At 73.2% G+C, this 225,832-nt stretch carries 196 protein-coding genes, 1 tRNA gene and 5 pseudogenes (1 of these 202 cut by a window edge); 83 read left to right on the top strand and 119 right to left on the bottom strand.

Annotated elements, in window-relative coordinates:
• Positions 1 to 20: 20 nt before the first annotated feature.
• Entirely contained in the window at positions 21 to 1,088 is a 1,068-nt protein-coding gene (locus ACIQFX_RS14790) for an alkene reductase (protein WP_402462623.1), read from the bottom strand.
• Between the two features lie 134 nt (positions 1,089 to 1,222).
• Between ACIQFX_RS14790 and ACIQFX_RS14785 the strand changes: the two genes are divergently transcribed.
• On the top strand, positions 1,223 to 1,747 hold the full coding sequence (locus ACIQFX_RS14785; protein ID WP_402462620.1) for a MarR family winged helix-turn-helix transcriptional regulator: 525 nt from the start codon (positions 1,223 to 1,225) through the stop codon (positions 1,745 to 1,747).
• Positions 1,748 to 1,860: 113 nt separating this feature from the next.
• Here the strand turns inward: ACIQFX_RS14785 and ACIQFX_RS14780 are convergent, their stop codons facing one another.
• The 4 genes from ACIQFX_RS14780 to ACIQFX_RS14765 all read right to left on the bottom strand — a co-directional run bounded on the left by ACIQFX_RS14780 (position 1,861) and on the right by ACIQFX_RS14765 (position 5,573).
• Positions 1,861 to 2,919 (bottom strand): aminotransferase class V-fold PLP-dependent enzyme, encoded by a 1,059-nt coding sequence (locus tag ACIQFX_RS14780; protein WP_402462617.1) that lies wholly within the window; start codon positions 2,917 to 2,919, stop codon positions 1,861 to 1,863.
• Positions 2,920 to 3,025: 106 nt separating this feature from the next.
• Positions 3,026 to 3,733 carry a DsbA family oxidoreductase gene (locus ACIQFX_RS14775; protein ID WP_402462614.1) on the bottom strand — a complete coding sequence of 236 codons (708 nt, stop codon included), beginning with the start codon at positions 3,731 to 3,733 and terminating at the stop codon, positions 3,026 to 3,028.
• Between the two features lie 64 nt (positions 3,734 to 3,797).
• Positions 3,798 to 4,274: a GNAT family N-acetyltransferase gene (locus tag ACIQFX_RS14770; protein ID WP_402462612.1), complete on the bottom strand. Its 477-nt coding sequence runs from the start codon at positions 4,272 to 4,274 to the stop codon at positions 3,798 to 3,800.
• A gap of 234 nt (positions 4,275 to 4,508) precedes the next feature.
• Positions 4,509 to 5,573, bottom strand: coding sequence for a GlxA family transcriptional regulator (locus tag ACIQFX_RS14765; RefSeq protein ID WP_402462609.1), 1,065 nt, complete (start codon positions 5,571 to 5,573; stop codon positions 4,509 to 4,511).
• A 70-nt stretch (positions 5,574 to 5,643) separates the two neighbouring features.
• Here ACIQFX_RS14765 and ACIQFX_RS14760 point away from each other — a divergent pair, with 70 nt between their 5' ends.
• On the top strand, positions 5,644 to 7,014 hold the full coding sequence (locus ACIQFX_RS14760) for an MFS transporter (protein ID WP_402462606.1): 1,371 nt from the start codon (positions 5,644 to 5,646) through the stop codon (positions 7,012 to 7,014).
• A 21-nt stretch (positions 7,015 to 7,035) separates the two neighbouring features.
• Here the strand turns inward: ACIQFX_RS14760 and ACIQFX_RS14755 are convergent.
• Positions 7,036 to 7,248: pseudogene (locus ACIQFX_RS14755) on the bottom strand (helix-turn-helix domain-containing protein); the annotation flags it as partial.
• On the opposite strand from ACIQFX_RS14755, the gene ACIQFX_RS14750 reads away from it, so the two are divergent.
• On the top strand, positions 7,201 to 7,380 hold the full coding sequence (locus ACIQFX_RS14750) for a zinc-binding dehydrogenase (RefSeq protein ID WP_402462604.1): 180 nt from the start codon (positions 7,201 to 7,203) through the stop codon (positions 7,378 to 7,380). The pseudogene ACIQFX_RS14755 and the gene ACIQFX_RS14750 sit on opposite strands and share 48 nt — an antisense overlap.
• A gap of 3 nt (positions 7,381 to 7,383) precedes the next feature.
• Here ACIQFX_RS14750 and ACIQFX_RS14745 read toward each other — a convergent pair whose 3' ends face one another.
• Positions 7,384 to 8,889, bottom strand: coding sequence for an aldehyde dehydrogenase (NADP(+)) (locus ACIQFX_RS14745; protein ID WP_402462601.1), 1,506 nt, complete (start codon positions 8,887 to 8,889; stop codon positions 7,384 to 7,386).
• Between the two features lie 162 nt (positions 8,890 to 9,051).
• On the opposite strand from ACIQFX_RS14745, the gene ACIQFX_RS14740 reads away from it, so the two are divergent.
• On the top strand, positions 9,052 to 9,822 hold the full coding sequence (locus tag ACIQFX_RS14740) for an IclR family transcriptional regulator (protein WP_402462598.1): 771 nt from the start codon (positions 9,052 to 9,054) through the stop codon (positions 9,820 to 9,822).
• A gap of 99 nt (positions 9,823 to 9,921) precedes the next feature.
• Here ACIQFX_RS14740 and ACIQFX_RS14735 read toward each other — a convergent pair whose 3' ends face one another.
• Entirely contained in the window at positions 9,922 to 10,419 is a 498-nt protein-coding gene (locus ACIQFX_RS14735; RefSeq protein ID WP_402462595.1) for a cupin domain-containing protein, read from the bottom strand.
• 175 nt (positions 10,420 to 10,594) lie between these two features.
• On the opposite strand from ACIQFX_RS14735, the gene ACIQFX_RS14730 reads away from it, so the two are divergent.
• From ACIQFX_RS14730 to ACIQFX_RS14720, 3 genes are read left to right on the top strand one after another with little or no spacing between them, the layout of a single operon-like run.
• Positions 10,595 to 11,590, top strand: a complete 996-nt coding sequence (locus tag ACIQFX_RS14730; protein WP_402462592.1) for a hypothetical protein — start codon at positions 10,595 to 10,597, stop codon at positions 11,588 to 11,590.
• Complete coding sequence (locus ACIQFX_RS14725; protein WP_402462589.1) at positions 11,587 to 12,831, top strand: sensor histidine kinase; 1,245 nt, start codon at positions 11,587 to 11,589, stop codon at positions 12,829 to 12,831. Before ACIQFX_RS14730 ends, ACIQFX_RS14725 begins: the two co-directional genes overlap by 4 nt.
• Before the next feature lie 8 nt (positions 12,832 to 12,839).
• Positions 12,840 to 13,487, top strand: a complete 648-nt coding sequence (locus tag ACIQFX_RS14720; protein WP_402462876.1) for a response regulator — start codon at positions 12,840 to 12,842, stop codon at positions 13,485 to 13,487.
• Positions 13,488 to 13,662: 175 nt separating this feature from the next.
• Here the strand turns inward: ACIQFX_RS14720 and ACIQFX_RS14715 are convergent, their stop codons facing one another.
• Positions 13,663 to 14,751, bottom strand: coding sequence for a hypothetical protein (locus ACIQFX_RS14715; protein ID WP_402462586.1), 1,089 nt, complete (start codon positions 14,749 to 14,751; stop codon positions 13,663 to 13,665).
• 174 nt (positions 14,752 to 14,925) lie between these two features.
• Between ACIQFX_RS14715 and ACIQFX_RS14710 the strand changes: the two genes are divergently transcribed.
• The 6 genes from ACIQFX_RS14710 (at position 14,926) to ACIQFX_RS14685 (ending at position 24,556) form a co-directional block, all read left to right on the top strand.
• The gene (locus ACIQFX_RS14710; RefSeq protein WP_402462583.1) at positions 14,926 to 16,374 is read left to right on the top strand and encodes a peptidoglycan D,D-transpeptidase FtsI family protein; all 1,449 of its coding nucleotides are present in this window, start codon (positions 14,926 to 14,928) and stop codon (positions 16,372 to 16,374) included.
• Between the two features lie 155 nt (positions 16,375 to 16,529).
• Entirely contained in the window at positions 16,530 to 16,940 is a 411-nt protein-coding gene (locus ACIQFX_RS14705) for a hypothetical protein (protein WP_402462873.1), read from the top strand.
• Between the two features lie 115 nt (positions 16,941 to 17,055).
• Positions 17,056 to 18,336 (top strand): MFS transporter, encoded by a 1,281-nt coding sequence (locus tag ACIQFX_RS14700; RefSeq protein ID WP_402462580.1) that lies wholly within the window; start codon positions 17,056 to 17,058, stop codon positions 18,334 to 18,336.
• The gene (locus ACIQFX_RS14695; RefSeq protein WP_402462576.1) at positions 18,266 to 20,332 is read left to right on the top strand and encodes a SpoIIE family protein phosphatase; all 2,067 of its coding nucleotides are present in this window, start codon (positions 18,266 to 18,268) and stop codon (positions 20,330 to 20,332) included. Before ACIQFX_RS14700 ends, ACIQFX_RS14695 begins: the two co-directional genes overlap by 71 nt.
• Positions 20,329 to 23,133: a SpoIIE family protein phosphatase gene (locus ACIQFX_RS14690; RefSeq protein WP_402462573.1), complete on the top strand. Its 2,805-nt coding sequence runs from the start codon at positions 20,329 to 20,331 to the stop codon at positions 23,131 to 23,133. Before ACIQFX_RS14695 ends, ACIQFX_RS14690 begins: the two co-directional genes overlap by 4 nt.
• 202 nt (positions 23,134 to 23,335) lie before the next feature.
• Positions 23,336 to 24,556, top strand: coding sequence for an amidohydrolase (locus tag ACIQFX_RS14685; RefSeq protein ID WP_402462871.1), 1,221 nt, complete (start codon positions 23,336 to 23,338; stop codon positions 24,554 to 24,556).
• A 38-nt stretch (positions 24,557 to 24,594) separates the two neighbouring features.
• On the opposite strand, the gene ACIQFX_RS14680 is transcribed toward ACIQFX_RS14685, so the two are convergent.
• Both ACIQFX_RS14680 and ACIQFX_RS14675 read right to left on the bottom strand, forming a co-directional pair.
• Positions 24,595 to 26,061, bottom strand: coding sequence for an APC family permease (locus ACIQFX_RS14680; protein WP_402462570.1), 1,467 nt, complete (start codon positions 26,059 to 26,061; stop codon positions 24,595 to 24,597).
• A complete protein-coding gene (locus ACIQFX_RS14675; RefSeq protein WP_402462567.1) occupies positions 26,058 to 27,299 on the bottom strand; it encodes an amidohydrolase in 1,242 nt (413 codons plus the stop codon). The genes ACIQFX_RS14680 and ACIQFX_RS14675 overlap by 4 nt, the downstream gene beginning before the upstream one ends.
• Before the next feature lie 213 nt (positions 27,300 to 27,512).
• On the opposite strand from ACIQFX_RS14675, the gene ACIQFX_RS14670 reads away from it, so the two are divergent.
• Both ACIQFX_RS14670 and ACIQFX_RS14665 read left to right on the top strand, forming a co-directional pair.
• Positions 27,513 to 28,214 carry a GntR family transcriptional regulator gene (locus ACIQFX_RS14670; RefSeq protein WP_402462564.1) on the top strand — a complete coding sequence of 234 codons (702 nt, stop codon included), beginning with the start codon at positions 27,513 to 27,515 and terminating at the stop codon, positions 28,212 to 28,214.
• A 479-nt stretch (positions 28,215 to 28,693) separates the two neighbouring features.
• Entirely contained in the window at positions 28,694 to 29,110 is a 417-nt protein-coding gene (locus ACIQFX_RS14665; protein ID WP_402462561.1) for a hypothetical protein, read from the top strand.
• Positions 29,111 to 29,120: 10 nt separating this feature from the next.
• Here ACIQFX_RS14665 and ACIQFX_RS14660 read toward each other — a convergent pair whose 3' ends face one another.
• Together ACIQFX_RS14660 and ACIQFX_RS14655 are read right to left on the bottom strand one after the other, a co-directional pair.
• A complete protein-coding gene (locus tag ACIQFX_RS14660; RefSeq protein ID WP_402462558.1) occupies positions 29,121 to 30,254 on the bottom strand; it encodes a hypothetical protein in 1,134 nt (377 codons plus the stop codon).
• On the bottom strand, positions 30,251 to 31,183 hold the full coding sequence (locus ACIQFX_RS14655; protein ID WP_402462555.1) for a 5-dehydro-4-deoxyglucarate dehydratase: 933 nt from the start codon (positions 31,181 to 31,183) through the stop codon (positions 30,251 to 30,253). Before ACIQFX_RS14655 ends, ACIQFX_RS14660 begins: the two co-directional genes overlap by 4 nt.
• A 229-nt stretch (positions 31,184 to 31,412) precedes the next feature.
• Between ACIQFX_RS14655 and ACIQFX_RS14650 the strand changes: the two genes are divergently transcribed.
• Positions 31,413 to 32,222: an NAD-dependent epimerase/dehydratase family protein gene (locus ACIQFX_RS14650; protein WP_402462552.1), complete on the top strand. Its 810-nt coding sequence runs from the start codon at positions 31,413 to 31,415 to the stop codon at positions 32,220 to 32,222.
• 499 nt (positions 32,223 to 32,721) lie between these two features.
• On the opposite strand, the gene ACIQFX_RS14645 is transcribed toward ACIQFX_RS14650, so the two are convergent.
• Positions 32,722 to 33,717 (bottom strand): AraC family transcriptional regulator, encoded by a 996-nt coding sequence (locus ACIQFX_RS14645; protein ID WP_402462549.1) that lies wholly within the window; start codon positions 33,715 to 33,717, stop codon positions 32,722 to 32,724.
• Positions 33,718 to 33,772: 55 nt separating this feature from the next.
• Between ACIQFX_RS14645 and ACIQFX_RS14640 the strand changes: the two genes are divergently transcribed.
• Together ACIQFX_RS14640 and ACIQFX_RS14635 are read left to right on the top strand one after the other, a co-directional pair.
• On the top strand, positions 33,773 to 34,012 hold the full coding sequence (locus tag ACIQFX_RS14640; protein ID WP_402462546.1) for a hypothetical protein: 240 nt from the start codon (positions 33,773 to 33,775) through the stop codon (positions 34,010 to 34,012).
• A 36-nt stretch (positions 34,013 to 34,048) separates the two neighbouring features.
• Positions 34,049 to 35,299: a TerD family protein gene (locus tag ACIQFX_RS14635; protein ID WP_402462543.1), complete on the top strand. Its 1,251-nt coding sequence runs from the start codon at positions 34,049 to 34,051 to the stop codon at positions 35,297 to 35,299.
• A gap of 21 nt (positions 35,300 to 35,320) precedes the next feature.
• Here ACIQFX_RS14635 and ACIQFX_RS14630 read toward each other — a convergent pair whose 3' ends face one another.
• The 4 genes from ACIQFX_RS14630 to ACIQFX_RS14615 form a co-directional block, all read right to left on the bottom strand.
• Positions 35,321 to 36,337 (bottom strand): 1-aminocyclopropane-1-carboxylate deaminase, encoded by a 1,017-nt coding sequence (locus ACIQFX_RS14630; protein ID WP_402462540.1) that lies wholly within the window; start codon positions 36,335 to 36,337, stop codon positions 35,321 to 35,323.
• 47 nt (positions 36,338 to 36,384) lie between these two features.
• Positions 36,385 to 37,245: a GntR family transcriptional regulator gene (locus ACIQFX_RS14625; protein WP_402462537.1), complete on the bottom strand. Its 861-nt coding sequence runs from the start codon at positions 37,243 to 37,245 to the stop codon at positions 36,385 to 36,387.
• 63 nt (positions 37,246 to 37,308) lie between these two features.
• Complete coding sequence (locus tag ACIQFX_RS14620; protein ID WP_402462534.1) at positions 37,309 to 38,757, bottom strand: alkaline phosphatase PhoX; 1,449 nt, start codon at positions 38,755 to 38,757, stop codon at positions 37,309 to 37,311.
• A gap of 281 nt (positions 38,758 to 39,038) precedes the next feature.
• The gene (locus ACIQFX_RS14615; protein ID WP_402462532.1) at positions 39,039 to 40,493 is read right to left on the bottom strand and encodes a hypothetical protein; all 1,455 of its coding nucleotides are present in this window, start codon (positions 40,491 to 40,493) and stop codon (positions 39,039 to 39,041) included.
• A gap of 210 nt (positions 40,494 to 40,703) precedes the next feature.
• Here ACIQFX_RS14615 and ACIQFX_RS14610 point away from each other — a divergent pair, with 210 nt between their 5' ends.
• Positions 40,704 to 42,539 carry an endonuclease/exonuclease/phosphatase family protein gene (locus ACIQFX_RS14610; RefSeq protein ID WP_402462529.1) on the top strand — a complete coding sequence of 612 codons (1,836 nt, stop codon included), beginning with the start codon at positions 40,704 to 40,706 and terminating at the stop codon, positions 42,537 to 42,539.
• A gap of 12 nt (positions 42,540 to 42,551) precedes the next feature.
• Here the strand turns inward: ACIQFX_RS14610 and ACIQFX_RS14605 are convergent, their stop codons facing one another.
• Entirely contained in the window at positions 42,552 to 43,259 is a 708-nt protein-coding gene (locus ACIQFX_RS14605) for an antibiotic biosynthesis monooxygenase (RefSeq protein ID WP_402462526.1), read from the bottom strand.
• A 136-nt stretch (positions 43,260 to 43,395) separates the two neighbouring features.
• Between ACIQFX_RS14605 and ACIQFX_RS14600 the strand changes: the two genes are divergently transcribed.
• Positions 43,396 to 43,839, top strand: coding sequence for a GNAT family N-acetyltransferase (locus ACIQFX_RS14600; RefSeq protein ID WP_402462523.1), 444 nt, complete (start codon positions 43,396 to 43,398; stop codon positions 43,837 to 43,839).
• Positions 43,840 to 44,049: 210 nt separating this feature from the next.
• On the top strand, positions 44,050 to 44,934 hold the full coding sequence (gene dapA, locus ACIQFX_RS14595) for a 4-hydroxy-tetrahydrodipicolinate synthase (protein WP_402462520.1): 885 nt from the start codon (positions 44,050 to 44,052) through the stop codon (positions 44,932 to 44,934).
• On the opposite strand, the gene ACIQFX_RS14590 is transcribed toward dapA, so the two are convergent.
• The 4 genes from ACIQFX_RS14590 to ACIQFX_RS14575 form a co-directional block, all read right to left on the bottom strand.
• Complete coding sequence (locus tag ACIQFX_RS14590; protein ID WP_402462517.1) at positions 44,913 to 45,131, bottom strand: hypothetical protein; 219 nt, start codon at positions 45,129 to 45,131, stop codon at positions 44,913 to 44,915. The two genes, dapA and ACIQFX_RS14590, sit on opposite strands and share 22 nt — an antisense overlap.
• 77 nt (positions 45,132 to 45,208) lie before the next feature.
• Complete coding sequence (gene dapD, locus ACIQFX_RS14585; RefSeq protein ID WP_402462514.1) at positions 45,209 to 46,192, bottom strand: 2,3,4,5-tetrahydropyridine-2,6-dicarboxylate N-succinyltransferase; 984 nt, start codon at positions 46,190 to 46,192, stop codon at positions 45,209 to 45,211.
• 109 nt (positions 46,193 to 46,301) lie between these two features.
• Positions 46,302 to 46,856: a TetR/AcrR family transcriptional regulator gene (locus ACIQFX_RS14580; protein ID WP_402462868.1), complete on the bottom strand. Its 555-nt coding sequence runs from the start codon at positions 46,854 to 46,856 to the stop codon at positions 46,302 to 46,304.
• Positions 46,853 to 47,173 carry a DMT family transporter gene (locus tag ACIQFX_RS14575; RefSeq protein ID WP_402462511.1) on the bottom strand — a complete coding sequence of 107 codons (321 nt, stop codon included), beginning with the start codon at positions 47,171 to 47,173 and terminating at the stop codon, positions 46,853 to 46,855. Before ACIQFX_RS14575 ends, ACIQFX_RS14580 begins: the two co-directional genes overlap by 4 nt.
• Positions 47,174 to 47,213: 40 nt before the next feature.
• On the opposite strand from ACIQFX_RS14575, the gene ACIQFX_RS14570 reads away from it, so the two are divergent.
• Positions 47,214 to 48,311, top strand: a complete 1,098-nt coding sequence (locus ACIQFX_RS14570; RefSeq protein WP_402462508.1) for an oxidoreductase — start codon at positions 47,214 to 47,216, stop codon at positions 48,309 to 48,311.
• A 76-nt stretch (positions 48,312 to 48,387) separates the two neighbouring features.
• On the opposite strand, the gene ACIQFX_RS14565 is transcribed toward ACIQFX_RS14570, so the two are convergent.
• The 8 genes from ACIQFX_RS14565 to ACIQFX_RS14530 all read right to left on the bottom strand — a co-directional run bounded on the left by ACIQFX_RS14565 (position 48,388) and on the right by ACIQFX_RS14530 (position 54,931).
• Positions 48,388 to 48,726 (bottom strand): metal-sulfur cluster assembly factor, encoded by a 339-nt coding sequence (locus ACIQFX_RS14565; RefSeq protein ID WP_017238620.1) that lies wholly within the window; start codon positions 48,724 to 48,726, stop codon positions 48,388 to 48,390.
• On the bottom strand, positions 48,723 to 49,184 hold the full coding sequence (gene sufU / locus ACIQFX_RS14560; protein ID WP_250768641.1) for a Fe-S cluster assembly sulfur transfer protein SufU: 462 nt from the start codon (positions 49,182 to 49,184) through the stop codon (positions 48,723 to 48,725). Before sufU ends, ACIQFX_RS14565 begins: the two co-directional genes overlap by 4 nt.
• A gap of 10 nt (positions 49,185 to 49,194) precedes the next feature.
• Positions 49,195 to 50,448: a cysteine desulfurase gene (locus ACIQFX_RS14555; protein WP_402462865.1), complete on the bottom strand. Its 1,254-nt coding sequence runs from the start codon at positions 50,446 to 50,448 to the stop codon at positions 49,195 to 49,197.
• Positions 50,449 to 50,459: 11 nt separating this feature from the next.
• The gene (sufC, locus tag ACIQFX_RS14550; protein ID WP_017238623.1) at positions 50,460 to 51,224 is read right to left on the bottom strand and encodes a Fe-S cluster assembly ATPase SufC; all 765 of its coding nucleotides are present in this window, start codon (positions 51,222 to 51,224) and stop codon (positions 50,460 to 50,462) included.
• Between the two features lie 7 nt (positions 51,225 to 51,231).
• A complete protein-coding gene (locus ACIQFX_RS14545; RefSeq protein ID WP_017238624.1) occupies positions 51,232 to 51,549 on the bottom strand; it encodes a bifunctional 3-phenylpropionate/cinnamic acid dioxygenase ferredoxin subunit in 318 nt (105 codons plus the stop codon).
• Complete coding sequence (gene sufD / locus ACIQFX_RS14540; protein WP_402462503.1) at positions 51,549 to 52,730, bottom strand: Fe-S cluster assembly protein SufD; 1,182 nt, start codon at positions 52,728 to 52,730, stop codon at positions 51,549 to 51,551. Before sufD ends, ACIQFX_RS14545 begins: the two co-directional genes overlap by 1 nt.
• A 63-nt stretch (positions 52,731 to 52,793) precedes the next feature.
• Complete coding sequence (gene sufB, locus ACIQFX_RS14535) at positions 52,794 to 54,209, bottom strand: Fe-S cluster assembly protein SufB (protein WP_017238626.1); 1,416 nt, start codon at positions 54,207 to 54,209, stop codon at positions 52,794 to 52,796.
• On the bottom strand, positions 54,206 to 54,931 hold the full coding sequence (locus ACIQFX_RS14530; RefSeq protein ID WP_402462500.1) for a helix-turn-helix transcriptional regulator: 726 nt from the start codon (positions 54,929 to 54,931) through the stop codon (positions 54,206 to 54,208). Before ACIQFX_RS14530 ends, sufB begins: the two co-directional genes overlap by 4 nt.
• Before the next feature lie 386 nt (positions 54,932 to 55,317).
• Here ACIQFX_RS14530 and ACIQFX_RS14525 point away from each other — a divergent pair, with 386 nt between their 5' ends.
• The 3 genes from ACIQFX_RS14525 to ACIQFX_RS14515 all read left to right on the top strand — a co-directional run bounded on the left by ACIQFX_RS14525 (position 55,318) and on the right by ACIQFX_RS14515 (position 58,062).
• Positions 55,318 to 56,268 carry an ABC transporter ATP-binding protein gene (locus ACIQFX_RS14525; protein ID WP_402462497.1) on the top strand — a complete coding sequence of 317 codons (951 nt, stop codon included), beginning with the start codon at positions 55,318 to 55,320 and terminating at the stop codon, positions 56,266 to 56,268.
• Positions 56,265 to 57,029 (top strand): ABC transporter permease, encoded by a 765-nt coding sequence (locus ACIQFX_RS14520; protein WP_402462494.1) that lies wholly within the window; start codon positions 56,265 to 56,267, stop codon positions 57,027 to 57,029. Before ACIQFX_RS14525 ends, ACIQFX_RS14520 begins: the two co-directional genes overlap by 4 nt.
• 64 nt (positions 57,030 to 57,093) lie before the next feature.
• The gene (locus ACIQFX_RS14515; RefSeq protein ID WP_402462862.1) at positions 57,094 to 58,062 is read left to right on the top strand and encodes a heme A synthase; all 969 of its coding nucleotides are present in this window, start codon (positions 57,094 to 57,096) and stop codon (positions 58,060 to 58,062) included.
• A gap of 55 nt (positions 58,063 to 58,117) precedes the next feature.
• On the opposite strand, the gene ACIQFX_RS14510 is transcribed toward ACIQFX_RS14515, so the two are convergent.
• From ACIQFX_RS14510 to ACIQFX_RS14495, 4 genes are all read right to left on the bottom strand, one after another.
• A complete protein-coding gene (locus ACIQFX_RS14510; protein ID WP_402462491.1) occupies positions 58,118 to 59,038 on the bottom strand; it encodes an immunity 49 family protein in 921 nt (306 codons plus the stop codon).
• A 42-nt stretch (positions 59,039 to 59,080) separates the two neighbouring features.
• Positions 59,081 to 60,193: an amidohydrolase gene (locus ACIQFX_RS14505; RefSeq protein ID WP_402462488.1), complete on the bottom strand. Its 1,113-nt coding sequence runs from the start codon at positions 60,191 to 60,193 to the stop codon at positions 59,081 to 59,083.
• Between the two features lie 70 nt (positions 60,194 to 60,263).
• On the bottom strand, positions 60,264 to 60,584 hold the full coding sequence (locus ACIQFX_RS14500) for a hypothetical protein (protein WP_376480553.1): 321 nt from the start codon (positions 60,582 to 60,584) through the stop codon (positions 60,264 to 60,266).
• A gap of 105 nt (positions 60,585 to 60,689) precedes the next feature.
• A complete protein-coding gene (locus ACIQFX_RS14495) occupies positions 60,690 to 61,637 on the bottom strand; it encodes a heme o synthase (RefSeq protein ID WP_402462484.1) in 948 nt (315 codons plus the stop codon).
• A 314-nt stretch (positions 61,638 to 61,951) separates the two neighbouring features.
• On the opposite strand from ACIQFX_RS14495, the gene tkt reads away from it, so the two are divergent.
• The 5 genes from tkt to pgl are packed head-to-tail and all read left to right on the top strand — an operon-like array spanning position 61,952 to position 68,539.
• A complete protein-coding gene (tkt, locus tag ACIQFX_RS14490) occupies positions 61,952 to 64,039 on the top strand; it encodes a transketolase (RefSeq protein ID WP_402462481.1) in 2,088 nt (695 codons plus the stop codon).
• Between the two features lie 36 nt (positions 64,040 to 64,075).
• Positions 64,076 to 65,194: a transaldolase gene (tal, locus tag ACIQFX_RS14485; RefSeq protein ID WP_402462478.1), complete on the top strand. Its 1,119-nt coding sequence runs from the start codon at positions 64,076 to 64,078 to the stop codon at positions 65,192 to 65,194.
• 5 nt (positions 65,195 to 65,199) lie between these two features.
• Positions 65,200 to 66,732 carry a glucose-6-phosphate dehydrogenase gene (gene zwf, locus ACIQFX_RS14480; RefSeq protein ID WP_402462475.1) on the top strand — a complete coding sequence of 511 codons (1,533 nt, stop codon included), beginning with the start codon at positions 65,200 to 65,202 and terminating at the stop codon, positions 66,730 to 66,732.
• Positions 66,729 to 67,772 carry a glucose-6-phosphate dehydrogenase assembly protein OpcA gene (opcA, locus tag ACIQFX_RS14475; protein ID WP_402462472.1) on the top strand — a complete coding sequence of 348 codons (1,044 nt, stop codon included), beginning with the start codon at positions 66,729 to 66,731 and terminating at the stop codon, positions 67,770 to 67,772. Before zwf ends, opcA begins: the two co-directional genes overlap by 4 nt.
• The gene (gene pgl, locus ACIQFX_RS14470; protein WP_402462469.1) at positions 67,769 to 68,539 is read left to right on the top strand and encodes a 6-phosphogluconolactonase; all 771 of its coding nucleotides are present in this window, start codon (positions 67,769 to 67,771) and stop codon (positions 68,537 to 68,539) included. The genes opcA and pgl overlap by 4 nt, the downstream gene beginning before the upstream one ends.
• A 72-nt stretch (positions 68,540 to 68,611) precedes the next feature.
• On the opposite strand, the gene ACIQFX_RS14465 is transcribed toward pgl, so the two are convergent.
• From ACIQFX_RS14465 to uvrC, 14 genes are all read right to left on the bottom strand, one after another.
• Positions 68,612 to 69,715 carry an acyltransferase family protein gene (locus ACIQFX_RS14465; RefSeq protein ID WP_402462466.1) on the bottom strand — a complete coding sequence of 368 codons (1,104 nt, stop codon included), beginning with the start codon at positions 69,713 to 69,715 and terminating at the stop codon, positions 68,612 to 68,614.
• Between the two features lie 74 nt (positions 69,716 to 69,789).
• On the bottom strand, positions 69,790 to 71,313 hold the full coding sequence (locus tag ACIQFX_RS14460; protein ID WP_402462859.1) for a PH domain-containing protein: 1,524 nt from the start codon (positions 71,311 to 71,313) through the stop codon (positions 69,790 to 69,792).
• A gap of 155 nt (positions 71,314 to 71,468) precedes the next feature.
• A complete protein-coding gene (locus ACIQFX_RS14455) occupies positions 71,469 to 71,969 on the bottom strand; it encodes a PH domain-containing protein (RefSeq protein ID WP_402462463.1) in 501 nt (166 codons plus the stop codon).
• A 4-nt stretch (positions 71,970 to 71,973) separates the two neighbouring features.
• On the bottom strand, positions 71,974 to 73,638 hold the full coding sequence (pgi, locus tag ACIQFX_RS14450) for a glucose-6-phosphate isomerase (protein ID WP_402462460.1): 1,665 nt from the start codon (positions 73,636 to 73,638) through the stop codon (positions 71,974 to 71,976).
• A 159-nt stretch (positions 73,639 to 73,797) separates the two neighbouring features.
• A complete protein-coding gene (locus tag ACIQFX_RS14445; RefSeq protein WP_329856510.1) occupies positions 73,798 to 74,133 on the bottom strand; it encodes an RNA polymerase-binding protein RbpA in 336 nt (111 codons plus the stop codon).
• A 77-nt stretch (positions 74,134 to 74,210) separates the two neighbouring features.
• Positions 74,211 to 74,441 (bottom strand): preprotein translocase subunit SecG, encoded by a 231-nt coding sequence (gene secG / locus ACIQFX_RS14440; RefSeq protein WP_030205174.1) that lies wholly within the window; start codon positions 74,439 to 74,441, stop codon positions 74,211 to 74,213.
• Positions 74,442 to 74,538: 97 nt separating this feature from the next.
• Positions 74,539 to 75,315: a triose-phosphate isomerase gene (gene tpiA, locus ACIQFX_RS14435; RefSeq protein WP_402462457.1), complete on the bottom strand. Its 777-nt coding sequence runs from the start codon at positions 75,313 to 75,315 to the stop codon at positions 74,539 to 74,541.
• A 6-nt stretch (positions 75,316 to 75,321) separates the two neighbouring features.
• Positions 75,322 to 76,533 carry a phosphoglycerate kinase gene (locus ACIQFX_RS14430; protein WP_402462454.1) on the bottom strand — a complete coding sequence of 404 codons (1,212 nt, stop codon included), beginning with the start codon at positions 76,531 to 76,533 and terminating at the stop codon, positions 75,322 to 75,324.
• 104 nt (positions 76,534 to 76,637) lie between these two features.
• A complete protein-coding gene (gene gap, locus ACIQFX_RS14425) occupies positions 76,638 to 77,648 on the bottom strand; it encodes a type I glyceraldehyde-3-phosphate dehydrogenase (RefSeq protein WP_402462451.1) in 1,011 nt (336 codons plus the stop codon).
• A 217-nt stretch (positions 77,649 to 77,865) separates the two neighbouring features.
• On the bottom strand, positions 77,866 to 80,817 hold the full coding sequence (locus ACIQFX_RS14420; RefSeq protein WP_402462448.1) for a M14 family zinc carboxypeptidase: 2,952 nt from the start codon (positions 80,815 to 80,817) through the stop codon (positions 77,866 to 77,868).
• Positions 80,818 to 80,981: 164 nt separating this feature from the next.
• A complete protein-coding gene (gene whiA / locus ACIQFX_RS14415; protein WP_017238652.1) occupies positions 80,982 to 81,971 on the bottom strand; it encodes a DNA-binding protein WhiA in 990 nt (329 codons plus the stop codon).
• Positions 81,962 to 82,990, bottom strand: coding sequence for a uridine diphosphate-N-acetylglucosamine-binding protein YvcK (yvcK, locus tag ACIQFX_RS14410; protein ID WP_402462444.1), 1,029 nt, complete (start codon positions 82,988 to 82,990; stop codon positions 81,962 to 81,964). The genes whiA and yvcK overlap by 10 nt, the downstream gene beginning before the upstream one ends.
• Positions 82,987 to 83,964: an RNase adapter RapZ gene (rapZ, locus tag ACIQFX_RS14405; protein WP_402462441.1), complete on the bottom strand. Its 978-nt coding sequence runs from the start codon at positions 83,962 to 83,964 to the stop codon at positions 82,987 to 82,989. Before rapZ ends, yvcK begins: the two co-directional genes overlap by 4 nt.
• Complete coding sequence (gene uvrC, locus ACIQFX_RS14400) at positions 83,961 to 85,964, bottom strand: excinuclease ABC subunit UvrC (protein ID WP_402462438.1); 2,004 nt, start codon at positions 85,962 to 85,964, stop codon at positions 83,961 to 83,963. Before uvrC ends, rapZ begins: the two co-directional genes overlap by 4 nt.
• Before the next feature lie 58 nt (positions 85,965 to 86,022).
• On the opposite strand from uvrC, the gene ACIQFX_RS14395 reads away from it, so the two are divergent.
• On the top strand, positions 86,023 to 86,787 hold the full coding sequence (locus tag ACIQFX_RS14395) for an SDR family NAD(P)-dependent oxidoreductase (RefSeq protein ID WP_402462435.1): 765 nt from the start codon (positions 86,023 to 86,025) through the stop codon (positions 86,785 to 86,787).
• 331 nt (positions 86,788 to 87,118) lie between these two features.
• On the opposite strand, the gene ACIQFX_RS14390 is transcribed toward ACIQFX_RS14395, so the two are convergent.
• Both ACIQFX_RS14390 and ACIQFX_RS14385 read right to left on the bottom strand, forming a co-directional pair.
• Complete coding sequence (locus ACIQFX_RS14390) at positions 87,119 to 87,991, bottom strand: hypothetical protein (protein WP_402462432.1); 873 nt, start codon at positions 87,989 to 87,991, stop codon at positions 87,119 to 87,121.
• The gene (locus ACIQFX_RS14385) at positions 87,988 to 88,575 is read right to left on the bottom strand and encodes a papain-like cysteine protease family protein (protein ID WP_402462430.1); all 588 of its coding nucleotides are present in this window, start codon (positions 88,573 to 88,575) and stop codon (positions 87,988 to 87,990) included. The genes ACIQFX_RS14390 and ACIQFX_RS14385 overlap by 4 nt, the downstream gene beginning before the upstream one ends.
• Before the next feature lie 235 nt (positions 88,576 to 88,810).
• Here ACIQFX_RS14385 and ACIQFX_RS14380 point away from each other — a divergent pair, with 235 nt between their 5' ends.
• Positions 88,811 to 89,740: a hypothetical protein gene (locus ACIQFX_RS14380; protein WP_402462427.1), complete on the top strand. Its 930-nt coding sequence runs from the start codon at positions 88,811 to 88,813 to the stop codon at positions 89,738 to 89,740.
• A 9-nt stretch (positions 89,741 to 89,749) separates the two neighbouring features.
• Here ACIQFX_RS14380 and ACIQFX_RS14375 read toward each other — a convergent pair whose 3' ends face one another.
• Together ACIQFX_RS14375 and uvrA are read right to left on the bottom strand one after the other, a co-directional pair.
• The gene (locus tag ACIQFX_RS14375; protein WP_402462424.1) at positions 89,750 to 90,184 is read right to left on the bottom strand and encodes a Rieske (2Fe-2S) protein; all 435 of its coding nucleotides are present in this window, start codon (positions 90,182 to 90,184) and stop codon (positions 89,750 to 89,752) included.
• Positions 90,185 to 90,410: 226 nt separating this feature from the next.
• Positions 90,411 to 93,425: an excinuclease ABC subunit UvrA gene (gene uvrA / locus ACIQFX_RS14370; RefSeq protein ID WP_402462421.1), complete on the bottom strand. Its 3,015-nt coding sequence runs from the start codon at positions 93,423 to 93,425 to the stop codon at positions 90,411 to 90,413.
• A 204-nt stretch (positions 93,426 to 93,629) separates the two neighbouring features.
• Here uvrA and ACIQFX_RS14365 point away from each other — a divergent pair, with 204 nt between their 5' ends.
• The 3 genes from ACIQFX_RS14365 to ACIQFX_RS14355 all read left to right on the top strand — a co-directional run bounded on the left by ACIQFX_RS14365 (position 93,630) and on the right by ACIQFX_RS14355 (position 96,487).
• The gene (locus ACIQFX_RS14365) at positions 93,630 to 94,355 is read left to right on the top strand and encodes a maleylpyruvate isomerase family mycothiol-dependent enzyme (protein ID WP_402462418.1); all 726 of its coding nucleotides are present in this window, start codon (positions 93,630 to 93,632) and stop codon (positions 94,353 to 94,355) included.
• Between the two features lie 35 nt (positions 94,356 to 94,390).
• Positions 94,391 to 95,047: an MBL fold metallo-hydrolase gene (locus tag ACIQFX_RS14360; protein ID WP_402462416.1), complete on the top strand. Its 657-nt coding sequence runs from the start codon at positions 94,391 to 94,393 to the stop codon at positions 95,045 to 95,047.
• A 153-nt stretch (positions 95,048 to 95,200) separates the two neighbouring features.
• The gene (locus ACIQFX_RS14355) at positions 95,201 to 96,487 is read left to right on the top strand and encodes an MFS transporter (RefSeq protein WP_402462856.1); all 1,287 of its coding nucleotides are present in this window, start codon (positions 95,201 to 95,203) and stop codon (positions 96,485 to 96,487) included.
• A 66-nt stretch (positions 96,488 to 96,553) separates the two neighbouring features.
• Here the strand turns inward: ACIQFX_RS14355 and ACIQFX_RS14350 are convergent, their stop codons facing one another.
• The 5 genes from ACIQFX_RS14350 to ACIQFX_RS14330 form a co-directional block, all read right to left on the bottom strand.
• On the bottom strand, positions 96,554 to 97,549 hold the full coding sequence (locus ACIQFX_RS14350) for a TerC family protein (RefSeq protein WP_402462413.1): 996 nt from the start codon (positions 97,547 to 97,549) through the stop codon (positions 96,554 to 96,556).
• Positions 97,550 to 97,795: 246 nt separating this feature from the next.
• Positions 97,796 to 99,859 carry a TerD family protein gene (locus ACIQFX_RS14345; RefSeq protein WP_402462410.1) on the bottom strand — a complete coding sequence of 688 codons (2,064 nt, stop codon included), beginning with the start codon at positions 99,857 to 99,859 and terminating at the stop codon, positions 97,796 to 97,798.
• A 104-nt stretch (positions 99,860 to 99,963) separates the two neighbouring features.
• The gene (locus ACIQFX_RS14340) at positions 99,964 to 100,542 is read right to left on the bottom strand and encodes a TerD family protein (RefSeq protein ID WP_073806640.1); all 579 of its coding nucleotides are present in this window, start codon (positions 100,540 to 100,542) and stop codon (positions 99,964 to 99,966) included.
• Positions 100,543 to 100,683: 141 nt separating this feature from the next.
• On the bottom strand, positions 100,684 to 102,822 hold the full coding sequence (gene uvrB, locus ACIQFX_RS14335) for an excinuclease ABC subunit UvrB (protein WP_402462407.1): 2,139 nt from the start codon (positions 102,820 to 102,822) through the stop codon (positions 100,684 to 100,686).
• A 71-nt stretch (positions 102,823 to 102,893) separates the two neighbouring features.
• Positions 102,894 to 103,793, bottom strand: a complete 900-nt coding sequence (locus ACIQFX_RS14330; RefSeq protein ID WP_402462404.1) for an MHYT domain-containing protein — start codon at positions 103,791 to 103,793, stop codon at positions 102,894 to 102,896.
• Between the two features lie 213 nt (positions 103,794 to 104,006).
• Here ACIQFX_RS14330 and ACIQFX_RS14325 point away from each other — a divergent pair, with 213 nt between their 5' ends.
• Positions 104,007 to 104,573, top strand: coding sequence for a methylated-DNA--[protein]-cysteine S-methyltransferase (locus ACIQFX_RS14325; RefSeq protein WP_402462401.1), 567 nt, complete (start codon positions 104,007 to 104,009; stop codon positions 104,571 to 104,573).
• Positions 104,574 to 104,799: 226 nt separating this feature from the next.
• Positions 104,800 to 106,086 (top strand): MFS transporter, encoded by a 1,287-nt coding sequence (locus ACIQFX_RS14320; RefSeq protein ID WP_402462398.1) that lies wholly within the window; start codon positions 104,800 to 104,802, stop codon positions 106,084 to 106,086.
• Between the two features lie 122 nt (positions 106,087 to 106,208).
• Here the strand turns inward: ACIQFX_RS14320 and ACIQFX_RS14315 are convergent, their stop codons facing one another.
• From ACIQFX_RS14315 to ACIQFX_RS14300, 4 genes are all read right to left on the bottom strand, one after another.
• Positions 106,209 to 107,201, bottom strand: coding sequence for a TolB family protein (locus ACIQFX_RS14315; protein ID WP_402462395.1), 993 nt, complete (start codon positions 107,199 to 107,201; stop codon positions 106,209 to 106,211).
• A gap of 3 nt (positions 107,202 to 107,204) precedes the next feature.
• Complete coding sequence (locus ACIQFX_RS14310) at positions 107,205 to 108,542, bottom strand: MFS transporter (protein ID WP_402462392.1); 1,338 nt, start codon at positions 108,540 to 108,542, stop codon at positions 107,205 to 107,207.
• Entirely contained in the window at positions 108,542 to 109,882 is a 1,341-nt protein-coding gene (locus tag ACIQFX_RS14305; protein WP_402462389.1) for a discoidin domain-containing protein, read from the bottom strand. Before ACIQFX_RS14305 ends, ACIQFX_RS14310 begins: the two co-directional genes overlap by 1 nt.
• Before the next feature lie 286 nt (positions 109,883 to 110,168).
• Positions 110,169 to 110,525: a cupin domain-containing protein gene (locus ACIQFX_RS14300; protein ID WP_402462386.1), complete on the bottom strand. Its 357-nt coding sequence runs from the start codon at positions 110,523 to 110,525 to the stop codon at positions 110,169 to 110,171.
• Between the two features lie 274 nt (positions 110,526 to 110,799).
• On the opposite strand from ACIQFX_RS14300, the gene ACIQFX_RS14295 reads away from it, so the two are divergent.
• A complete protein-coding gene (locus tag ACIQFX_RS14295) occupies positions 110,800 to 111,729 on the top strand; it encodes a pseudouridine-5'-phosphate glycosidase (RefSeq protein ID WP_402462383.1) in 930 nt (309 codons plus the stop codon).
• The gene (locus ACIQFX_RS14290; RefSeq protein ID WP_402462380.1) at positions 111,726 to 112,649 is read left to right on the top strand and encodes a carbohydrate kinase family protein; all 924 of its coding nucleotides are present in this window, start codon (positions 111,726 to 111,728) and stop codon (positions 112,647 to 112,649) included. Before ACIQFX_RS14295 ends, ACIQFX_RS14290 begins: the two co-directional genes overlap by 4 nt.
• Positions 112,650 to 112,679: 30 nt before the next feature.
• Here the strand turns inward: ACIQFX_RS14290 and ACIQFX_RS14285 are convergent, their stop codons facing one another.
• Complete coding sequence (locus ACIQFX_RS14285; protein WP_402462854.1) at positions 112,680 to 113,330, bottom strand: uridine kinase; 651 nt, start codon at positions 113,328 to 113,330, stop codon at positions 112,680 to 112,682.
• A 75-nt stretch (positions 113,331 to 113,405) separates the two neighbouring features.
• Between ACIQFX_RS14285 and ACIQFX_RS14280 the strand changes: the two genes are divergently transcribed.
• On the top strand, positions 113,406 to 114,158 hold the full coding sequence (locus tag ACIQFX_RS14280; protein WP_402462377.1) for an SDR family NAD(P)-dependent oxidoreductase: 753 nt from the start codon (positions 113,406 to 113,408) through the stop codon (positions 114,156 to 114,158).
• Positions 114,159 to 114,184: 26 nt separating this feature from the next.
• Positions 114,185 to 114,565 (top strand): MerR family transcriptional regulator, encoded by a 381-nt coding sequence (locus tag ACIQFX_RS14275; protein WP_402462851.1) that lies wholly within the window; start codon positions 114,185 to 114,187, stop codon positions 114,563 to 114,565.
• Positions 114,566 to 114,666: 101 nt separating this feature from the next.
• On the opposite strand, the gene ACIQFX_RS14270 is transcribed toward ACIQFX_RS14275, so the two are convergent.
• The gene (locus ACIQFX_RS14270; protein WP_402462375.1) at positions 114,667 to 115,317 is read right to left on the bottom strand and encodes a winged helix-turn-helix transcriptional regulator; all 651 of its coding nucleotides are present in this window, start codon (positions 115,315 to 115,317) and stop codon (positions 114,667 to 114,669) included.
• Between the two features lie 94 nt (positions 115,318 to 115,411).
• Here ACIQFX_RS14270 and ACIQFX_RS14265 point away from each other — a divergent pair, with 94 nt between their 5' ends.
• The 3 genes from ACIQFX_RS14265 (at position 115,412) to ACIQFX_RS14255 (ending at position 117,865) form a co-directional block, all read left to right on the top strand.
• The gene (locus ACIQFX_RS14265; protein ID WP_402462372.1) at positions 115,412 to 116,623 is read left to right on the top strand and encodes a pyridoxal phosphate-dependent aminotransferase; all 1,212 of its coding nucleotides are present in this window, start codon (positions 115,412 to 115,414) and stop codon (positions 116,621 to 116,623) included.
• A gap of 68 nt (positions 116,624 to 116,691) precedes the next feature.
• A complete protein-coding gene (locus tag ACIQFX_RS14260) occupies positions 116,692 to 117,150 on the top strand; it encodes a hypothetical protein (protein WP_402462369.1) in 459 nt (152 codons plus the stop codon).
• Between the two features lie 25 nt (positions 117,151 to 117,175).
• Positions 117,176 to 117,865 (top strand): DUF2293 domain-containing protein, encoded by a 690-nt coding sequence (locus tag ACIQFX_RS14255; protein ID WP_402462366.1) that lies wholly within the window; start codon positions 117,176 to 117,178, stop codon positions 117,863 to 117,865.
• 47 nt (positions 117,866 to 117,912) lie between these two features.
• Here ACIQFX_RS14255 and ACIQFX_RS14250 read toward each other — a convergent pair whose 3' ends face one another.
• The 3 genes from ACIQFX_RS14250 to ACIQFX_RS14240 all read right to left on the bottom strand — a co-directional run bounded on the left by ACIQFX_RS14250 (position 117,913) and on the right by ACIQFX_RS14240 (position 122,926).
• The gene (locus ACIQFX_RS14250) at positions 117,913 to 118,698 is read right to left on the bottom strand and encodes a chaplin (RefSeq protein WP_402462363.1); all 786 of its coding nucleotides are present in this window, start codon (positions 118,696 to 118,698) and stop codon (positions 117,913 to 117,915) included.
• Positions 118,699 to 118,826: 128 nt separating this feature from the next.
• Positions 118,827 to 120,092 carry an SWIM zinc finger family protein gene (locus tag ACIQFX_RS14245; RefSeq protein WP_402462360.1) on the bottom strand — a complete coding sequence of 422 codons (1,266 nt, stop codon included), beginning with the start codon at positions 120,090 to 120,092 and terminating at the stop codon, positions 118,827 to 118,829.
• Positions 120,089 to 122,926 carry a DEAD/DEAH box helicase gene (locus tag ACIQFX_RS14240; protein WP_402462357.1) on the bottom strand — a complete coding sequence of 946 codons (2,838 nt, stop codon included), beginning with the start codon at positions 122,924 to 122,926 and terminating at the stop codon, positions 120,089 to 120,091. The genes ACIQFX_RS14245 and ACIQFX_RS14240 overlap by 4 nt, the downstream gene beginning before the upstream one ends.
• Positions 122,927 to 123,098: 172 nt before the next feature.
• On the opposite strand from ACIQFX_RS14240, the gene ACIQFX_RS14235 reads away from it, so the two are divergent.
• Together ACIQFX_RS14235 and ACIQFX_RS14230 are read left to right on the top strand one after the other, a co-directional pair.
• Positions 123,099 to 123,431 carry a hypothetical protein gene (locus ACIQFX_RS14235; protein ID WP_402462355.1) on the top strand — a complete coding sequence of 111 codons (333 nt, stop codon included), beginning with the start codon at positions 123,099 to 123,101 and terminating at the stop codon, positions 123,429 to 123,431.
• 219 nt (positions 123,432 to 123,650) lie between these two features.
• Complete coding sequence (locus ACIQFX_RS14230; protein WP_402462352.1) at positions 123,651 to 123,920, top strand: DUF6343 family protein; 270 nt, start codon at positions 123,651 to 123,653, stop codon at positions 123,918 to 123,920.
• Positions 123,921 to 123,930: 10 nt separating this feature from the next.
• Here the strand turns inward: ACIQFX_RS14230 and ACIQFX_RS14225 are convergent, their stop codons facing one another.
• From ACIQFX_RS14225 to ACIQFX_RS14215, 3 genes are all read right to left on the bottom strand, one after another.
• Positions 123,931 to 124,299, bottom strand: coding sequence for a tetratricopeptide repeat protein (locus ACIQFX_RS14225; RefSeq protein WP_402462349.1), 369 nt, complete (start codon positions 124,297 to 124,299; stop codon positions 123,931 to 123,933).
• A 69-nt stretch (positions 124,300 to 124,368) separates the two neighbouring features.
• Entirely contained in the window at positions 124,369 to 124,983 is a 615-nt protein-coding gene (gene coaE, locus ACIQFX_RS14220; RefSeq protein ID WP_402462347.1) for a dephospho-CoA kinase, read from the bottom strand.
• Between the two features lie 108 nt (positions 124,984 to 125,091).
• Complete coding sequence (locus ACIQFX_RS14215; protein WP_402462343.1) at positions 125,092 to 126,030, bottom strand: PAC2 family protein; 939 nt, start codon at positions 126,028 to 126,030, stop codon at positions 125,092 to 125,094.
• A 235-nt stretch (positions 126,031 to 126,265) separates the two neighbouring features.
• Here ACIQFX_RS14215 and ACIQFX_RS14210 point away from each other — a divergent pair, with 235 nt between their 5' ends.
• On the top strand, positions 126,266 to 127,213 hold the full coding sequence (locus ACIQFX_RS14210; RefSeq protein WP_402462340.1) for a right-handed parallel beta-helix repeat-containing protein: 948 nt from the start codon (positions 126,266 to 126,268) through the stop codon (positions 127,211 to 127,213).
• Between the two features lie 92 nt (positions 127,214 to 127,305).
• Here the strand turns inward: ACIQFX_RS14210 and rpsA are convergent, their stop codons facing one another.
• Positions 127,306 to 128,817 (bottom strand): 30S ribosomal protein S1, encoded by a 1,512-nt coding sequence (rpsA, locus tag ACIQFX_RS14205; RefSeq protein ID WP_015032828.1) that lies wholly within the window; start codon positions 128,815 to 128,817, stop codon positions 127,306 to 127,308.
• Positions 128,818 to 129,162: 345 nt separating this feature from the next.
• Here rpsA and ACIQFX_RS14200 point away from each other — a divergent pair, with 345 nt between their 5' ends.
• Positions 129,163 to 129,993, top strand: a complete 831-nt coding sequence (locus tag ACIQFX_RS14200; protein WP_402462337.1) for a class I SAM-dependent methyltransferase — start codon at positions 129,163 to 129,165, stop codon at positions 129,991 to 129,993.
• A 164-nt stretch (positions 129,994 to 130,157) separates the two neighbouring features.
• Entirely contained in the window at positions 130,158 to 132,725 is a 2,568-nt protein-coding gene (gene hrpB / locus ACIQFX_RS14195; RefSeq protein WP_402462334.1) for an ATP-dependent helicase HrpB, read from the top strand.
• On the opposite strand, the gene ACIQFX_RS14190 is transcribed toward hrpB, so the two are convergent.
• From ACIQFX_RS14190 to ACIQFX_RS14180, 3 genes are all read right to left on the bottom strand, one after another.
• A complete protein-coding gene (locus tag ACIQFX_RS14190; RefSeq protein WP_402462331.1) occupies positions 132,709 to 133,695 on the bottom strand; it encodes a DUF3068 domain-containing protein in 987 nt (328 codons plus the stop codon). The two genes, hrpB and ACIQFX_RS14190, sit on opposite strands and share 17 nt — an antisense overlap.
• An 11-nt stretch (positions 133,696 to 133,706) precedes the next feature.
• On the bottom strand, positions 133,707 to 133,847 hold the full coding sequence (locus tag ACIQFX_RS14185; protein WP_402462328.1) for an SPW_0924 family protein: 141 nt from the start codon (positions 133,845 to 133,847) through the stop codon (positions 133,707 to 133,709).
• 157 nt (positions 133,848 to 134,004) lie between these two features.
• Positions 134,005 to 135,795 (bottom strand): lytic transglycosylase domain-containing protein, encoded by a 1,791-nt coding sequence (locus tag ACIQFX_RS14180; RefSeq protein ID WP_402462325.1) that lies wholly within the window; start codon positions 135,793 to 135,795, stop codon positions 134,005 to 134,007.
• A 259-nt stretch (positions 135,796 to 136,054) separates the two neighbouring features.
• Between ACIQFX_RS14180 and ACIQFX_RS14175 the strand changes: the two genes are divergently transcribed.
• The gene (locus ACIQFX_RS14175; protein ID WP_402462321.1) at positions 136,055 to 136,993 is read left to right on the top strand and encodes a DUF4184 family protein; all 939 of its coding nucleotides are present in this window, start codon (positions 136,055 to 136,057) and stop codon (positions 136,991 to 136,993) included.
• Positions 136,994 to 137,368: 375 nt separating this feature from the next.
• Here ACIQFX_RS14175 and polA read toward each other — a convergent pair whose 3' ends face one another.
• On the bottom strand, positions 137,369 to 140,089 hold the full coding sequence (gene polA, locus ACIQFX_RS14170; protein ID WP_402462318.1) for a DNA polymerase I: 2,721 nt from the start codon (positions 140,087 to 140,089) through the stop codon (positions 137,369 to 137,371).
• Between the two features lie 136 nt (positions 140,090 to 140,225).
• On the opposite strand from polA, the gene ACIQFX_RS14165 reads away from it, so the two are divergent.
• The 8 genes from ACIQFX_RS14165 (at position 140,226) to ACIQFX_RS14130 (ending at position 150,014) form a co-directional block, all read left to right on the top strand.
• The gene (locus tag ACIQFX_RS14165) at positions 140,226 to 142,508 is read left to right on the top strand and encodes an FdhF/YdeP family oxidoreductase (RefSeq protein WP_402462316.1); all 2,283 of its coding nucleotides are present in this window, start codon (positions 140,226 to 140,228) and stop codon (positions 142,506 to 142,508) included.
• Between the two features lie 82 nt (positions 142,509 to 142,590).
• Complete coding sequence (locus tag ACIQFX_RS14160) at positions 142,591 to 143,094, top strand: PaaI family thioesterase (protein ID WP_402462313.1); 504 nt, start codon at positions 142,591 to 142,593, stop codon at positions 143,092 to 143,094.
• A gap of 168 nt (positions 143,095 to 143,262) precedes the next feature.
• Positions 143,263 to 143,709: a hypothetical protein gene (locus tag ACIQFX_RS14155; RefSeq protein WP_402462310.1), complete on the top strand. Its 447-nt coding sequence runs from the start codon at positions 143,263 to 143,265 to the stop codon at positions 143,707 to 143,709.
• 468 nt (positions 143,710 to 144,177) lie between these two features.
• On the top strand, positions 144,178 to 145,416 hold the full coding sequence (locus tag ACIQFX_RS14150) for a branched-chain amino acid ABC transporter substrate-binding protein (protein ID WP_402462307.1): 1,239 nt from the start codon (positions 144,178 to 144,180) through the stop codon (positions 145,414 to 145,416).
• 113 nt (positions 145,417 to 145,529) lie between these two features.
• A complete protein-coding gene (locus tag ACIQFX_RS14145) occupies positions 145,530 to 146,462 on the top strand; it encodes a branched-chain amino acid ABC transporter permease (protein WP_402462305.1) in 933 nt (310 codons plus the stop codon).
• A gap of 5 nt (positions 146,463 to 146,467) precedes the next feature.
• Positions 146,468 to 148,201: a branched-chain amino acid ABC transporter permease gene (locus tag ACIQFX_RS14140; RefSeq protein ID WP_402462848.1), complete on the top strand. Its 1,734-nt coding sequence runs from the start codon at positions 146,468 to 146,470 to the stop codon at positions 148,199 to 148,201.
• A 5-nt stretch (positions 148,202 to 148,206) separates the two neighbouring features.
• Positions 148,207 to 149,301 (top strand): ABC transporter ATP-binding protein, encoded by a 1,095-nt coding sequence (locus tag ACIQFX_RS14135; RefSeq protein WP_402462302.1) that lies wholly within the window; start codon positions 148,207 to 148,209, stop codon positions 149,299 to 149,301.
• A complete protein-coding gene (locus tag ACIQFX_RS14130) occupies positions 149,298 to 150,014 on the top strand; it encodes an ABC transporter ATP-binding protein (protein WP_402462299.1) in 717 nt (238 codons plus the stop codon). The genes ACIQFX_RS14135 and ACIQFX_RS14130 overlap by 4 nt, the downstream gene beginning before the upstream one ends.
• Before the next feature lie 107 nt (positions 150,015 to 150,121).
• Here ACIQFX_RS14130 and ACIQFX_RS14125 read toward each other — a convergent pair whose 3' ends face one another.
• The gene (locus ACIQFX_RS14125; protein ID WP_402462296.1) at positions 150,122 to 150,781 is read right to left on the bottom strand and encodes an ANTAR domain-containing response regulator; all 660 of its coding nucleotides are present in this window, start codon (positions 150,779 to 150,781) and stop codon (positions 150,122 to 150,124) included.
• Positions 150,782 to 150,883: 102 nt separating this feature from the next.
• Here ACIQFX_RS14125 and ACIQFX_RS14120 point away from each other — a divergent pair.
• Together ACIQFX_RS14120 and ACIQFX_RS14115 are read left to right on the top strand one after the other, a co-directional pair.
• Positions 150,884 to 150,956 (top strand) — tRNA-Leu (locus ACIQFX_RS14120).
• 109 nt (positions 150,957 to 151,065) lie between these two features.
• Positions 151,066 to 151,842, top strand: coding sequence for a transcriptional regulator (locus tag ACIQFX_RS14115; RefSeq protein WP_402462293.1), 777 nt, complete (start codon positions 151,066 to 151,068; stop codon positions 151,840 to 151,842).
• Positions 151,843 to 151,845: 3 nt separating this feature from the next.
• On the opposite strand, the gene pyk is transcribed toward ACIQFX_RS14115, so the two are convergent.
• The gene (gene pyk, locus ACIQFX_RS14110; RefSeq protein ID WP_402462290.1) at positions 151,846 to 153,273 is read right to left on the bottom strand and encodes a pyruvate kinase; all 1,428 of its coding nucleotides are present in this window, start codon (positions 153,271 to 153,273) and stop codon (positions 151,846 to 151,848) included.
• Between the two features lie 145 nt (positions 153,274 to 153,418).
• Positions 153,419 to 154,102 carry an SIMPL domain-containing protein gene (locus ACIQFX_RS14105; RefSeq protein WP_402462287.1) on the bottom strand — a complete coding sequence of 228 codons (684 nt, stop codon included), beginning with the start codon at positions 154,100 to 154,102 and terminating at the stop codon, positions 153,419 to 153,421.
• A gap of 158 nt (positions 154,103 to 154,260) precedes the next feature.
• Between ACIQFX_RS14105 and ACIQFX_RS14100 the strand changes: the two genes are divergently transcribed.
• The 3 genes from ACIQFX_RS14100 (at position 154,261) to ACIQFX_RS14090 (ending at position 157,366) form a co-directional block, all read left to right on the top strand.
• Complete coding sequence (locus ACIQFX_RS14100; protein ID WP_402462284.1) at positions 154,261 to 156,069, top strand: bifunctional metallophosphatase/5'-nucleotidase; 1,809 nt, start codon at positions 154,261 to 154,263, stop codon at positions 156,067 to 156,069.
• A 271-nt stretch (positions 156,070 to 156,340) separates the two neighbouring features.
• A complete protein-coding gene (locus tag ACIQFX_RS14095; RefSeq protein WP_402462281.1) occupies positions 156,341 to 156,952 on the top strand; it encodes a hypothetical protein in 612 nt (203 codons plus the stop codon).
• Positions 156,953 to 156,958: 6 nt separating this feature from the next.
• Positions 156,959 to 157,366, top strand: a complete 408-nt coding sequence (locus ACIQFX_RS14090) for an SgcJ/EcaC family oxidoreductase (protein ID WP_402462278.1) — start codon at positions 156,959 to 156,961, stop codon at positions 157,364 to 157,366.
• Between the two features lie 104 nt (positions 157,367 to 157,470).
• On the opposite strand, the gene ACIQFX_RS14085 is transcribed toward ACIQFX_RS14090, so the two are convergent.
• From ACIQFX_RS14085 to ACIQFX_RS14060, 6 genes are all read right to left on the bottom strand, one after another.
• Entirely contained in the window at positions 157,471 to 158,886 is a 1,416-nt protein-coding gene (locus tag ACIQFX_RS14085) for a lysine N(6)-hydroxylase/L-ornithine N(5)-oxygenase family protein (RefSeq protein WP_402462274.1), read from the bottom strand.
• The gene (locus ACIQFX_RS14080) at positions 158,883 to 160,316 is read right to left on the bottom strand and encodes a pyridoxal phosphate-dependent decarboxylase family protein (RefSeq protein ID WP_402462271.1); all 1,434 of its coding nucleotides are present in this window, start codon (positions 160,314 to 160,316) and stop codon (positions 158,883 to 158,885) included. The genes ACIQFX_RS14085 and ACIQFX_RS14080 overlap by 4 nt, the downstream gene beginning before the upstream one ends.
• A 314-nt stretch (positions 160,317 to 160,630) precedes the next feature.
• Complete coding sequence (pepN, locus tag ACIQFX_RS14075; RefSeq protein ID WP_402462268.1) at positions 160,631 to 163,117, bottom strand: aminopeptidase N; 2,487 nt, start codon at positions 163,115 to 163,117, stop codon at positions 160,631 to 160,633.
• A gap of 91 nt (positions 163,118 to 163,208) precedes the next feature.
• Positions 163,209 to 164,195: an asparaginase gene (locus ACIQFX_RS14070; RefSeq protein WP_402462265.1), complete on the bottom strand. Its 987-nt coding sequence runs from the start codon at positions 164,193 to 164,195 to the stop codon at positions 163,209 to 163,211.
• On the bottom strand, positions 164,195 to 164,509 hold the full coding sequence (locus tag ACIQFX_RS14065; protein WP_402462263.1) for a chorismate mutase: 315 nt from the start codon (positions 164,507 to 164,509) through the stop codon (positions 164,195 to 164,197). The genes ACIQFX_RS14070 and ACIQFX_RS14065 overlap by 1 nt, the downstream gene beginning before the upstream one ends.
• Positions 164,510 to 164,520: 11 nt before the next feature.
• Positions 164,521 to 165,408: an AraC family transcriptional regulator gene (locus ACIQFX_RS14060; RefSeq protein WP_402462260.1), complete on the bottom strand. Its 888-nt coding sequence runs from the start codon at positions 165,406 to 165,408 to the stop codon at positions 164,521 to 164,523.
• Between the two features lie 82 nt (positions 165,409 to 165,490).
• On the opposite strand from ACIQFX_RS14060, the gene ACIQFX_RS14055 reads away from it, so the two are divergent.
• Positions 165,491 to 167,362: a beta-galactosidase family protein gene (locus tag ACIQFX_RS14055; RefSeq protein ID WP_402462257.1), complete on the top strand. Its 1,872-nt coding sequence runs from the start codon at positions 165,491 to 165,493 to the stop codon at positions 167,360 to 167,362.
• Positions 167,363 to 167,470: 108 nt separating this feature from the next.
• Here ACIQFX_RS14055 and ACIQFX_RS14050 read toward each other — a convergent pair whose 3' ends face one another.
• Positions 167,471 to 168,256 (bottom strand): S1 family peptidase, encoded by a 786-nt coding sequence (locus ACIQFX_RS14050; protein ID WP_402462254.1) that lies wholly within the window; start codon positions 168,254 to 168,256, stop codon positions 167,471 to 167,473.
• Between the two features lie 161 nt (positions 168,257 to 168,417).
• On the opposite strand from ACIQFX_RS14050, the gene ACIQFX_RS14045 reads away from it, so the two are divergent.
• The 3 genes from ACIQFX_RS14045 to ACIQFX_RS14035 all read left to right on the top strand — a co-directional run bounded on the left by ACIQFX_RS14045 (position 168,418) and on the right by ACIQFX_RS14035 (position 171,958).
• Entirely contained in the window at positions 168,418 to 169,302 is an 885-nt protein-coding gene (locus ACIQFX_RS14045) for a hypothetical protein (protein WP_402462251.1), read from the top strand.
• A gap of 257 nt (positions 169,303 to 169,559) precedes the next feature.
• Positions 169,560 to 171,029: an ankyrin repeat domain-containing protein gene (locus ACIQFX_RS14040; protein WP_402462248.1), complete on the top strand. Its 1,470-nt coding sequence runs from the start codon at positions 169,560 to 169,562 to the stop codon at positions 171,027 to 171,029.
• Positions 171,030 to 171,397: 368 nt separating this feature from the next.
• On the top strand, positions 171,398 to 171,958 hold the full coding sequence (locus tag ACIQFX_RS14035; RefSeq protein ID WP_402462245.1) for a nitroreductase family protein: 561 nt from the start codon (positions 171,398 to 171,400) through the stop codon (positions 171,956 to 171,958).
• A 228-nt stretch (positions 171,959 to 172,186) separates the two neighbouring features.
• Here ACIQFX_RS14035 and ACIQFX_RS14030 read toward each other — a convergent pair.
• A pseudogene (locus ACIQFX_RS14030) lies at positions 172,187 to 172,645 on the bottom strand (MFS transporter); the annotation flags it as partial.
• Here ACIQFX_RS14030 and ACIQFX_RS14025 point away from each other — a divergent pair.
• Positions 172,569 to 172,928, top strand: a pseudogene (locus ACIQFX_RS14025) (tyrosine-protein phosphatase); the annotation flags it as partial. The pseudogenes ACIQFX_RS14030 and ACIQFX_RS14025 overlap by 77 nt on opposite strands.
• Here the strand turns inward: ACIQFX_RS14025 and ACIQFX_RS14020 are convergent.
• The 6 genes and pseudogenes from ACIQFX_RS14020 to ACIQFX_RS13995 all read right to left on the bottom strand — a co-directional run bounded on the left by ACIQFX_RS14020 (position 172,925) and on the right by ACIQFX_RS13995 (position 178,612).
• Positions 172,925 to 174,646, bottom strand: a complete 1,722-nt coding sequence (locus ACIQFX_RS14020; RefSeq protein WP_402462242.1) for a DEAD/DEAH box helicase — start codon at positions 174,644 to 174,646, stop codon at positions 172,925 to 172,927. The pseudogene ACIQFX_RS14025 and the gene ACIQFX_RS14020 overlap by 4 nt on opposite strands.
• A 381-nt stretch (positions 174,647 to 175,027) precedes the next feature.
• Positions 175,028 to 175,648 (bottom strand): TetR/AcrR family transcriptional regulator, encoded by a 621-nt coding sequence (locus tag ACIQFX_RS14015; protein ID WP_376481722.1) that lies wholly within the window; start codon positions 175,646 to 175,648, stop codon positions 175,028 to 175,030.
• A 112-nt stretch (positions 175,649 to 175,760) separates the two neighbouring features.
• Positions 175,761 to 176,276 carry a pyridoxamine 5'-phosphate oxidase family protein gene (locus tag ACIQFX_RS14010; protein ID WP_402462238.1) on the bottom strand — a complete coding sequence of 172 codons (516 nt, stop codon included), beginning with the start codon at positions 176,274 to 176,276 and terminating at the stop codon, positions 175,761 to 175,763.
• A gap of 289 nt (positions 176,277 to 176,565) precedes the next feature.
• Positions 176,566 to 176,937 (bottom strand): annotated as a pseudogene (locus ACIQFX_RS14005) (VOC family protein); the annotation flags it as partial.
• Between the two features lie 380 nt (positions 176,938 to 177,317).
• Positions 177,318 to 178,037: a VWA domain-containing protein gene (locus ACIQFX_RS14000; RefSeq protein ID WP_402462235.1), complete on the bottom strand. Its 720-nt coding sequence runs from the start codon at positions 178,035 to 178,037 to the stop codon at positions 177,318 to 177,320.
• Positions 178,028 to 178,612: a PadR family transcriptional regulator gene (locus tag ACIQFX_RS13995; protein WP_402462232.1), complete on the bottom strand. Its 585-nt coding sequence runs from the start codon at positions 178,610 to 178,612 to the stop codon at positions 178,028 to 178,030. The genes ACIQFX_RS14000 and ACIQFX_RS13995 overlap by 10 nt, the downstream gene beginning before the upstream one ends.
• Before the next feature lie 96 nt (positions 178,613 to 178,708).
• Here ACIQFX_RS13995 and ACIQFX_RS13990 point away from each other — a divergent pair.
• The 3 genes and pseudogenes from ACIQFX_RS13990 to ACIQFX_RS13980 form a co-directional block, all read left to right on the top strand.
• Positions 178,709 to 178,945, top strand: a pseudogene (locus ACIQFX_RS13990) (LLM class flavin-dependent oxidoreductase); the annotation flags it as partial.
• A gap of 173 nt (positions 178,946 to 179,118) precedes the next feature.
• On the top strand, positions 179,119 to 184,302 hold the full coding sequence (locus tag ACIQFX_RS13985; RefSeq protein ID WP_402462229.1) for a caspase family protein: 5,184 nt from the start codon (positions 179,119 to 179,121) through the stop codon (positions 184,300 to 184,302).
• Between the two features lie 316 nt (positions 184,303 to 184,618).
• A complete protein-coding gene (locus ACIQFX_RS13980; protein WP_402462226.1) occupies positions 184,619 to 185,071 on the top strand; it encodes a hypothetical protein in 453 nt (150 codons plus the stop codon).
• Positions 185,072 to 185,199: 128 nt separating this feature from the next.
• Here ACIQFX_RS13980 and ACIQFX_RS13975 read toward each other — a convergent pair whose 3' ends face one another.
• The 3 genes from ACIQFX_RS13975 to ACIQFX_RS13965 form a co-directional block, all read right to left on the bottom strand.
• On the bottom strand, positions 185,200 to 186,660 hold the full coding sequence (locus tag ACIQFX_RS13975; protein WP_402462223.1) for a glutamate synthase subunit beta: 1,461 nt from the start codon (positions 186,658 to 186,660) through the stop codon (positions 185,200 to 185,202).
• Complete coding sequence (gene gltB, locus ACIQFX_RS13970) at positions 186,653 to 191,212, bottom strand: glutamate synthase large subunit (RefSeq protein ID WP_402462220.1); 4,560 nt, start codon at positions 191,210 to 191,212, stop codon at positions 186,653 to 186,655. Before gltB ends, ACIQFX_RS13975 begins: the two co-directional genes overlap by 8 nt.
• Positions 191,213 to 191,812: 600 nt before the next feature.
• Positions 191,813 to 192,541 carry a VIT1/CCC1 transporter family protein gene (locus tag ACIQFX_RS13965; RefSeq protein ID WP_402462217.1) on the bottom strand — a complete coding sequence of 243 codons (729 nt, stop codon included), beginning with the start codon at positions 192,539 to 192,541 and terminating at the stop codon, positions 191,813 to 191,815.
• Positions 192,542 to 192,814: 273 nt separating this feature from the next.
• On the opposite strand from ACIQFX_RS13965, the gene ACIQFX_RS13960 reads away from it, so the two are divergent.
• From ACIQFX_RS13960 to ACIQFX_RS13930, 7 genes are all read left to right on the top strand, one after another.
• The gene (locus tag ACIQFX_RS13960) at positions 192,815 to 193,813 is read left to right on the top strand and encodes an ADP-ribosylglycohydrolase family protein (protein ID WP_402462214.1); all 999 of its coding nucleotides are present in this window, start codon (positions 192,815 to 192,817) and stop codon (positions 193,811 to 193,813) included.
• A gap of 257 nt (positions 193,814 to 194,070) precedes the next feature.
• Positions 194,071 to 195,474 carry an ADP-ribosylglycohydrolase family protein gene (locus ACIQFX_RS13955; protein WP_402462845.1) on the top strand — a complete coding sequence of 468 codons (1,404 nt, stop codon included), beginning with the start codon at positions 194,071 to 194,073 and terminating at the stop codon, positions 195,472 to 195,474.
• The gene (locus tag ACIQFX_RS13950; RefSeq protein ID WP_402462211.1) at positions 195,395 to 196,606 is read left to right on the top strand and encodes an ADP-ribosylglycohydrolase family protein; all 1,212 of its coding nucleotides are present in this window, start codon (positions 195,395 to 195,397) and stop codon (positions 196,604 to 196,606) included. Before ACIQFX_RS13955 ends, ACIQFX_RS13950 begins: the two co-directional genes overlap by 80 nt.
• Positions 196,603 to 198,144, top strand: coding sequence for an ADP-ribosylglycohydrolase family protein (locus tag ACIQFX_RS13945; RefSeq protein WP_402462206.1), 1,542 nt, complete (start codon positions 196,603 to 196,605; stop codon positions 198,142 to 198,144). The genes ACIQFX_RS13950 and ACIQFX_RS13945 overlap by 4 nt, the downstream gene beginning before the upstream one ends.
• Positions 198,141 to 199,061, top strand: a complete 921-nt coding sequence (gene rbsK / locus ACIQFX_RS13940) for a ribokinase (protein ID WP_402462203.1) — start codon at positions 198,141 to 198,143, stop codon at positions 199,059 to 199,061. Before ACIQFX_RS13945 ends, rbsK begins: the two co-directional genes overlap by 4 nt.
• Positions 199,058 to 200,293, top strand: coding sequence for a CaiB/BaiF CoA transferase family protein (locus ACIQFX_RS13935; protein WP_402462200.1), 1,236 nt, complete (start codon positions 199,058 to 199,060; stop codon positions 200,291 to 200,293). Before rbsK ends, ACIQFX_RS13935 begins: the two co-directional genes overlap by 4 nt.
• Positions 200,290 to 201,126 carry an HpcH/HpaI aldolase/citrate lyase family protein gene (locus ACIQFX_RS13930; RefSeq protein ID WP_402462197.1) on the top strand — a complete coding sequence of 279 codons (837 nt, stop codon included), beginning with the start codon at positions 200,290 to 200,292 and terminating at the stop codon, positions 201,124 to 201,126. The genes ACIQFX_RS13935 and ACIQFX_RS13930 overlap by 4 nt, the downstream gene beginning before the upstream one ends.
• Positions 201,127 to 201,205: 79 nt before the next feature.
• Here ACIQFX_RS13930 and lgt read toward each other — a convergent pair whose 3' ends face one another.
• The 11 genes from lgt to hisI form a co-directional block, all read right to left on the bottom strand.
• Positions 201,206 to 202,207: a prolipoprotein diacylglyceryl transferase gene (lgt, locus tag ACIQFX_RS13925; RefSeq protein WP_402462194.1), complete on the bottom strand. Its 1,002-nt coding sequence runs from the start codon at positions 202,205 to 202,207 to the stop codon at positions 201,206 to 201,208.
• A gap of 84 nt (positions 202,208 to 202,291) precedes the next feature.
• Positions 202,292 to 203,113 (bottom strand): DsbA family protein, encoded by an 822-nt coding sequence (locus ACIQFX_RS13920; RefSeq protein WP_402462190.1) that lies wholly within the window; start codon positions 203,111 to 203,113, stop codon positions 202,292 to 202,294.
• Between the two features lie 63 nt (positions 203,114 to 203,176).
• Positions 203,177 to 203,998, bottom strand: a complete 822-nt coding sequence (trpA, locus tag ACIQFX_RS13915) for a tryptophan synthase subunit alpha (protein WP_402462187.1) — start codon at positions 203,996 to 203,998, stop codon at positions 203,177 to 203,179.
• Positions 203,995 to 205,233, bottom strand: a complete 1,239-nt coding sequence (trpB, locus tag ACIQFX_RS13910; protein ID WP_402462184.1) for a tryptophan synthase subunit beta — start codon at positions 205,231 to 205,233, stop codon at positions 203,995 to 203,997. Before trpB ends, trpA begins: the two co-directional genes overlap by 4 nt.
• A gap of 343 nt (positions 205,234 to 205,576) precedes the next feature.
• The gene (trpM, locus tag ACIQFX_RS13905) at positions 205,577 to 205,858 is read right to left on the bottom strand and encodes a tryptophan biosynthesis modulator TrpM (protein ID WP_402462180.1); all 282 of its coding nucleotides are present in this window, start codon (positions 205,856 to 205,858) and stop codon (positions 205,577 to 205,579) included.
• A 7-nt stretch (positions 205,859 to 205,865) separates the two neighbouring features.
• Positions 205,866 to 206,675 (bottom strand): indole-3-glycerol phosphate synthase TrpC, encoded by an 810-nt coding sequence (gene trpC, locus ACIQFX_RS13900; protein WP_376481680.1) that lies wholly within the window; start codon positions 206,673 to 206,675, stop codon positions 205,866 to 205,868.
• Between the two features lie 148 nt (positions 206,676 to 206,823).
• Positions 206,824 to 207,234, bottom strand: a complete 411-nt coding sequence (locus ACIQFX_RS13895) for a DUF2752 domain-containing protein (protein WP_402462175.1) — start codon at positions 207,232 to 207,234, stop codon at positions 206,824 to 206,826.
• A gap of 386 nt (positions 207,235 to 207,620) precedes the next feature.
• Entirely contained in the window at positions 207,621 to 207,875 is a 255-nt protein-coding gene (locus ACIQFX_RS13890; protein WP_402462172.1) for an HGxxPAAW family protein, read from the bottom strand.
• Positions 207,876 to 208,011: 136 nt separating this feature from the next.
• Complete coding sequence (locus ACIQFX_RS13885; protein ID WP_402462169.1) at positions 208,012 to 208,662, bottom strand: TIGR02234 family membrane protein; 651 nt, start codon at positions 208,660 to 208,662, stop codon at positions 208,012 to 208,014.
• A 14-nt stretch (positions 208,663 to 208,676) separates the two neighbouring features.
• Positions 208,677 to 210,167, bottom strand: a complete 1,491-nt coding sequence (locus ACIQFX_RS13880; protein ID WP_402462166.1) for an anthranilate synthase component I — start codon at positions 210,165 to 210,167, stop codon at positions 208,677 to 208,679.
• Positions 210,168 to 210,178: 11 nt separating this feature from the next.
• Positions 210,179 to 210,529 carry a phosphoribosyl-AMP cyclohydrolase gene (hisI, locus tag ACIQFX_RS13875; protein ID WP_033204624.1) on the bottom strand — a complete coding sequence of 117 codons (351 nt, stop codon included), beginning with the start codon at positions 210,527 to 210,529 and terminating at the stop codon, positions 210,179 to 210,181.
• An 84-nt stretch (positions 210,530 to 210,613) separates the two neighbouring features.
• On the opposite strand from hisI, the gene ACIQFX_RS13870 reads away from it, so the two are divergent.
• On the top strand, positions 210,614 to 211,249 hold the full coding sequence (locus tag ACIQFX_RS13870) for a TIGR03085 family metal-binding protein (protein WP_402462163.1): 636 nt from the start codon (positions 210,614 to 210,616) through the stop codon (positions 211,247 to 211,249).
• A 42-nt stretch (positions 211,250 to 211,291) separates the two neighbouring features.
• On the opposite strand, the gene ACIQFX_RS13865 is transcribed toward ACIQFX_RS13870, so the two are convergent.
• The 10 genes from ACIQFX_RS13865 to hisD form a co-directional block, all read right to left on the bottom strand.
• The gene (locus ACIQFX_RS13865; RefSeq protein WP_402462160.1) at positions 211,292 to 212,614 is read right to left on the bottom strand and encodes an MFS transporter; all 1,323 of its coding nucleotides are present in this window, start codon (positions 212,612 to 212,614) and stop codon (positions 211,292 to 211,294) included.
• A 6-nt stretch (positions 212,615 to 212,620) separates the two neighbouring features.
• A complete protein-coding gene (locus ACIQFX_RS13860; protein WP_402462157.1) occupies positions 212,621 to 213,208 on the bottom strand; it encodes an ArsR/SmtB family transcription factor in 588 nt (195 codons plus the stop codon).
• A 118-nt stretch (positions 213,209 to 213,326) separates the two neighbouring features.
• On the bottom strand, positions 213,327 to 214,082 hold the full coding sequence (gene hisF, locus ACIQFX_RS13855; protein WP_402462154.1) for an imidazole glycerol phosphate synthase subunit HisF: 756 nt from the start codon (positions 214,080 to 214,082) through the stop codon (positions 213,327 to 213,329).
• Positions 214,079 to 214,477: a RidA family protein gene (locus ACIQFX_RS13850; RefSeq protein ID WP_402462151.1), complete on the bottom strand. Its 399-nt coding sequence runs from the start codon at positions 214,475 to 214,477 to the stop codon at positions 214,079 to 214,081. The genes hisF and ACIQFX_RS13850 overlap by 4 nt, the downstream gene beginning before the upstream one ends.
• Positions 214,474 to 215,202 (bottom strand): bifunctional 1-(5-phosphoribosyl)-5-((5-phosphoribosylamino)methylideneamino)imidazole-4-carboxamide isomerase/phosphoribosylanthranilate isomerase PriA, encoded by a 729-nt coding sequence (gene priA, locus ACIQFX_RS13845; RefSeq protein ID WP_017238761.1) that lies wholly within the window; start codon positions 215,200 to 215,202, stop codon positions 214,474 to 214,476. Before priA ends, ACIQFX_RS13850 begins: the two co-directional genes overlap by 4 nt.
• Positions 215,199 to 215,846, bottom strand: a complete 648-nt coding sequence (gene hisH, locus ACIQFX_RS13840) for an imidazole glycerol phosphate synthase subunit HisH (RefSeq protein WP_402462147.1) — start codon at positions 215,844 to 215,846, stop codon at positions 215,199 to 215,201. Before hisH ends, priA begins: the two co-directional genes overlap by 4 nt.
• Positions 215,843 to 216,007: a hypothetical protein gene (locus ACIQFX_RS13835; protein ID WP_402462144.1), complete on the bottom strand. Its 165-nt coding sequence runs from the start codon at positions 216,005 to 216,007 to the stop codon at positions 215,843 to 215,845. The genes hisH and ACIQFX_RS13835 overlap by 4 nt, the downstream gene beginning before the upstream one ends.
• Before the next feature lie 2 nt (positions 216,008 to 216,009).
• A complete protein-coding gene (hisB, locus tag ACIQFX_RS13830) occupies positions 216,010 to 216,603 on the bottom strand; it encodes an imidazoleglycerol-phosphate dehydratase HisB (RefSeq protein ID WP_017238764.1) in 594 nt (197 codons plus the stop codon).
• Complete coding sequence (locus tag ACIQFX_RS13825; protein ID WP_402462141.1) at positions 216,600 to 217,721, bottom strand: histidinol-phosphate transaminase; 1,122 nt, start codon at positions 217,719 to 217,721, stop codon at positions 216,600 to 216,602. The genes hisB and ACIQFX_RS13825 overlap by 4 nt, the downstream gene beginning before the upstream one ends.
• Positions 217,718 to 219,061 (bottom strand): histidinol dehydrogenase, encoded by a 1,344-nt coding sequence (gene hisD / locus ACIQFX_RS13820; RefSeq protein ID WP_402462138.1) that lies wholly within the window; start codon positions 219,059 to 219,061, stop codon positions 217,718 to 217,720. The genes ACIQFX_RS13825 and hisD overlap by 4 nt, the downstream gene beginning before the upstream one ends.
• 225 nt (positions 219,062 to 219,286) lie before the next feature.
• Between hisD and ACIQFX_RS13815 the strand changes: the two genes are divergently transcribed.
• The 4 genes from ACIQFX_RS13815 to ybaK all read left to right on the top strand — a co-directional run bounded on the left by ACIQFX_RS13815 (position 219,287) and on the right by ybaK (position 223,584).
• Entirely contained in the window at positions 219,287 to 220,903 is a 1,617-nt protein-coding gene (locus ACIQFX_RS13815) for an oxidoreductase (RefSeq protein WP_402462134.1), read from the top strand.
• 314 nt (positions 220,904 to 221,217) lie between these two features.
• Positions 221,218 to 222,297 (top strand): hypothetical protein, encoded by a 1,080-nt coding sequence (locus tag ACIQFX_RS13810; RefSeq protein WP_402462131.1) that lies wholly within the window; start codon positions 221,218 to 221,220, stop codon positions 222,295 to 222,297.
• 11 nt (positions 222,298 to 222,308) lie between these two features.
• Entirely contained in the window at positions 222,309 to 223,046 is a 738-nt protein-coding gene (locus tag ACIQFX_RS13805) for an LON peptidase substrate-binding domain-containing protein (RefSeq protein WP_402462128.1), read from the top strand.
• 40 nt (positions 223,047 to 223,086) lie between these two features.
• Positions 223,087 to 223,584, top strand: a complete 498-nt coding sequence (gene ybaK, locus ACIQFX_RS13800) for a Cys-tRNA(Pro) deacylase (RefSeq protein ID WP_402462125.1) — start codon at positions 223,087 to 223,089, stop codon at positions 223,582 to 223,584.
• Positions 223,585 to 223,617: 33 nt separating this feature from the next.
• Here ybaK and ACIQFX_RS13795 read toward each other — a convergent pair whose 3' ends face one another.
• From ACIQFX_RS13795 to ACIQFX_RS13785, 3 genes are all read right to left on the bottom strand, one after another.
• Positions 223,618 to 224,256, bottom strand: coding sequence for a DUF2567 domain-containing protein (locus ACIQFX_RS13795; protein WP_402462122.1), 639 nt, complete (start codon positions 224,254 to 224,256; stop codon positions 223,618 to 223,620).
• A gap of 34 nt (positions 224,257 to 224,290) precedes the next feature.
• A complete protein-coding gene (locus ACIQFX_RS13790) occupies positions 224,291 to 225,118 on the bottom strand; it encodes an ABC transporter permease (RefSeq protein ID WP_402462119.1) in 828 nt (275 codons plus the stop codon).
• 67 nt (positions 225,119 to 225,185) lie between these two features.
• Positions 225,186 to 225,832: the 3' portion of an ABC transporter ATP-binding protein gene (locus tag ACIQFX_RS13785; RefSeq protein ID WP_402462842.1), read on the bottom strand. It continues 325 nt past the right edge of the window; only the last 647 of its 972 coding nucleotides appear in the window; the start codon falls outside the window, past its right edge — the gene reads right to left on this strand; it ends in the stop codon at positions 225,186 to 225,188.

The raw sequence follows: 225,832 nt of genomic DNA, 5'->3' as shown, positions 1-225,832 counted from the left end.
CCCCTTCCGCGTGTCCGGCGTCAGAGGGCGGGGTAGTCCGTGTAGCCCTGGGGGCCGCCGGCGTACATGGTGGCACTGTCCAGGGTGTTGTAGGGGCCGTCGTTGCGCAGGCGGGCGGGCAGGTCGGGGTTGGCGATGAAGAGCCGGCCGTACGCGACGAGGTCGGTGGTGCCGTCCTCGATCAGGGCGAGGGACGCGGCGTCGGTCTCGCCCTCGGTGGCCGGGTTGAGGATGAAGGTGCCGGCGAACCGCTTGCGCAGGTCGAGGACGAGCGGGCGGCGTTCGGGGGCGGTCTCCAGGACGTGGAGGTAGGCGATGCCGACGGGCTCGATGGCGGTGAGCAGGGCGGCGTAGAGCTCGTCGGTGTCGGTCTCGCTGATGTCGTTGAGCGTGTTGGCCGGGGAGATGCGCAGGCCGGTGCGCTCGGGGCCGATCTCGGCGGCGACGGCCTTGACGACCTCGACGGCGAAGCGGATGCGGTTCTCGACGGAGCCGCCCCACTCGTCGGTGCGGTGGTTGGAGCCGGAGGCGAGGAACTGCTGGATCAGGTAGCCGTTGGCGCCGTGGATCTCGACGCCGTCGAAGCCGGCCTCGACGGCGTTGCGGGCGGCGGAGGCGAAGCCGGCGACGGCCTCGCGCACCTGGTCGCCGGTGAGTTCGCGCGGGGTGACGAAGTCCTTGGGGCCCTCGTGGGTGTAGACCTGGCCGGCGGCGGCGACGGGCGAGGGGCCGACGGGGTGGAGGTCGCCGTCGAGCAGGTCGGGGTGGCCGATGCGGCCGGAGTGCATCAGCTGGGCGAAGATCCTTCCGCCGCGCTCGTGCACGGCGGTGGTGACCTCGCGCCAGGCGGCGATCTGCGCGCGGCTGTGCAGTCCGGGGGTGTCGGGGTAGCCCTGGCCCTCGGGGACGGGCTGGACGCCCTCGGTGATGATCAGTCCGGCGGAGGCGCGCTGGGCGTAGTACTCGGCGACGACCGCCGTGGGGGTGCCGTCCTGGCCGTTGGCGCGGCTGCGGGTCATGGGGGCCATCGCGATGCGGTTGGCGAGGCGGGTCCCGGCGAGGTCGATGGGGTCGAATGCAGTGGTCACGGCTGTCCCTCACATGAATATGTGGTCGGCCAACTAATCGGGCCGATGCCACTGTAACCCATTTACTTGGCCAGCCAAGATAATCCGTGGCCCAAGGTAATCTTGAGGACGAGAACCGTCCCGAGGAGCCCGCGATGCCAGGAACCGACCCCGTCTGCACCGCCTCGTCCACCGAGCCGCGGCCCCCCGCCGCGTGCGGCGGGACGGTCAGCCACACCCTGGCGTGGGTCGCTCGCCTGCACCGGATCGCCATGGGCCGGCGACTGCGGGACCTCGGCCTCTACCCGGGCCAGGAACTGATGATGATGCGCCTGTGGGACTGCGGGGCGGTCCGCCAGTCGGAGCTCATCCAGTCCCTCGGCCTCGACCCCTCGACCGTGACGAAGATGCTCCAGCGCCTGGAGCAGTGCGGATACGTCCGCCGCAGCCAGGACCCCGCCGACCGCCGCGCGGTCCTGGTCGAGGCGACGGAGCGGGGCGCCGCCCTGCGCGCCGGGGTCGAGGGCGCCTGGACGGACCTGGAGGAGCGCACCCTGGCCGGGCTCGCCCCGGCCGACCGCGCGGAACTCGCCCGCCTGCTCGGCCTCGTGGGCGACAACCTGGCCGAGGAGGCGGGCGAGGAGGTCGCCTGCCCGCCCGCGCCGGGCGCCGTCTGCTGACACCGGGGCGAGCTGAAGCCGTCGGGGCAGGGGCTTCGGGCCGGGCGCGGCCGTCGGGGTGAGCAGGGCAGGCGGGGCGGGGCCGTCGGAGCGGGCGCGGCCGTCGGGCCGGCTCAGCCCGCCAGGACGTCCAGGGCGCGGTCCACGTCCGCCGTCGTGTTGTACAGGTGGAAGGAGGCCCGCAGGTTGCCCGCGCGGTCCGAGAGCAGGACGTCGGCCGCCCGCAGCGCGTCGGCCCGGTCGCCGAGGCCGGGGACGGCGACGACCGTCGAATCGTCCATGACGGGCGCGTGGCCGAGGTCGAGGAGCCCGGCGCGGAAGCGGGCCGCGAGCCCCTTGTCGTGGGCCTCGATCCGCTCGATGCCGATCTCCTCCAGGAGCGCGAGCGAGCGGGCCGCCCCGTGGTACGCGAGGAACGTCGCGGGCTCGTCGAAGCGGCGCGCGGAGCGGGCCAGTTCGCGGACCGGGCCGTAGCTGTTCACCCACAGCTCCTCGCCCGTGACCCAGTTGGCGTGGATGGGGAGGATCGAGTCCTGCGCCTCCTCGGTGACGGTGAGGAAGGACGCGCCGCGCGGGCACAGCAGGTACTTGTAGCCGCCGGTGACCGTGTAGTCCCACTCCCCCGCGTACAGCGGCAGCCAGCCGGCGGACTGGGTGGCGTCCAGGAGCGTGCGGGCGCCGTGGGCCGCCGCCGCCTCCCGCACCGCGGCGGAGTCGGCCGTCCGCCCGTCCGCCGACTGCACGGCGGAGAACGCGACGAGCGCGGTCCCGGGACGGACGGACTCGGCGAGCCGCTCCAGGGGCACGAACCGGATCTTGAGGTCGCCGCGGATCGTGAACGGGGTGATGACGGACGAGAAGTCGCCCTCGGGGAACAGGATCTCCGCGCCCGCGGGCATCGACTGGGCGATCATCCCGCAGTGCACGGCGACCGAGCTGCCGACGGCCACCCGCTCGGCGGGGACGTGGACCAGCCGGCCGTAGGTCGCCCGGGCCTCGTCGACGACGTCGAAGCTGCCGGCGCCGTCGGAGCGGCCGTCGGCGGTCTCCTCGGCGAGCAGCGTGACGGCCTCGACGCTCCGCCGCGGCAGCAGACCGCAGGCGGAGGTGTTCAGGTACGTCTTCTTGGGCGCGAACTCGGCGCCGCCGAGCGGCTGGTCAAGGGCATCCATGTCCCCACCATGGATTCCCCACGATCACCCGTCAATGGCGACTCGACCGTGGGGAGATCCAAGCCGCGCTTATCCTCGCAGGTCAGAGTATCCGCAGGTCAGGCCGTCAGGCCTGGGGAACCTCGCAGGCTCCGTCCGGTCCGCAGACCTCCGCGTCGGCACCGACCGGCTGGAGCGCCCGGCCCTGCCAGGCCTGTTCGAGGGCCTGGGTGAAGACCTCGGCGGGCTGGCCGCCGGAGACGCCGTAGCGGCGGTCGAGGACGAAGAACGGCACGCCGTTGGCGCCGAGCTCGGCGGCCTCGCGCTCGTCCTCCCGTACGGCGTCGGCGTACGCGGTCCCGTCGGCGAGGACGGCCCGCACCTCGGTCTCGTCGAGGCCGGCCTCGACGCCGAGCGCCACCAGGGTCCCGGCGTCGAAGACGGAGCGCTCCTCGGCGAAGTGGGCGCGGTAGGCCAGGTCGAGCAGCTCGCTCTGCCGGCCGTGCGCCTTGGCGAGGTGGAGCAGCCGGTGGATGTCGAAGGTGTTGCCGTGGTCGCGGCCCTCGGTCAGGTAGGCGAGGCCTTCGGAGTGCGCGTTGGAGGCGACGTGCGCCTCCATGGCGCGGGCCTCGTCGAGGGTGCGGCCGTACTTCTTCGCCAGCATGTCGAGGACGGGTGCCCGGTCGCCCTTGGGGCTGTTCGGGTCGAGCTCGAAGGAGCGGTGCACGACCTCGACGTCGTCGCGGTGGGCGAAGGCCGCCAGCCCCTTCTCGAAGCGGGCCTTGCCGATGTAGCACCAGGGGCAGGCGATGTCGCTCCAGATCTCGACGCGCATGTGACTTCTCTCCGAGGGGTGCCGGTGGGTGTTCCGTACGGTCGAACGCCCCGGCCGGCCTCCCTCATTCCTCGTCCGGCCCCAGTGTGAGCCGGAGCACGAGGTGGTCGCCGTCGCGCGGGTGCTCCGGGTCCGGGGTCCAGCCGTGGGCGGCGTAGAAGGCCTGGGCGCGCTCGTTCTTCTCGAAGACCTCCAGGCGGGCGCCGGTCACCCCGGCCTCGCGCCAGGCGTCGACGCAGGCGGCGTGGAGTTCGGCGCCGACTCCGACGCGCCAGCGGGAGGGCAGGACGTGCAGCTGGGAGAGGGTCATGACGCCGTCCCTGACGCCGGACGCGGCGATGCCGACGACCCGGCCGCCGCGCTCGGCACACAGCACCCGGCCGCCGTCGACGGCCGCCGCCCAGGCCGCCCGGGAGCGCGCCAGCGCCTCGGGCCCCTCGAAGTCGGCGTCGGGGACGTGGCCGCGGTAGTAGGTGGCGCGGGCCTCGGTGTGGAGGGCGACGACGGCGTCGAGGTCGTCCGCGGTGGCGAGTCTGATCATGACCTCTCAGGACGCGGCGGACACGGCCCCGGTTCCGGTGGCGGCCCCGCCGGACGGCTCAGGCCCGGGGTCCGCCGGACGGCTCAGGCCCGGGGTCCGCCGGACGGCTCAGGCCCGGGGTCCGCCGTACGGCTCAGGCCCGGGGTCCGCCGTACGGCTCAGGTCCGGGGTCCGCCGGACGACCCGGGGCTCCGCCGGACGGTCCGGGGCTCCGCCGGACGGCCTCGGACTCCCTCAGGCGGTCCCGGCCTCCGCCGGACGGCCCGGGGCTCCGTCAGACTGTCCAGGGCTCACTCGGACCGTCCCGGCCCCCGTGGGACGGTCCGCGCCCGTGAGCCGGTTGAACGAGGAGCGGTAGGCGCTCGGGGTGAGGCCGGTGCGGCGCAGGAGGTGGCCGCGCAGGGAGTCCGCGGTGCCGAGGCCGCTGGCGCGGGCCACCTGGTCCATGGCGAGCGGGGTGGTCTCCAGGAGCTCCTTCGCCCGCTCGACGCGCTGGTGCAGCAGCCACTGGAGCGGGCTGACGCCGGTCTCGGCGTGGAAGCGGCGCGAGAGGGTGCGGACGGAGACCCCGGCGTGCCGGGCGAGGTCGGTGAGGCCGAGCGGTTCGTCGAGGTGCGCCATGGCCCACGCGCGGGTGTCGGCGAACGAGACCCCCCGCTCGGGCGGCAGCGGGGTCTGGGTGAACTGGGCCTGGCCGCCGGGACGTACGGGTGCGACGAGGGCGAGCCGCGCGACGGTGTTGGCGACGGCGGCGCCGTGGTCGGTGCGGATGACGTGCAGGCAGAGGTCGATGCCCGCCGCGTACCCGGAGGAGGTGAGGACGGGACCGTCCTGGACGAACAGCACGTCGCCCTGGAGGCCGACGGCCGGGTGCCGGTCGGCGAGTTGCTGCCGGTACGCCCCGTACGTCGTCGCCGCCCGGCCGTCGAGCAGTCCGGCCTCGGCGAGCGCGAAGGCTCCGGTGCAGAGGAAGGCGATCCGCTTGCCCGCGGCGGCGGCCCCGCGCAGCGCGTCCAGGACGCGCGGGTCGGTGTCGGTGGCGGCGCCGCTGCCCGCGAGGACGACGGTGTCGGCGCCGGCCACGGCGTCGAGGCCGTGCGGGACGACCAGGTCGAGGCCGCCGGTGGTGGCGACGGGCCCGGGGTCGGGGGTGCAGATGACCGTCTCGTACCCGGGCCGGCCGTCGATCTCGACCTTGCCGAACAGCATCTCGGGGATGGCCAGGTTGAACATCGAGACGGGCGGGACGGCGATCACGGCGACGCTCCGGACGGCCCGGGTGCGGGGCTCGACGGTCATGGCCAGAACCTCCGGGCATATGGCATTCGGGCCACTACTGTACGTACCCGCCCGTCACGAAGCTGGGCGCATGTCCTCGACAGCCCGTACCGCGCTCCCCGTCCCCCGTCCGCCCACCGCCGCTCCCGGGCGCTCCCCCGGCCCCGCCCTGGCCACCGCGATGCTCGGGTTCGCGCTCATCACCCTCGACACCTCGGTCGTCAACGTGGCGCTGCCCGCGATCGGCGCCGACCTGCGGGCCGGGATGTCCGGCCTCTCGTGGGTGGTCGACGCGTACACGCTGGCCTTCGCCGCGCTGCTGCTCTCCAGCGGGGCGCTCGCGGACCGGGTCGGGGCGAGCCGGGCGTACGGGGCCGGGGTCGTGCTCTTCACCCTCGCCTCGGCCGCCTGCGGCATCGCCCCCGGGCTTCCGGCGCTGCTCGGTGCCCGCGCGGTGCAGGGCGTGGCGGCGGCCGTGATGCTGCCGGCCTCGCTGGCCCTCGTCCGGGAGGCGTACGGCGATCCGGGGCGACGGGCCCGGGCGGTGTCGCTGTGGGCGGCGGGCGGCACGGTCGCGGTGGCGCTCGGCCCGGTCGCGGGCGGGGCGCTGACGACGGCCTGGAGCTGGCGCGGCGTCTTCTTCGTCAACCTCCCCCTCGGGCTCGCCGCCCTCGTCCTGCTGGCCCGGGTGGCCCGCTCGGAGCAACGGCCGGCCCCGCTCGACCTGCCGGGGCAGCTGACGGCGGTGGGGGCGCTCGGGGCGCTGACCTTCGCCGCCGTCGAGGGCGGCCCGGAGGCGTGGTGGGCGCTGGGGGTCGCGGTGGTCTCGTTCGCCGCGTTCCTCCTGATCGAGGCGCGGCGGCGGCACCCGATGGTGCCCCTCGCGCTGTTCCGGAACACGACGGTGGCGGTCGCGGTGGCGGCGGGCTCGGCGAACAGCGTGGCCTTCTACGGCATGCTCTTCGTCTTCAGCCTCTTCTTCCAGCAGGTCCTCGGTCTGTCGGCGCTCGGCGCGGGGCTGATGTTCCTGCCGATGGCGGGGCTGCTCGCCGGGGTGAACGTCCTCTCGGCGCGGGTGGCGGCGCGGTACGGGGCGAAGGTCCCGATCGTGGTGGGCCAGGTGGTGGCGGTGGCCGGTCTGCTCGGCCTGCTCACCGTGGACGCGGAATCCTCCCGGGCGGCCCAGGCCCTGCTGCTGGTGCCGCTCGCGCTCGGCGCGGGCTTCTCCCTGCCGCCGCTGATCGCCTCGATGATGGAGGCCGTCCCCGCGGAGCGCGCCGGCACGGCGGCGGGGCTCCTGAACGCGGTCCGGCAGACGGCGGGCGGCCTCGCCGTCGCGGTGTTCGGGTCCCTCGCGGCCCGGGACCTCACGGCGGCCCTGCGGACCGGCCTCCTCGTCAGCGCCGCCCTGCTGGCCCTGACGACCCTGGCGTCGCTGCGCCTGCCGGGCCGCCGGGGCTGAGCAACAGGACCCCCGAGCGGGTCACGCGCCCTTGGGGTACCGGCCCGGCGCCACGCCGTACTCGACCTTGAAGGCCTTGGCGAAGGCGAACTCCGAGGAGTGTCCCGAGCGTTGGGCCACGACGCGGAGCGGGAGGTCGGCGGAGCGGAGGAGGCGGCCGGCCGCGGTCATGCGCCACCAGGTGAGGTGGGCGAGGGGGCGCGGCCGACGAGGGCGGCGGGCGAAGGGGGCGCGGGGCTGCGGGACGGCTCCCTGGCGCCGGTGATCGCCGAGACCCTCGAGGGTCTGGAGCGGATCGCCGACGCCCACCGGCTGATGGAGTCGAACACGCACCTGGGGAAGATCGTGGTGCGGGTGGGGCACTGAGGCTCAGCGCCTCGGCACGCCCAGCGGGTTGTCGTCGCGGAGCTCCGGCGGGAGGAGCCGGTCGGGGGTGGACTGGTAGGTGACCGGGCGCAGCCAGCGCTCGATCGCGGTCGCGCCGACGGAGGTGCTGGTGGAGGTGGTGGCCGGGTAGGGGCCGCCGTGGTGCTGGGCGGGCGCGACGGCGACGCCGGTGGGCCAGCCGTTGACGAGCACGCGGCCGGCCAGCGGGGTGAGTTCGGCGAGCAGCGGGGCGGCGTCGGGGTCCCCGGCGTCCTCCGCGGCGATGTGCAGGGTGGCGGTGAGGTTGCCGGGCAGCAGGCGGAGGACGGCGGTGACCTCCTCGCGGGAGGAGTAGCGGGCGACGACGGTGACGGGGCCGAAGCACTCCTCCAGGAGGAGGAGGAGGTGGCCGCCTCCGGCGAGCCGGTCGGCGTCGACGTCGAGGACGCCGGCGCTGACGGTGTGCTCGCCGCCCGCGCCGGGCGTCACGGTGGTGCGCACCCCGTCGAGCGCGGCCCGCTCGGCGACGCCGGAGACGAAGGCGTCCCGCATCCGGTGGTCGAGCATCACGGCCGGTTCGGTCTCGCTGACCGCGGCGGTGAGCGCGGCGAGGAAGCGGTCGCCGTCCTCGCCGCGGGGGGCCAGGACGAGGCCGGGCTTGGTGCAGAACTGGCCCGCGCCCAGGGTCATGGAGCCGGCGAGGCCGCCGCCGATCTCCTCGGCCCGCTCCCCGGCGGCGGCCGGGGTGACGACGACCGGGTTGAGGGAGCCGAGTTCGCCGTGGAAGGGGATGGGTGCGGGGCGGGCGGCGGCCGCGTCGAAGAGGGCCCGGCCGCCGCGGATCGAGCCGGTGAAGCCGGCGGCCGCGACGAGCGGGTGGCGGACGAGCTCGACGCCCGCGTCGAAGCCGTGGACGAGGACGACGACGTCCTCGGGGAGGCCGGTCTTGGCGGCGGCCCGGCGCAGCAGGGTGGCGCAGAGTTCGGAGGTGGCCGGGTGGTCGGGGTGGGCCTTGACCACGACGGGGCAGCCGGCCGCGAGGGCGCTGGCGGTGTCGCCGCCGGGGACGGAGAAGGCGAGCGGGAAGTTGCTTGCGGCGTAGACGGCGACGACGCCGAGCGGGATCTTCCAGCGCCGCAGGTCGGGCCGGGGCGGGGTGGCGGCGGGGTCGGGGAGGTCGATCCGCACGTCGAGGAAGGAGCCCTCCTCGACGACGTCGGCGAAGGCCCTCAACTGGGCTGTGGTGCGGGCGAGTTCGCCGGTGAGGCGGACGGGCCCGAGGGCGGTCTCGGCGTCGGCGGCCTCGGCGATCTGCTCGCCGGCCCCGTCGAGGAGGTCGGCGGCGGTACGGAGGAAGGCGGCCCGCGCGGTGCGGTCGGCGAGCGCCTCGCGGGTGGCGTGCGCCGCCCGGACGGCCCGGTCGACCTCGTCCTTCGTGGCCTCCACCGCAACCTGTTCGCGCGGCTTCCCCGTCCGGGGGTCCACACTCCACACTGGTTCTGCCGCCACCGCCACGCCCCTGTTCGCTATTCTGAACACAGTTCCCGTAGATGAACGCATCTGGGCGGGACTCTATTGACGGCCCGGGCGTCTCCACAAGGGCCCCGACCGGCCGGGACGGCCGGTCGGCGACGGGGTGGGCGGCCGGACAACGGAAAAGGGGTGAGGGTCATGGCGACTGCCGACGCGGGTGGGGCACAGGTGAAGTCCGCCGTGCGGACCGTGGAGCTGCTCGAGTACTTCGCCGGGCGCCCCGGGATGCATTCGCTCGCCGCCGTCCAGGAGGCCGTCGGCTACCCCAAGTCCAGCCTGTACATGCTGCTGCGCACCCTGGTCGAGCTCGGCTGGGTGGAGACGGACTCCACCGGCACCCGGTACGGCATCGGGGTGCGGGCGCTGCTCGTGGGCACCTCGTACATCGACGGCGACGAGGTGGTGGCCGCCTCCCGGCCCACCCTGGACCGACTCTCCGACGACACCACCGAGACCATCCACCTGGCACGCCTCGACGGCACGAACGTGGTCTACCTGGCGACCCGCCAGTCCCAGCACTACCTGCGGCCCTTCACCCGGGTCGGCCGCCGACTGCCCGCGCACTCGACCTCGCTCGGCAAGGCGCTGCTCGCCACCCACACCGACGAGCAGGTGCGCAAGCTGCTCCCGGAGACCCTCCCGGCACTGACCGAGCACACCCTCACCGACCGCGAGAAGCTCATCGAGGAACTGCAGCTCATCCGCGAGCAGGGCTACGCGGTGGACCGCGAGGAGAACACCCTCGGCCTGCGCTGCTTCGGCGTCGCCATCCCGTACCGGACCCCGGCCCGGGACGCGATCAGCTGCTCGGTGCCGGTGGCGCGGCTCACCCCGGCCCACGAGCAGATGATCAAGGACGCCCTGTTCGACGCGCGGGACCGGCTGACGCTCGCGACCCGCCGCCTCTGACCACGCTCGACCCGCCGCCTCCGACCACGCGCGGTCGGCCCGCCTCCGATCGGACGCGGTCGACCCGCCCCTGATCACACGCCGCCGGCCCGCCCCCGGTCACGCACGGTCGGCGAGGACCCGCTGCCAGACCGGGCTGTCGACGTAGTGGTTGTCGTACCGCTCCGAGGACGCCTTGATCTCCTCGAAGCCCGCCTCGCCGCGCATGACCCGGCCGAGGAGGCGCAGGTAGTCGAAGCGGGCCATGCCGGGCGTGAAGACGAAGAGCACGTCGGCCTCGGCGCCGGGCGCCGCCGCGAAGGCGTGCGGGGTGTGCGGCGGGACGAGGAGGAAGTCGCCCTGCTCCAGGACGGTCAACTCCTCGCCGACCAGGACCTGGAGCGAGCCGCCGAGCACGAAGAACATCTCGGAGGCCTTGGTGTGGAAGTGCGCCGGAGCCCCGACCGCGCCCTTCGCGAACGAGGAGCGGTAGCTGGTGAGCTGTCCGCCGGTGGTGTCGGAGTCGGCGAGCAGGGTCATCACACTGCTCGGGTCGGCGGTGGTCTCGGCGGTGGCGGCGCGGGCCAGGAGCGGGGCGAGGGTCGCGTTCTCGTTCATGATCACTACCCTAGAACGTCATTGACCCTTGAGCTGGGTTCAATCGATCATCGAAAAGATGGGTCAATTCCGGTTCCCCGGCGGCCATGGGAGGACCGCCTCTCCCCCACGCGGGGGAGGCGGTTCCCCTGTCAGAAGGAGGTGGGGAGGCCGGTCAGGGCGGGAGCCTGGAGCCATGACACAGACCGCGCATCTCCCCGCCCCGGCGCCCGGCGCCGACCGTCGCCCCGGCACCCTCCGCCGCGTGCTGCGCGTCCTCGCGATCCTCGCCTGCCTCCCGTACATCTCGCTGAAGGTCGTCTGGGTGGCGGGCGGCGAGATCGGCATACCGGCCGGGAGCGTGCTCCTGGAGCACCGGCAGATGATGCTGATCGCCAACGCGGTCTCGGTGGTCGCCGACGTCCTCGTCGTCGTCCTCGCCCTGCTGCTCACCCAGGACTGGGGCCGGCGGTTCCCCGCCTGGCTGCTCGCCCTCCCCATGTGGGCGGCGACCGGACTGCTCACCCCGATCATGACCGGCTACCCGGCACAGCTCGCGGTCGCCCTCGTCACCGGCGACGAGGAGGCCGCCACGCCGAGCGAACCCTTCCTGGACGACTGGGTCTTCGCCGTCGTCTACGGCGGCTTCATCCTCCAGGGCCTCTCCCTGGGCGCCCTCTTCGCCCTGTACGCCCGGGACCGCTGGGGGCACATCTGGCGGGGCCGGCTCGGCGAGCTGCCCGCCCGCACGTCCGGGCCCGGGGCACGGGCCCTCGCCCTCGCCGGCGCGGTGGTCGCGCTCCTGCCCGCCTCCCTCCACCTGCTGTGGGTGACCGGCTCGACCACGGGGCTGTCCGCCCGGCGCATCGCCGAACGCGACTCCGACTTCTACGTCCTGGAGGCCGAACGGCTCGCCTTCCTCCTCGTCGCCGTCGCCTTCACCCTCTTCCTCGTGCTGCGGCGGCCCGCGCGGCTCCGGATGCGCACCACGCTGGCCCTTGCCTGGACGGCCTCGGCCGCCGTGGGCTGCTGGGGCGCCTACCTGTCGCTCGTCGCCCTGCTGCCGGACCCCGATCCGGCCAAGCGCGTCCCCGAGCTCGTACAGCTGTCCTACGCTGGCGAAATGATCACCGGGTTCCTCCTCGCCGCGTGCGTGGCACTGTTCCTGCGGCGGCGGAGCGCCGGGGCATGAGACCGGTCGCGGCCCTGTTCGGGCAGCGGGCCAGGCTCCGCTGGCTCCATCTGATCCTGGGCGGCGCCCTGTTCATGCCCTTCTGGATGGTCGGCTCGCTCGCCGCGGCGCCGCTGCTCGGCGGCGGCGGCCTGTTCACCGGCGGCCTCGGGGTGCAGCTCGGGGCGTACGCGGCGGGGCTGCCGCTCGCCGCCGTCACCGCCCTCTTCCCCCTGGCCCGGCCGATGTCGGTGGCGGCCGCGCGGGCGCTGTGCGGAGTGCCCGCGGACCGGTTCGCCGACGGTCCGGCGCACGGCCGGACGGAGAAGGCCAGGACGGCCGGCTGGTTCAGCCTGCACCTGGGCGTCGGCGCGCTGATCAGCGGGGCGAGCCTGGCGCTGCCGCCGTTCGCGGCGGCGGTGATGGCGCTGCCGTTCTCCCCGGCGCTCCGGGAGTCCGAACTGGGCCGGACCTGGGGGCTCGACCGGCCCGGATGGGTCTGGGCGGGGCTCCCGGCCGGGCTGCTCATGCTGCTCGCGCTGGCCGCCGCTGCCGCCGCCACCGGGACCCTGCTCGCCCGGCAGGCGCCCCGGCTGCTCGGGCCGAGCCCGGCGGACCTCCTCGCGGCGGCCGAGCGCCGCGCGGCGGAGGCCGAGTCCCGCAACCGCCTCGCCCGCGAGCTGCACGACTCGGTCGGCCACGCGCTGAGCGCGGTCACCCTCCAGGCGGGCGCGGCCCGCCGGGTCCTGGACGGCGACCGGGCCGACCTGGAGTTCGTACGGGAGGCGCTGACCGCCATCGAGGAGACCACCCGGCGCACGGTCGGGGAGCTGGACTGGGTCCTGGGGGTCCTGCGGGACGACGGGGAGGCGGAGCGGCCCGGCTCCGGCCCCGGCCCGGGGCTCGACTCCCTGGAGGCCCTGGTGCGGGGCGCGGGACCGCGGGTGACCCTGACCGTCTCCGGGGACCTGGACCCCGTACCGGAGGCGCTGTCCCGCGAGGCGTACCGGATCGTCCAGGAAGGGCTGACCAACGCGGCCCGGCACGCGGGCGGCGCGCCCGTCGCCGTACGGCTCGACGCACGGACCGAGGAATGGGAGATCACCATGGAGAACCCCCTGCCCGAGCGGCCCCCGGTCGCCCGCCCGCACGGCGGGCGCGGCCTGCGCGGGGTCGGCGAGCGGGCCCGGCTGTTCGGCGGCACCGCCGAGGCGGGCCCGGTGGACGGCGTCTGGCGCCTCGCGGTCAGGATTCCCCGGTGAGCGCCCCGATCAGGGTCGTGCTCGCCGACGACGAGCGGATGGTGCGGACCGCCCTGCGGGTGATCCTCGACGCCGAGCCCGACCTGGAGGTCGTCGGCGAGGCGGCCACCGGCGCCGAGGCGGTCTCGGTGGTGCGGGCCGCGCATCCGGACGTGGTCCTGATGGACGTCCGCATGCCGGAGATCGACGGCATCCGGGCCACCGAGCAGATCCTCGCCGGCACGGCCCGGGCGCCCCGGATCGTCGTCGTCACCACCTTCGAGAACGACTCCTACGTGTACGACGCGCTGCGCGTCGGCGCCGCCGGCTTCCTGCTGAAGCGGGCGGCGGCGGAGGAGCTGGTGAGCGCGGTCCGCCTGGTCGCCCGCAGCGACTCGCTGCTCTACCCGGCCGCCGTCCGGGGCCTGGCGGCCGAACACGCCCGCCGCCGTCCGCCGGCCGCCCCTCCCTGGGTCGCCCGGCTCACCGAGCGGGAGTCGGAGGTCCTGCGGCTGGTGGCGGCCGGCCTCACGAACGCCGAGATAGCCGAGCGCATCGGCGTCGGCCCCGCCACCGTGAAGACGCACGTCGCGGGGGTCCTGGCGAAGCTCGGCGCCCGCGACCGCACGCAGGCGGTGATCCTGGCGTACGAGTCGGGGTTCGTGCGGACGGGGTGAGGCGGCCGGGTCGGGCGGACGGGTGAGGCCGACGGGTGGGGCGGCCCGTCCGGCCACCGGGGCTTCCGTAGGGACCCCGTGTCCCGTCGTTCAGGACCCCGTGGCCTTCAGGACCTCGTGGCGTTCAGGACCCCGTGGCCTTCAGGACCCCGTGACCTTCAGGACCCCGTGGCCTTCAGGATCTCGTGGCGTTCCAGCAGCCGCCTTCGGCGTCGGTCATCGGCCGGGTGCGGTCGTAGGGGTCGACCGTCCGGTCGCTCCGGCCGGCGCCCGATCCGCCGCCGCCGAACTCCGGCCGGAGATAGCCGGTGAGGTTGTCGCAGCCGCCGTTGGTCGTCTCGGCCCGGTACGACAGCACGGTGAGGGTCTCCTTCTCGGTCGTCACCTTCGCCGGATCGTCCCAGCTCACCACGGTCTCCCGCCGCACGATCACGCGCACCACCTCGTCGCCGCCGCCCGCCGGGGCGACCGGGTAGACGTAGGTGACGTCGGCGGTCACCTCCAGGGCCCCGCGCTTCCCCTCCCGGTAGGTGAGGCGCCCGCGGGTCTTGACCGCGTCCCCGACGAGGCGGGCCTGCGCCGGGTCGAAGCGGCTGAAGAGCGTCAGCGGGTCGTGGTCCTCGCCCGGTGTGCGCAGCGCGGCCGTGACGAAGGAGCGCATGTCCGGCTGGTGCGGGTTGATCAGGGCGACCGCCTTGTCCGGGTGTCCGCCCCGCAGCACGGCCGGGTCCAGGCTGGCGGCGGCGAGGAAGTCGCGGGTCCGCGCGAGCGCCCGCGCGACCTCGTCCCGCGTCATCCATCCGGTCGCCCGGGCGGCGGGCACGGTGATGCCGGCCGTGCCGTCCGCCCAGCGGACCGCGGGGGACCCCCGGAACGGCTCGGCGAGCGTGGCCCGCCCCCCCGGCTCCTCGGGAGGCGCCTGCGTCGGCCGCTCCGTCTCCTGTGCCAGCGGCCGCGCGGCCGCGTCGTCGCCACCGGACGACCACCCGACGAACCCTCCCGGGTCCACGGCCACGACGAGGAGGGCCAGGGCGGCCACGAAGCCCGCCACGTACCAGCCCTTCCTCCGCCGACGGCGTACGGGCGTGTGCGCCCGCCACGCCGTCGGCTCCGCGGGCTCCGCCCTCAGCCGGGCCGCCACCTCGCGGGCCCGCGCCGACGGCTCCTTCGGGGCGTCCGCCGTACCGTCGGCCGAGGTCCGCAGGAACTGCTCCCACACCTCGTCCGGCACGTCCGGACCGCCGTGCTCCCCGCCCTTGCCCACAACCGACTCCCCACCGTGCGCGTCTTCGGCCCCTCCCCCGGGGCCTCCGCATGATCACACACCCGGCGCGGGGGCCCGACACGAAGGTTCGCCGGCGGCCCGACATGAAGGTTCGCTGAGAAACCGGGCACATCCGGAACGTCCGTCACCGGTCCGTTCGTCCCCACAGGTGCGATGAACAAGACGATCAGGCACACGTCGGTCTTCGTGCTGCTCCTGGTGCTGGCCCTGCTGGGCCGGGCCACCTGGGTGCAGGCGTACGAAGGCAAGGCGCTCGCGGACGACTCGAAGAACCGGCGGAAGACCATCGCGCAGTACGCGCAGCCGCTCGGCAACATCGTCGTGGCCGGCTCGCCGGTCACCGGCTCGAAGAAGACGAAGGGAGGGGACCTCGCCTACCAGCGCACCTACACGGACGGCGAGCTGTACGCGGCGGTCACGGGCTACAGCTCGCAGGCGTACGGCGCCACGCAGCTGGAGGGCATCTACTCCGGCGTCCTCGACGGCACCGACGACCGGCTGAAGAACCCGCTGGACGCCGTCACCCGCAAACAGCAGGCGCCGGGCACGGTCGTCACCACGATCGACCCGGACGTGCAGAAGGCCGCCTACCGGGCGCTCGGCGGCAAGAAGGGCGCGGCCGTCGCCGTCGACCCGGTGACCGGCCGGATCCTCGCCATGGCGTCCACCCCGTCCTACGACCCGTCGAAGATCGCCGGGACGACGGGCGGGGACGCCTGGAAGGCGCTGACCACCGACGAGGACAAGCCGATGGTCAACCGGGCCCTGCGGCAGCCGCTGCCGCCCGGCTCGACGTTCAAGCTGGTCGTCGCGGCGGCGGCCCTGGAGGACGGGCTCTACGGCTCGGTGGACACGGCTACGGAGAGCCCCGACCCGTACACGCTGCCGGGCACCCGGAGGGTCCTGCCAAACGAGAACGCGTCCGCACCCTGCGAGAACGCCACGATCCGCACCGCGCTCCGGTACTCCTGCAACAACGTCTTCGGCAAGATGGCGGCCGACCTGGGGCAGGACAAGGTGAAGGCGATGGCGGAGAAGTTCGGCTTCAACGACGACGCGCTCGACGTACCGGTCCGCGCCTACGCCAGCGTGTACCCCTCCGGCATGGACGAGGCCCAGACGGCGCTGACCGGCATCGGCCAGTTCGACGTCACGGCCACCCCCCTCCAGATGGCCATGGTGTCGGCCGCGATCGCCAACGACGGGCTCCTCGCGGCCCCGCACATGGTCTCGGAGGTCGTCGACTCCGACGGCGACGCGCTGACCTCGTACAAGGACGGGGACACCCGGCGGATCGTCTCCTCCTCGACGGCCGAGCAGCTGCGGAGCGCGATGGTGACCGTGGTCGAGAAGGGCACGGGCGGCAACGCGGCCGTGGCCGGGGCCGAGGTCGGCGGCAAGACCGGCACGGCGCAGCACGGCGAGAACAACAGCAAGACGCCGTACGCCTGGTTCATCTCCTACGCCAAGGACCCGTCCACCGGGAAGCAGGTCGCCGTCGCGGTGATGATCGAGGACTCGGGCGCCGCCCGCTCCGAGGTCAGCGGCAACGGCCTGGCGGCTCCGGTGGCGCAGAGGATGATGGCGGCGGCGCTGAAGTGACGGGGGACGGGGGCCGATTGGCCGCCGGGCCCCGTCACACGATATGCAGGGGCACACCCCGTGATCGAGAACGTGTTCGCATCGCGGGGCGTGCCCCTGCTCCCGTCCCACGGAGGACCGCCGTGCGCCTGCCCCGTTCCCTGTCCGGCTGGACCATGGCGGTCTTCGGCGTGCTCGCCGCCGCGCTCGGGGTGGTGGGCCTGGTCGCCCCGGACGCCCTTCTCACCGTCATGGGCTTCGAGCCGGTGCCCGAGGGCGGACGCGCGGACGGGGACCACACCCTGGTCTTCCTCACGGCCTCCTCCATGGCGGCGCTCAACATGGGCGTCTACTACGTGCTGGCCGCCCTCGCCGACTGGAAGCCCTTCTTCCGGTGGACGGTCCCCTTCCGTCTCCTCACCTGCGCGGTCTTCACCCTCGCCGTCGTCACCGGCCGCGCCCCCGCCGGCTTCCTCGGCGTCGGCCTCTGGGAGGGACTCGGCGCGGTGGTGACGGGAGCCGCGCTGCGCCACGAGCGCCGGGGGACGCCCCTCACGGGCGTCGGACCCGAGTCGGACACCGCCTGAGGACCTCCGCACCGGATCCGGCGGCCTGACACAGGGCGTCCGCCGCCCGTCTCATGCCCCGGCGTAGGGCGGTCGACCGATCCGCGGGGGCCTCCTCAGAGGTCAGGCTGCGGGCATGCGCGGGTATCTGGCGGGTGTGGTCGTGTCCGGATTCGGCACGACGGCGATGTGGCTGGTGTCGGGGATCTGGGTGAAGTCCCTGACGGGGTCGGACGGTCTGGCGGCCCTGACCGCGTTCGCCCTCTGGGCGCCGGTGCTGCTGGGGCCGCTGCTCGGCACGGTCGCGGACCGGGTGCGGCGCCGACCCCTGCTGGTCGTCCTGAACGCGGCGATGGCGGCCCTGCTGCCGCTCCTCCTGTGGGTGGAGTCGGCGGACCGGGTGTGGCTGCTGTTCGCGGTGCTCGTGCTCTACGGGGCGCAGGGCGCGGTGCACGAGGCGGCGGAGCAGGCGCTGGTGGCGACGGTTCTCGACGAGGGGCGGCTCGGCAGGTTCAACGGGCTGCGGATGAGCGCGAACGAGTCGACGAAGCTGGTCGCGCCGCTGGTGGCGGCGGGGCTCTTCGCCCGGTACGGCGGCGGCACCGTCGCCCTCCTGGACGCGGCGAGCTTCGCGGTCGCGGCGGCGGTGTTCGCGCTGATGCCGGTGCGCGAGCCGAGGCCCGCGCGGCCCGCGGCCCGCCGCTGGTGGCGCGGGACGGCCGAGGGCGTCCGACTGCTGCGGGCCTCGCCGGTGCTGCGGCCGCTGGTGGCGACGGGCGCCGTCACGATGCTGCTCGCCGGGGTCAACGGGGCCGCGATCTACGCCGTGGTCGACCGGGTGCTCGGGCACGCGCCCGCGTACGCCGGTGTGCTGTACGCGGTCCAGGGCGCGGGGTCGGTCCTCGCCGGCCTGGTCACCGGCCCGCTGCTCCGCCGGATCCCGGAGCGGACGCTCGCCGCCGCCGGCCTCGCGCTCTTCGCGGCGGCGGTGGGGGTACGGGCGCTGCCGTACGGGGCGACGGCCCTGGCGGCGAGCGCGGTCATCGGGCTCGGTCTTCCGTGGGTGCTCGTCGCGGTGGTGACCGCGGTGCAGCGGGAGGCCCCCGCCGAGGCCGTGGGCCGGGTCGCCGCGACCGCGCAGACCCTCGTCCTCGCCCCCAACGCGGTGGCCCTCGCGCTCGGCGCGGGCCTGGTCGCGGTGGTCGACGTCCGGGTCCTGCTGCCGCTGCTCGCGCTGACCGGCCTGGCCTGGGCCGCGGGCCTCGGCGCGCGGACTCGGCGCGCGGCCGGACCGGGGGGCGGGGAGCATGGAGGGAGGCGTGCGGCCCCGGCGGGAGGAGGGCAGGGTGACGGCCGGTTCGTTTCCGGGGACGACGGGGCCGGTCGGCGTGCCCCTGGACGGCAAGGGACTCCTTGACGTCCTCGGGGTGGCGGCCGTCGTGGTGGACGCGCGGGGCCGGATCGTGCTGTGGAGCCCCCAGGCGGAGGACCTCTTCGGCTTCCGGGCGGACGAGGCGCTCGGCCGGTACGTGGCCCGGCTGATCGTCGGCCCCGAGCACCGGGAGGAGGCGATCCGCCTCTTCGGCGAGGTGCTGCGCGGCGGCACGACCTGGTCGGGCACCTTTCCCGTACGGCACAAGGACGGGACCGACCGGCAGGTGGAGTTCCGGAACATGCGGCTCGCCGACGACCGGGGGTCGCTGTACGCGCTCGGGATCGCCGCCGACCGCTCCGCCGTCGAACGGGTCGAGACCGAGCTCGCCCTCTCCGACCGGCTGGTCACCCAGTCGCCGATCGGCCTCGCCCTGCTCGACACCGAGCTGCGGTACGTCCTGGTGAACCCTGCCCTCGAACGGATCAACGGCATCCCGGCCGCGCTGCACGTGGGGCGGCGGCTCGGCGACATGCTGCCGATGCTCGACACCGGAGGCCTCGAAGCGGCGCTGCGCGCCGTGCTCGCCACCGGGGAGCCGCTGCTCGACCACGCCACGACGGGCCGGACCCCCGCCGACCCGGACCACGACCACGCCTGGTCGGTGTCGCTGTCCCGCCTGGAGGGGACCGAGGGCCGGGTCCTGGGGGTCGCGGTGTCGGTGATCGACGTGACCGAGCGGCACCGGGCGGACGCGGCGGCGGACCGGTCCCGGCGGCGGCTCGCGCTCATCGCGGACGCCTCGGCCCGGGTGGGCACCACCCTGGAGGTGGAGCGGACCGCCGACGAGCTGGCCGCGGTGGTGGTGCCGGAGCTGGCGGACATCGCCGCCGTCGACGTCCTGGACTCGGTCCTCGCACTGCGCAGGCCGGGCGCGCCCGAGGAGGGGCCCGAGCTGTTCCGCGCGCTCGCGGTGAAGGCCGCGGGCCGGACGGAGGCGCTGCCGGCGGCCGACCCGCCCGGGGAGGTCGCCGTGTACGGGGCGGACCGGCTGGTCACCCGGTGCGTGCACACCGGGCTGCCGGTCCTGGTGGAGCACGTCGGCCCGGGGGACCTGTCCCGGATCGCCCGGAGCCCGCAGGCGGCGGAGCTGCTCGCGCGGGCCGGGGTGCACTCGTACCTGGCGGTGCCGCTGATCGCGCGCGGCGAGGTGCTCGGGGCCCTCGACCTGAAGCGGGACCGGAACGCGCTGCCGTTCGACGGCGACGACGTGCTCCTCGCGACGGAGCTGGCGGCGCGGGCCGCGGTGAGCATCGACAACGCCCGCTGGTACCAGAGCGTGCGGAACTCGGCGGTGACGCTCCAGCGCAGCCTGCTGCCGGGCGCGCCGCCCGACCTGCCGGGGCTGGAGATCGCGGCCCGGTACCAGCCGGCGCAGGCGTCGAGCGAGGTCGGCGGCGACTGGTACGACGTGATCCAGCTGCCGGACGACAAGACGGCGCTGGTCGTCGGGGACGTGATGGGCAGCGGGATCGACGCGGCGGCGACGATGGGCCGGCTGCGCACCGCCACCTGCGCCTTCGCCGACCTGGACCTGTCCCCCGCGCAGGTGCTGCGGCATCTGGACCGGATCACGGCTGGCCTGGAGCACTACATCGCGACGTGCCTGTTCGCCGTCCACGACCCGGTCCGCGACCGGTGCCGGATCGCGAACGCGGGCCATCTGCCGCCCGTACGGGTCCCGGCGGACGGGCCGGCCGAGCTGGTGCGGCTGTCGACGGGGGTGCCGCTGGGGGTCGGCGGCGGCTCGTTCCACACGGCGCGGGTGCCGTTCCGGCCCGGGGACCGGCTGGTGCTGTACACGGACGGGCTGATCGAGACCCGGGACGAGGCGATCGACGAGCGGCTCGCGCTGCTGGTGGGCCTGCTCGACGAGGCGCGCGGGCCCCTGGAGGAGACCTGCGACCTGCTGCTGCGGGCGCTGCGCCGGCCGGGTGCACCGGACGACGTGGCGCTGCTCATCGCGCGGAGCACGGGATGACGGCCCGGAACGGCTCCGGTGCGGGCCGGTGGAGGAGACGGGGGCGGGGCGGGGCGCGCGGACGGGCGTCGGGTGAGCGGGCGACGGGGCTGCGGAGCCTCGCCGGGCAGGTGTTCGTCCTGGAGGCGCTGATCGCGCTCCTGGTGATCGCGGCGGCGGTGTTCGTGACGTTCCACCAGGCGCGGCAGGACACCGAGCGGGACGCCCGGATCCGCTCGCTCGCCGTCGCGGAGGGTTTTGCGCACGCCCCGGGCGTCGACGCGGCGCTGATGTCGCCCGATCCGACGGCGGCGCTCCAGAACCGGGCGGAGGCGACCCGGCGGGCCACCGGCGTCGACTTCATCGCGGTCCTGAGCCCGTCGGGGGTGCGGTACACCGATTCGGAGCCGGAGCTGATCGGCCGGAAGGCGACCGGGGACCTGACGCGGGCGGCGGTGGACGGCGAGTCGTTCACCGAGCTGTTCCGGGGCGCGCCGAACGACGCGGTGCGGGCCGTGGTACCCGTGGTGGACGAGCAGGGCCGGGTCGTCGGCATGGTGAGCAGCGGCATCGAGGTGGAGAGCATCGCGCACGCGGTGCAGGGGCGGTTGCCGCTGCTGATCGGTGCGGCGGGCGGCGCGCTGGCGCTCGCGGTGGGCGGGGCGGCGCTGGTGAGCCGGCGGCTGCGGCGGCAGACGCACGGGCTCGGGCCGGCGGAGATGACGCGGATGAAGGAGCACCACGAGGCGGTGCTGCACGCGGTCCGCGAAGGGGTGCTGATCGTGGGGGCCGACCGCCGGCTGCTGCTGGCCAACGACGAGGCCCGCCGGCTGCTGGGGCTCGGTCCGGACGCGGAGCGCCGGCACGTCTCCGAGCTCGGTCTCGATCCCCGTACGGTCGAGCTCCTGGAGTCGGGGCGGTCGGCGACGGACGAGGTGCACCGGGCGGGCGACCGGCTGCTCGCGGTGAGCGTGCGGCCGACCGTCGCGGGCGGGGCGGAGTCCGGGTGCGTGATGACGATGCGGGACACCACCGAGCTGGCGGCGCTGACGGGCCGGGCGGCGGTGGCGCGCGGCCGGCTCCAGCTGCTGTACGAGGCGGGGGTGCGGATCGGGACGACGCTGGAGGTGGTGCGGACGGCGGAGGAGCTGGCGGAGGTGGCGGTGCCGCGGTTCGCGGACTTCGCCACGGTGGAGCTCCTGGAGCCGGTGCTGCGCGGGGAGGAGCCGCCGGAGGCCGGGGTGGCGACCACGGAGCTGCGGCGGACGGCGATGAGCGGGCTGCGGCCCGACCAGCCGCTCCAGGCGGTCGGGGACACGATCCGCTTCGACGTGCCGAGCACGCCGATGGCGAAGGCCCTGAACGCGGGGCACGCGGTGGTGCAGGCGGAGCTGGCGTCGGCGGAGGGCTGGCGGGCGCAGGACCCGGAGGGTGCGGCGCGGGCGCTGGCGTACGGGATGCACTCGCTGCTCACGGTGCCGCTGCTGGCCCGCGGGGTGGTCCTCGGGATGGCGAACTTCTGGCGGGCGGACACCCCTGAGCCGTTCGGGGAGGAGGACCTGTCGTTCGCGGAGGAGCTGGCGGCGCGGGCGGCGGTGGCGATCGACAACGCGCGCCGGTTCACCCGGGAGCACGCGATGGCGGTGACGCTGCAGCGGAGCCTGCTGCCGCGGGTGCTGCCGGAGCTGAGCGCGGTGGACGTGGCGTACCGCTACCTCCCGGCGAAGGCGGGGGTGGGCGGCGACTGGTTCGACGTGATCCCGCTGCCGGGGGCGCGGGTGGCGCTGGTGGTGGGGGACGTGGTGGGGCACGGGCTGCACGCGGCGGCGACGATGGGGCGGCTGCGGACGGCGGTGCACAACTTCTCGACCCTGGACGTGCCGCCGGACGAGCTCCTCGGCCACCTCGACGAGCTGACGGGCCGGATCGACGACCGGGAGCCGGAGGAGCCGGACGCGGAGGGGCGGCGGCGCGACGAGGGCATCACGGGCGCGACCTGCCTGTACGCGATCTACGATCCGGCGTCGGGGCTGTGCACGGTGGCGAGCGCGGGGCACCCCGGGCCGGCGCTGGTGGGTCCGGACGGGAAGGTCGAGTTCCCCGAGCTGGCGCCGGGGCTGCCGCTGGGGCTCGGGCTCGGCGACGTGCCGTTCGAGGCGACGGAGCTGCGGCTGGCGGAGGGGAGCAAGCTGGTCCTGTTCACGGACGGGCTCCTGGAGGACCACGGGCGGGACCTGGACGCGGGGATCGGGCTGCTGCGGTCCACCCTGTCCCGTCCGGACCGGAGTCCGGAGCAGACCTGCGCGGACGCCCTGGCGACGCTGCTGTCGCCGGTGCCCCGCGACGACATCGCGCTCCTCGTGGCGCGGACCCGGCTGCTGGACCGGGAGCGGATCGCGGAGTGGGAGGTGGCGCGGGACCCGTCGGCGGTCTCGCCGGTGCGGAACGCGGCGGCGGCGAAGCTGGCGGAGTGGGGGCTCGACGGCTTGGCCTTCTCGGCGGAGCTGGTGCTCAGCGAGCTGATCACGAACGCGGTGCGGTACGGGGCGGATCCGGTGCGGGTCCGGCTGCTCCACGACCGGTTCCTGATCTGCGAGGTGTCGGACGGCAGCAGTACGTCTCCGCATTTGCGGCACGCGGCGACGACGGACGAGGGCGGGCGCGGGCTGTACCTGGTCGCCCAGTACGCGGACCGGTGGGGCACCCGGTACGCCCGGCGCGGGAAGACGATCTGGGCCGAGCTGCGGGTGGGCTCGGACGAGGCGGAGCCGGTGGCGATGGCGGTGCCGGACCTGGACGCGCTGGAGGACCTGGGCTGGTGAGGGGCGCGGGCGGGTGCGGTGGCCCAGGGGAGGGGAGGTGCGGTGCGGTGGGTCCAGGTGCGGGTGAGGGGCGGTGCGGCGGGTCCGGGGTGCGGGTCCGGGGTGCGGGTGCTGGGCGGCGGGTCCGGGGTGCGGTGCGGCGGGCTCCCCGGAGGGCCCGTGGTATACCAGATCTCGGCATCATCACCCGTACGCCGTCCGCATCCGAGGAGACCCCGTGACCCCGCCGCCGCCCCGCACCGCGACCCTGTTCCACGACGTCCGGCCGTACGGCGGCCCGGCCCGCGACCTGATCGCGGTGGACGGACTGCTGGCCGCGGAGGTCCCGGACGGCGCCGTCGTGGAGCGGGTCGACGGCGGCGGGCGGCTGGCCCTGCCGACCCTCGTCGACGCGCACATCCACCCCGACAAGACCTCCTGGGGCGAGCCCTGGCACAGCAGGCGCCCCGCGCACGGCATCGCCGAGTACGTCGCCGGGGACGTGGAGCTCGCCCGCGCCCTGCCGGCCCCGGTGGGCGAGCGGGCGCTGCGGCTGATGTCCCACGCGGTCACGCGGGGCACCCGGGCGATGCGCGCCCACGCGGACGTGGCCCCGGCGTACGGGCTCGCCGGCATCGAGGGCGTCGCCGAGGCCGCCGGGAAGCTCGCCGGGGTCCTCGACGTGGAGCTGGTCGCCTTCCCCCAGCACGGCGTCGTCCGGACCCCCGGGGTGGCCGAGCTCCTGGCGGAGGCGGCGGCGAGCGGGCTCGTCACCCACATCGGCGGCATCGACCCGGCGGGGTTCGACGCGGACGGCGGCCACGACGGCGACCAGCTGGGCACGGTCTTCGCCCTCGCCGAGGAGTACGGGCTCGGCCTCGACATCCACCTCCACGACCGCGGCGAGCAGGGCCTCGCCCCGCTGCGGGACATCGCCGCCCGCACCCGCGCCCTCGGGCTCCAGGGCCGGGTGAGCGTGGCACACGCGTTCGCGGTCGCGGGCCTGGGCGGCCGGGAGCTCGACGAGACGGCCGACCTGCTCGCGGAGGCCGGGATCGCGCTCACCACGGTCGCCCTCTCGGTGACCACGATCCTGCCCTTCCGCCGGCTGGCCGAGCGCGGGGTGCGGGTCGGACTCGGCTCGGACGGGGTGCGGGACAGCTGGAGCCCGTTCGGCAACGCGGACATGCTGCACCGCGCCTGGCTCGCCGCCTGGGCCCTCGACCTGCGGCTCGACGAGGAGCTGGAGGCCTGCTTCCGGCTCGCCGCCGACGGGGGCGCCGAGTTCCTCGGCCTCCCGGCGGCCGACCTCCGGCCGGGCTCCCCCGCCGACTTCATGCTCCTCGACGGCGAGTGCACCCCCCAGGCCGTGGTGGACCTGCCCGGCCGCGACCTCGTGGTCCGCGCGGGCCGGGTGGTGGCCCGGGACGGCCGCCTGGTGTGACGTACGGGGCGGGGGCCGGACCGCGCCCCCGTACGCCCTCAGTCGCGCTCCACGTCCACCGTCGTCAGCGAGGCGTACCGCTCCGGGTCCGTGCGCCGGATGCGGAGGGCGACGAGGAGACCGGCGGCGAGCACCAGGGGCAGCGGCACCAGGAGGGCGGTGTTCACCGCGCCGGTGCGGCCGGTCAGCAGGTCGAAGTGGACCACGGCGAGGACCGTGAGGACCGCGAGGCCCGCGCAGGAGACGAGCGGCGCCCAGACGACCCGGGCGGCCGAGAGGCCCATGCGGTCGCGGCGGAAGTAGGACCAGACGGCGAGCGCGGCGAGGGCCTGCATGCCCATGATGCCGAGGACGCCGACGCTGTTGGTCCAGAGGAAGACCTCGCCGTACGGGTCGGCGGCGAGCAGCGCGCCCACGGCGACGACGGCCGCGTTGAAAGCGGTCTGCGCGACGACGGCGCCGCCCGGCGAGCCGTGCTTCCCGGAGACCCGGCCGAGGCGCCGGGGCAGCAGGCCCTCGCGGCCGAGGGCGTAGAGGTAGCGGGCGGCGGCGTTGTGGAAGGCGAGGGTGGCGGCGAAGGCGCTGACCACGATGAGCCCGTGCATGGCGTCCGCGAGCCACGGGCCGGCGTACAGCTCGGCGGCCCGGAAGGTCAGTTCGGGTCCGTCGGCGGCGCGGGCCAGCTCCACGGCGCGGTCCGTGCCGAAGGCGCCCATGATCAGCCAGCAGCCGGCCGCGTAGAAGACGGCGAGGAAGCCGATCGCGATGAAGGTGGCCCGGGGCACGGTCCGGTGCGGCTCGCGCACCTCCTCGGCGAAGATCGCGGTGGCCTCGAAGCCGGTGAAGGCCCCGATGACCAGGACGAACATGCCCGCGACGCCGCCGGCGGCGAGCGTGGAGGGGGCGAAGGACGCGGTGTCGAGGGCGGCCGCGCCGCGCTCGCCGAGGATGCCGGCGTCCATGACGACCAGCGACAGGACCTCCAGGACCAGGGCGATGCCCAGGACCTTGGCGCTGAGCGTGACCTTCAGCCAGCCGAGGGCGCCGACGCCGAGGACGCAGAGCCCGGAGAGCAGCCACCACGGCACGTCGGCGCCGGTGGCGTCCCGGATCGAACCGGCGGCGAAGTAGCCGAAGGCGGCGGCGACGCCCGGGGTGACGAGGTTGTAGGAGACGACGGCGACGTACGCGGTGCCGACGCCGAGGGTGCGGCCGAGGCCGCGGGCGACGTACGCGTAGAACGCCCCGGCGTTGCGGACGTGCAGGCTCATCGCGGTGAAGCCGGCCGCGAAGAGGGCGAGCAGGGCGCCGGAGACGAGGTAGGCGAGCGGGGCGCCGGGGCCGCCGATGCCGATGGCGAAGGGGGCGACGCCGGCGAGGACGGTGAGCGGCGCGGCGGCGGCCACGACGAAGAAGACGAGGTCGAAGGTGCCGATCCGGCCGGCGGCGAGCTTCTCCGCCGCGGGGGCCGCCGGGGTCGCGCGGGCGGTGCTGTCGGTGCTCATGTCGCTCCTCCGGCGGACGGGACGATCTCGGGGTACGCGTCGTCGGCGAAGGGCCCGACGATCCGGCCGGCGTGCAGCACGAGCAGCCGGCGGGGGTGGGCGGCGACGGCCTCGGGCACGGAGCCGGCGGCGACCGCGACGAGGTCGGCGCGGGCTCCGGGGGTGATCCCGTAGTCGTCGAGGCCGAGCGCGGCGGCGGCCTCGTCGGTGACGAGGGAGGCGGCGGCGCGCAGTTCGGGGTCGGTCATGAGCCCGGCCCTGAGGCCGATGATCGTGGCGCGTTCGAGCATGTCGGCGGTGCCGTAGGGCCACCAGGTGTCGCGGATGTTGTCGGAGCCGGCGAAGACCCGGACGCCGTGCTCGCGCAGCCGGAGGACGGGCGGCAGGGGGCCGCTGGGCCCGTTGGTCATGATGGCGACGCCGGCGGCGGCCAGGGCGGCGCAGGTGCGGTCGAGTTCGGTGTCGTCGACGTCGCCGAGCGCGTAGGCGTGGCTGACGGCGACCCGGCCGCCGAGGCCGAGGGCGGCGGTGCGGGCGGCGATGTCCCGCAGCTGGGCGGTGCCGGTCTCGCCGCCGTCGTGGAGGTGCAGGTCGATGCCCTTGCCGTGGCGCTCGGCGAGGCCGAAGACGGTGTCGAGCTGGCCGGCGGCGTCGCCGTCGAAGCCCACCGGGTCGAGTCCGCCGACGAGGTCGGCGCCGTCGGCGAGGGCCGCGTCGAGGAGGCCGGCGACGCCCGGGGCGGTGACGACGCCGCTCTGCGGGAAGGCCACCAGCTGGATGCCGAGCCGGTCGCGGAACTCCTCGCGGACGCGGAGGAGGGCGTGCAGGTGGTCGAGGCCGGTGTCCGGGTCCACGTCGACGTGCGAGCGGACGTGTCCGGTGCCGAGGGAGACCATCCGGCGGGCGAGGGCGGCGGCCCGCTCGGCGACGGGCACCTCGGCGGTGCGGCGGGAGGCGCGCTCGGCGGCGATCTGCTCCCGCAGGGTGGTGGTGGCGCGGTGCGGGCGCCAGGGCCCGCCGAGGAGGGTCTTGTCGAGGTGGGCGTGGCCGTCGACGAGCGCGGGCAGCAGGAGCGCGCCGCCGAGGTGGAGGGCGCCGGGCGGGGTGGGGCGGCCGGGGACGTGGGCCTCGACGGCGTGCACGCGGCCGTCGCGGAGATGGACGTCGGCGGTGCGCCCGTCGGGGAGGCCGGCGCCGAGGAGGGCGGTGGGCGGAGGCGGGGCGGGGGCCTCGCTCATGGTGGCTCCTTCGAGTGGTTCGTTCGGGTCGCGGAGGGCGCGGGGTCGCGGGGTCGCGGCGGAATCCCCCTGGTGACCGCGGTGCGGCGTCAACGTATCTGGTATACCGAATACCAGGCAATGGCTTGCGGCCCTGTACTTCACCGGCCGCCCGAACCGGTCTGCGAAGATCGGAGGACCACCGCCCCGCACCTCCCGACTGGAGCCGTCCCCATGACCACGCCCCGCCCCGCCGCCGGCAGCTCCGCCATCGGGGACAGCCACCCGTCCCTGCGCGAGCGCGTGTACGTGGAGCTGCGCGAGCGGATCATCGAGGCGGAGTACCCGGCGGGCACCCGGCTGGTGGAGCGGGAGATCGCCGAGGAGCTGCGGGTCTCCCGGGTGCCGGTGCGCGAGGCGATGCAGCGGCTCGAATCGGAGGGCTTCCTCTCCGTGCGGCCGCGCCGGGGCTCGGTGGTCGCGGACTTCGGCCCGCGCGACGCCGCCTACCTCTTCGACGTGCGGGAGAACCTGGAGGGCCTCGCCGCCCGCCTCGCCGCCCGGCACGCCACCCCCGCCCAACTCCGCGACCTGGAGGGCCTCCTGGCCCGCGCCAGGAAGGCGGCCGAGTCCGGGCGCCTGCGCGAGGCGGTCTCCCTCAACGCCGACTTCCACCGGCGGATCGTCGAACTCTCCGGCAACCCGCTCCTGGTGGACCTGATGGCCCCGCTCGACTCCCGCCTGCGCCGCCTCTTCCGGCTCACCTCCGCCCAGTCCGACGGCGAACCGATGTGCGGGGCCCACGAGCGGCTCTACGCGGCGGTCCGCGACCGCGACGAGGACGGCGCCGAGACGCTGGCGCGCGCCCACGTCGCGGACACCCGCGCCTCGACGGAACGCCTGCTCGCCGCCCTGCCGGACGAGGACACCGACTAGGAGGCGTGTCCTGCCGATCAGGCCGGATCGGCGTGCGTGCCGGGCCCCGCAAGCCCGGCCGGATCGGCAGGACGCCCCTCAGCCCGGCCGGATGCCGGACACCCACCGGCCCGGCCGGATGTGAGACACACGTGCGCACGGCGGCTACCGGACGGGCGGCCTGTGGGCCGCGGCAGGGGTCCCGTCCGGCATGGTGGTGATCGGCTCGGGCCTGGCGGCGTTCGGCATGCTGGAGCACGACGAGCGGTGCATGCAGGGGATGGTCACGGGTCCCGGTCCGCTGCCGAGGACGCGGAACGAGGCCTTTCCCCCGGCCACGGTCTGCGAGTTCGCGGGCGGGGAGGTCTCCTCGCCCGACGGCTTGAGCGTCCTCGGCCCGCTGCTCTGGCTCGCCCTGACGGTCCTGGTCGTCTGCCTGTTCGCGGCGCTGCTCGCGGAGTGCTTCGAACCGCGCGTCGGCGCCCCCCTGGGTGCGGCCGATGTCCCGGGCCGAGAAGCTGAACCGGACGAGAACGGCACTCGTCGTGACCGGCTCCGTGTTCGCGACGCTGTACGCGCTGGTCGGCTGGAAGCTGCTCGCGGGCCCGTCGTCGGCCTGCTCCACGGGCGGCGGCTGGGGCGAGCACGCGCCCACGACGGTGGCGCACTCCTTCTTCCCGCCCCAGGCCACCTGCCGCTACACCAGCGGCACGACGTCGCTGCTCACCCCCGAATGGCCGGCCTCCCTCACCGCGCGGTCGGCCGCCCCCACCCTGGTCGCGGCGGTCGCCTTCGCGCTCGCGTGGCGACGCCGGCGCGCGGAGCGGCGGACGGCGGACGCGGCGGGCCCGGCGGACACCGCAGGGCCGGCGGACACCGCGCGCCGGGGAGCCGCCGACACGACCCCCCGGCCCTGATCCGCCGGGGCTAGCCGAGCTTCCGCAGCGCCGTACGGACCGCGTCCAGGTCCTCGTCCGAGGCCAGCCCGGCGTGGTACAGCCGCAGTTCGGTCGCGCCCGCGTCACGGGCCGAGGCGGCGTCGCGGGCGAGGTCCCCGGGGGCGCCGCCCATGCCGCCGACGACCTGGAGGTTGGCCGCGACGACGGTGCCCGGGCGGGCGTGGGCGGCGAAGGCGGCGACCTTCGGCGGGCGGGCGACGACGCCGTCCGCGAGCCCCAGGACGTGCACCGGGTCGGTGCCGGCGTCGGCGCCGCAGCGGTACGGGTCGGGGTCGGCGTGCAGCAGGATCCGGAAGCCGGGCGGGGCGGCGGCCCGTACGGCGGCCACGGCGGCCTCCTGGAAGGCGCGGGCCGTCCCGGCGCGCCAGGCCAGGGCCGGGGCCTCCAGGACACCGAGGCCGCCCGCCGGTCCCGATCCCGTCCAGACGGGCGCCAGGGCCGTGCGCACGGCGGCGGCCAGTTCGTCGGGGTCGGCGCCTCCGTCCCCGTACCCCTGCCGGCAGGCGGGGCAGAAGCAGAGCGACATCAGGTGCTGCCCCCGCTCGCCGAGGGAGATCCCGCCGGTCTTGTCGTGGGCGTGCAGGTGGGCGAGGCCGTACCAGCCGCAGGACTCCAGCTCGGTGCCGGCCGCGCCGGGCCGGACGGCGGCCTCGGCCGCCAGGTCGACGAGCAGCGCGCGGACGTCGGGGCGGGCGATGCAGGGGGCCCAGGGGTACCGGTCGCCGTAGGCGTTGACGACGGAGGTCTCCGGATGCTCGGCGCCGAGGCGGGAGTTGTGCGCGAGGACGACCCAGCTGTGCACGTCGAGGCCGGTGCCGGCGAGGGCGTCGGCGGCCCGCCCGTACGCGTCGCCGGGTGCCCACTCCCCCGCCGGGTACGGGCGCAGCGCGCGGCCGGCCCAGCGGTCGGGGTCCGGCGGGTAGAGCACGGCGGCGTGCTCGGCGGTGACGACCCGGTGGGCGGGGTGCCGGGGGCTCAGCGCCCGGGTGGAGTGGTAGGCGGCGGCGAGGGTGACCTGGGCGAGGCCGAGTCCGGCGAGGAGTCCGGGCGCGGCGGGGTCGCCGTCGACGTCCCACGGGTAGACGAAGGCGCCCGCCCTCACGCCCCGGCCTCCTCGAGGAGGGCCCGGCCGCGCTCGACGAGCAGGGCGAGTTCGCGGAGGTGTTCGGGTGCGGGCTCGCTCAGCGGCGGCCGTACCGCGCCGACGTCCAGGCCTCCCAGCCGCACCGCCGCCTTGACGAGCGAGACGGCGTATCCCCGCCCCTGGTGGCGGAGTTCGACGAACGGCCGGTAGAAGCCGTCGACGAGCAGGTCGACGGTGGCGTCGTCGCCGGCGGCGAGGGCGCGGTGGAAGGCGAGGGCGAGGTCGGGGGCGAAGCAGAAGACGGCGGAGGAGTAGAGGGTGACGCCGATGGCGCGGTAGGCGGCGCCGGTGAGTTCGGCGGTCGGCAGGCCGTTGAAGTACAGCAGGTCGAGGCCTTCGGCGCGGACGGCGCTGACGATCCGCTGCATGAGACCGAGGTCGCCGTGGCCGTCCTTGAGGCCGATGACGCCGTCGGTGCGGGCGAGGGCGACGGCGGTCTCGGGGGTCAGGATCGCGTTGTCCCGCTGGTAGACGATGACGTCGAGCGGGGTGGCGGCGGCGAGTTCGGTGTAGTGGCGGAGCAGTCCGGCCTGGTCGGCGACGACGAGGTACGGGGGCATGGCGAGGAGTCCGTCCGCGCCCGCCTCCTCGGCGAGGCGCGCGTACCGGACGGCGAGCGCGGTGCCGTAGCCGGTGCCGGCGACGACCGGGACGCGGCCGGCCGCCTCCTCGACGGCGGCGGCGACGCAGTCCCGGAACTCCTCGGGGGTGAGGGCGTGGAACTCTCCGGTGCCGCAGCAGGCGAACACGGCCGCGGCGCCCGCCTCGACACCGGCGCGGACGTGGGCGCGGAAGGCGTCGAGGTCGACGGAGCCGTCCGGCGCGAAGGCGGTGACGGGGAAGAAGAGCAGGCCGTCGAGCCGGCCGGCGAGCGGGGCAGTGGTCACGGGGGCTCCCAGGGAAGTCCGTCGCACACAGACACGCTGTGCACAGTTCTGACTGTCATCCATATTCTTGAACGATGCCGTGACGCACGCTAGATCAGCCCGGAACAAGGGTCAAGGAGAAAGGCCGCCGCACCACCGGCCCTTGACGCTCCGTCGGACCGCTCCCTAGCGTGTCCACGGTTGTGAACGACACTCAGCCGCATGGCACTCGACGGAGGAGGCCCGCTCCATGCCCGTACCCCGCACCGTCCTGCTCACCGGCGCCGCCGGGGGCGTCGGCACGCTGATGCGGGAGCTGCTGCCCCCGTACGGCTACGACCTCCGCCTCCTGGACGCCGTCCCGGTGCCCGGGGAACCGGACGCGATCGTCGCCGACCTCGCGGACCGCGCGGCGCTGCGCGAGGCGGTCCGGGGCGTCGACGCGGTCGTGCACCTCGCGGGCATCTCCCTGGAGGCCGACTTCGACCGGATCGTGGCCGCCAACATCACCGGCACCCACCACCTCTACGAGGCCGCCCGCGAGGAGGGCGTCCGACGCGTGGTCTTCGCCTCCAGCAACCACGCCGTCGGCTTCACCCGGCGCCCGCGCGAGGGCGAACCCCTCGTCCCGGTCGACACCCCGCACCGCCCCGACACCTTCTACGGCCTGTCCAAGTGCTTCGGCGAGGACCTGGCCCAGCTCTACTGGGACCTGCACGGCGTCGAGACCGTCTCCGTCCGCATCGGCTCCTGCTTCCCCGAGCCCACCTCCGTGCGGATGCTCTCGATGTGGCTCAGCCCCGCGGACTGCGCCCGCCTCCTGCACGCCGCGCTCACCGCCCCGGACGTGGCCCACACGGTCGTGTACGGCTCCTCCGCCAACACGCGCGCGTGGTGGGACCTCACCACAGCCCGCGCGCTCGGCTTCGATCCGCGGGACGACTCGGAGGCGTACGCGGAGAAGCTCCTCGCCGACAAGGGCGTCCCGCCGGAGGGCAGCGCCGACGACCTGTACCTGGGCGGCCACTTCTGCGTGGACCCGCCCCGCTGGCCGCACTGAGCGACCGGGGGCGGGCCCACGGGGCACCGACCGGGGGGACGGGGGTGCGATGGTGCTCAGGACCCGGCCGGACTGATACGGGGGAGCCGGCCGGGGCCCGGGTCACGGCGCGCGCTGGCAGACCGGACCTCCTCACCGTAGGCCCGGGCGAAGATCATCGCGAGCCGCGGAACGCGGCCCCTGTCCGGAATGCGCGACGAGTCGACGCACGGCGGCGAGCACCCGGCGCACGCCCGGCGCACGACACGCCCCCGCCCCCGCCCCGCACACCCCCGGCGGGCCGACCCGAACTCTGGCTTGAAACCCCGACTCCGGGTCCGGAGCCGGAACGGAGCCGAACCCGGGACGGCCCGAGAGCCGGATCCTGCCCGACCCGGACCCGGAGCCCGGCCCCCGGAGCCCAGCCCCGGATCCTGCCCAGCCCCGACACAGCCCCGGCCCGGTCAGCGGTCAGCGGACCCCGGTCAGCGGTCAGCGGTCAGCGGTCAGCGGTCAGCGGTCAGCGGGGCGACCGCAGCGTCCGTGACGGCGACTCCCCGAACTTCTCGCGGTAGCGCGCCGCGAACCGGCCCTGGTGGGCGAAGCCCCAGCGCCAGGCCACCTCGCTCACGCTCACCTCGTCCGGGGCCGCCGCCCGCAGTTCCTCCCGCGCCCGGTCGAGGCGCACCTCCCGCACGTACGCCATCGGCGACATCCCCACGTACTCCCGGAAGGACTCCTGGAGGCGCCGCACGCTCACCCGGGACAGCGCCGCGAGCTCGGTGCTGGTGAAGGGGTGCTCGGGGCGCTCCCGCACCGCGTCCATCGCCCGCTTCACCGGCGCCGGGCGGCGCGGCTCCGCGGGGTGGGCGAGGGCCTCACGCCAGGGGTGGTCGGCGGCCAGGAGGAGCCCGTTCAGGAGGGCCTCCTGCAGGGGCCGGGCCACCAGTTCGTGCCGGGCGAGCCCGTCCCCGGCGAGCGCCTCCGCGGCGACCTGCCGGGCGAAGCGCACCCAGCTCAGACCGGGGCCGCGCGTGATGTCCAGCAGGGGCGCGAAGGCCAGCGGGCCGCCCGGCGGACGGCCGGTCAGCGCCCCCAGCCGGTCGCGCAGCGCGGCCGCCCCGACCTTCACCGACAGGGTCCGGCAGTCGCCGCTCCAGCGGTCGAGGAAGGTGTCCCCCGCCGGATCGAGCAGCAGCGCCTCGGCCGGCGTCGCGACGACCGTGGGGCCGCCGCCCTGGCGCATCTCCATCGTCCCGCTCAGCGGCGCGTTCAGGTGGTAGGCGCCGAGCTCGCCGAAGCTCATCCGCACGTCGGCGCCGCAGCTCAGGTCGCCGATGACCAGCGGCCCCAGCACGACGGTGTCGAAGCGGGCCGCGAAGGGGCGCCGCTCCCCGTCGAGCACGTCCATCCGGTTCGCGTAGTAGCGGGCGTCGAGCTCCACGCGCGCCTCGTCCACGTCCCCCGTACGGAACGAACTCCCACCCACCGCACCCGCGGACCGCACTGCACCCATGAACCGAAAGAATATTCATATGACGGATCTGACCGGGAACGGCAGGATGCGCGGCATGCCACGACCTCAGGGATTCACGTACGAGCAACGCCGCGACGGCACCGTCGTCCTCACCCACCAGGGGCGCGCCGCGGGCGTGCTGCGCGGCGGGCGGGCCGAGAAGTTCCTCGCGGAGGTGGAGTCCGGCGACGCCCAGCTGGTCATGGCCCGCTGGACGGGCTCGTACCGCTTCGGCAACGAACGGCAGGCCAGGAACCATCCGCGTAACCAGGGTGGCCGAACCGGGCGCGGGTAAGGGAACGGCAAAGGGGCTCGGATCGTTAGCCCTGGCATGACCGCTATGACCCCCGGCTCGAACATCCCTCTCACCGCCGCGCGCGTGGCGGTGGACGTCGCCGCCCCGGTGCGGCTCGACGTCTCGGGCCTGCTGCTCGGCGCAGACGGCAAGGTCCGCTCGGACGACGACTTCATCTTCTACAACCAGCCGACCGGGCCCGGTGTCACCTACCGCTCCGGCGGCGGGACCGCGCCCGACGCCATCCTGGTGGACACCGCCTCCCTCCCGGCCGGCATCGAGCGGATCGTCGTCACGGCGAGCCCCGACGCCGCCGGCCAGACCTTCCAGGGCATCGAGCCCACGGCGACCCTGCGCAACGCGGACGACGGCAGCGTCCTCGCCACCTTCACGCCGCCGCGCCTGGCCACCGAGACGGCCCTGGTGGTCGTCGAGATCTACCTGCGCAACGGCGCCTGGAAGGCCCGCGCCGTGGGCCAGGGATACGCGAACGGCCTGGCCGGCATCGCGACCGACTTCGGCGTCTCGGTGGACGACGAGCCGGCCGCCGCCCCGGCCGCCGCCCCGGCACCGGCCGCCGCCCCGGCACCGGCCGCCGTCGCGCCGCCGGTCCCGCCCGCGCCGGCCGCCGCCCCGGTCGACCCGCGGATCGCGGCCCCGCCGGCGCCGCCCGCTCCCCCGGCCGCCCCCGCCGCCCCCGTCTCCACCGGCAAGATCAACCTCGACAAGGGCCGGGTCAGCCTCCAGAAGAACCAGACGGTGTCCCTGGTCAAGGGCGGCCGTCCGCTGCTGTCCCAGGTCAAGATGGGTCTCGGCTGGGAGCCCGCCTACCGGGGCAAGGACATCGACCTGGACGCCTCCGTCATCGCGTACGGCCCGCAGCGCAACCACCTGGACAGCTGCTACTTCGGCAAGCTGTCCATCCTGGGCGGCTCGGTGAAGCACTCCGGCGACAACCTCACCGGCGAGGGCGCGGGCGACGACGAGGTCATCGTCGTCGACCTGGGCCGGCTGCCGGCCGACGCCACCGGCCTGGTCTTCACGGTCAACTCCTTCTCGGGCCAGAAGTTCACCGAGGTCGCCAAGGCCTACTGCCGGCTGATGGACGCGGCGACCGGCGAGGAGCTGGTCCGCTTCGACCTCACGACCGCCGAGCCGCAGACCGGCGTGATGATGGCCAAGCTGATCAAGCAGTTCTCCGGCGAGTGGGAGATGACGGCGATGGGCGAGTTCGTGAAGTCCCGCACCGTCCGCGGCATGGTGAAGCCGGCCGCCCAGGCGCTCTGAGCGACCGGCCGGGGCGCGCCGCTAGAACAGGGCGCTGTAGGCGTTGAGGGCGGGCTGGCCGCCGAGGTGGACGTAGAGCACGGTCGAGTCCCGGCCGATCTCTCCCCGGTCCACCAGGTCGACCAGCCCCGCCATCGACTTCCCCTCGTAGACGGGGTCCGTGACCATGCCCTCGGTGCGGGCGGCGAGCCGCATCGCGTCGAGGGTGGCCTCGTCCGGGATGCCGTACACCCCGGCGTGGTAGCGCTCGTCCAGCTCGACGTCGGCCGCCGTCACCTCGCGCTCGACGCCGATGAGGGCGGCGGTGTTCCGGGCGATCCGGGTGATCTGCTCATGGGTCGGGCCGGGCTTCGCGGAGGCGTCGACGCCGATGATCCGGCGGGCCGGTCCGCCCTCCTCGGCGAGCGCGGCGAAGCCCGCGACCATGCCGGCCTGGGTGGAGCCGGTCACCGAGCAGACGACGACCGTGTCGAAGTGGACGCCGAGCGCGCGCTCCTGCTCGGCCACCTCGTACGCCCAGTTCGCGAAGCCGAGGCCGCCGAGCGGGTGGTCGGAGGCGCCGGCCGGGATCGCGTACGGCTTTCCGCCGCCCTCCTCGACCTCCCGCAGCGCCTGCTCCCAGCTCTCCTTGAAGCCGATGCCGAAACCGGCCTTCACCAGGCGCACGTCGGCGCCGGCGAGGCGGCTGACGAGGATGTTGCCGACCTTGTCGTAGACCGCGTCGGGCCAGTCGACCCAACTCTCCTGGACGAGGACGCACTTCAGGCCGGCCCGCGCCGCGACGGCCGCGACCTGGCGGGTGTGGTTCGACTGCACGCCGCCGATGGAGACGAGGGTGTCGCAGCCCTGCGCGAGGGCGTCGGCGACCAGGTACTCCAGCTTGCGCGTCTTGTTCCCGCCGTACGCCACCCCCGAGTTGCAGTCCTCCCGCTTGGCCCACAGCGTGGCGCCCCCGAGGTGATGCGTGAGCCGCTCCAGGGGATGGACCGGCGAGGGCCCGAAGAGGAGCGGGTAGCGGTCGAAATCGGTGATCGGCAAAGCGGCTCCCGGTGGGTGACGGCGACGGATCGGCGGTCCGGGACTCCCTACGGACGCCCGGACGGTACGGGCGGTGCGGGCGGTGCGGGCGGTACCGACAGTACGGAGACCCCGGCGGGCTCGTGGCTGCCGGCAGGTGCCTGGCCCACGGCGGGTTCGCGGCCCTCGGCGGGCGTCCCGCTCACGGCGGGCGTCCGGCTCTCTGCAGACGTCCCGCTCCCGGCGGGCGGCGCGGGGATGCCGGTGACCTCGGCGACCTCGATGGCGTCGTCGGCGAGCTGTTCGAGGGCCGCCCAGATCTCCGTGGTGACCCGGACCGCCTCCTCCGCGTCGCCGGCCGCGCACGCCTCGATGAGCCGGGCGTGCAGTTCGGCCGAGCCGCAGCTCCCGGCGTCGCCGAAGAGCCGCCGCTCGACGCGGCGGATGAGCGGGGTGTACCGCGCGATGGTGGCGGCCGCGGCGTGGTTGCCGCTGGCGACGACGAGGACCTCGTGCAGCTCGTCGTCGGCGCTGAGGGCGGCCTCCACGTCGGAGGCGCGGACGGCGGCGGCGAAGCGCTCGTTGGCCTCGCGCATGGTCCGGATGCCCTCGGGGCCGAGGAGGGGCACGCCGGTCCTGGCGGCGAGTTCGTGCATCACCCGGACCACCGAGGCGGCGTCCCGGACGACCCGGCTGACCGGCCGGGTGACGCGGGTGTAGCTCTGCGGCTTGGACTCGACGAGTCCCTCGTCGCCGAGCCGGGCCAGGGCCTCGCGCACGGGCGCGCGCGAGAGCCCGAGCCGTTCGGCGAGATCGGCGTCCTTGAGCGGGGCGCCGGGCGCGAGTTCGCCGCGCACGATGGCCTCGCGCAGCGCCTCGTACGCCCGGTCACGCAGGAGGGTCCGGCCCACGGGCCGCAGTGCGTCCATGGGCTGACATGTTAGATGTCAGCCCATGGCGCTGACCAGGGATCAGTTTCGGCCCGGGGGCGTTCAGCCGCGGGGCTGGCGGCGCCAGGGGCCGGTGATCGCCACCATGATGCCCGGGTTCTGGATGCTGGCGAACAGCGTGTCACCGTCGGGCGAGAAGGTCACGCCGGCGAACTCGCTGTCGTTGAGGTCGTTCCGGGCTATCGGGTACGTCCGGCCGGAGTCCGTGGCGCCGAAGAGGTGCTGGACCCCCTCGCCGTCCTCGGCGAGGACGAGCCCGCCGTACGGCGAGACGGTGATGTTGTCGGGGCCGTCGAAGGCGCCGTCCTCGCCGGGGGCCGTGTTCACCCCGAGCAGCACCTTGAGGGTGAGGGTGCGGCGCTTGGGGTCGTAGAACCAGACCTGGCCGTCGTGCGCGGCGCCCGGGCTCTCCTCGCGCGCGTAGGAGGAGACGACGTAGGCGCCGCCGTCCGCCCACCACATGCCCTCCAGCTTGCGGGCGCGGGTGACCTGGCCGTCCGCGAACTGCTTGCGGACGGCGGTGGTGCGGCCGTCGCGGTCGGGGACGTCGACCCAGTCCACGCCGTAGACGGTGCCGATCCGGGTGGCCCGGGAGAGGTCGTCCACGAACCGGCCCGCGGAGTCGGTGCACTTGGAGGCCTGGAGCACACCGGCGTCGTCGGCGAGGGTGCGGAGCTTCCCGCGGCCGTGCTCGAAGCCCGCCGGCGGCGTCCAGCGGAACAGCAGCCCGTTGGGGTTGGAGGCGTCCTCGGTGAGGTAGGCGTGGCCGCGCTTGGGGTCGACGACGACGGCCTCGTGGTCGTAGCGGCCGAAGGCCTTGACCGGCTTGGGGTCGAGGTTGGCGCGGCGGTCGCGCGGGTCGACCTCGAAGACGTAGCCGTGGTCCTTGGTCATGCCGTTGACGCCGGCGCGGTCGGAGTTCTCCTCGCCGGTCAGCCAGGTGCCCCAGGCGGTGCGGCCGCCCGCGCAGTTGGTGGAGGTGCCGGCGATGCCGACCCACTCGGCGACGGTGCCGTCGCGGTGCACCTCGACGACCGTGCAGCCACCGGCGGCGGCCGGGTCGTAGACGAGGCCCTCGGCGAGCGGCACGGGGTGGGCCCACTTCGCGCGGGGGCCCTTGAGCTCGTGGTTGTTGACCAGGTACGTGCTGCCGCGCGGGCCGGCGAAGGCGGCCGTGCCGTCGTGGTTGGACGGGGTGAACTCACCGCTCTCCAGGCGGGTCACGCCGCTGTGGGTGACGACGCGGTAGGAGAACCCGGCGGGCAGGGCGAGCATGCCCTCGGGGTCGGCTTCGAGCGGCCCGTACCCGAGCGCGTGACCGTGGCCATGGCCATGGCCGTGACCGTGGTCGTGACCGGCACCGTACGCCTCCGGCTCGTCGGACGCGAGCGCCTCGGGCGCGGTGGCGAGAGCACCGACGACACCGGTGAGGGCGAGGCCCGCACCGGCGGCGGCGGACTGCTTGGTGAACTCTCTGCGGTTGAGGGGCATGGTGTGGCGTCTCCCTGTGGTGGCCTGATCTCGCGGGCCACCCTTGCGCGCCTCCGCGAACGGCGGCTGAACGCCGCGGGAACACCCGCCGCGCGCCTCACGCCGCGGGAACACCCGCCCGCGCTCACGCCGCGGGAACACCGACCGCGCGCCTCACACGGCGGGGACGCACCTCACGCGCCGGGAGTGCGCCTCACACGGCGGGTGCCGCCGGGTACGCGCCTCACGCGCCGGGTGCGCGACGACCGCGACGACCGCGCCGCCGCGCACCCGGCGCCGTGTCAGGAGCCCGACCGGGAGCGGGCCTTGAAGGCGGCCTTGCGGGCGTCCTTGGCGACGGCCTTGTCGCGGTGCAGGCGCCCCATGGCCTCCAGGACCTCGGCGGTCGCCGGGTGCTCGATCCGCCAGGCGGCCTCGAAGAAGCCGCTGTGGCGTCCGGTCAGCCCCTCGATCAGCTCCTGGAGCTCCTCCAGGTCGCCGTCCGCGCCGAGCTGCGCCGCGATCGTGTCGACGGCCAGCCAGAAGACCATCGTCTCGGAGGGCGCGGGCACGTCCGTCGCGCCCCGCTCGGCGAGCCAGACCCGTGCGAGGCCGCCGAGTTCCGGGTCGTCGAGCACCTCCCGTACCGCGGGCTCCGCCTCGGCGCCCACCAGGGAGAGCGTCTGCTGGCAGTACAGGCGGCGGAGCGGCGAGCCGGCGTCCGCGCCCCGGGCGGCGGCGAGCAGCTCGCGGGCGGCGGTGAGCGCGTCGCGGCCGGCCAGCCAGGCGGCGGTCTCCTCGCGGGCGGCGCCCTCCGGGTAGCCGGCGATCCCCGCGAGGAGCGCGTCGGCGCCCTTCCCGGCGAGGTCGCCGACGGCGGGCGCGTCCACGCCGGCCTCCAGCATGCGGGCCCGGACGCCGTACAGGCCGAGCGGGGTGAGCCGCACCATGCCGTACCGGGAGACGTCCTCGTCGTCGACCGGCGGGGCGGGCTCCTCGCCCTCCTCGGCCATCAGGGCCTCGTCGACGGGCTGGTACTCGACGAGCCCGATCGGCTCCAGGAGCCGGAACTGCTCGTCGAGCCGCATCATCGCGTCGGAGACCTGCTCCAGGACGTCGTCGGTCGGTTCGCCCATGTCGTCGGGGACGACCATGGACGCGGCGAGCGCGGGCAGCGGCACCGGGCCCTCACCGGCGCCGCCCTCGCTGACCGTCAGCAGGTAGAGGTTGCCGAGGACGCCCTCCAGGAAGTCGGCCTCCACCTCGGGGTCCCAGTCCAGCGCCTCGAAGTCGATCTCGCCGTCCTCGCCGACGACCGCGTCCAGGTCGTCGAGGACGGGGGCGACGGCGTCGGCGAAGACCGCGTCGAAGCCGTCCAGCCAGAGCGCGAGGACGTCCTGCGGCGAACCGCCGGTGACGAGCGCCAGGTTCTCGCCGGCGGCGGCGCGCCCGGCGGTCGCCCCCTCCGCGTCCTCCTCGCCGTCCTCGACGTCGACGAGACCGGTGTCGACCGCGAGCCGCCAGGCGTCGCCGGCCAGGATCGCGGCGTCCTCCTCGCCGGTGAGGCCAAGGAGTTCGACGGCCTCGGGGAGCTGCTCGTCGACGAGTTCGCCGCCGGCGTCGACCCGGGTGTCGGGCCCGGCCCAGCGGGCGAGCCGTACGGCCTGGACGAGGAGGGGGGCGGCCAGGGCGTCCCGCGCCAGCTCCGCGTCCGCACGGAGCCGAACGGGGGGAAGGGTGGGGTGCTCCGCTGACATCTGGGGGGTCTCCTCGACGCGTGCGTGGGTGAAGGCGAAAGGGCTCAAAGAGCGGTCCTCAGCGTAGACGCATCCGGGACGCCGTCCGGCGGTTCACGGATCCGTCAGCCTTCGTACACCCGTCGACTCTTGACAAGTCCACCGCTCTCGAAAGAGATTGACGCGCGTAGACCTTTCTGCCGATCGTCCAAGCACCCTCGGAGTCCTCTGATGTCTTCCTCCATACCGAGATCCGCCGCGGTCTCCGCCGTCGTCGCCGCCGCCCTCGCCGCCGGTCTGCTCGCGAGCTCGTCGAGCGCCGCCGCCGAGGACGCCGCCGGCGTCCGCATCCACGACATCCAGGGCACGACGCGCGTCTCGCCTCTCGTCGGCAAGCAGGTCACCGGCGTCACGGGCATCGTCACCGGCGTCCGCACCTACGGCTCGCGCGGCTTCTGGATCCAGGACCCCGAGGCCGACGCGGACCCGGCGACCAGTGAGGGCGTCTTCGTCTTCACCAGCTCCGTCCCGACCGTCGCCGTCGGCGACGCGGTCAGCGTGAACGGCACGGTCACGGAGTACGTCCCCGGCGGTCTGAACTCCGGGAACCAGTCGCTGACCCAGATCTCCAAGCCGGTCGTCACGGTCGTCTCGAAGGGCAACGCCGTCCCGGCCCCCGTCACGATCTCCCCCTGGTCGGTCCCCGACGAGTACACCCCCGAGGGCGACCCGGCCGCGGGCGGCTCGATCAACGGCCTGACGCTCGACCCCGAGACGTACGCCCTGGACTACTACGAGTCCCTGGAGGGCACCAACGTCCGGATCGGCTCCTCGCGGGTGGTCGGCGCCACCGACCCGTACGCGGAGCTCTGGGTGACGGTGAAGCCCTGGGAGAACGACAACCGCCGCGGCGGCACGGTCTACGGCTCGTACGAGTCGCAGAACACCGGCCGGCTCCAGATCCAGTCGCTGACCCCGCTCGCCCAGCAGCCGTTCCCCAAGGCGAACGTCGGCGACCGGCTGACCGGCACCACCGAGGGCCCGCTCGACTTCAACCAGTTCGGCGGCTACACGCTGACGGCCCGCACCCTGGGCACGGTCGTCGACGAGGGCCTGGAGCGCGAGACCACGGACAAGCAGCACAAGAACGAGCTGGCCGTGGCGACGTACAACGTCGAGAACCTCGACCCGACCGACCCGCAGGAGAAGTTCGACGCGCTCGCGAAGGCGGTCGTCGAGAACCTGGCCTCGCCCGACATCGTCGCCCTGGAGGAGATCCAGGACAACAACGGCGCCAAGAACGACGGCACGGTCGCCGCCGACGCGACGGTGAAGAAGTTCACCGACGCGATCCTGGCCGCCGGCGGCCCGGCGTACGAGTGGCGCTCGGTCGACCCGCAGAACGGCAAGGACGGCGGCGAGCCCGGCGGCAACATCCGTCAGGTCTTCCTCTTCAACCCCGAGCGGGTCTCCTTCACGGACCGCGCGGGCGGCGACGCCACCACCGCCACCGCCGTGACGGGCACCAAGGGCCGCGCCGAGCTGACCCTCTCCCCCGGCCGCATCGACCCGTCGAACGCCGCCTGGGATGCCAGCCGCAAGCCGCTCGCGGGCGAGTTCGTCTTCCGCGGCCGCACGGTCTTCGTCATCGCCAACCACTTCGGCTCCAAGGGCGGCGACGAGTCCATCGTCTCGCACCACCAGCCGCCGAACCGCTCCTCCGAGGCGAAGCGACTCCTGCAGGCGCAGGCCGTCAACGCCTTCGTGAAGGACATCATCGCGGTCGAGAAGCAGGCGGACGTCCTCGTCGTCGGCGACATCAACGACTTCGAGTTCTCCGGGACGACGGAGGCGCTGACCGAGGGCGGCGCGCTGTACCCGGCCGTGAAGTCGCTGCCCCGCAGCGAGCGCTACTCGTACGTCTACCAGGGCAACAGCCAGGTCCTCGACCAGATCCTGACGAGCCCGGGCGTGCACCACTTCGAGTACGACAGCGTGCACATCAACGCCGAGTTCGCCGACCAGGACAGCGACCACGACCCGCAGGTCCTGCGCTTCCGCCCCTGACGGACCGACCGGTCACACGCCCGCGCTCAGGCTGAGCGCGGGCGTGTACCGCCGCACCCGGCTGCCCGCGAGCCCCGGGTACGCGTGCACCCGCTTCCACGCCCCGCTCCGCCGGGCGCCGTCCGCCAGCCACTCCTCGTGGGCCTGCTCGCTCTCCCACTCGGCGTAGTTCAGGACCCGCCCGCCGTCGGTGGACAGATGGAACCGGGCGCTGATCCCACCGTGCGCCGGCCCCGCCGCCGCGTCCTCCTCCAGGGCACCGAACACGCTGTCCACCCAGTCCTCGCGGCGCCCCTCTCCGGCCCCTTCGAAGTCGGCCTCGGCGACCACGACGATCCCGCCCGGCTCCCCCGCGCCCGTCCCGCCGGCGGAGCGGTGGACCGGCGCGTAGCGGTGGAGCTCCACGCGCTCGATGCCGGGCACGGCGGCGTCGATCTCGGTGTTCCGGTCGTCGCGGTAGGTGCGGACGAAGTCGTCGTAGGCCTGCTGCTCGGTCCACTGCGAGTAGTGCAGCAGCGTGTCCCCGTCGGTCCCGACGGCGACGCTGTACGACAGCAGGCCGAGGTCCGGCCACGCACGGCTCTCCCAGGCGGTCCTGATGGCCTCGACGGCCGCGCGCTGGCGCTCCGGGGTGCCGACCCGCCAGGTGCTGACGAGGACGGCGCCGACTCCGGGGCGCTGGAAGTCGGGACGGGCATCGGGGCGTGCGACGGCGTTCATGCGGACGTTCTCCTTCGACGGGGATCGGCCCGGACCGGCCCGGATGACCACGGACCGGCTCGGTTTCGACGGGATCCACCGTCCTCCCTCAACCGCGCTTGAGGTCAAGCGGCTCCGGCGTGCGAGACTTCGCGCCGTGATCCTCCGCCCCGCCACGCGCGCCGAACTGCCCGCCGTCCTCGCCCTGCTGGCCGACGAGGAGAGGGTGGTGGACCCCGCCTCGGTCGTCGTCACGGCCGCGTACGAGCGCGCCTTCGCCGACATCGAGGGCGACCCGCGCAACGAGATGCTGGTCCTCGTGGACGGCGGCCTCGTCCTGGGCTGCCTCCAGGTCACGTACATCCCGGGCCTCGGCAAGGGCGGCGCCGAGCGGGCCCTGATCGAGGCCGTCCGGATCAGGGCCGACCGGCGCGGCGGCGGCCTCGGTCGGGAACTGATGGAGCGGGCCGTGGCGCGCGCGGGGGAGCGCGGCTGCGCGCTCGTCCAACTGACCAGTGACAAGCGGCGGTCGGACGCCCACCGCTTCTACGCCTCCCTGGGCTTCGCCCCGAGTCACGACGGCTTCAAGCGGGCGCTCTAGCCCGGGAGTCCGTCGTGCGGGACGAAGCCGTCACGTCCGCCGAGCACACCGCGTCAGCCGAGCACACCGCGTCTGCCGAGCACGCCGAGCACACCGCGTCAGCCGAGCACGCCGGGCGCGCCCACCCACGCCATCCTTCAGCAGTTCTTATCGCTCGAACCAAGAAGGTCTAAGTAGACCTACATGGTCCGGTGTGCCCAGACTTGCCGCATGACTCCTGTACGTCCTTTCGGCCGCGCGCTCTGCGCGATGATCACCCCGTTCGCCCCCTCCGGCGCGCTCGACCTCGACGCCGCGGCCGAGCTGGCCGTGCGGCTCGTGGCGGAGGGCTGCGACGGGCTGGTCCTCAGCGGGACCACCGGCGAGTCCCCGACCACGAGCGACGCCGAGAAGGCCGCGCTGGTGCGGGCCGTCCGGGCGGCGGTCGGTCCCGGCCCGTCGGTCGTCGCGGGCGTCGGCACCTCCGACACCGGGCACACCGTCGAACTGGCCCGGCAGGCCGAACGGGCCGGGGCGGACGGGCTGCTCGTCGTCACGCCGTACTACAGCCGCCCGCCCCAGGCGGCGGTCGAGGCGCACTTCCTGAAGGTCGCGGACGCGACCGGCCTGCCGGTGATGGTCTACGACATCCCCGGCCGCACCGGCACCCGCGTCGAGCCCGCGACGATGCTGCGGCTCGCCGCACACCCGCGGATCGCGGCGGTGAAGGACTGCGCGTACGACCTGCTCGGCTCGGCCCGGGTCATCGCGGAGGGCGGGCTCGCGTACTACTCGGGCTCCGAGGAGCTCAACCTGCCGCTGTACGCGGTCGGCGGCGCGGGCTACGTCAGCACGGTGGCGAACGTGGCGCCGCGTCAGCTGCGGGCGGTCCTCGACGCCTTCGACGCGGGCGACACCGCCGGGGCGGCCCGGCTGAACGCCCGGCTCCTGCCGCTCGTCGAGCTGATGATGAACGCGGGCCTGCCGGGCACGGTCACCGCCAAGGCGCTGCTCGGCGGCCCGGTACGGGAACCGCTGCAGCCCGCCGACCGGGAGGCGGTCGACGGGCTGCGGGCGGCGTACGAGGCGCTGCTTCAGGCGGAGTCGCTGGTGTAGGTCCTGCCGAGGACCGCGGCGTGCTCCAGGACGTCCTCCAGCGGGTCGTCGATCTGCCCGGTGTGGAGCGAGAGGCTGGGCCCGTTCGTCACGGTGGGCCCGTGGTGCGTGTGCGTCTCGTCCGCCAGGGCCGTACCGGCCGGCAGCAGGACCGCCGCCATCGTGAGCACCCCGACGAACGTGGGCTTCGTCCTCATGTCGACTCCTCGCCTTGTCTGCGTGCAGTGACTCTGCGTCGGGCCTAACGGCCTCCGTCGACGCGGAGTCACCCGCGTCAGTTGTGGCTGTGGAGGATGTCGTTCAGGCCGCCCCAGACCGCGTTGTTCGGGCGGGCCTCGACGGTGCCGGTGACCGAGTTGCGGCGGAAGAGGATGTTCGAGGCGCCGGAGAGCTCGCGGGCCTTCACGACCTGGCCGTCGGGCATGGTGACCCGGGTACCGGCGGTGACGTACAGGCCGGCCTCGACGACGCACTCGTCGCCCAGCGCGATGCCGACGCCCGCCTCGGCGCCGATCAGGCAGCGCTCGCCGATCGCGATGACGACGTTGCCGCCGCCCGAGAGGGTGCCCATGGTGGAGGCGCCGCCGCCGATGTCGGAGCCGTTGCCGACGACGACGCCGGCGGAGATCCGGCCCTCGACCATGGAGGTGCCGAGGGTGCCGGCGTTGAAGTTGACGAAGCCCTCGTGCATGACGGTGGTGCCGGCGGCGAGGTGGGCGCCGAGGCGGACGCGGTCGGCGTCGGCGATGCGGACGCCGGCGGGCACGACGTAGTCGGTCATGCGGGGGAACTTGTCGATCGAGGTCACCTGGAGGTGCAGGCCCTCGGCGCGGGCGTTGAGGCGCACCTTCTCGATGTCGTCGACGGCGACCGGGCCGAGCGAGGTCCAGGCGACGTTGGCGAGCAGGCCGAAGACGCCGTCCAGGCTCTGGCCGTGCGGCTTGACCAGGCGGTGGCTGAGCAGGTGCAGGCGCAGGTACGCGTCGTGGGCGTCGAGCGGCTTGTCGTCGAGCGAGGCGATCACGGTGCGGACGGCGACCACCTCGACGCCGCGGCGGGCGTCCACGCCGAGGGCCTTGGCGGCGCCCTCTCCGAGGGCGTTGACGGCCTCGTCGGGGGTGAGCCGCCCGGTGCCGGCGGGGCCGGGCGCGTCGGTCAGCTCGGGAGCGGGGAACCAGGTGTCGAGAACGGTGCCGTCGCCGGAGATGGTGGCGAGGCCGGCGGCGACGGCGCCGGTGGTGCGAGGAGCAGTGGTCATGACGGAAAACCTAACCGGCGGGCCCCCGCGCGGGCCAACCGGTCTCAGGTGTCGGTCGAGCGCATGGGCGGTTCCGACGAGCCGGCGGGGGACCGCCTCGGCACTTCCTTCAGGCCTCCGTGCGGAGGATCCGCGCCAGCACGAGGCGTGCGTACTCCTCGTCGTAGCCGCCGTCGGTGAGCAGCACCTGGAGGCAGATGCCGTCCATGACGGCGACCAGGGCGCGGGCGGTGACGGGGTCGGTGCGGTGGGCCAGGGCGGCGACGACGGACTCGCCCCACTCGGCGGCGACCGGGCGCAGGGCGGGGCGGCGCAGGGCGGCGAGGTAGAGCTCGTACTCCAGCTCCACGCGGGCGCGTTCGCCGCCCAGCCACTCCGCCAGGAGCCGGGCGAGCGCGGCGGCGAGGTCCACGTCCGGGTCGGTGAGGGCGGGGTGCTCGCGGAGCAGCCGCCCGAAGCCCTCGTTGGCCTTACGCAGCGCCGCGACGAGGAGTTCGTCGAGGGAGGCGAAGTGGTACGTGGTGGAGCCGAGGGGCACATCGGCCTCGGCGGCCACGGTGCGGTGGCTGAGGCCCGCGAGGCCGGCGCGGCCGACCACGCGCAGGGCCGCGTCGACGATCCGGTCGCGCCGCTCGGGGTCGTACCGCCTGGGCCGGGCCGTCAGTGGGCACCGCCCAGGTTGAGGACGGCGACCCCGGCGATGATCAGGACGATGCCGGCGATCTTGGCGAGGGTCATGGACTCGCCGAGGAAGAGCGCGCCGATCGCGGCGACGGCGGCGGTGCCGACGCCGGACCAGATGGCGTAGGCGGTGCCGACCTGGAGGGTCTTGAGCGCCTGGGCGAGCAGCGCGAAGGCGATCAGGTATCCGGCGCCGGTGATGAGCGAGGGCACCAGTCTCGAGAAGCCCTCGCTGTACTTCATGGAGGTGGTGGCGACGATCTCCGCCGCTATGGCGCCCGCGAGCAGTCCGTATCCCATGTGTACGAGCGTACACAGCGGCGGGCGCTACGGTGTGCACATGACATATCCCTCGGGGCCGTACGGATACGGATACGCTCCCCCGCCGCCCAAGCCCGGCGTCATACCCCTGGCGCCGCTCTCCTTCGGCGCCGTCCTGTCCGGAGCCTTCGCCACCTTCGGCCGCCACTGGAAGCAGCTGCTCGGTGTGACCGGGGCCGCCTACGGCGCCGCGCTGGTCGCCGTCGGCGCGGCGCTCGGCATCGCGTACGCCGCCGTCGGCGACCTCTTCCCCGCCGTGTTCGACCTGCCGGCCGGCGAGGAGCCTCGGTGGGACGACGCCCGCCCGCTGATCGTCGCCTTCGTCTGCGTCTGGCTCGCCGCCATGCTCGCGATGGTCTGTGCCAGCGCGGTGGTGGCGGCGGCCTGTCCGGCCGTGCTGCAGGAGGCGGTCCTCGGCCGACCCACCACCTTCGGCGCGATCTGGCACCGCTCCTGGGCCCGGATGCCCGCCGTCCTGGGCACCGTGCTGCTGACGAGCCTGGCCGTGATGATCCCGATGGTGCTCGTCGTCGTGGCCTTCGTCGGGACGTTCGTCGCCCTGCTCGCGGCCGCGGCCGAATCGGGCACCCCGGAGAGCGGCCTGTGGGTCGTCCCCCTGGTCGCCGTCGTCACGGCCCTCCTCCTCACCCCGCTCGCGCTCTGGATCTGGGTGAAGTTCAGCCTGGCCCCGGCGGCGGCGGTGATGGAGGGCCAGGGCGCCATCGCCTCGATGCGCCGCTCCTCGCACCTGGTCCGCGGCTCATGGTGGCGGACCTTCGGCTGCCTGCTCGCCGCCACCGCGATGGCCACCTTCGCGAGCTGGCTGATCCAGCAGCTGCTCTCCGTGCTGCTCTCGGTCCCGATGGCGGCCCTCGACTTCTCCGGCGACGACCCCGGCACCCTCGTCGCCGCCTTCGCCGTCCTCTTCGTCTTCCTCGCCGTCGGCCAGCTCGTCAGCCAGGGCATCGTCTCCCTGTTCCCGCCGCTCGTCACCGGCCTCCTCTACGTCGACCAGCGCATCCGCAAGGAGAACCTCGCCGCGGACCTGGCCCAGGCCGCCGGCCTCTCCGCCGGTCCCGCCACGGGCCCGCGCGGCGACTGGGGCCGGCACCACTGACGGAACCGCCCCCGTGCACGCGGAACGGCCGCGCCCCGAAGGGCGCGGCCGTTCCGCGTACGAGAGCGAGCCTCGATCAGACGTTGAAGCCGAGCGCGCGCAGCTGCTCGCGGCCGTCGTCCGTGATCTTGTCCGGGCCCCACGGGGGCATCCAGACCCAGTTGATCTTCAGCTCGTTGACGATGCCGTCCGTCGCGGACTTCGCCTGGTCCTCGATCACATCGGTCAGCGGGCAGGCCGCCGACGTCAGGGTCATGTCCAGCGTCGCGACGTTCGAGTCGTCGATGTGGATGCCGTAGATCAGGCCCAGGTTGACGACGTCGATGCCCAGCTCGGGGTCGACGACGTCGTACAGCGCCTCACGGACTTCTTCCTCGGAGGCCGGCTTCATCGTGGCCTCGGCGTTCTCGGTCATGCCGACTTCCTCTCCGCGTCGCCCAGCGCCTGGGCGGTCGCGTCCTTCCACGCCATCCAGCTGAGCAGCGCGCACTTCACACGGGCCGGGTACTTGGAGACCCCGGCGAACGCGACCGCGTCCTCCAGGATCTCCTCCATCGCGTCGTCGGGCTCGATCTGGCCCTTGGACTGCATCAGCTCCAGGAAGGTGCCCTGGATCCGCTGCGCCTCGGCCAGCTCCTTGCCGACGAGCAGCTCGTTGAGGACGGACGCCGAGGCCTGGCTGATCGAGCAGCCCTGACCCTCGTACGACACGTCCTCGATGCGCGAGCCGTCGTACTTCACGCGGAGCGTGATCTCGTCGCCGCACGTCGGGTTGACGTGGTGCACCTCGGCGTCGCCGTCCCGAAGACCGCGCCCGTGCGGGTGCTTGTAGTGGTCCAGGATGACGTCCTGGTACATCGAATCCAGCTTCACGAGCCGTCCCCTAGCCGAAGAAGTTCCGTACGTGCTCCAGACCCTCGACCAGGGCGTCGACCTCGGCCGGAGTGGAGTACAGATAGAACGACGCCCGCGTGGTCGCAGGAATTCCGTACCGCAGGCAGACCGGCCGCGCGCAGTGGTGGCCGACCCGGACCGCGATGCCCTGCTCGTCGAGGACCTGGCCCACGTCGTGCGGGTGGATGTCGCCCAGCGTGAAGGAGATCGCCGCGCCGCGGTCCTCGGCCGTGGTGGGGCCGATGATCCGCAGGTCGGGCACCTCCTGGAGGCGCCGGACGGCGTACTCGGTGATCGCGTGCTCGTGGCGCGCGATGTTCTCCATGCCGATCGCCGACAGGTAGTCCACGGCCGCGCCGAGGCCGACGGCCTGGGCGATCGGGGGCGTACCCGCCTCGAACTTGTGCGGCGCCGGAGCGTACGTCGAGGAGTGCATCGAGACGGTCTCGATCATCTCGCCGCCGCCGAGGAAGGGCGGGAGGTCCTCCAGGAGCTCCTGCCGTCCCCACAGCACGCCGATGCCGGTCGGGCCGCACATCTTGTGGCCGGTGAAGGCCACGAAGTCGGCCTGGAGCGCCTGCACGTCCAGGACCATGTGCGGGGCCGCCTGGGAGGCGTCGATGCAGACGAGCGCACCGACCTCCTGGGCGCGGCGGATGATCGTCTCCACCGGGTTGACCGTGCCCAGCAGGTTCGAGACCAGCGTGAACGAGACGATCTTGGTCTTCTCGGTGATGACCTCCTCGATGTTCGAGAGGTCGAGACGGCCGTCGTCGGTGAGGCCGAACCACTTCAGCTTCGCGCCCGTGCGCTGCGAGAGCAGCTGCCACGGCACGATGTTGGAGTGGTGCTCCATCTCCGTGATGGCGATCTCGGTCTCGTGGTCCACGCGGTAGGGCTCGTCGGCCCAGCCCAGCATGTTGGCCACGAGGTTGAGCGACTCCGAGGCGTTCTTGGTGAAGATCACCTCGTCGCGGCTCGGCGCGTTGATGAAGGCCGCGACCTTGTCACGGGCGCCTTCGTACAGCGCCGTCGCCTCCTCGGCGACCGTGTAGACGCCGCGGTGGACGTTGGCGTTGTGGCGCTCGTAGTACGTGTTGAGCGCGTCGAGGACCTGCCGCGGCTTCTGCGAGGTCGCCGCGGAGTCGAGGTACACGATCTTCTTGCCGTCGTGGACCACGCGATCCAGGAGCGGGAAGTCCTTGCGGATCGCCTCGGTGTCGAGGAGGCCGGAGAGCCCCATATGGGCAGAAGTCACGCGGACGCGCCACCCTTCACGTACTTGTCGTAGCCCTCGTTCTCGAGCTGGTCGGCGAGCTCGGCGCCACCGGACTCGGCGATGCGGCCGTTCGCGAAGACGTGCACGAAGTCGGGCTTGATGTAGCGCAGGATGCGCGTGTAGTGGGTGATCAGCAGGGTGCCGACCTCACCGGTCTCGCGGACGCGGTTGACGCCCTCGGAGACGATGCGGAGCGCGTCGACGTCCAGACCGGAGTCGGTCTCGTCGAGGATCGCGATCTTCGGCTTGAGGAGCTCCAGCTGCAGGATCTCGTGGCGCTTCTTCTCACCGCCGGAGAAGCCCTCGTTGACGTTGCGCTCGGCGAAGGCCGGGTCCATCTGGAGCTGCTCCATCGCGGACTTGACCTCCTTCACCCAGGTGCGCAGCTTGGGGGCCTCGCCGCGGACGGCGGTGGCGGAGGTGCGCAGGAAGTTGGAGACCGAGACGCCGGGGACCTCGACCGGGTACTGCATGGCGAGGAAGACGCCGGCGCGGGCGCGCTCGTCGACCGACATCTCCAGGACGTCCTCGCCGTCGAGGGTGACGGTGCCGCCGGTGACCGTGTACTTCGGGTGGCCGGCCAGGGAGTACGCCAGGGTCGACTTGCCGGAGCCGTTGGGGCCCATGACGGCGTGGGTCTCGCCCTGCTTGATGGTCAGGTCGACGCCCTTGAGGATCTCGCGGGGGCCGTTCTCCGCCTCGACGGAGACGTGCAGGTCGTGGATTTCAAGCGTAGCCATGGGTGACTCAGGACTCCTGGGTGACGGAGACGAGCACATCGTCCCCTTCGATCTGTACGGGGTATACGGGGACGGGGCGCGTCGCGGGAAGGCCGGAGGGCTTGCCGGTGCGCAGGTCGAAGCTGGACCCGTGCAGCCAGCACTCGATGGCGCAGTCCTCCACCTCGCCCTCCGAGAGGGAGACGTTCGCGTGCGAGCAGATGTCGTTGATCGCGAACACCTCGCCCTCGGTGTGCACGAGGGAGATCGGCGTGCCGTCGACCTCGACCCGCTTCGGGGTGTCGGCCTCCAGCTCGCTCAGCGCGCAGACTCGGACGAAGGCCATCAGACGGAGGCCTCCAGCTCGGCCTCGATCTTGGCGATCAGGCGCTCCTGTACGTCGGGCAGGCCGATCTGCTGGACCAGCTCGGCGAAGAAGCCGCGGACGACGAGGCGGCGGGCCTCGGCCTCCGGGATGCCGCGGGCCATCAGGTAGAAGAGCTGCTCGTCGTCGAAGCGGCCGGTGGCCGAGGCGTGACCGGCGCCGGCGATCTCGCCGGTCTCGATCTCCAGGTTCGGCACGGAGTCGACCCGGGCACCGTCCGTGAGGACCAGGTTCCGGTTGAGCTCGTACGTGTCGGTGCCCTCGGCGGCGGCCTGGATGAGCACGTCGCCGATCCAGACGGCGTGCGCGTCCTGGCCCTGCAGCGCGCCCTTGTAGGCCACGTTGGACTTGCAGTGCGGGGTGTTGTGGTCGACCAGGAGGCGGTGCTCCTGGTGCTGGCCCGCGTCGGTGAAGTACAGACCGAAGAGCTCGGCCTCGCCGCCCGGAGCCGCGTAGGAGACGCGCGGGTGGATGCGGACGACGTCGCCGCCGAAGGTGACGACGACCGACTTGAAGGAGGCGTCGCGGCCGACCAGCGCGTTGTGCTGGGCGACGTGGACGGCGTTCTCGTCCCAGTCCTGGACGGAGACGACCGTGAGCTTCGCGCCGTCGCCGAGGACGTAGTCGACGTTGGCGGCGAGGACGGCGTCACCGGTGTGGTCGATGACCACGACGGCCTCGGCGAAGGCGCCGAGCTCGATCACCTGGTGGCCGAAGGCGACCCCGCCGACGCCGTGCACCGAGATGCGGATCGGCTCGGTGAGGACGGCCTCCTTGGCGACGGTGACGACCGAGGCCTTCTCGAAGGACGTGTACGCCTGGGCGGCGACGCGGTCGACGGGCGTGCCGGCCTTGCCGAGCCGCTCGTCGTCGCGGCCGACGGTCTCCACGGTGACGCCCTCGGGGGCCTCGATCTCGACCTTGACGCCCTCGCCGGAGGCGGCCGCGGTGCCGTCGTGGAGGCCGCGCAGGCGCGCCAGCGGCGTGAAGCGCCACTCCTCCTCACGGCCGTGCGGGACGGGGAAGTCCGCGACGTCGAAGGACGGGGGCGCGCTCATGCGCGTGGCGACGGTGGACTCTGCGGCCACCGCGATCGAGCCCGCGGTGGTGGAGCCCGCGGGGATGTTCTGAGCCTCAGCCATGGCTGTCGTGTTGCTCTCTTCCTGCGTAAAAGAAATCAGTCGCTGCGTGGGTGGGGCGGGCTGCTAGCCGACCGCGCCTTCCATCTGCAGCTCGATCAGCCGGTTGAGCTCCAGGGCGTATTCCATCGGCAGCTCCTTGGCGATGGGCTCGACGAAGCCTCGAACGATCATCGCCATCGCCTCGAACTCGGTGAGGCCGCGGCTCATGAGGTAGAAGAGCTGGTCCTCGGAGACCTTGGAGACGGTGGCCTCGTGGCCCATGGAGACGTCGTCCTCGCGCACGTCCACGTAGGGGTACGTGTCGGAGCGGGAGATGGTGTCGACGAGCAGCGCGTCGCAGAGCACGTTGGACTTGGCGCCGGGGGCACCCTCGCCGATCTCGATGAGACCGCGGTAGGAGGTGCGGCCGCCGCCTCGCGCCACCGACTTGGAGACGATGTTGGAGGAGGTGTTCGGGGCCATGTGGACCATCTTGGCGCCGGCGTCCTGGTGCTGGCCCTCGCCCGCGAAGGCGATGGAGAGGGTCTCGCCCTTGGCGTGCTCGCCCATCAGGTAGACGGCCGGGTACTTCATGGTGACCTTGGAGCCGATGTTGCCGTCGACCCACTCCATGGTGGCGCCCTCGTAGGCGACGGCGCGCTTGGTCACCAGGTTGTAGACGTTGTTCGACCAGTTCTGGATGGTCGTGTAGCGGCAGCGGCCGCCCTTCTTGACGATGATCTCGACCACGGCGCTGTGCAGCGAGTCCGAGGAGTAGATCGGGGCGGTGCAGCCCTCGACGTAGTGGACGTAGGCGTCCTCGTCGACGATGATCAGCGTCCGCTCGAACTGGCCCATGTTCTCCGTGTTGATGCGGAAGTAGGCCTGGAGCGGGATCTCGACGTGCACGCCCTTCGGCACGTAGATGAACGAGCCGCCGGACCAGACGGCGGTGTTCAGGGAGGCGAACTTGTTGTCGCCGACCGGGATGACGGTGCCGAAGTACTCGCGGAAGAGCTCCTCGTGCTCCTTCAGCGCGGTGTCGGTGTCGACGAAGATGACGCCCTGCTCCTCCAGGTCCTCGCGGATCTGGTGGTAGACGACCTCGGACTCGTACTGGGCCGCGACACCGGCGACGAGGCGCTGCTTCTCCGCCTCGGGGATGCCGAGCTTGTCGTACGTGTTCTTGATGTCCTCCGGCAGGTCCTCCCAGGACTCGGCCTGCTTCTCGGTGGACCGCACGAAGTACTTGATGTTGTCGAAGTCGATGCCGGAGAGGTCGGAGCCCCAGGTCGGCATGGGCTTCTTGTCGAAGAGGCGCAGACCCTTGAGACGGAGCTTCAGCATCCACTCGGGCTCGTTCTTCTTCGAGGAGATGTCGCGGACGACGTCCTCGTTGAGTCCACGCTTGGCGGTGGCACCGGCCGCGTCGGAGTCGGCCCAGCCGTACTCGTACCGACCCAGGCCCTCAAGCTCGGGGTGGCTGATCTCGGTGGTCATGCGGGGTTCCTCCCGGCCGTGCTGACAGATGCTGATGAAGTGGTCTGCGGGGCGCCGTGCGGGATGAACGTGGTGCAGACGCCGTCACCATGCGCGATGGTGGCCAGACGCTGGACGTGCGTTCCCAGGAGGCGGGAGAAGAATTCCGTCTCCGCCTCACACAGCTGGGGATACTGCTCGGCGACGTGGGCGACCGGGCAGTGGTGCTGGCAGAGCTGCTCGCCGACCGGCGCGTTCCGCGCAGTGGCAGCGTACCCGTCCGCCGTCAAGGCCTTGGCCAGCGCCTCGGTCCGCTGCGCGGGCTCGGCCGACTCGACGGCCTCGCGGTAGGCGCCCGCCTGGGCCTCGATCCGGTCCCGGGCGAAGGCCGCGACGGCCGCCTCCCCTCCGGCGTTGCGCTCGATCCAGCGGAGCGCCTCGACGGCGAGGGAGTCGTACGACTGGTCGAAGGCGTCGCGGCCGCCGTCGGTGAGCGCGAAGACCTTCGCCGGGCGGCCGCGGGCGCGGGTCCCGTAGACGCGCTTCTCCCGGGCTTCGACGACGCCCTCGGCGACCAGCGAGTCGAGGTGGCGGCGAACGGCGGCCTGGGTGAGGCGGAGCCGTTCGGCCAGGTCGGCGACGGTCGAGGGACCGTGGTCCAGGATCGACCGCGCGACCCGGTTGCGCGTCGAACGCTCTCGGGTCGCGAGTTCCTCCACCGGAGCCGCGCCAACGTTTTTCACAACGCCATTGTTGCGTAATTAATCAGCGACTGACAAGCCGCGCCGAAACCGACGACGGTGCCATACATCACTCAGGTAAGGCTTACCTGACCTGCGAAAACGATCATTCGTGGGATGAATCACGGCCGTCCCGACCAGCGGTTTCCCAGCCGCCCGCCGGCCCGGCCGGCACGGCCACCGACCGGCCCGCCCCGCTCATCAGACGGCGGAAGGAGGCCGCGTCGCGGACCGCCTCGACGCCCGGATCGTTGTTGAAGCAGACGTACGCGTCGGCCCCCTCCGGCCGGCTCCCGGCGATCCGCCCGGCCCACCCCTCCAGCGCCCGGCCCCGCCCCGGGCCGGGGGCGCGGCCCGGGGCGTACCGGCGGGTCCTTAGACTTCCCGGCATGCACGGGAAGCCCGCACCGAGTGAATACGCCGACGCCGCCGTCCGCGTCCGCGGCCTGGTCAAGCGGTACGGCGCCAAGACCGCCGTCGACGGCCTCGACCTCGACGTGCGCACGGGCACCGTCACCGCCGTCCTCGGCCCCAACGGGGCCGGCAAGACCACCACCGTCGAGACCTGTGAGGGATACCGCAGGCCCGACGGCGGCACCGTCCGCGTCCTGGGCCTCGACCCGGTCGCCGACGCCGCCGCCCTGCGCCCCAGAATCGGCGTGATGCTCCAGTCCGGCGGCGTCTACTCCGGCGCCCGCGCCGACGAGATGCTCCGCCACATGGCGAAGCTCCACGCCCACCCGCTGGACGTCGACGCGCTGATCGAGCGGCTCGGCCTCGGCTCCTGCGGCCGTACGACCTACCGGCGGCTCTCCGGCGGCCAGCAGCAGCGCCTCGCGCTCGCCATGGCCGTCGTCGGCCGCCCCGAGCTCGTCTTCCTCGACGAGCCCACCGCCGGGCTCGACCCGCAGGCCCGGCGCGCCACCTGGGAGCTGGTCCGCGAGCTGCGCGCCGACGGCGTGACCGTGGTCCTCACCACCCACTTCATGCAGGAGGCCGAGGAACTCGCCGACGACGTCGCCATCGTCGACGCCGGCCGGGTCGCGGCCCAGGGCAGCCCCGAGCAGCTGTGCCGCGGCGGCGCCGAGAACACCCTGCGCTTCACCGGCCGCCCCGGGCTCGACCTCGGCTCGCTCCTCAAGGCCCTGCCGGACGGCACCGCCGCCGCGGAGCCCCTCCCCGGCACCTACCGGATCACCGGCGACGTCGACCCCCAGCTGCTCGCCACGGTCACCAGCTGGTGCGCCCAGCACGGCGTCATGCCCGACGGCATCTCCGTCGAGCGCCACACCCTCGAAGACGTCTTCCTCGAACTGACCGGCAAGGAGCTGCGCTCGTGAGCACCGGGACCTACTCCCCCGAGCCGGGGGCCGCCCCAGTCGGGCGGATGATCTCCGCGCAGACCTCCCTGGAGACCAGGATGCTGCTGCGCAACGGCGAGCAGCTGCTGCTGACCGTGATCATCCCCTCGCTGCTCCTGGTGCTCTTCTCCACCGTCGACATCGTCGACACCGGCTCCGACAAGGCCGTCGACTTCCTCGCCCCCGGCGTCCTCGCGCTCGCGGTGCTGTCGACCGCGTTCACCGGCCAGGCGATCGCCACCGGCTTCGAGCGGCGGTACGGGGTGCTCAAGCGGCTCGGCGCCTCACCGCTCCCCCGCTGGGCTCTGATGACCGCCAAGACGCTCGCCGTCCTCGTCACCGAGGTGCTCCAGGTCGCACTCCTCACCGCGATCGCCCTGGCGCTGGGCTGGTCGCCGCACGGGAACCCCCTGTCGGTCCTGCTGCTCCTGCTCCTGGGCACGGCCGCCTTCTCGGGCCTCGGCCTGCTGATGGCGGGCACGCTCAAGGCGGAGGCGACGCTGGCCGCCGCCAACCTGGTCTTCCTGCTGCTCCTGGTGGGCGGCGGGATCATCGTGCCGCTGGACAGGTTCGGTGCCGCGGGCGACGTGCTCGCGCTGCTCCCGATCTCCGCGCTCTCGGACGGTCTGCGCGACGTCCTCCAGCACGGGGCCTCGATGCCGTGGGGCGACGCGCTGATCCTGGCCGTCTGGGGGGTCCTGGGCCTCGGCGCGGCGGCGAGGTTCTTCCGCTGGGAGTAACCGTAAGGTTCCGTTCCGCCATATACGCCCCCCTCGTGAAAGCGCGCACAAGCGCCGCCCTACGATAGGGCCCGTGCTGACCCCCCTCGCCTCCATCGCCCGGCGCTGGACGCCGTCCCCCCGGACGCTCCGGCGCGCCGCCCTCTCCGCCGTCGCGATGAGCGTCCTCATCATCGTCACGGGTGGCGCGGTCCGGCTGACCGGTTCCGGTCTCGGCTGCGACACCTGGCCGAAGTGCACCGACGACAGCCTCATCGTGACGCCCGAGCAGGGCTACCGCGGCGTCATCGAGTTCGGCAACCGGATGCTGACGTACGTCCTGTCGGCGGCCGTCGGCTGGGCGATCGTCGCCGCCCGGTCCACCAAGCCGTGGCGCCGGAACCTGACCCGCTGGGCCTGGGCGCAGTTCTGGATCGTGATGAGCAACGCCGTGATCGGCGGCATCACGGTGTGGATGGGCCTCAACCCGTGGACGGTGGCCGGCCACTTCCTGGCCGCGAACTCGCTGCTCACCGTGGCGGTCATCACCTGGCACCGGGCCGGCGAGGGCGACACCGCCCCCCGGCCCCGCGTGCCGCGCCCGGTCCGCAAGCTGTCCTGGGCGATCACGATCACCGCGGGCCTGCTGATCGTGCTCGGCACGACAGTCACCGGCGCCGGCAAGCACGCCGGCGACAGCAGCGACGTCCCGCGCATGCCGTGGGACTGGACGGACGCCGCCCACGTCCACGCGATCGCCGCCTGGGTCGTCTGCGCGCTGGCGCTCGCCATGTGGCTGGTGCTGCGCATGGTGGACGCCCCGGACGACACCCGGGCCCGCGCCCGCGACCTGCTGATCGTGCTGCTCGCCCAGGGCGCCATCGGCTACGTCCAGTACTTCACCGGCGTCCCCGAGCTGCTCGTCGCCGTCCACATGCTCGGCTCCTCGCTGATGTGGATCGCGGTGGTGCGGCTCGCCCTGAGCCTGCGCGAGCGCCCGGTCCCCGCCCCGGACATCCCGGCACAGGCCGACTCCGCGCTCGCGAGCGCCTGAGAACACCCCGGACCGCCCGGACCCCGCCCCACCGGCGGGAGTCCGGGCGGTCCGGCTATGCGGACACCGGCGCGCGGAGCAGCGCCCCCGGCAGGTAGCCGGAGCGGACGGTCGACTCCCAGCCGTGCGCCAGGTGGGCGAGGGCGGCCAGGGCGACGGTCCCCACCGGCAGCAGGCTCCTCGGCGCGGGATCGGCGCCGACGCCCTCCCGGTGCGCGTCGAGCCGCTCCACGAGGGCCCGGTCGAAGGCCTCGCGGTCGTCGTCGAGCAGGACGCGCAGCAGCCGCTGGTCCGGGCTCAGCTCCCCGGCCGCGTCGAGTCGCGCCGCCGCGGCCGCCAGCTCCTCCGTGCCGGGCCGGCGCACCGGTACGTCGCCGGGCACGGCGCCGGGCACCGGGCCGTGCTCGATCGTCAGGTAGGCGCAGAGGGCGTCCATCTCGGCGAGGTCCGCGGGCTCCGAGACCGAGTCGAAGCGCGAGTACGGCACGCCGGAGCGGATCGCGGGCGCGTAGTCCTCGTGGAGCAGCGGTCCGATCACCCGTCGGCGCTCCCAGGCGAGCCCGCTGATCAGGCAGAGCGCGAAGGCGTCCACCCAGGTCCGCGCGGTGGGTACCCGGTGCCCCGGGTCCCAGTCCTCGTCGAAGAGCTGGTCGTCGCTGCTCAGGGTCTCGTCGACAAGGGGCAGCGGGACGTCCCAGTCCCCTTCGGGGAAGCAGCCGAGGCCCAGGACGCCGAGCGCGCACTCGGCGGCGGTGAGCAGCGCCGCGCGGGACGGGTCGGCGGCGAGGTCGGGGTCCTCCAGGGTGCGGGCCCCGACGTGGTCGAGGAGTTCGTCGCGGGTCTCCCGGAGGCCGGTCTGCGACATGCCGCCGCCGTACCGGAGGTCGTGCCAGCGGCCGAAGGTCCGGCTCCTGATGCCGTCGAGCGCCTGCTCGATCCTCGCCCCGTCGACCTCGTGCACGGTCGTCTCTCCCACGGCTGCCGCCTCCCCCATGATCGTTTCCATCTGCTCCGCACGTTACCAACGGGGACTGACAGCGGGTCCCAGCCGGTAGACGCGGCGGGCGTTGTCCGCGGCGATCATGCCGGCGACGCGCCGGGCGTCCGTACGGGACCAGGCGCCGTCGGCGACCCACTCGCCGAGCACCCGGGAGAGCGCGGAGCGGAAGGCGCTCGCGGCGACCACGTGGAGTTCGGGCAGCGCGTGCGCGCCGCTGGAGAAGAGCAGCTTGCCGAACGGCGCCCGTTCCAGGACCTCGGCGAGCACGACCGCCGCCCTGGCCCCGGTGTGGGCGAGGACGGGGCCGAGGTCCGTGTACACGTGCGCGTGGACGCCGGTCAGCCGCGCCGCCTCGCGGTGGTACGGGTACGCGTGGAGCAGCACGAGGTCGGCGCCGAGCCCCGTGGTGGCGGCGGCGAAGCCGTCGACGACGGACGGGTCGCGCTCCCCGGCGTGCAGCTGGAGGGGGCGCCCGGTGGCGACGGCGATCCAGAGGAGGTGGCGCAGCAGGACGGGGTCGGCGAGGCGGTCGCCGGCGGCGCGTCCGGCCAGCCAGCGGCCGGCGGCGGCGCGTACCTCGCCGGGGCCCGGCGCCTCGGGCGTGTGCGCGAGCCCTCGGCGCACGCCCGTCCCGGAGGCGAAGGCCACGGCGTGGGCGGCGGCGCCGTGGACGGCTTCGGAGAGGTGGGCGAGGAAGGCCTCGACGGTGCCCGAGGTGTCGGCGATCCGTTCGGCGAGGGGTTCGAGGCGGACGATCTCATGGGCCTCGGCGGCGCCGGCGGCGGCGATCTCGGCCGGTCCCGTGAGGTCGCCGGGGCGCCCGGTGTCGACCAGGTAGGTGGTGATCCCGGAGGCGCGCAGGAGCCGGCGGCCCGCTTCGGCGGCGCCGAGTTCACGGCGCCGGGCGAGGTAGCGGGCGGGCGGGCAGTGCGGTTCGAGGCCGAGCAGCGGCGGGCACCAGCGGCGTACGGCGAACCCGGTCTGGGTGTCGAAGAAGGTGGTGCCGGCGGCGGGCAGCGCGGCGGTGCCGCCGAGGTGGGCGCCGAGCCGGGCCTCGAAGGTGCCGAGGCCGAGCTCGGTGCGGAGCACCCCGTGGCAGTACTGGTCGACCAGGCTCGGCGTGTCGATCATCTCGGGGGGCTCCCTGTGTGGACGTGTCTCCACACGTCCTAACGGGTGAGCCCCGCGCGAGGTTGTCGCCTCAGCTGTTGGAGGGTCCGCCGATCTGGATGCCGGCCATCCGGGTCCACTCGTACGGGCCGGTGGCGACCTTGGCGGCGAACTCGCCGTCGAACTCCTCGTGGAGGGTCAGGCCGGCCTTCTCGGCGGCCTGTCGCGCGACCTCGTAGGTCGGCGCCACCAGGTCGCCCCAGCCGCCGTCGGTGCCGACGAGGACGATCCGGGTACCGGCCTGGCCGATGTGCGCGAGGTGGCCCTCGGAGCCGCCGTGCTCCTTGGAGAAGGCCTGGATCTCCTTGGCGAGCTTGGCCGCCTTGCGCTCTGCCTGCTTCGTTTCTGCCATGACAGGGATGCTACCGAGGGGTAGATCCAGTGGCGACGGCCGGGCCACGTGGCCTATCCCACGTGACCCGGCCGCCGGCCGGACATCTCAAACGAGCGGAGCGCGCTAGCGCAGGAACGGGTCCACCGCGACCGCCACGAAGAGCAGCGAGACGTAGGTGATGGACCAGTGGAAGAGGCGCATCTCCTTGAGCTTGGCGCCGGTGGCGCCGTTCTTGGCGCGGTTGAGCAGGGCGTGCGCCTCCCAGAGCCACCAGCCGCCGGTGAGCAGCGCCACGGCGGTGTAGAACCAGCCCGTGTAGCCCAGCGGGGTGAGCAGCAGCGAGACGGCGACCATGACCCAGCTGTAGAGCACGATCTGCTTGGCGACGACCTTGTTGGAGGCGAGCACCGGAAGCATGGGCACGCCCGCGCGTGCGTAGTCGTCCTTCACCTTCATCGACAGCGGCCAGTAGTGCGGCGGCGTCCAGAAGAAGATGACGAGGAAGAGGATGACCGCGGCCCACGACATCGAGTTCGTGACGGCCGACCAGCCGATGAGGACCGGCAGGCAGCCCGCGATGCCGCCCCAGACGATGTTCTGGGTGGTGCGCCGCTTCAGGATCATCGTGTAGACCACGACGTAGAAGAGGAGCGCGCCCAGCGACAGCGCGGCGGAGAGCCAGTTGACGAGCAGGCCGAACCAGAGCGTGGAGACCACCGCGAGAGTGAGGCCGAAGACCAGGCCCTCGCGGGGCGTGAGCACGCCGGTGACCAGCGGCCGCTGGGAGGTCCGGTCCATCAGGGCGTCGATGTCGCGGTCGATGTACATGTTCAGCGCGTTCGCGCCGCCCGCCGACAGATAGCCGCCGAAGCAGGTGGCGAGCACCAGCCACAGGTCCGGCACGCCCTGCTCGGCGAGGAACATCACCGGGACGGTGGTGATGAGCAGAAGCTCGATGATCCGCGGCTTGGTCAGCGCCACGAATGCCTTGACGCGGGCCCCGAACGGCCGATGGCCCCCCGGGCTGGGAGTCAAGACGACCCCTGCGGGTCGGGACTCGACGGCCGTCACGCACACCCCTGACAGAGAAATTCCCAGCAAGCTCCCCGGATGAAGGCGGGGTGAAGCTTGCGCGTACCACGCCACTGTAGACGTTGCCCAGACGCCGATCTTCGCGGGGGTGGGGTCGTGTTGGAGGGGTACGTCCCAAGGGGTGGACGCCGTTCGGGAGGCGAAGTCCCACACCCGGCGGCAGTCTTGCTGTGTCCGCTCATTTGAGGGGTGCGCGCACGAAAAGAGGGGCGTTCCGGCGGGGGTAGGCTCGACAACGCCGGTACACCCTCAGTCACCGGCCCAAGACATGTGGAGAGGAGCCCTGACCCAGGGTGAGCACTAAGCCGACCACCACAGACCTCGAGTGGACCGAGTTGGACCAGCGGGCCGTCGACACCGCCCGCATCCTGGCCGCGGACGCCGTACAGAAGGTCGGCAACGGCCATCCCGGTACGGCGATGAGCCTGGCGCCCGCCGCGTACACCCTCTTCCAGAAGGTGATGCGGCACGACCCGGCCGACCCCGAGTGGGTCGGGCGCGACCGGTTCGTCCTCTCCGCGGGCCACTCGTCCCTGACCCTGTACACCCAGCTCTACCTGGGTGGCTTCGGTCTTGAGCTGGACGACCTGAAGACCTTCCGCACCTGGGGCTCGAAGACCCCCGGTCACCCGGAGTACGGCCACACCGCCGGCGTCGAGACCACCACGGGCCCGCTGGGCCAGGGTGTCGCCAACGCCGTGGGCATGGCGATGGCCGCCCGCTACGAGCGCGGCCTGTTCGACCCGGAGGCCGCCGCCGGCACCTCCCCGTTCGACCACCGGATCTACGTGATCGCCGGTGACGGCTGCCTCCAGGAGGGCATCTCCGCGGAGGCGTCCTCGCTGGCAGGCCACCAGAAGCTGGGCAACCTGATCCTGCTGTGGGACGACAACCACATCTCGATCGAGGGCGACACCGAGACGGCCGTGTCCGAGGACACGATGAAGCGGTACGAGGCGTACGGCTGGCACGTCCAGCGCGTCGAGCCGCAGGCCAACGGCGACCTGGACCCGGCCGCGCTGTACGCGGCGGTCAAGGCCGCCGAGGCCGAGACCGAGCGCCCGTCGTTCATCGCGATGCGCTCGATCATCGCCTGGCCCGCCCCGAACGCGCAGAACACCGAGGCCGCGCACGGCTCGGCGCTCGGCGACGAGGAGATCGCGGCCACCAAGCGCGTCCTCGGCTTCGACCCGGAGCAGACCTTCGAGGTCACCGACGAGGTCATCGCGCACACCCGTTCGCTCGGTGACCGCGGCCGCGAGGCCCGCGCCGCCTGGGACAAGTCGCTCGCCGAGTGGCGTACGGCCAACCCGGAGCGCGCCGCCGAGTTCGACCGCATCGAGGCCAACGAGCTGCCGGCCGGCTGGGCCGAGAAGCTCCCGGTCTTCGAGCCGGGCAAGGGCGTCGCCACCCGTGCCGCCTCGGGCCAGGTCCTCAAGGCGCTCGGCGCGGTCATCCCGGAGCTGTGGGGCGGCTCGGCCGACCTCGCCGGCTCGAACAACACGACGATCGACAAGGACTCGTCGTTCCTGCCCGAGGGCAACCCGCTGCCGGAGGCCGACAAGTACGGCCGCACGATCCACTTCGGCATCCGCGAGCACTCCATGGCCGCGGAGATGAACGGCATCGCGCTGCACGGCAACACGCGCATCTACGGCGGCACCTTCCTGGTGTTCTCCGACTACATGCGCAACGCCGTGCGCCTGTCCGCGCTGATGCACCTGCCCGTGACGTACGTCTGGACCCACGACTCGATCGGTCTGGGCGAGGACGGCCCGACGCACCAGCCGGTGGAGCACCTGGCCTCGCTGCGCGCGATCCCGGGTCTGAACGTGGTCCGTCCGGCCGACGCCAACGAGACGGCGATCGCCTGGCGCGAGATCATGCAGCGCCACACCAAGGTCTTCGGCAAGGGCGCCCCGCACGGCCTCGCGCTCACCCGTCAGGGCGTGCCGACGTACGCGCCGAACGAGGACACCGTCAAGGGCGGCTACGTGCTCTTCGAGGCCGAAGGCGGCGACGCCCAGGTCGTGCTGATCGGCACGGGCTCCGAGGTGCACCTGGCCGTCGAGGCCCGCGAGCAGCTCCAGGCCGCCGGCGTCCCGACCCGGGTGGTCTCGATGCCGTCCGTGGAGTGGTTCGAGGAGCAGGACCAGGCGTACAAGGACTCGGTCCTGCCGCCGTCGGTCAAGGCCCGGGTCGCCGTCGAGGCGGGCATCGGTCTCACCTGGCACAAGTACGTCGGCGACGCCGGCCGGATCGTCTCCCTGGAGCACTTCGGTGCCTCGGCGGACGCGAAGGTCCTCTTCCGCGAGTTCGGGTTCACGCCCGAGGCCATCGTCGCCGCGGCCCGGGAATCGATCGACGCCGCCGCGCGCTGACGCCCATACGTACGACTTAATGGAGATGCAACTCTCATGACAGACGCTCTCAAGCGCCTCTCCGACGAAGGCGTCGCGATCTGGCTGGACGACCTCTCGCGCAAGCGGATCACGTCCGGCAACCTGGCCGAGCTCATCGACCAGAGCCACGTGGTCGGTGTGACCACGAACCCGTCGATCTTCCAGAAGGCCATCTCGTCCGGTGACGGCTACGAGCAGCAGCTCGCCGACCTCGCCGCCCGCAAGGTGACCGTCGACGAGGCCATCCGCATGATCACGACGGCGGACGTCCGCGACGCCGCCGACATCCTGCGGCCCGTCTTCGACGCGACCGACGGCCAGGACGGCCGGGTCTCCATCGAGGTCGACCCCCGTCTCGCCCACGAGACGACCGCCACCGTCGCCGAGGCCAAGCAGCTGGCCTGGCTGGTGGACCGGCCCAACACGCTCATCAAGATCCCGGCCACCAAGGCGGGCCTGCCGGCGATCACCGAGGTCATCGGCCTCGGCATCAGCGTCAACGTGACGCTGATCTTCTCGCTGGAGCGCTACCGCGCGGTCATGGACGCCTACCTGGCGGGTCTGGAGAAGGCCCGCGAGCGCGGCCTCGACCTCTCCAAGATCCACTCGGTGGCCTCCTTCTTCGTGTCCCGCGTGGACTCGGAGATCGACAAGCGCCTGGACGGCATCGGCACGGACGAGGCCAAGTCGCTCAAGGGCAAGGCCGCGCTGGCCAACGCCCGCCTGGCGTACGAGGCGTACGAGGAGGTCTTCTCCTCGGAGCGCTGGGCCGCCCTCGACAAGGCGCAGGCCAACAAGCAGCGTCCGCTGTGGGCCTCGACCGGCGTCAAGGACCCGGCGTACAAGGACACCCTGTACGTCGTGGACCTGGTCGCCCCCGGCACCGTCAACACCATGCCGGAAGCCACCCTGGAGGCCACCGCCGACCACGGCGAGGTCACCGGTGACACCATCCGCGGCACCTACGAGCAGTCCCGCACCGAGCTGGCCGCCGTCGAGAAGCTGGGCATCAGCTACGACGACGTCGTCCAGCTCCTGGAGGACGAGGGCGTCGAGAAGTTCGAGGCGTCCTGGAACGACCTGCTCAAGTCCACCGAGGCGGAGCTCCAGCGCCTCGCACCTTCGGAGGCGTAAGCACTTTGAGCGCAGTCCACGGAGCCAACCCGCTCCGTGACGCCGCAGACCGACGGCTCCCGCGCATCGCGGGGCCGTCGGGCCTGGTGATCTTCGGCGTCACGGGCGATTTGTCCCGTAAGAAGCTGATGCCCGCCGTCTACGACCTGGCCAACCGCGGCCTGCTGCCGCCGGGCTTCTCGCTCATCGGCTTCGCCCGGCGCGAGTGGCAGGACGAGGACTTCGCGCAGGAGGTCCACGACGCGGTCAAGCAGCACGCCCGCACCCCGTTCCGCGAGGAGGTGTGGCAGCAGCTCATCCAGGGCATGCGGTTCGTCCAGGGCGACTTCGACGACGACGACGCCTTCGAGCAGCTCAAGGCCACCATCGAGGAGCTCGACAAGGCACAGGGCACCGGGGGCAACTTCGCCTTCTACCTGTCCGTGCCGCCGAAGTTCTTCCCCCTGGTCGTGCAGCAGCTCAAGAAGCACGGCCTGGCGGACCAGAAGAACGGCTCCTGGCGCCGCGCGGTCATCGAGAAGCCCTTCGGCCACGACCTGGTCTCCGCCAAGGAGCTCAACGAGGTCGTCCACGAGGTCTTCCCGCCCGAGGCGGTCTTCCGGATCGACCACTACCTCGGCAAGGAGACCGTCCAGAACATCCTGGCGCTCCGCTTCGCCAACACCATCTTCGAGCCGCTCTGGAACCGGTCGTACGTCGACCACGTGCAGATCACCATGGCCGAGGACATCGGCATCGGCGGCCGGGCCGGGTACTACGACGGCATCGGCGCCGCCCGTGACGTCATCCAGAACCACCTGCTCCAGCTGCTCGCGCTGACCGCGATGGAGGAGCCCGCCTCCTTCGACGCCGACGCGCTCGCCGCCGAGAAGACCAAGGTCCTCGGCGCGGTGAAGCTGCCCAAGGACCTGGGCGCGTCCACGGTCCGCGGCCAGTACGCGGCCGGGTGGCAGGGCGGCGCGAAGGCCGTCGGCTACCTCCAGGAAGACGGCATCGACCCCCAGTCGAAGACCGACACCTACGCGGCCATCAAGCTGGAGATCGACAACCGCCGCTGGGCGGGCGTCCCCTTCTACCTGCGCACCGGCAAGCGCCTGGGCCGCCGCGTCACGGAGATCGCGGTCGTGTTCCAGCGCGCCCCGCACTCGATCTTCGACCACACCGCGACCGAGGAGCTCGGCCGCAACGCCATCGTCATCCGCGTCCAGCCGGACGAGGGCGTGACGATGCGGTTCGGCTCCAAGGTGCCCGGCACCCAGATGGAGATCCGGGACGTGTCCATGGACTTCGCGTACGGCGAGTCCTTCACGGAGTCCAGCCCCGAGGCGTACGAGCGGCTCATCCTCGACGTCCTGCTCGGCGACTCGAACCTCTTCCCGAGGGTCGAGGAGGTCGAGCTGTCGTGGAAGATCCTCGACCCGATCGAGCAGTTCTGGGACAAGCACGGCAAGCCCGCGCAGTACCAGTCCGGGACCTGGGGTCCGGTCGAGGCGGACGAGATGCTCGCACGAGACGGCAGGAGCTGGCGCCGGCCATGAAGACCGACCTGACGGACACCACGTCCTCCAAGATCAACAAGGCGCTGGTGCTCGGGCGGCGGGCGATCGGCACGCCGGCCGTCGGCATGGTGCTCACCCTCGTGATCGTCACCGACGAGGAGAACGCCTACGACGCCCTCAAGGCGGCCAACGACGCGTCCCGCGAGCACCCCTCGCGGACGCTCGTCGTCATCAAGCGGGTCTCGCGCTCCCCGCGGGACCGTGCCAAGGCGCGGCTCGACGCCGAGGTCCGCCTCGGCGCCGACGCCAGCACCGGCGAGACGGTGGTGCTCCGGCTGTACGGCGAGGTCGTCGACCACGCCCAGTCGGTGGTCCTGCCGCTGCTCCTCCCGGACGCCCCCGTCGTCGTCTGGTGGCCGGTGAACGCGCCGACCGACCCGGCGAACGACCCGCTGGGCGCCCTCGCCCAGCGCCGGGTGACCGACACGTACGCCGCCGAGCAGCCCATCCAGGAGCTGTCCGCGCGCGCGGACCGGTACACCCCGGGCGACACGGACCTCTCGTGGACCCGGATCACCCCGTGGCGCTCGATGCTGGCCGCCGCGCTCGACCAGGTCGCGTGCCAGGTCACCTCCGCCGAGGTGGAGGGCGAGGAGTTCAACCCCAGCGTCGAACTGCTCGCGATGTGGCTCGCGGAGCGGCTGAAGGTGCCGGTGCGGCGCTCGAAGTCGACGGGCCCCGGCCTGACCTCCGTCCGCATGGAGACCAGCACGGGACCGATCGTCCTCGACCGGCCGGACGGCTCGCTGGCGACGCTCTCCATCCAGGGGCAGCCGGACCGTGCCGTGGCGCTCAAGCGCCGCGAGACGGCCGAGCTGATCGCGGAGGAGCTGCGCCGGCTCGACCCGGACGACACGTACGCGACGGCGCTCAAGTACGGTCTCGAGCGTCTCGCCGAGGAGGCGGCGATCGTCGCTCCCGCGGAGGAGGCCCCCGCGGCCGAGGCCGTCGTGACCCCCGAGCCGGCCGCCAAGCCCGCCCCGAAGAAGGCCACGGCCAAGAAGGCGGCGGCCAAGTGAGCACCCCTCAGCTGGTCGTCCACCGCGACAAGGAGCTGATGGCGCAGGCCGCCGCGGCCCGGCTGATCACCCGGATCGTGGACGCCCAGGCCACCCGCGGCTCGGCCTCGGTCGTGCTGACCGGCGGCCGCAACGGCAACGGCCTGCTCGCGGCGCTCGGTTCGGCGCCCGCGCGGGACGCCGTCGACTGGTCGCGGCTCGACCTGTGGTGGGGCGACGAGCGCTTCCTGCCCGAGGGCGACCCCGAGCGGAACGTCACCCAGGCGCGTGAGGCACTGCTCGACCGGGTGCCGCTCGACCCGGCACGGGTGCACGCCATGCCCGCCTCGGACGGCCCCTACGGCGACGTCGACACCGCCGCGGCCGCCTACGCGGAGGAGCTGGCCGCCGCCGCGGAGCACGGCGCGGTGCCGGACTTCGACGTGCTGATGCTGGGCGTCGGCCCGGACACGCACGTGGCCTCGCTCTTCCCCGAGCTGCCGGCCGTTCGTGAGACCGAGCGGACGGTGGTCGGCGTGCACGGCGCGCCCAAGCCCCCGCCGCTCCGCGTCTCCCTGACCCTCCCGGCCATCCGCGCCGCCAAGGAGGTCTGGCTGCTCGCGGCCGGCGAGGACAAGGCGAAGGCCGCGGCCATCGCGCTCTCCGGCGCGGGCGAGGTCCAAGCCCCCGCCGCCGGCGCCCGCGGCCGCTCCCGCACCCTCTGGCTCCTCGACACGGCCGCCGCCTCCGAACTCCCCCGAAGCCTGTACCCCCCCGCTTCGGCCTGAGGCACCACCACGAAGGCCCGGTTCACCCCTCGGTGAACCGGGCCTTCGTCGTTCACACGGCTCGCCGCGCGGTCAGCGGCGCCGGCGGAGCGTCAGGCGCGTCTTCCCCAGGACCAGTCGGCGTCCGGGCTCCTCCACGTACGTGTAGAGGAGGGCCGCCAGCGCGAGGGAGGCGGCGAAGGCCAGTCCGACGAGGCCGAACGCCGGCAGCGTGTCGAGCTTGGGCTTGTCGCCCACCCACAGCCGCAGGGAGTGCATCACCAGCAGGTGGATCATGTAGAAGGCGAACGACCACTCACCCAGCTTCACGAGCGCCGGGCGGCGCCACATCGAGGGTTCACCCTTGACGTCGGCGACGGCGCCGGCCGCGATCAGGAGGGTGAGGCCGACGAGCGCGGTCCAGTACTGGTCGCCGGCCACGAGCGGGACGGCGAAGTAGCCGATCAGCGTCAGGGCGACGGCGCCTTCGAGGCCGGGCCCGCGCCACCTGCCGAGCTGGACGAGCCTCGCCACCGCGATGCCGAGGACGAACTCGGGGAGCCGGGCGGGCGGGAAGCTGTAGAGGTAGTAGTCGTCCGGCTGGAAGGCGACGGAGAGGACGCACAGCACCGCCACCGCGGTCAGGACCTTCGGCCCCACGCGGCGCAGCACCGCGTAAAGCAAGGGGAAGCAGGCGTAGAAGAACGCCTCGCAGACCAGGGACCAGCTGACCGGGTTGGCCGCCTGCCACCACTCGTACTTCCAGGAGCTCACCAGGAACAGGTTCGCCGCGATCGCCTCGGGTGCGGTCCGCTCGCCGTCCCTCAGCCAGGGGAGCACGGTGAAGGCGAGGACGAGGGCGAGGACCGCGGTGAGCACGTGGATCGGATAGATGCGGGCGAGCCGCCGCCGGAAGAAGGAGAAGAACCGATCCTTCGGACGGGCCGACCAGGTCAGCACGAACCCGGAGAGGACGAAGAAGAACATGACCCCGACGCTGCCCGAACGGGTGGCCCAGGCCACCACCTTCTCGTCCGCGGGTCCGTAATATCCGAACTTGTACGTGTGGAACGCGAAGACCAGGAACGCCGCGGCCCAGCGCATGCCCGTGAGCGAGGGCAGCATGCCGCCCGCGCGTCCGGCCGGAGGGGCGGTCGGTGCTTCGGGCAGCGGCGCCTCGCGTATGAGCGTCGGCAAGGAAGGGCTCCGTTCGACCGTGGTCCGGCAGGAGCCCGGCACACCGCGGTCGGGCCCCGAATCAGCCGCACATATTACGGTGCACCGGTCGCACGTTCGATACCGGCTTCCCTTTCGCCCGGCACGGGCTCCAGGAACGGGGCGAGGAGGTCGGGTACGGCCGTGGTGGCGAAGGTGAGGGCTTCGGAGGCGTCGGCGTCGGGGATGGCGTAGGCGCCGGAGCCGGCGGCGGTGGTGGCGGTGAGGGTGAGGACGCCGGCCCTGCGCTGGAAGTAGGTCTGCCGGACGGTCCAGCCGATGACGCCGGAGCGCTGGAGGGCGACGGTGGCGCGGCGGAGGGTGCCGGACCGGGTGACGAGGTAGGCGCCGCTGATGCCGTGTCCGAGGCCGCGGTAGGCGTCGAGGGCGAAGAGGACGGCGAGCGGGGTGAGGACGACGGCGCAGCCCCCGGCCACGTAGAGCAGGACCGGGGTGAGGAGGAGGCCGAGGAGGGCGAGGAGCGCGGCGAGCGGGAGGACGCTCCACAGGGCCCAGCGCACGCGCCGGGTGCGGGCGGCCCGGGGGTGGGCGGTCAGGGGTGCCCCGGTGGGCGGCTCGGGCTCGCGCAGGACGAGGGCGGCGACCCGGTCGGCGGTGGCCCGGTCGACGGCCGGGAGCAGGTTCTTGAGGTCGGCGTGCCGGTCGCCGTCGTCCTGGGCGAGGCCGGTGGCGACGGCATCGAGGCGGGCGGCCCCGCACAGCCGGACGCCGAGCGGCTGGACCAGTTCGATCCCGCGCAGCCGCCGCTCCTCCAGGGAGACCGAGCGGGCGGTGAAGAGGCCGCGGGAGACCCGGAGGGTGCCGCCCGGTTCGCGCTCCAGGCGGTAGTTCCACCACATCTCCACCCAGAGGCCGAGGGCCCCGACGGCTCCGGTGACGGTGGCGAGGAGCACCAGGTCGACGATCACCCAGGGGAGGGAGACGCCCTGGAATCGGTCCCCTATCCAGTGGATGACCTTCCCCTGCGCGCCGAACCACTCGCTGACCTGGAGGACGGCTCCGACGGCGGCGCCGCCGAGCGCGGGGGCGAGGAAGGAGACGGGTGCGTAGCGGATCCAGCTCGGGTCGAGGGTGGCCAGGGCGTTGTCGTCGTCCGGGCCCCCGGCGGGCCCGGCGGCCCGGGCGAGCAGTTCGCGCCGGAGCCGTTCGCCCTCGGCCCGGGTGACCAGGTCGAGTGCGAGGGTCGACTCGCCGCCGGCGCTGTGCTCGCCGGTGCCGACGCGGACCTTGACGAGGCCGAAGACGCGCTGGACGGGGTTGGCGCTCAGGTCGGCGCTGCGGACGCGTTCGCGGGCCAGCGAGCGGCGCTGCACGACGAGCAGCCCGGTGTGGAGCTCGACCCGCTCGGTGCCGACGCGGTAGCGGGTGCGGCGGAAACGGACCGTCTCGGTGACGAGGGCGGCGGCGAGGACGAGCGCGACCCCGGTGGCGACCCAGGCGAAGGCCTGCCACAGCGGGCGGTCGCCGGCCAGGCCGAAGGCGACGGGCAGTGCGGCGCCGGCGAGGACGCCGGCGAGGAGGACGACCCGGACGAGGACGGTACGGGGATGCAGGCGCAGCCACTCCGCCTCGGCGCCGCCGGCCTCCTCCGCGCCCGCCGCCTCCCCCGTATCGACGACCGCCTCCCCCGTGCCCGCGTCCTCGGCGTCCACCGCCCTCTCCGTCCCTGCTGCTTCCCCCGTGCCCGCCGCCTCCTCCGTGCCCGCCGTCTCGTTCACGTGGCGTCCCCGGGGGTCGCCCGGGTGATGAGGGTGAGCCGCTCGGCGAGTCCGGCGGCCAGCTCGTGGTCGAGGCCCTCGATGCGGATCGCGCCCTTGGCGGAGGCGGTGGTCACGGTGACCGTGGCGAGCTCGAAGTACTGCTCCAGCGGTCCGCGTACGGTCTCGACGGTCTGGATCCGGGACATCGGAGCGATCCGCCACTCCTGCCGGAAGGCCCCCGTGCGGACGTAGACGGCGTCGTCGGTGACCTCCCAGCGGTGGACCCGGAACCACCAGGCGGGGAGGAACGCGGTGCAGGCGAGGCCCAGGGCCGCCACGACCCCGGCCGCGAGCAGCAGCCAGGACCGGGCGGACCCGATGAGCACGCCGAGGACGGCGAGCACCACGACCGGCATGGCGGTGGTGATCAGGAGCTGCCACCGCCACCAGGCGACGGCCCGCTCGTCCACGGCGTTCCTGGGCGGCCGGAGCCGCACCGCGCCCTCCCCCGTCATGCGGTCAGCCCCGGTCGCGCAGCGAGCGGTAGGCGGTGACGAGTCCGGCGGTCGAGCTGTCGAGGTGCTCGCCGCCCTCCCCGTCGGTCAGGACCGGCTCGATCCGCTTGGCGAGGACCTTGCCGAGTTCGACGCCCCACTGGTCGAAGGAGTCGATGTTCCAGACGGCGCCCTGGACGAAGACCTTGTGCTCGTAGAGCGCGATCAGCTGGCCGAGGACGGACGGGGTGAGCGCGTCGGCGAGGATCGTGGTGGTGGGGTGGTTGCCCCGGAAGGTCTTGTGCGGGACGAGCTCCTCGGGGACGCCCTCGGCGCGCACCTCCTCGGGCGTCTTGCCGAAGGCGAGCGCCTGGGTCTGGGCGAAGAAGTTGGCCATGAGCAGGTCGTGCTGGGCGACGAGGCCGGGCAGCAGGTCGGCCACGGGCCGGGCGAAGCCGATGAAGTCGGCCGGGATCGTCTTGGTGCCCTGGTGGATCAACTGGTAGTAGGCGTGCTGCCCGTTGGTGCCCGGGGTGCCCCAGACGACGGGTCCGGTCTGCCAGTCGACCGGCTTGCCCTCGCGGTCCACGGACTTGCCGTTGGACTCCATGTCGAGCTGCTGGAGGTAGGCGGTGAACTTGGACAGGTAGTGCGAGTACGGCAGGACGGCGTGCGACTGGGCGTCGAAGAAGGCGCCGTACCAGACGCCGAGGAGGCCGAGGAGGAGCGGCGCGTTCTCCTCGGGAGGGGCGGTGCGGAAGTGCTCGTCGACGAGGTGGAAGCCGTCGAGCATCTCCCGGAAGTGCTCCGGGCCGATGGCGATCATCAGGGAGAGGCCGATGGCGGAGTCGTAGGAGTAGCGGCCGCCGACCCAGTCCCAGAACTCGAACATGTTCGTGGTGTCGATGCCGAACTCCTCGACCTTCTCGGCGTTGGTCGAGAGGGCGACGAAGTGCTTGGCGACGGCCTCCTGGCCGGCGCCGAGGCCGCCGAGCAGCCAGTCGCGGGCGGAGGTGGCGTTGGTGATCGTCTCGATGGTGGTGAAGGTCTTCGAGGCGACGATGAACAGCGTCTCGGCCGGGTCGAGGTCGCGGACGGCCTCGTGGAGGTCGGCGCCGTCGACGTTCGAGACGAAACGGAACGTCAGGTCCCGCTGGGTGAAGGACCGCAGGACCTCGTAGGCCATCGCCGGTCCGAGGTCGGATCCGCCGATGCCGATGTTGACGACGTTCTTGATCGGCTTGCCGGTGTGGCCGGTCCACGTGCCCGCGCGGACCGTGTCGGCGAAGGCTCCCATCTTGTCGAGGACGGCGTGCACGCCCGGGACGACGTTCTCCCCGTCGACCTCGATCACGGCCCCGCGGGGGGCGCGCAGCGCGGTGTGGAGGACCGCCCGGTCCTCGGTGGTGTTGATCTTCTCGCCGCGGAACATGGCGTCGCGGAGTTCGGCGACGCCGGTGGCGGCGGCCAGTTCGCGCAGCAGGGTCAGCGTCTCGCCGGTGACGAGGTGCTTGGAGTAGTCCAGGTAGAGGTCGCCGACCCGCAGGGTGTGGTCGGTGCCGCGCGTCGGCTCGGCGGCGAACAGCTCGCGCAGATGGGTCTCGCCCAGCTGCTCACGGTGCTTGCCGAGGGCCGCCCACTCGGGCAGCCGGTTGAGCCTGGTACGGCCTTCGGTAGTCATCTCGGACATCGCCCACTTCTTCTCGTACTGCTTGTCTGCCCCGCTGCACCCCCAAACCTAATTGATCAGAGGGACGGGTGACGCGAAGGCGGGCGCGAACGGCGAAAGGGCCCCGTCCGCGAATCGAGTTCGCGGGCGGGGCCCTTTCGTCACATTGTCACACCACGCTCAGATCTCGCCGCGCAGTTTGGCGAGCGCCTCGGCGAGGATCGCCTCGCCGTCGGCGTCGCTGCGCCGCTCACGCACATAGGCGAGATGAGTCTTGTACGGCTCCGTGCGCGGCGGGTCCGGCGGGTTGTCCCGGTCCTGACCTGCCGGGAAGCCGCAGCGCGGGCAGTCCCAGGTGTCCGGGATCGCCGCGTCGCTGGCGAAGCTCGGCTGCGTCTCGTGCCCGTTCGAGCACCAGAACGAGATGCGGGCGCGCGGCGCAGATTCGCCTCGCTCGGCCTCGCCCATCGGCCCCGCTCCGACCCGGCTCCCCCGGATCGCGTTGCCACTTGCCACGGTCGTAACTCCCTGCGTGATGGTGCTCGAAGATGCCCCAGTCTACGTAAGGCCCAACGCGCGTCCAGTGATTGGAGTTACCCGTCCAACTTCATCAGCAGACCGAGTACGACAATGCAGGCGAACCAGAGCAGACCGACCACAACGGTGATCCGGTCCAGGTTGCGCTCGGCGACCGAGGAGCCGCCGACGGAGGACTGCATACCGCCACCGAACATGTCGGAGAGGCCGCCACCCTTCCCCTTGTGCATCAGCACGAGCAGCATCAGCAGCGCGCTGAAGACGATCAGGGCGATCGAGAACCCCATAACCACGGCTGGACCAACTTCCTCGGACTTATACGGACGGGGGCCGGACACCTGCCCGACCCCCGCAAGGGTACGACGTAACTCCGCTACCGCATACTCACTGGTCGCGGAAGCGAACGATCTTGACGAACTCGTCGGCGTCCAGCGCCGCGCCGCCCACCAGGGCGCCGTCGACGTCAGGCTGCGCCATGATCGCGGCGACGTTCCCGGACTTGACCGAGCCGCCGTACTGGATGCGGACCTTGTCGGCCAGCTCCTGCGAGTACAGCTCCGCGAGACGGCCGCGGATCGCCCCGCAGACCTCCTGGGCGTCCTCGGGGGTGGCGACCTCGCCGGTGCCGATGGCCCACACCGGCTCGTACGCGATCACGATGGTCTCGGCCTGCTCGGCCGGGACGTCCTTCAGGCCGCCGTCGAGCTGGGCGAGGGTGTACTCGACCTGCTGGCCGGCCTTGCGGATGTCCAGGCCCTCGCCGACGCAGAGGATCGGGGTCACGCCGTGGCTGAAGGCGGCCTTCACCTTGGCGTTGCAGACCTCGTCGTTCTCGGCGTGGTACTGGCGGCGCTCGGAGTGGCCGACGGCCACGTAGGCGCACTTCAGCTTGGACAGCATCAGGCCGGAGATCTCGCCGGTGTAGGCACCGGAGTCGTGCGCCGAGATGTCCTGGGCGCCGTACTTGATCTTCAGCTTGTCGCCGTCGACCAGGGTCTGGACGGACCGCAGGTCGGTGAAGGGGACCAGGACCGCGACCTCGCAGGCGTCGTAGTCCTTCTCGGTCAGGGCGAAGGCGAGCTTCTGGACGTGGGCGATGGCCTCGAGGTGGTTGAGGTTCATCTTCCAGTTGCCCGCCATCAGCGGGGTGCGCGTGCTCATAAGGGGTCAGCCCTCCAGTGCGGCGAGGCCGGGAAGCGTCTTGCCCTCGAGGTACTCGAGGGAGGCGCCGCCGCCGGTCGAAATGTGGCCGAATGCGTTCTCGTCGAAGCCCAGGATGCGGACGGCGGCGGCGGAGTCGCCACCACCGACGACCGTGAAGGCCGGGGAGTCGACGAGCGCCTGGGCGACGGCCTTGGTGCCCTCGGCGTAGTCGGGGTGCTCGAAGACGCCCATCGGACCGTTCCAGAAGACGGTGCTGGCGTCGGCGAGCTTCGAGGCGTAGAGCTTACGGGTCTCCGGACCGATGTCCAGGCCCTCCTCGTCCGCCGGGATGGCGTCCGCGGCGACCGTGGTCGGGTTGGCCGGAGCCTTGGTCTTCAGGTCGGGGAACTCGGCCGAGACCAGGACGTCGACGGGGAGGACGAACTCCACGCCGCGCTCCTTGGCGCGCTTCAGGTAGTCGAGGACCGCCGGGATCTGGTCCTCCTGGAGCAGCGAGATGCCGACCTCGTGGCCCTGGGCCTTGAGGAAGGTGTACGCCATGCCGCCGCCGATGAGGATGCGGTCGGCCTTCTCCAGGAGGTGGTCGATCACGCCGAGCTTGTCGGAGACCTTGGCGCCGCCGAGCGCGACCACGTACGGCCGCTGGACGTCCTCGGTGAGCTTCCTCAGGACGCCGACCTCGGTGGCGATGAGGTAGCCCGCGGCGTGCGGCAGCTTGCCCGGCAGGTCGTACACCGAGGCGTGCTTGCGGTGCACGGCGCCGAAGCCGTCGCCGACGTACACGTCGGCGAGCGCGGCCAGCTGGTCCGCGAACGCGCCGCGCTCGGCGTCGTCCTTCGAGGTCTCGCCGGCGTTGAACCGCAGGTTCTCGATGACGGCGACCCCGCCGTCGGCGAGGCCCGCGACGGTGGCGGTGGCGGACTCGCCGACCGTGTCGGTCGCGAAGGCCACGTCGGCGCCGAGCAGCTCGCCGAGGCGCGCGGCGGCCGGGGCGAGGGAGAACGCCGGGTCCGGGGCGCCCTTGGGCCGGCCGAGGTGCGAGGCGACCACGACGCGGGCGCCGGCATCGGCGAGCGCCTTGACCGTGGGGACGACGGCGCGGATGCGGCCGTCGTCGGTGATGGTGGTGCCGTCGAGCGGCACGTTGAGGTCGGCGCGGACGAACACCCGCTTGCCGGAGACGCCTTCGGCGAGAAGCTCGTCGATCGTCTTCATCTGTCACAGACTCCTTGGTACGCGGTGGAGCACACAAACAGGGCTCGCACAGCGCGGCGTTGCGCTGCCCGAGCCCTGCTCACATCGATGGCCTGCCCTGAAGTTTAGAGCTGGCCGCCGACGAAGACGGTGAGGTCGACGAGACGGTTGGAGTAGCCCCACTCGTTGTCGTACCAGCCGAGGATCTTGACCGTGTTGCCTTCCTGGACCATGGTCAGGGAGGCGTCGAAGGTGCAGGACGCCGGGTCGCTGACGATGTCCGAGGAGACGATCGGGTCCTCGGTGTAGAAGAGGATGCCCTTGAGGTCGCCGTCGTCGGCGGCCTTCTTGAACGCGGCGTTGACCTCGTCCTTGGTGACCTCGCGGTCGAGGGTGACGACCAGGTCGGTGGCGGAGCCGGTCGGGACCGGAACGCGCATGGCGATGCCGTCCAGCTTGCCCTTGAGCTGCGGGAGGACCAGGGCGGTGGCCTTGGCGGCACCCGTCGTGGTCGGGATGATGTTCTCCGCGGCGGCGCGGGCGCGGCGCAGGTCCTTGTGCGGGAAGTCCAGGATGCGCTGGTCGTTGGTGTACGCGTGGACCGTGGTCATCAGGCCCTTGACGATGCCGAAGTTCTCGTCGAGGACCTTCGCCATCGGGGCGACGCAGTTGGTGGTGCAGGACGCGTTCGAGATGACGTTGTGCTGCGCCGCGTCGTACTTGTCCTGGTTGACGCCCATGACGATGGTGATGTCCTCGTCGGTGGCCGGAGCCGAGATGAGGACCTTCTTGGCGCCGCCGGCGATGTGCTTCTCGGCGTCGGCCTTCTTCGTGAAGATGCCGGTCGACTCGATGACGATGTCGACGCCCAGGTCGCCCCAGGGGATGTCGGCCGGGTCGCGCTCGGACAGCACCTTGATGGTGTGGCCGTCGACGGTGATGGTGTCGGCGGTGTGGGTGACCTCGGCCTTGAGGCGTCCCAGGATGGTGTCGTACTTCAGCAGGTGTGCGGTGGTCGCGGTGTCACCCAGGTCGTTGACAGCCACGATCTCGATGTCGGCACCCTGCTCAAGGAGCGCGCGGAAGTAGTTCCGGCCGATGCGGCCAAAGCCGTTGATGCCTACGCGGATCGTCACGAACCGATCTCCTCGTTAGGTACGCCGGTGTTCTCGACGCCGGCGAGATTTTGTTTTTTGGGATGTCCCCGACCGCTTACGACCCTACCCCCCCAGGGGCCCGCCAGTGACATCGCGCGCAGTCGGACGTGCCCGGAAAGTGAGGAAAAACAGCTGACGGCCCGTACCTACCAACGGGTACGGGCCGCCATGGGACCTTTGTCCCCACTACTCTCCGTCAGCGGCGGAGCACCGCGAGGGCGCGGCCGACGAGGCGCGCCCGGTCGGTCTCGCCGGGCACGTGCTCCAGGCCGAAGCCGAGGAGGACGGTGTCCCGGGTGGTGACCGCGGCCTGGGAGTGGAAGAGCGCCGCGGAGCGCGTCCAGTCGGCGGCGTTGCCGGGGCTGCCGGCCGGGGCGCCGGGCACGGTCCAGGCGCCGAAGGCGGTCTCGAAGCCCTCCGCCTCGGTGGTGGACCCGATGACGAGCCGGGTGTCGTCGACGAAGGCGCCCGTCTCGCCCGTACCGGGGTCGGAGACGTACGAGACGGAGAGCTCGACCCGCTTGCCGGCCCAGGCGCTCAGGTCGACGGAGGCCTGGCGCCAGCCGTTGGAGGGGCCGGTGAAGGCGTTCCAGGAGCCGGTGGTGCCGGTGGACGCGCAGCCGTCCTCGCCGACGGTGAGGTAGTGGGCGAGGAAGGGGTGGCCGCGGACGTAGTAGCCCTCGCCGCAGTCGGCCGGGGGCTCGCTGGACGTGCCGCCGTTGCGGTCGGGCAGGGTCGTCCAGTCGTCCTGGCCGACGGTGTGGGCCTCGACGACGAGGTTGTCGTAGCCGGGCTCGGTGTCGTAGCTGACCTGGAAGTCGAGGCGGGGCTGCTGCGCGGCCGTAACGCCGGTGAGGTCGACGGTCCTGGCGAGGCGGGCCCAGGTGTCGTCGGCGTGCTTGACGGCGGCGAACGACGCGCCCTCGGCGGGCTCGAACGGGGTCCGGATGCCCGGGTAGTCACCCGCGGCGGCGCTGCTCGCGAACTGCGGGAACTCCTTCGGCTTCAGGGTGTCCGAAGTGACCGTGTACGCGCCCGCGTTGTCGAGCGGGTTGTCGGCGGCCGCGCCGAGGCCCGCGCCGGTGCCGGCGAGGGCGCGGGTGCCGGTGAAGGCGGGCGGGGTCTTGAGGCCCGCGCGGTGGTACGCGCCGAGGTAGTACTGGGCGAAGTCGTTGGACTCGGCCCGGCCGATCTGGGTGAGCCCGCCGGACTTCTCGCCGGCGTTGACGAGCTTGCCGCCCTCGTTCAGGTAGCTCCGGACGGCGAGCTGGGTGGGCCCGGAGGGCCGCTCGGCGCCGGTGTACCAGACGACGGTGCGGAAGTGGGAGAGGACGCCGAGGGCGTCCGGGGCGCCCTGGGTGGCGACGTCCCAGACGGCGGCGGAACGGCCGTTGTCGGCCAGCGCCTCGACGTACGCGGCGGTGTGCCGGGCTGCGGTGGTCCCGCCCTCGTCGGCGAGGACGAGCACGTCGCCGCGGGGGCGTTCGGCCACCTTGTAGGTGAAGGGGGCGGAGGAGGTGGCCTTGCCCTCCCGGGTGCGGGCGGTGAACCAGACCTCGACGGAGTCGCCGGGGCGGGCGCCCTCGACCTCGGCGCGGTACTCGTCGAAGTAGACGTTGTCCTCGCCGCCGAAGGTCTCGCCGCCCTGCCAGGCGTCGAGCTCCTCGCCGTGGGTGCGGCCGCCGTTGATCCGGTACTTCAGGGTCTTGCCGCGCAGCGACTTGCGCGCGGTGACCGCGACCTCCTGCTCCCCGCCGCGGGCGTAGGAGGTGGCGAAGGACTTGGGGGTGAAGTCGGGGGCTTCGATGCCGACCGGGGAGACGGGCCGGTCCGGGTGGGCGGCGCTCTCGGCGACGGCGAGCGCGAAGGGGATGTTCTTCGCGAACTCGGCCTGGATCAGCTTCTCGTCGTCAGGGAAGGTGAAGACGGAGGCGCAGTCGGCCGGGTTCCAGGCGTCGTTCGGGTCGACCCGGGAGGCGGTGGCGCAGGTCGACATCTCCGGGGTGAACATCTGCATCCCGTTGACGTTGGCGGCGTGTCCGTCCGCCTCGCCGTTGGTGATGTACAGCTCCGAGGAGACCTGCGGCCGGTAGCCGGGCACGGCCGACTTCTGCGGGGTGCCGGCGAGGGCCTTGAGGGCCACGTCGTCGGGGGTGTCGGTGGCGACCTGCCAGCCGACGCCGTAGAGCAGGAGCTGGGCGGCCGAGTGGTAGTTGATGCCGTACGCGAAGCCGATCCGCTTCTGGAAGGCGTCGATGGCCCTGGTCTCGGGCTCCGACATGGGGCCCTTGCCGCGGAAGGTCTCGTCGGCCGGGTCGGGGGACGAACCCTCGTTGTCGTAACCCCACTTGTAGGCGAAGTTGCGGTTGAGGTCGACACCGTCGCCGGGGGCGATCCGCCCGTCGCCGTCGTTGTCGCGGAGGTTCTTGCGCCACTGCCGGTTCTCCGGGTCGGCGTGCGTGAAGTCGTAGCCGTCCGGGTTGGCGGAGAGCACGAACCACAGCTCGGTCGAGTCGACGATCCGGGTGATCCGCTCGTCCTTGCCGTAGCCGTCGAGGTAGTGGTGGAGCAGCCGCCGGGTCATCTCCGGCGTGATCCACTCGCGCGCGTGCTGGTTCGACAGGTACAGCGTGGCGGGCTTGGAGCCGTCCTTGGCGCGCTGGGCGCCCTTGCTCACCTTGAGGGCGAGGATGTCCTGGCCCTTCACGGTCTTGCCGAGGGAGACGACCTTGGTGATCCCGGGGTTGGCCCGGGCGGTGTCCAGGATCTCCTGCTTGAGGCCGTTCGGACCTCCGTACGGGCGGAAGACGCCGTCCCCCGCGGCGGCGACCCGCTTCTCGGCCTGGGCGGTCAGGTGGTGCTCGGCGAGCTCGACGCCCTGCCCGCGCAGCTGCCCGGCCTGCCGGCCGGTGAGGAAGAGCTCGACCGTCGCGGAGCCCTTCGCGGGCACCTGCTCGGTGAGTTCGTGGGCGTCGGCGCCGGCGTCGAGGAGCAGGGGCACCTGCTCCTTGGTGACCACCGCGCGCCACACGGACAGGGCGTCGCCGCCGTCCCGGTCGTCCGGCTGCGCTCCGGCGACGGGTGCCGCCGCCACTCCCGCGATCAGCAGTGAAGCCGCGGCGAGGATCGATCTCGCTCTGCGTCTCATGAGCCCCCCTTGCTGTTGTCTGCCACGAAGGTGAACAGACGCCAGGCTCATGGGCGCCCATGGGCCTGTCAAGGGTGCCTCGCGGGGGTACGGAAAAGCTGCCGGCGCCTCAGAAAGGCACCGGCAGCGTGGAGTTCACCGTTCCGTACGGGTGATCGATCCGATCAGCCGACCAGGCTGTCGTCGAGCTCCTCGGTCAGGTTGGACTCGGTCCCGGGGATGCCCAGGTCCTGTGCCCGCTTGTCGGCCATCGCGAGCAGCCGGCGGATCCGGCCGGCCACCGCGTCCTTCGTCAGCGGCGGGTCGGCCAGCGCGCCCAGCTCCTCCAGGGAAGCCTGCTTGTGCTCCATGCGGAGCCGGCCGGCCGCGGCCAGGTGCTCGGGCACCTCCTCCGCGAGGATCTCCAGCGCGCGCTGCACCCGGGCGCCCGCGGCGACCGCCGCGCGGGCCGAACGGCGCAGGTTGGCGTCGTCGAAGTTGGCCAGGCGGTTGGCGGTGGCGCGGACCTCGCGCCGCATCCGCCGCTCCTCCCAGGCGAGCACCGACTCGTGCGCGCCGAGCCGGGTCAGCAGGGCGCCGATCGCGTCGCCGTCGCGGACGACGACCCGGTCCACCCCCCGCACCTCGCGGGCCTTCGCCGCGATCGAGAGCCGGCGCGCCGCCCCGACCAGGGCGAGAGCCGCCTCGGGCCCGGGGCAGGTGACCTCCAGGGAGGAGGACCGGCCGGGCTCCGTCAGCGAGCCGTGCGCCAGGAAGGCGCCCCGCCAGGCCGCCTCGGCGTCACAGGTGGCACCGGAGACCACCTGCGGCGGGAGGCCCCGGATGGGACGGCCGCGGCCGTCCACGAGGCCCGTCTGGCGGGCCAGCTGGTCGCCGCCGGCCACCACCCGCACCACGAAGCGCGAGCCGCGCCGCAGCCCGCCGGGGGCCATCACGATCAGCTCGGAGCTGTGCCCGAAGATCTCCAGGATGTCGCGCTTGAGGCGGCGGGCCGCCATCGCCGTGTCCAGCTCCGCCTCGATCACGATGCGGCCGCTCACCAGGTGCAGCCCGCCCGCGAACCGCAGGATCGACGAGACCTCTGCCTTCCTGCAGCAGGTCCGGGTGACGGGAAGCCGGGAGATCTCGTCCTTCACCGCTGCCGTCATCGCCATGGGCCGATCCTTCCATGCATCCGAAAAATACGGTCGTACGCGGCGGCCAACAGCTCCGGGTCATGCTTCGCGGAGCCGTCGGGCCCGGCCACCGGCGCCAGCTCGACCGCGGCACCGAGCCGCTTGGCGGCATCGGCGAGGGACTCGCGGTCGGGCACGGCCGCCTCGTCGGCGAGCACCACGTCCAGGGCGAGTTTAGGGGCGTGTCGTCCCAAAACCTCCAAATGACGCTGCGGGGAGAAGCCCTCTGTTTCTCCGGGCTGCGGCGCGAGGTTCAGCGAGAGCACCTTCCGGGCCTTCGTCTCGACCAGGGCGTCGAGGAGTTCCGGGACGAGGAGGTGCGGGATCACGGACGAGAACCAGGAACCCGGGCCCAGCACCACCCAGTCCGCGTCGAGGACCGCGGCGACCGCCTCGGGCACGGCGGGCGGGTCGTGCGGCACCAGGTGCACGGACTGCACCTCGCCCGGGGTGAGCGCCACCGTCGCCTGCCCGGCCACGGTGTCCACGTCGTCCGGCCGCTCCGGATCGTGGCCCTTGACCAGGGCCTGGAGCTCCAGGGGCACCGAGGACATGGGCAGCACACGGCCCTGGGCGCCGAGCAGCCGCCCCACCAGGTCCAGGGCCTGGACGGGGTCGCCGAGCTGCTCCCAGAGGGCCACGATCAACAGGTTGCCGACGGCGTGGCCGTTGATCTCGCCCTTGGACTGGAAGCGGTGCTGGATCACCCGGGCCCAGGTCTGGCCCCAGTCGTCGTCCCCGCAGAGCGCGGCGAGCGCCTTGCGCAGGTCGCCCGGCGGCAGCACGCCGAGCTCCTCCCGGAGCCGGCCGCTGGAGCCCCCGTCGTCGGCGACGGTCACGACGGCGGTGAGGTCGTCGCCGGTGATCCGGCGCAGCGCGGCGAGGGACGCGGAGAGGCCCATGCCGCCGCCCAGTGCGACGACCTTGGGCTGGGTGCCGCGCCTGCGGAGCGTACGCCGCACCGAGAGGGTGGACGTACGCCGGCGGTACGGCTTCACTCGCGCCCCATGTCCCGGTGGACGACGACGGTCTCTACCCCTTCGGCCGCCAGGCGGGCGGCGAGCCGCTCGGCGGTGGCCACGGAGCGGTGCTTGCCGCCGGTGCAGCCCACGGCGACGGTGACGTACCGCTTGCCCTCGCGGCGGTAGCCCGCGGCGATCAGCTGGAGCAGCTCCGTGTAGCGGTCGAGGAACTCCTTGGCGCCGGGCTGGTTGTAGACGTAGTTCGACACCTCCTCGTTGAGGCCGGTGAAGGGGCGCAGCTCGGGGACCCAGTGCGGGTTCGGCAGGAAGCGCATGTCGACGACGAGGTCGGCGTCGACCGGCAGGCCGTACTTGAAGCCGAAGGACATCACGGTGGCCCGCAGCTCGGGCTCCTCGTCGCCCGCGAACTGGGCGTCCATCTTGGCGCGCAGCTCGTGCACGTTGAGGCTGGAGGTGTCGATCACCAGGTCGGCGTCGCCGCGCAGCTCGCGCAGCAGGTCGCGCTCGGCGGCGATGCCGTCGGTGATGCGGCCGTCGCCCTGGAGCGGGTGCGGCCTGCGGACCGACTCGAAGCGCCGGACGAGGGCGTCGTCGGACGACTCCAGGAAGACGATCCGGCGGGTGACCTGCTTGGCGTCGAGGTCGGCCAGGGACTCCCTGAGGTTGTCGAAGAACTGCCGGCCGCGGACGTCCACGACGACGGCGATCCGGGCGACGTTGCCCTGGGAGCGGGCGCCGAGCTCCACCATGGTGGGGATCAGCGCGGGCGGCAGATTGTCCACGACGAACCAGCCGAGGTCCTCCAGGCACTTCGCCGCGGTGGACCGGCCGGCTCCGGACATGCCGGAGATGATCACCAGCTCGGGAATGGCCGCCTCGGCGCCGCTGTCGCCGGGGGTCTCCTTCGTGCCCGTACTCACGTGTCCTGCTCCGTCTTCTCGGTCGTGCTGGTCGTGCGGTTCGTTCCGGTCCTGCTCGTGCGCGGTCATGCCGTGCCGCCCCCGTCGTCTTCCATGATCTCTCCTGTCGCCGTGTTCACGGCGGGTGCGGCCGGAGCCGCCGCTGCGAGGGCCACGACGACCGCCTCCGCGGTCTTCCGGCCCATGCCGGGGACCTCGCAGATCTGCTCGATTGTCGCCTGCCGGAGCCGCTTCACCGAGCCGAAATGCTTGATCAACGCCTGTTTCCGGGTCTCGCCGAGCCCCGCGACCGCGTCAAGGGGGCTGGTCCGGATGCGTTTCGTCCGCTTGGAGCGCTGATAGCGGATGGCGAAGTCGTGAGCCGTGTCACGTACCCGCTGGAGCAGATACAGGCCCTCGCTGGACCGCGGCAGCACCACCGGGTCGTCGTCGCCGGGCAGCCACACCTCCTCCAGGCGCTTGGCCAGCCCGCACACCGCGATGTCGTCGATGCCCAGCTCGTCGAGGGCGCGGCGGGCCGCGGCGACCTGCGGCTGCCCGCCGTCGACCACCACCAGCTGCGGCGGGTACGCGAAGCGCTTCGGCCGCCCGTCGTCCTCGGCCGGCACCTCCCCGCCGCCCGGCACCTCTCCGTCGCCGTCGCCGACCGGCCCCCACTCCCCCGTCCGGTCCTTCTCGGCCAGGTAGCGCTTGAAGCGGCGGCTGATCACCTCGTGCATGGACCGGACGTCGTCCTGGCCCTCGAAGCCCTTGATCTGGAAGCGGCGGTACTCGCTCTTGCGGGGCAGCCCGTCCTCGAAGACCACCATCGAGGCCACCACGTCCTCGCCCTGCAGGTGCGAGATGTCGAAGCACTCGATCCGCAGCGGCGCCGACTCCAGGTCCAGGGCCTCGGCGATCTCCTCCAGGGCCCGGGAGCGCGTCGTCAGGTCGCTGGCGCGCTTCGTCTTGTGCAGCACCAGCGCCTGCTGGGCGTTGCGCGCGACCGTCTCCATCAGGTCCTTCTTGTCACCGCGCTGCGGGACCCGCAGCGAGACGTTGGACCCGCGGCGGCCCGACAGCCACGCGGTCACCGCCGCCGTGTCCTCGGGCAGCGCCGGGACCAGGACCTCCTTGGGGACCGCCTCGCCGCTCTCCTCGCCGTACAGCTGCTGGAGCGCGTGCTCCACGAGACCCGCCGTGTCGACGGCCTCGACCTTGTCGGTGACCCAGCCGCGCTGGCCGCGGACGCGTCCGCCGCGGACGTGGAAGATCTGGACGGCGGCCTCCAGCTCGTCCTCCGCCAGGGCGATCAGGTCGGCGTCCGTGGCGTCGGCGAGGACGACGGCGCTCTTCTCCATGGCCCGGCGCAGCGCCTCTATGTCGTCCCGCAGCCGCGCGGCCTTCTCGTACTCCATGTCCTCGGCCGCGATCGTCATCTGCTTCTCGAGCCTGCGGATGTACGTGCCGGTCCGGCCGGCCATGAAGTCGCAGAAATCCTCGGCCAGTTCGCGGTGCTCCTCGGGCGACACCCGCCCGACGCAGGGCGCCGCGCACTTCCCGATGTAGCCCAGCAGGCACGGCCGGCCCGCCGACGCGGCGTTCCGGAACACCCCGGCCGAGCACGTGCGGACCGGGAACACCCGCAGCATCAGGTCGACCGTCTCGCGGATCGCCCACGCGTGCCCGTACGGCCCGAAGTACCGCACGCCCTTCTTCTTCTGGCCGCGCATCACCTGGACCCGCGGGAACTCCTCGTTCAGCGTCACCGCGAGGTACGGGTAGCTCTTGTCGTCCCGGTACTTCACGTTGAACCGGGGGTCGAACTCCTTGATCCAGGTGTACTCCAGCTGGAGCGCCTCGACCTCGGTCGACACCACCGTCCACTCCACGGACGCGGCGGTCGTCACCATCGTCGCCGTCCGCGGGTGCAGGCTCGTCAGCGGCTGGAAGTAGTTCGCCAGCCGCTGGCGCAACGACTTCGCCTTGCCCACGTAGATCACCCTGCGGTGCTCGTCGCGGAACTTGTAGACCCCCGGCTCGTCGGGGATCTCACCCGGCTTGGGGCGGTAGCTGGAGGGGTCTGCCATACCCCCCACCCTACTGTCGCCCACCGACACTCCGGCCGGGCTCGCTCGTTGGCGAGGCATGGCGAATCATGGTGCGGAAACGGCACGGGGACGGCTCGCGGACCGGGTGTGCGTGATCACGGGCGCGGCGAGCGGCATCGGGCGGGCGACGGCGGAACGGTTCCTCCGCGAAGGGGCCCGCGTCGTGGCCGCCGACCGCGACGCGGAACGCCTCGCGACGCTGGAGGGAGTCGTCCCGGTGACCGGCGACGTCTCCCGCCCCGACGACGCCCGGCGCATGATCGCCACCGCCGTCGAACGGTTCGGCCGGCTCGACGTCCTCGTCGCCAACGCCGGCGTCATCCCGCTGCTCTCCGTCACCGAGGCCGAGGCGTCCGACTTCGACGAGGTCATGGCCGTCGACGGCCGCGGCATGTTCCTCACCTGCAAATACGCGATCGAGGCCATGCTCGTCTCCGGCGGCGGCGCCATCGTCTGCACCTCGTCCATCTCCGGCGTGGCCGGACAGGCCCGGCAGGCCGTCTACGGCCCCGCGAAGTTCGTCGCCTCCGGACTGACCAAGCACCTCGCCGTGGAATGGGCCGAGCGCGGAATCCGCGTGAACGCGGTCGCCCCGGGGACCATCGAGACCGAACGCGTCGCCGCCGCGCGGCACGAGCCCGGCGGGCCCGAGTACCTCGCGGACGTCGTCCGCGCCCACCCCATGGCACGCTTCGGCACCCCCGACGAGGTCGCCTCCGCCATCCTCTTCCTCGCCTCCGACGAAGCCTCCTTCATCACCGGCGCCGTCCTCCCCGTAGACGGCGGCTACCTGGCCCACTGACCCCAGCCCTTCGCGCCCGCGGCGGGTGGGCATCCGGGATGGGCCCGCGCCGGGTGAGCCTCCCGGGCGGGCTCATCCCGGCCCACCCCCGTGTGGGCCCGCGCCACCCGTGCCAGCAGGCGTGTGGCCCGCACGCCGGCCGTTGGCCCACCCGGACCGGACAGAGGTGCGGCTCCCGGCCACGGGGGGACCACCCCGTGGGGTGAAGGCCTACAGCGGGGTGGGCCGGGCCGGCGGGGTGGAGGGCCGCAAACGGGGCGGGCAAAGGGTGGGCCCGCCACGGGGGCCGGTGGGGGCGGCTCCGTGGCGGGCGGGTCGGCAGGGCAGGAGGTCAGGTCCTGGAGGTGCGGCGGCGTAGGGCGACGGCGGCTGCGAGGCCGCCGGCCACGACCGCTCCCGCACCCGCAGCGGCGGCCCCGGCGGAGAGGTCGGGCGCCGCGGCGGCTCCGGCGGGCGCGGACGCCGCGACAGCTCCGGCGGGCGCGGACGGGGCGGCTCCGTAGCCGCCCGCCGCGCCCTTCCGGGCGTAGCCGGAGCCGGGCAGCTTGTCGGCGTAGGCGCGCGCGACCCGGTCGCGGTACGCGGCGAGGGTGGTGCCGCCGCGGCCGACGGCCCGTGTCGCGTCCTCGTCGAGCGGGAGGACCTTGGCGCCCTTCTGGACGTACCAGGCGTCGATCTGGGGCTCGCGGAAGACGAGGCCGCCGGGCAGGAGGCGGGCGCCCTGTTCGGCGTAGCGGATCTCGTCGTCGCCCGTGGCGATGTTGACGACCTGCCAGCCGTCCGGCTGCTCGACCGTCCAGAGGGAGGCGGTCCGGCCGTCGGCGGCCACGGCGCGGGTGGCGCGGAACTCGACGCGGGCGACGGGCGCGCCGGGCTTCCCGGCGACGAAGTCCGGGGAGAGGACGCTCACCGGGACGGAGGCGCCGTCGACGCGTGGGGCGCCGGCGGAGCGGGCGAGGGCGCCGTCCATGCCCGGGGCGGCGGAGCCGGCACGGGTGCCGTCCGTGCCCGGGGTGCGGGCGGCGTCGCGGGCGAAGAAGCGGGTCAGGGTGTCCAGGGTGGCCGGTGCGGAGGCGGCCTGTTCCGGGGTGGGCGCGGGCGGGGGGCCGGCGGCGAAGGCCGGGGCGGCTCCGAGGGCGAGGAGGGTGGTGAGGGCGGCGGTGAGGAGGCCGGTGGCCGTGGCTCGTGCGGTCATCGTCGTCACGCCCCGATCCGGTAGAGCGAGTGGGTCCAGGAGAACGAGTTGTTGTTGACGTACCAGGAGTGCGAGGCCCAGTTGTACCGGTCGCTGGAGGGCCAGGGGTCGCCCCAGTAGACCCAGCTGCCGGAGTCGTCGTAGCCGTACACCACGTGCATGTGGCCGCCGCCGCCGGCCCACTGGATCCGGGTCTCGACGGGCCGGTTCGCGTTGATCTCGGTCTGGACGGTGGAGTAGCGGAGCCAGCCGTCGACGTACGACCCGGGGTTGATGCCGGCCCAGCTCAGGCCGGTCTGGACGTTGCCGAGTGTGGCCTGCGAGTTGGGGCAGTCGTAGCCCTGCCGGCGGTTGAAGGCGGCGTTGCAGAACTGGTTCTGGCTGTAGTTGCGGCCGAACCAGGTGGCGATGGTGTTGCCGCCGGCGGCCCAGCACCAGTTGGTCTTCTGCTGGGCCTGCATGGTGATGTTCAGCCGCTTGGAGGCGAGGGCGGAGACGTCCTCGCCGGTGGGGGCGGCGGAGGCGGAGGCGGTGGGGACGAGGAAGAGGGCGGCTGCGGCGAGAGCCGCGAGGGACAGTCTTCTGCTGCGCATCGCGTTCCTCCCATGGCGGGGGGTGGGGATGTGGGGAGTGGAGGAGCGCGTCCGGACGCTGGTCAGGAGCATGTTCCGTTGTCGGGAGCGGGTCAACACGCTTCAATGCGGGGTGACATCGGACTGTGAACGGTGTGACCCGGGTGTGAACGGACGCCCTCGGCCCACCTGCCCGCCCACCCCACGCGGCGCGACGGTCCGCATCCCCGTCGTGAACGTTCACTGAGGAGTCCTCGTGGGCCACACCGAGGCCGATCTGGTGCAGCTGCTGCACACCGGCCCCTTCCATCTGGCGCTGCGCACGGCCTTCGCGGTGCGCGGGCTGCCGCTCCAGCGGGTCCAGCACCATCTCGCGCACCGGGGTGTCAGGGTCGGGGTGACGAGTCTGAGCTACTGGCAGCAGGGGGCCCGCCGTCCGCAGCGGCCGGAGTCCCTGAAGGCGGTGCGCGCCCTGGAGGAGGTGCTCCAGCTGCCGGGGAACTCGCTCCTGCGGCTCCTGACGGAGGACGCGGCGGCCCGGTCCGAGGGGGAGCGCCCGGCGGCCCGCTCGTACCGCTCGCTGGTGGAGGCGTCCGGCGCGGTCGAGGAGCTGCTCGCGGGCCTCGACGTGCCGGCGGACGGAGGGCTGCACACGGTGGGGCACCACGAGCGGGTGCGGATCGGGGCGGGGCGGGAGCTGCTCGGGCGGGAGTCGGAGCACGTGGTGCGGGCGCACCGGAACGGTGTCGACCGCTACCTCGCCATCCATCACGGGGATCCGGGCTGCGACCCGTCCCGGGTGGCCGTGCTGGCGGTGGAGAACTGCCGCACGGGGCGGGTGCGGTGGCATGCCGGGACGGGCGTCCTGGTCGCGGAGCTGCTCTTCGACGCGCGGCTGCGCGCCGGGGACACGTACCTCTTCTCGTACGGCTTCGAGGACGGCACGGCGGGGCCGAGCGGGGAGTACGTGCGCGGGTTCAGCTTCGCGGGCGGTCAGTACGTGCTGCAGGTCCGCTTCGACGAGGCCGCGCTTCCGGCGCGCTGCCGGAGGTTCGCGCAGGCCTCCGCGGGCGCGCCGCGCGGGGGCCGTGCGGAGCTGACCCTGAGCGGCCGGCACCGCACGGTGCACCTGGTGGAGCAGGGTGTGCGCCCGGGGATCCTGGGGATCGACTGGGACTGGGCGTGAGTGCCCGGCTCAGGCCCGGGGCGCCTCGGGGCCGGCGACGAGGGCGCCGTCCTCGACGCGGATCGGGACCTCGGGCAGCGGGACGGTGGCCGGGCCGCGGAGCGCCTTGCCGGTCGTGACGTCGAAGCGGCTGCCGTGGCAGGGGCAGTTGCCCTCGTTCTCCTCGACCTTGTCGAGGACGCAGCCGGCGTGGGTGCACTGGGCGCTGAACGCCTTGTACTGGCCCTTGGCCGGGCAGCTCACCACGAGCCGCTGCTCGCGGTAGAGCTTGGCCCCGCCGACCGGCACCTCGTCCGGGGCGCCGAGCCGGACCGGCGCGGTCGGGGTGGGGACCTCGGCGTGGCCGAGCTTCGACTCGGTGGAGCAGGCGGCGACTCCCAGCCCTGCGGCACCGGCGAGGGCCGCGCCCTTCAGTACGGTGCGACGGCTGGACTGGCCGGACATGAGCGCTCCACGGTGAGATCGGGGACAACACACCCCAAGGGGTGACCCGACCGACGATACCGGCGTCCTCCGGCTGCCCTGCGCCCGCCCCTGACCCGGCCGGCGGACGCCAGTGGGCAGCAGGCGAGCAACAGACGGCAGCGGACGGCGGGGAGGTGACCGGCGGCAGGCTGAGGCAGCCGCGGGGAGGGCAGGGCGGGGCCCCGGGTGGGGCCCCGCCCTGCCGTCACGCCTTGCGGGCCCGGGCGGTCGCCTTCTTGGCGGTGGCCTTGGTGGCCGCCGCCTTCGTGGCCGTCGCCTTGGCCGGGGCGGCGGTCTTCTTGGCGGGGGCCTTCTTCGCCGCCGTCTTCTTCGCACCGCGCGCCGCGGGAACGGTCACGCCGGCGTCGCTGATCCGGTCGGCGCCGAGGATCTCGCGGAGGAACTTGCCGGTGTGGCTCGCCGGGACGGAGGCGACCTCCTCCGGCGTGCCCTCGGCGATGACCAGGCCGCCGCCGCTGCCGCCTTCGGGGCCCATGTCGATGACCCAGTCCGCGGTCTTGATGACGTCGAGGTTGTGCTCGATGACGATCACCGAGTTGCCCTTGTCGACCAGGTTGGAGAGGACCTTGATCAGCTTCGAGATGTCCTCGAAGTGCAGACCGGTGGTCGGCTCGTCCAGGACGTAGACCGTGCGGCCCGTCGAGCGCTTCTGCAGCTCGGAGGCGAGCTTGACGCGCTGCGCCTCGCCGCCGGAGAGCGTCGGCGCGGACTGGCCGAGCCGGACGTATCCGAGGCCGACCTCGTTGAGCGTGCGCAGGTGCCGGGCGATGGTCGGGACGGCCTCGAAGAAGTCGAGGGCCTCCTCGATCGGCATGTCCAGGACCTCGGCGATGGACTTGCCCTTGTAGTGGACCTCCAGGGTCTCCCGGTTGTACCGGTCGCCGTGGCAGACCTCGCACGGGACGTAGACGTCCGGGAGGAAGTTCATCTCGATCTTGATGGTGCCGTCGCCGGAGCAGTTCTCGCAGCGGCCGCCCTTGACGTTGAAGGAGAAGCGGCCGGGCAGGTAGCCCCGGACCTTGGCCTCCATCGTCTCGGCGAAGAGCTTGCGGACGTGGTCGAAGACACCGGTGTACGTCGCCGGGTTCGACCGCGGCGTGCGGCCGATCGGGGACTGGTCGACGTGCACGACCTTGTCGACGAGGTCGTCGCCGTCCACGCGCGTGTGGCGTCCGGGCACCGACTTGGCGCCGTTGAGCTCGCGCGCCAGGTGGGTGTAGAGGATGTCGTTGACCAGGGTCGACTTGCCGGAGCCGGAGACTCCGGTGACGGCGGTGAGGACGCCGAGCGGGAAGGAGACGTCGATGTCCCGCAGGTTGTTCTCGCGGGCCCCGTGCACGGTGAGCCGGCGCGCGGGGTCCATGGGGCGGCGGATGTCCGGGGTGGCGATCGACCGGCGGCCGGACAGGTACTGCCCGGTCATCGACTCCTCGTTGGCGAGGAGCTCCTTCAGGGAGCCGGAGTGGACGACCTTGCCGCCGTGCTCGCCTGCGCCGGGGCCGATGTCGACGACCCAGTCCGCGACCTTGATGGTGTCCTCGTCGTGCTCGACGACGATGAGCGTGTTGCCCATGTCGCGGAGCCGGACCAGGGTCTCGATGAGCCGGTGGTTGTCGCGCTGGTGGAGGCCGATGGACGGCTCGTCGAGCACGTAGAGCACGCCGACCAGGCCGGAGCCGATCTGGGTGGCGAGCCGGATGCGCTGGGCCTCGCCGCCGGAGAGGGTGCCCGCGGCCCGGTTGAGCGAGAGGTAGTCGAGGCCGACGTCGACGAGGAAGCGCAGCCGCTCGTTGACCTCCTTGAGGACCCGCTCGGCGATCTTCTTGTCGCGGGCGCTGAGCGTCAGCCGGGCGAGGAACTCGGCGCAGTCGCTGATGGACATCGCGGAGACCTCGGCGATGGACCGGTCCATGACCGTGACCGCGAGGACGATCGGCTTGAGGCGGCTGCCCTCGCAGGTGGGGCAAGGCACCTCGCGCATGTAGCCCTCGAAGCGCTCGCGGCTGGAGTCGCTCTCGGCCTCGGTGTGGCGCCGCTTGACGAAGGAGACGGCACCCTCGAAGGCGGGGGTGGTGTAGGCCCGCTCGCGCCCGTACCGGTTGCGGTAGCGGACCTCGACCTGGGTCTTGTGGCCGTACATCAGGGCCTTCTTGGCGCGCTGCGGCAGTCCCGCGTACGGGATGTCCGTACGGAAGCCGAGGGCCTGGGAGAGTCCGCCGATGAGCCGGCCGAAGTACTCCTTGGTGTGGCCGTGCGACCAGGGGTGGATGGCGCCCTCGTCGAGGGACTTGTCCTCGTCGGGGACGACCAGCTCGGGGTCGACCTCCATGCGGGTGCCGATGCCGGTGCAGTCGGGGCAGGCACCGAAGGGCGAGTTGAAGGAGAAGGAGCGCGGCTCCAGCTCCTCGAAGGACAGGTCGTCGTACGGGCAGTAGAGGTGCTCCGAGTACATCCGCTCGCGCTCGGGGTCGTCCTCGGGGAGGTCGACGAAGTCGAGCACGACCATGCCGCCGGAGAGTCCGAGCGCGGTCTCGACGGAGTCGGTGAGCCGGCGCTTGGCGCTGTCCTTCACGGTGAGGCGGTCGACGACCACCTCGATCGTGTGCTTCTCCTGCTTCTTCAGCGTCGGCGGCTCGCTCAGCTGCACGGTCACGCCGTCGACCCGGGCGCGGCTGTAGCCCTTGGTCTGGAGGTCGGCGAAGAGGTCGACGAACTCGCCCTTCCGCTCGCGCACGAGCGGCGAGAGGACCTGGAAGCGGCTGCCCTCGGGCAGCTCCAGGACCTTGTCGACGATGGCCTGCGGCGACTGGCGGGAGATCGGGCGGCGGCACTCGGGGCAGTGCGGCTTGCCGATGCGGGCGAAGAGCAGCCGGAGGTAGTCGTAGACCTCCGTGATGGTGCCGACCGTCGAGCGCGGGTTGCGCGAGGTCGACTTCTGGTCGATGGAGACGGCGGGCGACAGACCTTCGATGAAGTCGACGTCCGGCTTGTCCATCTGGCCGAGGAACTGCCGGGCGTACGAGGAGAGCGACTCGACGTACCGGCGCTGCCCCTCGGCGAAGATCGTGTCGAACGCGAGGGAGGACTTGCCCGATCCCGAGAGCCCGGTGAAGACGATGAGGGAGTCACGCGGGAGGTCGAGCGAGACGTTCTTGAGGTTGTGCTCGCGAGCGCCACGGACGATGAGACGGTCGGCCACGCCGGTCCGCACCTTTCTTCAGAGAGCGGATGTGCCTGACACACCCAACAACCAAGGATGCCGGATGCTTCCGTCGAGCCTATAGCACGCACATTCGATTTCCGGCCGCTCGCAGACCGCTTCACCCGAACGAGTGGCGGCGCCGAGGTGCCGAGCCCTCGAAGACCTGGCCGGACCGGTGCGCCACCCCCTAGGGTCGGCGCCATGATCGACCACGAACTCGACCTTGCCTCCGTCCGCGAAGCGACCGACCGGCTGATCGCCGACGTCGCCTCATGGGACAACGCGTCGACGGCCGAGCCGTCACGGCTTCCCGGCTGGACACGCGGCCACGTGCTCGCCCACCTCTCCCGCAACGCCGACGCTCTGGTCAACGTCCTCCAGGGCCGGCCCATGTACGCGGACGCCGCGACCCGCGACGCCGACATCGAGCGCGACTCCGCCCGCCCCCTCGACGTCCACCTCGCCGACCTGCGCGAGTCCGCCGACCGCTTCCAGGCCGCGGGCGCCGAGCCCGCCGACTGGGCCCGCACGGTCGAGCTCCGCAACGGCGTCACCGACAGCGCCTCCCGGATCCCCTTCCGCCGCTGGGTGGAGGTCGCCCTGCACCACGTCGACCTCGGCGTCGGCTACGAGCTGGAGGACCTGCCGGAGGAGTTCGTCCTGCGGGAGATCGACTTCCTGGCGGAGCGGTTCTCTGGCCACAAGGACGTGCCCTCGACCGCCGTCCGCGCCGACGAGGGCCGCATCTGGACCCAGGGCGGAGGACTGCAGGAAGGCGGCATCTGGACGACCGGCGGAGGCGCCGAGGGAGCTCCCCTGGTCGTCTCCGGCTCCGCGCCCGAGCTCCTCGGATGGCTCGCGGGCCGCCGCGACGGCTCCGCGCTGAAGGTCGAGGGAGGCTCCCTGCCCGCGCTCCCCGCGCTGTAGCCGCCACCATCACTCCCCGGGGCTAGTCTGAGCCCATGACGTACAGCGGAGTGGTGAAGGTCGGCGGAGCTGCGGACGTGCACGAGCTGACGGACCTGATGATCTCGAAGGTCGCGGTCGGTCCGATGGACAACAACGCGTACCTGCTGCGCTGCCGGGCGACCGGCGAGCAGCTGCTCATCGACGCGGCGAACGACGCGGACACGCTCCTCACGCTGATCGGTGACGACGGCATCACGGCCGTCGTCACCACCCACCGGCACGGCGACCACTGGCAGGCGCTCGCCGACGTGGTCGCGGCGACCGGAGCCCGGACGTACGCGGGCGCGTACGACGTGGAGGGCATCCCGGTCGCGACGGACGTGCCCGTCGAGGACGGCGACACGATCCGGGTGGGCCGGGTCGAGCTGACCGCCCGCCACCTGGTCGGGCACACCCCGGGCTCGATCGCCCTGGTCTACGACGACCCGCACGGGCACCCCCACGTCTTCACCGGCGACTGCCTGTTCCCCGGCGGGGTGGGCAACACCTGGAAGGACCCGGGGGCCTTCCAGAGCCTCATCCAGGACGTGGAGACCAAGCTCTTCGGCGTCCTGCCGGACGAGTCCTGGGTCTACCCGGGCCACGGCAAGGACACCACGCTCGGTGACGAGCGCCCGCACCTCGCGGAGTGGCGCGAGCGCGGCTGGTGACGCCCGGCGCGCGGCCCCGGAGCTGCGCGCCTCCGCACGCCCCCGTAACCCGGGCGGCGGCGGGGTAGTTGGCGCGACATGCCCCACAGTCACCCTCAGTCGCCACCCGCCTCCCCCGCCGTCCCGGACGCGGCGAAGCCCCCGGCCCCGTCGATGGGGCGGCTCGCCGCGGCCTCGCTCGTCGGCACCGCCATCGAGTTCTTCGACTTCTTCGTCTACGGGACGGCGGCGGCCCTCGTCCTGGGTCCGCTGTTCTTCCCGACCTTCTCCCCGCTCGCCGGGACCCTGGCCGCCTTCGGCACCTTCGCCGCCGGCTTCCTGGCCCGGCCGCTGGGCTCGGTCCTCTTCGGCCACGTCGGCGACCGCTACGGGCGGCGGCCGGTCCTCTTCGCTTCGCTGCTCCTGACCGGCTGCGCCACGGTCGCGGTCGGCTGCGTCCCCACGTACGCGACGCTCGGCATCGCCGCCCCCGTGCTGCTGCTCGTGCTCCGCTTCCTCCAGGGCCTGGGGCTCGGCGGCGAGTGGGGCGGGGCCGTGCTGCTGACCGCCGAGCACGCCCCGGAGCACCGGCGGGCCCTGTGGTCGAGCTTCCCGCAGGTCGGTCCGGCGATCGGCTTCCTGCTCGCGAACGGGGTGACGCTGGCGCTCACGGCCGGGCTCGGCGAGGCGGAGTTCCGCGCCTGGGGCTGGCGGGTGCCGTTCTGGGCCGCCGGGGTGCTCGCGGCGGCCGGACTGCTGCTGCGCACGTCGCTGGCCGAGACCCCGCAGTTCGAAGAGCTGTCCGCGTCCGGGCGGCGCGCGGGCGCCCCGCTGGCCGAGGTGGCGCGCGACCACTGGCGCCTGGTGCTGTTGACGGCGGGGGCGCTCGCGGTCGGGTACGCGGTCTTCTACACGGTCTCGACCTGGGCGCTGGCCTACGGCACCGAGCGGCTCGGGGTGAGCGGCACGGTGATGCTGACCTGTGTGATGGCGGCGGTGGCGATCAAGGGCGCGGCCACTCCGTTCGTGGCGCTGCTCGCCGACCGCTGGGGCCGCCGGCCGCTGTGCCTGGCGGGGTGCGCGGCCTCGGCGCTGTGGATGTTCCCGATGGTGGCGCTGCTGCACACCGCGCGGCCGTTCCTGATGTTCCTCGGGTTCCTGGGCTCGCTGCTGGCCTTCATCACGATGTTCGCGGTGGTCGCCGCGTACCTGCCGGAGCTGTACGAGCCCCGGGTCCGCTGCACGGGCGCCGCCGTCGGCTACAACCTGGCCGGCGTCCTCGGCGGGGCCCTCACGCCCCTCGTCGCCACGGCCCTCTCGGACGGCGGCTCCGGTCCGCCCTGGGGTGTGGCGGCGTATCTGACGCTGGTGGCCCTCGTCAGTCTGGCCTGCTTCGCCCTGCTGCCGGAGACGCTGCCGGGGCGGTCGCGCCCGGAGGCGGAGGAGGCCGTGCCCGCCTGACCGGAGAACGGCGACGGCCGGCCCCGGGACGCTGTCCCGGGGCCGGCCGTCGCCGTGTGTGCCGCGTCAGGCGCCGATGCTGTCCTTCTCGGCGCCGTCGGCGACGGCCACGCTCTCGGCGGCCTCGCGCTGGGCCTGCTTCTTGGAGGCGATCAGGCTGGTGATCGTGGTGATGACCAGGACGCCGCCGATGACCGCGAGGGAGACCGGGATGGAGATCTCGGGGACGTGGACCCCGGACTCGTGCAGGGCGTGCAGCACCAGCTTGACGCCGATGAAGCCGAGGATCACCGACAGGCCGTAGCTGAGGTGGACCAGCTTCTTGAGCAGGCCGCCGATCAGGAAGTACAGCTGCCGCAGACCCATGAGGGCGAAGGCGTTGGCGGTGAAGACGATGTACGGGTCCTGGGTGAGGCCGAAGATCGCCGGGATGGAGTCGAGGGCGAAGAGGATGTCGGTGGTGCCGATGGCGAGCATGACGATCATCAGCGGGGTCAGCACCCGCTTGCCGTTGTTGACGATGAAGAGCTTGGTGCCGTGGTACCGGTCGGCGACACCGAACTTCTTCTCGACGGTCTTGAGGAGGCGGTTCTCCTCCCAGTCGTCCTCGTCCTCGTCGGCGCGGGCCTCCTGGATGAGCTTCCAGGCGGTGTAGATCAGGAACGCGCCGAAGATGTAGAAGACCCAGGAGAAGCTCGCGATGATCGCGGCACCGGCGGCGATGAAGATCGCGCGGAGCACCAGGGCGATCAGCACGCCCACGAGCAGCACGCGCTGCTGGAGGTGCGAGGGGACCGCGAACTTCGCCATGATCAGGACGAAGACGAAGAGGTTGTCGACGCTGAGCGACTTCTCGGTGATGTAGCCGGCGAAGAACTCTCCGGCGGCCTGGCTGTTGCCGAAGACCAGCAGGCCGACGCCGAACAGCGCGGCGAGCACGATCCAGACGACCGTCCAGATGCCGGCTTCCTTGACCGACACGTCATGGGGCTTGCGCCCGATGAAGAAGTCGGCACCGATCAGGGCACCCAGACCGAGAATGGTCAGGACCCACAGGGTCATTGAAACGTCCACTGCGCCTCCGGCGTCGTACGGCTACTTGATCAGCGTCGTCGCTGCCGGAGGTCTCTTCCACCCGTGCGACGGACCGTCGCAGCCGGGCCGACGCCCCGGGATCGGATCACCGAGGATCCGTCCGTATTGACGGGTACGCCGCGCAATGGGGAGTACTCCCCTCCGCACGGAAAAGACTACCCGAAAGACCAAGAGAAGGTAAAGGGCAGGGTAAAGAGCCGCCAAAAACCCAGGTCAAGGCCGCTTTCCATGGCGGGCGGCGGCCACCTGCGCGAGGACCTGCCGCAGGACCCCGCCGCCCGGCGGGAGGATCGGCGGCTCGTACGACCAGGCGTGGCCGACCCACGGGTCGGCGAGGTGGTCGTCCGGGACCGGGGTGAGCCGCAGCAGCGAGCGCCACAGCGGGTCGAGCAGCGGGCCGTACGCGGCGGCGTCCGCCCGGTCCGCGACCATCAGCAGATGGACGCCGACCGACGGGCCCTCGTCGGCGAGGTACCGGAGCCGGGTGACCGCCCGGTCGTCGAAGCCGTGCGGGAAGTCGTGCACGATCAGCAGCTGCCGGGCCGTGTCCAGACCGGGCGGCAGGGCGTCGGCGGCACCGCCGCGCACCGCCATCTGCAGCAGGTCGACCCGCTCGGTGAGCTGTTCGAGGACCGCGGAGACCCCGGACGCGCCCCGGGCCGGCGGGGCGGCCAGCACACCCGTCTCCACGAGCGGCGCGAGCGCGGTCGTGCCCGCGCCCGCGGCGTCGAGGACGTGGACGGTGAACTCGCCCGCCGGGTGCGCGGCGAGCAGCCGGGCGGCGTGCGCGACCGCGCTGTCCAGGGCGAGCCGCCGCAGCTCGATCTCGTCGAGCAGCGCGGCGGCCTCGGAGTGCCCCCTCCCGCTGTCCACCCAGATCCCCCGCTCCAGCGGCAGCCGGACGAGCATCGGGATCCGGAGGTCGGTGCGCTCGGGGAGGTGGAGGTCTCCGAGGCGGACGGCCATCGGCTCCTCGGCCGGGACGCGGTAGGCGTGCCAGACGGGGCTGTCCCAGCGGGCGTACGCGGGCGGCAGGGCCGGTTCGACGACCTCGGACTCGGCCGCGAGCTGCGCGAGGTCCCGGTCGAGGACCTCCTTGGCCCGCTCCACGAGCTCGTCGTGCCGGGCGCGGGCGGTCGCCCGGGCCGCGTCGTTCGCGCCGCCGACCCGGGAGCGGTAGTCGGAGAGCGACTGGTCGAGTTCCCGGTCGAGCCGGGACTCCGCGAAGTCGCAGGCGCTGCGGTAGGCGGCGGCGGTACGGGCCAGGTCCTCGAACATCCCCCAGACCTGGTTGTACAGGCGCTCGTCCATCGACCAGCCAGAGGCGTCCCCGGCGACCGGCGCCGGCGGCGCCTGCCGGGGCTCGGGGGCGGCGGCCCGGCGTCGGGGATGGGCGTAGCTGATCGGGCCGCCGGTGCCCGCGGCGGGGGTGGGCGTGGCGGGGGTGCCCGCGGCGGGGGTGGGCGTGCCCGTCGTGGGCACGGCCGGGGGCGTCGGCGGCAGCGGCGGGATCGGGGTCGGGACGGTGTCCGACACGGTCGGGGCCGTGTCCGGTGCGGTCAGGACGGTGTCCGACACGGTCGGAGCCGTGTCCGGCACGGTCGGGACGGTGTCCGACACGGTCGGAGCCGTGTCGGGTGCGGTCTGCGGTGCGGACCGGCCGACGCGCTCCACCTCGGGGAGGCGCGCCGCCTGGTCGCCGAGCGGACGGGCCGGCTCGGTGGCGGGCGGTTCCGGGGCGGCCGCCGCGAGGATGGACGCGGCCAGGTCGGCGGGGCGGTCCACGCCCTGGTCGCCGAGGAGGGCGGCGAGTCCGCCCTCGTACCCCTGGCCCATCGCGCGGACCTTCCAGGCTCCCTGGCGGCGGTAGAGCTCCAGGGCCACGACGGCCGACTCGCTGCCGAGTCCGGTGATCGTGTAGCTGGCGACGTCGGTGCCGTCCCGGCCGGCGACGGCGACGAAGGGGGCGGCGAGGGTTCCGAAGCGGACGCCGCCGGCGCCCGGCGGGAGGGCGAGGAGGACGGAGACGCGGTGGACGGCCTCGGGGACCGCCGTCAGGTCGACGGTGAGGCGGTGGTCGGCGGCGCACCGCCCGGGGACGTCGACGCCGGGCAGCGAGGGCGCGCCGGGGTGGGCGATCCACTCCGCGCCGGGGATCCGGCCGTGCTCGTCACCGAGGGTGGCTCCGGCGACGACGGGGTGCCCGGCCGACACCCGGATCTCCAGTCGGGTGTCGGGCAGGGGGTGGTTCTGCCCCCGGACCAGCTCGGCCGTCATCGACTCTGTCCCCTCGGTGTTTCCTGGTGCCCGAACGAGTTCATGCGGGACAGCTCCCGGCGGCCTGGTGCCTCCGGGAGCTGTGGGTGCGGTCAGCGCCGCGACTACAGGTGCGGCAGGATCGCCGGCATCAGGTCCTGGAAGGTGCGGCCGTTGGCCGGGTTGCCCAGGGCGGTCATCTGCCAGCCGGAGCCGACCCGGTGCACCTTCGCCATGATCTGCGCGGTGTAGTTGCCGCCGCCGTCCAGGGTGTAGCGCGCGAGCTCCTGCCCGTTCGTCTCGTCGACGATCCGGCAGAACGCGTTCTGCACCTCCTGGAACGTCTGGCCGGTGAAGGAGTTCACCGTGAAGACGATCTGGTCGATGTGGACCGGGACCCGCTCCAGGTCGACCAGGACCGCCTCGTCGTCACCGCCCTGGCCCGCGCCGCCGACGAGGTTGTCGCCGGTGTGCTTGACCGAGCCGTCGTCGCTGACCAGGTGGCGGAAGAAGACCACGTCGACCGGCTGCTTGTCGGCGAAGAGGACCGCCGAGGCGTCCAGGTCGATCTCGCGGGTGCGCGAGCCGAAGAGGCCGCGGCGCGGCGCGGCCTGCCAGCCGAGGCCCATCCGCACCTGGGTGAGGCTGCCCCCGCCCTTCTTCTCCAGGCTGATGGCCTGGCCCTTGGTCATGTTGACCGACACGCGTATGCCCCTCTCGTTGGCGTTCCCCGCGTTCGCTGTTCCGGTGCGTGCGGTTGTCGAGCACCCTACGCAGCGCCACCGACACCGCGGAGGTGCGGTCCGGTTTTGTGTCGGTCTTGCAACACACCGGACCGCGTCCGGTCAGGCGAGTCCCGCCTCCTTCATCTGGCGCAACTCCTTCTTCAGCTCTCCCACTTCGTCGCGGAGCCGGGCGGCCACCTCGAACTGCAGCTCGGCGGCCGCGGCCCGCATCCGGTCGGTCATCTCCTCGATGATCGCGGCCAGTTCGGTGGCGGGACGGTCTCCGAGCTCGACCGTCGAGCCCGACCCGCCGGCCTTGCCGCGACCCTTCGGGCCGTGTGCGGCGAGCGAGGGGACGGGGGCCTTGGCACCCTTGCCCTCCTTCGCCTGGCGGTAGCCGCTGCCGAGGAGCTCCTCGGTGTCGATCTCCTCGCGCGCGATGGTCGCGACGATGTCGTTGATCTTCTTGCGGAGCGGCTGCGGGTCGATGCCGTGCTCCGTGTTGTACGCGATCTGCTTCTCGCGGCGCCGGTTGGTCTCGTCGATGGCCTGCTCCATCGCCGGCGTGATCCGGTCGGCGTACATGTGGACCTGGCCCGAGACGTTTCGGGCGGCGCGGCCGATCGTCTGGATCAGGGAGGTGCCGGAGCGCAGGAAGCCCTGCTTGTCGGCGTCGAGGATGGCGACGAGGGACACCTCGGGAAGGTCGAGGCCCTCCCGGAGGAGGTTGATGCCGACGAGGACGTCGTACTCTCCGGCGCGCAGTTCGCGGAGCAGTTCGATGCGGCGCAGGGTGTCGACGTCGCTGTGCAGGTAGCGCACCTGGATGCCGAGCTCCAGGAAGTAGTCGGTGAGGTCCTCGGCCATCTTCTTGGTGAGGGTGGTGACGAGGACCCGCTCGTCCTTCTCGGTGCGCAGCCGGATCTCGTGGACCAGGTCGTCGATCTGGCCCTCGGTGGGCTTGACGACGACCTCGGGGTCGACGAGGCCGGTGGGGCGGATGATCTGCTCGACGAAGCCGTCGCCGCGGGACAGCTCGTACGTCCCCGGGGTCGCGGACAGGTAGACGGTCTGGCCGATCCGCTCCTGGAACTCCTCCCACTTCAGGGGGCGGTTGTCGAGGGCGGACGGGAGCCGGAAGCCGTGGTCGACGAGGGTCCGCTTGCGGGAGGCGTCGCCCTCGTACATGGCGCCGATCTGCGGCACCGTGACGTGCGACTCGTCGATGACGAGGAGGAAGTCCTCGGGGAAGTAGTCGATGAGGGTGTTGGGCGCGGAACCGGGCTCGCGGCCGTCGAAGTGCATCGAGTAGTTCTCGATGCCGGAGCAGGAGCCGATCTGCCGCATCATCTCGATGTCGTACGTGGTCCGCATGCGCAGGCGCTGGGACTCCAGGTGCTTGCCCTGCTTGTCGAGCTCGGCGAGGCGGACCTCCAGCTCGCGCTCGATGTCGTTGACCGCGCGCTCCATGCGCTCGGGGCCCGCGACGTAGTGGCTGGCGGGGAAGACGTACAGCTCGCGGTCCTCGCTGATGACCTCGCCGGTGAGCGGGTGGAGGGTGGAGAGGGCCTCGATCTCGTCGCCGAACATCTCGATGCGCACGGCGAGTTCCTCGTACACCGGGAAGATCTCGATGGTGTCGCCGCGGACGCGGAAGGTGCCGCGGGTGAACGCCAGGTCGTTGCGGGTGTACTGGATGTCGACGAAGCGGCGGAGCAGCTGGTCGCGGTCGAGCTCCTCGCCGACCTTGAGGGGGACCATGCGGTCCACGTACTCCTGGGGCGTGCCGAGGCCGTAGATGCAGGAGACGGAGGCGACCACGATGACGTCCCTGCGGGTGAGCAGGGAGTTCGTCGCGGAGTGGCGGAGCCGCTCCACCTCCTCGTTGATGGAGGAGTCCTTCTCGATGTACGTGTCCGACTGGGGGACGTACGCCTCGGGCTGGTAGTAGTCGTAGTACGAGACGAAGTACTCCACCGCGTTGTTCGGCAGGAGCTCGCGGAACTCGTTCGCCAGCTGGGCGGCCAGCGTCTTGTTCGGCGCCATCACGAGGGTGGGGCGCTGGAGCTTCTCGATCATCCAGGCGGTGGTCGCCGACTTGCCGGTGCCGGTCGCGCCGAGGAGCACGACGTCCTTCTCGCCCGCGCGGATGCGCCGCTCGAGGTCGGCGATGGCCGCGGGCTGGTCGCCGCTTGGCTGGTAGGAGCTGACGACCTCGAAGGGCGCCACCGAACGTTCGATCTTGGAAACGGGCCGCATGGAACCACCGTACGACCCGGCACCGACAGTCGGGCGGCGATCGGCTCACCGCCCCGTCGGCGGCCGTCCCGTCACCAGTCCTGGGAGCGGTGGCCGCCCCGGGGGACGCTCCTGCGGGCGGCGCGTCCGGAGGGGCGCGCGGACCAGTTGGCGGGCTCGCCGTAGGAGGGCACGTGGCGCGGGGCGGGCACTCCGGGACGGTTGACGCTCCGGGCGTCGGGCCGCTGCCAGTCCGGGTCGCCCATCACGAGCAGCGGGTCGAACATGACGACGACGGCGGCGAGGATCAGGAAGACCGCCGGGCCGATCAGCATCGGCAGGAGGAGCGAGGTCGCGGTGTCGCCGGTCACGCCGCGGGCCTCCGCTCCGTGCAGGTGGACGCTGACCGCGGCCATGGCGGTGTAGTGCATACCACTGACGGCGACGCCCATCACCAGGCTCGCACCGAGGCTGGCCAGAAACCCATGTACGGAAACGGCCGCCCAGAGGGCCGCGGTGGCGGCCACCACGGCGATGACCACGGAGAGCGCGACGGTGAGCGTGTCGTACTCGACGCGGCCCTGGAGGCGCATGCCGGCCATGCCGAGGTAGTGCATGGTGGCGACGCCGAGGCCGGTGATGGTGCCGCCGGTGACCAGGGTGAGGGCGGTGGCACCGCGGTAGCCGACGATGAAGATGCCGACGCCGACCACGAGGACGGCGACGCCCAGGCTGGCGAAGGTGATGGGACGGTCGTAGCTGACGGGCGCCTGCTGGACCGAGAAGCCCATCATGGCGATGAAGTGCATCGTCCATATGCCGGTGCCGATCGAGGTGGCGCCGAGGGCGAGCCAGCCCGCCTTGAAGCTGTCGCGGTGGCGGAGCGATCTGGTGGTGCACCTCAGCCCGAGGGCGCCGCCGAGGCACGCCATGAGAAAGGCGGCCACGGGCGTGACGAGCCCGTAGCTGAATCCGTCGACCGTGCCCTGCATGAGCGTGTGTCCTCCACCCCTGGTGCAACGTCGTCCGAAAACAGTCGGTACCGCTGGGTAGTACTACCGGCGAGATTATGGCGCGAAGGGACCCCGGCGACCATGTGACCGGGGAATTTCCGGTGGCGAGACCGGAGCGAGACCGGTCCGTGATCTTGGGCCGCCGCCGGTGGTCCGACCCGGCTGTCGGTGCCCGGTCGTACCGTGGGCGGCATGGACATCGAAACGGGGCCCGCGCGCGCGGCGAGGGCCGTCCCTGTGGAGTGGACGGTCATGGCGAGCGATATCGGGCCGCTCCTCCTCGCCGCGACCGGGCGGGGGCTGGTCCGGGTCGAGTTCCACGCCGACGCGGCGCGGCGGGAGCGGATGCTCGACCGGCTGGCCGGGCAGCTCGGCGCGGAGCCGGTGGAGCGCGCCGACGGGTTGCTCGCCGAGCCGGTGCGCCGGTTCGAGCGCTACTTCGCGGGCGAGCCCGGCGACATCGTCCTGCCCCTGGACTGGAGTCTGACGACCGGCTTCAACCGGCAGGTGCTGCGCGAGCTGGCCACCGGCGTCCCGTACGGCACGGTCGTCGGGTACGGGGAGCTGGCGAGGCGCGTGGGGCAGCCCGGCGCCGCGCAGGCGGTCGGGGCGGCGATGGGCGCCAATCCGCTGCCGCTGGTGGTGCCGTGCCACCGCGTGGTGGAGAGCGACGGCGGGCTCGGCGGCTTCGGGGGCGGCCTGGAGACCAAGCGGCAGCTGCTGGCCCTGGAGGGCGTCCTGCCCGCGCCCCTGTTCTGAACGGGCGCGTCCGCCGGGTCCGAGCGGTGCCTCCGCCGGGTCCGAGCGTGCTCCTCGTCCGGGACTCGGCGAGGTCTTCGTCCGGAACCTGGCGAGCGTCCTGTCCGGATCCGAACGGGCGCCCTGTCCGGTTCCCAGCCGGCCCGTCCTCGGGCCCTGGGCGGCCCGTGCTCCGGATGCCTTGGTGGCGTTCCCAACGGGTGGGACGGCTGGCACACTCACGTCAGTGACTCACACCTCCGATGCTCCTGACGCCACTCTGCCCGAGCACATACCCGTCGCCGAGGCCGACCTGCCGGCCCTGCGCCGCCGGATCCAGGCCGTGCTGATCGGCACCCAGATCCTCGGCGGCCTGGGCATCGCCACCGGCGTCGCGCTCGCCGCCGTGCTGGCCAGGGACGTCAGCGGCTCCGAGGCCCTGTCCGGCCTCGCGTCGACGGCCACCGTCGCCGGACCCGCCCTGCTCGCCATGCCGCTGGCCTCCCTGATGGCCGCGCGCGGGCGCCGGGCCGGGCTCGTCCTCGCGTACCTCATCGGAGCCGTCGGCGCCGGGGTCGCGGTGCTCGGGGCGGTCGTCGACAGCTTCCCGCTGCTGCTCGCCGGCCTCGTCGGCTTCGGGGCGGGGTCCTCGGCGAACCTGGCGGCCCGTTTCGCCGCCGCCGACCTGGCCGAACCGGACCGCAGGGCCCGGGCCATCTCCACCGTCGTGTGGGCGACGACCATCGGCGCGGTGCTCGGCCCGAACATCGCCGCGCCGGCCGGGAAGAGCGTCTCCGGCCTGGGCATCCCGGCCACGGCGGGCCCCTTCCTCTGGGCCGCCGGCGTCTTCGTCGTCGCCGCGGTCCTGGTGGCCCTGCTGCTGCGGCCCGACCCGCTCCTCACCGCCCGCGCGCTGAGCCCCGCCGACCCGGCGAAGGCCGCGGAAGGGCGTTCGCTGCGCGCCGGCATGCGCGCGGTACGGGAGTCGCCGAAGGCCCGCCTCGCCCTGGTCACCGTCGCCGCCTCGCACACCGCGATGGTGTCGATCATGTCGATGACCCCGGTGGCGCTCACCCACCACGGCGCCGACATCCGGCTGATCGGGCTGGTCATCAGCGGCCACATCGCGGGCATGTACGCCTTCTCGCCCGTGATGGGCTGGCTGTCGGACCGGCTCGGCCGGCTGTCGGTCATCGGACTCGCCGTCGGGCTCCTCGGTGCCGCGGCGCTCGTCGCCGGCACCTCGGGGTCGAGTCACGGCCAGACCGCCGCGGGCCTCTTCATCCTCGGCCTCGGCTGGTCGGCGGGGCTCGTGTCCGGCTCCGCGCTGCTCACCGACTCGGTGCCGCAGGACGCGCGGGCGGCCGTCCAGGGCCTGTCCGACACCATCATGAACGCCGCCGCCGGTCTGGGCGGGCTCGCGGCGGGCCTGATCGTCTCGCAGGCCGGCTACGGGCCGCTGAACGCCATCGCCGCGTGCCTGCTCCTGCCCATGGCCGCCCTCGCGGTCCTGTCCGCCGTCCGCAAGGCCTGACACCACCCGGACCGGCCGACACCCGCAGGCCGACCGACACCACCCGGACCGGCCGACACCCGCGGACCGGCCGAGCGCCGGCCGGTCAGGGCAGTCCGGCCGGCCGGCGCGGTCGAGGCCGGTCAGTGCGGGGCCGCCGGGGACGAGGCCCCCGGCGCCAGGCGGCGGGGCGTGCCCGTGCCGTCGGCCGGGACCGACCAGACCGCTCCCCCGTAGCCGTACGCGAGGGTGTCCCCGTCCGTCCAGAGGGCCTGGTCGTCGATGCCGCGCCGCTCTGCGACGGGGTGTTCGCGGCCGGAGCGCAAGTCGTACACGTACAGCCGCCACGGCTCGCGCGGGCCGTCCGAGACCCGCTTCTTGAAGGCGATCCGGGTGCCGTCCGGGGAGAGCGACGGGCATTCGGTGTTCTCCCGGAGCGCCCGCGCCGACCAGGACCGCATGTCGCCCTCGACGAGGTGGGTGCGGCCGCCGGTCGACACGGTGGCGTAGAAGCGGTTGTCGTCGGCGGCGAAGGTGACGCCCCAGTAGTTGACGTCCGGGGCGTAGTACCGGCGGCCGCCGAGGGTGAGCGGGATCTGCTCGATGTTCTTCACCAGGTAGCCGGTGCGCAGGTCGAGGATCGAGGTGCGGGTGGAGAAGGACGAGCGCGCGTAGGAGTCGCCGGTCGCGAACATCGTCCAGGACAGCATCCGGCCGGAGGCGGAGACCCGGGCCCGGCTGGGGATGCCCGGCAGGGCGATGCGGCGCAGTTCGCGCAGGCGCCGGTCGAGGACGAGGACGTACGAGCGGGCCGGGACGCCGGGCCTCTTCCGGAGGCACACGACGGTGGGGCCGGCCGCGTGGAAGCGGTCGCAGGAGGGGCCGCCGACCACTCGTCCGCCGGGTGCGGACGGGTCCACGCGCGCGATGCGCCCGCTTGCGGTGTCCCGGGCGTAGAGCGCCGCCGCGCCGTCGAGGGTGAAGCCGGTGTCGGGGGTGCCGGCGGCCGCGGCCTGCCGCCCCGAGGCCGCGCGCAGGGTGTAGGCCGTGGCCCCGCCGCCGAGCAGGAGGAGGGCGAGGACGAGGATGCCCACGCGCGCGCGTGCGGAGAGGCGGGCGCCGGTCGGTGCGTTCATGGGTCAGTCCTCTCGGAGGGCCGTGGCGGCGGCGGGGGCCGCCGGGGTCCTGGGCAGCAGGCGGGCGGCGCAGCACAGGGCCGCCGCGAGGGCGGCGAGCGCGGCCGCGAGGGCGGTCTCGGGGCCGCTCGCCGTCCAGACGGCGCCGAAGGCGACGGCGGCGACGAACCGGGCGAGCGCCTGGACGGTCTGGACGAGCGCGAGCCCGCCGGCCTGCCGCCCCTCGGCGAGGAAGGGGCCGGCCAGGGCCATCAGGACGCCGTCGGTGGCGGCGTAGAAGATCCCGAGCAGCAGGAGGACGCCGACGAGGGCCGCGCCGCCGGGCACGGGGGCCAGGAGCAGCCCGTAGGCGAGGAGCAGCGCGCCGTGGCCGTACAGGAGCGGCCGGCGCCGCCCGGTGCGATCGGCGAGGCGTCCGGCAGGGACGGCGAGCAGCAGGTAGACGGCGGCCGCGCCGAGCGGCAGGAAGGGGAACCAGGTCGCGTCGAGGTCCAGCCGCTGCTGGAGCAGCAGGTAGAGGAAGGCGTCGCCGACGGTGGCGGCCCCGAGGAGGCCGGCGCAGAGCACGATCCGCCGGTACGCGGGTGAGCGCGTCGCGGCGAGGAGCCCGCCACGCGCGCGGGGAGGGGCCGGGCGCCGTGCCGCCTCGTCGGCCGGCTCGCGGGCAGGTGGCGGGACCGGCGCGCGGGCCGCTGGCGGGGCCACCGGTCCGCTCCCCCGTCGCCCCGGGACCAGGAGCAGCCAGAGCAGGACGCCGAACGCGCCGACGCTGAAGCTGACGGCGAAGACGGTCTCGTACGCGTCGGCCGTCGCCGTGAGGAGGGCGAACGCGGCGAGGGGGCCGAGGAGCGCGCCGGTGGTGTCCATGGCACGGTGCGTGCCGAACGCGCGGCCCAGGTCCTCCGGTGGGCTGTGCAGGGTGATGAGCGCGTCGCGCGGGGCGGTGCGGACGCCCTTGCCGAGCCGGTCGGCGGCGAGCGAGGTGGCGATCCAGCCGGTCGCGCCGCCCGCGAGGAGGAGGCCGAGGCGGGAGCAGGCGGAGAGGGCGTAGCCGAGTCCGGCGATCAGTTTGTGGCGGCCGCCGCGGTCGGCGGTGGCGCCGCCGAGGAGGCGTACGAGGGCGGTGGCGCCGGTGGACAGGCCGTCGAGCAGCCCGAACTGGAGGGGGGACAGGCCGAGTCCGAGGACCAGGTAGAGCGGCAGGACGGCGGTCACCATCTCGGAGGAGACGTCGGTGACGAGGCTGACCGCGCCGAGGGCGAGGACGGTGCCCGGGACGCGCCGCCGGACCCCCGAGGGGGTGGGCGGCGCGTCGCGGCGACCGGTGGTCGCGAGGTACATCAGTGGCAGGTGTAGGTCGGGCCGGAGTCCTTGACCTGGTCGTCGGTGCCGACGTACTGCCAGGTGTAGGTGGTGTCGGTGAGGTCCAGCTTCAGGACGCCGTACGGACCGCTGATCCGCTTCTGGCTGTTGGGCTGGACGGTCTCGATGTCGTAGGGCTCGGCGCCGCCCATGCCGCCGACGATCTCGACGATGCCGTCGGCGGTGGCCCGCCCGTTGGGGTCCTGCGGGGCGAAGCGCTCGTAGTGGTGGTCGTGTCCGTTGAGGACGAGGTCGGCCTTGGCGCCGTACAGGATCTGCCAGACGGGCTTGGAGACCGGGTCGTTGCCGTGGCCGCCGGAGGAGTACAGCGGGTGGTGGAAGTAGGCGGCGATGCAGCCCTTGGTGTTCCGCGCGAGGTCGTCCTTGAGCCACTGGATCTGCGCGGCGTCGTCGAAGGAGTTGGAGTCGAGGGCGACGAAGTGCCAGTTGCCCTGGTCGTAGCTGTAGTAGGGCTTGCCCTGCGGGTAGGCGACGGCGCCGAAGTACGACTTGTAGCCGGCGAGCGGGCCGGCCGGGTCGTAGGTCTCGTGGTTGCCGGGGACGGGCCGGGTCTTGGCCTTGAAGGCGCCCCAGGACTTGTCGTAGTAGGCGCGGAAGTCGGAGAGGAGGGCGTCGTCGTACTGGTTGTCGCCCATCGTCAGGTAGAAGGACGGCGCGATCCGCTGGGCCAGCGCCGCGGTCTTGGGGTGGGCGCAGGAGCTGCTGGAGGCCGTGCACTGGGCGGCGATGTCGCCGGCCGCGACGACGGTGAAGGCGCCGCCGGGCGGGGGCGTGGTGGACGTGGTGCCGTAGACCTCGACCGTGTAGAGCGAGTAGCCGTACGAGGTGCCGCGGGCGGTCCCGTAGACGCGCAGGTAGCGGCCGGTGCCGGTGAGGCCGGTCCAGTCGTCGGTGCCGCCGTTGCCGGCGGTCTCGGTGGCGAGGCGGGTCCACGTGGTGCCGTCGGCGGATATCTCGACGCGGTAGGCCTTGGCGTAGGCGACCTCCCAGACGAGCTTGACGCGGGAGACGGTCGAGGAGGGGCCGAGGTCGACCTTGATCCACTGCGGGTCGACGCCCTCGGTGCTGGCCCAGCGGGTGGTGGAGACGCCGTCGAAGGCCTTCTCCGGGCCGAAGGTGGAGTCCTCGACGGAGGAGGAGGTGGCGGGCCGTCCCTGGGAGATCAGGGAGTCGGCCGCGGCTCCGGCGCGGTCCGGGAGGGCGAGCAGGAGCCCGCCGACGAGGAGCAGGACGGCGGTGAGGACGAAGGGGAGGCGGGTGGTGGGGCGGTGGGGTGGGGCGGAGGCGTACAGGCGCATACCTGGGCTCCCTGGCCTGAGGGGGTGGCGAGAGCTGGACACCGGTGCGGCGCACCACGGCCCGCCGCGCGGGCCGGTGCCCGCGCCGCGGGGGTGCGGGCGCGGGCGACCGGCCGGTGGCGATTCGGGCGCCACGCGGTGGGGTGGTGCTCGGCGGCCGGGTCAGAGCTCTCGCTGAGCGCGTCACGCCCGGGGATCGGGCGCCGCGCCAAGCCGCCGCCGGGGATGCTAGCGGATAGGAAGGTTTCCTACCAGACTCTCGAACTCCCCCGCGGCCCCCGGGACTTCAGAGGCTGATGTGGTAAGCCTTGCGGAGGGTCTCGTGCACGGTCCAGGTCGTCCGGTCGCCCTCGCGGAACACGCAGGCGTCGCCGGGCCCGATCTCCAGCGTCTCGCCGTCCTCGACGGCGACCGTCGCGCGGCCGGAGACCACCACGAAGAGCTCGTTGGCCTCGGTGTCGGTCACGACGCCGGGGGTGATCTGCCAGATGCCGCGCAGCTGCTTGCCGTCGGCCGACTCCCACAGTACCTTGCCGGTCACCTCGGGCGTGCCGGAGACGATCTGGCCGGGGTCCAGCGGCTCCGCTTCGAGCTCGGCGTCGGGGATGTGCACGGCGAAGGAAGGCAGGTCGTGTGTCGTCATGGGCGGTGACTGTAGCGGGGGTCCGGGACCGCCCCACGCCCGGGACCTGCTGGAATTACACGCTCCGCTTCGCCTCCCACCAGGCCCGATGCCCGAATCCGGAACCGGCGACGAAATCCGTACCGGCCCTCCGGCGCGGCGCCCGGCGGGCGCGGCGGGCTCCCCGGCGATCACCCGGGCCGCCCCGTGACGGATTCCGCAGGCACCGTCCGGGCCGTGGCGAGAGGTCGCCCACGAGGTTTGCGGGGCCCGCGGGCGCGCCAAGGAATGGGACATGTCCACACAGGTGTCCGAAGAGGTACGGGAAGCGCTCCACGAGGGCCGCCCCGTCGTCGCGCTCGAATCGACGATCATCGCCCACGGCCTGCCGCGCCCGCGCAACCTCGCCGTGGCGGTGGAGCTGGAGGAGCTCGTACGCGCCGGGGGCGCCGTCCCCGCCACCATCGCGGTCGTCGACGGCACGGCCAGAGTGGGCCTGGACCGCGCGGCCCTGACCCGGATCGCCGAGGACCCGGCCGTACGGAAGCTGGGGCACCGCGACCTGGCCCCGGCCCTGGCGGCCGGCGTCACGGGAGCGACGACGGTCTCGGCGACCGCCTGGCTCGCCCACGCCGCCGGGATACGGGTGTTCGCCACCGGCGGCCTCGGCGGCGTGCACCGGGAGTGGAGCGAGACCCAGGACGAGTCCGCCGACCTGCGGCTGCTCGCCCGGGTCGGGATCACCGTCGTGTGCGCCGGGGTCAAGTCGATCCTCGACGTGCCCGCGACGCTCCAGCGCCTGGAGACGCTGGGGGTGACGGTCGTCGGCTACGGCACGGACCGCTTCCCCGGCTTCTACCTCTCCTCCTCCGGCGAGCCCGTCGACTGGACCCTGCGGACCCCGGAGGAGGTGGCGGCGGTCCTCCGGTCCCAGGACGCGCTCGGCGGACCCGCGGCGGCCCTCGTCGTGGCCAACCCGGTCCCGGTCACCGAGCAACTGGACCCCGCGCTCCACGACCGGGTGCTGGCGGACGGCCTCGAAGCGGCGAAGGAGAAGGGGATCACGGGCCAGGCGGTGACGCCCTTCCTGCTCGAGTACCTCACGGTCCACACGGAAGGGGCCTCCCTGGAGGCGAACCTCGCGGCGGTCCGGGGCAACGTGCGGCTCGCGGCGGACATCGCGGGAGCGTACGGCGCGGGGACGCGCGGCCCGGCCACCCGGTGACGCCCCCTTCCGGAGGCGCGCTCCTCGTCGTCGGGGACGTGGTCACGGACGTCGTCGCCCGGCACCGGACGCCCCTCGCGCCCGCGACGGACACGGCAGCGGAGATCCGGACCCTCCCGGGCGGCGCCGGCGCCAACGCGGCCTGCTGGGCGGCGCGTTCCGGCCACCGGGAGGTGCGGCTGCTCGGCCGGGTGGGCACGGACGCGGCCGACTGGCACGACCGGGCGCTGCGGCGGGCGGGGGTCCGCCCCCTCCTGGTCCCCGACGCGGAGACCGCCACGGCCACGGTGATCTCGCTCGTCGACGCGACCGCGGAGCGCACCTTCCTGACCGACAGCGGCGCCGCGCTCCGCCTCTCCCCCGCCGACTGGACCGCCGGGCTGCTCGACGGGGTGGCCCGACTGCACCTCTCCGGTTACCTGTTCTTCGCCGCCCCGAGCCGCGAGACGGCCCTGCGCGCGCTGCGGGACGCGCGTGGGGCGGGCATCCCGGTGAGCGTCGATCCCGCCTCGGCGGGGTTCCTCCACCGGCTCGGCGCGGACCGGTTCCTGGCCGCGGCGGAGGACGCCGGGGTCCTGCTGCCCAACGCCGACGAGGCCGGGGTACTCACCGGGTGCGCCGAACCCGATTCCGCCGCCGCGGAGTTGAGCCGGCGCTTCCCCCTGGTCGTGGTCACCCTGGGCGCCGCCGGCGCCCTGGTCGCCGAGGGCGGCGCGGTCACGGCACACGTGGCGGCGCCCCTGGTGCCGCCGGCGCGCCGCGTCGACTCGACGGGCGCGGGCGACGCCTTCACCGGGGCCTTCCTCGCGGCCCTGCTCTCCGGCGCGGACCCCGCACGAGCCGCCGAGGCGGGCTGCCGCGCGGGCGCGGAGGCTGTCACCCTCGTGGGCGGCAGACCTCCGGACCCCCAAGGTCCGTAGGACCCGTAGAGCCCGTAGGGGGGCGGCCGGTCACCCCTGCCCCCGGCCACCGCCGAGACCTGTCCAGGCCGGGTGGCGGGGGTCGTCGGCGCGCACGACCGCGTCGGCGGCACTCGCGGGGTCGACCTCGGCCTCGTAACGGGCGAAGGCGGGAAGGGTCCACTGCTCCTCGGTGCGCCGGGCAAGGGCGGCGGGCGACAGCCGGAGGTGCACGGCGAGGTCGAAGGGGAACCAGTGGCCGAGGAGGAACGGCCCGTGCACCACGAGCACACCGCCGGGCGGCAGCGTGACGTAGGGGCTGCGGGTCGCCCGGTCCCTGACCGGGTCCCACAGGTCCGGCAGCACCCGGCCGGTGCCGTCCGGTCCCAGCGGGCCGAAGACCTCCCGCCACAGGGCCCCGGTGTCGACCCAGCCGTCGAAGTACGCGTCGGGGTCCCGCTTCCCGTACTCGTACCGGAGGGAAGCGGGCCGCAGGAAGCCCCCGGTCCCCACCACGTGGACGGAGCGCCCGCGTGCCCGCAGCGCCTCGGCGAGCAGGCCCGCCAGCTCGCCGCCGGGCGCGGCGGGCGGCCCGTCGATGCCGACCTTGAGCCACTCGCCGCCGTCTCCGGGGGTGGCCCGGTCGACGTGCCCGGCGAGGGTCTCGGCCAGCCGGTCCCAGGTGATCGCCTCGTATCGCATCCCGCTCATCCTGCCCGTCGTCCGCACGTCACCGCTTGACCTTGCCACTGGCGTCACTGTTCGACCCTCGCAGGCATGGACACCACCACACCCACCAGGGTCGTCGTCGTCACGGGCGCGGGCACCGGCATCGGCCGGGCCACCGCGCGGGCCTTCGCCGGGCAGGGGGCGACGGTCGTCGCCGTCGGACGCCGGGAGGAACCGCTGAAGGAGGCCGCCGCGGGACACGCGGGGATCCACCCGCTCGTCGCCGACGTCACGGCCGAGGGGGCCGCCGAGGAGATCGTGCGGGCCGCCCTCGCCTCCCACGGCCGCCTCGACGTCCTCGTCAACAACGCCGGAGTCTCCGCCGGCGGCCCGCTCGGCACCCTCGACCGCGCCGTGACGACCCCGCTCCTGGAGACGAACCTCGTCGCCCCCGCGCTGCTCACCCAGGCCGCCGTTCCGGCGCTCCGGGAGTCCCGGGGCGTGGTGGTGAACGTGACGACGGCGATCGGCCGGCGCGGCTGGCCCGCCAACTCCTTCTACCCGGCGACCAAGAGCGCCCTGGAGACCCTGACCCGCTGCTGGGCGGTGGAGCTGGCGCCGGACGGCGTCCGGGTGGTGGCCGTCGCCCCCGGCGCGATCGAGACCCCGATCGCGGACCACATGGGGCTCTCGCCCGAGCGGCGGGCGGCCCTGCGGGCGTGGCAGCTCGCGCACACCCCGATGGGCCGGATCGGCGGCCCCGAGGAGGTCGCCTGGGCGATCACCGCGCTCGCCGCGCCCGGCGCCGCCTTCGTGACCGGCACCGTCCTGCCCGTCGACGGGGGCGCGCTGGTCGCGTGATACGACTGCGCGAGGAGGTGGCGCCCTTGCGCATCGGCGAACTGGCCCGGCGGACCGGGGCGTCGGCCCGTGCGCTGCGGCACTACGAGACGGCGGGCCTGATCGCTTCGGCCCGCGCGGCCAACGGGTACCGGGTGTACGAGGAGGGTGCCGTCGCCCGGGTGGCGAACATCCGGTACCTCCTCGCCGCCGGGCTCACCCTGGACGACGTGTCCGCTTTCCGCTCCTGCCTCGACGGGGACGTCTCCGCGGCCCCTCCGTCCGCCCGCGGCCTGGAGATCGCCCGCGAGCGGCTGGCCGTCCTCGACGCCCGGATCGCCGCGCAGACCGCGGCGCGCGACCGCCTCGCGGCGGCCCTCGCGGCGGCTCCGGCACCGGAGGGCGCACCCACCCGACCGCGGTCCTGACCGCACGCCCGGCGCACGCCTGACCGCACGCCCGAGCGCGCTTCCGACCGTGCTCCGGCCGCACTCCCGACCGCCGCGCAGGCCTCGGCGCGGGGCGGCGGTCAGCTCGCGCGCGTCCCGGCCGCCGCGGCGGTCCGTTCGAGGGTGGCGCGCCCGGACGCGACCGCCTCGGCGAGGGTCAGCTCGCCTCCGGCCAGGGCCCGGCAGGTCGCCGTGTCGGTCGCCAGCCGGGCGTCGGGGAGTTCCGCGGCACCGTCGCCGTACGCGCCGTCGCCGTACGCCGTACTGCCGTCGGCACCGATCCGCACGTGGAACTGGCCTTCGTCCAGGCTCACTTGGACGACGCCTTCGCCCAGTTCGGCGAGCGCTCCGAGGAGCGGGACGGCGTACCAGTGGGCGCGGACGGCGTCGGTCGGCCGGGGTTCGCCGAGGTCGGGGGCACCCCAGGCGGCGAGGGCGCGCAGCACGGGCAGCAGGTCCCGGCCGCGCGGGGTGAGTTCGTAGACGTACGCCGAGGCGGGCGGGGGCAGCCTGCGCCGGGTGACGAGTTCGGCGCCCTCCATGTCCTTGAGGCGGCCGGCGAGCATGTCGGTGCTGACGCCGGGCAGATCGGCGTGGAGGTCGGTGTAGCGGCGCGGCCCGGCGAGGAGTTCGCGGACGACGAGCAGGGTCCAGCGGTCGCCGACGAGGTCGAGGGCGCGCGCGGCGGCGCAGTGCTGGTCGTAGCTGCGGCGGCGTGGCTGACGTGGCATGCGACGCAGTCTAGACATGTTGTTGGACTTTCCAAGCTCGAACTTGGTAAAACCAAGCAACACGAAACCGACGGGGACCTTGGGGAGATCCGACATGGAGTTCCGGCAGTCGAGCAAACTGAACGAGGTCTGCTACGAGATCCGCGGCCCGGTGATCGAGCACGCCAACGCGCTGGAGGAGGCGGGCCACAGCGTCCTGCGCCTGAACACCGGCAACCCGGCGCTCTTCGGCTTCGAGGCTCCGGAGGAGATCGTCCAGGACATGATCCGGATGCTCCCCAAGGCCCACGGCTACACCGACTCCCGCGGCATCCTCTCCGCCCGCCGCGCGGTCGCCCAGCGCTACCAGTCCATGGGCCTGCCCGACGTGGACGTCGACGACGTCTTCCTCGGCAACGGCGTGTCCGAGCTGATCTCGATGGCCGTCCAGGCCCTCCTGGAGGACGGCGACGAGGTCCTCGTACCCGCTCCGGACTACCCGCTGTGGACGGCGGTGACCACGCTCGCGGGCGGCAGGCCCGTGCACTACCTGTGCGACGAGGCCGCCGACTGGTACCCGGACCTCGGCGACATGGCGTCGAAGATCACCGACCGCACCAAGGCGATCGTCGTCATCAACCCGAACAACCCCACCGGTGCCGTCTACCCGAAGGAGGTCCTGGACGGCATCTTCGAACTCGCCCGGCGCCACGGCCTGATGGTCCTCGCCGACGAGATCTACGACCAGATCGTCTACGACGGCGCCGTCCACCACCCGGCCGCCTCCCTCGCCCCCGACCTGGTCGTCCTCACCTTCGGCGGGCTCTCCAAGACCTACCGGGTGGCGGGCTTCCGCTCCGGCTGGCTGGTCGTCAGCGGCCCCAAGCAGCACGCCAGGAACTACCTGGAGGGCCTCACCATGCTGGCCTCCATGCGGCTCTGCCCCAACGCCCCCGCCCAGTACGCCATCCAGGCCGCGCTCGGCGGCCGGCAGTCGATCCACGAGCTGACCGCACCGGGCGGCCGGCTGCGCGAACAGCGCGACCGCGCCTGGGAGAAGCTCAACGAGATCCCCGGCGTCTCGTGCGTGAAGCCGAAGGGAGCGCTGTACGCCTTCCCGCGACTCGACCCCGCCGTGCACCGGATCCACGACGACGAGAAGTTCGTCCTCGACCTGCTCCTGCGGGAGAAGATCCAGGTCGTCCAGGGCACCGGCTTCAACTGGCCGCGCCCGGACCACTTCCGCATCCTGACCCTGCCGTACGCCGACGACCTGGACGCCGCGATCAGCCGCATCGGCCGCTTCCTGAGCAGCTACCGGCAGTGACGCCCGGCCCCTCGGACTGTCATGATCTACGGGTCTGCAGGCCGAGGGAATCGGGAGGGCGGCCGGTCATGGATGCGGCGCTGATAGCCGTGGCGGGAACCCTGTTGGGTGTCGTCTTCACCCACTGGTTCCAGGGGAGGGCCACCGAGCGCACGGCCGCGCTCGCGCGCACCGAGCAGCTCAGGCAGGAACGGATCGCGACCTACAGCGCCTTCGCGGGCGCGGTCGTCGACTACCGGCACAGCCAGAACGACCGCTGGTTCCGGACGCTCCAACAGCCCGGCTCCGAGGAGGCGGAGGAGTCCCGGCACGCCTCCTACCGGCAGCGCACCGCCGCCCGGCAGGCCCTCTTCCGCGTCCAGCTGGTGTGCGACGACCCGGAGGTCCGCCGGCTGGCCGAGGCGGCCTTCGTCGACTCCCACTGCATGCACGAGGCCGTCGACGAGGCGGACCGCGCCCGCCGCTCGGAGCAGGCGAAGGAAGCACTCGCCACGTTCATCGCCGCCGCCGCGCCCGGCGTCCGCTGAGCGGGTACCGGAGGGAGGACCGGCCATGGACCTCGTGGCACCCGTCGTCGTCGAACCGCTCAAGCGCCGCCGCTGCTCGGAGTGCCGGCAGGGACCGCTGGAGCGGATGATCGTCGAGTTCAACGCGCCGGTCTGCCTGGACTGCGCCGACCTCGGCCACCTGGTCTTCCTCCGCCGCGGCGACACGGCCCTCACCCGGCGCGCCCGCGAGGGCAGCGGCCTCTGGGCCGTGGTCGTCCGCCACAACCGGCGCCGCACGCGGTACGAGCGCCAGGGCCTGCTCGTCGAGGAGGCCGCGCTCGCCCGGGCGGAGCTCGCCTGCCTGGCGGACGCCGACGCGCGGGCCCGGCGGCGGGCCCGGGACGCGGTACGGCGCGCGGCGCGCGACGCCGAGGTCACCGCGCTCCTCGGCGCGGAGATCCGGCGCCTCTTCCCGTCCTGCCCGGAGGACCGCGTCACGGAGATCGCCGTCCACGCGTCGGCGAAGGGCAGCGGACGGGTCGGGCGCACGGCCGCGGGCCGCTCGCTCGACCGCGGCGCCGTCACCGCCGCGGTGCGCGCGTCCGTACGGCACGTCGACACCCCGTACGACACCCTGCTGATGCAGGGGGTTCCCCGGCACCAGGCCCGGACGAGGGTCGCTCCCGCCATCGAGGCGGTGCTCCGGGCCTGGCGTCGCGGCGACGGGGACGCGCGCGCCCGGGGACGCGGCTGACGGCTCGGGTGTCAGCGCGCGGCGGCCGGACCGTGGGGAGCGGACCCTCAGGCCTGGTCCGCGGACCGGCGCGCGCGACGGTACAGCAGGGCGCCGCCGAGCAGCAGCGCGGCGCTCGCGGGGGCGGCGTACCCGATGGTGTCCGCACCGGTGGAGGCCAGCGCCACCGAACTCGTCTCCCCCTGCGGCGCCGGGGCGGGGGCCTCGGTCTCGGCCTGCGGGACCGGCACGTTCCGGACGGGGGTCTGCGGGCGCGGCGTCGGGACCTCGATCGGCTGCGCGGGCTTGCCGGGGCCGTTGACCGAGGTGTTGCCGAAGACCGGGTTGCCGATGCCGACCACGTTGACCGAGTTGCCGCTCAGGTTCACGGGCAGGTCGACGGGGAGCTGCAGGCCGTTCCCGGAGAGGACGCCGGGCGAACCCGTGGCGCTGCCCTCGGCGGTGGAGCCGCCGCCGTTGGAGGAGCCGCCGCCGGAGGAACCGCCGCCGGTGTGCGAGCCGCCGGCCTGCTCCCCGCCGCGCGGGGTGCCGGGCATGTCCTTGTGGGCACGGCCGCCACCCTCGTCCGAGCCGTAACCGTCCGGCGCGGCGGAGTGGTTGGCACAGCGGTTCCCGAAGGCCGGGTTGAGCAGTCCGACGACGTTGACCGTGTTCCCGCAGACGTTGACCGGCACGTGCACCGGCAGCTGAACCGCGTTGCCGGAGCCGACGCCCGGCGAACCGACCGCGGCGCCCTGCGCGCCGGAGTCGGCGTGCGCGGCGCCCGCCGAGAGCGCGAGCGCCCCACCCGTGACCAACAGTGTGGCCAGACCACTTCGGCGAATCTGCCTCATGGCTTCCTGCCTTCCGGAGGTGTACACGGGCGAGTGCCCGTACCGGAATCAACGCGACAAACGGGTGTGCCGGATCCGGCCGTTGACGGGTTTCACTCCATCGAGTGTGATTCCGTCCACGTGTCCGATCATCGCCCGAGCAGGTCGGTGAGGGTCCCGACCGGGTCAGGGTCGGGGGCGCCGCGCGGCCACCAGTCCTCGCGGCCGGCGTCCGACTCGTAGCCGTACCAGAGGCCGTCCCTGCCCAGGCGGAGCTGCAAGAACTCGGTGGAGAGCCGGTTGCGCCAGGGGCGGAAGGCGGGGAAGTCGGCGGCGAGCAGCGCGGGTCTGGCGCGGTCGAACGGGCCGGCCGGCGGGTCCCACGGCTCCTCCAGGACGACGAGCCCCGCGGCGCCGCCCTGCCGCCAGGCCGCGACGGCGCGCGCCAGGTCGGTGGGGGTGCGGTCGAGCGCGTGCGCCAGGTCGCGGTAGAGCGCCCGGGTCGAGGCGGTGAGCCCGGAACCGGGGTGCGCGGCGGCCAGCCGGACCGCGTCCTGCCAGGGGGTGAGCGCGGCGACCGGGTCGTGGCCGGTGGCGAGGAAGACGTGGGCGCGGGCGGCTGCCTCGGTGGCGAGGAGGTCGAGGGCGAGCGGGTCGGGGGCGTGCGGGTCCGGCGGGAAGACGGCCGGGCGGCCGGGCCGGTCCGGGACCGGCAGTTCGGGCGGCAGCGGCGGCAGCCCGGCGTCCGGGGCGAGCACGGTCCGGGCGAGGACCGTGGGCATCGGCGGCGCGGCGGCGGAGGTCTCGGCGGCGGACACCGCCGCGTTGCGCCGGGTGAGTTCGGCGAGCAGCTCCTGCTCGCCGCGGCCGCGCATCAGGAAGAGGACGAACGGGTCCTCGTCGAGGAGCCGGGCCGCCTGGTAGCAGAGGGCGGCGGCGTGCTTGCAGGGGTAACCGTCGTCGGGGCAGGAGCAGTCGGGGACGAGGTCCCCCGGCGCGGGCAGCAGTCCGGCGACCGCCTCCAGGGCGTGCGGAACGTCCTTGTCGAGGAGGGCCGCGATGTGGTCGGGGCGGGCGGTGGCCTCGTCGAGGAACCGCTCCCAGCCGTCGTCGCCGAGCGTCCGCATCCGGATCTCGGTGCGGTACGGGCGGGGCCGGCTGCCGTGGACGTAGGCGACGACCCGGCCGGGGGTGACCGTGATCGCGTCGACGTGTCCGCGCCCGGCGTAGGCCTTGCCGCGGGAGAGGCGGGCCGCGTCGAGCGCGGTGTCCTCCAGTGCGTCGACCCAGGCGTTCCCCCACCAGGTGGCGGCGAACCCGCCGTCGGGCGCCGCGCGGGGTGCGAGCTGCGGGAAGCTGCGGCGGCGGTCGTCGTGGCGGGGGGCGGCTCCGCGCGCGCCCCGTGCGTGGTTCACGCGGGTCTCCTCAGGGACACCAGGTCGGCCAGTTCGCGGTCGGTCAGTTCGGTGAGGGCGGCCTCGCCGGAGCCGAGGACGGCGTCGGCCAGGGCCCGCTTGGCGCGGAGCATCTCGGCGATGCGGTCCTCGACCGTGCCCTCGGCGACGAGCCGGTGCACCTGCACCGGCTGGGTCTGCCCGATGCGGTAGGCGCGGTCGGTCGCCTGCTCCTCGACGGCCGGGTTCCACCAGCGGTCGTAGTGCACGACGTGGCCGGCCCGGGTGAGGTTGAGGCCGGTGCCCGCGGCCTTGAGGGAGAGCAGGAAGACGGGGACCTCGCCGGCCTGGAAGCGGTCGACCATCCGCTCCCGCTCGGCCACCGGGGTTCCGCCGTGCAGCAGTTGGGCCGGGATGCCCCGTGCGGCCAGGTGGTCGGCGAGGAGCCGCGCCATCGACACGTACTGGGTGAAGACGAGCACGGAGCCGTCCTCGGCGAGGATCGTGTCGAGGAGTTCGTCGAGCAGGGCGAGCTTCCCCGAGCGGCCGGCGAGCCGGGCCGTGCCGCTGCCGCGCGGGGCCTGCTCCTTGAGGTACTGGGCGGGGTGGTTGCAGATCTGCTTGAGGGAGGTCAGCAGCTTCATGACGAGGCCTCGGCGGGCCATGCCCTCGGCCTCCTCGATCTGCGCCATGGTCTCGCGGACGACCGCCTCGTACAGCGAGGCCTGCTCACGGGTGAGGGCGACGGGGTGGTCGGACTCCGTCTTGGGCGGGAGTTCGGGCACGATGCCGGGATCGGACTTGCGGCGGCGCAGGAGGAAGGGCCGCACGAGCCGGGCGAGCCGCTCGACGGCCTCCTCGTGCTCGATCTCCTCGTGGTTCTCCACGGCCCTGGCGTGGCGGGCCCGGAAGGCCTTGAGCGGCCCCAGGAGTCCGGGGGTGGTCCAGTCGAGGAGCGCCCAGAGTTCGGAGAGGTTGTTCTCGACCGGAGTGCCGGTCAGCGCGACGCGCGCGGGGGCGGGGATCTCCCGCAGCGCCTTGGCCGTCGCGGAGAACGGGTTCTTGACGTGCTGCGCCTCGTCGGCGACGACCATCCCCCATTCCCGCCCGGCCAGTTCGGCGGCGCTGGTGCGCAGGGTGCCGTAGGTGGTGAGGACGAAGCCGCCCTCGGTTCCGGCGAGGTCGCGGTCGGCGCCGTGGAACCGCCGGACGGGCACGTCGGGGGCGAACTTCCGCACCTCCCGCTGCCAGTTGCCGAGCAGCGAGGCAGGGCAGACGACGAGGGTGGGGGCGCGGCGGGCCCGGCGCAGGTGGAGTGCGATGAGGGTGACGGTCTTGCCGAGGCCCATGTCGTCGGCGAGGCAGCCGCCGAGACCGAGCGAGGTCATCAGGTCGAGCCAGGCGAGGCCGCGCAGCTGGTAGTCGCGCAGGGTGGCGGTGAGGCCGGGCGGGGCCTGGACGTCCTCGGGGCCGGCGAGCAGCCGGTCGCGGAGGGCGGCGAGCGCGCCGACCGGGACGGCGGGGACGGTCTCGCCGTCGACCTCGGCGGTGCCGGTGAGCGCGACGGACAGGGCGTCGACCGGTTCGAGCAGGCCGAGTTCCCGCTTGCGGGCCTTGCGGACGAGGGCGGGGTCGACGACGACCCACTGGTCGCGGAGGCGCACGATGGGCCGGTGGGACTCGGCGAGCAGGTCCATCTCGCGCTCGGTGAGCGGATCGCCGTCGAGGGCGAGCTGCCAGTTGAAGCGCAGGAGCTCCTCGCTGTCGAAGAAGGAGGTGCCGTCGGTCGCGGAGCCGGGCGCGGCGAGGGCCGGCCGGACGACGGCGGAGGCGCTGAGCGAGCGGGCGAGCTCGCGCGGCCAGTGGAGGGCGACCCCGGCATCGGCGAGCCGGGCGGCGGCCGGGCCCAGCAGCTCGTACAGCTCGTTCTCGGTCACCGCGAGGACGTCGGGCACGTCCCGCTCCATGAGGCGGGCGAGCGGGGACCAGACGCGGGCGGCCCGGCGCAGCGCGAGGACGGCGTCGATGCGGGCGCGGGCACCGAAGTGCTCGCCGTCGCCCGCCCACAGGTCGGTGGCGTCGATCACGAGGGTGGGGTCGGCGAGGCTGTGGATCTGGAGGATCGCGGCGGCCGCGTGCCGCTCGTCGCCGTCCTCGCCGGCCGCGATGTCGAAGAGCTCGTACCCCGAGAAGTCCAGGCGGAGCGAGACGCGCACGCCCGCGTCCATCCCGGCCGCCGCCTCGGCCGCCCAGGCACGCGCGCGGGGCAGGTGCTGGGGCGCGCGGGCCGCGAACGGCGCCCCGACCGCGTGGGCGGCGGCCGGGGTGCGGGGCAGGGTGTCGGCGACCGCGTCGAGGAAGGCGCGCACGAGGGCCTCCGGCTCGGGCAGCCTCAGCGCGCCGCGCCCGGGGACGGGCACGGCGTACGCCTCGTACGGCAGGGCCGCCGCGACGGCCCGCAGATGGGCGATGTCGTCGGCGTCCAGCGGGCCGGCCCGCCAGGCGTCCAGGTCGTCCGCGGTGAGTCCCGGCAGGAGTCTGCCGCGGGCGGCCAGGTGCAGGGCGTGCAGGGCGGCGGCGCCCCAGCCGGCGGTGGCGGGGTGGGCCGCCGGATGGTGCCGGGCCACCACGAGATGGGGCAGGGCGGCCTCGATCGGCAGGGTGACCGCGGGCACGGCCCTCCCCCGGGCACCGCCGCCGTGCCGGCGGGCGACGGTCAGCTCGACGCGCTCGGCGCCGCTCTCCGCGGCCTCGGGCGGCGCGCCGCCGTCCGGCGCCCAGAAGGCGATCCGGCCCTCGCGGGGAAGTGCCGCCGGCAGGAAGACGGCGGCACTGGTCGCCCAGCTGTGTGCCACGGCTCTGCCCTCCTCCCGCTGCGCGTCGCGATCCCTACCGGACCTCCGACCTTACGGGTGGGGTCTGACAACGACCGTCGGGTGGTTCCCCCAGGCGGCCCAACAGCGGATGACAGCGGGCGCGGTGGGCGGCATGGTGGCCTGAAAGGACCCGAAAGAAGAGGATTCCGCCATGTCCGTTCGCCGGCGTCTCACGACCGCCACCGGGGCCGTGCTGCTCACTCTCGCCGTCGCCGGCTGCTCGGGCCTCGACCGCACCGCCGTGGGCACCCTCTCGTACGAGACGGAACGGGAGCTGCTGGTGACCGTGACGAGCCCCTCGGTGAACGGCTGCCACAAGATGGCGCCGTCCGGTGTGACCAAGGTGGAGAACAACACGCTGGTCGACATCATGCTCTACCGCACCCGTGACTGCCAGGGCCCGTCCATCTACCTGGCCACCAACCTGAGCGACTCGATCGCGCCGGACACCCTGCCCTGGCGCAGCTACAGCGTCGTCCACTGAGCGGACGAGGACGGCCGGACGAGGATCCGACCGGTCGGGAGTGACGACCGGACGAAAATGACGACCGGACGGAAGCGACGGCCGGACGGAAGCGACGGCCGGACGAGGATTCGGTCGGGCGAAGGCGCCCCGGGGACACCGGGGCGTCGTTCCCTTTCCCCCGCCGCGGGTACATGCTGGTGGTAGCCCTCGGGTACCCGGACGGGGGATGTGACCGTCATGCGGAGCGGCAACGAGCCGGTGACCGCGCGCAGCGCGCTGCGGCTGCGGTTCTGGCTGAGTCTGTGGGGGCTGCTCTGGGGCGCCTTCGGCACGACCGTGTTCGCGCTGGTCGGCCGTCCGGGCTGGGCCGCGGCCTGCGGGGTGCTGCTCCTGGTGGCCACGGTCGACCTGACGATGGTGCTGCACCACCTGCGCCAGGGCCCGCACTGGCAGCCGGGCCGGAACATCCCGCCTTACGAGCCCGATCACGGCGGCCAGGGGCGCTGAACCCGCGCCGTCAGTTCCGGGTGTCGAAGCCCGCGGCGCGGAGGTACTCGGGCTTCGGGTCGAGGGCGGCGGCGAGGCGGAAGTGCCGGGTGGCCTGGGCGGTGTTGCCGGAGCGCTCGAAGGTGCGGGCCAGCGCGAAGTGGGCGAACGCGTTGTCCGGCTCGCGCTCCAGGACCAGCTCGAACTCCAGCTGCGCCGGGCGCAGCTGGGCGGCCGCGAAGAACGCCCGTGCGCGCAGCAGGCGCGCGGCCGTGTTCTCGGGGTGGGCGGCGATCACCGAGTCCAGCAGCTTCACGGCGCCACGGGGGTCCCGCGCGGCCAGCAGGTGCTCGGCGGCGCGGAAGTCGATGACGTGCGTTTCCGGGTTCCTGTCGGCCACGATGGCATCCTTCCCCTCGATCCGGTGGTTGAACACCGGACCCCGTGACCGCATTCCGCCGGGCCCGCGCTACCCGTCCTTCGCGGGGGCGGCGGCCCGGCGCTCCAGTTCGTCCCAGACCTTCCGGACCTGCGGAGCGAGCGCGTCGAGCGGTCCGTCGTTGTCGATCACGAGGTCGGCGACGGCCAGCCGCTGCTCGCGCGTGGCCTGGGCCGCCATCCGGGCCCCGGCCTCGGACTCTGCCATGCCCCGGAACCGTACGAGCCGGTCGAGCTGGGTCTCCGGGGACGCGTCGACGACGACGACCAGGTCGTACAGCGGCGCGAGTCCGTTCTCGGTGAGCAGGGGTACGTCGTGGACGACGACGTCCCCGGCCCCCGCCCGGCTCTCCAGCTCCGCCGACCGGGCCCCGACCAGGGGGTGGACGAGGGCGTTGAGGGTGGCGAGCCGCTCGGGGTCGGCGAACACGATGGAGCCGAGCTTCGGCCGGTCGAGCGTCCCCTCCTCGGTGAGGACGTCCTCCCCGAAGGCCTCCACGACGGCCGCGAGTCCCGGGGTCCCGGGCTCGACGACCTCGCGGGCGATCCGGTCCGCGTCGATCAGCACGGCCCCGTACGAGACGAGCAGCCGTGACACCTCACTCTTGCCGGCGCCGATCCCGCCGGTCAGGCCCACCTTCAGCATGAGCGGCAGCTTAGGGCCTGCCCCGGGACGGCGGTCCCGCGCCCCCGGGCAGGACCCGGATCCCGTCCGGAGGGCAGCACCGAGCAGGGCGGGGATTCCGGACCGGACCTAGGCGTCGCCCTCCCGTTCGGCGAGGAAGCGCTCGAACTCGCGGCCCAGCTCGTCGGCCGACGGCAGCTCGACCGGCTCGGCGACCAGGCTGCCGCGGGTCTCCGCGCCGGCCGCCGCGTCGTACTGGTGCTCAAGGCCCTGCACGAGCGCGACCAGCTCCTCGTCGCCCTCGCCGATCTGGCGGTCGATCTCGGTCTGGGTGCGGCGGGCCTCCGTCCGGAGGGAGTGGGCGACGCCGGGGAGGACGAGGCCGGTGGCGGCGGTGACGGCTTCGAGGGCGGTCAGGGCCGCGTCCGGGTACGGGGAGCGGGCGACGTAGTGCGGGACGTGCGCGGCGACGCCGAGGGTGTCGTGACCGGACTCGGTGAGCCGGTACTCGACGAGGGACTCGGCGCTGCCGGGGACCTGGGCCTCGTCGAAGGGGCTGCGGTGGCCCGGCATGAGGTCGGTGCGGCTGCCGTGCGGGGTGAGCCCGACCGGTCGGGTGTGCGGCACGCCCATGGGGATGCCGTGGAAGTTGACGGAGAGGCGCACGCCGAGCCGCTCGATGACCTGCCGGACGGCGGCGGCGAACCGCTCCCACTCCACGTCGGGCTCGGGACCCGAGAGGACGAGGAAGGGGGCGCCGGTGGCGTCCTGGACGAGGCGGACCTCGATGGACGGAGTCTCGTACGCGGTCCAGCGGTCGCGGCGGAAGGTGAGCAGGGGCCGGCGGGCGCGGTAGTCCACGAGCCGGTCGTGGTCGAAGCGGGCCACCAGCTGGTGCGGAAGCGTGTCGAGGAGGCGGTCGATGATCTGCTCGCCCGTCTCGCCCGCGTCGATGTAGCCGTCGAAGTGGTACAGCATGACCAGCCCGGCCGACTCCTGCGCCAAGGCGAGGTCGACGACAGCCAGGCCCTTCTCGTCCCATTCGTACAAATCCTGGGGATCAAGCACGATTACCGCTCCTCCTCGTGTTCTCTCTGGAAACGCCGTGCGCGGCACGGCCATTCCCGTGCCGGACGATCTTCCGGTGGAGTTCGACGCACGGAGCGGACCCGGCGGGCACTGGTCCAGACCTTGACATGGCCACGGCCTCTCCCTACCGTCTCGGGGCAGCATCGCGTTCAGCATCCCGACCATCGTGCACATACAGGAACACCGTCCCGTTCCCGTCCGGAAGGCCTCCCCCATGCGCACCCGAACGCTGCTCCTCCCCCTGCTCCCGGCGCTCCTCACCATCCCCCTCGCCACCGCGCCCGCCGCGGCCGCCACCGTCGAGGTCGCGACCGCCGCCCAGCTCAAGACGGCACTCGCGGGTGCCCGTCCCGGCGACACCATCCACCTCGCCGACGGCACGTACACCGGCAACTTCAAGGCCACCGTCCCGGGCACCGCCTCGGCCAGGATCACGCTGACCGGCTCCCCGCGCGCGGTGCTCACGGCAGGCGGCGGCTACGGGCTGCACCTCAACGGCGCCTCGTACTGGACGGTCGCGGGGATCACCGTGACCGGCGGGCAGAAGGGGATCATGGCGGACGCCGCGAACGGCGTGGTCATCGACGGGGTCACCGTGCACGACCTGGACATGGAGGGCGTGCACTTCCGCAACTCCAGCAGGAACGGAGTCCTGAGGAACTCGCGGATCTACGACACCGGGAACGACGGGCGCGGCATGGGCGAGGGGGTGTACATCGGCACCGCCAACACCCTCACGGACAAGAGCGACGGCGCGCAGATCCTGAACAACGTCATCGGGCCGGACGTCGGCGGCGAGAGCGTCGACATCAAGGAGGGCACCACCGGGGCGCGGATCGTCGGCAACACCTTCGACGGACGCGGTCTCACCGGCGCCAACTACGACGACTCATGGGTCGACGTGAAGGGCAACGGCGTCCTCGTGGCGGACAACACCGGAGTGAACACGACGAACAACGGCTTCGAGACCCACAGCCAGCAGGGCGGCTGGGGCTGCGGGACGGTCTTCCGCGGCAACCACTCGAACCTCACGGGCGCCACCGGCCCCCAGCGGCTGGCGATCAACGTGACCAACCAGAGCGCCGGCTGTACGACCACGGTGTACGCCTCGAACACGGTGACCGGTGGGAACGGCCTGACGAACATCACCGTCACCCCCTGAAACCGGCGCGGGCCGGAAACGACCGAGGCCCGCTCCCCCGAAGGGGAGCGGGCCTCGATGCGCTAGCGGCTAGCGCTCAGCGGAGAGCCTGTTCAGCTCTGGCCGCCGGCGAGCTTCTCGCGGAGGGCGGCGAGCGCCTCGTCCGACGCCAGGGCGCCGGAGTTGTCGTCCGACTCCGAGGAGTACGAACCACCCGAGATGCCCGCACCGGCGTTGCCGGCGGCCGGGGCGGCAGCACCCTCGGCAGCGGCGGCCTCGTCGGCCTCGCGGGACTTGATGACCTGAGCCTGGTGCTGCTCGAAGCGAGCCTGCGCCTCGGCGTACTGGGTCTCCCAGGCCTCGCGCTGGGTCTCGAAGCCCTCGAGCCAGTCGTTGGTCTCGGGGTCGAAGCCCTCGGGGTAGATGTAGTTGCCCTGGTCGTCGTAGGACGCGGCCATGCCGTACAGGGTCGGGTCGAACTCGACCGAGGCCGGGTCGGCACCGAAGGACTCGTTGGCCTGCTTCAGCGAGAGGCTGATGCGACGACGCTCGAGGTCGATGTCGATGACCTTGACGAAGATCTCGTCGTTGACCTGGACGACCTGCTCCGGGATCTCCACGTGGCGCTCGGCCAGCTCGGAGATGTGGACCAGACCCTCGATGCCCTCGTCCACGCGGACGAACGCACCGAACGGAACCAGCTTGGTGACCTTACCCGGGACGACCTGACCGATCTGGTGCGTACGGGCGAACTGCTGCCACGGGTCCTCCTGCGTCGCCTTCAGCGACAGGGAGACACGCTCGCGGTCCATGTCGACGTCGAGAACCTCGACGGTGACCTCCTGGCCGACCTCGACAACCTCGGACGGGTGGTCGATGTGCTTCCAGGACAGCTCGGAGACGTGCACGAGGCCGTCGACGCCACCCAGGTCCACGAAGGCACCGAAGTTGACGATCGAGGAGACGACGCCGGAGCGGACCTGACCCTTCTGCAGGGTCGTGAGGAAGGTCTGGCGAACCTCGGACTGGGTCTGCTCGAGCCAGGCGCGGCGGGACAGGACCACGTTGTTGCGGTTCTTGTCCAGCTCGATGATCTTCGCCTCGAGCTCCTTGCCCACGTAGGGCTGGAGGTCGCGGACACGACGCATCTCGACGAGGGAGGCCGGCAGGAAGCCACGGAGGCCGATGTCGAGGATGAGACCACCCTTGACGACCTCGATGACGGTACCGGTGACGATGCCGTCCTCTTCCTTGATCTTCTCGATGGTGCCCCAGGCGCGCTCGTACTGGGCGCGCTTCTTCGAGAGGATCAGGCGGCCTTCCTTGTCCTCCTTCTGGAGAACCAGGGCCTCGATCTCGTCGCCGACCTTGACGACCTCGTTCGGGTCGACGTCGTGCTTGATCGAGAGCTCGCGGCTCGGGATGACACCTTCGGTCTTGTAACCGATGTCGAGCAGGACCTCGTCCCGGTCGACCTTCACGATGACGCCGTCGACGATGTCGCCGTCGTTGAAGTACTTGATCGTCTCGTCGATCGCGGCGAGGAAGGCTTCCTCGTTACCGATGTCGTTGACCGCAACCTGCGGGGTGGTGCTGGTGGCGGTGGTCTCGGTGCTGCTCGTCATGTGGGAAAGGGCTCCGGTTACGGACAGAAAGTCGTAGGTACTGCTACGCCGAGAGCCCGTATCGCACCAAGAAGCCGGACAGCCAATGAGGCACCCTTCCCGCGGACGGGGGGAGCCTCGAAAACCGAGGGGACATACAACAGGTACGAGCGCGGCCTGCTCCGTCTGAGGCGCGCAGGCCCGCAGCGCAACCTTTAGCATACGGGGGCAGCCGGACAGGGTCAATGCGCGAAGCGCGCACCCTGGGCAGATCGGTGCAATTCCGGCACGAGTCATGCCTCCCACGCCGCAGCGGCGGGGTCCGCCGCACCGCGGCACTGAGCGCAAACTACATCGACGGGCGAGATGAACCAAGAGTACGAACACGAAGAGGCGGCCGAGGACGAGGCCGAGGCGACCAGGCGTGACGCGGGGGACGCGGAGAGCAGCCGGGCGAGCCGTGGCTGGTGGGACAGGAACGCCGACGAGTACCAGAGCGAGCACGGCTCCTTCCTCGGCGACGACCGGTTCGTGTGGGGTCCCGAGGGGCTCGACGAGGCCGAGGCCGGGCTGCTGGGGCCGGCCGCCTCGCTGAAGGGCCGCGACGTCCTGGAGATCGGCGCGGGCGCCGCGCAGTGCTCGCGGTGGCTGGCGGCGCAGGGGGCGCGGCCGGTCGCGCTCGACCTCTCGCACCGGCAGCTCCAGCACGCGCTGCGGATCGGCGGGGACGTGCCGCTGGTGGAGGCCGACGCCGGGGCGCTGCCCTTCCGGGACGGCTCCTTCGACCTGGCCTGCTCGGCGTACGGCGCGGTGCCGTTCGTCGCAGATCCGGTACGGGTCTTCCGCGAGGTGCGCCGGGTGCTGCGGCCGGGCGGCCGCTGGGTGTTCTCGGTGACGCACCCGATCCGCTGGGCGTTCCCGGACGAACCGGGCCCCGAGGGCCTCTCGGTGGCGGCCTCCTACTTCGACCGGACGCCGTACGTCGAGCAGGACGAGCAGGGGCGGGCCGTGTACGTGGAGCACCACCGGACGATCGGCGACCGGGTGCGCGACGTGGTGGCCGGCGGGTTCACGCTGGTGGACCTGGTCGAGCCGGAGTGGCCGGCGTGGAACGGCCAGGAGTGGGGCGGCTGGTCCCCGCTGCGGGGCAACCTGATCCCGGGGACGGCGATCTTCGTGTGCGAGCGCGCTGAGTAGTGAAGTGAGTGAAGTGGTGGAGTAGCGGCGGAGCGGGGGTGCGGGACCGCGGTAGCGGAGCGGGGTGCGAGACCGCGCGGCGATAGTCGTACCAGTCATATGACCGGGTGGGCCCTGTGGACAACGGGGCCCGCCTCGTCTTCCGCACGTACGAGACTGAACGCGTGATCCGACACGAAGCACTCGACCGCCTCCCCGTCCGCCATGCCGTCCCCGAGCTGCTCGCCGCGCTCGCGGAGCGCGGCACGGCGGTGCTGTCCGCTCCTCCCGGCACCGGCAAGACGACGCTGGTGCCGCTGGCCCTCGCGGGGCTCATAGGGGACGGACCGGGGCGCCGGGTGCTGGTGGCCGAGCCGCGCCGGATGGCGGTGCGGGCGGCGGCGCGGCGGATGGCGTGGCTGCTCGGCGAGGAGGTCGGCGGCGCGGTGGGCTTCTCGGTGCGCGGCGAGCGGCGGACCGGGCCCGCGACCCGGGTCGAGGTGGTGACGACGGGCATCCTGCTCCAGCGGCTCCAGCGCGACCCGGAGCTGGCGGGCGTGGACGTGGTGCTGCTCGACGAGTGCCACGAGCGGCATCTGGACGCCGACACCGCCATGGCCTTCCTGGTGGACGTGCGGGCGACGCTGCGGCCGGAGCTGAAGCTGATCGCGGCCTCGGCGACGAGCGACGCGGAGGCGTGGGCGCGGCTGCTCACGGTGGTGGACGGGACCGGGCCCGCGCCGGTCGTGTGGAGCGAGGGACAGGGGCACGGCCACCAGGTCCGGTTCGCCGCGCCGCCCACCGGGATCAGGCCCGCGCACGGGACCTGGGTGGATCCGGCGCTGCTGCGCCACGTGGCGGCCACCGTGCGGTCGGCGATGGGGCGGCACGAGGGCGACGTCCTCTGCTTCCTGCCGGGCACGGGGGAGATCGCGCGGACGGCGGGGCTGCTCGCCGGTCTGGACGCCGAGGTGCTCCAGCTGCACGGGCGGGCGCCCGCCGCGGTGCAGGACGCGGTGCTGCGGGGCGCCGAGCCGGGCGGGCGGCGGCGGGTGGTGCTCTCGACGTCCGTGGCGGAGTCGAGCCTGACGGTCCCGGGGGTGCGGATCGTGGTGGACTCGGGGCTCGCGCGGGAGCCGCGCATGGACCACGCGCGGGGCCTCGGCTCGCTGGCGACGGTGCCGGTGTCGACGGCCGCGGCGACCCAGCGGGCGGGGCGCTCGGGCCGCGAGGCGTTCGGCGTGGTCTACCGGTGCTGGTCCGAGGCGGAGGACGGCGGCCGGGCCCGCTTCCCCTCTCCCGAGATCAGGATCGCCGACCTGGCGGACTTCGCCCTCAGGGCCGCCTGCTGGGGCGATCCGACGGCGGCGGGGCTGGCGCTGCTCGACTTGCCGCCCGCCGGGGCGATGGCGGCGGCCCGCGCGGTCCTGGAGTCGATCGGGGCCGTGGACGACGGCGGACGGGCCACGCCGCGGGGCGTACGGCTCTCCCGGCTCGGGCTGCACCCGCGGCTGGGGCGTGCCCTCCTCGACGGCGCGGCCGAGGTCGGGGTCCGCCGGGCGGCGGAGGTGGTGGCACTGCTCAGCGAGGAGCCGCCGCGCGAGTACGGGGACGACCTGGCGGCGGCCTGGCGCACGGCCCGCCGGGGGGCCGACGGCTACGGAGCCCGGTGGAAGGCGGAGGCGCGCCGTCTGGAGCGGTCGGCCGGCGAGGCGGCGGACGGGGGCGGCCCGGGGGCCGGCGGGGCCGCGGGCGGGTCCGCCGGGGAGGCCGAGGACGTCGTGGCCGGGCTGGTGACGGCGCTGGCCTTCCCGGAGCGGGTCGCCAGGGCCAGGGAGCAGGGCGGGTACCTGATGGTGTCGGGGAGTGGTGCGCGGCTCGCCGAGGGCTCGGCGCTGCGCACCTCGCCGTGGCTCGCCGTGGCGGTGGCGGACCGTACGGCGCGGGACGCGACGGCGCGGGTGCGGCTCGCGGCCGTGGTCGACGAGTCCGTGGCCCGGCGGGCCGCCGGGCATCTGCGGTCCACGGGCGAGGAGGTCCACTGGGAGGACGGGGACGTGGTGGCGCGCTCGGTGGACCGGCTGGGCGCGGTCGAGCTGACCGTACGGCCGCTGGGGGCTGGGGCCGCGCCCGCCCTCGTCCGGGAGGCGCTGCTCGACGGTCTGCGGCGCGAGGGGCCGGGGCTGCTGCGGTGGGGCCGGGAGGCCGGGGAGCTGCGGGAGCGGCTCGCGTTCCTCCACCGGGAGCTGGGGGAACCGTGGCCCGACGTGGCGGACGGGCCGCTGGTCGACCGGGCCGGGGAGTGGCTGGAGCCGGAGCTGTCGCGGGCGGTGCGCCGCGCCGATCTGGGGCGGATCGACGCGGGCGGGGCGCTGCGGCGGCTGCTGCCGTGGGCCTCGGGCGAGGCGGGCCGGCTCGACGAGCTGGCGCCTGAGCGGATCGAGGTGCCGAGCGGTTCGCGGATCCGGGTCGACTACGGGGGTGAGCGGCCGGTGCTCGCGGTGAAGCTCCAGGAGATGTTCGGCCTCGCCGAGACGCCGCGGGTGGCGGGCGTCCCGGTCCTCGTCCACCTCCTGTCCCCCGCCGGGCGGCCGGCGGCGGTGACGGCGGACCTGGCGTCGTTCTGGCGGGAGGGCTACCGCGCGGTGCGGGCGGAGCTGCGGGGGCGGTACCCGAAGCACCCGTGGCCGGAGGACCCGTCGGGGGCGGAGCCGACCCGGCACACGAGCGCCCGGCTCAGACGGGAGCGGTGACCGGGTCGGCGGCCGGGGATGTCGGGGCGGCGCGGCGGGACCGGGCCTCCAGCCAGAGGGAGAGGGAGAGCAGGGCCAGGGCCAGGAAGGTGAGGGTCCAGGGGCCGTAGGAGACGAGGACCAGGACGGTGAGGCGGTTGGCGGAGACCAGTTCGCCGACGCTCTTCAGGTAGTCCTCGCGCATCTTCACATGGCCCTCGAAGACGGTGAGGGTGTCCCGGCCCATCAGCGCCTTGGCGTTGCGGAGCTCCTCCTTGTGGATCTCCTCGCCGTTGACGGGGGCTCCGGTGACCGGCTCGATCCAGAACATGCGCTTGGTCGTGTACCAGCGGGTGAGGCCCGAGTCGGCGAGGACCTTCGGGGTGATGCCCTTGACCGGCATGGACTTGGGCATGGGGACCTCGGTCCACGGGACGGTCTGCTCGAAGTAGTAGACCTCCATGCCCCGGAAGGTGCGGGTGCCCTTGTAGTGGATGGGGGCCGCGGTGCGGGTCTGGGCGTCGAAGTACTGGTAGTCCCGCTTCTCGGTGAGGAAGGGGAACTTGAACTCGATGCCCTCGCGCCGGACCGGGTCGCCGTCGACGGACTCGCCGGTGGCGTGGACGGGGTCCTGGGTGTGGGCGTCGAAGATGTAGCGCTCGGGGACCTGGGAGACCATCTTGCCGTCGGGGCCGGTGACGTAGGCGAGGGCGTCCCAGACGACGACGTCGCGTCCGGCGTCGCGTTCGATGCGGCGGGACTCCTCCACGTTGCCCTTGAGGGTCTGGATGATCGTGATCTTGTCGACCTTCTCCGCCTGGAGGGTGGAGTAGTTGAGGAGGGTCGCGGGGCGGGCCTCCAGGACGGTCTCCTGGTACTGGTTCGGCGGGATCTTCGCCAGGCGGGGGAAGGCGTACCAGCGGAGGAACGGGGCCGTCCCGGCGCAGAAGACGGCGAGGGCGAGCAGGACGAGGCTGGCTCGGCGGCGCACGGTCGGCCCCTCTACTTCTTGGGGCCGGGATCGGCGGTGAGCAGGGGCTTGGGCGAGGTGGGGCCGTCGGGCGGGAGATCGACCACGGACACGAGGAGGACGAGGAGGAGGACTGGGGCGAGTCCGATGGCGGCGGCGACGAGGGCGCGCATGGTCGGCCTCCCGGGGGCGATCTGATAGGTCGTCAGGGCGGGGGCACCGTAGCAACGCGACCGCGAGATGAGAACACGTTGCACCCGGGTAACGCGGAGCGCCGCCCCGTCGTCCGGTGGGGACGGCGGGGCGGCGCGACGGCGGGCGACCGGAAGGTCAGGCCGTGGGAGAGGCGGAAGGAGAGGCGGTGGCCTCGGGCGAACCCGTCCCGGACGGCGTCGGGTCCGGGGTCGGCTCCTGCGTCGGAGGCGGCGTCGAAGGCGCCTCGACCTTGAGCGCGATGAAGACCTCGCCACCGCCCGGCGTGGTCAGCCGGAGGTAGTACGTGCCCGCCTTGTCGCCCGCGAGCACCGTGCCGGGGGCGAGGGTGAGCAGCCCGTCGACACCGGTGGTGAGGGTGACGGTCCGGACGGCCTCGTCCCCCTGCTTGAAGTACGGGCCCTCGGCGCTCTCCTCGGGGTCCGTGTCCGAGGTGACGATCTGCGCGGTGACGAGCACCCCCGGGGCGAGGGCGCCCTTGTCGGTGGCCTTCACCTTGATCTGCTGCGTGAAGGCGGCGCCGGTCGTGGCCGACAGGGCGTCGTCGCCGACCCGGACGAGGGTGTCCGCCCGGCGCTCCGTGACCGTCGCGGCGAAGTCGGCCGCGGCCAGGGTGCGGCCGACGACGGTGGCGCGCACCGTGAAGGTCCCCGTCCGCTCGCCGGCCCAGAGGGTCGGAGAGGCGGCGAGGCCGGACGCGTTGGTGGTGACGGTGACGGCCTTCGCGCCGCCGGCGAAGTGGGAGTCGGTGGTCCCGACGATCTCGAAGCGGACGCCGACACCGACAACCGGCTTGCCCGTGGCGTCGAGCGCCGCGACCCGGGGCGCGCCCGTGAAGGCGCTGCCCGTGGTCGTGGTCGGCTTCCCGTTGGCCACGATCGTGAGCCGCGTGACCTTCGCGGCCGGCGTGACGGTGGGCGGGGTGACCGGGGGCTTCGTCGGCACGGTCGGCGGCTTGACCTGTCCGGGACGGGTCTCCGACGGCTTCGGCTTCGGGGTGACCGGCGCGGGGGTCGTCGGGTTCGGCGACGGCGGCGCGGTGGGGAGGTTGCCCGGGGTCAGGCCGTCGCTGCGGTCGACCGGGAGGACGCCGGTGCCGTCCGGGACCTGGTGGGTGCCGCGCTGGTAGTACGCCACCCAGGTCATGACCGTGTTCAGGTACTCCGTCGAGCGGTTGTAGCTGAGGATCGCCCGGTCGAGGTCGGCCTTGAGCGCGAGGTTGCGGTCGTTCGCGCAGAGGTAGAGGCCGGCCGCCTGCGCGGCGTCGTAGATGTTGTTCGGGTCCTTCTTGCCGTCGCTGTTGGCGTCCTGGCCCCAGGTCGCCCAGGTCGACGGGATGAACTGCATCGGGCCGACGGCGCGGTCGTGGACCTTGTCGCCGTCGTAGGCACCGCCGTCGGTGTCCGAGATGTTGGCGAAGCCGACGCCGTTGAGGACGGGGCCGAGGATCGGGGAGAGCGTCGTGCCGTTGGCGTCGACCCGGCCTCCGCGCGCCTGCCCGGACTCGACCTTGCCGATGCCGGCGAGCAGCTGCCAGGGCAGGTTGCAGCCGGGATCGGTCGAGCGTATCGACTGCTCGGCCCGCTTGTACGCGGCGAGGACGGACGCGGGTATGCCTGCCTCGGCGGGGCCGGTGATCACGGGCAGGTTGGTGCTCGCGCCGGGCTTGTTCGGCGTGTTCAGCGGCGGCAGTTCGGTGTAGTACGGGGAATCGCCGGTCGCGGAACCTTCACCCGACGGCGGAACGGTGGAGTCACCGGCGCCGATGGCGCGGTCCCCGCCGGTGTTGTCCGCGGGCGGCGATACGGCCTCCGGTGCCTGCGAAGCCGCCAGCGCGGCGACCGCCGCGGCCACCACCACACCGCTGGTCGCCCCCTTGCGCAGCCGGTGGCCGATGTGCGCTGCCATACCCGTGGTCCCCTCCCCGTCGACTCGAGTCCCACGCTCCCCGCGCGTGACCTCTGGCGACCCTATGCCAACTCCCGACCGCCGAACACCGGCCGCTGACCGTGTTTCACGGTTTCGTCACCTCTGCGCCGTCTTACGAACGGCCGCCTTTCGATCGCATGCCACGGAGCGCGGGAACCGACCGGCCGCCCGGGGGCCTCTTGCACTGCGGCCGTTCCTGCTCTCCGGCCGTCACCACCGGAACCGAGGGGACCTCCCGTTGCCGTTCACCCTGAGTCACGCCGCCGCCGTGCTGCCCGGACTGCGTCGGAACGGGACGGGGCGCGGGCCCCTGGTCGCCTCCGCGCTCGTCGCGGGCTCCTTCGCCCCCGACATGACCTACTTCGCCGCCACCGCGGCGCCCGGGGCGATGGATTTCGGGGCGGTCACCCACTCCCCCGTCGGGATCGTCACCGCCGACGTGCTCGTCACCGCCGCGCTCGTGGGCCTCTGGCTGCTCGTCCGCGAGCCGCTCGTGGCGCTGCTGCCCGCCCGGTGGCGCGGACCGGTGTACGGGCTGGTCCGGGGCCGACCCTGGCGGGACCGGCACGCGGCGGCGCTCGTCGGCTGGTTCTTCCTCTCCGCGGTGATCGGCTCGGCGACCCACGTGGCGTGGGACTCCTTCACCCACCTCGACCGCTGGGGCACCAAGGTGATCCCCTTCCTCGGCGAGATCGTGGCCGGGTTCCCCGTCTACCTCTACGCGCAGTACGGGAGTTCGGCGCTCGCCCTCGCCCTGCTGACCTGGTTCGTCGCCCGGGCGCTGCGCTCCGCCGGTCCCGGCGTCGGCCTGCCGGCCCGGGTGCCGGTCCCCGGCCGGCGCGGTCGGCTCGTCGCGGTCGGCCTGATCGGCGGCTGTGTGCTCGCGGGCATCGTCCACCGGGTGCTGCGCTGGGCCGCGTTCTGGGGATGGGACCGGATCGAGACGCCCCTGGACATCATTCCGACGGCCTGTTTCGGGGCCGGCGCGGGGCTCGCCGTAGGGCTCGTGCTGTACGGAGCGGGGGTGCGGCTGCGGGGGGAAGGCTCTGAGCGGTCCCGGGAGCCGTCCCGGGAGCGGGTGCTTGAGGGGGCCCCTGGGGAGGTCCCTGGGGGAGGGGGCCCGGTGGGAGAGGGCCCGGTTCGTCGCGGGGAGCGCCCCCGTCAGGGATCTCGCTGATCCTCTCGGGCGGGGTGAAGCCGCGGACGGCCGTGCCGCCGTCGGTGAGTCTGCGGTGCCCTCGTGAGGGGGCTCCCGTGGTACGGGTCCAGGAGCCGGCGCCGTGCCGCGGGTTCGGGCGCGGAAGCCTTGGCCCGGCCGGGGGCGTCGTCCCGTGTGCCCACCCGTCCCGCCCTGCGGGACGATTGCCCACACGGAGGGGGCTGGCGCGGCCTACACAGAGGGCGCGGGCGCGGGTCACCCGGAGGGGCCGGTGCGGCCCCCGCGAAGAGGGCGGGCGCGGACCGCACGAGGCGGGGCCGGTGCGGCCCGCATGGAGGGGCGGGGTAGGTGGCCGGGGTGGGCTCGGGTTCTGGGGAGCCCACCCCGGGTGGGTCAGTGGGCGGCGGAGTCCCAGTCGGGGCCGACGCCGACGGAGACGTCGAGGGGGGCGCGGAGGTCGGCGGCGGCGGACATCTGCTCGCGGACGAGGGCCTCGACCTGGTCGCGCTCGCCGGGGGCGAGTTCGAGGACGATTTCGTCGTGGACCTGGAGGAGCATCCGGGAGGCGAGGCCGGCGTCGGTGAGGGCGCGGTCGACGCCGAGCATGGCGACCTTGACGATGTCGGCGGCGGTGCCCTGGATGGGGGCGTTGAGTGCCATCCGCTCGGCGGCCTCGCGGCGCTGCCGGTTGTCGCTGTTGAGGTCGGGCAGGTAGCGGCGGCGGCCGAGCATGGTCTCGGTGTACCCGGTGGCGCGGGCCTCGTCGACGACGCGGTGGAGGTAGTCGCGGACCCCGCCGAAGCGCTCGAAGTAGGTGTCCATCAGGCCGCGGGCCTCGCCCGGGTCGATGTTCAGCTGCTGGGAGAGGCCGAAGGCGGAGAGGCCGTAGGCGAGGCCGTACGACATGGCCTTGATCTTGCGGCGCATCTCGGCGTCGACGGCGGACCGCTCGACGCCGAAGACCTGGGAGGCGACCGTGGTGTGGAGGTCCTCACCGGAGGAGAAGGCCTCGATGAGGCCCTCGTCCTCGGAGAGGTGGGCCATGACGCGCAGCTCGATCTGGCTGTAGTCGGCGGTCATGAGGGCCTCGAAGCCCTCGCCGACGACGAAGCCGTGCCGGATGGCCCGGCCCTCGTCGGTGCGCACCGGCACGTTCTGCAGGTTCGGGTCGGTGGAGGAGAGGCGGCCGGTGGCGGCGACGGTCTGGCTGAAGGTGGTGTGGATCCGGCCGTCGGCGGCGACGGTCTTGATCAGGCCTTCGACGGTGGAGCGGAGCCGGGCCTGCTCGCGGTGGCGGAGCATGATCACGGGCAGTTCGTGCTCGGTCTGGCCGGCGAGCCAGGCGAGCGCGTCGGCGTCCGTGGTGTAGCCGGTCTTGGTCTTCTTGGTCTTCGGCAGGTTGAGCTCGCCGAAGAAGACCTCCTGGAGCTGCTTGGGCGAGCCGAGGTTGAACTCGTGGCCGACGGAGGCGTGCGCCTCCTTCACGGCCTGCTGGACGGCTCCGGCGAACTGCTGCTCCATGGCCTCCAGGTGGTCGCGGTCGGCGGCGATGCCGTGCCGCTCCAGGCGGGCGAGGAGTGCGGAGGTGGGTAGTTCGACGTCGTGGAGGAGCCCGCGGGCCCCGACCTCGCCGAGCCGCTCGTCGAAGGCGTCGCCGAGGTCGAGGACGGCCCGCGCCTGGGTCATGAGGGCTTCGGCCTCGGCGGTGTCGTCGGCGCCGAAGGCGAGCTGGCCGTCGGCGGCGGCCGCCGGGGCGAGCTCGCGGCCGAGGTACTCGACGGAGAGCGCGTCGAGGGCGAAGGAGCGCCGGCCGGGCTTGACGAGGTAGGCGGCGAGGGCGGTGTCCATGGTGACGCCCGCGATGCTCCAGCCGTGCTCGGGGAAGACCCGCATGGCGCCCTTGGCGTTGTGCATGACCTTGGGGCGGGCGGGGTCGGAGATCCACGCGGCCCAGGCCTGCTCGTCGGCCGCGTCGAGGGCGCTGGGCTCGAACCAGGCGGCGGCCCCGCCGGCGGCGGCGAGGGCGATCTCGCTGACGTTGCCCGTGCCGAGGGACCAGCTGTCGACGGTGGCGATGCCGAGCGGCTCGGTGCCGTGCTCGGCGAGCCAGGGGGCGAGCTCGCCGGCGCCGAGGACGGTGCCGTCGAGCTCGACGCCCGCGGCGGGCGCGGGCGCGGTGTCCTCGGCGGCGCCGGGATCGACCGCGAGGAGCCGCTCGCGCAGCGAGGGGTTGCGGATCTCCAGGGTGTCGAGGACGAGGGCGACGGCCGCGCGGTCGTACGGCTCGCGGGCGAGGTCCGTCACCGTCTTCGACAGTTCGACGTCCCGGACCATCTCGGTGAGGCGGCGGTTGAGCCGGACCGAGTCCAGGTGGTCGCGGAAGTTCTGGCCGGCCTTGCCCTTGACCTCGTCGGCGCGCTCGACGAGCTCGGCGAAGGAGCCGAACTGGTTGATCCACTTGGCGGCGGTCTTCTCGCCGACGCCGGGGATGCCGGGGAGGTTGTCGGACGGGTCGCCGCGCAGGGCCGCGAAGTCGGGGTACTGGGAGGGGCTCAGGCCGTACTTCTCCTGGACCTTCTCCGGGGTGAAGCGGGTGAGCTCGGAGACGCCCTTGGTGGGGTAGAGCACGGTGGTGCGGTCGGTGACCAGCTGGAAGGAGTCGCGGTCGCCGGTGACGATCAGGACGTCGAAGCCCTCGGCCTCGGCCTGGGTGGCGAGGGTCGCGATGACGTCGTCGGCCTCGAAGCCGTCGACGGCGAAGCGCGGGGCGTGCATGGCGTCGAGGAGCTCGCCGATCAGCTCGACCTGCCCCTTGAACTCGTCGGGGGTCTTGGAGCGGTTCGCCTTGTACTCGGGGAACTCCTCGGACCGCCAGGTCTTGCGGGACACGTCGAACGCGACGGCGAAGTGCGTGGGCGCCTCGTCGCGCAGGGTGTTCGCCAGCATCGAGGCGAACCCGTAGATGGCGTTCGTCGGCTGCCCGGTCGCGGTGGTGAAGTTCTCCGCGGGCAGCGCGAAGAACGCGCGGTACGCCAGGGAGTGCCCGTCCATGAGGAGGAGTCGCGGGCGGTCCGCTTCGGTCTTCTCGGTCTTCTTCGATGCTGTCTCGGCCACGGGACGATCCTCCCACGGCCCACTGACATTCCCGGTCGCGCGGCCTCTTCCGCGCCGCCCTGTCCGCCGGGCCGCCGGTGGTCCGTGACAGGATCGAACGTGTACGCCACAGGAATACCGCTCAAGGGAGAGCGCGATGGTCAGCAAGCCGCCGGCCGGTGATCCGGTACAGGACGCACCGCAGGTCACGCCGCCGCAGCACGCCGCTGCGGGCCTGCCCGCCATCGGGCACACCTTGCGGATCGCACGGGAGCAGATGGGCCTCGGCCGGACCGCACGGACCCTGCTCAAGGTCAACCAGAAGGACGGTTTCGACTGTCCGGGCTGCGCGTGGCCGGAGGAGGACAAGCGGCACGTCGCGGAGTTCTGCGAGAACGGCGCGAAGGCGGTCGCCGAGGAGGCCACGCTGCGCCGGGTGACCCCGGCGTTCTTCGCCGCGCATCCGGTGGCGGACCTGGCGACCCGCAGCGGGTACTGGCTGGGGCAGCAGGGCCGCATCACGGAGCCGATGCTGCTCGCGGAGGACGGCGAGCGGTACGAGCCGGTGACCTGGGAGCGGGCCTTCGCGATCATCGCGGAGGAGCTCCGGGCGCTGGCCTCCCCCGACGAGGCGCTGTTCTACACCTCGGGGCGGACCAGCAACGAGGCCGCGTTCCTGCTCCAGCTGTTCGCGCGCGAGTTCGGCACGAACAACCTGCCGGACTGCTCCAACATGTGCCACGAGTCCTCGGGCTCGGCGCTGACCGAGACGATCGGGATCGGCAAGGGCAGCGTCTCCCTGGAGGACCTGCACCGGGCGGACCTGATCATCGTGGCCGGGCAGAACCCGGGCACGAACCATCCGCGGATGCTGTCGGCCCTGGAGAAGGCGAAGGCGGGCGGCGCGCGGATCATCTCGGTGAACCCGCTGCCGGAGGCGGGCCTGGAGAGGTTCAAGAACCCGCAGACCCCGCAGGGCATGCTCAGGGGCGCCGCGCTCACCGACCTCTTCCTGCAGATCAGGATCGGCGGCGACCAGGCGCTCTTCCGGCTCCTCAACCGGCTGGTCCTGGAGACGCCCGGGGCGGTCGACGAGGAGTTCGTACGGGAGCACACGCACGGTTACGAGGAGTTCGCCGAGGCGGCCGGGGCGGCCGACTGGGACGAGACCCTCGCCGCGACGGGGCTCGACCGCGCCGACATCGAGCGGGCGCTGGAGATGGTGCTGGCCTCGGAGCGGACGATCGTCTGCTGGGCGATGGGGCTGACGCAGCACAAGCACTCGGTGCCGACGATCCGCGAGGTGGTGAACCTGCTGCTGCTGCGCGGGAACATCGGGCGGCCCGGCGCGGGCGTGTGCCCGGTGCGCGGCCATTCGAACGTGCAGGGCGACCGGACGATGGGCATCTTCGAGCGGCCCGCGCCGGCCTTCCTCGACGCCTTGGACAAGGAGTTCGGGATCGTGTCGCCGCGCCACCACGGTTTCGACGTGGTCCGGTCGATCCAGGCGCTGCGCGACGGCGAGGCGAAGGTGTTCTTCGCGATGGGCGGCAACTTCGTGGGGGCGACGCCCGACACGGAGGTGACGGAGGCGGCGATGCGGAACGCGCGGCTGACCGTCCACGTGTCGACGAAGCTGAACCGCTCACACGCGGTGACGGGCCGGCGTGCGCTGATCCTGCCCACGCTCGGCCGCACCGACAAGGACGTGCAGAAGAGCGGCCGGCAGGTGGTGACGGTCGAGGACTCGATGAGTCTGGTGCACGCCTCGCGGGGCAACCTGCCGCCGGCGAGCCCGCACCTGCTGTCCGAGCCGGCGATCGTGGCCCGGATGGCCCGGGCCGTCCTGGGCGACGGGTCGGCGACGCCCTGGGAGGCCTTCGAGGCCGACTACGCCACGATCCGTGACCGGATCGCGCGCGTGGTGCCCGGCTTCGAGGACTTCAACGCCCGGCTCGCGGCGAACCCGGGCGGCTTCGGCCTGCCGCACGCCCCGCGCGACGAGCGCCGCTTCCCCACGGCGACCGGCAAGGCCAACTTCACGGCCGCGCCGGTCGAGTACCCGAGGGTGCCCGAGGGCCGGCTGCTGCTCCAGACGCTCCGCTCGCACGACCAGTACAACACCACGATCTACGGTCTGGACGACCGCTACCGGGGCATCAAGGGCGGCCGCCGGGTCGTCCTGGTGCACCCCGAGGACGCGGCCGCGTTCGGCCTCGCCGACGGGGACCACACGGATCTGGTGAGCGAGTGGACGGACGGCACGGAGCGGCGGGCGCCCGGCTTCCGGGTGGTGCACTACCCGACGTCCCGGGGGTGCGCGGCGGCCTACTACCCGGAGACGAACGTCCTGGTGCCGCTGGAGTCGACGGCCGACGTCAGCAACACCCCCGCGAGCAAGTCCGTCGTGGTCCGTCTGGAACAATCGGCTTCCGCCTAAGCGTTTGCTCAGGCGCCCTCGCGTGATCACGCGCCGCGTGACCGCGCGATCAGAGCCGTACGAAGACGAACGGAGCCGGACCATGGGTGAGCAGCAGCACGTGAAGTTCCCGCAGGAGGTCATCGACGAGTACGCGGCGCTGGGCGTCGACCTCCCGGCGCTCTTCTCGGCCGGACACCTCGGGAACCGGATGGGCGTCCAGATCGTGGAGGCCTCGGCCGAGCGGGTCGTCGGCACCATGCCGGTGGAGGGGAACACCCAGCCGTACGGGCTGCTGCACGGCGGCGCGTCGGCCGTGCTCGCCGAGACCCTGGGCTCGATCGGCTCGATGCTGCACGGCGGGGCCTCGAAGATCGCCGTGGGCGTCGACCTGAACTGCACCCACCACCGCGGCGCGCGCAGCGGTCTGGTGACCGGCGTGGCGACCCCGGTGCACCGCGGCCGGTCCACCGCCACGTACGAGATCGTGATCACCGACGAGCAGGACAAGCGGGTCTGCTCCGCCCGGCTGACCTGCATGCTGCGGGACATCAACCCGCAGGACGCCGGCAACCTGCCGACGGCCGGACGGGCCGACAAGGCCTGATCCGGGCCGAGTCGAGGGGGGCGGTGCGCGAGCACACCGCCCCCCTTCGGCGTATTCTCGCCAACTCCCGCTCCACCGCGCCCCCTTGCCTCACGCGGATCGACGCGCTTCACTGGCCGACCGCGCCCCGGAGAACCCCCGATCCGTTCACCCAGCGAGGTGACTCCCGTGACAGGAAGCCGAGTCGGCCCGACCGGATCCCTCCTTGCCGCGACCCTGACCGGATGCCTCATGACCCTCGCCACCGGCTGCGAGCGCACCCCGGAGCCGGCGCCGGCACCCCGCACCGGCTCCCCCGCGGCGCACGCGAGCACGCCCGCGGACATCTGCACGAGCCTGGTGTCGTACTGGGTGAAGGAGGCCCTGGAGGGCAGCGTGTGGGCCGGGCTCGACTGGGAGCAGAAGGGGCTCTCCAACGAGCAGTACGAGATCCACGACGACGTCCTCGCGGCGGCAAGGGCCGAGGAGCGGCGCGCCGGCCGCGAGGCGGCGGAGGCGTTCGCCGACCGGGAGTCGCGCCGGCGCTGCGAGGCGGCGAAGGGCGCCACGGGAAGTTCCGAGAACTGGCGCCCGCCCGAACAGTGGACGACTCCCCCGGCGTCCCCGGGCGGCTGATCTCGGCCACGCCGGACGTCACGCTCCGTGACATTCGCGCCGTTCGCGGGCCCGTGGACGCTCGTGGGCGACGGCTGACCTTCGTCCGCTCACATCAGAGGCCCTCACCGCTATCCGGAGAGCCTCACGGGGCCGCCGTCAGGACCGTGATCCTCTCAAGCCCCTTAGCGGAACTGGGGATTCTCACGATGTGAACACCGCGCTACAGGCCTGTTTGTCCGCATTTGCCCATGCGCCGCACACCGTCTCCCCCCGTCGGCATAACAAGACAGTCACATCCTGACCTCGGCGCTCCCCGACCCTCCCCACCTGCGCCTAGAGTCACGGCCAGTCACCGCGCCGCCGGGCGCTTCCACTGCACGGCCTGCTTCACCCCGTACGGCCCGGCATCGAAAACGGCACCTCTAGCTACACAGCTTCACGGCACCGCCTCAGCTTGAGGGGGCCGCGCCAGGGAAAGGATTCTTCGTGCGACACCGTTCACTGCTCATCCTCACCAGCGTGCTCACCACGGGAGCGCTCACTCTCACCGCATGCGGTTCGCGTGACGACAAGGGCGGCAGCGACAACAACGCGGACGGCGGCGGTGTCACCGTCGTCATCGGCGTCGACGCTCCGCTGACCGGCTCCCTCTCCGCGCTCGGCCAGGGCATCAAGAACTCCGTGGACCTGGCGGCCAAGACCGCCAACAAGAACAAGGAAGTCCCGGGCGTCACCTTCAAGGTCGAGGCCCTCGACGACCAGGCCGTCCCCGCCTCCGGCCAGGCCAACGCCACCAAGCTCGTCGGCAACAAGGACGTCCTCGGCGTCGTCGGCCCGCTGAACTCCGGCGTCTCCCAGCAGATGCAGGGCGTCTTCGCCGCCGCCAACCTGGCCCAGGTCTCCCCGGCCAACACCAACCCGGCGCTCAGCCAGGGCGACAACTGGGGCAAGGGCGAGTTCAAGCGCCCCTTCCCGACCTACTTCCGCACCGCCGCCACCGACGTGGTCCAGGGCAAGTTCGCCGCCCAGTACCTCTTCAAGGACGCCGGCAAGAAGAAGGTCTTCGTCGTCGACGACAAGCAGACCTACGGCGCCGGCCTCGCCGCGATCTTCTCCGACGAGTTCAAGCGCCTCGGCGGCCAGGTCGTCGACACCGACCACGTCACCGTGAAGGAGACCGACTTCTCCTCCACCGCCGACAAGGTCAAGGCCTCCGGCGCCGACTCCGTCTACTTCGGCGGCCAGTACCCCGAGGGCGGCCTGCTCTCCGACCAGATCAAGAAGACCGGCGCCAAGATCCCCGTCATGGGCGGCGACGGCATCTACGACCCGGCCTTCATCAGCGCCTCCGCCGAGGCCAACGACGGTGACCTGGCCACCTCGATCGGCTACCCGGTCGAGAAGCTCGACACCGCCAAGAAGTTCATCGCGGACTACAACGCGGGCGGCTACAAGGACCCGTACGCGGCCTACGGCGGCTACTCCTACGACGCCGGCTGGGCCGTCATCCAGGCCGTCAAGGCCGTCGTCGCCGCCAACAACGGCAAGCTGCCCTCCGACGCCCGCGCCAAGGTCACCGAGGCCCTGGGCAAGGTCTCCTTCGACGGCGTGACCGGCAAGGTCTCCTTCGACGAGTTCGGCGACACCACCAACAAGCAGCTCACGGTCTACAAGGTCGAGGGCGGCAAGTGGATCGACGTCAAGAGCGACACCTTCAACCAGTAGTCGCCACCCCGGTACCCGTCCGGGAAACCCGCATCATCTGAACCATCCCGCGCGAGGGCGCAAACAGCGCCCTCGCGCGGAGTCATATCCGACAAGCTCATCGGAGGCCTGCGGTGAACGAACTGCCGCAACAGCTGGTCAACGGCCTTTCCATGGGAGCCCTTTACGGCCTCGTAGCCATCGGCTACACCATGGTGTACGGCATCGTCCAGCTCATCAACTTCGCCCACGGCGAGATCTTCATGATCGGCGGCTTCGGCGCCCTCACCACCTACCTGGCGCTCCCCGGCGGGACGCCTCTCTGGGTGGCGATACCGCTCATGATCATCGGTGGCGCGATCGCCTCCGTGGCCGTCGCGACCGCCGCCGAACGGTTCGCGTACCGACCGCTCCGCACTGCCCCCAAGCTCGCCCCGCTCATCACCGCGATCGGCCTCTCGATCGCCCTCCAGCAGCTCGTCTGGGGCTTCTACCCGAACGCCAAGGACAAGCGCAGCTTCCCCGAGTTCACCGGCGAGGCCTTCAAGATCACCGAAAGCCTGCAGATCCAGCGCGCCGACCTCTTCATCCTGGTCCTCGCCCCGCTCTGCATGCTCGCCCTGGGCGTCTTCGTCTCCAAGAGCCGCAGCGGCCGCGCCATGCAGGCCACCGCGCAGGACCCCGACACCGCGAAGCTGATGGGCATCAACACCGACCGCATCATCGTGATGGCCTTCGCCATCGGTGCCGCGTTCGCCGCCGTCGCCGCCGTCGCCTACGGGCTCGAGCGCGGCCAGATCGGCTTCGAGATGGGCTTCATCCTCGGCCTCAAGGCGTTCACCGCAGCCGTCCTCGGCGGCATCGGAAACATCTACGGCGCCATGGTCGGCGGCGTGGTCCTCGGACTCGCCGAGTCCCTGTCCATCGCCTACATCGAGGACATCCCCGGCATGCAGCAGCTCGGCGGCGGTGCCTGGTCCAACGTCTGGGCCTTCGTCCTCCTCATCCTCGTACTCCTCGTGCGGCCCCAGGGCCTGCTCGGCGAGCGCGTCGCGGACAGGGCGTGAGCACCATGACCGAGAACCCCACCAAGACCCAGGCCGCACCGAAGACCACCGCACTCCTCTGGGCAGCGGTCGGCGGCTCCGTCGCCACGGCCGCCAGCGCCTTCCTCGCCTGGACGTGGACCGCCGCCTTCCCCGGCAACCTCACGATCTACGGCAACCCCGCCCCGCTCCAGCTCCTCACCCTGGTCGGAGCGGTCCTCACCGCCCTGCACGCGCTCTCCGCACTCGGCGTGAAGGGCCTCGGCTGGCTGACCCCGGCCGGCGCCCGCAAGGCGCTGTGGATCATGGCCCTCGGCACCTTCGCCACCACCCTCTTCACCGCGATCGCGATCGTCGTGGAGCTCGGCGCCCTGGTGGACCTGGAGCCCGGTGCCGGTGTCGCCGTCGTCGCCGCCGCCGTCCCGGCGATCGCCGCGTACCTCCTGCCGGACGACACCCGCAAGGCCGCCCCGGCCAAGCAGCTGTCCTCCTGGGTCGAGATCCTGATCATCGTCGCGGTCTTCGCGCTCGGCCTGTTCGTCGTCACCTTCGGGATCGACACCGACGACTCGGAGCCGCAGCTCTTCATCGCGTACCTGATCCTCGTCAGCTTCTCCGCCGTCGCACTGATCAAGTCCGGCCTGACCCAGCGGCTCTCCGGAATCACCGCGCGCAACCGCCAGGTGGCCGTCACCGCCTCCCTGGTCGCCGCGATCGCCTTCCCGTTCATCCAGCAGAGCGGCGACACGTACACGCTGATCGCGGTCAACATCCTGATCTTCGCGACGGTCGCGCTCGGCCTGAACATCGTCGTCGGCCTCGCCGGCCTGCTCGACCTCGGTTACGTCGCCTTTCTCGGCGTCGGCGCGTACACCGCGGCACTGGTCTCCGGCGCCACCTCCTCCGCCTTCGGCGTGCAGTTCCCCTTCTGGGCGGCGGCGCTGACCGGCATGGCGGCCTCGCTGGTCTTCGGCGTCGTCATCGGCGCCCCGACCCTGCGACTGCGCGGCGACTACCTCGCCATCGTGACCCTCGGCTTCGGTGAGATCTTCCGCATCGCCATGGGCAACCTCGACGGCACCTCGGGCCCGAAGATCACCAACGGCCCGAACGGCATCCCGAACATCCCGCACCTCGAGTTCTTCGGGTACAACTTCGGCAAGCCGCACACCGTCCTCGGTGTCGAACTGGGCGCGTACGCCAACTACTACCTGCTCATGATCCTCATCATGGCGCTGGTCGTCCTGGTCTTCGCCCGCGCCAGCAACAGCCGCATCGGCCGCGCCTGGGTCGCGATCCGCGAGGACGAGACCGCCGCCACCGCCATGGGCATCAACGGCTTCCGGGTCAAGCTCATCGCCTTCGCGCTCGGCGCGGCCCTCGCAGGCCTCGCAGGCACGGTGCAGGCACACGTCAACACGACGGTGGTCCCGGAGAACTACGTGTTCGCCGGCCCGGTCCCGCCGAACTCCGCCTTCCTGCTCGCGGCCGTCATCCTCGGCGGCATGGGCACGATCAGCGGCCCGATCGTCGGTTCCGCGCTGCTCTTCCTGATCCCCGCCAAGCTGCAGTTCATGCAGGACTACCAGCTGCTCGGCTTCGGTCTCGCGCTGATCCTGCTGATGCGCTTCCGCCCCGAGGGCCTCATCGCCAACAAGCGGGCACAGCTGGAATTCCACGAGAACGACGAACACGTCGGCGTACCGGAACAGCGACAGCCCGAGGACACGGGCATCGGTACGGCGAAGGCAGGGGCGTGAAAGCCATGACGACCACCACCACGGAAACCGCCACCGGCACCGTCCTGGCCGCGCCGGTCCTGGAAGCGAGCGGCGTCACCATGCGGTTCGGCGGCCTGACCGCCGTCCGCGACGTCAACCTGACCGTCCGCGAAGGCGAGATCGTCGGTCTCATCGGCCCGAACGGCGCCGGCAAGACGACCTTCTTCAACTGCCTGACCGGCCTGTACGTCCCCACCGAGGGCAAGGTCAGCTACAAGGGCACGGTCCTGCCGCCGAAGCCGCACCTGGTCACCCAGGCCGGCATCGCGCGCACCTTCCAGAACATCCGCCTCTTCTCCAACATGACGGTCCTGGAGAACGTCCTCGTCGGACGCCACACCCGGACCAAGGAGGGCCTGTGGTCCGCGCTGCTGCGCGGCCCCGGCTTCAAGCGCGCGGAGGCCGCCTCCCGCGAACGGGCCATGGAACTCCTGGAGTTCGTCGGCCTGGGCAGCAAGGCCGACCACCTGGCACGCAACCTGCCCTACGGCGAGCAGCGCAAGCTGGAGATCGCCCGCGCGCTCGCCAGCGACCCCGGTCTGCTGCTGCTCGACGAGCCGACGGCCGGCATGAACCAGGCCGAGACCCGCACCACCGAGGAACTGGTCTTCGCCATCCGCGACCGCGGCATCGCCGTCCTGGTCATCGAGCACGACATGAAGTTCATCTTCAAGCTCTGCGACCGGGTCGCCGTCCTCGTCCAGGGCGAGAAGCTCGTCGAGGGCACGTCCGAGGTCGTCCAGGGCGACGAGCGCGTCGTCGCCGCGTACCTGGGCACCCCGTACGAGGACGCGCCCGGCGCGGAGGAGGCGGCCGAGGTCGAAGCCGCCGAAGCCGCCGCCGCAGCCGAGGCGACCGAGACCGAAGCGGTCGAGGCCGACGAGGCCGAGGTCGAGGCCGACGAGGCCCCCGGGGCCGAGGCGACCGAGGCCGAGGCGACCGAGACGGCGGAGGACTCCGCCGACGAGGCCGACGAGGCCGACGAGGCGGAGGACTCCGCCCCCGAGGCCGACGACACCCCCGCCGACGAGGCTCCGGCCGCCGACGCGGACAGCACCACCGAAGGAGACTCGAAGTGACCGCACTTCTGGAGGTCGAGGACCTCAGGGTCGCCTACGGCAAGATCGAGGCCGTCAAGGGCATCTCCTTCTCCGTCGAGGCGGGCCAGGTCGTCGCCCTGATCGGCACCAACGGCGCCGGCAAGACCACGACCCTGCGCACGCTGTCCGGCCTGCTCAAGCCGACCGGCGGCACGATCACCTTCGACGGCCAGGTGCTCAACGGCATCCCGGCCCACAAGGTGGTGTCGCTCGGTCTCGCCCACTCCCCCGAGGGCCGGCACATCTTCCCCCGGCTCTCCATCGAGGAGAACCTCCAGCTCGGCGCCTTCCTCCGCAGCGACAAGGCCGGCATCGAGAAGGACATCCAGAAGGCCTACGACCTCTTCCCGATCCTGGGCGAGCGTCGCAAGCAGGCCGCGGGCACCCTCTCCGGCGGTGAGCAGCAGATGCTGGCGATGGGCCGGGCGCTGATGTCCCAGCCCAAGCTGCTGATGCTCGACGAGCCCTCGATGGGCCTCTCCCCGATCATGATGCAGAAGATCATGGAGACCATCGCGGCGCTCAAGTCCGAGGGCATGACGATCCTCCTCATCGAGCAGAACGCGCAGGCCGCGCTCTCGCTCGCGGACTACGGGTACGTGATGGAGGTCGGACACGTGAAGCTGTCCGGCACCGGTCAGGACCTGCTGGTCGACGACGAGGTGCGCAAGACGTACCTCGGCGAGGACTGAGCCCCGGCCCGGTCCGCTCATGACGGAAGGCCCGCCCCACAATGCTGTGGGGCGGGCCTTCTCCCGTTCACCGGGCTCTCGTTGGTACGAGGTGGTGTACGGCGGGACTACTGCTGCTGCTCCCGGGCCGCCTTCTTCTCCTCGGCGTCCTCGATGACGGCCTCGGCGACCTGCTGCATCGACATGCGGCGGTCCATCGAGGTCTTCTGGATCCAGCGGAACGCGGCCGGCTCCGTCAGCCCGTACTGCGTCTGCAGCACCGACTTGGCGCGGTCCACGAGCTTGCGGGTCTCCAGGCGCTGGGAGAGGTCGGCGACCTCCTTCTCCAGGGCGCGCAGCTCGGCGAAGCGGGAGACGGCCATCTCGATGGCCGGCACCACGTCGCTCTTGCTGAACGGCTTCACCAGGTACGCCATGGCGCCCGCGTCCCGTGCCCGCTCGACGAGCTCCCGCTGCGAGAAGGCGGTCAGCATGAGCACCGGGGCGATGGACTCGCCGGCGATCTTCTCGGCGGCCGAGATGCCGTCCAGGACGGGCATCTTCACGTCGAGGATGACGAGGTCGGGGCGGTGCTCGCGGGCGAGTTCGACGGCGGTCTGGCCGTCTCCGGCCTCGCCCACGACCGTGTAGCCCTCTTCTTCCAGCATCTCTTTGAGGTCGAGGCGGATGAGGGCCTCGTCCTCGGCGATGACGACGCGGGTCGTCAGCGGCGGAACGTGCGACGCCTCGGCGTCGTCGGCGGGCTGGGGCGACTCGGGGGCGGTCACGGTACTCCTTGGTACGGGGTGGGGTACTGCTCGCCACGAGCCTACCTAGCTACGATAGGCTGGGGGCACAGCGGGTAGCCGCCAACCTTCACTTCGAAGGAAGCCTCGGTAGTCCAGCGGAAGAGACACGGTGCTCAAACCACCGACAGCGTGGGTTCGAATCCCACCCGGGGCACTTTACCTTTAATTCCCAGGTAGCGCAGTACTGAGTGATCGTCACCCACACGCGTGAAGCCTGATCATCTTCGCCGTGCGGCTGGAGCGAAGCAGCCACGCTCGACCGCATGTACGACGTCGAAACGCGCAAGCGGGCACTGTCACTCGTCGCCCAGGGCCGGAGTCTCAATTCCGTCAGCAAAGCGACAGGAATCTCCCGAGCTGCGATCCGCAGTTGGCAAGGGCGTCTCGAACCTTGCTCCCGACTCCGCGCACCCTGTGTACGGTGCCGTTCACTGCCGGGCCCGCCTGAGATGGTGGATGCGTACGCCTACCTCCTCGGGCTCTATCTCGGCGACGGATACATCAGTCAGCCCCAGCAACACCGTGTTCCAAGCCTGAGAATCACGCTCGACGACGCCTGGCCCGGCGTGCAGCAGGAGGCCCAGGCGTCCTTACGCGCGGTGTTTCCGGACAACTCGATCTGCTGGGTCAAGAAGGCCGGGTGTCATGATCTCAAGATCTACTCCAAGCACCTCGAATGCCTCTTCCCGCAGCACGGGCCCGGCAAGAAGCACGAGCGGCACATCGCCCTCCAACCGTGGCAACAGGAAATCGTCGAGACGCACCCTTGGGACTTCATTCGAGGCCTCGTCCACTCCGACGGGAGCCGGATCACGAACTGGACGACCCGACTCATCGGCGGCGAGCGGAAGCGGTACGAGTACCCCCGCTACTTCTTCACCAACTCATCCGCCGACATCATCGGGCTCTTCACCGACGCCCTCGACCGCGTGGGCGTCGAGTGGAAGTCCGCGAAGCAGTCGCGCACCGCACAGAACATCTCCGTCGCCCGCAAGGCGTCCGTCGCGCTCATGGACCAGTACGTCGGCCCCAAGCACTGACCCCTACGTCAGCGGATCGCCGATGTGGTGGACCCGGACGAGGTTCGTCGAGCCGGCGACACCCGGCGGGGAACCGGCCGTGATGACCACGATGTCGCCCTTCCGGCAGCGGCCGATGCGGAGGAGCTCCTCGTCGACCTGGGCCACCATCGCGTCCGTGGAGTCGACGTGCGGGCCGAGGAAGGTCTCGACGCCCCAGGTGAGGTTGAGCTGGGAGCGGGTGGCGGGGTCCGGGGTGAAGGCGAGCAGGGGGATCGGCGAGCGGTAGCGGGAGAGCCGCCTGACCGTGTCGCCGGACTGGGTGAAGGCGACGAGGAACTTGGCGCCGAGGAAGTCGCCCATCTCGGCGGCCGCGCGGGCGACGGCGCCGCCCTGGGTGCGGGGCTTGTTCCGCTCGGTCAGGGGTGGGAGGCCCTTGGCGAGGACGTCTTCTTCCGCGGCCTCGACGATGCGGCTCATGGTGCGGACGGTCTCGATGGGGTAGCGGCCGACGCTGGTCTCGCCGGAGAGCATGACGGCGTCGGTGCCGTCGATGACGGCGTTGGCCACGTCGCTCGCCTCGGCGCGGGTGGGCCGGGAGTTGTCGATCATGGAGTCGAGCATCTGGGTGGCGACGATGACCGGCTTGGCGTTGCGCTTGGCCAGTTTGACCGCGCGCTTCTGGACGATCGGCACCTGTTCCAGGGGCATTTCGACGCCCAGGTCGCCGCGGGCGACCATGATGCCGTCGAAGGCGGCGACGATCTCGTCGATGTTCTCGACGGCCTGGGGCTTCTCGATCTTGGCGATGACGGGGAGGCGGCGGCCTTCCTCGTCCATGATCCGGTGGACGTCCTCGATGTCCCGGGCGCTGCGGACGAAGGAGAGGGCGATGACGTCGGCGCCGATGCGCAGCGCCCAGCGGAGGTCCTCGATGTCCTTTTCGGAGAGCGCGGGGACGGAGACGGCGACGCCCGGCAGGTTGAGGCCCTTGTGGTCGGAGACCATGCCGCCTTCGACGACCCGGGTGTTCACCCGGGGGCCTTCGACGGAGGTGACCTCGAGGGTGACGCGGCCGTCGTCGACGAGGATGCGCTCGCCGGTGGTCACGTCGTCGGCGAGGCCGGGGTAGGTCGTGCCGCAGGAGTGGCGGTCGCCTTCGGTCGGTTCGACGGTGATGGTGAACTCGTCGCCGCGTTCAAGGAGTACGGGGCCTTCGCGGAAGCGGCCGAGGCGGATCTTCGGGCCTTGAAGGTCGGCGAGGACGCCGACGCTGCGGCCGGTCTCGTCGGCGGCTTTGCGGACGCGCTGGTAGCGCTCCTCGTGCTCGGCGTAGCCGCCGTGGCTGAGGTTGAAGCGGGCTACGTCCATTCCGGCCTCGACCAACGCCTTGATCTGGTCGTATGTTTCGGTGGCGGGCCCAAGGGTACAAACGATTTTCGCTCGGCGCATGAGGCGAGCCTAGGGCCTACCCATCAGTAGGAAGTTGGCTGGGCATGACTACTCAACAACCTTTCCATGAAAGGTTGTTGACAAGTCTTGAATCTGTGCGCAGGGGTGCTCCGATGAGCGATTTCCCCCCTCGGGGGCGAACGTCTCAGAGTGCGGGCGGGCGCATCGTGAAGCGCGCCACGACCTCGGCGGTGACCGTCTGCCGCTGCGGTTCGAGGTCGAGCGCCGGGGTCTCGCCGACCGCTTCCGCCGCGTAGGCCACGGCCGACCCGGCGAAGCCGGCGCGCCTCGGCATCGGCGGCTGGGCGAGACCCGCGTCCGACAGTTCGAGGAGTGAGGCGAGGGAGGTGCCGAGCGCGGCCGCGTAGGCGCGTGCCCGCTGGACCGCTTCCTCGACCGCGAGTCGGCGGGCCTCCGCGTACGCCGGGGAGGTGGGTCGCAGGTCCCACCACGGGCCCTCGACGCTGGTCATCTCCAGATCGGCGAGTCGGGTCACCAGTTCGCCGAGCGCGGTGAAGTCGGTCAGTTCGGCGGTCACCCGCACCCGGCCCGTATAGGCGTGGACCCGTTCTCCGCGTCCCTTCCTGGTCAGCTCGGGTGCGAGGGAGAAGCTGCCGGTCTCCAGTTTCTCGACCGCGTCGCCGAGTGCCTTGACCAGGTCGAGCACGCGGGTGTTGCGGCGGGTGAGGTCGGTGAGCGTCTCCGCGCGGTCCGCGCCGCGCGCGGAGACCGTCAGCCAGATCCGGGCGAGCTCCGGCTCGACCTCCAGGCGGCCCTCGCCGCGCACCGTCACCTGGGGGGCTTCCGGGGTGGCGTGTTCCTGTGTCACGTCCTGATCCTCCGTGTTCGACGACGATCGTCCGTCGAACACTTTCCCACTCCGTAACCCGAAAGGCCTGTTGTCGGCGTGAAGGTCTGGGCCAGAATCTACGCGCGTTGTGCACCACGTTCGGGTGCGGGCGCCACAGAACCAAAGGGGAGACACACATGCCGCTGAACCGCAGGACGTTCCTGGAGCGCTCGGCCGCCGTCGGGGCCGGAGTGGCCGTCGCCGGGGCCGCCGCAGTGCCCGCCGAGGCCGCCGAGGCCGCCGCCGCGGGGCGCCCACGTCCGCAGAAGCGGTACTCCTTCACCGTGATGGGCACCACCGACCTGCACGGCAACGTCTTCAACTGGGACTACTTCACGGACAGGGAGTTCGACGACAAGGCCCACAACGACGTCGGCCTCGCCAAGATCTCCACCCTCGTCGAGCAGGTCCGTGCCGCCAAGGGCCGCCGCAACACCCTCCTCATCGACGCCGGCGACACCATCCAGGGCACCCAGCTGTCCTACTACTACGCCAAGGTCGACCCGATCACCCAGACCGGCGGCCCGGTCCACCCCATGGCCCAGGCCATGAACGCCATCGGCTACGACGCCGCCGCGCTCGGCAACCACGAGTTCAACTACGGCATCCCGGTGCTGCGGAAGTTCGAGGAGCAGTGCGACTTCCCGCTGCTCGGTGCCAACGCGCTCGACGCGAAGACCCTGCGCCCGGCCTTCGCCCCGTACAGCATGCACTGCCTGCGGACCCCGCACGGCAGGGACGTCAAGGTCGCGGTGCTGGGCCTGACCAACCCGGGCATCGCCATCTGGGACAAGGCGAACGTCACCGGCAGGATGGTCTTCCCGGGCCTTGAGGAGCAGGCCGCGAAGTGGGTGCCGAAGCTCCGCTCGATGGGCGCCGACGTGGTCGTCGTCTCGGCCCACTCCGGCTCCAGCGGCACCTCCTCGTACGGTGACCAGCTCCCGCACGTCGAGAACGCGGCCGGGCTCGTCGCCGAGCAGGTCCCCGGCATCGACGCCATCCTCGTCGGCCACGCGCACACCGAGATCCCCGAGTACCGGATCGCGAACAAGCAGACCGGCAAGGAGGTCGTCCTCTCCGAGCCGCTGAAGTGGGGGCAGCGCCTCACCCTCTTCGACTTCGACCTGGTGTGGGAGAAGGGCCGCTGGACCGTCGAGAAGGTCGCCGCGCAGGTCCTGAACTCCAACACGGTGGCGGAGGACCCGGAGATCACCGGGCTGCTCGCGGACGAGCACAAGAAGGTCGTCGCGTACGTCAACCAGGTCATCGGCACCTCCACCGCGGTGATGACCACGGCCGACGCGCCGTGGAAGGACGAGCCGATCATCGACCTGATCAACGTCGTCCAGGCCGACACGGTGAAGGCGGCCCTCGCCGGCGGCGCGTACGCGGGCCTCCCGGTCCTCTCGCAGGCCTCCTGCTTCTCCCGTACGGCCCGGATCCCGGCGGGGCAGATCAGCATCAAGGACGCGGCCGGCCTCTACCCCTTCGAGAACACGCTGGAGGCCCGTCTCCTGACGGGCGCCCAGTTGAAGGACTACCTGGAGTACTCGGCGAAGTACTACGTCCAGACCGCGCCGGGCGCGCCCGTGGACACCGCGGCCCTGACCAATGCGGGCGGGACGCCGGACTACAACTACGACGCCGTGTCCGGCCTGACGTACGAGATCGACATCGCGAAGCCCGCCGGGCAGCGGATCACCGGCCTGTCCTTCGAGGGCGAGCCGCTCGACCCGGCGGCGAAGTTCGTCCTCGCCGTCAACAACTACCGGGCGAGCGGCGGCGGCGCGTTCCCGCACGTCGCGGGCGCCCAGCAGCTGTGGGCCAACTCGGACGAGATCCGCAACACCATCATCCAGTGGGTGAAGGCGAAGGGGACGGTCGACCCGGGCGGCTTCGCCTCGGTGGACTGGAAGCTGACCCGGGACGGCGTGCCGGTGTTCTAGCGGCCCGCCCGGTGGCGGGTCCGCGCGCGTCGTCGAGGGGGACCGCCCGTCCGGCGACGCGGTCCCCCGCGCGGACCCGTCACCGGGGCAGGAGCCGTTCCGGCACGTCACGGCCCTCCCTTGACCGGAAAGATCATGACATTCCCCGAGGTGCCCCTTCTGACCCAAGCCGTGCGGGATTCAACCAAGACCGGGTAGAGACCCGGGATTCGTACGCTCCGACTCGCCTTTGAACGGACTTCACTCAGCGAGGAACGGAGACAACCCCACCGTGTCCGAACCGGACGAATGCCGCAGCGAGCCGACCGTCCTGATGTGTCACCAGGCCCTCGACGAATTCCTCACCGTCGCCGTGGGCCAGTACCAGCTGATCACTCCCGAGGCTCCCCTTCCCTGCTTCGCGCTCCTCCTCGGCAGCGCCGAGGACGCCACGCTGAACGTCGAGCACGTCGCCTTCGGCCGGAACGCACGCGCCTCCGACCCGGCGGCCCGCACGGAGTTCAGCGACGCGATCGTGCCCCGATTCGGGTCCGCCTACGAGAACGAGCACCGGGGCTGGTGGGTCGACTCCTCCGATCTGCTCAAGATCTCGAAGGAGGCCGACGCCCTCGGACTCGACCTGCTCGGTTCCCTCCACATGCACCCCGACTGGCACCGGTTGGGGCCGCCGGACGAGCGGGCCTGCCTTCTCAGCGAGCAGCCGACGCCCATGGACGAGTACCTCTTCGGCAACACCGCGTGGCCGATCAACATCATCTGCTACCTCGAACGCCGCGGCGACGCCTTCTACCACGCCCTCGCCGCCTGGGCCCCGCCGACGGCGGGTGGCCCGTGCAGCGAGATCCCGCTGCGCGTCCGCACCCGAACCCCCGTGGGGATGTGACCTGCCGTGACCACACAGCACGACGACTCCCGCATCCGGGCCCTGTGGGCCGACATGACCCGCGGCTGGGCGGCCGGCGACGCCGCGCTCTTCGCGACGGGTTTCGCCGAGGACTGCGACTTCACCACCGTACGGGGGGACAAGCCGGCCGGCCGCGCGGGCATCGAGGCCGGTCACGACCGGCTCTTCCGGACGTCGTACGCGAAGACCCTCCTCGACGCCCGGATCCGCGCCATCCGGTACCTGCGCCCCGACGTGGCGACCGTCGAGGCCGAGTCCACGATCCTCGGCCCCGACGAAGCGGTGCTCGCCACCACGCACGCCCTGGCCGTCGTCGAGCGGACCGACGGCGGTGACGGCCCCGTCTGGCGGATCATCGCCTTCCACAACATGATTCCGGCCGCCCCCCGATGAGATGACGGCGGAGGGCGCCCCGGCAGCGGCCGGTCGGCGCACCGGGGCGCCCTCGCGGTCCGGCACGGAGGTCCGCCGCCCGGCCGGACCCGCGCCTCCCCCCGTCACACGTTCTGGGTGAGGGGCGTCAGCTTCCGTTCCTGGGCCGGAATGACCGGCGCCTCCCGCGTCTCCAGGCCGAAGCTCGTGAAGGCGGTGCGACGCGGCAGCGGGTACGGTTCCTTGCCGCTGACCGCGTTCAGGATGGTCGCGCTGCGCCAGGCCGCGAGGCCCAGGTCCGGGGCGCCGACGCCGTGGGTGTGCTTCTCGGCGTTCTGGACGAAGACAGAACCGGTCACGGAGGGGTCGAGGACCAGCCGGTACCGCTCGTCGACGCGGGCGCGCCCCGCGGAGTCGTGGCGCAGGTACGGGTCGAGGCCGGCGAGCATCCGGTCCACCGGGCGCTCCCGGTAGCCGGTGGCGAGGACGACGGCGTCGGTGGTGAGCCGGGAGCGGGTGCCCTGCTGGAGGTGCTCCAGGTGGAGTTCGACCTGGGTGGTGGCGACCCGGCCCGCCGTACGGACCCGGACGCCGGGGGTGAGCACCGCGTCGGGCCAGCCGCCGTGCAGGGTGCGGCGGTACAGCTCGTCGTGGATGGCGGCGATGGTGTCGGCGTCGATGCCCTTGTGCAACTGCCACTGCCGGGGCACGAGGTCGCCGCGCACCGGCTCGGGCAGCGCGTGGAAGTAGCGGGTGTAGTCGGGGGTGAAGTGCTCCAGGCCGAGCTTGGAGTACTCCATCGGGGCGAAGGCCTCGGTACGGGCCAGCCAGTGGATCCGCTCGGCTCCGGCGGGACGGGCCCGCAGCAGGTCGAGGAAGACCTCGGCGCCGGACTGCCCCGAGCCGATGACGGTGACGTGCCCGGCGGCGAGGAGCGTCTCGCGGTGCGCCAGGTAGTCGGCGGAGTGGAAGACGGGGACGCCGGGGGCGTCGGCGAGCGGCTTGAGCGGCTCGGGGACGTACGGCTCGGTGCCGACGCCCAGGACGACGTTCCGGGTGTACGCGCGGCCCAGGGCCTCGGCCTCGCCCTCCGGGTCGACCTGCGTGAAGTCGACCTCGAACAGGCGCCGCTCGGGGTTCCAGCGGACCGAGTCGACCTGGTGGCCGAAGTGCAGGCCGGGGAGCCGTTCGCTGACCCAGCGGCAGTAGGCGTCGTACTCGGCGCGCTGGATGTGGAACTTCTCGGCGAAGTAGAAGGGGAAGAGGCGCTCGCGGTTCTTCAGGTAGTTGAGGAACGTCCAGGGGCTCGCCGGGTCGGCGAGGGTCACCAGGTCCGCGAGGAACGGGACCTGGAGGGTGGAGGCCTCGATGAGGAGTCCGGGGTGCCACTGGAAGGCGGGGCGCTGCTCGTAGAAGGTGGTGGCGAGGCCGCCGGGCACGCCGTGGGCGAGGGCGGCGAGCGAGAGGTTGAAGGGGCCGATGCCGACGCCCACCAGGTCGTGGGGCTGGTCGAGGTCCTGCTGAGGGGTGCTGCCGGTCATCGGTGCGTGCTGCCTTCCACGAGGGTGATGAGCTGTGCCAGGTCGCCGGGGGTGGCGTGGGGGTTGAGCAGGGTGGCCTTCAGCCAGAGGCGGCCGTCCGCCGCGGCGCGGCCGAGGACGGCGTGGCCCCCGGCGAGCAGGGTGCGGCGGATCGCGGCGGGCTCCTCGTCGGCGGAGGGGGCGGCGCCGGCCGCTTCGGCGGGGACGCCGCCGTCCGCGCGTTCGGCGGCGGTGAGCGGCCGGAACAGGACCGTGGTGAGGGTCGGGCGGGCGCGGAGCTCCAGGCCCGGGGCCTTCTCCACGAGGTCGGCGAGGTCCTGGGCGCGCGCCATGCAGGCGTCGACGAGCGCGCCGAGGCCTTCGCGGCCGAGCGCGCGGAGCGTCACGGCGGCCTTCAGGACGTCGGGGCGGCGGGTGGTGCGCAGCGAGCGGCCGAGGAGGTCGGGGAGGCCCGCCTCCGTGTCGTCGTCGGCGTTGAGGTAGTCGGCGGTGTGGCCGAGTACGGCCAGGTCGTCCGCGTCCCGTACGGCGAGGAGCCCCGCGGCGGCCGGCTGCCAGCCGAGTTTGTGCAGGTCGACGGTGACCGTCCGGGCCCGGTCGAGGCCGTCCAGGAGGTGGCGGTGCGTCCGGCTGAAGAGGACGGGGCCTCCGTAGGCGGCGTCGACGTGGAATTCGGCGCCGTGTGCCGTGCACACGTCCGCGAGGGCGGCGATCGGGTCGACGAGTCCCGCGTCGGTGGTGCCGGCGGTGGCGGCGACGAGGACGGGGCCGCGGGTGCGGGTGAGGGCCTCGGCGAGGGCGGCGGGCTCCAGCGTGCCGCCCGGGGTGGGCACGGTGACCGGTTCGGGCAGGCCGAGGAGCCAGGCGGCGCGGTGGAAGGAGTGGTGGGCGTTGGCCCCGACGACGGTGCGGACCGCCGGGCCGTGCCGCTCCCGGGCCAGGAGCAGGGCGAGTTGGTTGGACTCCGTGCCGCCGGTGGTCACGAGCGCGTCGGGACGGTCGCCCGCCGGGTACACCTCGGCCGCCAGCGCCGCCGTGAGCCGCTCCTCCAGGGCGGAGGCCGCCGGCGCCTGGTCCCAGGAGTCCATCGAGGGGTTCAGCGCGGACGCCGCCAGGTCGGCGGCGGCGGCGAGGGCGAGCGGCGGGGTGTGCAGATGGGCGGCGCAGAGCGGGTGTGCGGGGTCGGCCGCGCCTTCCGCGACGGCGCGGACGAGGGTGCGGAGGGCTTCGTGCGCACCGGTGCCGGTCTCGGGGAGTACGGCTCCGAGCGATGCCGTCCGCGCCGCCACGGCCGCCGGTCCTCCGGCCGGCAGGGGTCCGCCCCTGGCCTGCGCGCCCTCCCGGAGGGCGTCGAGGACGGTGTCCAGCAGAGGCCGGAGGGCCTCGGCGCCGGAGGTGCCTCCGGCGAGGGGTGGGAGTGCGGCACACATGGACGACAGGGTGGCGGGCCCCGCCGCGCCCTGTCCGGGGAGTCGGCACTTGTGACCCGAACGGGGGACAAGGGCCCGGGGGCGCCTTGCCGATCAGGCCGGACTCGGGGGGCTGCCGTGGGGCTCGCGGGCCTCCGGGGGGCTTGCGGGCATGCGTGGGGCTTGCGGGCATGCGCAGGGCCCGCAGGGCTGCCGTAGGGCTCGCGGGCCTGCGTGGGGCTCGCGGGCCTGCGTGGGGCTCGTGGGCTTCCGCGGGTGCTCGTGCGCCGGCCCCGGCGCACGGCTTCGTGTCGTGCGCCGGGGGTGGGGCGGCCTCAGGCGGTGCGGACCGCCAGTGCGCGGCGCAGGTCGTCGAGCTGGTCGACGAGCTTGCGGTGCAGGGCGGGGATCACGGCGTCGTCGTCGAGGTGGGACTCGCCGAGGGCCAGCGATTCCGCGTCGACCGCGTGGAACGGGAAGGCGTAGCGGCCGGCCGCCTCGGCCATGGCGGGGCCGCGACGGGCGCCGAGGGCGGTGGCGTCGGCGTAGAAGCGCGGCACGTACGCGCGGACGAGCTCGGCCTGCTCGGGCTGCCAGAAGCCCTGCGCGGTGGCCGTGAACAGGTAGTTGGACAGGTCGTCGGAGTCGAAGAGGGCCGACCAGGCCGCGGCCTTGGCGGCCGGGTCCGGGAGGGCGGCGCGGCAGCGGGCGGCGCCTTCCTCGCCGGTGGCGCTGGGGTCGCGCTCCAGTTCGGCGGCGATGACGGTCTCGTCGGTGGCGCCGAGGACGGCGAGGCGGGCGAGGATGCGCCAGCGCAGCTCGGGGTCGAGTTCGGGGCCGCCGTGGACGGTGCCCTCGTCGAGCCAGGAGGCGATCTTGTCGGGGGTGGTGGCGCTGTCGATGCAGGCGCGCACGGCGGTGAGGCGCAGGCCGGGGGCCTCGCCGTCCTCGGTGCGGCGCAGCAGGGCGCGGGCGATCTCGCCGATCTTCGCGAGGGCGGCGGGGCGCTCGTCCTCGGACACGTACCGGTCGGCGATCTGGGTGCGGGCGAAGCCGAGGACGCCCTGGAGGAGCGCGAGTTCGGTCTCCTCGGGCAGGTGCGCGACGGCGGTGTCCAGGTACGCGGCGGGGGCGAGGTCGCCGTCGCGGACCATGTCGCGCAGGGCGTTCCAGACCACGGCGCGGGTCAGCGCGTCCGGGATGCGGGAGAGGTCGCGCAGGGCCGTCTCCCGGGACACCTCGTCGAAGCGGAGCTTGGTGTAGGTGAGGTCCTCGTCGTTGAGGACGACGAGGGCCGGGCGCGGGCCGGACAGTTCGGCGGGCGCCTCCTGCGGCACGTCGACCTCGCGGCGCTCGCGCAGTTCGAGGGCGCCGGAGGGGTCCCGGTCGTAGACGCCGACGGAGATCCGGTGCGGGCGGCTGCCCTCGCGGTCGACGGTGAGCCGCCAGCTGGTGCCCTCGCCGTCGAGGCGGGGGGTGAGGGTGTCGACGCCGGTGGTGCGGAGCCACTGGTCGGCCCAGCCGTGGACGTCGCGGTCGGTGGCTGCGGCGAGGTTGTCGATGAAGTCGGCGAGGGTGGCGTTGCCGAACTTGTGGCGCTTGAAGTGGATGTTGATGCCGGCGAGGAAGTCCTTCTCGCCGAGCCAGCTGACGAGCTGGCGGAGGGCGGAGGCGCCCTTGGCGTAGGAGATGCCGTCGAAGTTGAGGAGGGCGGAGGCGGTGTCGGGGACGGCCTCCGGGTCGGGGGCGACGGGGTGGGTGGAGGGCCGCTGGTCGGCCTCGTAGCCCCAGGCCTTGCGGGCGATGCCGAAGTCGACCCAGGTGTCGGGGAAGAGGTCGGAGCAGGCCTCGTTGACGGTCTGGAAGCCCATGTACTCGGCGAAGGACTCGTTCAGCCAGATGTCGTCCCACCAGCGCAGGGTGACGAGGTCGCCGAACCACATGTGGGCCATCTCGTGGGCGATGACCATGGCGCGGGTCTGCCGCTCGGTGACGGTGACGGCGGAGCGGAAGACGAACTCGTCGCGGAAGGTGACGAGTCCGGGGTTCTCCATGGCGCCCGCGTTGAACTCGGGGACGAAGGCCTGGTCGTACGAGTCGAACGGGTAGGGCTCGTCGAACTTCTCGTGGTACCGGTCGTAGCAGGCCTTGGTGACGGCGAGGATCTCGTCGGCGTCGGCGTCGAGGTGGGCGGCGAGGGAGCGGCGGCAGTGGATGCCGAACGGCAGGCCGGCGTGCTCGGTGCGGACGCTGTGCCAGGGGCCGGCGGCGACGCAGACGAAGTAGGTGGAGAGCAGCGGGGTGGGGGCGGCCAGCCAGGTGCCGTCGGACTGCTGCTCGGTGACGCTGTTGGAGAGGACGGTCCAGCCCTCGGGGGCGGTGACGGCCAGCTCGAAGACGGCCTTCAGGTCGGGCTGGTCGAAGGCGGCGAAGACGCGCTGGACGTCCTCCATGAAGAGCTGGGTGTAGACGTACGACTCGCCGTCCGTCGGGTCCTTGAAGCGGTGCATGCCCTCGCCGGTGCGGGAGTACCGCATGGTGGTGGTGACGAGGAGGGTGTGCTCGCCCTCGGTGAGGCTCAGCGGGAGCCGGTTGCCGTCGAGGGCGCCGATGTCGAGCGGCGTGTCGTCGAGGACGGCGGAGTGCAGGGTCTCCGGCTTGAGTTCGACGAAGGTGTCCCCCGCGGTGCGGGCCGTGAAGCGGATGAGGCTCCGTGACCCGAAGGTCTCGTCGCCGGTGGTGAGGTCGAGGTCCACCCGGTAGTGGTGGACGTCGAGGAGCTGGGCACGGGTCTGCGCTTCGTCGCGCGTCAGTACGGACATGGGCCCTATGCTGCCCGATGCCTTCGGCATCGGGCAGAGGTGGTGCGCTATTGCGCCCACAGGCGAATCCGTCGCGCGACGGCGTGTGCGGTCAGGCGAGTCCCGAGCCGTCGAGGTGGGCGAAGGCGGCGGTGATGCGCGGGCGGTCGTAGCCGGTGGGGCCGGCGGCGCCGCTGGAGAGCAGGGCGTGGAGCAGGATGCGGGCCTTGGCGGGGTCGAGGGGGCCGGCCGGGATCAGTCCGTGGTGCAGCAGGTCGTGCTCGGAGCCGGGGCCGCGGTAGGTGTGCGAGAGGGTCGCGCCGCCTCCCGTACGGGAGGCGAGGACCACCGGGATGCGGCGGGCGAGCTCGGCGAGCGGGTCGACGAGCCAGGTGGGGGCGTGGCCGGCGCCGAAGGCGGCGACGACGAGGCCCTGGAAGCGGTGGTCGACGGCTTCGAGGAGTTCGCCGCGGTCGCCCTGGGAGAGCGTCACGAGGGCCACCCGTACGGCCGGGTCGAACGTCAGCGGGCACGGGGCGGCGGGGGCGGCGGGGCGGAGCAGGAGGCGGGGTTCGCCCTCGACGACGGTGCCGATCGGCCCCGCGCCCGGCGAGGCGAAGGTGGCGACGGAGGTGGTGTGGGTCTTGCGGGCGAGGCGGGCGGCGTGGATCTCGTCGGCGAGGACCACGAGGACGCCGAGGTTCCGGCAGGCCGGGTCGGCGGCGACGGCGAGCGCGGCGGCGAGGTTGGCGGGGCCGTCGGCGCCGGGCAGGTCGGGGCGGCGCATGGCGCCGGTGACGGCGATGGGCCGTTCGGTGGTGCAGAGCAGGTCGAGGAGGAAGGCGGTCTCCTCCAGGGTGTCGGTGCCCTGGACGACGACCACGCCGGAGCCGTCGGCGACGGCCTTGCGGACCTCTTCCGCCAGTGCGGCGAGGTCCTCGTGGGTGACGGAGGAGCTGGGCACGCGGCGGAAGTCGCGGAGGACGACGTCCTCGGGCGCGCCCAGTTCGGCCAGGACCTCCTGGCCGGTCATGCGGGCCGCGTCACCGCCTCGCGCGGAGATGGTGCCTCCGAGGGTGAAGACCGTGACGCGGGCCATCAGCGTGCTCCGTCCGCAATCGTCTCGTGGTGGCGGATGACCTCGGCGATGATGAAGTTGAGGAGTTTCTCCGCGAAGGCCGGGTCCAGTTTGGCGCTCTCGGCGAGTTCCCGCAGCCGGGCGATCTGGCGGGCCTCGCGGGCGGGGTCGGCGGGCGGCAGCTGGTGCTCGGCCTTGAGGAAGCCGACCTGCTGGGTGCACTTGAAGCGCTCGGCGAGCATGTGCACGACCGCCGCGTCGATGTTGTCGATGCTCTCGCGCAGCCGGGTCAGCTCGGCGGTGACGGTCGGGTCGATCTCGCTGGTGTCGCTCATGATCTGCGAGCTTAGACGGATCTCGGCGGGATGGTGGGCGGGTGTTCGGGATCCGGAACGCGGTCGCTCCAGCCGCCGTGCACGGAGCGTCCCTGCTGCTCGCGGAAGCGGACGGGCGCGGTGCCGACCCGGCGGGTGAAGAGGCGCGAGAAGTAGGCGGGGTCGTCGTAGCCGACGCGCCGGGCGACGGCGGCGACGGGCAGCTCGGTGGCGGCGAGGAGTTCCTTGGCGCGGCCGAGGCGGACGGTGAGCAGGTAGTCCTTGGGGCTGCACCCGGCGGCGCGGCGGACGGCGGTGCGCAGCTCGGCGGGGGTCATGCCGTGCCGGGCGGCGTGGTCGGCGACGGAGAGCGGCTGGAAGGCGTCGCGGGCGAGGGCGGCGAGGACGGGGTCGCCGTCGGCGTTGGTGTCGGCGCGGGCGCGGCGCAGGGCGACGAGGAGTTCGTGGACGGCGGCGCCGGTCTCGACCTCCAGGAGGGGGTTGCCGGGGCGGGCGGCGCGGGCGATGCGGGCGATGGCGGCGCGGGCGGGGGCGGCGTCGGAAAGGGGTACGACGGGCCGGTCGGGTTCGATGTAGCCGAGTTCGGTGTAGGTGGCGGTGGCGGGTCCCGAGAAGTCGACGAAGGCCTCGTCCCAGCCGGTGCCGGGGTCGGCGCCGTAGTGGTGCGGGGTTCCGGGGGTGAGCCAGAGCAGCGCGGGGGCGGTGACGGTGGTGCGGCGGCCGTCGGCGCCCCGGTACCAGCCGCCGCCCGCGGAGACCACGACGGCGACGTGGTGGTCGAGGGTGCGGGGGCCGACGGTGGGCAGGGCGCCGTGCTGGAGTCCGACGCCCAGGCAGACGAGGCCGAGCCGGTGGTGGACGGGGCCGGGCGTGAAGTAGCGCATCCAGGTGTGGTACATGCCGCGGGCCCTTCCCTAACGTCCAAACTGCGACGATCTTTGTCCATGGACCGGCCCGCCGCCAGGGGGTGAGGGTGAGGCCATGAGCACGTTCGCTGTGGGTGACGAGGACTTTCTGCTCGACGGGCGGCCGGTGCGGCTGCTCTCGGGGGCGCTGCACTACTTCCGGGTGCACGAGGGGCACTGGGAGCACCGGCTCGGGATGCTGCGGGCGATGGGCCTCGACTGCGTCGAGACGTACGTCCCGTGGAACCTGCACGAGCCGGAGCCCGGCCGCTACGCGGACGTGGACGCGCTCGGGCGGTTCCTGGACGCGGTGCGGCGGGCCGGGATGCGGGCGATCGTGCGCCCGGGGCCGTACATCTGCGCCGAGTGGGAGAACGGCGGTCTGCCGCACTGGCTGACCGGGCCGCTCGGGCGGCGGGTACGGACCCTCGACCCGGAGTTCCTGGCGCCCGTGGAGGCCTGGTTCCGGCGGCTGCTGCCGCAGGTGGTGGAGCGCCAGGTCGACCGGGGCGGTCCGGTGGTCCTGGTCCAGGTGGAGAACGAGTACGGGAGCTACGGCAGCGACCGGGGTTATCTGGAGTGGCTGGCGGGGCTGCTGCGCGACTGCGGGGTCCGGGTGCCGCTGTTCACCTCGGACGGGCCCGAGGACCACATGCTGACGGGCGGCTCGGTGCCGGGGGTGCTCGCGACGGCGAACTTCGGTTCGGGCGCGCGGGAGGGCTTCGCGGCGCTGCGGCGCCACCAGCCGTCGGGGCCGCTGATGTGCATGGAGTTCTGGTGCGGCTGGTTCGACCACTGGGGCACGGACCACACGGTGCGGGACGCGGCGGACGCGGCGGCGGCCCTGCGGGAGATCCTGGAGTGCGGGGCCTCGGTCAACCTGTACATGGCGCACGGCGGGACGAACTTCGCGGGCTGGGCGGGCGCGAACCGGGCCGGTGAGCTGCACGACGGGGCACTGCTGCCGACGGTGACCTCGTACGACTACGACGCGCCGGTCGACGAGGCCGGTCGGCCGACGGAGAAGTACCGGCTCTTCCGCGAGGTGCTCGCCGCGTACGCGGACGGGCCGCTGCCCGCGGTGCCGGAGCCCCCGCCGCGGCTGGCGGCCCCGGTGCGCGGCGCCTTCACCGGCTGGGCGCCGCTGGACGGCGTCCTGGAGGTGCTCGGCGGCGCGGAGTCGGCGACCCCGGTGCCCCCGAGCTTCGAGGAGCTGGGCGTCGACCGGGGCCTGGTCCGCTACCGGGTGTCCGTGCCGGGGCCACGGCAGCCGTATCCGCTGGGCGTGACGGGCCTGCGCGACCGGGCCTCGGTGTACGTCGACGGCGTCCTCGCGGGCGTCCTGGACGCGGAGGACGCGCGGCTGCCCGAGCCGGTGGCGGGTCCGGCCGTCGTGGACCTGTGGGTGGAGTCCCTCGGCCGGGTCAACTACGGGCCCCGCCTCGCCGAGCCGAAGGGCATCACGGGCGGCGTCCTCCACGAGCGGCAGTACCTCCACGGCGTACGGGCCAGGGGCCTGCGGCTGGACGCCTTCGAGCCGGCGGCGGTCGACAAGGTGCCGTTCGCCGAGGTGCCCGCCGCCCCCGGCCCCGGCCTCTACCGCGCGACGATCGAGGTCACGGGCGCGGGCGACGCCGAACTCCGGCTGCCGGGCGCGACCCGCGGCTTCGTCTGGGTGAACGGCTTCTGCCTCGGCCGCCACTGGTCGGTCGGCCCCCAGGACGCCCTCTTCGTGCCGGGCCCGGCCCTCCGCGAGGGCCCGAACGAGGTGTGGGTCCTGGAACTGGAGGGGGCGGCGGGGTCGGTGGAACTGGCGGGGGTGGGGGCGGGCACGGCTTCGGAGGGGACGGGCGCGGCTTCGGATGCCTCAGAGATATCGGAGGCTTCAGAGGTCTCGGAGGCCTCGGAGGCTTCGGAGGCTTCGGAGGCTTCGGAGAAGCTGGGCTGAGAGCGGGCTCCTGGCGCGAGGCCGCAGGGCCCGGGCTCCCGGACATCCGCCCCCGGCAAGGGGAGGGCCCCGGGGCGGGTCGTCGCCCCGGGGCCCTCCCGTCTCGGGCTACAGCGTGGCCGCGGCCGACTTGATCGCGGCGGCGAAGGTCGAGACCTCCGTGTAGACGCCCGGGTAGCCGGCCCGCGCGCAGCCCTCGCCCCAGCTCACGATGCCCACCTGGATCCAGGCACCGGTGTTGTCCTTGCGGAACATGGGGCCGCCGGAGTCACCCTGGCAGGTGTCGACCCCGCCCTCGTTGTAGCCGGCGCAGATCTCCTCGCCGGGGACGAGGGAGCTGCCGTACGCGGCCTGGCATTCGGCGTCCGAGACGAACGGGACGGTCGCCTTGCGCAGGTAGCGCTGCTGGCCGCCGCCCTCGCGGGTGGCGCCCCAGCCGGCCACGGTGAACGTGCCGCTGTTGTACGCGGTCGTCTCGGCGATCTTCAGGTTGGGCAGCGAGGTGATCGGCGAGGCGAGCTTGATGAGGGCCCAGTCCTTGCCGGTGCCGTTGTACCCGGGTGCCTGGTAGACCTTGGTCGACCTGACCTTGATGGCGCTGCTCGACTGGAGGTCGACGACCCCGGCGGTGGCGGTGATGCTGGTGTTGTTGCCGGAGCCGCTGACGCAGTGGGCGGCGGTGAGGACGACCTGAGGGGTGATCAGGGAGCCGCCGCAGCCCATGGAGAGCCTGACCATCCAGGGGAACTCGCCCTGGGCCGCGCGGACGCCGCCGACGACGGGGGCGGGTGCGGCGGAGGCCGAGGTGGTGGGCTGGAGGCTGACGGCCGCCAGGACGACGGCGCCGGCCGCGGCCAGCTTCTGGAGCGTGCGAACCACGCGGTTCTGCTTCATGTGCCTGCCTTCTCTCGTGGGGGGTTGCCCCTGACGGACGGTGACATGAGCCCGTCAAGACCTGTCCGGATTATGGACAGCTCCCAACTTCCGCCACAAGGAAGCCTTTTCGGCCAGCACCGGTGGAGGGACCGTACAGTGGGAGAGAGGGGGAATCCGGTATGCCGAACCGTCACGAGGCCGACCGTGTCACCCACGGCTTCCCCCACCGCGCCACCGTCCGGGCCTCGCTCACCGCGCTCTACCGGCGCCTCTCCCCCGACGGCGTGCACCGCTACCCGGCGAGCGTGCCGCCCGCCGCCGTCGCCCTCGGCGACGACGAGGACCTCCACCTCGGCACCCAGCGGGTGGCCCACGCCCTGGTCCGCCACCTCCGGCTGCCCGAGGCGCGCATGGTGGTGAGCTTCCGACCCATGGAACACGCGGCGACCGTCGAGCTCACCGCCGGACCGGAGTACTTCGTGGAGCTCAACGACCGCTTCCGCACCCGCCGCAGGGACATCGGCGCCGCCCTCGCCCACGAGATCACCCACGTCCTGCTGCACCGGCTCGACCTCGGCTTCCCCGACACCGCCGACAACGAGGTCCTCACCGACGTCGTCACCACCTACCTCGGCGCCGGCTGGCTCCTCCTCGACGCCTACCGACGCGACGGCGTCGAGAGCCAGAAACTCGGCTACCTGACCCCCGAGGAGTTCGGCTACGTCCTCGCCAAACGCGCCGGCGTCTTCGCCGAGGACCCCTCCCCCTGGTTCACCAGCCCCGTCGCGTACGAGGCCTGGGTACGCGGCCGGGCCGAGGCGCGCCGCGACCTCACCCCTCCCCCTCTCGCCGCCGCCGGCTGGGCCGACCGCCGCCGCTACGCATGGGAACGGCGCCGGGGCAGGTCCTCCCCGGACGCCCCGTACGCCTTCGACGGCGGCGCCCCCGCCACCGGCGTCTCCTTCCCCTGCCCGGTCTGCGCCCAACGGCTGCGCATCCCGGCGGGCCGCACCCTGCGGGCCCGGTGCGGGCTGTGCCGCACCGTGCTCGACTGCGCGACCTGACGGCGCCCGGGGTACCGGGATGCCCGATGGGGCGGCCGGGATGCCCGGGAAGCCCGGGGACCCCACGATCCGGGCGCAGATGCACCGTGTCCGTCTCCTCCGGGACTTCCCCGAGCAGGCAGCCCACGCGGTGTTCCACCACCGCCTGCCGACGGGGCTCCGTCGTCTTCTCCGGGAGAGGAGACGGGCGCACTCCGGCCCCGGTGCGTGACCGAATCGATTTGCTTCGGGTGCCGACGGCGGGTCAGGGTCGGGGGATGAGCACGTTGTTCGACGCCATTCGGGACGGGGACGAGGACGGGGCCGTGCGGGCCCTGCGGGGCGGGGCGGGGCCCGAGGAGCGGGAGGACGGGGAGAGCGCGCTGTACCGGGCGGCGGTCGGGGACGAGGTGGGAATCGTCCGGTTGCTGCTGGCGGCGGGGGCCGAGCCGGGTCGGGGCAGCGGGGAGGACGGGGGCGACCTGCCGTTGTGCGGGGCGGCGTGCGGGGGGCACACCGAGGTGGTGCGGGCGCTGCTGGCGGCGGGGGCGGAGCCGGACCAGGAGGAGGCGTACGGGTTCACGGCGCTGGCCTGGGCTCTGCGGCTGGGCCACGCGGACACGGCGAGGGTGCTGCTGGAGCACGGGGCGGATCCGGACCGGTGCGGGCCCGACGGGCTCGTGCCGCTGGTCGCGGCGGCGCGGCGCGGTTCGGCGGGCTGCGTGCGGGCGCTGCTGGAGCACGGGGCGGGGGCCCGGGAGGCGGCGCTGCGGGAGGCGCGGCGGTGGATCGGCGTGGACATGGCGGCGGAGTTGCGGCGCGGGCTGGTGGCGGGGAACGAGGGCGGGGAGACGTACGAGGCGGTGGTGCGGCGGGTCCGGGAGGACGGCGGGGTGACGGTGGTGGTGGAGCTGCTGCGGGAGGACGGGGCGCCCGGGCGCGGCGACGACCGGCACACCGGGCACGCGGCGATCTCCACGCTCCTGGAGTCGGCGCTCGGGCTGCGGACCCCGCACGAGGAGCTGGCGGCGCGGGCGTTGCGCTGCGGCGACCCGGAGCTCGACGACTGGACGACGGCGGTGGACGAGCTGGCGGGTCGGGGCGACGAGGAGACGTTCGTGGCGGCGGCGGGCTGGTGTGCCTACCGCGACCCGATGCGGCGGGCGTTCGGCGCGCGGGTGCTCGGTGCACTGCGCGGTTTCGGTCCGGGGGCGGTCCCCGTGTTGCGACGGCTGGCGGGGGAGGCGGTGACCCCGGCCCGCGAGCCCCTGCTGTCGGCGGTGCTGTCGCTGGGGGCGTGCGGGGATCCGGCGGCCGTGCCCGAACTGCTCGCTGCGGCCGGGCATCCGGGCGCGGCCGTGCGGCGGGCGGTGGCGGCCGCTCTGGCGGGGATCGTGCCCGCCGGGCACGTCGAGGCGCTCGGGGTGCTCCTCGCGCTGAGCCGGGACGGCGATGCCCGGGTGCGGGACTGGGCGACGCTGGCGCTGGCGGAACTGCCCGACGACACCCCTCTCGTCCGGGAGGGGCTCGCGGAGCGCCTCGGCGACGACGACCCGGAGACGGCGGCCGAGGCGGCGCGCGGGCTGGCGATCCGGCAGGACCCGCGCGCCGTCGACGCGCTCTCGTCGATCCTCGCGGACGGCGCCGCCGACGGCGCGGCCCGTGAGACGGCCCTGGCGGCGCTGGAGCACGTGCGCGAGCCCCGGGTCAGGACCCGTCTGGAGTGGACGACGCCGCGGCGCGGCTGAGCCGTCGGGCGGGCGGCGTCGGACATCCGCCGGAAGAGGGCTGCGCGGTGGGCGGGCGACGTCGGACATCCGCCGGAAGAGGGCTGCGCGGTGGGCGGGCGGCGTCGGACATCCGCCGGAAGAGGGCTGCGCGGTGGGCGGGCGACGTCGGACATCCGCCGGAAGAGGGCTGCGCGGTGGGCGGGCGGCGTCGGACATCCGCCGGAAGAGGGCTGCCCGGTGGGTGGGCGACGTCGGACATCCGCCGGAAGAGGGCTGCGCGGTGGGTGGGCGACGTCGGACATCCGCCGGAAGAGGGCTGCGCGGTGGGCGGGCGACGTCGGACATCCGTCGGAATAGGGCTGTGCGGTGGGCAGTTGGACCGGATCATGCGACGTGATCCGGAACCGTCCGACGGTCTTCATCCTCTGCTGGCGGGACGCTTCAGCCCGTACCGGTTCGATCCGTCGGTCGCGGTCGACGACGGGGCCCTGGGGCTGCTGCTGGAGGCGGCGCGGTGGGCGCCGTCCGCAGGGAACTCCCAGCCGTGGGGCTTCTTCGCGAGCCGGCCGGGCGAGCCGGGGCACGAGCGGGTGGTGCCGCACCTCGCGCCCAGCTCGGCCCGGTGGGCGACGGACGCGGGGCTGCTCGTCGTCACGTCGGCGCGCCGTCACGTCGACGACACGGACCTGCTCTTCTCCGAGTTCGCGGACTACGACCTGGGGCAGGCCGTCGCCCACCTGACCGTGCAGGCGCAGGCGATGGGGTTGGCGGCGCACCAGTTCCGGGCCTTCGATCTGGAGGGGCTCACCAAGGAGCTGGATCCCGCGCCGGGTTGGGCGATCGTCTCGATGGTCGCCGTGGGGAGGGCGGCCGGTGGGCCGCCGGAGGGCCGTGACCGGCGCGGTGTCGCGGATCTGCTGTCGGCGCCCTGGTCGCGGTCGGCGTAGCGCTTCGCCCGGGCGCGGTGCCTCCGGGTGGAGGTGCCGCGCCCGGAAGGGCGCTCCTGGCGGGAGGCGGGCGGGGAGGGTGCGTCGCTCGCCGTCGGTGACCGCCGTGCGGGGCAGCCGCAGGCTCAGGGCGGCGCACAGGGCGTAGGCCGCGAGGACCCAGGGCATGGCGGCCCCGAGGGAGAGGTCGGCGAACCAGGCGGTGCCGATGACGGCGGCTCCGAGGGCGCCGCCGAACTGCTGGGCGGTGGTGAAGACGCCCGAGGCGCCGCCGGCGAGTTCGGCGGGGGCGGCCGAGAGGACGATGCCGACGAGGGGGACGACGAGGAGGCCGAGGCCGGCGCCCGCGACGGCGAGACCGGGGGCCAGCGGCCAGACGCCGGTGTGGACGGGTGCGGCGGCCTCCATGGCGTACCAGACCCAGCCGTAGCCGGCCGCCATGAGGAGGGCGCCCGCGGTGGGGACGTACCGGCCGAGCTTGACCGCGAGCGGTGCGGCGGCGGTGAGGAAGCCGCCGGCGGAGAAGGCGGCCATCAGGACGCGGGCCTGGGTCGGGGTGTAGCCCTGGCCGCCCTGCAGCCAGATCGCGAGGACCAGGAAGAAGCCCTGCATGCCGAAGGCGAAGAGGAGCCGGACGGCGAGGTCGTACGAGAAGGCCGGGACGGTGAAGATCCGCCGGGGCAGCACCGAGCCGCGTACGGCGACCCAGGTCACGGCGGCCGCTCCGGCGGCGAGGAGGGCCCAGCCCCTGCTGACCCTGCTCGGGGTGCCCGCGAGCGCCGCCCGCGCCGACTACCTGGCCTCGAACACCTTCCGCGCCGCGCACGACGCGAAGGTGCGGGAGGGGCTGAAGCAGGGCGGGCTCATGCAGAACCCGGAGCTGATCGTGCCGCTCCAGGAGGTGCGGACGGAGTACCTGGACGCCACCCTGGACCAGGTCCGCACCTCCTACGGGAGCCTGTTCCGCTACGTGTCGGTCGGCCTCGGCCTGGAGCCCCGCGAGCTGCTCGCGCTCCGCGAGCGGCTGGTGCTCGACGCCTGGCGTCCGCCCCGACCCGCACCCGCGCCGGCGCCGGAGGCGGCACCGCGCCCGGCCCCCGCGCCGGAACCCCGGCCGGAGCCGGTGCCGGTGCCCCGGCCCGTGCCCGTCCCGCGACCCGCACCGGCCGCCGTACGGCCCGCGCCGGACGCGCCGCGCCCGGAGCCGCCCGTGGCACCGGAGCCGCGGCCCGCGGCCGTACCGGAACCGGAGGCGCGGCCCGCACCCGCGGACGCGCCGCCGGAACCGCCGCGCCGGCGGCGGCCGCCGCCGGTTCCGGCCGCGCCGCGCGGCGGGGTCGGCTGCGGGGTCTCGATGACGACGGGGACGCCCGAGGGCTCCCGGGCGCCGGTCAGCTCGGCGAGCTGCTCGTCGCTGGACTTGATCTGGGCGGTGCGGGGGCTGATGCCCGCGTTCGACATGAGCCGGCCCATGTCTCGCTTCTGCTCGGGCAGGACCAGGGTGAAGACGCTGCCCGACTCGCCGGCGCGGGCCGTGCGGCCGCCGCGGTGCAGGTAGTCCTTGTGGTCGATCGGCGGGTCCACGTTCACGACCATGTCGAGGTCGTCGACGTGGATGCCGCGCGCCGCCACGTTCGTCGCGACGAGCGTGGTGACCTGGCCGGTCTTGAACTGGTCAAGGGTCCGGTTGCGCTGCGGCTGCGAGCGGCCGCCGTGCAGGCCGGAGGCGCGGACCCCGTTGGCGAGGAGCCGCTTGACCAGCCGGTCCACGGAACGCTTGGTGTCCATGAAGAGGATCGTCCGGCCGTCGCGGGCCGCGATCCGCAGCGTGACGGCCTTCTTGTCGGTCTCGTCGGCCACGTACAGGACGTGGTGCTCCATGGTGGTGACCGCGCCGGCCGACGGGTCGACGGAGTGGACGACCGGGTCGTCGAGGAACATCTTGACCAGCTTGTCGATGTTCCGGTCGAGGGTGGCCGAGAAGAGCAGCCGCTGACCGCCGGGCTCGACCTGCTTCAGGAGCTTCGTGACCTGCGGCAGGAAGCCCATGTCGGCCATCTGGTCGGCCTCGTCCAGGACCGTGATCGCGACCTGGTCGAGCCGGCAGTCGCCCCGCTCGATGAGGTCGTGCAGGCGGCCCGGGGTGGCGATGAGGACCTCGGCGCCGCGCCGCAGCGCGGACGACTGCCGGGAGATCGACATGCCGCCGACGACGGTGGTGAGCCGCAGCCGCAGCGCGCCGGCGTACGGCGTGAGGGCGTCGGTCACCTGCTGGGCGAGCTCGCGGGTGGGCACCAGGACCAGCGCGAGGGGCGCGGTCGGCTCGGCGCGGCGGCCCGCGGTGCGGGCGAGGAGCGCGAGGCCGAAGGCGAGGGTCTTGCCGGAGCCGGTACGCCCCCGGCCGAGCACGTCACGGCCGGCCAGCGAGTTCGGCAGCGTCGCCGCCTGGATCGGGAACGGCTCCGTGACGCCCTGCTCGCCGAGGATCCGCAGCAGGCCCTCGGGCATGTCGAGGTCGGCGAAGGAGGCCACCGCGGGCAGCGCGGGCGTCACCGTCTCCGGCGGCGTGAACTCGGCCGGCGGCGGGGGCGCCGTGGGGCGGCGGCCGCCGCGGGCTCCCCTCGGCTGCGACGTGGACTTCGCCTGCGTGCTGCGGGGGCTGCGCTTGGGGCGTTCGGAGCGGGTCATGCGTGCCTTCCTGGCCGGTGCTCGCGGCACAGCCGGGGCCCGCACCTGCACGGTGCGGGCCCCGGCTGCTCTACCCGGAACACGCGATACGGGCCCCGGCTGTTTCTCCCGGAACACGCGAAACGAGCCCCGGATGTCTCTACCGGAACAATAGTGCGCCTCAGGACCTTCCCGCCCCGCCCACCCGATGCCCGCACGGATCAGACCAGCCCAGACCCGGCCGACGTGGGCGACCTCACAGAGCGGCCGGGGCGGACAGGGGCCCGGACAGGCGGTCCGGACACGCGGTCCGGGCCGGCGGTGCGGACAGGGGCCCGGCCGGGCCGTCCGGCCGGGCCGTCCGGTCGGACGGTGCGGACAGGGCCCGGTCGGACCGTCCGGTCAGGCAGTGCGTACGGCGATCCCGTCCAGCACCATCGACAGGTACTGCCGCGCGATCTCCTCGGGGCTGTGCAGGCCGCCGGGGCGGTACCAGGACGCCGCGACCCACACGGTGTCGCGGACGAACCGGTAGGTGAGCCGGACGTCCAGGTCGGCGCGGAAGACCCCGTCGGCGACGCCGCGCTCCAGCGTCCCGAGCCAGGCCTTCTCGAACCGGCGCTGCGAGTCGGTGAGGTAGTGGAAGCGGGGCTGGTCGGTGAGGTGCCGGGACTCCTTCTGGTAGATGGCGACGGCGGCGCGGTGCCGGTCGATCTCGCGGAAGGACTCGGTGACGAGGGCCTCGATGGTCTCCCGGGGGCCGAGGCCGGCGTCGAGGACGGCGTCGTACCCCTCCCACAGCTCGTTCAGGAAGCCGGAGAGGATCTCGTCGAGCATCGACTCCTTGGAGTCGAAGTGGTAGTAGAGGCTGCCGGCGAGCATCCCGGCGGCGTCCGCGATCTTGCGGACGGTGGTGGCGTTGTACCCCTGGGCGGCGAACACCTCGGCCGCCGTGTCGAGGAGTTCCCGGCGCCGCTCGGGTGCGGCGGCGTTCACCTGCTTCTTCTTCTTGGTCGTCGGCACGTGCCCATTCTGGTCCCACCCGCGCCGGGCGACGACGCCCGGCCGCCGGCCCGGCCGTCCCGGCGCGACTCGACTCGACCGGCCCGGCCCGACTCGACCGTCCCGGCACGGCTCAGTCGTCCCGGTGCGGCGGGCTGTCGTCGTTGCCGCGGCGGATCGTCCGGGTCGGGCGTCCCGGGGTCCAGGTGCGGAGGACGAGCTCCTCGCCGTCGACCCAGGTGCGGACGACCTCGGCCGGCTCCACCCGGAAGAGGTGGAAGGGCTGCGGGGCACCCGCCTCGGCCGCGTACCGCCCGACGGCCTCCGGGTCGGTCACCTCGACCGCGCGCCCGGAGACGCGGACGTCCCCGCCGCCCATGCCGGTGCCGGCGCCCGGGTTGGCGAGCAGCGCGAAGCGGGGGTCGCGGCGCAGGTCGAGGGCCTTGCGGGAGTTCGGCATCATGCCGAGCCAGAGCTCACCGAAGCGGAAGTCGGCCTCGATGCCGCTGAGCCGCGGCGAGCCGTCCTTCCGCACGGTGGCGAGGGCGTGGTGCGTGTACTGGCCGAAGCGCTCCCGCACGGTCGCGGCGAACTCGGGTTCGGCGGCCTCGAAGGCCGACCAGGTGGTTCCGGTTCCGGTGTCTCCCATGCCTCCAGGAAACACCGGATACCCGTCACCTCCTGTCCGGATTACTCCGGGCGCGCGGGAAGTCGCGGGCGGGCGGGAAGCAGCGGCCCGCCGGCGGGCGGGAAGCAGCGGCCCACGGTCCTTGGGAGGCCGCGCCTCAGGGACGTACGGAAAGTCCCGACCCACGGACGTACGGAAAGTCCCGACCCACGGACGTACGGGAGGACGCGACCCGTCGGCGGGCGGGAGGCCGCGCCTCGCGGTCGTACGGAAGGTGTCGACCCGCCGGCGTGTGCGGCGCTCAGGCCGTCGCTGCGCGCTCCGCCTTGCTGCGCTCGACGCAGAACTCGTTGCCCTCGGGGTCCGTGAGGGTCGCCCAGCCGGTGCCGTCCGGGTTCCGGTGGTCCTCGAAGAGGGTCGCGCCGAGGGCGAGCAGCCGCTCGACCTCCTCGTCGCGCGTGCGGTCCTGCGGCTGGAGGTCGAGGTGGACGCGGTTCTTCACCGTCTTCGCCTCGGGGACCTGGATGAAGAGGAGGCCCGCTCCGGCCGACTCGACGAGCACCTCCTCGTCACCGGGCCGGTCGTCGTCGGAGAGCTTGGAGTCGAGGACGCCGGCCCAGAAGGTCGCCAGGGCGTAGGCGTCGGCACAGTCGATGGTCACGTGGCGCACGAGAGAGGTCATGGCCCTCATGATCGGACCCTCCCGCCCCCGCGGGCCAGTGGATTACCACCCGTCGGTCGGCGGCGGCCGGCTGTCCGCCCTCGGTCGCCGCGACGAGGGCGGCGAGCGAGGAGCGAGTGCCCTGGAGGTCGTGGATCCGCTCGTCGACGGCGTCGAGCCGGGCGACCGGCATCGGGCCGAGGCAGGGCTCGATCTCCGCCTCGCTGCCGCAGACGCAGTCCAGGGCCTAGGCGATGCCCCGCGTCGGCAGCCCTGCGCCGGCTCCAGGAGGACGGCGAGGTCCGCCACATCGGCCTGTCCGAGGTGACGGTCGCCTCGGCGGGGAGGTCGCGAAGGAGGTCACCGCGGCGTCGGGCCCATGACCGGACGACGCGTCGGGCTCATGACCGGACGATGCCCTGGGCCCGGGCCGCGGCCAGCCACGCGGGGAAGTCGCCGACGATCCTGTCGTACAACTCCTCGTCCGGCACCCGGTTCGGGTCCTGCCCCGCGTGGAAGAAGCCGGCGTTGTCGACGGGCCGCTTCGCCGGCACGGCCAGCTCGTCGAGCCTGCGCAGGAACTCGAACTGCCGGCTCCCCGGGTCGCCGAAGCCGATGAACTGCCAGAAGATCGGCAACCGGGCCGCCTTGCAGACGTACCGCTCCGCCGCCAGCTTGTTGATCGGCCCGCCGTCGGTCTGGAAGACGACCAGCGCGGGCGCGGTGGAGCCGCTGTCCAGGTAGTGGTCGATGACGGCGTCCATCGCGAGGTGGTAGCTCGTCTTCCCCATGTGCCCGAGCCCGGCGACGATCCGGTCGATGCTCCCCGCGTGGCCGTCGAGCCGGATGTCGGTCTCCGCGTCGACGTCGGTCGAGAAGAAGACCACCGGCACCCGGCCGTCGTCGTCGAAGTGCGCGGACAGGCCGAGCACCCGGTCCGCCAGCGCCTGGACGCTGCCGTTGTTGTAGTACGGCTTCATCGACCCCGAGTAGTCGATCACCAGGTACACGGCGACCCGCTGCCCGCCGATGCCGTGCCGCTGGAGCGACGCCCCCGCCGACTTGTAGAGGCTGACCAGCGCGGGTGCGGTCTCCTCGACCTTCCGCAGGCTCAGTGCCATGGACGCTTCCCCTCCCACTCCTCGATGTCCGCGAGCATGGCGGCGGCCAGGTCGCGCTCGGCCGTGTAGTACCGCTCGGCCCAGGCCAGGGTGAGGCGGGGGAACGCCCACGCCTCGTCGGCCGCAGCGTCCGCCGCATCCGCCTCGGCGCGCCGCCGCATGCCCTCGGCGTACTCCCGGTGCCCGACGAGGACCTCCCGCATCCGCTCGGGTTCGAGGAGGTGGCCGAGCCAGAGCCGCAGCATCGGCCCGTGCTTGAGCACCGGCGGGTCGAGGGGGGCCGCGTTGGCCCAGGCCCGGACGGCGGCGAGACCCTCGCCGGTGATCCGGTAGACGCGTTTGTCTCGCGTGCCCGTCTCCGGGGCGACCAGGCGCGAGGTGGCGTAGCCGGCGTTCTCCAGCCGCTTGAGCTCACCGTAGACCTGGCTGAACGACGGGCTCCAGTAGAAGAGGCCGAGCGACCGGTCCGACCGCTTCTTGACGTCGTAGCCGGACAACTCCCGTCCGAAGGACAGCAGTCCGAGCACCGCCCAGCTCGTCGCCGGCAGCCCCGGCACGGTCTCTTCGTCCGCCACGGACGGCAGTCTACGGCCCTTCCCTCCTCCACCTGTGCCTGCTAGAAGTATTTCGATTAGGCATAGCCGTGCCGACCCTCCCGGGAGAAGCCCCCGTTGAAGTTCTCCATGATCTTCGAAGCACAGCTCGTCGACCCCACCCCCGACAGCGAACACCGCGTCCTCCACGACTGCGTCGAACAGGCCTTCCTCGCCGAGGAGATGGGCTTCGACCGCGTCTGGGCGGTCGAGCACCACCCCCTCACCCGGTACGCGCACATGAGCGCCTCCGAGATCTTCCTGACCTGGGTGGCCGCCCGCACCCGCACCCTCCGCGTCGGCCACGGCGTGGTCATGTGCCTGATCCAGACGGGCACCGTCCCGCAGGACGTCCGCCTGGAGACCATCCGCCAGTGGGGCACCAAGGTCATCCCCCACTTCCGCGAAACGGCGGGACCCGCATGACGGGCCCGTGAGCCGACTTCATCACCCCAACCACCCCTGGTCGGCACGCCCGTTCTGGAATCATGGACGTCCAGCGGGGCAGGGCAGGGGAGTTGGGGGCACGGGTGGGCACGGCGACGGACGCGGCCGAGGAGCAGGCGACCGGAAGAAGGCGGGCGCTGCTCATCGGAGTGGGCCGGACCGAGTTCCTGGAACGCGACGAGGACCTCGCCCGGCGCTACCCGCCGCTCGGCTTCGTCGACCGGGACGTCGAACTCGTCGGCACCGCCCTCGCCGCATCCGGCTACACCGTGGAGGCCCTCCACCCCGGCCACCCGAGCCCGGAGCGGCGGAACACGGGCGTGGGCTCGATCGTGAGCGCCGTGGAGGAGTTCCTCCTCTCCTGCGCGGCCGGCGACACCGCCTTCCTGTACGTCTCCGCCCACGGGGTCACCGTCGGCGAGCGCGAGTACCTCCTCACCTCGGACGCCCGCCCCCGGGCCGACGGCTCCCTGATCGCGCAGACCGTCCTCGAGACCGCGCCCGACGTCCTCCTCGGCACCGTCCCCGAGGGCGTGACGGTCGTCGTCGCCCTCGACACGTGCCGCACCGACCAGCCGCCCACCGCCGCGCCGCCGCGCCTGACCCGCCTGGTGGACTCCTCGTACGAGAACGTGGCGTGGCTCCGCGGCTGCGGCCCCGGGCAGGCCGCCTACGCCGACCCGGAGAAGGGCAGCCACTTCGGCATCGCCCTCTCGGAGGCCCTGTCGCCGCACAGCCCGTCCCGGACGTTCGAGGAGGTCCACGTCTTCGTCCGCGCCCGGATCGACCGGCTCGCCTCCCTCCTCACGGAACCCCCGCCGGCCGTCGAGTTCCAGTGCGCGGAGGAGCTCGCCGCCCGGCTGGTCCTGTGCGACGGCTCCGAGGAGACCGAGCTCTGGACCGAGGCCGTCGACGCCTCCGCCCTCTGGAAGCACACCTCGCAGACCGCCGTCCACGAACGGGTCAAGGAACGCCTCGGCGACCTGGCCCGCGAGGTCGCCAAGAGCCGGCTGGGCACGGACTCGGCCCTCGCCACCCCCTGGAGCGACCCCGCCTACCCGATCCGGGTCATGGAGCGCCTCGGCCACCTCGTCGACGCGGCCGGCCTCGCCGACCACGAACTCCTCTCCCCCGCCGAGACGGCGGCGCTGCTCGCCGCCCCCCTGCTCCACGAAGGCGTCGTCGCCGTCGCCCTGAGCGAACTCGCGGCGCTGCGGCCGGACCGCATCGACCGCAGCGAGGACGGCCGGGGCCGTACCGTCACCACCTCCCACGACCGCCTCGTGTGCGACGCCGCCCGCGACGTCTCACGGGCCCACTCCCAGGTCGCCCAGACCGCCGAGACCCTGCGCAGGCGCCACCTGCCCGCACCGGCCACGGCCGCCGACCACTGGCTCCGGCACCGCTTCATCGCCGACTGGGACCTCCTGTGGGACGGCACGGGCGACTACGCGTCGATCGACCACCTGATCGACCGCGTGGTCACCGCCGTCGCCGCCGCGGGCCCCGGCGAGCCCTCACCGCAGAACCGCGTCCTGATGGACCACCAGATCCGGCAGGTCCTCGCCCACGTCACCGTCGCCCCGGGCAGCAGCCCCCGCATCGACCGCACCGGCGAACTCCGCTGGAGCGAGCACCCGGCCGTGACCGGCAACGCCTGGCGCGCCCGCGACCTCGCCTACCTCGTCTGGCTCGCCTCCCTCCTCGCCGCCGACCCCCGCCGCATGTCCAGCGCCCTCGTCGACCACCTCGGCTCCGCCCACCGCCGCCTGGTCCCCTCCGAGGTCGTCGCGGCCCTCCCCGAGTACCGGCTGCACGCCCCGAACAACGCCGAAGGCGCGCGCGACCTCGCCGTCAACTTCCGCTGCCCCCACCCCGCCCTCCACGCCGCCCTGGAAGAACTCGCCGCCACCGCCGACGCCTCCGTCCGCGCCCGCCACAAGGGCTGGAAGGAGGCCCGCACCACCGCCCCCGACCTCCTGCGCGGCATCCCCCGCAAGGTCACCACCGAGTTCCTGGAGCCGCTGGCGCAGCAGTACACCAAGCCCCTGGAGCGCTTCCGCCTCGCCGAGGACGAGATCCGCCCCCTCCTCATGGGCACCCAGCTCTACGGCGACAAGATGCTCGCCGTCCGCGAGCTCTACCAGAACGCCCTCGACGCCTGCCGCCACCGCCAGCTCCGCACCGCGTACGGCCGGAAGATCGGCAAGTACGGGGCGACGGACGCCGGCCGCGAACCGGACATCACCTTCGTCCAGGGCTACGACGACGGCCGCCCCTACATCGAGTGCCGCGACACCGGCACCGGCATGAGCCGCAAGAAGCTCACCTCCATGTTCGCCCGCGCCGGCAAGCGCTACGAACAGGACCCCGACTTCGTCCAGGAGCGCCGCAACTGGCGCCGCGCCGGCATCGAACCCGTGCCCTTCAACAGCCGCTTCGGCATCGGCGTCTTCAGCTACTTCATGCTCGCCGAGGAAGTCGTCGTCACCACCGCCCCCGTCGACCCCCACGGCAACCCCTCCCGCACCGAAGCCCCCCTCCAGGCCACCATCCAGTCCGGCTCGGGCCTCCTCGAGATCGTCCCGACCTCCCAAGCCCCCGAACGCGGCGGCACCACCATCCGCCTCTACCTCAACGCCGACGGCGAACCCACCCCCTCGCTCGTCAAGACCCTGCGCGGCCTGCTGTGGGTGAGCGACCACCGGGTGACGGCGGTGGAGCTGGACCGGGACGGCGGGACGATCCGGTCGGAGGAGTGGCAGCCGGGCCGTCTCCAGGCCTCGGAACACTGGCCCGCGGCACCCGCCCGCGCCGGGGACGACGCATGGATCGTCCAGGGCCCCGGGCAGCTGCTGCTCGACGGGGTCGTGGTCAAGAACGCGCCCGAAGTGAAGGGCTACGTCTTCAACCTTCGTGAGCGGGATCAGCCGGTACCCACCGTCGACCGCAACGAGCTCCTCCGCTACGACAGGGAAGGGGTGACGCGCCGGGTCCTGGCCGGCGTGCCCGAGGCGGTCGCTTCGTTCGAGGAGGTGTCGCTGCGATGGCTGTGGGAACTCGCTCTCAAGGAACCCAAGTTGGCGGTGAGGGTCTTCGACGCACTCGTCGGCGAGTCGGTGGGATTCCTGCACCCCACGCACGAGGAACGCAGCCTGGCCTCCTCGACCTTCCGGCTGCGCGACGTCGGCTGCCTGCCGTCCGACCGCACGGCAATCCACCAGCATCAGCTGATGCGGCCGTTCGGAAGCGATCCCACGTACGAGAGCACCCTGTTCAACCGCTGGCGCAACTCACTGCTGGGCATTCTCGACGGCACTCGGGAACCGTTCGCCCCCCACGGGTACCCGAAGCCTGTCGGTCTCGATGCGCTGCTCTTCGAGCGCGGCGCACCGGACGGCTCCTGGGCCGGGGCGATGAGGGTGGCCGCACGCTCCGGCGAATCCCTCGCGGTGGCCGTGCGCGCCCAGCGGCGCTTCGCCATCGCCGGCGTGGAGGTACCCGAGATCTCGGGCATCGGCGCGCTCAAGGACATGTTCCCCACCGAGGTCATGGCCGACCTCTGCGGGGCTTACCGACCGGCAGCCCCTTCGCCCAGGGTGGGCCAACGCATCCCGCCCCGCTACGCCTCTCTCCTTTCGGTCGCGACAGCCCACCGGATCCCGCTGTCCGAAGCTCTCGCTTCGGTCCGAGACCTCGCGCGGCGCGTGCCGTTGCCGGGCTTGGAGGACATCCCCCTGCTCGCGGAGGACACCCCCAGCGACACCGATGTCATGGCCGCCCTGTTCATGAAGGGGGAGGCGGTCCACTGGCAGGAAGGCGTCGCCCACCCGGTGGACCTTCTGGTGGGTGCGACGTCCGTCGAGCGGCGCAGGCAAGTCGTCGAGCAGATCGACGCCCTGAAGCAGTTGGGTTTCTCGCTGGGTTCCAGGTGCTCGGGCGCGACTCTCACTCATCGCGCCCTGACCGGCGACGAGCGCCGCCTCCTGTCGTTCAACGTGGATGGCGAGGCTCCCTGGCTCAAGGACGACCTGACCGTGTTCGACGTCCTGGAGCGGTCCGCGATCATGAGAATCCCGATGGGCCGAGTGGTCGAGCAGATCAACTCCCTCACCACCGCGACGGGCATCTCGGCCCCTCAGGTCCCCGATACGGTCACCGGCTGGACGGCCCCTTCCTGGGTGTCAGGGCTCCTTCCCTGGCCGGACGAGGAACCCGGTCCCTTCGGACCCTGGCGTGTGACCGCGGCAGGACGGCACAGCTTCTCCCGGGAGGACTCCGCAGCGGCGCACCAGGATCTTCGGCACCTGGATGCCTGCGGTGTCCTCGCGCCGGGCTGTCTCGAACTCGTCGCGGCCCACATGGAGGAGATCGCCAAGAACTCCTTCATCAACCATGTGCTCGACGTCGCCCATCCTTACTCGAAGTACGGAACCGGGCGCTGGAACCTCGACGCCCGCGGTCTCGGGGTGGAACCGCTGGCCCACCTCGCGTCCGTGCTGAAGGGCACCCTGGCCGCCCAGGCCGAACACGCCGCGGCTCTCGACCCGCCCTTCCCCCTGGCGGTCGCCGACGTCCCGGATTCCCTCCGCGCTCTCGGCCCGGACGTCGGGACGCGGTTCCTCTTCGAGCAGGGCTACGGGCACGGGCACAGCATGGCGTTCCGGTCCCACCTGACATGTGGCCAGCTCCTCGCCAACGCCGCCTACAAACCCGACGGCCTCGGCGAGACCGTCCGCATCGCCCAGGCCTTCCTCCCCGCCGGCGGCCCCGCCCTCCCCGGCCCCTTCACCGGCCCCGGCTCCGAGGTTCTGGAGCACTTCGTCCCCGACGACTTCGATCTGGCGGCCTTCGACCCGGGCCTCCTCGGCCCCGGCACCCTCGGCCCCCTCGAACTCGTCCTCGTCGCCGGCCGGTTCGGCTGGACGCTGGGGAAGGCGTACGAGCGGTACGCACCGTTCCGGTGCCTCGGGCTCGACGTGACGGTCGAGGCGCCCATCGGCGAGGAGCGCGAGATCGTGCCGGACTGGCGGGACGTCATCGTGCTGACGGCGCGGCTGACGGGTCGGGCGCCGGCGGTCGAAGGGCTCGTGGACCCCGATCACGTACTGCTCTGCTCGGAGGAGACGGACCTGTCCGAGGAGGAGGTCCTCGAACGGCTCTGCCGGTACCGACGGCTCTTCGAGCTGCTAGTTCCCACCACCACTGGAGGCCCGCGCCCATGAGTTCGACCGTTCCCTACCGCATCACGGACCGGCCGTTGACCTCGCCCGTCACCACGTTCCTGTGGGAGCCGCGGGAAGGAGGGGAGGTGGAGGCCTCGGGCGAGTGCCCCGAGTGCCGGTGTGTGACCAGGCGGGTGTGGAAGGAGGTGCAGTACGTGACGAAGGGACCGGGGTCGTCGCGGGGTCCGGGGGGCGAGGACACCGCGCCGAGGTACGCGCGGTGTGCGTGCGAGACGTGGCACGTGGACCGGCCGGCGGGGGTCGAGAAGGGGTGCGGGGCGTCGTTCTGGGTCGCGCCTCCTCGGGGGAACCGGCCGTGAACGAGTTCACGCCCGCGGAGCTGCGGGACGCCGACGAGCGCGTACTGGCGATGGCGACGCCGCCCGAGCAGCTGAGGGCGGCGCTGCAGCAGGCGGAGGGGTACCGGAACTTCCTGGCCACGCTGACCGGGCTGCTGACGGTCGTCTTCGTGCTGAAGGGGCAGGAGAACCTGAGCAAGATGACCACCGGGCCGCGGTGGTGGGTGATCGGACTGCTCGCGGGGGCGTTCCTGCTGCTCCTGCTCGCCTCGTGGCTGATGGTGACGGCGGTGCACGAGTCGCCGGGCCGAAAGCTGCGGTCGGGCGCGGAGGACCTGCTGCGGTACGAGCGGCGGCGGGCCGGGGCCGTGCGGCGGATGACCGGATGGGCGCGGTGGATGGGCCTCGTGGGGGTCTTGGCGGTGTCGACGGCGTCGCTGCTGACGTGGATCTTTCCCGGGAAGAGCTAGGGGGTTCCCGCGGGCGCGCGTCCGTGCCGGGACGCGCATCGGCGCCCACCCAGTCGTCCGGTCGGGGACATTCGGGGGGCGCCGCGCTCAGTTCCGTACGTCGTTGTACGGGACGTGTGGGGGACGGATCAGACCATCAGGGAACGGTCCGTCGGGCGGATCGGGGCCGGCAGGGAGCTGGCTCCGGTCAGGTAGCGGTCCACGCCACGGGCGGCGGAGCGGCCCTCGGCGATGGCCCAGACGATGAGGGACTGGCCGCGGCCGGCGTCACCGGCGACGAAGACGCCATCGACGTTGGTGGCGAAGTCCGCGTCACGGGCGATGTTACCGCGCTCGTCGAGGTCCAGACCAAACTGGGAGACGAGGCCGTTCTCCACGTCGGTGCCGGTGAAGCCCATCGCGAGCGTGACCAGCTGGGCGGGGATCTTGCGCTCGGTGCCCGGCTTCTGGGTCAGCTTGCCGTCGACGAACTCGACCTCGACGAGGTGGAGGAACTGGACGTTGCCGTCCTCGTCGCCCTCGAAGTGGGTGGTGGAGACGGAGTAGACCCGCTCGCCGCCCTCCTCGTGCGCGGAGGTGACCTTGTACAGCATGGGGAAGGTCGGCCAGGGCTGGCCGGCGTTCCGGTCCTCGCCCGGCTTCGGCATGATCTCCAGCTGCGTGACCGAGGCCGCGCCCTGGCGGTGCGCCGTACCGACGCAGTCCGCGCCGGTGTCGCCGCCGCCGATGACCACGACGTGCTTGCCCTCGGCGGTGATCGGCGGGGCCACGAAGTCGCCCTCGACGACCTTGTTGGCCAGCGGCAGGTACTCCATGGCCTGGTGGATGCCGTTCAGCTCGCGGCCCGGGACGGGCAGGTCGCGGGCGGTGGTGGCACCGGCGGCGATGACCACGGCGTCGAACCGCTTGCGCAGGTCCGTCGACGTCAGGTCGCGGCCGATCTCGATGCCCGTGCGGAACTTGGTGCCCTCCGCGCGCATCTGCTCGATGCGGCGGTTGATGTGCCGCTTCTCCATCTTGAACTCGGGGATGCCGTAGCGCAGCAGGCCGCCGATGCGGTCGGCGCGCTCGTACACGACCACGGTGTGGCCGGCCCGGGTCAGCTGCTGGGCGGCGGCGAGACCCGCCGGGCCCGAGCCGATGACGGCCGCGGTCTTGCCGGACAGGCGCTCGGGCACCTGCGGCTTGACGTCGTTCGCGTCCCAGGCCTTGTCGATGATGGAGACTTCGACGTTCTTGATGGTGACGGCCGGCTGGTTGATGCCGAGCACGCACGCCGACTCGCACGGAGCCGGGCACAGGCGGCCGGTGAACTCCGGGAAGTTGTTGGTGGCGTGCAGGCGCTCCGACGCCGCCGACCAGTCCTCGCGGTAGGCGAAGTCGTTCCACTCGGGGATGAGGTTCCCGAGGGGGCAGCCGTTGTGGCAGAACGGGATGCCGCAGTCCATGCAGCGTCCGGCCTGCTTGCTGATGATCGGCAGCAGCGAACCGGGAACGTAGACCTCGTTCCAGTCCCGGACGCGCTCGCTCACCGGTCGGGTCTGGGCGACTTCACGCCCGGTGGTCAGGAAGCCCTTGGGGTCAGCCATGGGACGCAGCCTCCATCATCTTCTCGGTGGTCTCGGTCTCGGAGAGACCGGCGAGCTCAGCGGCGTCCTTGGCGGCGAGCACTGCCTTGTACGTGGTGGGGATGATCTTGCTGAACCGGGCCGCCGCGGCGTCCCAGTCGGCGAGGAGCTTCTCCGCGACCGTCGAGCCGGTCTCCTCCTGGTGGCGGCGCACGACATCGTGCAGCCAGTCCTTGTCGGCGTCCGAAAGGGTCTCGATCGCGCCCAGGTTGCCGGAGTTGACGTTGTCCCGGTCGAGGTCGACGACGTAGGCGACACCGCCCGACATGCCGGCAGCGAAGTTGCGTCCGGTCTCGCCGAGGACGACCGCCGTACCGCCGGTCATGTACTCGCAGCCGTGGTCGCCCACGCCCTCCGAGACGACCAGGGCGCCGGAGTTGCGGACGCAGAAGCGCTCGCCGGTGCGGCCGCGCAGGAACAGCTCGCCGCCGGTCGCGCCGTAGCCGATGGTGTTGCCCGCGATGGTCGAGTACTCGGCCAGGTGGTCCGCGCCGCGGTCCGGGCGGACGACCACGCGGCCGCCGGAGAGGCCCTTGCCGACGTAGTCGTTGGCGTCGCCCTCCAGGCGGAGGGTCACACCGCTCGGCAGGAAGGCGCCGAAGGACTGGCCGGCGGAGCCGGTGAAGGTGATGTCGATGGTGTCGGCGGGCAGGCCCGCGCCACCGAACTTCTTCGTGACGTGGTGGCCGAGCATCGTGCCGACGGTCCGGTTGATGTTCCGGATCGCGACCTGGGCGCGGACCGGCTGCGCCTCCTCGGCGGAGGGGGCGTTCAGGGCCTCGGCGGCGAGCTGGATCAGCTCGTTGTCGAGGGCCTTCTCCAGACCGTGGTCCTGCTCGATCAGGGCGTGGCGGACCGCGCCCTCGGGCAGCTCCGGCACGTGGAAGAGCGGCTCCAGGTCGAGACCCTGCGCCTTCCAGTGGGTGACGGCGCGGCTGGTGTCGAGCAGCTCGGCGTGGCCGACGGCCTCCTCGATCGTGCGGAAGCCCAGCTCGGCGAGGATCTCGCGGACCTCCTCGGCGATGAACTCGAAGAAGTTGACGACGTACTCGGCCTTGCCGGAGAACCGGTCGCGGAGCGCAGGGTTCTGGGTGGCGATGCCGACCGGGCAGGTGTCCAGGTGGCAGACGCGCATCATGACGCAGCCGGAGACGACGAGCGGCGCGGTCGCGAAACCGAACTCCTCGGCGCCGAGCAGCGCGGCGATGACGACGTCGCGGCCGGTCTTGAGCTGGCCGTCGGTCTGGACGACGATCCGGTCGCGCAGGCCGTTGAGCAGCAGGGTCTGCTGGGTCTCTGCGAGGCCGAGCTCCCAGGGGCCGCCCGCGTGCTTCAGCGAGGTCAGCGGGGAGGCGCCCGTTCCGCCGTCGTGGCCGGAGATGAGGACGACGTCCGCGTGGGCCTTGGAGACACCGGCGGCGACCGTGCCGACGCCGACCTCGGAGACCAGCTTCACGTGGATGCGGGCGACCGGGTTGGCGTTCTTGAGGTCGTGGATCAGCTGAGCCAGGTCCTCGATGGAGTAGATGTCGTGGTGCGGCGGCGGCGAGATGAGGCCGACGCCGGGCGTCGAGTGACGCGTCTTGGCGACCCACGGGTAGACCTTGTGGCCGGGCAGCTGGCCGCCCTCGCCGGGCTTGGCGCCCTGGGCCATCTTGATCTGGATGTCGTCGGCGTTGACGAGGTACTCGCTGGTGACGCCGAAGCGGCCGGAGGCGACCTGCTTGATGGAGGAGCGGCGCGCCGGGTCGTACAGGCGGTCCGGGTCCTCGCCGCCCTCACCGGTGTTGGACTTGGCGCCCAGCTGGTTCATGGCGATGGCGAGGGTCTCGTGCGCCTCGCGGGAGATGGAGCCGTACGACATGGCGCCCGTCGAGAACCGCTTGACGATCTCGCTGACCGGCTCGACCTCGTCGATCGAGATCGCCTCGCGGTCCGAGGAGAAGCCGAAGAGGCCGCGGAGCGTCATGAGGCGCTCGGACTGCTCGTTCACCCGGTCCGTGTACTTCTTGAAGATGTCGTACCGCTTGTTGCGCGTGGCGTGCTGCAGGCGGAAGACGGTCTCCGGGTCGAACAGGTGCGGCTCGCCCTCGCGGCGCCACTGGTACTCGCCGCCGATCTCCAGGGCGCGGTGCGCCGAGGGGACGCCGGAGGCGGGGTACGCCTTGGCGTGGCGGGCGGCGACCTCCTTGGCGACGACGTCGAGACCGGCGCCGCCGATCTTGGTGGCCGTGCCGTTGAAGTAGGTGGCGACGAACTCGGCGTCGAGGCCGACGGCCTCGAAGACCTGGGCGCCGCGGTAGGAGGCGACGGTCGAGATGCCCATCTTGGACATGACCTTGAGGACGCCCTTGCCGAGCGCGTAGATCAGGTTCCGGATGGCCTGCTCGGGCTCCAGGCCCTCGATGAAGGTGCCGGCGCGGACCAGGTCCTCGACGGACTCCATGGCGAGGTACGGGTTGACCGCCGCGGCGCCGTAGCCGATGAGCAGGGCGACGTGGTGGACCTCGCGGACGTCACCGGCCTCGACCAGCAGACCCACCTTGGTGCGCTGCTTGGTGCGGATGAGGTGGTGGTGGACGGCCGCGGTGAGCAGCAGCGAGGGGATCGGCGCGTGCTCGGCGTCGGAGTGCCGGTCGGAGAGCACGATCAGGCGGGCGCCGCCCTCGATCGCGGTGTCGGCCTCGGCGCAGATCGCGTCGATGCGGGCGGCGAGGGACTCGCCGCCGCCGGAGACCCGGTAGAGGCCGGAGAGGGTCGCGGCCTTCATGCCGGGCATGTCACCGTCGGCGTTGATGTGGACGAGCTTGGCCAGCTCGTCGTTGTCGATCACCGGGAAGGGCAGGGTGACGCTGCGACACGACACGGAGGTCGGTTCGAGCAGGTTGCCCTGGGGGCCGAGCGAGGAGCGCAGGCTCGTCACGAGCTCCTCGCGGATGGCGTCCAGCGGCGGGTTGGTGACCTGCGCGAAGAGCTGGGTGAAGTAGTCGAAGAGCAGCCGCGGGCGGGCGGACAGGGCCGCGATCGGCGAGTCCGTGCCCATGGAGCCGAGGGGCTCGCCGCCGGTGTTGGCCATCGGGGCGAGGATGACGCGGAGCTCTTCCTCGGTGTAGCCGAAGGTCTGCTGGCGACGGGTGACCGAGGCGTGGGTGTGCACGATGTGCTCGCGCTCGGGAAGGTCGGAGAGCTCGATCTCCCCGGTCTCCAGCCACTCCGCGTACGGGTGCTCGGCGGCGAGACCGGCCTTGATCTCGTCGTCCTCGATGATCCGGTGCTCGGCGGTGTCGACGAGGAACATCTTGCCGGGCTGGAGGCGGCCCTTGCGGACGACCTTGGCGGGGTCGATGTCGAGGACGCCGACCTCGGAGGAGAGGACGACGAGGCCCTCGTCGGTGACCCAGTAGCGGCCGGGGCGCAGACCGTTGCGGTCGAGGACCGCGCCGACCTGGACGCCGTCGGTGAAGGTGACGCAGGCCGGGCCGTCCCAGGGCTCCATCATCGTGGAGTGGTACTGGTAGAAGGCGCGGCGGGCCGGGTCCATGGTCTCGTGGTTCTCCCACGCCTCCGGGACCATCATGAGGACCGCGTGCGGCAGGGAGCGGCCGCCGAGGTGGAGCAGCTCCAGGACCTCGTCGAAGGAGGCCGAGTCGGAGGCGTCCGGGGTGCAGATCGGGAAGATCCGGTCGAGCGAGCCCTCGCCGAAGACGGTGGAGTCGAGCTGGGCCTCGCGGGCGGTCATCCAGTTCCGGTTGCCCTTGACGGTGTTGATCTCACCGTTGTGGGCGACGAAGCGGTACGGGTGGGCCAGCGGCCAGCTCGGGAAGGTGTTGGTGGAGAACCGGGAGTGGACCAGGGCCACGGCGGTGGCGCAGCGGCGGTCCGACAGGTCCGGGAAGAAGGGCTCCAGCTGACCGGTGGTCAGCATGCCCTTGTAGACGATCGTGCGGGCGGAGAGCGACGGGAAGTAGGTCGCTGCCTCGCGCTCGGCGCGCTTGCGCAGCACGAACGCCTTGCGGTCCAGCGCGATGCCCGTGTTCTCGCCGTCGGCGACGAAGACCTGGCGGAAGACCGGCATGGTGGAGCGGGCGGAGGCGCCGAGCAGCTCGGGGGCGACGGGGACCTCGCGCCAGCCGAGGACGGTGAGGCCCTCTTCGGCGGCGATGGCCTCGATCTTCGAGACGGTCTCGTCCGTGCCGTCCTCGGGGAGGAAGGCGATGCCGACGGCGTAGGCGCCGGCCTCGGGGAGCTCGAATCCGGCGACCTCGCGCAGGAAGGCGTCCGGGACCTGGAAAAGGATGCCGGCGCCGTCTCCGGAGTCGGGCTCGGAGCCGGTGGCGCCGCGGTGCTCGAGGTTGCGCAGTACGGTCAGCGCCTGCTCGACCAGCGCGTGGCTGGCTACACCGGTGAGGGTGGCCACGAACCCGACACCACAGGCGTCGTGTTCGTTACGGGGGTCGTACATCCCCTGCGGAGCGGGGCGACCGTCCATGGGCGACCAGGCGTCGGAACGCATCGGCTCTCCCGTCGTCGTCGTGGCATATGCAGATGCCGAGGGACGACGTTGGCCCTCCGCGAAATTTCGTGCAGGTTACATGATGGCTGGCTTCTCGCGAAGTGGATAGCTCATTCCAGCATGCGGACACCGCCGATACGGAGCGGTGGTGTGGGTTCACCTGTGGGGTGCGGGAACAGGGACTGCCCCGCGGGGGACGGATCGAAGGATTCGGAGGATCTCCGGATCTCCGGCGGTCCGTCGCTGCGCGGGCATCGTCGCCCGCCTGAGGGGGGCTCCATTGCCCCGTGACGCTCATGCCTCATTCCCGTTGGTCACGAGTTCGAAACCGCCGGGTAACCGGCTACATATGTGGCGTCCCGCATAGTGTCTCATCGCGACGGAGGATCGGACCAGGGAGATACGTCACAGCCGATCCATGGCTTGTGTCCCGAAAAGTCGCCCCGAAAAGACCGAAAGGCCCCTTGAGGGGGCCTCCAGGCCTTCTGTACGGCTACGGAATCCGTTCCGCGGCGGACACGGGATCCGCCCGGACAGGGAATCCGCACGGGCGCGGAATCCGCGTGGTCGCGAGATCCGCACGGGCGCGGGCGTACGGGGCTACAGCGCCGCCCCGAAGAGCATGCCGAGCCCGTACGTGACGGCCGCGGCGGCGCCACCCAGGACGAGCTGGCGCATCCCGCTGAACAGCCAGCCGCGGGCGGTCACCCGCGCCACCAGGGCGCCGCAGGCGAAGAGGCCCAGGAGCGCGAGCAGCACCGCCGGCCACAGCGCGGTCGCGCCGAGCAGGTACGGCAGGACGGGGAGCAGCGCGCCGAGCGCGAAGGAGCCGAAGGACGAGACGGCGGCGACCACCGGCGACGGCAGGTCGTCCGGGTCGATGCCGAGCTCCTCGCGGGCGTGGATCTCCAGCGCCTGCTCGGGGTCCCTCGACAGCTGCATCGCGACCTCGCGGGCGAGCGCGGGCTCGACGCCGCGGGAGACGTAGAGCGCGGCGAGCTCCTCCATCTCGTCGACCGGGTGCTTGCGCAACTGGCGGCGCTCGACGTCCAGTTCGGCCTGGACGAGCTCGCGCTGCGAGGCGACGGAGGTGTACTCGCCGGCGGCCATCGAGAAGGCGCCGGCCGCGAGTCCGGCGAGGCCGGTGATGACGACGGTCTGCGAGGAGACCGAGCCGCCCGCGACACCGGTCATCAGGGCGAGGTTGGAGACGAGTCCGTCCATCGCGCCGAACACCGCCGGCCGCAGCCAACCACCGTTCACGTCACGGTGGGTGTGGTTGTCGCGGTGGGCCTCGTGCAGCGGTGCCTGAACTTCGATGATGGACATGGCTCTCCCCTCGTTCTTGCGGGCCGGGATGCACCCGCCGCCCCCAGCACCCTCGAAAATACGCGCGATGTAAGGGGTCCGCTAGCAAGGCAGGCCGTACTTACTAAGGCCCCCCTCACTGGGTGAACCGCGTTCCTCACCGGGTGAACCGCGTTCTGGCGGGGTGTCAGCCGGGTGACAGAGACGTTTCTTCGGCGAGTTCGCGGCCCGCGGTGGCACAGATCCAGGCATCGGGGCGCCGACCGCGCGCCCCCACCCGAGGAAGGCCGCGAGATGGTGACCACCACGGCAAGCGACACGCGCGAACGGGCGAGGGGGGCGCTCCTCGGCCTCGCCGTCGGCGACGCTCTCGGCGCGCCCGCCGAGAACATGCGGCCCTCCGAGATCCGCCGCCGCTGGGGCCGCATCGAAGGCTTCGTCACGGACAGCCCGGCCGGCACCGACGACACCGAGTACGCCATCTTCTCCGCCCTCCTCCTCGCCCGCCACGGCTCCGCCCTCACCGTCCACCACGTCGAACGGGCCTGGCACCACTGGATCGCCGACCTCGACGAAGGCCCCTTCCGCGGTGCGGGCTTCTCCGAACGCGGCACCCTGGAGAACCTCCGCCGCGGCCTCGCCGCACCCATCTCCGCCCAGCACCGCCACGCCTGGAGCGACGGACTCGCCATGCGCGCCGCCCCGTTCGGCGTCTTCGCCGCCGGGCGGCCCGCGGAAGCCGCCCGCCTCGTCGCCATCGACGGCAGCGTCAGCCACGACGGCGAAGGCATCTACGGCGGCCAGGCCGTCGCGGCCGGCGTCGCCGCGGCGATGGGCGGCGCGGGCGTCACGTCCGTGATCGCAGCGGCCCTCTCCGCCGTCCCCATGGACTCCTGGACCGCCCGCTCCCTGCGCCGCGCGGTCGTCGCCGCCCAGCGCGTCCAGCCCGACCCGCTCACCCGCGAACGCCAGGTCCGCTCCGCCGTCGTCATCGGCGGCTACCCCTGGACGGACCTCGCCCCCGAAGCCGTCGGCCTCGCCTTCGGCGCCTTCGCCGCCGCTCGCGGCGACTTCCGCACGGCGGTCCTGACGGCGGTCAACATGGGCCGCGACGCCGACACCACGGCGGCCGTGGCCGGCGCCCTCGCGGGCGCCTCCGGCGGCCTGAGCTCCATCCCGGACGACTGGGCCTCCGCCATCGCCCCCGTCACCGGCAGCTGCCTCCCCTCCATGCGCGGCTACCACGTCCTCGACATCGCCGACCTCCTCACCCCGGAAGCAGACCCCCGATGAGCGCCGACCTCACCACAACCACCCCAACCACTCCCGCCACCTCCGAAGTCGACGCCGGTGCCCCGGCCGCCGCCCCGGCCGCCGCTTCCGGCGCCGACACCTCGGCCGCCCCCACCTCACCCCTCACCGCTACCGCCACCTCCACCTCGCCCGCCACCCTGGCCACCGCCCCCGGGGCAGGCGCTCCGGCCGCCCCCGCCGCCTGGTCTGCCGCCCCGGCCGCCGGCGCCGGCGCGTCGGCCGCCCCCGCCTCGACCATGGCCGCCCCCGCTGTGGGCAGCCGTCCCGCAGGGCGTGGGGGTCCCCCCTCTGGGGGAGGGTGGGCACAGCACCCGATGCCGGACCCCGGCCCCCTGTTCGACGCCCCGCAGGGGTCACCGCCGGCGACGCCCGTACGGGGCACCGGGTCGTGGGGCGGCGCGCGGGAGGCCACGCGGGATGCGGAGGCCGGTCGGCGCGCCGCCCGCGACGCGGTCGAGGGCCTCCTCCTGGGGATCGCCGCGGGCGACGCCGCGGGATGGCCCGCCGCACGCCACCGCGCCGCACGCATGCCGGAGTGGACCCGCCGTCTCACCCGTGAACTCGACACCTTCGCGGAGCAGAACGCGACGACGACCCTGCCCGTCCCCATCGCCCTCAACCAGCCGCCCGAGCCGCTCCGCCTCGGCCCGTCGGACGACGCCGAGTGGGCGGTGTTCACGGCGGAGGCGGTCCTGGCCTCCGCGGGCCCGGTGTTCGCGGGCCTCCCCCCGGAGCGCCGGCTGCGGGCCGCCGTCGACCTGGCGTGGAACGCCCTCGCGGGCCAGGTCGCGGCCGCGGCGGACCGGGCGCCCGAGGTGGAGTCGGCCGTACTCCCCCTGCGCGCCCGGATCTCGGTCCGCGCGGGTCTCGGGAACCTGGCCACCGGTCTGCGCCCGCCCGCGACGGGCCACGACAACCCGCACTTCTTCGACGACGCGGCCTGCGTCCGGGCCGCGGTCCTCGCGGTCGTGCACCCCGGCGACCCGCACGCGGCCGCCGAACTCGCCGAGTTCGACGCCCGGTACACGCAGGACGGCGACGGCGTGCACGGGGCGCGCGCGACGGCGGCGGCGGTCGCGGCGGCACTGGGCGGGGCGACGGTCGAGGAGGCCGTCGAGGCGGCGCTGGCCGAACTCCCGCCGGTCACCGAGATCGGCCGCAACGCCCGGCACGCGGTGAAGCTGGCCAGGACCGCCGGTTCGGCGTTCGAGCTGGTCCCGCTCCTGGAGCACCAGATCGTGGACCACGTGTACAGCTACGGCATCGCGGCCGCCGAGACGGTGCCGGTCGCCCTGGCCCTCGCGACCGCCGCCCGGGGCGAGATGGCGGCGGCGGTTCCGGCCGCCGCGTGCCTCTCCCGGGTCGCCGACTCGGCGCCGGCGCTCGCGGGGGCGCTCACCGGGGCGCTGGGCGGCGGGCGTTCGGTGCCGTCGAGCTGGCGGGACGCGTGCCGGACGCTGGCGGGCTGTGCGCTGCCCCGGCTCGCAGGGACGGATCTGGTGGAACTCGCCGGGCTGCTCGGAGCCACGGAACCGGCCGCCCCAGGTGGACAATTCCGACATGACACCCACACAGGACGTGGTCGCACAGAACGCGCCCACACGGGAAGCACCCGCACCGGTCGGCCCCCCTCTGGATGACCGGATCACCGGAAGCCTCGTCGGGGCCGCCGTCGGCGACGCGCTCGGCGGCCCCGTCGAGGGCTACACCCCCGAACAGATCCTGGAGCGGCACGGCGGCCGGGTCACCGGGATCGTCGGCCCCTGGAACGGCGGCGACTGGCGCACCGCCCGCCCCATCGCCCCGTACCACAAGGGCGACGGGCACGTCACCGACGACACCTTGATGACCCACGCGCTGATCCGGGTGTACGAGAAGGTCCGCGGCCACCTGGACGCGTACGCGGTCGCGGACCACCTCGTGCCCGAACTCATGGGCTCCCCCGTCTGGATCCCCGAGCTGGAGGCCGAGGCACTGCCCCTCCAGCGGATCTTCCTCGCCGAGAAGTGGATCGTGACCCGGCTCCACTACGGCCACGTCGATCCGCGCGAGGCCGGCGGCGGCAACGTCGTCAACTGCGGCGCCGCTATGTACATGGCGCCCGTCGGCCTGGTCAACGCCGCCCACCCCGCCGCCGCGTACGCCGAGGCGATCGACCTCACGGGCGCGCACCAGTCCTCGTACGGCAGGGAGGCGGCCGGTGTCTTCGCCGCCGCGGTCGCGGCGGCCTGCGCCCCGGGCGCCACCCCGGCCTCGGTGGTCGGCGCGGCCCTCTCGCTCGCCAAGGACGGAACACGGGCGGCGATCGAGGCGGTCGCCGAAGCCGCCGCCGGACACACGGACTTCGAGTCGGCCCTCGCCCCTCTCCGCCGGGCGGTCGCACCCTTCGACTCGGTCGGCCCCGACTACCGCTCGCCCTCCCTCGGCGCCCGCCGCCCCTCCCGCCTCCACGCCATCGAGGAACTCCCGATCGCCCTGGGCATGCTGCTCGTCGGCGGGGGCGACTTCCGCCGTACGGTGCTCGGCGCCGTCAACTACGGCCGCGACTGCGACTCGATCGCCACGATGGCCGGCGCGATCGTGGGGGCGCTCCACGGCGAGTCCGCCGTCCCCGCCGACTGGGCGAAGCGGGTGGCCGAGGCGAGCCGCCTCGATCTGCACGCCCCCGCGGCGGCCCTCACCGCGGTCGCCCGCGAGGTCTTCGCCCGCGACACCGCGCTGCGCCGGGCCCACGAGTCGGCCTTCGCGACCCTGACGGGCGCCGACCGGTGACCCTGCGCCTGACCTGGGTCCAGCCCGAGGACCTGGTGGGCCACGAGCTGCGGCAGGCGGCGGAGGACGGCCGCGACGCCCGCGCCCTCGCGGCCCGCTGGACGGCCGCGGGCGGGCCGCCCGCCCCGGGGACGGCCGGCGCCTCGGAGACCCCGCGCCCCCACCTCCGCCCGCTGGCGGAGGAACTCCTGGACGCCCTGGCAACCCTTCCCGGCTCCCTGTCGGCCCTGGAACCCACGGCCTTCACCGCCATCACCGCCGCCGCGGGCGGCCCTTCCGAGGCGCGACCGCTCTCCCCCCGGACGAAGCCCACCGACGAGCCCCGCTGCGGTGAGCGCACCGGCGTCGGGGAGCGCCCCGGCGGGGAGGAGCGCACCGGCAGCGAGCGCGCCGGCAGTTACGACGCAGGCGAGTACAGCGCAGGCAGCTACGGCGCAGGCGGGTACGACGCACGCGGTGACGGCGCAAGCGGGGAGCGCACCGGCCTCCTCGACCGGCTGCACGCCGCCTGGCTGGGCCGTGCCGCCGGCTGCCTCCTCGGCAAGCCCGTCGAGAAGCTCCCCCTCCCCGCCATCCGGGCGCTCGCCCGGGCCGCCGGGAACTGGCCGCTCACCACGTGGTTCACCGCCCGCGGCGTCCCCGGGGAGCTGCTCGCGGCCCACCCCTGGAACCGCCGCTCCGCCGCGACCTCGCTCGCCGAGAACATCGACGGGATGCCGGAGGACGACGACCTGAACTACCCGCTGCTGAACCTGCTGCTGCTCCAGCGGTACGGGCGCGACTTCACCACCACCGACGTCGCGCGCCTCTGGCTCGACGAACTGCCCGCCGGCCGCACCTTCACGGCCGAGCGCGTCGCCTACCGCAACCTCCTCGACGGGATCGAACCCCCGCTGACCGCCCTCCACCGCAACCCGTTCCGCGAGTGGATCGGCGCCCAGATCCGGGCCGACGTGCACGGCTGGACGCATCCGGGCGACCCGGTCGCCGCGGCCGCGCAGGCCTACCGGGACGCGGCGCTCACGCACACGGCCAACGGGGTCTACGGCGCCATGTTCGTCGCGGCGACCCTGGCCACGGCGGCGACCGGAACCGCCGACGTCCACCGGGCGCTCGCGAGCGGCCTCGGGGTGGTCCCGCCGTGCTCTCGGCTGGCGGCGGCCGTCCGGCTCGGCATCGCGGCGGCCCGTGCCACGCCCGACTTCGACGCCGTCGTGGACCGCCTGCACGCCGAGCTCGGCGGGTACCACTGGGTGCATGCCGTTCCCAACGCCGCCCTGCTCGCCGCCGCCCTCACCCACGGCGACGGCGACTTCTCGCGCTCGGTCTGCGCGGCGGTGTCGGGCGGTTGGGACACCGATTCCAACGGGGCCACGGCCGGTTCGGTCGCCGGTCTCCTCGCCGGGCACCCCGACCGGCTGCCGGAGCACTGGACCGCTCCCCTCAAGAACCGTCTGGCGACGTCGGTCCCGTCCTTCGACGGCATCGGCTTCGACACGCTGGCCGAACTGACACACACGGAGGCAGTACGCCCATGACCAGCATCGTCGTGCTCGGCAGCACGAACATGGACCTCGTGGCCTATGTGCCGAAGGCCCCGGCCCTCGGCGAGACGGTCACCGGCCGCTCGTTCCGCACGATCCCCGGCGGCAAGGGCGCCAACCAGGCCGTCGCCGCCGCGCGCGCGGGCGCCGAGGTCGCGATGATCGGCGCGGTCGGCGCGGACGACTTCGGGGCGCGGCTCCGAGCCACGCTCGAACACTGCGCGGTGGACACCGATCTGCTGCGCACCGTCGAGGGCCCCTCCGGCACGGCCCACATCGTCGTCGACGACGAGGGCGGCAACGCGATCGTCGTCGTCCCCGGCGCCAACGGCACCGTCGCCTCCCTCACCCACGGCGACGAGGCCCTCATCGGTACCGCCGACACCCTGCTCCTCCAGCTCGAACTCCCCCTCCCCGTCGTCGTCGAGGGCGCCGTCACCGCCCGCCGGCTCGGCGTCCGTACGATCCTCACCCCCGCTCCCGCCCAGCCGCTGCCCCCGGAACTCCTCGCCGCCACCGACCTGTTGGTGCCCAACGAGCACGAGGCCGCCGCCCTCACCGGACTCGACGACCCGCGAGCGGCCGCCCAGGCCCTGCTGCGGTTCGTCCCCGAGGTGGTGATCACCCTGGGCGCGGCCGGCGGCCTGTACGCGGCCCGCGACGCCGAGCCGGTCACCGTCCCCGCCCCCCGGGTCAGGGCGGTGGACACCACGGCGGCCGGCGACACCTTCGTCGGCGCCCTCGCGGTCGCCCTCGGCGAGGGCCGCCCCGCCCCGGAGGCGCTCGCCTGGGCGCAGGCCGCGGCCGCGCTCTCCGTCCAGCGCGAAGGCGCGTCGACCTCGATGCCGTACCGCGTCGAGATCGAGGCGGCCTTCCACTCCCCCGACACCCTGGAGGCCGATTCCGCATGACCGTCCACGCACCGGCCGCCGCGCCGGCGAACCCCGCTCCCTCCGCTCCGGCGCCGCTCCAGGGACTGCGCGTCCTGGACCTCGCCACCCTCTTCGCCGGCCCGCTCGCGGCCATGATGCTCGGCGACTTCGGCGCCGACGTCGTCAAGGTCGAGCACCCCCGCAAGCCCGACCCGTCCCGCGGGCACGGCCCCGCCAAGGACGGCATCGGCCTCTGGTGGAAGGTCCTGGGCCGCAACAAGCGGACGATCACCCTGGACCTGTCGTCGCCCGGCGGTCGTGACACCCTGCTCGCGCTCGCCGCCGACGCGGACGTGATCGTGGAGAACTTCCGCCCCGGCACCCTGGAACGCTGGGGTCTGGGCTGGGAGGAGCTCTCCACCGTCAACCCGCGGCTGGTCCTCGCCCGGGTCACCGGCTTCGGCCAGTTCGGCCCGTACGCCCACCGGCCCGGCTTCGGCACCCTCGCCGAGGCCATGAGCGGCTTCGCCGCCATCACCGGCGAGCCCGAGGGCCCGCCCACCCTGCCTCCCTTCGGCCTGGCCGACTCGATCGCCGCCCTCGCCACCGCGTACGCCGTGATGACCGCGCTCACCGCCAGGACGACGACCGGCCGCGGCCAGGTCGTCGACATGGCGATCATCGAACCGATGCTCTCGGTCATCGGACCCCACCCCCTCTGGTACGACCAACTCGGTTACGTCCAGCCCCGCACCGGCAACCGCTCCCGCAACAACGCCCCGCGCAACACGTACCGGACCGCCGACGGTTCCTGGGTCGCCGTCTCCACCTCCGCCCAGTCGATCGCCGAGCGCGTGCTGCGCCTGGTCGGCCGCCCCGAGCTGATCGACGAGCCGTGGTTCGCCGACGGCACGGGCCGGGCCGCGCACGCGGACGTCCTGGACGAGGCGGTCGGCTCCTGGATCGCCCGCCGCACCCGCGACGAGGCGATGGCGGCCTTCGAGAAGGCGGAGGCGGCCATCGCCCCGGTCTACGACGTCCGGGACGTGGTCGCCGATCCGCAGTACCGGGCCCTCGGCACGGTCACCGAGGTGCAGGACCCCGAACTCGGCCCGATCAAGATGCAGAACGTCCTCTTCCGGCTCTCCGAGACCCCCGGCGCCATCCGCTGGCCCGGCCGCCCCCACGGCGCCGACACCACCGCCGTCCTCACCGAACTCGGCCTCAGCCCCGCCGAGATCGACGACCTCCGCGAGCGGGGAGCGGTATGAGCGGCAGCGTCACCGGAGTCGACGGCCTCGCCCGCGTCCGCACGCCCCTCACCTGGCTGTACGCCCCCGGCGACCGGCCCGGGGTCGTCGCCAAGGCCCTGTCCTCCGGCGCCGACGTCGTCATCGTCGACCTGGAGGACGCGGTCGCCCCGCACCGCAAGGCGTACGCCCTCGACGCCACGGTCGATCTGCTCGCCGACGCCCACCCCGTCCCGGTGCACGTCCGCGTCCACTCCCCGCACGACATCCCCACCCTGGCCCCCCTCCCCGGCCTCTGCGGTCTCCGTGTACCCAAGGTGACACACGCCACTGACATCCACCGGATCGCCGGGCTCGCCCCCGGCCTCCCCCTCTACCCGCTCCTGGAGAACGCCCTCGCCCTGGAGCACGCGTACGCCATCGCCACCGCCCACCCTGCCGTGCGCGGCATCGCGCTCGGCGAGGCCGACCTCCGCGCCGACCTGGGCGTTCGGGAGGACAGCGGCCTCGACTGGCCGCGCGGCCGGGTGGTGGTCGCGGCCCGGGCCGCCGCCCTGCCGCCCCCGGCCCAGTCGGTCCACCCCGACATCGGCGACCTGGACGCCCTGGCCGCGGGCTGTGCCCGGGGCCGTGCCATGGGATTCCTCGGCCGGGCGGCGATCCACCCCCGCCAGCTCCCGGTCATCGAGCGGGCCTACCTGCCCACCGCCGAGGAGGTCGACGCGGCCCGGGAGGTGGTCGCCGCGGCCGCCACCGACCGGGGCGCCCTGGCCCTCCCCGACGGCCGCTTCGTCGACGCGGCGGTGGTGGAGGGCGCCCACCGCGTCCTCGCCCTCGCCTCCCGCACGGCCTGACCTCCGTAAGGCCCGCCCCCGTACGCGAGAGGGCCGCCGGGACCTTTCGGTCCCGGCGCCCCTCTCGGCAGCGGAAGGATCAGCCCTTGGCGGCCGACCCGGCACCGTTGCCGGCACCGGCTTCCTCGTTCTTGTCGGAGTCGGCGACCGGAGCGGCGTCCTCGGGCTCGCCGTCCTCCGGCTCACCCTCCCCGTCCTTCTCGCCCTTCTCGTCGTCCCCGGACTCCCCGGACGCCGCAGACTTCCCGGACTTGCCGTCCTTCTCCGCCGCGCGGGGCTCCACGATCTCCTCGCGTCCCGGCCGCATCCGCGACGAGACCACGATGTAGACCACGGCGAGCAGGAAGACGACGATCGCCGTCCACACGTTCAGCCGCAGACCGAGCACGTGGTGCGCCTCGTCGACGCGCATGTACTCGATCCAGGCGCGGCCGGCGCAGTACGCGGCCACGTACACCGCGAAGGCCCGCCCGTGGCCGAGCTTGAAGCGGCGGTCGGCCCAGATGACGAGGAAGGCGACGCCGACGCACCAGAGCGATTCGTAGAGGAAGGTCGGGTGGTAGAGCCCGGCCTCGCGGTTGGCGCCCTCGGTGATCTTCAGGGCCCAGGGGAGGTCGGTCGGACGGCCGTAGAGCTCCTGGTTGAACCAGTTGCCCCAGCGGCCGATGGCCTGGGCGAAGGCGATGCCGGGGGCGATGGCGTCGGCGTAGGCCGGCAACGGGATGCCCCGGCGGCGGCAGCCGATCCAGGCACCGACGGCGCCGAGCGCGATCGCGCCCCAGATACCGAGGCCGCCCTCCCAGATCTTGAAGGCGTCGACCCAGTTCTCACCCTCGCTGAAGTACAGCTGGTAGTCGGTGATCACGTGGTACAGGCGTCCGCCGACGAGGCCGAAAGGCACCGCCCAGACGGCGATGTCGGCCACGGTGCCGGCAGTGCCGCCCCGGGCGATCCAGCGCTTGTTGCCGTACCAGACGGCGACGAAGACACCGATGATGATGCAGAAGGCATAGCCGCGCAGCGGGATCGGTCCGAGGTGGATCACGCCGGTCGACGGGCTGGGAATGTAGGCAAGGTCCATGGCAGGATCGACGCTACCTTGCCGGGCGGGCGGGACGGCAGCCCACCCGGCAACGTATGGGTAACTAACCCCGGCGGAGGCGGCTCAGCCGGCCGAGGGCGAGGCCGTGCCGGCCTTCTTGCCCTTGTTGGCCTCGGCCACCCACTTCTTCAGGTTCTCCGGGGAGATCTGCTCGTCCCCCTTGGTCGGGAAGATCGATTCGCCGTTGAGGAGGACGGACGGGGTGCCGCGGAAGCCGCCGTTCTGAAAGGCCTCGTTCGACTTCGTGACCCAGCTGTCGTGCGTGCCGTCCTGGACGCAGCTGCGGAAGGTGGGCGTGTCGAGCCCCGGGACCTTCGCCGCCAACTCGATCAGCTTGTCGTTGTTGCCGAAGGCGTCGTCCGTCTCCGGCGGCTGGTTCGTGTAGAGCGTGTCGTGGTACGCGGTGAACTTGCCCGCGTCCTGGGCGCACGCGGCCGCGTTCGCCGCGCGCAGCGAGCCGCTGCCGCCCATGTTCCCGTCGATGAGGGTGGCGAGGTGGTACTCGGCCTTGAGCGCGCCGGAGGCCTCCAGCTCGTGGATGGTGTCCCGCATGACGGTCTCGAACTGGGCGCACGCCGGGCAGCGGAAGTCCTCCCAGATCGCCAGGGTGGACGGGGCGTCCGTCGTGCCCGTGGGGATCGCGGGCTTGTCGCCCTCGATCGATCCGGTCGGCGCGACCACCGGACCGGCCTTGTCGGACCCGCCGCCCTTGTCGCTGTTCGCGGCGATCACGCCGACGACGGCGGCGAGGCCGAGGACCCCGACCACCGCCGCCGACACGATCAGGACGCGCCGCTGCTTCTCGCGGGCCTTGTCGCGCTCGCGCTGCTGCTGGAGGCGCTCCCGCGCGCTCCGGTTACCGTCACCACGGTTCTTCTCGCTCACGCCTCAGGAACGAACCGGGGAGGCGCCTACGTGCCTCCCCGGTCCCGGATCCACCCGAACGGGCTACGAAACGCGGCGGACACCCTCGGCGAGTTCGCCCGCCAGTTCCCTTACGGCGGCCAGCCCGGCGGCCTCGTCGCCGTCGGCGTCGAGGATGCGCTGCACGAAGGCGGAGCCGACGATGACGCCGTCGGCGAAGCCGGCGACCTCCTTGGCCTGGACGGCGTTGGAGACGCCGAGGCCGACGCAGACCGGCAGCCCGGAGGTGGCCCGGGTGCGCCGGACCAGGTCGGCGGCCTGCTCGCCGACGGACTCGCGGGTGCCGGTGACCCCCATGAGCGAGGCGGCGTAGACGAAGCCCGAGCCGACCGACGTGATGGTGGCCAGGCGCTCGTCCTTGCTGCTGGGCGCGACGACGAACACGGTGGCGAGACCGCGCTTGTCGGCGTGCTCTCGCCAGACCGCGGACTCCTGGACCGGCAGGTCGGGCAGGATGCAGCCCGCGCCGCCGGCCGCGGCGAGCTCCTCGGTGAAGCGCTCGATGCCGTACCGGTCGATCGGGTTCCAGTACGTCATGACGAGGACCGGCTTGCCGGTGGCCTCGTGGGCCTCGCGGACCGTCCGCATGACGTCGGCGATCTTGACGCCGCCGCGCAGGGCGATGTCGTCGGCGGTCTGGATGACCGGCCCGTCGAGGACCGGGTCGCTGTGCGGGAGACCGACCTCGACGACGTCGGCGCCGCCGTCGAAGGCCGCCTTGATCGCGGCGATGCCGCCGTCGACCGTCGGGAAGCCCGCCGGCAGGTACGCGATGAGCGCGGCCCGGTTGTCGGCCTTGGCCTTGGCGAGGGTGTCGCTCAGCAGCTGGATGTTCCCGGTCGTCACTTGGAGCCCTCCCCGTCGTACAGCCCGAAGTAGCGGGCGGCCGTGTCCATGTCCTTGTCCCCGCGCCCCGAGAGGTTCACGAGGAGCAGGGCGTCCTTGCCGAGCTCCTTGCCGACCTCCAGGGCCCCCGCGAGGGCGTGCGCCGACTCGATGGCCGGGATGATGCCCTCGGTGCGGGAGAGCAGCCGCAGCGCCTGCATGGCGGCGTCGTCGGTGACGGCGCGGTACTCGCCGCGCCCGCTGTCCTTGAGGTACGCGTGCTCGGGGCCGATGCCCGGGTAGTCGAGGCCGGCCGAGATCGAGTACGGCTCGGTGATCTGGCCCTCCTCGTCCTGGAGGACGTACGAGCGCGAGCCGTGCAGGATGCCGGGCTCGCCGGCGGTGAGGGTGGCCGCGTGCTCGCCGGTCTCGACGCCGTGGCCGGCCGGCTCGCAGCCGATCAGGCGCACACCCGCGTCCGGGACGAAGGCGTGGAAGAGGCCGATGGCGTTGGAGCCGCCGCCGACGCAGGCGATGGCCGCGTCGGGCAGCCGCCCGGCGCGCTCCAGGACCTGGCGGCGGGCCTCGACGCCGATGACCCGGTGGAAGTCGCGGACCATGGCGGGGAAGGGGTGCGGGCCGGCCACGGTGCCGAACAGGTAGTGCGTCCGGTCGACGTTCGCGACCCAGTCCCGGAACGCCTCGTTGATGGCGTCCTTGAGGGTGCGGCTGCCGGACTTCACGGCGACGACCTCGGCGCCGAGGATCCGCATCCGGGCCACGTTCAGGGCCTGGCGCTGGGTGTCGACCTCGCCCATGTAGATGGTGCAGTCGAGGCCGAACAGGGCGCAGGCGGTGGCCGTGGCCACGCCGTGCTGGCCGGCGCCGGTCTCGGCGATGACCCGCGTCTTGCCCATGCGCTTGGTCAGCAGCGCCTGGCCGAGCACGTTGTTGATCTTGTGCGAGCCGGTGTGGTTCAGGTCCTCGCGCTTGAGGAAGATCCGGGCGCCGCCCGCGTGCTCGGCGAACCGGGGCACCTCGGTGAGGGCGCTCGGACGGCCCGTGTAGTTGACCATCAGGTCGTTGAGTTCGCGCGCGAACTCCGGGTCCGCCTTCGCCTTGTCGTACTCGACGGCGACCTCGTCCACGGCGGCGACCAGCGCCTCCGGGATGAACTTGCCGCCGAAGTCGCCGAAGTAGCCCTCGGCGTTGGGGACCTGGCCCTCCAGGTCCGGAATGAAGAACTCGCTGGACATGCGGATGCTCCTCGCGGGGCGGATGCCCCGGGATACGTGTGGTTGGTGGTCACGTTATGCGCGCGCCACGCTCACATACGTCAACACGAACACCTGTCGCCCGACCCGTCGCGGGCGCCACCCCTTGCGGGCGCCGCCGCCCGTTGCGGGCGCCCACAGCCCGTTGTGGGCAATCGTCCGCCAGAGGCGTGGGAGGGGTCCCCCAGGACGGAGTCTGGGGGGACCCCCACGCCCCCAGCGGGACGATTGCCCACACGGGGGGGTGGCAGCAGGCGCAACCCGCCCGAAGCACAGGCGCGGCCCGCACGAGGCGAGGGTGCGGTCAGGGACGACGACGGGTCGGTCAGGCGTCGTGTGTGAAGGTGCGCGGGGCGCGCGGGCGCCATCGCATCCCGTTGACCTGGCCCGGCTCGGAGCCGATGACGTAGCGGACCCGGCGGCCGTGGACACGGCGGGCGGGCGCGCGACAGCCGCGCGGGCGGCAGCCCCTGGCCAGCGGGGCGTGCTTGGAGACGGGGGCCGCGGCGGTACGGAGCCGGCCGCGGCGGCCCGAGGCGTCCGCGGGCACGACCGCACCGCCCGGGGCGGTGCCCAGGGCGGTCGGCGTGGCGCGGACGGGGGTCATGGCGGGGTCAGCTCCGGCCGTGGCGGAGGGCCGGGTGGGCGCCGGCGGCGACCAGGTCGGCGACGGCGGCCTTCGGGTCGCGGCCGGTGACGAGGGACTCTCCGACGAGGACCGCGTCGGCGCCGGCGTTGGCGTAGGCGATGAGGTCGTGCGGGCCGCGGACGCCGGACTCGGCGACCTTGACGATGTGCGCCGGGATCTCGGGGGCGACGCGCTCGAAGGTGGAGCGGTCGACCTGGAGGGTCTTGAGGTTGCGCGCGTTGACGCCGATGATCCGGGCGCCCGCGTCGACGGCGCGCTCGACCTCCTCCTCGTCGTGGACCTCGACCAGCGGGGTCAGCCCGATGGACTCGGCACGCTCGATGAGGGAGACCAGCGCCTCCTGCTCCAGGGCGGCGACGATGAGGAGCGCGAGATCCGCTCCGTACGCCCGGGCCTCCCAGAGCTGGTACGCGGTGACGATGAAGTCCTTGCGCAGGACCGGGATGTCGACCCGGGCGCGGACGGCCTCCAGGTCGGCGAGGGAGCCGCCGAAGCGGCGCTGCTCGGTGAGGACGGAGATGACGGCGGCGCCGCCCGCCTCGTAGTCCGCGGCGAGACCGGCCGGATCGGCGATCGCGGCGAGTGCGCCCTTGGACGGGCTGGAGCGCTTGACCTCGCAGATCACCTTGACGCCGTCGCCGCGCAGTGCGGCGACGCCGTCCTTGGCCTGCGGCGCCTTGGCGGCGCGCTCCTTGAGCTCGTCGAGGGTGACCCGCGCCTGTCGCTCTGCGAGGTCGGCGCGCACGCCTTCGATGATCTCGTCGAGCACACTCACGCGAGGGGCCCCCTTCCGGGACGGTGATGAGGAAACAGGTTCAGCCACTTCGATCCTATCCGCAGGACGGCTCCGGACTCGCATCGGCCGGAGCGGCGTCCCACCTGCTGGGACTCCCGTCGGGGTCCCCGAGTGCCGCTGAAGGGCCTCAGGGGGCCAGTGCGGAGCCGAAGGGAAGGTTCCGGACCAGGGTGAAGAGGGCGAGGACGGCGCCGATCCCCCACCCCCAGACCGGGGAGATCGCGAGGCGCATCGGCACCGCGCGGGTGGCACGAATCAGCCAGACGGCCATGACGACGGCGAAGAGCCCGTAGCCGACGACGGCCAGGGCGTTCGCGCCGAGCGCGGCGGGCAGGTCGCCGGTGACGAAGGCGTGGGCGCTGCGGAGTCCGCCGCACCCGGGGCAGTACAGACCGGTGAAGCGGAGCAGCGGGCAGACGGGGTAGTGCCCGGGTTCGTTGGGGTCGACGGCTCCGACGTACGCGAACGCGGCGGCGACCCCGGCGAGCGTCCCGACCGGCGCGAGCAGCCGCCGCACGAGCGGCCGAGGCCGCGGCACGGCACCCCCCGGCCCTCCCGACCACGCGGGTACGGCACCCCCCGGCGCTCCGGACCACGCGGGCACGGCGGCATCCCCCTGCCCTCCGGGCCACGTCGGTACGGCGCCGTCGGAACCCCCCGACCACGCGGCTGCGCCGTCAGCCGGCCGGCCGCCGGGCCCCGCGGGTACGGCGTCACCCGGACCCCCGTGCCCCTCGGCGGCGGTCGGTGTCGGGGCGGGTGGGGTGGGGGTTCCCGGTGGGGTGGATTCACCCGGTCGGGTGGGGGAAGCGTCGGTCGCGGCTCCGGCCGTCGGGTGCGTGTCCACCCGGTGATTCTCGCCCCTGACGCGCGAGGGCGCAGCCCGGCACGGCCGGACTGCGCCCTCGGGTGCGTCGTGTCGCGTCAGGAACGGGCCAGCGCGGTCGTGGTGGCGGCCTCGCGGGCGGCGGCGACGGCCGCCGACTCCTTCGGCATGCCGAGGCCGGCGGCCTTCATCGCGCCGCCGACGATGCCGCCGAGGAAGATGACGCCCACACCGGCCCAGAAACCGGGCAGGTTGGCGGCCACCATGAAGACGCCGGCGATGCAGAAGCCGATGAAGGAGATGATGACACCGGTCCAGGCGGCCGGGGTGTGTCCGTGGGCGCTGCCCGCCATGAGTTGCTCCTCGTTGCAGTTGCTCGATGGTGAGGTCTCGCGTGCGCGGACACTCGGCGTTCATTGTCCCGCACGGGGGCGCACGAGGATGAATCGGGGGTGCCGGGACGATCACGCGTCGCGGTCGGCCCTCCGGTCAGCCGCCGTGCGTGGGGTCCTCGCCGCGGTCGAGGGCCTTCCACAGGTCCTCGGGCCGGTCGGGGTCGGTGGTGGGTGCCTTGCGTCCGGCGCGCGGGGTTCCGGACCGTTCGTAGCGGCCGCCCATCGCGGGCCAGCTCTTGCCGAAGCGCAGGGCGAAGAGGCCGGCGAGCAGGATGAGGGCGGCGCCGGCGGCGGTCACGTACGGCCAGGCGGTGTGGGTGAGGCCGGCCACGGCGGCGGCGGTGTCGCCGCTGATGCGGGCGGCCTCGGCGTCGAGGGCGGTGCTGTCGGAGGCGCCGAGGACCGCGGCGAGCGCGGCGCCGGCGCCGCTGAGCGCGAGGAGCCCGGCGACGAGGGTGCGGCCGGTGCGGCGGACGGCGAAGACGGCGAAGAGGGCGGCGAGGCCGACGATCGCGAGGGCGGTCGGCACGCCGGTGACGGCGCTGCCGTCGGCTTCGACGGGGACGCTGCCGCCGCCGACGGACGCGGTGCCCTCGGCCCAGATCTGGCCGGCGGAGAGCAGGACGACGGTGGCGCCGAGGGCGCCGAGGAGGAGGGCCGCGGCCAGGCTGCGGCGGCCGCCGGTGGGGACGGCCGCGCGGGCGGCCCGGGGCTGGGGTACGGGTACGGCACTCACGTACCCCACTATCCCCTACGTGCTCAGTTGTCGTTCATCCGGTTGGCGGTGTGGACGGCGCGGAGGACGGCCGCGGCCTTGTTCCGGCACTCGTTGTCCTCGGCGACGGGGTCGGAGTCGGCGACGACACCCGCGCCGGCCTGCACGTACGCGGTGCCGTCGCGGAGCAGGGCGGTGCGGATGGCGATGGCGGTGTCGGCGTCGCCGGCGAAATCGAGATAACCGACACATCCGCCGTACAGGCCGCGCCGGGAGGGTTCGAGCTCCTCGATGATCTGCATCGCGCGGGGCTTGGGGGCTCCGGAGAGCGTGCCGGCGGGGAAGCAGGCGGTGAGGACGTCGAAGGCGGTCCGTCCTTCGGCGACCTTGCCGGTCACGGTGGAGACGATGTGCATGACGTGCGAGTAGCGCTCGATCGACATGAAGTCGACGACCTCGACGGAGCCGGGCGCGCAGACCCGGCCGAGGTCGTTGCGGCCGAGGTCGACGAGCATGAGGTGCTCCGCGCGTTCCTTGGGGTCGGCGAGCAGCTCCTCGGCGAGGTCGTGGTCCTCCTGCGGGGTGGCGCCGCGGTGCCGGGTACCGGCGATGGGGTGGACCATCGCCTGCCCGTCCTCGACCTTGACGAGGGCCTCGGGGCTGGATCCGACGACGTCGAAGCCGTTCTCGAAGCGGAAGAGGTACATGTACGGGGAGGGGTTGGTGGCCCGCAGGACCCGGTAGACGTCGAGCGCGGAGGCGGTGCAGGGGGTCTCGAAGCGCTGCGAGGGCACGACCTGGAAGGCCTCGCCGGCCCGGATGCGCTCCTTGATGTCCTCGACGGCGTCCTGGTAGGCGGGGCCGCCCCAGAGCGCGGAGAACTCGGGGAGTTCGGAGGCGGGGAGGGCGGTGGGGGCGGTGGCGACCGGGCGGGCGAGGTCGGCCTCCATGGCGTCGAGGCGGGCGACGGCGTGCGCGTACGCCTCGTCGACGCCGGTCTCCAGGTCGTTGTGGTTGATCGCGTTGGCGATCAGCAGGACCGAGCCGTCCCAGTGGTCGAGGACCGCGAGGTCGCTGGTGAGGAGCATGGTGAGCTCGGGGAGCTCCAGGTCGTCGCGGGTGGAGTCGCCGATCCGCTCCAGGCGGCGGACGATGTCGTAGCCGAGGTAGCCGACCATGCCGCCGGTGAACGGGGGCATCCCGGTGGAGAGGTCCCGGGGGGTGTGGAGGGCTTCGACGGTGGCGCGCAGGGCGTCGAGGGGGTCGCCGTCCGTGGGGACGCCGACGGGCGGGGTGCCGAGCCAGTGGGCCTCGCCGTCCCGCACCGTCAGGGTGGCGTCGCTGCGCACTCCGATGAAGGAGTAGCGGGACCAGGAGCGGCCGTTCTCCGCGGATTCGAGGAGGAAGGTGCCGGGCCGTTCGGCGGCGAGCTTGCGGTAGAGCCCGACCGGGGTGTCGCCGTCCGCGAGGAGCCTGCGGCTGACGGGGATGACGCGGCGGTCGGCCGCCAGCTTGCGGAACGTCTCGAGATCCATGGCGCCAGACCTTACTGGGATACGGGGAGCACGTCGGTGTCGAAGCAGGTGCGGGTGCCGGTGTGGCAGGCGGCCCCGACCTGGTCGACCTTGACGAGGACGGTGTCGGCGTCGCAGTCGAGGGCGACGGCCTTGACGTGCTGGACGTGGCCGGAGGTGTCGCCCTTGACCCAGTACTCCTGGCGGCTGCGGGACCAGTAGGTGGCGCGGCCGGTGGTGAGGGTGCGGTGCAGGGCCTCGTCGTCCATCCAGCCGAGCATCAGCACCTCGCCGGTGTCGTACTGCTGGGCGATGGCGGGGACGAGCCCGTCGGGGCTGCGCTTGAGCCGGGCGGAGACGGCCGGGTCGAGATTGCTGCTCATGGCGTCATTGTGCCGTGGTCCGGGACGGTGTCCGGCCGGGCGTCCACTGGGCGGACCGGTCGTCCCGGCCGTACGCTGGCGGGCATGTCGACCCATGCGAAACGTGAACGGCTTCTGCTCGCCGATCTGTTGGAGGCGGCGGGCCCGGACGCCCCGACGCTCTGCGAGGGCTGGCGGACCCGGGACCTCGCCGCCCATGTGGTGGTGCGCGAGCGGCGGCCCGACGCGGCGGCCGGTTCCCTCGTGCCGGCGCTGCGGGAGCGGCAGGAGCGGGTGCAGGCGGAGTTCGCCGACAAGCCGTACGAGGAGCTGATCCAGCTCATCCGCACGGGACCGCCGCGGTTCTCGCCGTTCACCATCAAGCAGGTGGACGAGGGGGCGAACGTCGTCGAGTTCTACGTGCACGCGGAGGACGTGCGCCGTGCGCAGCCCGACTGGTCGGCGCGCGAGCTGGACCCGGTCTTCGCGGACGCCCTCTGGTCCCGTCTTGAGCGGATGGCCCGGCTGCTCGGCCGCAAGGCCCCGGTGGGTCTGGTGCTGCGCCGTCCGAACGGCCAGACGGCCGTGGCCCACCGCGGCACCCCGGTGGTGACGGCCTCCGGGGAGCCGGGCGAGCTGGTGATGTACCTGTACGGGCGCCAGGACTCGGCGAAGGTGGCCCTGGAGGGCGAGCCGGAGGCGATCGAGCGGCTGCGGGAGACGAAGCAGCTGGGGATCTGATCCGAGCGGGCCGCTTCGGCGGGGCCGAGCCGCTTCGGCGGTTCAGCCCTGCTTCGGCGGGGCGGAGCCACCTCGGCAGTTCGGCGCCGCTTCGGCGGGGCGGGGTTGCTCCGGCGGGCCGGGCTGCTTCGGCAGTTCGGCGCCGCGGAGGGCCGGGACCAGGAGGGCGTACGCGCCGGACAGGGCGCAGACCGCCGCGCTGACGACGAAGACCGGGCCGGGGCCCCAGAGGCCGACGGCCGCGCCGGTGACCGGGAAGCTCAGCGGGGCGATGCCGAGGCTGCCGAGGCTGGAGACGGCGCTCACCCGGCCGAGGTAGGCGGGGTCGCACTCGGTCTGGACGAGGGCGTTGCACAGGGCTCCGGAGAGTCCGGCGAGCAGGCCGATGGAGACCGCGACGAGGCCGGCGAGGGCCAGCTGGGGAACGTGGGCGAGGGCGCCGATCGAGACGGCTCCGAGCACCATGGTCCAGCCCATGACGGTGCCGGCGCGGGGGATGCGGCCCTTGACGGTCAGCAGCAGGGAGGCGCCGGCGGCGCCGACGCCGAAGCCGGCGAGGACCCAGCCGATGCCGGTGGCGTCCCAGCCGCGCTGGTCGGACAGGACTGCGAGGCCGACGTTGAGGGGGCCGACGAAGCCGAGGTCGGCGAGGAGGACGACGATCATCAGCGGGCCGAGCGTCCGGTGGCCGCGGAGGTAGCGCAGGCCGGCGGCGAGGTCGCTCAGGGCGGTGCCGTCGGACGCCCGGTCCTCGTGCGGCAGCGGGCGGAGCCTGAGCGCGCCGAGCAGGGGCAGCGACAGGGCGAAGAGGGTGCCCGCGATGCCGAAGGCTGTGGCGGTGCCGCCGAGGGCGACGGCGAGCCCGCCGAGCGGGGCGCCGAGGACGGCGCCGAGCCGGTGGGCGAGGCCGCGCATGCCCTGGACGCGGGCGAGCTGGTCGTGCTCGGCGATGCGGGGCGGCAGGGCGCCGACGGCGGGGAGGAAGAGGGCGTCGACGACGCCGAAGACGAGGGCGACGGCGGCGAGCGCCCAGAGGCCGGGCGTGGCGAGGAAGAGGGTCGCGGCGAGGCCGAGGACGACCAGGGCGCGGACGGTGTCGGAGGCGATGACGACCCGTCGGGGGCCGAGGCGGTCGGCGATCGCTCCCCCGACGAGCAGGAGCAGGGCGCGGGGCACGGCGGAGACGGCCATGACGAGTCCGGCCTGGGCGGGGGTGCCGTTGCTGACGGCCGTCCAGGCGAGGGCGAGGTGGTAGACGCTGTCGCCGAGGGTGGAGGCCGTGTAGGCGCCGAGCCAGCGCAGGACCTGGGGGCTGCGGTGGGCGGGGCGGGCGGCGGCGGTGGTCGTGGTCGTGGTCGTGGTCATCGTCCCTCAGCCCCGGTAGGGGAAGCCGTGCAGGTGGACGGCGACGTTCTCGCGGCCTTCGGTGTCGCCGGCGTCCTCGGCTGCGCGGGCCCGCTGGTCGTACTTCTTGAGGAGCGCGTCGAGTTCCTCGCCCAGGGCGGCGAGTTCGGCGGCGGTGAGGCGGGGCAGCCACTCGGAGCTGATCGCGGCCGAGCGCCACTCGTCGGACCAGGTGAGCCGCTCGTCGATGAAGCGGCGGTGGAGCGCCGTGCGCTGGTCGTTGATGGTGCGGCCGACGGCGTCGCTCGCGGCGGCCATCTCGGGGTTCCCCCGGACGTCCTCGTCGCGGATGGACAGTCCGTACGAGCTGGGCTGCCACCAGCGTTCGCGGCCGTCGGCGGACTGGGCCTCGGCCTCCTCGATGAGGCCGTGCTCGGCGAGCTTGCGCAGGTGGTAGCTGACGAGGGAGACGGCCTCGTCGACCTGCTCGGCGAGCTGGGACGCGGTGGCCGTGCGGGCCACGAACAGGGCCCGGTAGAGGCGCATGCGCAGGGGGTGCGCGATGGCCTTCAGGGTGCCGAGGTCGTCGATGCGGCGGTTCTCCTGCGAGGTCATGTCCACGACCGTAGATACGAAGGAAAAGTTGCGCAACAAGATTTGCACAAATAATCCTGCGCATTTGGCGAAGAAGAAGGGCCCCCGCGGGGGCCCTTCACAGAAGCGGAACCTCCGGTCAGCGGACCGGGTGGCCCGCCTCCCGCAGCACTTCCTTGACCTGCGAGATCCGCAGATCACCGAAGTGGAAGACGGAGGCCGCGAGCACCGCGTCCGCCCCCGACGCCACGGCCGGCGCGAAGTCGGAGAGCTTTCCGGCGCCGCCGGACGCGATCACCGGCACCGTGACGTGCCGGCGCACCGCCGCGATCATCTCGGTGTCGTAGCCGTCCTTCGTGCCGTCCGCGTCCATCGAGTTGAGCAGGATCTCGCCCGCACCCAGCTCGGCGGCCCGGTGCGCCCACTCGACGGCGTCGAGGCCGGTGCCCTTGCGGCCGCCGTGCGTCGTCACCTCGAAGGAGCCCGAGGCGGTGCGGCGCGCGTCCACGGACAGGACGAGCACCTGGCGGCCGAAGCGCTCCGCGATCTCGCGGATCAGCTCGGGCCGCTCGATGGCGGCGGTGTTGACGCCCACCTTGTCGGCACCCGCCCGCAGCAGCTTGTCGACGTCCTCGGCCGAGCGGACGCCGCCGCCGACCGTGAGCGGGATGAAGACCTGCTCGGCGGTGCGGCGCACCACGTCGTAGGTGGTCTCCCGGTTGCCGGAGGAGGCGGTGATGTCCAGGAAGGTCAGCTCGTCGGCGCCCTCGGCGTCGTACAGCTTGGCCATCTCGACGGGGTCGCCCGCGTCCCGCAGGTTCTGGAAGTTGACGCCCTTGACGACCCGGCCGTTGTCCACGTCCAGGCAGGGGATCACGCGTACGGCGAGACTCATGCGGCATCACTCCTGAAGGCCTCGACCTCGACCTCGACGACCAGGCGGGGGTCGACGAAGCCGGACACGATGATCATCGACGCGGCGGGGCGGACGGCGTCGAACAGCTCCTTGTGGGCGCGGCCGACCTCCTCCACGTCCCGGGCGTGCGTGAGGTACATCCGGGTCCGGACGACGTGCTCCGCGCCCAGGTCCAGCTGCTTCAGCGCCCCGAGGGCCACGTTGAAGGAGTTGACCGCCTGGTCGTACGGGCCGCCGTCGGCGACCTGGCCGTCGACCACCGACGTGCAGCCGGAGACCAGGACAAGACCGTTCGGCAGCTCCACCGCGCGCGAGTAGCCGAACTGCTCCTCCCAGGGAGCGCCGGTGACGACCTTGCGTACGGAATCGGTCATACGGCGGCCACCGCCGCGATGGCCTCTTCGAGCGTGAAGGCCTTGGCGTACAGCGCCTTGCCGACGATCGCGCCCTCGACGCCGAGCGGGACGAGACCGGACAGGGCCCGCAGGTCGTCCAGGGAGGAGACGCCGCCGGAGGCGACGACGGGCTTGTCGGTGGCCGCGCAGACGTTCTTCAGGAGCTCCAGGTTGGGGCCCTGGAGCGTGCCGTCCTTGGCGATGTCGGTGACGACGTACCGCGCGCAGCCCTCGGAGTCCAGGCGGGCCAGCGTCTCGTACAGGTCTCCGCCGTCGCGGGTCCAGCCGCGGCCGCGCAGGGTGGTGCCCCGCACGTCGAGGCCGACGGCGATCTTGTCGCCGAACTCGGCGATGACCTTGGCGACCCACTCGGGGGTCTCCAGGGCGGCGGTGCCGAGGTTGACGCGGGTGCAGCCGGTGGCCAGGGCGGCGGCGAGCGAGGCGTCGTCGCGGATGCCGCCGGACAGCTCGACCTTGATGTCCATGGCCTCGGTGACCTGGCGGACCAGGTCGCGGTTGTCGCCGGTGCCGAAGGCGGCGTCCAGGTCGACCAGGTGGAGCCACTCGGCGCCGGCCCGCTGCCAGGCCAGGGCGGCCTCCAGCGGAGAGCCGTAGGAGGTCTCGCTGCCGGACTCGCCGTGGACGAGCCGGACGGCCTGGCCGTCGCGGACGTCGACGGCGGGGAGGAGTTCGAGAGTGCTCACAGGGTTCCGATCCAGTTGGTGAGGAGCTGGGCTCCGGCGTCGCCGGACTTCTCGGGGTGGAACTGGGTCGCCCACAGGGCGCCGTTCTCCACCGCCGCGACGAAGGGCTCGCCGTGGGTGGCCCAGCTGACCTTGGGGGCGCGGATGTTCTTGTTGCCGACCTCCAGGGTCCACTCGCGCACCGCGTAGGAGTGCACGAAGTAGTACCGGGCGTCGGCGTCGAGGCCGGCGAACAGCTCGCTGTCGGCGGGCGCGTCGACCGTGTTCCAGCCCATGTGGGGGACGACGGGGGCGTTCAACGGCTCGACCGTACCGGGCCACTCGTCGAGGCCCTCGCTCTCCACGCCGTGCTCGATGCCCTGGGCGAAGAGGATCTGCATGCCGACGCAGATGCCCATGACGGGGCGGCCGCCGGAGAGCCTGCGGCCGACGATCCAGTCGCCGCGGGCCTCCCTGAGGCCCGTCATGCAGGCGGAGAAGGCGCCGACGCCGGGAACGAGGAGCCCGTCGGCGTTCATCGCCTTGTCGTAGTCGCGGGTGATCTCGACGTCCGCGCCGACCCGGGCGAGCGCGCGCTCGGCCGAGCGGACGTTGCCGAAGCCGTAGTCGAAGACGACGACCTTCTTCGGGGACGCGGCGCTCATGCCCACACGTCCAGCCGCAGCACGCCGGCGCCGAGGCACATCGCGGCAGCGAGGGCGACGAGCACGATGACGCCCTTGGGCATCTGCTGCTTGACGAAGGAGTAGATGCCGCCGAGCAGGAAGAGCCCGACGACGATGAGGATGGTGGAGAGGCTGTTCACGACTAGAGCGCGCCCTTCGTGGAGGGGAGGATTCCGGCGGCGCGCGGGTCGCGCTCGGCAGCGTAGCGGAGCGCGCGGGCCAGGGCCTTGAACTGGCACTCCACGATGTGGTGGGCGTTGCGGCCGTACGGCACGTGGATGTGCAGCGCGATCTGGGCCTGGGCGACGAAGGACTCGAAGATGTGGCGGGTCATCGTCGTGTCGTACGAACCGATCATCGGCGCCATGTTCTCGGGCTCGGTGTGCACGAGGTAAGGGCGGCCGGAGAGGTCGACGGTCACCTGGGCGAGCGACTCGTCCAGCGGGACGGTGCAGTTGCCGAAGCGGTAGATGCCGACCTTGTCGCCGAGCGCCTGCTTGAAGGCGGCGCCGAGGGCGAGGGCGGTGTCCTCGATGGTGTGGTGCGAGTCGATGTGGAGGTCGCCGTCGGTCTTCACGGTCAGGTCGAACAGACCGTGCCGGCCGAGCTGGTCGAGCATGTGGTCGTAGAAGCCGACCCCGGTCGACACGTCGACCTTCCCGGTGCCGTCGAGGTCGATCTCGACGACGACGGAGGTCTCCTTGGTGGTGCGCTCAACGCGGCCTACGCGGCTCATCGCTCCTGCTCCTTCATCAATTCACGGACCGCGTCGAGGAACGCGTCGTTCTCTTCGGGGGTGCCGGCGGTGACCCGCAGCCATCCCGGTACGCCGTTGTCCCGGACCAGGACGCCCCGGTCGAGGATCCGCTGCCAGGCCGCGTGCGTGTCGGGGAACTTCCCGAACTGCACGAAGTTGGCGTCGGACTCGGTGACCTCGCAGCCGATCGCCCGGAGCTCGGTGACGAGCCGGTCGCGCTCGGCCTTGAGCTGCTCGACGTACCCGAGGAGGGTGTCGGTGTGCTCCAGGGCGGCGAGCGCGGTGGCCTGGGTGACGGCCGAGAGGTGGTACGGGAGGCGGACCAGCTGGACGGCGTCGACCACGGCCGGGTGGGCGGCGAGGTAGCCGAGGCGCAGTCCGGCGGCGCCGAACGCCTTGGACATGGTCCGGGAGACCACCAGGTGGGGGCGGCCCGCCAGGAGCGGCAGCAGCGACTCCCGGTGGCTGAACTCCACGTACGCCTCGTCCACGACGACCATCGAGGGCTTGGCCGCCTGGGCCGCCTCGTACAGGGCGAGGACGGTGGCGGCGTCGACCGCGGTGCCCGTGGGGTTGTTGGGCGAGGTGATGAAGACGACGTCGGGCCGGTGCTCGGCGATCGCCTTCTCGGCCGCCGCCACGTCGATGGTGAAGTCGTCGTCGCGCGGGCCGGAGATCCAGCCGGTGCCGGTGCCGCGGGCGATCAGGGCGTGCATCGAGTACGAGGGCTCGAAGCCGATCGCGGTACGGCCGGGGCCGCCGAAGGTCTGCAGCAGCTGCTGGAGGACCTCGTTGGAGCCGTTGGCCGCCCACACGTTCTCCAGCGCGACCGGGTGGTTCCCGGTGCGGGTGAGGTAGCGGGCGAGCTCGGTGCGCAGCTCGACCGCGTCCCGGTCGGGGTAGCGGTTGAGGCCGCGGGCGGCCTCGGCGACCCGCTCCGCGATCCGGGCCACCAGCGGCTCGGGCAGCGGGTAGGGGTTCTCGTTGGTGTTCAGCTGGACGGGGACGTCGAGCTGGGGCGCACCGTACGGGGACTTGCCCCTGAGTTCGCCGCGGACCGGCAGGTCGTCGATCCGGATGCTGTCGTTCTCGCTCACTTGCCCTCGGGGACCTTCCATCCGAACCGTGCCTTGATCGCGGCGCCGTGGGCCGGCAGGTCCTCGGCCTCGGCGAGGGTCACCACGTGGTGGGCGACGTCGGCGAGCGCGTCGCGCGTGTAGTCCACGATGTGCACGCCGCGCAGGAAGGACTGCACGGAGAGGCCCGAGGAGTGGCAGGCGCAGCCGCCGGTGGGCAGGACGTGGTTGGAGCCGGCGCAGTAGTCGCCGAGCGAGACCGGCGCCCAGGGGCCGACGAAGATCGCGCCCGCGTTGCGGACCCGGTCGGCGACGGCGGCGGCGTCGGCGGTCTGGATCTCCAGGTGCTCGGCGCCGTACGCGTCGACGACCTTGAGGCCGTCGGCGAGGTCGCGGACGAGGACGATCGCGGACTGGCGGCCGGCGAGGGCCGGGACGATCCGGTCGTCGACGTGCTTGGAGGCGGCGACCTGGGTCTTCAGTTCGGCCTCGGTGGCGGAGGCCAGCTCGTCCGAGTCGGTGACGAGGACGGAGGCGGCCATCGGGTCGTGCTCGGCCTGGCTGATGAGGTCGGCGGCGACGTGGACGGGGTCGGCGGTGGAGTCCGCGAGGATCGCGATCTCCGTCGGGCCGGCCTCGGCGTCGATGCCGATGCGGCCCTTGAGGAGGCGCTTGGCGGCGGCCACGTAGATGTTGCCGGGGCCGGTGACCAGGTTGACGGGGGCGCAGCCGGGCTCGTCGGCGGTTCCCTCGGTGCCGTAGGCGAACATGGCGACGGCCTGGGCGCCGCCGGCGGCGTAGACCTCGTCGACGCCGAGCAGGGCGCAGGCGGCCAGGATCGTCGGGTGCGGCAGGCCGCCGAACTCCTTCTGCGGCGGGGAGGCGATGGCGACGCCCTCGACGCCGGCCTCCTGCGCCGGGACGACGTTCATCACGACGGAGGACGGGTAGACGGAGCGGCCGCCCGGCACGTACAGGCCGACGCGCTCGACCGGGATCCACTTCTCGGTGACCGTGCCGCCGGCGACGACCTGGGTGGTGTGGGTGGTGCGGCGCTGCTCGCGGTGGACGAGCCGGGCGCGCCGGATGGACTCCTCGAGGGCGGCGCGGACGGCCGGGTCGAGCTCGTCGAGGGCGCGGGTGATCGCGTCGGCGGGGACGCGGAGGGACGGGACGCGGACGCCGTCGAATTTCTCCCCGTAGTCGATCACCGCTGCCGCGCCATGATGCCGGACGTCCTCGCAGATCGGCCGCACCTTCTCCAGGGCGGCTTCCACGTCGAACTCGGCACGGGGCAGCAGGTCGCGCAGGGCGGAACCCTCGGGCAGGGTCTCACCGCGCAGATCGATTCGAGAGATCACGGGTCAATTCTCGCAGACGGCCCATCGACGCCGGTCGGCCGTATCAACAGCTGATACATGCCAATCACTGACTGATACGCGCCACAGTGGCGTCTTGTCGCCACACCTGACCGTTAGCGTTCAGCCCGTCACACAGCGGGAAGAACGGCTGTACGAATCCACGAAGGACGCCGGCCGGAGTCGGCGGAGTCGTGGGAGCGGATCGTGGAAAGCGAGGGGGCGGCAGTGACCGAGCCGCACGAGGACGAGATGCCGGACGGCCTCACGGGACCGGAGCGGGCCGTGTGGCGGGCGTTCCGGATCGGCAGGACGTGCGATCTCACGGAGGGGATCGCGGAGCGGGACGACCCGTTCAGGGAGCGGGAGTGGGAGTGGGGTGAGGAGCGGAGCGTCCGCGCCGACGTGGTGGCGCTGCTGCTGCTCGCCGGGCCGCCGGCCCGGTCCGGGCGGGTCGCCGCGCTGAAGCTGCGCGGCGTGCGGATCACCGGCGTGCTGAATCTGGCGGGCGGGACGATAGGGCCGTACGTGGAGCTGCACGGCTGCCGCTTCGACGGCGAGGTGGTGCTGCCCGAGGCGCGCTTCGGGACGCTGCGGATGGTGGAGTGCTCGCTGCCGCGCCTGGAGGCGGCGCGGCTGCACACGGAGGGCGACCTCCACCTGCCGCGCTGCCGGGTGCGCCACGGCATACGGCTGACGGACGCCCAGATCGGCACGGACCTGCTGATCAACCAGATCCAGGTGTGGCCGGACCGGCGGGGCCGGGCGATCACCGCGGACGGCATGGTGGTGGCGCAGGACGTCCAGGCGGAGCTGATCGAGACGCACGGCGAGCTGAGCCTGCGCGGGGCGAAGGTCGGCGTGTCGCTCAGCCTGCGCGGCAGCGTGCTGCGCGGGGCGCAGGGCCGCCGCGCCCTGAACGCACCGCAGCTGACCGTGGAGCGCTCGCTCTACCTGAACGCGGCGTGGGTGTACGACGACTCGGGGAGCTACGCCTCCACCTACTCCACGGCCACCCCGCCGTACGGGGTGACGCCCGCCCAGGGCGCCCGGCGCAAGCCGGTGGAGTGCCACGGCGGGGTGCGGCTCGACGACGGCCGGTTCGGTGACGCCGTGGATCTGCACCACGCCCGCTTCGTGCTGAACGGCGCGCGCCGGGAGGAGGTGTCGCTCCGCCGGATCGTCACCCCGGAGCTCCGGTTCAACGGCGAGCGGCCGGAGGAGGGCCGGGTCGTGCTGAACGGCGCCAAGGTCGTCACGCTGATCGACCTGTCGACCAGCTGGCCGGGCCCCGGCGGGCTCGCGATGGGCGGCTTCGCCTACGAGAACCTCGTGCCGTACGGGCCGTTCCCACTGGCCCGGCGCCTGGAGTGGGTCGCGGCGGCGACCCCGGAGTACGCCCCCGAGCCGTACGAGCGGCTCGCGACGGTCCTGCGCAACAGCGGGGAGGACGCCGACGCCCGCGAGGTGCTGCTCGCCAAGCAGCGGCGAAGACGCGAGACCCTCCCCGTCGCCGGAAAGCTGTGGGGGTACGTCCAGGACTGGACGGTGGCGTACGGCTACCGGCCGGGCCGCGCGGCCCTGTGGATGGCGGTGCTCTGGGCGGCGGGCACGGCCGCCTTCTCCCACTACCGCCCGATCGCCCTGAAGGGCGCCGAGGCACCCGAGTGGAACGGCCCGCTGTACGCCCTGGACCTCCTGCTCCCTGTGATCAACCTCGGCCAGGACGGCTACTGGCGCCTGGAGGGCCTCTGGCAGTGGGCGGCGGCGGCGCTCATCCTCCTCGGCTGGATCCTGGCCACGACGGTGGCGGCGGGCGCCACCCGACTGCTGCGCCGCGGCTGACCGACCGGGCCGGACCGGCCGGACCGGGCGGACGGGCAGGCGGGCAGGCGGGCAGGCGGGCAGGCGGGCAGGCGGGCAGGCGGGCGACTGTTGCGCCGCGGTCGACCGGACGGACCGGTGGGCCGGTGGGCCGGTGGGCCGGTGGGCCGGTGGGCCGAGTGCGCTCGGGCGAGCCGGCGGGCCCGGCGCGCGGCCGACCGGGCGGGCTGGTGGAGAGGCTTCTGGGCCGCGGTGTGGGCCCGGTGGAATGAGGGTGAAAGGGCTGGGCAGGCGGGCGCGCGGGACCCCGGCGCGGTGGGAAAATACGTCGCACGATGTCCTTGCTCCGCGCCCTGGTCGGCGCCGTCCGCTCGGCCCGGCACGCACCGCGGCTCGCCGCGGGGTTGGTGCCGGACGACGACGTGCTGCTCGACGCCCCGGACGAGCGGCTCGCCCCCGCCCTCGTCGCCGCCGCCCTCGCCGACCCGGAACCGGCGGCGAAGCTGCTCGCCACCACCCGGGACGGCGGCGAGTGGGAGGACCGCGACCGGTACGTCACCCGGCTCGCCACCTTCGCGTACAACAGGGACGAGTGGCTGACGCACTGGCTCGCCTCCGCGCCCCGCGACCCCGACGCCCTCCTCGTCACGGCGCAGCTCGCCGTCCGCAGGGCCTGGGAGTCGCCGGCGCGGGCCGAGCGGCTGCGCGAGCTCGCCCCGCTGATCAGCGCGGTCGCGGAGCAGGCCCCGCGGGACCCGGTGCCGTGGCGCCTCGCCCTGGACCACGCGCGCGGGGCACACGCCGGGCACACGGTCTTCGAGTCGCTGTGGGCACAGGCCGTGCGCCGCTCCCCCCACCACTACGGCTGCCACGTCGCGGCGCTCAAGTACCTGTCCGCGCAGTGGTACGGCTCGCACCGCGCCGCCTTCGACTTCGCCGAGCAGGCCGCGGACGACGCCGCCGAGGGCTCGCTGGTCCGGGCCCTGCCGGTCCGCGCAACCTACGACCTGCTGCGGGTGGGGCCCGCGGACGACGGGTCGGTGCCCGCGGCGCGGATCGACCGGGCCGTGGACCGCGCCCTGGCCCTGTCGGCGGCCTTCCCCGCGGGCGACCGGTGGCCGGCCGAGGTCCGCAACCTGCTCGCGTACGTACTGGTCGAGCGCGGGCGGTGGCGGGACGCGTGGGCGGAGTTCGGCCGGATCGGCCCGTACGCGACCTCGTGCCCCTGGAGGGTCGCGCGGGGCTCCGTACCGGAGGATCCTCCCCCGGGCTCTCGGCTTCGCTCCGGCAGGGGGGACCCCCTCCTCGAATTCCTGGCCGCGCGGGACCTCGTCCGGGCCGAGGTGGCCCGTCGGACACCCCTGTGGGACACCGGAGTCGGACGGGCCGGACGGGGCGGGCCCGGCGGCCATTAGGCTTGACCGCTGTGACCACCGCTCGCCTGCCTCTCTTCCCGCTCAACGCGGTGCTGTTCCCGGGCCTCGTGCTGCCGCTGAACGTCTTCGAGGAGCGTTATCGCGCCATGATGCGCGAGCTGCTCACGATCGACGAGTCGGAGCCGCGCCGGTTCGCCGTCGTCGCGATCCGCGACGGCCGCGAGGTCGCGCCGACCGCCCCGGGCATGCCGGACCAGACATCGCTGCCGGAGAAGGGCCCGGGCGCGGGCTTCGGCTCCGACCCGATCCAGTCCTTCCACCGGGTCGGCTGCATCGCCGACGCGGCGTCGATCCGCGAGCGCGCCAACGGCAGCTTCGAGGTGATGGCCACCGGCACGACCCGGGTGAAGCTGCTCTCGGTCGACGCGAGCGGGCCGTTCCTGGTCGCCGAGGTCGAGGAGATCCCGGAGGAGCGCGGCGAGGAGGCCGGCACCCTCGCCGAGGGCGTACTGCGGGCCTTCCGGAGCTATCAGAAGCGGCTCGCGGGGGCGCGGGAGCGCTCACTGACGACGAGTGAGCTGCCCGACGACCCGTCGGTGGTGTCGTACCTGGTCGCGGCGGCGGCCGTGCTCGACACCCCGTCGAAGCAGCGGCTGCTCCAGGCCCCGGACACGGCGACGCGGCTGCGCGAGGAGCTGAGCCTGCTGCGCGCGGAGACGGCCGTGCTCCGTCATCTGCCGTCGCTGCCGGCGGTGGACCTGACGCAGGCCCCGACGTACCCGAACTGAGCCGGACCCCAGCGGGACGGACCGAGCCGAGGAAGAGCGCGTGGCGAAGAAGCAGAAGAAGAACGGCGGGGGCACCCCGGCGACGGTGGCGCTGACCGCGGCCGGCACCCCCTTCACCCTGCACGCGTACGAGCACGACCCCGCCTCCCCCTCCTACGGCGAGGAGGCGGCGGAGGCCCTCGGGGTCTCCCCCGACCGGGTCTTCAAGACGCTGGTGGCCGACGTGGACGGCGAGCTGACCGTGGCGGTGGTCCCGGTGGCGGGGCAACTGGACCTGAAGGCGCTGGCCTCGGCGGTCGGCGGCAAGCGCGCGGCGATGGCGGACCCGGCGGCGGCGGAGCGCACCACGGGGTACGTCCGGGGCGGGATCTCCCCGCTGGGCCAGCGCAAGCGTCTGCGTACCGTCCTCGACGCGTCGGCCTCGGACCACGCGACCGTCTGCATCTCGGCGGGCCGCCGCGGCCTCGAGGTGGAGCTCTCCCCCGCCGACCTGGCGGCCCTCACCTCGGCGGTCGTCGCCCCGATCGGCCGCGCCTGACGTCCGGCGCGGCCTTTCCCGGGGCCGGCGCCGTCAGTCGGCGCTCGGGCCCTGCCGGTACGGCTTCGGCTGGTCCCACGCCTCCGGCTCGGGGTCGCGGGGGCCGAACGCGGCCGTGAGGCCGAGGTGCACGATCATCGCCGCGAGCGGCCAGGCCAGCATCGCGGCCGCGGCCATGTTCAGTTCGAGCGGCGCCTCGAAGACGACGTTGGGGCCGACCGCCTTGGCGTGGCCGACGACGTCGTCCGTCGGGCCGAAGGACGTGCCGAGGCCCCAGGCGATGAGCGAGCCGAGGACGCCGCCCAGGGCCAGGCCGAGCACCAGCGGGACCCCGCCCTTGCGGCGCAGCAGGAAGACCACGAGCGCGGCGACCGCACCGAACGCCAGGGCGAGGAGCACGAACGTGCCGTCCGCGCCGATCGCCGACTCCCCCTCGGATTCGCGGAGGTAGACCCCCTTGCCGTCCGAGATCAGCAGGACGCGGGGGGCCAGGGTCAGCCACAGGACTCCGAGCACCGCGCCCGCGACCGCCGAGACGAGGGTCACCACGACGCCCTGCAGCACCTCGGCGCCCGTGATCGGGTCGCCGGCCGGCCCGTCGTGCGGCGGGGGCTGCGGGGGCCAGTCGGGGTCGTGCGGCGGCTGGTGAGGCGGAGTCAGGGGTGCGGTCACCCCGCCATCGTGCCAGGTGTCCCTGTGGCCCGCCTCAGCGGACGGCGGCCCGCCGGTACGCCCGGGTGGCGACGGCGAGGGAGAGGACGCCGACCGCCCCGCACACGGCGAGGTCGCCGGCGACGAGCGCCCAGTCCGGGTGCGGGGCGAAGGTGCGGGCCAGGGCCTCCACGCCGTACGTGGACGGCAGCAGGTCCCGCGCCCACGCGATCGGCGTGGGCATCCCCTCCGCCGGGAGCACGCCGAGGAGCAGCGCCGCCGACATGCCGAGCTGGCCGAGGAGGGTGGCCAGCTCCGGCCGGGGCGCGAGGAGCCCGAGGGCCGCGCCGAGTCCGGCGAGCGCCGCCCCGGAGAGCGGGACGACGGCGGCGAGGATCCACAGGTGGCCGAGCGGAAGGCCGAACAGCACGGATCCGGCGACGGCGGTGACGACCGTCCCGGGCACGGTGAAGGAGGCGTACGCCCCGGCCGCGCCGAGCACGACCGCGGCGGGCGGCACGGGCAGCGTGGCGTAGTGGTCGAGGCCGCCGGCGGCCCGCAGCTGCCCGAAGTACTGGGCGAGCAGGTTGAGCGCGACGAAGGCGACGACCAGGACGGTGGAGCCCGCCACGACGGCCCTCGCCTCGGTGCCGCCGTCGACGACCCCGCGCATCATGACCATGATGCCGATCGACTGGAAGGTGGCCACGAAGAGCAGCGGGATGCGGGCGACCCGGGCCCGGGAGAGCTGCGCCCGGTAGACGGCGGCCAGGGCCGGCAGCAGCCGGGCGCGCGGGGCGAGGGGCGCGGGGCCGTCCTCGGCGCCGCGGGACCGGGTGGTCGACGCGGCGGTCGGCAGGACCTCCGCGGGCACGGTGCTCACTGCGGGCGGCTCCTGACGGTGTCGTGGGGTTCGTGGGGGGCGCGCGGGGCGCGGGGCGCGGGGCGGGTCACGCCTTCACCAGCCCCTCGGTCGCCCCGCCCAGGGCGAGGTAGACGTCCTCCAGGCTGGGCGTGGCCAGGGTGAAGTCGTCGAGCGCGGCGAAGGCGGCGCCGCCGGTGACGGTGGCGACGGCCGCGCGGGCGGCGTCGGGGGCGAGCCGGAGGCTCCAGCGCCGTCCGGTCTCCTGGGCGAGCTCCCGCAGCACGGCGACCTCGGGCAGGTGGAGCGGGGCCGTCTCGCGCCAGACCAGTTCGACGCGGACCTCGCCGGCGACGCGTTCCTTGAGCCCGGCGGGGGTGTCGCAGGCGATGACCCGGCCGTGGTCGAGGACGGCGACCCGGTCGAGGACGGTCTCGGCCTCGATGACGTTGTGGGTGACGAGCACCACGGTGGCGCCGTGCTCGGCGCGGCGCCGGTCGACGGCGGCCCAGACGGCCCGGCGGGCGACGGGGTCCATGCCGGTGGTGGGTTCGTCGAGGACGAGCACGGGCCGTCCGCCGACGAGGGCGGCGGCGACGCAGGCGAGCCGCCGCTGTCCGCCGGAGAGCTTCTTGAGCGGCCGGGAGGCGAGCGCGGTGAGGCCAAGCTCCTCCAGGACGGCGTCCCGCTCGGCGCGCGCGTCGGGGGCGGTGAGGCCGCGCAGCCGTGCGGTGG

The organism is Streptomyces sp. NPDC093089, assembly GCF_044754405.1.
Lineage (GTDB): Bacteria > Actinomycetota > Actinomycetes > Streptomycetales > Streptomycetaceae > Streptomyces.
This window is presented reverse-complemented; position numbering and strand designations above follow the sequence as displayed.

Coding starts and splice junctions, on each gene's coding strand:
- ACIQFX_RS14210 (WP_402462340.1), top strand. CDS start 126,266: ATGCGCACCCGAACGCTGCTCCTCCCCCTGCTCCCGGCGCTCCTCACC.
- ACIQFX_RS14305 (WP_402462389.1), bottom strand. CDS start 109,882: ATGCGCCTGTACGCCTCCGCCCCACCCCACCGCCCCACCACCCGCCTC.
- ACIQFX_RS14360 (WP_402462416.1), top strand. CDS start 94,391: ATGACGTACAGCGGAGTGGTGAAGGTCGGCGGAGCTGCGGACGTGCAC.
- ACIQFX_RS14775 (WP_402462614.1), bottom strand. CDS start 3,733: ATGCGCGTCGAGATCTGGAGCGACATCGCCTGCCCCTGGTGCTACATC.
- ACIQFX_RS14355 (WP_402462856.1), top strand. CDS start 95,201: ATGGGGCGGCTCGCCGCGGCCTCGCTCGTCGGCACCGCCATCGAGTTC.
- ACIQFX_RS13930 (WP_402462197.1), top strand. CDS start 200,290: ATGAGCGGCAGCGTCACCGGAGTCGACGGCCTCGCCCGCGTCCGCACG.
- ACIQFX_RS14070 (WP_402462265.1), bottom strand. CDS start 164,195: ATGGCCCGCGTCACGGTCTTCACCCTCGGAGGCACCATCTCCGCGCGA.
- rapZ (WP_402462441.1), bottom strand. CDS start 83,964: ATGACCGCGCACGAGCAGGACCGGAACGAACCGCACGACCAGCACGAC.
- opcA (WP_402462472.1), top strand. CDS start 66,729: ATGAAGACCGACCTGACGGACACCACGTCCTCCAAGATCAACAAGGCG.
- ACIQFX_RS14300 (WP_402462386.1), bottom strand. CDS start 110,525: ATGACGACACACGACCTGCCTTCCTTCGCCGTGCACATCCCCGACGCC.
- pepN (WP_402462268.1), bottom strand. CDS start 163,117: ATGTCCGTACTGACGCGCGACGAAGCGCAGACCCGTGCCCAGCTCCTC.
- ACIQFX_RS14690 (WP_402462573.1), top strand. CDS start 20,329: ATGACGGCCCGGAACGGCTCCGGTGCGGGCCGGTGGAGGAGACGGGGG.
- ACIQFX_RS14525 (WP_402462497.1), top strand. CDS start 55,318: ATGCACGGGAAGCCCGCACCGAGTGAATACGCCGACGCCGCCGTCCGC.
- rbsK (WP_402462203.1), top strand. CDS start 198,141: ATGACCAGCATCGTCGTGCTCGGCAGCACGAACATGGACCTCGTGGCC.
- ACIQFX_RS14060 (WP_402462260.1), bottom strand. CDS start 165,408: ATGTACCACACCTGGATGCGCTACTTCACGCCCGGCCCCGTCCACCAC.
- ACIQFX_RS13810 (WP_402462131.1), top strand. CDS start 221,218: ATGTCCTTGCTCCGCGCCCTGGTCGGCGCCGTCCGCTCGGCCCGGCAC.
- dapD (WP_402462514.1), bottom strand. CDS start 46,192: ATGACCACTGCTCCTCGCACCACCGGCGCCGTCGCCGCCGGCCTCGCC.
- ACIQFX_RS14710 (WP_402462583.1), top strand. CDS start 14,926: ATGAACAAGACGATCAGGCACACGTCGGTCTTCGTGCTGCTCCTGGTG.
- ACIQFX_RS13860 (WP_402462157.1), bottom strand. CDS start 213,208: ATGACCTCGCAGGAGAACCGCCGCATCGACGACCTCGGCACCCTGAAG.
- whiA (WP_017238652.1), bottom strand. CDS start 81,971: ATGGCGATGACGGCAGCGGTGAAGGACGAGATCTCCCGGCTTCCCGTC.
- gltB (WP_402462220.1), bottom strand. CDS start 191,212: ATGCGTTCCGACGCCTGGTCGCCCATGGACGGTCGCCCCGCTCCGCAG.
- ACIQFX_RS14280 (WP_402462377.1), top strand. CDS start 113,406: ATGGACACCACCACACCCACCAGGGTCGTCGTCGTCACGGGCGCGGGC.
- ACIQFX_RS14160 (WP_402462313.1), top strand. CDS start 142,591: ATGGGTGAGCAGCAGCACGTGAAGTTCCCGCAGGAGGTCATCGACGAG.
- ACIQFX_RS14780 (WP_402462617.1), bottom strand. CDS start 2,919: ATGGATGCCCTTGACCAGCCGCTCGGCGGCGCCGAGTTCGCGCCCAAG.
- ACIQFX_RS14625 (WP_402462537.1), bottom strand. CDS start 37,245: ATGGACGCACTGCGGCCCGTGGGCCGGACCCTCCTGCGTGACCGGGCG.
- ACIQFX_RS14285 (WP_402462854.1), bottom strand. CDS start 113,330: ATGCGATACGAGGCGATCACCTGGGACCGGCTGGCCGAGACCCTCGCC.
- ACIQFX_RS14725 (WP_402462589.1), top strand. CDS start 11,587: ATGAGACCGGTCGCGGCCCTGTTCGGGCAGCGGGCCAGGCTCCGCTGG.
- ACIQFX_RS14455 (WP_402462463.1), bottom strand. CDS start 71,969: ATGACGGGGGAGGGCGCGGTGCGGCTCCGGCCGCCCAGGAACGCCGTG.
- ACIQFX_RS14100 (WP_402462284.1), top strand. CDS start 154,261: ATGCCGCTGAACCGCAGGACGTTCCTGGAGCGCTCGGCCGCCGTCGGG.
- trpM (WP_402462180.1), bottom strand. CDS start 205,858: ATGACCCCCGTCCGCGCCACGCCGACCGCCCTGGGCACCGCCCCGGGC.
- ACIQFX_RS14265 (WP_402462372.1), top strand. CDS start 115,412: ATGGAGTTCCGGCAGTCGAGCAAACTGAACGAGGTCTGCTACGAGATC.
- ACIQFX_RS14650 (WP_402462552.1), top strand. CDS start 31,413: ATGCCCGTACCCCGCACCGTCCTGCTCACCGGCGCCGCCGGGGGCGTC.
- secG (WP_030205174.1), bottom strand. CDS start 74,441: ATGGGGTTCTCGATCGCCCTGATCGTCTTCAGCGCGCTGCTGATGCTG.
- ACIQFX_RS14135 (WP_402462302.1), top strand. CDS start 148,207: ATGACGACCACCACCACGGAAACCGCCACCGGCACCGTCCTGGCCGCG.
- ACIQFX_RS14365 (WP_402462418.1), top strand. CDS start 93,630: ATGATCGACCACGAACTCGACCTTGCCTCCGTCCGCGAAGCGACCGAC.
- ACIQFX_RS14500 (WP_376480553.1), bottom strand. CDS start 60,584: ATGGCAGAAACGAAGCAGGCAGAGCGCAAGGCGGCCAAGCTCGCCAAG.
- ACIQFX_RS14260 (WP_402462369.1), top strand. CDS start 116,692: ATGGATGCGGCGCTGATAGCCGTGGCGGGAACCCTGTTGGGTGTCGTC.
- coaE (WP_402462347.1), bottom strand. CDS start 124,983: ATGCTGAAGGTGGGCCTGACCGGCGGGATCGGCGCCGGCAAGAGTGAG.
- ACIQFX_RS14115 (WP_402462293.1), top strand. CDS start 151,066: ATGTACGACGTCGAAACGCGCAAGCGGGCACTGTCACTCGTCGCCCAG.
- ACIQFX_RS14330 (WP_402462404.1), bottom strand. CDS start 103,793: ATGCAGGGCACGGTCGACGGATTCAGCTACGGGCTCGTCACGCCCGTG.
- ACIQFX_RS14760 (WP_402462606.1), top strand. CDS start 5,644: ATGTCCTCGACAGCCCGTACCGCGCTCCCCGTCCCCCGTCCGCCCACC.
- ACIQFX_RS13975 (WP_402462223.1), bottom strand. CDS start 186,660: ATGGCTGACCCCAAGGGCTTCCTGACCACCGGGCGTGAAGTCGCCCAG.
- uvrB (WP_402462407.1), bottom strand. CDS start 102,822: ATGCGGCCCGTTTCCAAGATCGAACGTTCGGTGGCGCCCTTCGAGGTC.
- ACIQFX_RS14700 (WP_402462580.1), top strand. CDS start 17,056: ATGCGCGGGTATCTGGCGGGTGTGGTCGTGTCCGGATTCGGCACGACG.
- ACIQFX_RS14610 (WP_402462529.1), top strand. CDS start 40,704: ATGTCTTCCTCCATACCGAGATCCGCCGCGGTCTCCGCCGTCGTCGCC.
- pyk (WP_402462290.1), bottom strand. CDS start 153,273: ATGCGCCGAGCGAAAATCGTTTGTACCCTTGGGCCCGCCACCGAAACA.
- ACIQFX_RS14670 (WP_402462564.1), top strand. CDS start 27,513: ATGACCACGCCCCGCCCCGCCGCCGGCAGCTCCGCCATCGGGGACAGC.
- ACIQFX_RS14050 (WP_402462254.1), bottom strand. CDS start 168,256: ATGAAGCAGAACCGCGTGGTTCGCACGCTCCAGAAGCTGGCCGCGGCC.
- ACIQFX_RS14140 (WP_402462848.1), top strand. CDS start 146,468: ATGACCGAGAACCCCACCAAGACCCAGGCCGCACCGAAGACCACCGCA.
- ACIQFX_RS14065 (WP_402462263.1), bottom strand. CDS start 164,509: ATGAGCGACACCAGCGAGATCGACCCGACCGTCACCGCCGAGCTGACC.
- ACIQFX_RS14385 (WP_402462430.1), bottom strand. CDS start 88,575: ATGCGCAGCAGAAGACTGTCCCTCGCGGCTCTCGCCGCAGCCGCCCTC.
- ACIQFX_RS13950 (WP_402462211.1), top strand. CDS start 195,395: ATGACACCCACACAGGACGTGGTCGCACAGAACGCGCCCACACGGGAA.
- ACIQFX_RS14675 (WP_402462567.1), bottom strand. CDS start 27,299: ATGAGCGAGGCCCCCGCCCCGCCTCCGCCCACCGCCCTCCTCGGCGCC.
- pgi (WP_402462460.1), bottom strand. CDS start 73,638: ATGTCCGAGATGACTACCGAAGGCCGTACCAGGCTCAACCGGCTGCCC.
- ACIQFX_RS14035 (WP_402462245.1), top strand. CDS start 171,398: ATGCGACGTGATCCGGAACCGTCCGACGGTCTTCATCCTCTGCTGGCG.
- ACIQFX_RS14505 (WP_402462488.1), bottom strand. CDS start 60,193: ATGATCGACACGCCGAGCCTGGTCGACCAGTACTGCCACGGGGTGCTC.
- ACIQFX_RS14575 (WP_402462511.1), bottom strand. CDS start 47,173: ATGGGATACGGACTGCTCGCGGGCGCCATAGCGGCGGAGATCGTCGCC.
- ACIQFX_RS14325 (WP_402462401.1), top strand. CDS start 104,007: ATGGACATCGAAACGGGGCCCGCGCGCGCGGCGAGGGCCGTCCCTGTG.
- ACIQFX_RS14315 (WP_402462395.1), bottom strand. CDS start 107,201: ATGAACGCACCGACCGGCGCCCGCCTCTCCGCACGCGCGCGCGTGGGC.
- ACIQFX_RS14765 (WP_402462609.1), bottom strand. CDS start 5,573: ATGACCGTCGAGCCCCGCACCCGGGCCGTCCGGAGCGTCGCCGTGATC.
- rpsA (WP_015032828.1), bottom strand. CDS start 128,817: ATGACGAGCAGCACCGAGACCACCGCCACCAGCACCACCCCGCAGGTT.
- ACIQFX_RS13960 (WP_402462214.1), top strand. CDS start 192,815: ATGGTGACCACCACGGCAAGCGACACGCGCGAACGGGCGAGGGGGGCG.
- ACIQFX_RS13955 (WP_402462845.1), top strand. CDS start 194,071: ATGGCCGCCCCCGCTGTGGGCAGCCGTCCCGCAGGGCGTGGGGGTCCC.
- ACIQFX_RS14375 (WP_402462424.1), bottom strand. CDS start 90,184: ATGTCCGGCCAGTCCAGCCGTCGCACCGTACTGAAGGGCGCGGCCCTC.
- ACIQFX_RS14785 (WP_402462620.1), top strand. CDS start 1,223: ATGCCAGGAACCGACCCCGTCTGCACCGCCTCGTCCACCGAGCCGCGG.
- ACIQFX_RS14255 (WP_402462366.1), top strand. CDS start 117,176: ATGGACCTCGTGGCACCCGTCGTCGTCGAACCGCTCAAGCGCCGCCGC.
- ACIQFX_RS14620 (WP_402462534.1), bottom strand. CDS start 38,757: ATGCCCCTCAACCGCAGAGAGTTCACCAAGCAGTCCGCCGCCGCCGGT.
- ACIQFX_RS14200 (WP_402462337.1), top strand. CDS start 129,163: ATGAACCAAGAGTACGAACACGAAGAGGCGGCCGAGGACGAGGCCGAG.
- ACIQFX_RS13935 (WP_402462200.1), top strand. CDS start 199,058: ATGACCGTCCACGCACCGGCCGCCGCGCCGGCGAACCCCGCTCCCTCC.
- sufC (WP_017238623.1), bottom strand. CDS start 51,224: ATGGCTACGCTTGAAATCCACGACCTGCACGTCTCCGTCGAGGCGGAG.
- tal (WP_402462478.1), top strand. CDS start 64,076: ATGACAGACGCTCTCAAGCGCCTCTCCGACGAAGGCGTCGCGATCTGG.
- ACIQFX_RS14590 (WP_402462517.1), bottom strand. CDS start 45,131: ATGAGGACGAAGCCCACGTTCGTCGGGGTGCTCACGATGGCGGCGGTC.
- ACIQFX_RS14180 (WP_402462325.1), bottom strand. CDS start 135,795: ATGGCAGCGCACATCGGCCACCGGCTGCGCAAGGGGGCGACCAGCGGT.
- ACIQFX_RS14165 (WP_402462316.1), top strand. CDS start 140,226: ATGGTCAGCAAGCCGCCGGCCGGTGATCCGGTACAGGACGCACCGCAG.
- ACIQFX_RS14605 (WP_402462526.1), bottom strand. CDS start 43,259: ATGAACGCCGTCGCACGCCCCGATGCCCGTCCCGACTTCCAGCGCCCC.
- ACIQFX_RS13890 (WP_402462172.1), bottom strand. CDS start 207,875: ATGGCGGGCAGCGCCCACGGACACACCCCGGCCGCCTGGACCGGTGTC.
- sufB (WP_017238626.1), bottom strand. CDS start 54,209: ATGACCACCGAGATCAGCCACCCCGAGCTTGAGGGCCTGGGTCGGTAC.
- hisI (WP_033204624.1), bottom strand. CDS start 210,529: ATGAGCAGCAATCTCGACCCGGCCGTCTCCGCCCGGCTCAAGCGCAGC.
- ACIQFX_RS14770 (WP_402462612.1), bottom strand. CDS start 4,274: ATGATCAGACTCGCCACCGCGGACGACCTCGACGCCGTCGTCGCCCTC.
- hisB (WP_017238764.1), bottom strand. CDS start 216,603: ATGAGCCGCGTAGGCCGCGTTGAGCGCACCACCAAGGAGACCTCCGTC.
- ACIQFX_RS14010 (WP_402462238.1), bottom strand. CDS start 176,276: ATGGGAGACACCGGAACCGGAACCACCTGGTCGGCCTTCGAGGCCGCC.
- ACIQFX_RS14045 (WP_402462251.1), top strand. CDS start 168,418: ATGCCGAACCGTCACGAGGCCGACCGTGTCACCCACGGCTTCCCCCAC.
- ACIQFX_RS14430 (WP_402462454.1), bottom strand. CDS start 76,533: ATGAAGACGATCGACGAGCTTCTCGCCGAAGGCGTCTCCGGCAAGCGG.
- ACIQFX_RS14020 (WP_402462242.1), bottom strand. CDS start 174,646: ATGACCCGCTCCGAACGCCCCAAGCGCAGCCCCCGCAGCACGCAGGCG.
- ACIQFX_RS14270 (WP_402462375.1), bottom strand. CDS start 115,317: ATGCCACGTCAGCCACGCCGCCGCAGCTACGACCAGCACTGCGCCGCC.
- ACIQFX_RS14250 (WP_402462363.1), bottom strand. CDS start 118,698: ATGAGGCAGATTCGCCGAAGTGGTCTGGCCACACTGTTGGTCACGGGT.
- ACIQFX_RS14730 (WP_402462592.1), top strand. CDS start 10,595: ATGACACAGACCGCGCATCTCCCCGCCCCGGCGCCCGGCGCCGACCGT.
- ACIQFX_RS14645 (WP_402462549.1), bottom strand. CDS start 33,717: ATGGGTGCAGTGCGGTCCGCGGGTGCGGTGGGTGGGAGTTCGTTCCGT.
- ACIQFX_RS14350 (WP_402462413.1), bottom strand. CDS start 97,549: ATGACCCTGTGGGTCCTGACCATTCTCGGTCTGGGTGCCCTGATCGGT.
- ACIQFX_RS14740 (WP_402462598.1), top strand. CDS start 9,052: ATGGCGACTGCCGACGCGGGTGGGGCACAGGTGAAGTCCGCCGTGCGG.
- ACIQFX_RS13865 (WP_402462160.1), bottom strand. CDS start 212,614: ATGACCACGACCACGACCACGACCACCGCCGCCGCCCGCCCCGCCCAC.
- ACIQFX_RS14295 (WP_402462383.1), top strand. CDS start 110,800: ATGTCCACACAGGTGTCCGAAGAGGTACGGGAAGCGCTCCACGAGGGC.
- ACIQFX_RS14680 (WP_402462570.1), bottom strand. CDS start 26,061: ATGAGCACCGACAGCACCGCCCGCGCGACCCCGGCGGCCCCCGCGGCG.
- ACIQFX_RS13880 (WP_402462166.1), bottom strand. CDS start 210,167: ATGGATCTCGAGACGTTCCGCAAGCTGGCGGCCGACCGCCGCGTCATC.
- ACIQFX_RS13965 (WP_402462217.1), bottom strand. CDS start 192,541: ATGTCCATCATCGAAGTTCAGGCACCGCTGCACGAGGCCCACCGCGAC.
- ACIQFX_RS14735 (WP_402462595.1), bottom strand. CDS start 10,419: ATGAACGAGAACGCGACCCTCGCCCCGCTCCTGGCCCGCGCCGCCACC.
- ACIQFX_RS14615 (WP_402462532.1), bottom strand. CDS start 40,493: ATGTCAGCGGAGCACCCCACCCTTCCCCCCGTTCGGCTCCGTGCGGAC.
- uvrC (WP_402462438.1), bottom strand. CDS start 85,964: ATGGCAGACCCCTCCAGCTACCGCCCCAAGCCGGGTGAGATCCCCGAC.
- ACIQFX_RS14185 (WP_402462328.1), bottom strand. CDS start 133,847: ATGCGCGCCCTCGTCGCCGCCGCCATCGGACTCGCCCCAGTCCTCCTC.
- ACIQFX_RS14080 (WP_402462271.1), bottom strand. CDS start 160,316: ATGTGTGCCGCACTCCCACCCCTCGCCGGAGGCACCTCCGGCGCCGAG.
- hisH (WP_402462147.1), bottom strand. CDS start 215,846: ATGAGCGCCGCGTCCCCGAAGAAGGTCGTCGTCTTCGACTACGGCTTC.
- lgt (WP_402462194.1), bottom strand. CDS start 202,207: ATGGACCTTGCCTACATTCCCAGCCCGTCGACCGGCGTGATCCACCTC.
- ACIQFX_RS14395 (WP_402462435.1), top strand. CDS start 86,023: ATGGCGAATCATGGTGCGGAAACGGCACGGGGACGGCTCGCGGACCGG.
- trpB (WP_402462184.1), bottom strand. CDS start 205,233: ATGTCCAGCGAGTTCTTCATTCCGGACCTGGAGGGCCAGGTCCCCAAC.
- ACIQFX_RS14230 (WP_402462352.1), top strand. CDS start 123,651: ATGCGGAGCGGCAACGAGCCGGTGACCGCGCGCAGCGCGCTGCGGCTG.
- hisF (WP_402462154.1), bottom strand. CDS start 214,082: ATGAGTCTCGCCGTACGCGTGATCCCCTGCCTGGACGTGGACAACGGC.
- ACIQFX_RS14545 (WP_017238624.1), bottom strand. CDS start 51,549: ATGGCCTTCGTCCGAGTCTGCGCGCTGAGCGAGCTGGAGGCCGACACC.
- ACIQFX_RS14705 (WP_402462873.1), top strand. CDS start 16,530: ATGGCGGTCTTCGGCGTGCTCGCCGCCGCGCTCGGGGTGGTGGGCCTG.
- tpiA (WP_402462457.1), bottom strand. CDS start 75,315: ATGAGCACGCGCACCCCGCTGATGGCGGGCAACTGGAAGATGAACCTC.
- ACIQFX_RS14000 (WP_402462235.1), bottom strand. CDS start 178,037: ATGGCACTGAGCCTGCGGAAGGTCGAGGAGACCGCACCCGCGCTGGTC.
- ACIQFX_RS14665 (WP_402462561.1), top strand. CDS start 28,694: ATGTCCCGGGCCGAGAAGCTGAACCGGACGAGAACGGCACTCGTCGTG.
- ACIQFX_RS14640 (WP_402462546.1), top strand. CDS start 33,773: ATGCCACGACCTCAGGGATTCACGTACGAGCAACGCCGCGACGGCACC.
- ACIQFX_RS14235 (WP_402462355.1), top strand. CDS start 123,099: ATGTCCGTTCGCCGGCGTCTCACGACCGCCACCGGGGCCGTGCTGCTC.
- ACIQFX_RS14085 (WP_402462274.1), bottom strand. CDS start 158,886: ATGACCGGCAGCACCCCTCAGCAGGACCTCGACCAGCCCCACGACCTG.
- ACIQFX_RS14040 (WP_402462248.1), top strand. CDS start 169,560: ATGAGCACGTTGTTCGACGCCATTCGGGACGGGGACGAGGACGGGGCC.
- dapA (WP_402462520.1), top strand. CDS start 44,050: ATGACTCCTGTACGTCCTTTCGGCCGCGCGCTCTGCGCGATGATCACC.
- ACIQFX_RS13985 (WP_402462229.1), top strand. CDS start 179,119: ATGGACGTCCAGCGGGGCAGGGCAGGGGAGTTGGGGGCACGGGTGGGC.
- ACIQFX_RS13870 (WP_402462163.1), top strand. CDS start 210,614: ATGTCGACCCATGCGAAACGTGAACGGCTTCTGCTCGCCGATCTGTTG.
- ACIQFX_RS14055 (WP_402462257.1), top strand. CDS start 165,491: ATGAGCACGTTCGCTGTGGGTGACGAGGACTTTCTGCTCGACGGGCGG.
- ACIQFX_RS13850 (WP_402462151.1), bottom strand. CDS start 214,477: ATGACCGATTCCGTACGCAAGGTCGTCACCGGCGCTCCCTGGGAGGAG.
- ACIQFX_RS14420 (WP_402462448.1), bottom strand. CDS start 80,817: ATGAGACGCAGAGCGAGATCGATCCTCGCCGCGGCTTCACTGCTGATC.
- ACIQFX_RS14345 (WP_402462410.1), bottom strand. CDS start 99,859: ATGACGGCCGAGCTGGTCCGGGGGCAGAACCACCCCCTGCCCGACACC.
- ACIQFX_RS14565 (WP_017238620.1), bottom strand. CDS start 48,726: ATGACCGAGAACGCCGAGGCCACGATGAAGCCGGCCTCCGAGGAAGAA.
- ACIQFX_RS14570 (WP_402462508.1), top strand. CDS start 47,214: ATGACATATCCCTCGGGGCCGTACGGATACGGATACGCTCCCCCGCCG.
- ACIQFX_RS14555 (WP_402462865.1), bottom strand. CDS start 50,448: ATGGGGCTCTCCGGCCTCCTCGACACCGAGGCGATCCGCAAGGACTTC.
- ACIQFX_RS14635 (WP_402462543.1), top strand. CDS start 34,049: ATGACCGCTATGACCCCCGGCTCGAACATCCCTCTCACCGCCGCGCGC.
- ACIQFX_RS14310 (WP_402462392.1), bottom strand. CDS start 108,542: ATGTACCTCGCGACCACCGGTCGCCGCGACGCGCCGCCCACCCCCTCG.
- sufD (WP_402462503.1), bottom strand. CDS start 52,730: ATGGCTGAGGCTCAGAACATCCCCGCGGGCTCCACCACCGCGGGCTCG.